This window comes from Flavobacterium plurextorum, assembly GCF_024638035.1.
Lineage (GTDB): Bacteria > Bacteroidota > Bacteroidia > Flavobacteriales > Flavobacteriaceae > Flavobacterium > Flavobacterium plurextorum.
Map to the genome: position 1 here is coordinate 4,035,726 of NZ_CP100442.1, position 230,686 is coordinate 4,266,411.

At 34.7% G+C, this 230,686-nt stretch carries 148 protein-coding genes and 1 pseudogene (2 of these 149 only partly in view); 60 read left to right on the plus strand and 89 right to left on the minus strand.

The window, feature by feature from the left end:
• The 5 genes from NLG42_RS17860 to NLG42_RS17880 all read right to left on the minus strand — a co-directional run.
• A protein-coding gene (locus NLG42_RS17860) for a glycoside hydrolase family 38 N-terminal domain-containing protein (RefSeq protein ID WP_257681768.1) crosses the window boundary here: on the minus strand, positions 1-1,931 show its 5' portion. Its footprint begins 1,414 nt before the window's first position; only the first 1,931 of its 3,345 coding nucleotides appear in the window; the start codon lies at positions 1,929-1,931; its stop codon lies beyond the left edge, outside the window.
• Between the two features lie 13 nt (positions 1,932-1,944).
• On the minus strand, positions 1,945-3,459 hold the full coding sequence (locus NLG42_RS17865; RefSeq protein WP_257681769.1) for a sulfatase family protein: 1,515 nt from the start codon (positions 3,457-3,459) through the stop codon (positions 1,945-1,947).
• Between the two features lie 236 nt (positions 3,460-3,695).
• Entirely contained in the window at positions 3,696-5,114 is a 1,419-nt protein-coding gene (locus tag NLG42_RS17870; RefSeq protein ID WP_089056353.1) for a sugar porter family MFS transporter, read from the minus strand.
• Positions 5,115-5,471: 357 nt separating this feature from the next.
• A complete protein-coding gene (locus NLG42_RS17875) occupies positions 5,472-8,138 on the minus strand; it encodes an ROK family protein (RefSeq protein ID WP_257681770.1) in 2,667 nt (888 codons plus the stop codon).
• A gap of 6 nt (positions 8,139-8,144) precedes the next feature.
• The gene (locus NLG42_RS17880) at positions 8,145-8,885 is read right to left on the minus strand and encodes a GntR family transcriptional regulator (protein WP_089056483.1); all 741 of its coding nucleotides are present in this window, start codon (positions 8,883-8,885) and stop codon (positions 8,145-8,147) included.
• A 435-nt stretch (positions 8,886-9,320) separates the two neighbouring features.
• On the opposite strand from NLG42_RS17880, the gene NLG42_RS17885 reads away from it, so the two are divergent.
• The 3 genes from NLG42_RS17885 to NLG42_RS17895 all read left to right on the plus strand — a co-directional run bounded on the left by NLG42_RS17885 (position 9,321) and on the right by NLG42_RS17895 (position 13,692).
• Complete coding sequence (locus tag NLG42_RS17885; RefSeq protein ID WP_257681771.1) at positions 9,321-10,994, plus strand: GLPGLI family protein; 1,674 nt, start codon at positions 9,321-9,323, stop codon at positions 10,992-10,994.
• Between the two features lie 326 nt (positions 10,995-11,320).
• On the plus strand, positions 11,321-12,652 hold the full coding sequence (locus NLG42_RS17890; protein ID WP_257681772.1) for an alpha-L-fucosidase: 1,332 nt from the start codon (positions 11,321-11,323) through the stop codon (positions 12,650-12,652).
• 71 nt (positions 12,653-12,723) lie between these two features.
• Entirely contained in the window at positions 12,724-13,692 is a 969-nt protein-coding gene (locus NLG42_RS17895) for a M20/M25/M40 family metallo-hydrolase (protein WP_257681773.1), read from the plus strand.
• 389 nt (positions 13,693-14,081) lie between these two features.
• Here the strand turns inward: NLG42_RS17895 and NLG42_RS17900 are convergent, their stop codons facing one another.
• The 13 genes from NLG42_RS17900 to NLG42_RS17960 form a co-directional block, all read right to left on the minus strand.
• A complete protein-coding gene (locus NLG42_RS17900) occupies positions 14,082-15,647 on the minus strand; it encodes a SusD/RagB family nutrient-binding outer membrane lipoprotein (RefSeq protein ID WP_257681774.1) in 1,566 nt (521 codons plus the stop codon).
• A gap of 31 nt (positions 15,648-15,678) precedes the next feature.
• On the minus strand, positions 15,679-18,465 hold the full coding sequence (locus NLG42_RS17905; RefSeq protein WP_257681775.1) for a TonB-dependent receptor plug domain-containing protein: 2,787 nt from the start codon (positions 18,463-18,465) through the stop codon (positions 15,679-15,681).
• 5 nt (positions 18,466-18,470) lie between these two features.
• Positions 18,471-19,010: a carboxypeptidase-like regulatory domain-containing protein gene (locus NLG42_RS17910; protein ID WP_257681776.1), complete on the minus strand. Its 540-nt coding sequence runs from the start codon at positions 19,008-19,010 to the stop codon at positions 18,471-18,473.
• 275 nt (positions 19,011-19,285) lie between these two features.
• Positions 19,286-20,299, minus strand: a complete 1,014-nt coding sequence (locus tag NLG42_RS17915) for a LacI family DNA-binding transcriptional regulator (protein WP_089056361.1) — start codon at positions 20,297-20,299, stop codon at positions 19,286-19,288.
• 566 nt (positions 20,300-20,865) lie between these two features.
• A complete protein-coding gene (locus NLG42_RS17920; RefSeq protein WP_257681777.1) occupies positions 20,866-22,056 on the minus strand; it encodes a peptide-N-glycosidase F-related protein in 1,191 nt (396 codons plus the stop codon).
• A gap of 79 nt (positions 22,057-22,135) precedes the next feature.
• Positions 22,136-24,805: a glycoside hydrolase family 3 protein gene (locus NLG42_RS17925; RefSeq protein WP_257681778.1), complete on the minus strand. Its 2,670-nt coding sequence runs from the start codon at positions 24,803-24,805 to the stop codon at positions 22,136-22,138.
• Positions 24,806-25,157: 352 nt separating this feature from the next.
• The gene (locus NLG42_RS17930) at positions 25,158-26,495 is read right to left on the minus strand and encodes an alpha-L-fucosidase (protein ID WP_257681779.1); all 1,338 of its coding nucleotides are present in this window, start codon (positions 26,493-26,495) and stop codon (positions 25,158-25,160) included.
• A gap of 217 nt (positions 26,496-26,712) precedes the next feature.
• Positions 26,713-29,262, minus strand: a complete 2,550-nt coding sequence (galB, locus tag NLG42_RS17935; RefSeq protein ID WP_257681780.1) for a beta-galactosidase GalB — start codon at positions 29,260-29,262, stop codon at positions 26,713-26,715.
• Between the two features lie 99 nt (positions 29,263-29,361).
• The gene (locus NLG42_RS17940; RefSeq protein ID WP_257681781.1) at positions 29,362-30,141 is read right to left on the minus strand and encodes an L-fucose dehydrogenase; all 780 of its coding nucleotides are present in this window, start codon (positions 30,139-30,141) and stop codon (positions 29,362-29,364) included.
• 222 nt (positions 30,142-30,363) lie between these two features.
• Complete coding sequence (locus NLG42_RS17945) at positions 30,364-31,197, minus strand: amidohydrolase family protein (protein ID WP_257681782.1); 834 nt, start codon at positions 31,195-31,197, stop codon at positions 30,364-30,366.
• On the minus strand, positions 31,184-31,531 hold the full coding sequence (locus NLG42_RS17950; RefSeq protein WP_089056367.1) for an L-rhamnose mutarotase: 348 nt from the start codon (positions 31,529-31,531) through the stop codon (positions 31,184-31,186). Before NLG42_RS17950 ends, NLG42_RS17945 begins: the two co-directional genes overlap by 14 nt.
• A 78-nt stretch (positions 31,532-31,609) precedes the next feature.
• On the minus strand, positions 31,610-33,046 hold the full coding sequence (locus NLG42_RS17955; protein WP_257681783.1) for an alpha-L-fucosidase: 1,437 nt from the start codon (positions 33,044-33,046) through the stop codon (positions 31,610-31,612).
• Between the two features lie 630 nt (positions 33,047-33,676).
• On the minus strand, positions 33,677-34,543 hold the full coding sequence (locus tag NLG42_RS17960; protein WP_089056369.1) for an AraC family transcriptional regulator: 867 nt from the start codon (positions 34,541-34,543) through the stop codon (positions 33,677-33,679).
• A gap of 495 nt (positions 34,544-35,038) precedes the next feature.
• Between NLG42_RS17960 and NLG42_RS17965 the strand changes: the two genes are divergently transcribed.
• The 5 genes from NLG42_RS17965 (at position 35,039) to NLG42_RS17985 (ending at position 43,730) form a co-directional block, all read left to right on the plus strand.
• The gene (locus NLG42_RS17965) at positions 35,039-37,498 is read left to right on the plus strand and encodes a prolyl oligopeptidase family serine peptidase (protein WP_257681784.1); all 2,460 of its coding nucleotides are present in this window, start codon (positions 35,039-35,041) and stop codon (positions 37,496-37,498) included.
• A gap of 310 nt (positions 37,499-37,808) precedes the next feature.
• Positions 37,809-38,711 carry an ROK family protein gene (locus NLG42_RS17970; protein WP_099718510.1) on the plus strand — a complete coding sequence of 301 codons (903 nt, stop codon included), beginning with the start codon at positions 37,809-37,811 and terminating at the stop codon, positions 38,709-38,711.
• A gap of 51 nt (positions 38,712-38,762) precedes the next feature.
• Complete coding sequence (locus NLG42_RS17975; protein ID WP_257681785.1) at positions 38,763-39,767, plus strand: isoaspartyl peptidase/L-asparaginase; 1,005 nt, start codon at positions 38,763-38,765, stop codon at positions 39,765-39,767.
• A gap of 165 nt (positions 39,768-39,932) precedes the next feature.
• Positions 39,933-41,378, plus strand: coding sequence for an alpha-L-fucosidase (locus NLG42_RS17980; protein WP_257681786.1), 1,446 nt, complete (start codon positions 39,933-39,935; stop codon positions 41,376-41,378).
• A 237-nt stretch (positions 41,379-41,615) separates the two neighbouring features.
• Complete coding sequence (locus NLG42_RS17985) at positions 41,616-43,730, plus strand: alpha-L-fucosidase (protein ID WP_257681787.1); 2,115 nt, start codon at positions 41,616-41,618, stop codon at positions 43,728-43,730.
• Positions 43,731-44,135: 405 nt separating this feature from the next.
• On the opposite strand, the gene NLG42_RS17990 is transcribed toward NLG42_RS17985, so the two are convergent.
• The 7 genes from NLG42_RS17990 to NLG42_RS18020 all read right to left on the minus strand — a co-directional run bounded on the left by NLG42_RS17990 (position 44,136) and on the right by NLG42_RS18020 (position 56,080).
• Positions 44,136-46,376 carry a GH92 family glycosyl hydrolase gene (locus NLG42_RS17990; RefSeq protein WP_257681788.1) on the minus strand — a complete coding sequence of 747 codons (2,241 nt, stop codon included), beginning with the start codon at positions 46,374-46,376 and terminating at the stop codon, positions 44,136-44,138.
• Between the two features lie 4 nt (positions 46,377-46,380).
• Entirely contained in the window at positions 46,381-47,865 is a 1,485-nt protein-coding gene (locus tag NLG42_RS17995) for an alpha-L-fucosidase (protein ID WP_257681789.1), read from the minus strand.
• A 284-nt stretch (positions 47,866-48,149) separates the two neighbouring features.
• Positions 48,150-50,471 carry a glycoside hydrolase family 20 protein gene (locus tag NLG42_RS18000; protein ID WP_257681790.1) on the minus strand — a complete coding sequence of 774 codons (2,322 nt, stop codon included), beginning with the start codon at positions 50,469-50,471 and terminating at the stop codon, positions 48,150-48,152.
• Positions 50,472-50,726: 255 nt separating this feature from the next.
• Positions 50,727-51,806, minus strand: coding sequence for a putative glycoside hydrolase (locus NLG42_RS18005; protein ID WP_089056377.1), 1,080 nt, complete (start codon positions 51,804-51,806; stop codon positions 50,727-50,729).
• A gap of 6 nt (positions 51,807-51,812) precedes the next feature.
• Positions 51,813-52,880: a carbohydrate-binding family 9-like protein gene (locus tag NLG42_RS18010; RefSeq protein ID WP_257681791.1), complete on the minus strand. Its 1,068-nt coding sequence runs from the start codon at positions 52,878-52,880 to the stop codon at positions 51,813-51,815.
• Between the two features lie 7 nt (positions 52,881-52,887).
• Positions 52,888-53,853, minus strand: coding sequence for a glycoside hydrolase family 130 protein (locus NLG42_RS18015; RefSeq protein ID WP_089056379.1), 966 nt, complete (start codon positions 53,851-53,853; stop codon positions 52,888-52,890).
• 349 nt (positions 53,854-54,202) lie between these two features.
• Complete coding sequence (locus NLG42_RS18020) at positions 54,203-56,080, minus strand: sodium:solute symporter family protein (protein WP_257681792.1); 1,878 nt, start codon at positions 56,078-56,080, stop codon at positions 54,203-54,205.
• A gap of 540 nt (positions 56,081-56,620) precedes the next feature.
• On the opposite strand from NLG42_RS18020, the gene NLG42_RS18025 reads away from it, so the two are divergent.
• Positions 56,621-57,679 carry a sensor histidine kinase gene (locus NLG42_RS18025; protein WP_089056382.1) on the plus strand — a complete coding sequence of 353 codons (1,059 nt, stop codon included), beginning with the start codon at positions 56,621-56,623 and terminating at the stop codon, positions 57,677-57,679.
• A 65-nt stretch (positions 57,680-57,744) separates the two neighbouring features.
• The gene (locus tag NLG42_RS18030) at positions 57,745-58,458 is read left to right on the plus strand and encodes a LytR/AlgR family response regulator transcription factor (protein WP_089056383.1); all 714 of its coding nucleotides are present in this window, start codon (positions 57,745-57,747) and stop codon (positions 58,456-58,458) included.
• 10 nt (positions 58,459-58,468) lie between these two features.
• Here NLG42_RS18030 and NLG42_RS18035 read toward each other — a convergent pair whose 3' ends face one another.
• Positions 58,469-58,801, minus strand: coding sequence for a 2Fe-2S iron-sulfur cluster-binding family protein (locus NLG42_RS18035; protein WP_257681793.1), 333 nt, complete (start codon positions 58,799-58,801; stop codon positions 58,469-58,471).
• 8 nt (positions 58,802-58,809) lie between these two features.
• Positions 58,810-59,163, minus strand: a complete 354-nt coding sequence (locus tag NLG42_RS18040; protein ID WP_257681794.1) for a DUF488 domain-containing protein — start codon at positions 59,161-59,163, stop codon at positions 58,810-58,812.
• 267 nt (positions 59,164-59,430) lie between these two features.
• On the opposite strand from NLG42_RS18040, the gene NLG42_RS18045 reads away from it, so the two are divergent.
• The 11 genes from NLG42_RS18045 (at position 59,431) to NLG42_RS18095 (ending at position 76,699) form a co-directional block, all read left to right on the plus strand.
• Entirely contained in the window at positions 59,431-60,663 is a 1,233-nt protein-coding gene (locus NLG42_RS18045; RefSeq protein ID WP_089056385.1) for an ROK family transcriptional regulator, read from the plus strand.
• A 477-nt stretch (positions 60,664-61,140) separates the two neighbouring features.
• Complete coding sequence (locus NLG42_RS18050) at positions 61,141-64,575, plus strand: SusC/RagA family TonB-linked outer membrane protein (RefSeq protein WP_089056386.1); 3,435 nt, start codon at positions 61,141-61,143, stop codon at positions 64,573-64,575.
• Between the two features lie 18 nt (positions 64,576-64,593).
• Positions 64,594-66,057, plus strand: coding sequence for a RagB/SusD family nutrient uptake outer membrane protein (locus NLG42_RS18055; protein WP_257681795.1), 1,464 nt, complete (start codon positions 64,594-64,596; stop codon positions 66,055-66,057).
• A 94-nt stretch (positions 66,058-66,151) separates the two neighbouring features.
• Positions 66,152-67,072 carry a dihydrodipicolinate synthase family protein gene (locus tag NLG42_RS18060; RefSeq protein WP_257681796.1) on the plus strand — a complete coding sequence of 307 codons (921 nt, stop codon included), beginning with the start codon at positions 66,152-66,154 and terminating at the stop codon, positions 67,070-67,072.
• Between the two features lie 29 nt (positions 67,073-67,101).
• Positions 67,102-68,274: a galactose oxidase gene (locus NLG42_RS18065; protein ID WP_257681797.1), complete on the plus strand. Its 1,173-nt coding sequence runs from the start codon at positions 67,102-67,104 to the stop codon at positions 68,272-68,274.
• A gap of 85 nt (positions 68,275-68,359) precedes the next feature.
• On the plus strand, positions 68,360-69,601 hold the full coding sequence (locus NLG42_RS18070) for an MFS transporter (protein ID WP_257681798.1): 1,242 nt from the start codon (positions 68,360-68,362) through the stop codon (positions 69,599-69,601).
• Between the two features lie 130 nt (positions 69,602-69,731).
• Positions 69,732-71,837 (plus strand): GDSL-type esterase/lipase family protein, encoded by a 2,106-nt coding sequence (locus NLG42_RS18075; protein WP_257681799.1) that lies wholly within the window; start codon positions 69,732-69,734, stop codon positions 71,835-71,837.
• Between the two features lie 115 nt (positions 71,838-71,952).
• Entirely contained in the window at positions 71,953-73,137 is a 1,185-nt protein-coding gene (locus NLG42_RS18080; RefSeq protein WP_257681800.1) for an AGE family epimerase/isomerase, read from the plus strand.
• 296 nt (positions 73,138-73,433) lie between these two features.
• Positions 73,434-74,576 (plus strand): sialidase family protein, encoded by a 1,143-nt coding sequence (locus NLG42_RS18085; protein ID WP_089056392.1) that lies wholly within the window; start codon positions 73,434-73,436, stop codon positions 74,574-74,576.
• A gap of 64 nt (positions 74,577-74,640) precedes the next feature.
• Complete coding sequence (gene nagA, locus NLG42_RS18090) at positions 74,641-75,780, plus strand: N-acetylglucosamine-6-phosphate deacetylase (protein WP_257681801.1); 1,140 nt, start codon at positions 74,641-74,643, stop codon at positions 75,778-75,780.
• Between the two features lies 1 nt (position 75,781).
• Positions 75,782-76,699 (plus strand): DMT family transporter, encoded by a 918-nt coding sequence (locus tag NLG42_RS18095; protein WP_257681802.1) that lies wholly within the window; start codon positions 75,782-75,784, stop codon positions 76,697-76,699.
• Between the two features lie 160 nt (positions 76,700-76,859).
• Here NLG42_RS18095 and NLG42_RS18100 read toward each other — a convergent pair whose 3' ends face one another.
• Positions 76,860-77,774, minus strand: coding sequence for a sulfatase-like hydrolase/transferase (locus NLG42_RS18100; RefSeq protein ID WP_257681803.1), 915 nt, complete (start codon positions 77,772-77,774; stop codon positions 76,860-76,862).
• A 28-nt stretch (positions 77,775-77,802) separates the two neighbouring features.
• On the minus strand, positions 77,803-78,480 hold the full coding sequence (locus NLG42_RS18105; protein WP_257681804.1) for a sulfatase-like hydrolase/transferase: 678 nt from the start codon (positions 78,478-78,480) through the stop codon (positions 77,803-77,805).
• Between the two features lie 585 nt (positions 78,481-79,065).
• On the opposite strand from NLG42_RS18105, the gene NLG42_RS18110 reads away from it, so the two are divergent.
• The 4 genes from NLG42_RS18110 to NLG42_RS18125 are packed head-to-tail and all read left to right on the plus strand — an operon-like array spanning position 79,066 to position 91,687.
• Positions 79,066-86,409 (plus strand): DUF11 domain-containing protein, encoded by a 7,344-nt coding sequence (locus NLG42_RS18110; protein ID WP_257681805.1) that lies wholly within the window; start codon positions 79,066-79,068, stop codon positions 86,407-86,409.
• On the plus strand, positions 86,384-88,795 hold the full coding sequence (locus NLG42_RS18115) for a T9SS type B sorting domain-containing protein (RefSeq protein ID WP_257681806.1): 2,412 nt from the start codon (positions 86,384-86,386) through the stop codon (positions 88,793-88,795). The genes NLG42_RS18110 and NLG42_RS18115 overlap by 26 nt, the downstream gene beginning before the upstream one ends.
• Positions 88,796-88,823: 28 nt before the next feature.
• Positions 88,824-89,747 (plus strand): PorP/SprF family type IX secretion system membrane protein, encoded by a 924-nt coding sequence (locus NLG42_RS18120; RefSeq protein WP_099718545.1) that lies wholly within the window; start codon positions 88,824-88,826, stop codon positions 89,745-89,747.
• Positions 89,748-89,758: 11 nt separating this feature from the next.
• The gene (locus NLG42_RS18125; protein WP_257681807.1) at positions 89,759-91,687 is read left to right on the plus strand and encodes an OmpA family protein; all 1,929 of its coding nucleotides are present in this window, start codon (positions 89,759-89,761) and stop codon (positions 91,685-91,687) included.
• A gap of 90 nt (positions 91,688-91,777) precedes the next feature.
• On the opposite strand, the gene NLG42_RS18130 is transcribed toward NLG42_RS18125, so the two are convergent.
• Positions 91,778-92,179 (minus strand): DoxX family protein, encoded by a 402-nt coding sequence (locus NLG42_RS18130; protein WP_099718548.1) that lies wholly within the window; start codon positions 92,177-92,179, stop codon positions 91,778-91,780.
• Positions 92,180-92,404: 225 nt separating this feature from the next.
• Here NLG42_RS18130 and NLG42_RS18135 point away from each other — a divergent pair, with 225 nt between their 5' ends.
• The 4 genes from NLG42_RS18135 to NLG42_RS18150 all read left to right on the plus strand — a co-directional run bounded on the left by NLG42_RS18135 (position 92,405) and on the right by NLG42_RS18150 (position 95,477).
• Positions 92,405-92,998, plus strand: a complete 594-nt coding sequence (locus NLG42_RS18135) for a TetR/AcrR family transcriptional regulator (RefSeq protein WP_199170229.1) — start codon at positions 92,405-92,407, stop codon at positions 92,996-92,998.
• A gap of 12 nt (positions 92,999-93,010) precedes the next feature.
• Positions 93,011-93,220: a hypothetical protein gene (locus NLG42_RS18140; protein WP_129022880.1), complete on the plus strand. Its 210-nt coding sequence runs from the start codon at positions 93,011-93,013 to the stop codon at positions 93,218-93,220.
• Positions 93,221-93,225: 5 nt separating this feature from the next.
• Positions 93,226-94,455, plus strand: a complete 1,230-nt coding sequence (locus NLG42_RS18145; protein ID WP_257681808.1) for an MFS transporter — start codon at positions 93,226-93,228, stop codon at positions 94,453-94,455.
• Positions 94,456-94,880: 425 nt separating this feature from the next.
• Positions 94,881-95,477, plus strand: coding sequence for a Crp/Fnr family transcriptional regulator (locus NLG42_RS18150; protein WP_257681809.1), 597 nt, complete (start codon positions 94,881-94,883; stop codon positions 95,475-95,477).
• Between the two features lie 152 nt (positions 95,478-95,629).
• Here NLG42_RS18150 and NLG42_RS18155 read toward each other — a convergent pair whose 3' ends face one another.
• The 7 genes from NLG42_RS18155 to NLG42_RS18185 all read right to left on the minus strand — a co-directional run bounded on the left by NLG42_RS18155 (position 95,630) and on the right by NLG42_RS18185 (position 102,329).
• Positions 95,630-96,001, minus strand: a complete 372-nt coding sequence (locus NLG42_RS18155) for a group III truncated hemoglobin (RefSeq protein WP_089056406.1) — start codon at positions 95,999-96,001, stop codon at positions 95,630-95,632.
• Between the two features lie 37 nt (positions 96,002-96,038).
• On the minus strand, positions 96,039-96,806 hold the full coding sequence (locus NLG42_RS18160; protein WP_089056407.1) for an ABC transporter permease subunit: 768 nt from the start codon (positions 96,804-96,806) through the stop codon (positions 96,039-96,041).
• Positions 96,790-97,512 carry an ABC transporter ATP-binding protein gene (locus NLG42_RS18165; RefSeq protein WP_257681810.1) on the minus strand — a complete coding sequence of 241 codons (723 nt, stop codon included), beginning with the start codon at positions 97,510-97,512 and terminating at the stop codon, positions 96,790-96,792. Before NLG42_RS18165 ends, NLG42_RS18160 begins: the two co-directional genes overlap by 17 nt.
• Entirely contained in the window at positions 97,509-98,741 is a 1,233-nt protein-coding gene (locus NLG42_RS18170) for a nitrous oxide reductase family maturation protein NosD (protein ID WP_257681811.1), read from the minus strand. The genes NLG42_RS18165 and NLG42_RS18170 overlap by 4 nt, the downstream gene beginning before the upstream one ends.
• 33 nt (positions 98,742-98,774) lie before the next feature.
• Positions 98,775-99,782, minus strand: a complete 1,008-nt coding sequence (locus tag NLG42_RS18175; RefSeq protein ID WP_257681812.1) for a nitrous oxide reductase accessory protein NosL — start codon at positions 99,780-99,782, stop codon at positions 98,775-98,777.
• A 62-nt stretch (positions 99,783-99,844) separates the two neighbouring features.
• Positions 99,845-101,818, minus strand: a complete 1,974-nt coding sequence (gene nosZ / locus NLG42_RS18180; protein ID WP_089056411.1) for a Sec-dependent nitrous-oxide reductase — start codon at positions 101,816-101,818, stop codon at positions 99,845-99,847.
• Between the two features lie 34 nt (positions 101,819-101,852).
• Positions 101,853-102,329 (minus strand): c-type cytochrome, encoded by a 477-nt coding sequence (locus tag NLG42_RS18185; protein ID WP_089056412.1) that lies wholly within the window; start codon positions 102,327-102,329, stop codon positions 101,853-101,855.
• A 125-nt stretch (positions 102,330-102,454) separates the two neighbouring features.
• Between NLG42_RS18185 and NLG42_RS18190 the strand changes: the two genes are divergently transcribed.
• The 10 genes from NLG42_RS18190 (at position 102,455) to NLG42_RS18235 (ending at position 112,732) form a co-directional block, all read left to right on the plus strand.
• Positions 102,455-102,826 (plus strand): hypothetical protein, encoded by a 372-nt coding sequence (locus tag NLG42_RS18190; protein WP_257681813.1) that lies wholly within the window; start codon positions 102,455-102,457, stop codon positions 102,824-102,826.
• An 80-nt stretch (positions 102,827-102,906) separates the two neighbouring features.
• The gene (locus NLG42_RS18195) at positions 102,907-103,758 is read left to right on the plus strand and encodes a hypothetical protein (RefSeq protein WP_257681814.1); all 852 of its coding nucleotides are present in this window, start codon (positions 102,907-102,909) and stop codon (positions 103,756-103,758) included.
• Between the two features lie 62 nt (positions 103,759-103,820).
• Positions 103,821-105,815, plus strand: coding sequence for a TonB-dependent receptor domain-containing protein (locus NLG42_RS18200; RefSeq protein WP_257681815.1), 1,995 nt, complete (start codon positions 103,821-103,823; stop codon positions 105,813-105,815).
• A 246-nt stretch (positions 105,816-106,061) separates the two neighbouring features.
• Complete coding sequence (gene nadA, locus NLG42_RS18205; RefSeq protein ID WP_257681816.1) at positions 106,062-106,994, plus strand: quinolinate synthase NadA; 933 nt, start codon at positions 106,062-106,064, stop codon at positions 106,992-106,994.
• Between the two features lie 18 nt (positions 106,995-107,012).
• On the plus strand, positions 107,013-108,527 hold the full coding sequence (gene nadB, locus NLG42_RS18210) for an L-aspartate oxidase (RefSeq protein WP_257681817.1): 1,515 nt from the start codon (positions 107,013-107,015) through the stop codon (positions 108,525-108,527).
• A gap of 23 nt (positions 108,528-108,550) precedes the next feature.
• Positions 108,551-109,282, plus strand: a complete 732-nt coding sequence (gene ric, locus NLG42_RS18215) for an iron-sulfur cluster repair di-iron protein (RefSeq protein ID WP_099718571.1) — start codon at positions 108,551-108,553, stop codon at positions 109,280-109,282.
• Positions 109,283-109,293: 11 nt separating this feature from the next.
• The gene (locus NLG42_RS18220; protein ID WP_257681818.1) at positions 109,294-111,417 is read left to right on the plus strand and encodes a ribonucleoside triphosphate reductase; all 2,124 of its coding nucleotides are present in this window, start codon (positions 109,294-109,296) and stop codon (positions 111,415-111,417) included.
• Positions 111,398-111,565 (plus strand): anaerobic ribonucleoside-triphosphate reductase, encoded by a 168-nt coding sequence (gene nrdD, locus NLG42_RS24455; RefSeq protein WP_143394927.1) that lies wholly within the window; start codon positions 111,398-111,400, stop codon positions 111,563-111,565. The genes NLG42_RS18220 and nrdD overlap by 20 nt, the downstream gene beginning before the upstream one ends.
• Positions 111,507-112,235 carry an anaerobic ribonucleoside-triphosphate reductase activating protein gene (locus NLG42_RS18230; protein WP_307774284.1) on the plus strand — a complete coding sequence of 243 codons (729 nt, stop codon included), beginning with the start codon at positions 111,507-111,509 and terminating at the stop codon, positions 112,233-112,235. Before nrdD ends, NLG42_RS18230 begins: the two co-directional genes overlap by 59 nt.
• 50 nt (positions 112,236-112,285) lie before the next feature.
• Positions 112,286-112,732, plus strand: a complete 447-nt coding sequence (locus tag NLG42_RS18235; protein ID WP_099718575.1) for a CopD family protein — start codon at positions 112,286-112,288, stop codon at positions 112,730-112,732.
• A gap of 216 nt (positions 112,733-112,948) precedes the next feature.
• Here NLG42_RS18235 and NLG42_RS18240 read toward each other — a convergent pair whose 3' ends face one another.
• From NLG42_RS18240 to NLG42_RS18260, 5 genes are all read right to left on the minus strand, one after another.
• A complete protein-coding gene (locus NLG42_RS18240) occupies positions 112,949-113,548 on the minus strand; it encodes a murein L,D-transpeptidase catalytic domain-containing protein (protein ID WP_257681819.1) in 600 nt (199 codons plus the stop codon).
• A 243-nt stretch (positions 113,549-113,791) separates the two neighbouring features.
• A complete protein-coding gene (metQ, locus tag NLG42_RS18245; protein ID WP_099718579.1) occupies positions 113,792-114,610 on the minus strand; it encodes a methionine ABC transporter substrate-binding lipoprotein MetQ in 819 nt (272 codons plus the stop codon).
• A 41-nt stretch (positions 114,611-114,651) separates the two neighbouring features.
• On the minus strand, positions 114,652-115,305 hold the full coding sequence (gene metI, locus NLG42_RS18250) for a methionine ABC transporter permease MetI (RefSeq protein ID WP_089054837.1): 654 nt from the start codon (positions 115,303-115,305) through the stop codon (positions 114,652-114,654).
• Positions 115,298-116,329, minus strand: a complete 1,032-nt coding sequence (metN, locus tag NLG42_RS18255) for a methionine ABC transporter ATP-binding protein MetN (protein WP_257681820.1) — start codon at positions 116,327-116,329, stop codon at positions 115,298-115,300. Before metN ends, metI begins: the two co-directional genes overlap by 8 nt.
• A 296-nt stretch (positions 116,330-116,625) precedes the next feature.
• Positions 116,626-118,227: a Na+/H+ antiporter gene (locus NLG42_RS18260; RefSeq protein ID WP_257681821.1), complete on the minus strand. Its 1,602-nt coding sequence runs from the start codon at positions 118,225-118,227 to the stop codon at positions 116,626-116,628.
• Between the two features lie 326 nt (positions 118,228-118,553).
• Here NLG42_RS18260 and ribB point away from each other — a divergent pair, with 326 nt between their 5' ends.
• Both ribB and NLG42_RS18270 read left to right on the plus strand, forming a co-directional pair.
• Positions 118,554-119,216 carry a 3,4-dihydroxy-2-butanone-4-phosphate synthase gene (ribB, locus tag NLG42_RS18265; protein WP_099718585.1) on the plus strand — a complete coding sequence of 221 codons (663 nt, stop codon included), beginning with the start codon at positions 118,554-118,556 and terminating at the stop codon, positions 119,214-119,216.
• A gap of 1 nt (position 119,217) precedes the next feature.
• Positions 119,218-119,790 (plus strand): Crp/Fnr family transcriptional regulator, encoded by a 573-nt coding sequence (locus tag NLG42_RS18270; protein WP_199170230.1) that lies wholly within the window; start codon positions 119,218-119,220, stop codon positions 119,788-119,790.
• A gap of 169 nt (positions 119,791-119,959) precedes the next feature.
• Here the strand turns inward: NLG42_RS18270 and NLG42_RS18275 are convergent, their stop codons facing one another.
• Both NLG42_RS18275 and NLG42_RS18280 read right to left on the minus strand, forming a co-directional pair.
• Positions 119,960-121,657: a ribonucleoside-diphosphate reductase subunit alpha gene (locus NLG42_RS18275; protein WP_099718587.1), complete on the minus strand. Its 1,698-nt coding sequence runs from the start codon at positions 121,655-121,657 to the stop codon at positions 119,960-119,962.
• A 15-nt stretch (positions 121,658-121,672) separates the two neighbouring features.
• A complete protein-coding gene (locus NLG42_RS18280) occupies positions 121,673-122,647 on the minus strand; it encodes a ribonucleotide-diphosphate reductase subunit beta (RefSeq protein WP_089056428.1) in 975 nt (324 codons plus the stop codon).
• Between the two features lie 723 nt (positions 122,648-123,370).
• Here NLG42_RS18280 and NLG42_RS18285 point away from each other — a divergent pair.
• From NLG42_RS18285 to NLG42_RS18320, 8 genes are all read left to right on the plus strand, one after another.
• On the plus strand, positions 123,371-124,870 hold the full coding sequence (locus NLG42_RS18285) for an ankyrin repeat domain-containing protein (protein WP_099718589.1): 1,500 nt from the start codon (positions 123,371-123,373) through the stop codon (positions 124,868-124,870).
• A 112-nt stretch (positions 124,871-124,982) separates the two neighbouring features.
• Positions 124,983-125,465, plus strand: a complete 483-nt coding sequence (locus NLG42_RS18290; protein ID WP_089056430.1) for a DUF2271 domain-containing protein — start codon at positions 124,983-124,985, stop codon at positions 125,463-125,465.
• 97 nt (positions 125,466-125,562) lie between these two features.
• Positions 125,563-127,746, plus strand: a complete 2,184-nt coding sequence (locus tag NLG42_RS18295; RefSeq protein WP_257681822.1) for a PepSY domain-containing protein — start codon at positions 125,563-125,565, stop codon at positions 127,744-127,746.
• 282 nt (positions 127,747-128,028) lie between these two features.
• Entirely contained in the window at positions 128,029-129,036 is a 1,008-nt protein-coding gene (locus tag NLG42_RS18300; RefSeq protein WP_257681823.1) for an FAD:protein FMN transferase, read from the plus strand.
• A gap of 318 nt (positions 129,037-129,354) precedes the next feature.
• Entirely contained in the window at positions 129,355-129,639 is a 285-nt protein-coding gene (locus NLG42_RS18305; protein WP_257681824.1) for a carboxypeptidase-like regulatory domain-containing protein, read from the plus strand.
• Positions 129,609-131,723, plus strand: a complete 2,115-nt coding sequence (locus NLG42_RS18310) for a TonB-dependent receptor (RefSeq protein WP_413614447.1) — start codon at positions 129,609-129,611, stop codon at positions 131,721-131,723. Before NLG42_RS18305 ends, NLG42_RS18310 begins: the two co-directional genes overlap by 31 nt.
• A gap of 33 nt (positions 131,724-131,756) precedes the next feature.
• Positions 131,757-133,091 (plus strand): hypothetical protein, encoded by a 1,335-nt coding sequence (locus NLG42_RS18315; protein WP_257681825.1) that lies wholly within the window; start codon positions 131,757-131,759, stop codon positions 133,089-133,091.
• Between the two features lie 172 nt (positions 133,092-133,263).
• The gene (locus NLG42_RS18320; RefSeq protein ID WP_257681826.1) at positions 133,264-133,878 is read left to right on the plus strand and encodes a hypothetical protein; all 615 of its coding nucleotides are present in this window, start codon (positions 133,264-133,266) and stop codon (positions 133,876-133,878) included.
• 118 nt (positions 133,879-133,996) lie between these two features.
• Here NLG42_RS18320 and NLG42_RS18325 read toward each other — a convergent pair whose 3' ends face one another.
• The 32 genes from NLG42_RS18325 to NLG42_RS18480 all read right to left on the minus strand — a co-directional run bounded on the left by NLG42_RS18325 (position 133,997) and on the right by NLG42_RS18480 (position 202,362).
• The gene (locus NLG42_RS18325; RefSeq protein ID WP_257681827.1) at positions 133,997-136,414 is read right to left on the minus strand and encodes a glycoside hydrolase family 2 TIM barrel-domain containing protein; all 2,418 of its coding nucleotides are present in this window, start codon (positions 136,412-136,414) and stop codon (positions 133,997-133,999) included.
• A gap of 243 nt (positions 136,415-136,657) precedes the next feature.
• Positions 136,658-140,179, minus strand: a complete 3,522-nt coding sequence (locus NLG42_RS18330) for a malectin domain-containing carbohydrate-binding protein (protein WP_257681828.1) — start codon at positions 140,177-140,179, stop codon at positions 136,658-136,660.
• 368 nt (positions 140,180-140,547) lie between these two features.
• Complete coding sequence (locus tag NLG42_RS18335; RefSeq protein WP_257681829.1) at positions 140,548-143,277, minus strand: alpha-d-galacturonidase; 2,730 nt, start codon at positions 143,275-143,277, stop codon at positions 140,548-140,550.
• 109 nt (positions 143,278-143,386) lie between these two features.
• Complete coding sequence (locus NLG42_RS18340; RefSeq protein WP_257681830.1) at positions 143,387-144,280, minus strand: sugar phosphate isomerase/epimerase family protein; 894 nt, start codon at positions 144,278-144,280, stop codon at positions 143,387-143,389.
• Between the two features lie 174 nt (positions 144,281-144,454).
• Positions 144,455-145,600, minus strand: a complete 1,146-nt coding sequence (locus tag NLG42_RS18345; RefSeq protein WP_257681831.1) for a sialidase family protein — start codon at positions 145,598-145,600, stop codon at positions 144,455-144,457.
• Between the two features lie 143 nt (positions 145,601-145,743).
• The gene (locus tag NLG42_RS18350; protein WP_257681832.1) at positions 145,744-148,494 is read right to left on the minus strand and encodes a glycoside hydrolase family 78 protein; all 2,751 of its coding nucleotides are present in this window, start codon (positions 148,492-148,494) and stop codon (positions 145,744-145,746) included.
• 95 nt (positions 148,495-148,589) lie between these two features.
• A complete protein-coding gene (locus NLG42_RS18355; RefSeq protein WP_257681833.1) occupies positions 148,590-149,213 on the minus strand; it encodes a HEAT repeat domain-containing protein in 624 nt (207 codons plus the stop codon).
• A gap of 19 nt (positions 149,214-149,232) precedes the next feature.
• Complete coding sequence (locus tag NLG42_RS18360) at positions 149,233-150,801, minus strand: MGH1-like glycoside hydrolase domain-containing protein (RefSeq protein WP_257681834.1); 1,569 nt, start codon at positions 150,799-150,801, stop codon at positions 149,233-149,235.
• Between the two features lie 309 nt (positions 150,802-151,110).
• Positions 151,111-153,561 carry a glycoside hydrolase family 95 protein gene (locus NLG42_RS18365; RefSeq protein ID WP_257681835.1) on the minus strand — a complete coding sequence of 817 codons (2,451 nt, stop codon included), beginning with the start codon at positions 153,559-153,561 and terminating at the stop codon, positions 151,111-151,113.
• A gap of 200 nt (positions 153,562-153,761) precedes the next feature.
• Entirely contained in the window at positions 153,762-155,180 is a 1,419-nt protein-coding gene (locus NLG42_RS18370; RefSeq protein WP_257681836.1) for an acetylxylan esterase, read from the minus strand.
• Positions 155,181-155,323: 143 nt separating this feature from the next.
• Positions 155,324-158,104 (minus strand): glycoside hydrolase family 78 protein, encoded by a 2,781-nt coding sequence (locus tag NLG42_RS18375; protein ID WP_257681837.1) that lies wholly within the window; start codon positions 158,102-158,104, stop codon positions 155,324-155,326.
• A gap of 241 nt (positions 158,105-158,345) precedes the next feature.
• The gene (locus NLG42_RS18380) at positions 158,346-160,211 is read right to left on the minus strand and encodes an exo-alpha-sialidase (RefSeq protein ID WP_257681838.1); all 1,866 of its coding nucleotides are present in this window, start codon (positions 160,209-160,211) and stop codon (positions 158,346-158,348) included.
• Positions 160,212-160,505: 294 nt separating this feature from the next.
• Positions 160,506-161,423, minus strand: a complete 918-nt coding sequence (locus NLG42_RS18385; protein WP_257681839.1) for a glycoside hydrolase family 43 protein — start codon at positions 161,421-161,423, stop codon at positions 160,506-160,508.
• Positions 161,424-161,515: 92 nt separating this feature from the next.
• Entirely contained in the window at positions 161,516-163,084 is a 1,569-nt protein-coding gene (locus tag NLG42_RS18390; protein ID WP_089056448.1) for a glycoside hydrolase family 28 protein, read from the minus strand.
• Positions 163,085-163,304: 220 nt separating this feature from the next.
• Entirely contained in the window at positions 163,305-164,708 is a 1,404-nt protein-coding gene (locus tag NLG42_RS18395; RefSeq protein WP_257681840.1) for a glycoside hydrolase family 140 protein, read from the minus strand.
• A gap of 172 nt (positions 164,709-164,880) precedes the next feature.
• On the minus strand, positions 164,881-168,030 hold the full coding sequence (locus NLG42_RS18400; RefSeq protein WP_257681841.1) for a DUF6298 domain-containing protein: 3,150 nt from the start codon (positions 168,028-168,030) through the stop codon (positions 164,881-164,883).
• Between the two features lie 168 nt (positions 168,031-168,198).
• Positions 168,199-169,905 (minus strand): thrombospondin type 3 repeat-containing protein, encoded by a 1,707-nt coding sequence (locus NLG42_RS18405; protein WP_257681842.1) that lies wholly within the window; start codon positions 169,903-169,905, stop codon positions 168,199-168,201.
• Between the two features lie 55 nt (positions 169,906-169,960).
• Positions 169,961-170,650 carry a DUF3826 domain-containing protein gene (locus NLG42_RS18410; protein ID WP_089056450.1) on the minus strand — a complete coding sequence of 230 codons (690 nt, stop codon included), beginning with the start codon at positions 170,648-170,650 and terminating at the stop codon, positions 169,961-169,963.
• A 188-nt stretch (positions 170,651-170,838) separates the two neighbouring features.
• The gene (locus tag NLG42_RS18415) at positions 170,839-172,548 is read right to left on the minus strand and encodes a polysaccharide lyase (RefSeq protein WP_257681843.1); all 1,710 of its coding nucleotides are present in this window, start codon (positions 172,546-172,548) and stop codon (positions 170,839-170,841) included.
• Between the two features lie 86 nt (positions 172,549-172,634).
• The gene (locus NLG42_RS18420; protein WP_089056452.1) at positions 172,635-174,647 is read right to left on the minus strand and encodes a RagB/SusD family nutrient uptake outer membrane protein; all 2,013 of its coding nucleotides are present in this window, start codon (positions 174,645-174,647) and stop codon (positions 172,635-172,637) included.
• Positions 174,648-174,668: 21 nt separating this feature from the next.
• Positions 174,669-177,887 carry a SusC/RagA family TonB-linked outer membrane protein gene (locus NLG42_RS18425; RefSeq protein WP_257681844.1) on the minus strand — a complete coding sequence of 1,073 codons (3,219 nt, stop codon included), beginning with the start codon at positions 177,885-177,887 and terminating at the stop codon, positions 174,669-174,671.
• Positions 177,888-178,580: 693 nt separating this feature from the next.
• On the minus strand, positions 178,581-179,567 hold the full coding sequence (locus NLG42_RS18430) for a pectinesterase family protein (protein ID WP_257681845.1): 987 nt from the start codon (positions 179,565-179,567) through the stop codon (positions 178,581-178,583).
• Positions 179,568-179,789: 222 nt separating this feature from the next.
• Positions 179,790-181,808 (minus strand): aceric acid hydrolase, encoded by a 2,019-nt coding sequence (locus NLG42_RS18435; protein ID WP_257681846.1) that lies wholly within the window; start codon positions 181,806-181,808, stop codon positions 179,790-179,792.
• 123 nt (positions 181,809-181,931) lie between these two features.
• Positions 181,932-184,391, minus strand: a complete 2,460-nt coding sequence (locus tag NLG42_RS18440; protein WP_257681847.1) for a pectate lyase family protein — start codon at positions 184,389-184,391, stop codon at positions 181,932-181,934.
• Between the two features lie 6 nt (positions 184,392-184,397).
• A complete protein-coding gene (locus NLG42_RS18445; RefSeq protein ID WP_257681848.1) occupies positions 184,398-186,728 on the minus strand; it encodes a DUF5703 domain-containing protein in 2,331 nt (776 codons plus the stop codon).
• A 259-nt stretch (positions 186,729-186,987) separates the two neighbouring features.
• Positions 186,988-188,421, minus strand: a complete 1,434-nt coding sequence (locus NLG42_RS18450; RefSeq protein ID WP_257681849.1) for a sialate O-acetylesterase — start codon at positions 188,419-188,421, stop codon at positions 186,988-186,990.
• A 203-nt stretch (positions 188,422-188,624) separates the two neighbouring features.
• Positions 188,625-192,077 carry a glycosyl hydrolase gene (locus tag NLG42_RS18455; protein ID WP_257681850.1) on the minus strand — a complete coding sequence of 1,151 codons (3,453 nt, stop codon included), beginning with the start codon at positions 192,075-192,077 and terminating at the stop codon, positions 188,625-188,627.
• A gap of 89 nt (positions 192,078-192,166) precedes the next feature.
• Positions 192,167-195,499 carry a glycoside hydrolase family 2 TIM barrel-domain containing protein gene (locus tag NLG42_RS18460; RefSeq protein ID WP_257681851.1) on the minus strand — a complete coding sequence of 1,111 codons (3,333 nt, stop codon included), beginning with the start codon at positions 195,497-195,499 and terminating at the stop codon, positions 192,167-192,169.
• Positions 195,500-195,726: 227 nt separating this feature from the next.
• Positions 195,727-196,851 (minus strand): glycoside hydrolase family protein, encoded by a 1,125-nt coding sequence (locus tag NLG42_RS18465; protein ID WP_257681852.1) that lies wholly within the window; start codon positions 196,849-196,851, stop codon positions 195,727-195,729.
• Positions 196,852-197,055: 204 nt separating this feature from the next.
• Positions 197,056-198,732: a glycoside hydrolase family protein gene (locus NLG42_RS18470; RefSeq protein ID WP_257681853.1), complete on the minus strand. Its 1,677-nt coding sequence runs from the start codon at positions 198,730-198,732 to the stop codon at positions 197,056-197,058.
• Positions 198,733-198,930: 198 nt separating this feature from the next.
• Entirely contained in the window at positions 198,931-201,117 is a 2,187-nt protein-coding gene (locus tag NLG42_RS18475) for an alpha-L-rhamnosidase-related protein (protein WP_257681854.1), read from the minus strand.
• A 426-nt stretch (positions 201,118-201,543) separates the two neighbouring features.
• Positions 201,544-202,362: an AraC family transcriptional regulator gene (locus NLG42_RS18480; RefSeq protein WP_257681855.1), complete on the minus strand. Its 819-nt coding sequence runs from the start codon at positions 202,360-202,362 to the stop codon at positions 201,544-201,546.
• Between the two features lie 100 nt (positions 202,363-202,462).
• Between NLG42_RS18480 and NLG42_RS18485 the strand changes: the two genes are divergently transcribed.
• Positions 202,463-203,677 carry an MFS transporter gene (locus NLG42_RS18485; protein ID WP_257681856.1) on the plus strand — a complete coding sequence of 405 codons (1,215 nt, stop codon included), beginning with the start codon at positions 202,463-202,465 and terminating at the stop codon, positions 203,675-203,677.
• A gap of 370 nt (positions 203,678-204,047) precedes the next feature.
• Here NLG42_RS18485 and NLG42_RS18490 read toward each other — a convergent pair whose 3' ends face one another.
• A complete protein-coding gene (locus NLG42_RS18490; RefSeq protein ID WP_099718639.1) occupies positions 204,048-204,251 on the minus strand; it encodes a SymE family type I addiction module toxin in 204 nt (67 codons plus the stop codon).
• Between the two features lie 165 nt (positions 204,252-204,416).
• On the opposite strand from NLG42_RS18490, the gene NLG42_RS18495 reads away from it, so the two are divergent.
• Positions 204,417-204,632, plus strand: a complete 216-nt coding sequence (locus NLG42_RS18495) for a helix-turn-helix transcriptional regulator (protein WP_257681857.1) — start codon at positions 204,417-204,419, stop codon at positions 204,630-204,632.
• Between the two features lie 56 nt (positions 204,633-204,688).
• On the opposite strand, the gene NLG42_RS18500 is transcribed toward NLG42_RS18495, so the two are convergent.
• The 5 genes from NLG42_RS18500 to NLG42_RS18520 form a co-directional block, all read right to left on the minus strand.
• Complete coding sequence (locus NLG42_RS18500) at positions 204,689-205,249, minus strand: helix-turn-helix domain-containing protein (RefSeq protein ID WP_257681858.1); 561 nt, start codon at positions 205,247-205,249, stop codon at positions 204,689-204,691.
• Positions 205,249-205,590 carry a type II toxin-antitoxin system HigB family toxin gene (locus NLG42_RS18505; protein WP_089056470.1) on the minus strand — a complete coding sequence of 114 codons (342 nt, stop codon included), beginning with the start codon at positions 205,588-205,590 and terminating at the stop codon, positions 205,249-205,251. Before NLG42_RS18505 ends, NLG42_RS18500 begins: the two co-directional genes overlap by 1 nt.
• A 291-nt stretch (positions 205,591-205,881) precedes the next feature.
• Positions 205,882-207,462 carry a sodium:solute symporter gene (locus NLG42_RS18510; protein ID WP_089056471.1) on the minus strand — a complete coding sequence of 527 codons (1,581 nt, stop codon included), beginning with the start codon at positions 207,460-207,462 and terminating at the stop codon, positions 205,882-205,884.
• Positions 207,459-208,523, minus strand: a complete 1,065-nt coding sequence (locus tag NLG42_RS18515) for a Gfo/Idh/MocA family protein (protein WP_257681859.1) — start codon at positions 208,521-208,523, stop codon at positions 207,459-207,461. Before NLG42_RS18515 ends, NLG42_RS18510 begins: the two co-directional genes overlap by 4 nt.
• 230 nt (positions 208,524-208,753) lie before the next feature.
• Positions 208,754-211,267: an L-rhamnose mutarotase gene (locus tag NLG42_RS18520; RefSeq protein ID WP_257681860.1), complete on the minus strand. Its 2,514-nt coding sequence runs from the start codon at positions 211,265-211,267 to the stop codon at positions 208,754-208,756.
• A 430-nt stretch (positions 211,268-211,697) separates the two neighbouring features.
• Here NLG42_RS18520 and NLG42_RS18525 point away from each other — a divergent pair, with 430 nt between their 5' ends.
• Both NLG42_RS18525 and pelA read left to right on the plus strand, forming a co-directional pair.
• A complete protein-coding gene (locus tag NLG42_RS18525; protein WP_257681861.1) occupies positions 211,698-213,380 on the plus strand; it encodes a glycoside hydrolase family 28 protein in 1,683 nt (560 codons plus the stop codon).
• Positions 213,381-213,669: 289 nt separating this feature from the next.
• Positions 213,670-214,571: pseudogene (pelA, locus tag NLG42_RS18530) on the plus strand (pectate lyase).
• Positions 214,572-214,867: 296 nt separating this feature from the next.
• On the opposite strand, the gene NLG42_RS18535 reads toward pelA, so the two are convergent.
• From NLG42_RS18535 to NLG42_RS18555, 5 genes are all read right to left on the minus strand, one after another.
• On the minus strand, positions 214,868-215,704 hold the full coding sequence (locus NLG42_RS18535; RefSeq protein WP_257681862.1) for an amidohydrolase family protein: 837 nt from the start codon (positions 215,702-215,704) through the stop codon (positions 214,868-214,870).
• A 6-nt stretch (positions 215,705-215,710) separates the two neighbouring features.
• A complete protein-coding gene (locus NLG42_RS18540; RefSeq protein WP_257681863.1) occupies positions 215,711-216,508 on the minus strand; it encodes an SDR family oxidoreductase in 798 nt (265 codons plus the stop codon).
• Positions 216,509-216,653: 145 nt separating this feature from the next.
• Positions 216,654-217,667: a zinc-binding alcohol dehydrogenase family protein gene (locus tag NLG42_RS18545; protein WP_257681864.1), complete on the minus strand. Its 1,014-nt coding sequence runs from the start codon at positions 217,665-217,667 to the stop codon at positions 216,654-216,656.
• A 221-nt stretch (positions 217,668-217,888) separates the two neighbouring features.
• Complete coding sequence (locus NLG42_RS18550) at positions 217,889-218,743, minus strand: fumarylacetoacetate hydrolase family protein (RefSeq protein WP_089056479.1); 855 nt, start codon at positions 218,741-218,743, stop codon at positions 217,889-217,891.
• 129 nt (positions 218,744-218,872) lie between these two features.
• Positions 218,873-219,637 carry an SDR family NAD(P)-dependent oxidoreductase gene (locus NLG42_RS18555; RefSeq protein WP_257681865.1) on the minus strand — a complete coding sequence of 255 codons (765 nt, stop codon included), beginning with the start codon at positions 219,635-219,637 and terminating at the stop codon, positions 218,873-218,875.
• Positions 219,638-219,962: 325 nt separating this feature from the next.
• Between NLG42_RS18555 and NLG42_RS18560 the strand changes: the two genes are divergently transcribed.
• The 7 genes from NLG42_RS18560 (at position 219,963) to fucP (ending at position 227,818) form a co-directional block, all read left to right on the plus strand.
• A complete protein-coding gene (locus tag NLG42_RS18560) occupies positions 219,963-221,111 on the plus strand; it encodes an ABC transporter substrate-binding protein (RefSeq protein ID WP_257681866.1) in 1,149 nt (382 codons plus the stop codon).
• Positions 221,108-222,250, plus strand: a complete 1,143-nt coding sequence (locus tag NLG42_RS18565) for a CaiB/BaiF CoA transferase family protein (protein WP_257681867.1) — start codon at positions 221,108-221,110, stop codon at positions 222,248-222,250. Before NLG42_RS18560 ends, NLG42_RS18565 begins: the two co-directional genes overlap by 4 nt.
• A gap of 83 nt (positions 222,251-222,333) precedes the next feature.
• A complete protein-coding gene (locus NLG42_RS18570) occupies positions 222,334-223,470 on the plus strand; it encodes a CaiB/BaiF CoA transferase family protein (protein WP_257681868.1) in 1,137 nt (378 codons plus the stop codon).
• Between the two features lie 3 nt (positions 223,471-223,473).
• Positions 223,474-224,706 (plus strand): extracellular solute-binding protein, encoded by a 1,233-nt coding sequence (locus tag NLG42_RS18575; RefSeq protein WP_257681869.1) that lies wholly within the window; start codon positions 223,474-223,476, stop codon positions 224,704-224,706.
• A gap of 107 nt (positions 224,707-224,813) precedes the next feature.
• The gene (locus NLG42_RS18580) at positions 224,814-225,872 is read left to right on the plus strand and encodes a Gfo/Idh/MocA family oxidoreductase (protein WP_257681870.1); all 1,059 of its coding nucleotides are present in this window, start codon (positions 224,814-224,816) and stop codon (positions 225,870-225,872) included.
• 125 nt (positions 225,873-225,997) lie between these two features.
• A complete protein-coding gene (locus tag NLG42_RS18585) occupies positions 225,998-226,441 on the plus strand; it encodes a MaoC/PaaZ C-terminal domain-containing protein (RefSeq protein WP_129053562.1) in 444 nt (147 codons plus the stop codon).
• A gap of 72 nt (positions 226,442-226,513) precedes the next feature.
• Positions 226,514-227,818 (plus strand): L-fucose:H+ symporter permease, encoded by a 1,305-nt coding sequence (gene fucP, locus NLG42_RS18590; protein WP_257681871.1) that lies wholly within the window; start codon positions 226,514-226,516, stop codon positions 227,816-227,818.
• A 358-nt stretch (positions 227,819-228,176) separates the two neighbouring features.
• Here the strand turns inward: fucP and NLG42_RS18595 are convergent, their stop codons facing one another.
• Both NLG42_RS18595 and NLG42_RS18600 read right to left on the minus strand, forming a co-directional pair.
• Positions 228,177-229,553, minus strand: coding sequence for an efflux transporter outer membrane subunit (locus NLG42_RS18595; RefSeq protein ID WP_395381798.1), 1,377 nt, complete (start codon positions 229,551-229,553; stop codon positions 228,177-228,179).
• A gap of 48 nt (positions 229,554-229,601) precedes the next feature.
• Positions 229,602-230,686, minus strand: partial view of an efflux RND transporter permease subunit gene (locus NLG42_RS18600; RefSeq protein ID WP_257681872.1) — the end only. It continues 2,083 nt past the right edge of the window; only the last 1,085 of its 3,168 coding nucleotides appear in the window; its start codon lies off the right edge, out of view — the gene reads right to left on this strand; its stop codon occupies positions 229,602-229,604.

The following is a 230,686-nucleotide window of genomic DNA, read 5'->3' on the forward strand; positions in this document are numbered from 1 at the left end:
TGTGCTCCCCAAGTATGTTCGTGAAACATTATAATATTTCTCCAAGCTTCATAAAAACTCTGTTGATCGTACTTTTTAGGCTGCAACATGGTATAAAGCGTCGTTAACTGTTGCAAACGTAAACTGTTGATTCTGTTTTTTCCTTCTTCCTCAGCTGTCGAAAGTGCTCCATCTTCCCAATAAGGCGTCAAATCACCTTTTACAGTTGGTATTTTATCGCCGTATTTTTTCTCAAATGCTTCAAACATTTTATCGGCAGTGTTGAGAATTAGTTTTGGAGAAGCATATTTTTCATTCCATTTCTTTACAAAATCAGAAGCATTAGGTTCGATTGGAGCATTGTCTGCAATAATATTAAAACGCCATTGCACCATATCGTATGGATAATTATTGGCGGTTAATTCATTCAAGTAATCTGCAATTTTCTTGGCTCCTCTTTCATAAATATCGCCCGGCTGCATACCGTGCCATGACGAATATCCTTTGGCTCCAGCCCAAAACAATACTTTATCTTGTCCAGATGGCGACGTCCACCAAACAGGTTTGTCTCCCCAGTTTTTAAGAAAATGACCCGCTCTGTCTCCTCTATACGGATGATCTAATCCCATAAAATTAGAACCTATAGAGAAATATTTTACGCCTCCTTTTGAAAGTGCCGTTACGGTTGACCAAGCAAATCCAGGTACATCAGAAATCATTGCGCTGTTTATCGTAAAACCAAAGTCTTTACGAAGTTTAGCGGCATAATCTGTGTAATGAAACATTTCTTCGGCCTGACTCATTCCGGTAAGCATATTTACATATAATGCCGAAAGCAGAATGTCGCCATTTTTTACAGCCGCTGTAAATTTCTCTTTTTGAAGCGGTGTCGCAATTTTCAAATAATTTTCGACTGCCCAAATTGATTCAATATTCCATTTAAATTTTGCTTCTTCTGGATATGATTTTGTTTTTTCGATCATTTCGAGTGCATCATCAATATTTTTATTGTGCACTTTTACAATCTCAGGCTGTAAATGCGAATAACCAATATCAGTATGTGAATGATGCAGTAAGTGAAATTCTCTGTAAACAATAGGTTTAACAACAAAAAAATCGTCGATAAAAGTTTTGCCTGCAAGCTTTACCTGAACTTTTATATTTTCGTCTTTTGTAACTGCCGCAATCGGAATATCAAAATTGTTCATTCCGTCTTTTGCCGTATAGGTATAGTTTTCTTTTGCGTTGATTTTTACATTTACAGTTTCGTCTTTACCAAAATGCAAGACACTTAAAGCAAGCGTTTGTGTGCCATTTTTTAGAAGAAAAGGCATTGGAGTAACTTTTACATTTTCTTCAAATGCAAATTTGAAAGTCATAAACCAATCGTTGCTGTTTTGCTTGTGACCAACAATTTTTATTCGAGCAGATTGTCCAGGTTTTACTTTATTGACAGGAAGACGCAAGAATGCATATCCTTGAGAATCGCTTGCACCATCTAATTTTATTTGTTGAAATGCTAATGCCGATCCATCATCTGCTTTAAAAATCCAGTTTGTCTTTTGATTTTTAGGTAACGTTGTAAAAGTCAGAATCTTTTTTCCGTCCACGTACAAATCAAAATTTCTGTCTCCGCTGCTTGATCCTGACGAATGTCCTGCCACCCAGCTGAAATATACGTAATCGTCTTTTATAACTTTTGGAGCGGGAGCTGTTTCCCATTCTATTGTTTTATTTCCATCTGTCGTTCTCGTTAAAAGTGCAACAGTTGCATAATCTTGAAAAGCCGAATTATACGTAATATTCTCTCCTGTAATTTCTTTTGCAAAACCATTAACCCAATTAATTTTTCCAAAAAAAGGAACTTCTTTTTGAGCAAAAAGAGATTGCGCTGCGAAAATCAGTGAAAGGTAAAGGAATAATTTACTGCTATTTTGTTTTCTAAAATTCATATGTTTTAATCAATTATGGTCTTGTTATTTCCAATTCTTTACTGGATTTTAGTAACGCCGAAAGATTTGCCGCCACATCAGGATATTGAGATGCAAGATTGTTATTCTCTCCTTTATCTTTACTCAAATCATACAACTGAGGCAGTGGATCATTGCCTAATTCAATATTTACATCATGATCAACACGAGGTCCTTTTGAAGGTTCGATATACTTCCACTTTCCTTGAATGATCGATAACGGCCCTCCTTGTTCAATTAAATAAGATCGATCTTTTTTAGATTTCCCTGTTAGTTGTGTCAACATATCAAAACTATCTGGAGCATCATCGTTTTGCAATGGTTGTCCTGTGAGTTTTGCTAACGAAGAAAATAGATCTACATGACTTAACAATACAGATGTCTTTTTATCAGCCTGTACATTTTCGGGCCATTTTACGATAAACGGAACTGTAGTTCCTGCTTCAAACGCACTGTATTTTCCTCCGCGTAATGGTCCTGCTGGTTTATGACTTCCTAACATTTCAACCGCTTTATCCATATAACCGTCATTTACTACAGGCCCATTATCACTGCTGAAAATTATCAGTGTATTTTGGGTAAGTTTCAAACTTTCTAATGCCTTCACTATTTCACCTACTGTCCAATCCAGTTGTAATATGGTATCACCTCTAAGTCCCATTCCGCTTTTACCGCGAAACATACTATGAGGATAACGAGGTACATGTATATCGCCGGTTGCGAAATACAGGAAAAAAGGATTTGAAACATTTTTTGATATAAAACTGATTGCCTTTTTTGTAATATCACCAGCAATATCAGCATCTTTCCAGTATGCACTATGACCGCCGCTCATATATCCAATCCGGCTGATGCTGTCTACGATTGTTTCATTATGTCCTTGATTTGGATAAGGTTTCATTCGCAATTGTTCTGGGTTTTCTTTACCTGTTGGATCATTGCCAACTTTTTCTTTATAGCTAACCCTTATTGGATCTTTTGGATCAAGATTTACTACTCTTCCGTTTTCTACGTAAACACACGGAACTCTATCTAAAGTAGCAGGCATAATAAACGAGTAATCAAAACCAACTTCTTTTGGTCCGGGTTTAATTTCTTTATTCCAATCAATTCCGTTCTTTCCCAATCCCAAATGCCATTTACCAATTACAGCCGTAGTATAACCCGCCTTTTGAAGCATTGAAGGAAGAGTCGCTTTATTCGTGGGAATAATTAATGAAGCGTCTCCTGGAGCTATTCCAGTTCCTTTTTGTTTCCACGGATATTTGCCTGTAAGTAATCCAAATCTAGAAGGTGTACAAGTTGCGGAAGTCGAATGTGCATTAGAAAATTGCAATCCTTGTTTTGCCAGTTTATCAATATTTGGAGTGCTGATTTTCGACATGCCGTAGCAGCTTAAATCACCATAACCCAAATCGTCCGCATAAATTATAATTATGTTGGGCTTTTGCTGCGCCCAAGTTGTAAGGTTAAAAATTAAAAAGATAAATAGTAGTACGTTCTTTTTCATAATATTTAAAGTATAAAATGAGACTGCAAATAGTAAATTATTGATTTAACCCGTTGCGTGTAATTCTTCTAAACACATAGAAACATTTGAATTGCCTCCAGTTTTAACTGGAGGGTAAAATTGATTCCAGATTATGGCTTTAGCCTAACTTATACCTTTTGGCTAAAGCCAGCAATCTAAATCTTATTGTTTACATCCAGCTAAAGCTGGACGCTACACATTTTTCTAAATACAATTTATGCTTTCTCAATTTCTTTGAGCCCTTCTGCTTTTACATCTAAATTCCAAGATTTCTCAATTTCTTCTAGGCTTTTTCCTTTGGTTTCAAATAGTTTCTTTTTTGCATAAGCGAAAGAAAGAATACAGAAGAATGAGAAGATAAAAAATGTTGCTGCGATACCCAATCCGTCTCTCATTATAGGAAACAACAGATTTACAATCCAGTCAGAAACCCACATCGTCATAATACATATTGACAAGGCTGTTCCTCTAATATGTGTTGGAAAAATTTCGGTTGAGATTACAAATTTTAACGGTCCAAGAGAGAAGGCAAAAAACAAAAGAAATAAGATGATACAAAACAGCATAAACCATCCTGTAATATTCATCATAAAGCAAAAACCTGTTAAAGCCAATGCAAAGGCAGCACACAATGAACCAACAATATACAACGGTCTTCGTCCCCAGCTGTCGACTTTAAAAATGGCTACAAATGTAAAAAGTACATTCGCCGACCCTAATATTACTTGGTAAAACAACGCATCGCTGGTTACAATTCCAGCTGATTTTAAAATTGTAGGCCCGTAAAAAATTACTCCGTTAATACCGCTAAATTGTGATAACGCCGTAAGCACCATCGCCAAAACCAATAATTTACGCAAAGGCAGCCGCAGTAATTCTTTGTAACCTCCAGATTTTTGACTGGCCATTTCTTTAATAGAATGCAGTTCTAATTGAGCTTTTTCGTTTCCATTTATTTTATTTAGTATTTTAAAAGCCTCTTCATCGAGTCCGAATTGTACCAACCAGCGCGGGCTTTCTGGAACTATAAGTAATAACAAACAAAATGCTCCGGCAGGAATTACACCAACAATAAACATTCCGCGCCAAACATTTTCAACAAACAACCAATGAAGTAAACCATGACCTTCTGCGGAATGTGAGACTGCATACTTTTGAAGGAAAAAATTACTGATATATGCTGCTAAAACTCCAACGGTTATGGCTAGTTGATAAAATACAACCAATTGTCCGCGTTTATGAGAAGGAGCTACTTCTGAGATATAAAGCGGTGAAACATTCGAGGCTACTCCTACGCCCATTCCGGCAAGAACACGAAATAAAATTAATATTGGATATTCTTCTGAAAATGCAAAGCCTACTGCACTGATTAAAAACAATATGGCTGAAACGAACAATACTTTTTTTCTTCCAATTTTGTCACTTAAATAACCTGAAAAAGCCACGCCGACAATACAACCTAATAAAGCACAGGAAACAAATAATCCTTCTTGTGCTGATGATAAGTTGTACTGCATTTTTAATGGTTCGATAATTCCGCTGACAACAGCCATATCAAAACCGAATAAAAAACCTCCTAATGCTGCGATCAGCGTTATGAGCGATATGAAATAATTGGTTCCTTTGGTTTTCATAATAGTTTTGGTTCTTTGATAGTAGTTATAGTTGATGTTGAGTTCTTAATTCAATAAATATTTTTTTAATACAGAAACATAGCTTTTAGATATCCATTTCTCAAGCGAAGTCGTTGTCAGGCTGAGCGAAGTCGAAGCCCACGTGCTAATCGCAACGCCCTTCGACTTCGCTCAGGGTGACAATTCACAAAGCCAATTATGTAAAAAAAATATATTTGTTTTTGTCACCTTCTTGTACATACAAAATCTATGTCTCTATATGTTTAATTTAATTATGTTCAATGTTTTAATCTTATTTCTGTGGTTTTACTTGAAAAGGGCTAAATGGTGGTTCATTTAATATATTGCCCAATTGTGTTAACACCAGTTATCTTTTACATACGAAACCACTACAAAAGCTTTTTTACTGCTTATATGATTGATTTTGTATTTTGGAACATTTGCCGGAATGACAAAAGTTTCGGCATATTTGAATTTTTGGCTGTTTTGTCCTGCGCTTACTTCAGCAATATCACCTTCTACAAGCATACAAATATGACACTGTCCTAAAGTTTCGATTTCTATTTCTCCTGTAAATTCGTAGCGGTCAACGGCATAAAAATGCTCTTCGTGAGTAGGCAGACTTACTTTTCTGCCATTCGGAAATTCTTTATTTACAGTTGGTTTCGAAATAAACTCTCTTTCAACTCTTTCTCCTTTTCTATCAAAATAAACGTTTTTGAATCCATGTTCTACATTGATCGGACGAGGTTTTCCGTCTAAACCGGGACGAACCCAATCGTACATTTTAAAGGTGAAAATATAAGGTGTACTGCTTATTTCTAATACCATATTATTCTTGCCCGAAGCATGAATAGTTCCGTTCGGAATTAAATATAAATCGTGTTTTTGTGCTTTGAATTTTTGCACGTATTTTACAATATCAATTTCTTCTGCTTTTTCTTGAGATTCTATTAATGCTTGTTTAAATTCGTCTGGATTAATATCTTCTTGAAAACCCAAATACACTTCGGCATCATCTTCACAATCCAAAATATAATAAGTTTCGTCCTGTGTAAATTCTTCTCCAAAATTTTCTTTAATGTATTCTGGACGCGGATGACATTGTACAGAAAGATTTCCTCCATCGAAAGTGTCTAGATAATCGAAACGAATGGGGAAATAATTCCCAAAACGGTCAGCGGCTTTTCCTAACACTTTTTTATTGTCCTGAAACAGTAAAAAATCAAAAGAAACTTCTAACAAATGGTTGTTTCCCTCAAACACAATTCCGTTCTCTGGACTAATTAATTCAAAAGACCACGCATAATTTACTTCGTCCTGATTTAGATCAGTAATGTTCTTTTTCATCCAATCGCCGCCCCAAACTCCTGCTTCGAACCACGGACGCGCACGAAGCGGACTTTCGAGCATTAGATTCAATGCGTTTCTAAAATCGCTTCCTTTCATCCAAGTGATTTCATCAATACGTTGTTCGTCAATAATAATGTCGATTTTTGGAAGTAAATGTTCTTTGTGAATATTCAAAACAGGCCATTCTATAAAATACATTCTTTTATAAATCTGAGAATAAACTAAAGTGTCGTTACTGCCAATATTTTTTGCAGAGCCGGCTCTCATTCTATACTGAATTTCATTTTTTGGAACGTCAACATAAATCAGCTGTCCTTCCCAATTTGACAATGAAGCTCCAGTTCCGTAAACTATACATATATCAGCACTTGTGTCTGGCTTTAGTTTATTTAATTTTTCGGCTTCGAAGAAATCAGAAAGTTCTCCCAAATATTTTTTTCCAAAAACAGGATCATTTCCATTAAGGTTTGGCTCAATCATTTTATTAATTTCTTCGCTTGATTTTAAGCAGGAATCAATATCGTACCAAAGCACATTTTTCTGTTTTTCGATCAAAGCCGAATTTAAATGATGTCTGAAATTTTCCCAAAGAACGCCGCCAAATCCATCAATAATAACAATCTTTTGTCCTGCTATTTGATTCGCCAAACTCTCAAATCCAACAAAAACTTCAGATTTGGAAGGGAAAGAAGGAAAAACATTGTATTCTCCATTTTCTTTTATAACAGCTTGTACAGGCAATAAAGGTTGTGTGGTTTTTCTTTTAGATTGAATAGATTTTTCCATTTGTATTTTATTTTTCTTATCTGCAATAATTGTCGCTCCTCTAAGAATACTCAGTTCGGCATTATCACAGAAAATAATATTTACTTTTATTTTTAATTCTTTAAAGGCTTCTTCTAAGGCGGGCATAAATAATGCTTTTGCTTTAGAAATATTACCGCCGATTACCAGTTCTTCGCATCGAAATTTTTCAAACCAAGGAAAAAGAAATGTTCCCATATTTCGACCGAAATTGGCAAAAACTGTTTTTGAAATTTCAGTATTTAAATTTGCAATTGCTTTTACCGATTTTATATTTTCACCCGAAAGTCTTTTGTATTCTGCCAAAAGCCAGCGGACTGAGAAATAATCATCGGCTTTTTGTTCTAAAAAAGGCTGATTATAAAAAGCGCCGCCTTCTGGAATGTCAGCATGTTTTTTAATTAGCTCGCCATCTAACATTATGGCGGAACCAAATCCAGTTCCTAAAGTCACAAAAACAGTTCTTGCACTGCTTAAGTTGTGACGGAAATAAGCACCTTCGGCAAAACAATCTGCATCGTTTGCAAAAACAAAAGGAACATTTTTTAAACCTGTACTATTTTTTAGTGCCTGCTGAATATGGATTCCAAAAGTGGTTTCGAACTTTCCGCCAACTCCCAAAACTTCGCTCACCCCTTTTTCATAATTAAAAGGTCCGGGAAAAGCAATTCCAATCGTATCAATATTATTGGATTCAATCAAAGCTTCTTGGATAGAATTGCTAAGCACAGAAATAATAATGGATGCTTTTTCTTTTGAATTGATTTCCTTTCTAATTAAAGTCTGCGTTTGTTCATTGACAATACTCTTATCGATAACGCTTACTGTAACATGACTCCCGCCTACATCAATTCCTATCTGCTTCATTCTGTCTTAAATCGTACGTTTGATTTCTATTGTATAGGTAAACCAGTCGTTTCGGTAGTAACAAATGTTGTACTCAATTGGTTTTCTGGCAGTGTCAAGAACAGCTCTTTTTCTTTCTAAAACAGGCTGATTTTTCTCAATTTTTAATAGACTTGCAATACGTTTACTTGCCGCAATAGCTTTTAATTCTTCTTGCGAATACACAGGAACCACATTGTACTTATTGCCTAATATCTCGTATAATGGCGTTTCAAAATTCTCATCAACAGAAAGTCCAATTCTTGGATGAAAATAAGATTCGAAATAAACCATCGGACTATCATCAATACTTCTTGTACGCTGCAAAAGCAAGACTTCATCACCTTCATTAATTTGCAGATATTTAGCAACTTTGGCAGTAGCTTTAACCATCTCTACATTCAAAGAAAGATTCTTAAACTCTAATCCCATATCTTCCATCTCGTGAGTAAAACTCATCCAGTTGTTTAGATTGGTGGTGATTCGATTTTGAGAAACTCGCGTTCCTGAGCCTTTTTTTCGCACTAACAGCTTTTCATTTACCAAAATTGCAATTGCCTGACGAAGCGTATTACGAGAAATCCCCCAGCGTTTAGCCAAATCCACTTCTTTTGGAAATAACTCTCCATCTTTAAAATCGGGATGTTTGATCAATTCCCGAAGCAGTTCTTCCACTTGTTTGTGCAACGGAATTTTGCTGTCGTGATCTAATAACGGTATTTTGTTCATATGTTCATACATATGACAAATGTAATAGTTTTTTATTACGAACAAAATTATTTTCTAAAAAATGTAATTAATTGATTACTAAACATTTTTAGTAAAAAGTCTTTTCTCCTAAAACGATATAGCAAATTCACTGATTATCAAGTAATGAATCTAAATTTGAACATTTTTTTACTAAAAAAAGTTAGTATGTTCCTATTAGAACCTAAAAATTTCTATCTTAGCTTCTTGCAAAAAAAGATATAAGTTCAGTTATACTTCTCTATTTTCCACTTTCACAACACACAATGAAACTACACTTTTAGTCCTGTTTTCATTATCTATTTGTGATTTTCATTAAATCGATTTAGTAAACTGTCCTTTATTTCATTTTCAAACTAACCATTTCAGTTCGTCAGGATTAAACTAGAAGCACAAATAAACCAAACAAACCATAACATGAAAAAAACATTATTTGCTCTCTTTATCTTTTGTACAACCACTATGTCTTTTGCTCAAAAAACAGCCAAAGCAATTAAAGTTACTTACCAAAGAAGCTATAACGGAAAAATCAGCGAAAACCAAGATGCTTTACTTTTGTTTGCTTCTAAAGACTTAAGTTTAGTAACCTCTGATAAGATTACACAGCAAAAAGCAGATTTACCTTTTGAGCAGACTTTTGTAGATTTCAATTCTAAAACTATTTTGCAATGGGCGCAGCTTAAAGCAAATAAATCAATTCTTGGTCAAGACAGTGAAGCGTTGGGAAAACAAAAATTTGAGTTTAGCAATGAAACTAAAAAAATCCTGAATTATACGTGCAAAAAAGCTACAACATCTGTAAACTCAAATAAAATAGAAATTTGGTATACGAATGAATTAGGTTTAAAAGGCGGACCAAGTGTTCTTGGACAGGATTTAGGTTTGGTTCTAGAAACTAATCGTAACGGTAATTCTATTGTTACAGCTTCAAAAATCGAGATTTTAAAAACTGTTCCTCCTATTTTAAAAATACCAGCTGTACAAACTGTTGATCAGCTGACATATAAAGACTTATTATGGAAAAGCCGCTTTACTAACATTTCAGTTTTCGAAAAAGAGCAAATAAACTTTTCGTCTGATTCAAAATCAAATGACAGCATTCTCCGATTTGCAAGCGGTACTATTATTGTTCGAAAAGTAAAATTTCCAGAAATAAAAAACGGAAGCGCCATTTTTGTTGATGTAACACAGCAATCTAATGGTGATGCTTACGACAGAACCGGCTCTGTTTTTATGATTCCAATGGATAAAAAAAGTTCTTTTCTTGACGGATTAAAGAATGGCGCTAAAACGCTGCCAGTTTATGAAAACGGAAATGGTAAAAAATACCAAGGTGTTGCAGCTACAGATGAATATGCGCCATTGCTAGAATTGATGCGCTTTTTTACGCCTTTTGGTGTAAAACATTTCAACTATTTGCAGCTTAAAAATAAGGTTTGGCAAGACAGTGTTTTCTATCGTCAAGACATTTCATTATTACAGCCAAAATTGAGCAATCAGGAGGTTTACATTGGAATGTTTATTGGTAATTATGATGCAGGCGGACACAAAGCGAGTTTGAATATTTCGATTCATGAGGGAGAAGATAATAATGAAAAAGGCGATTTTATCCTGCCTTTATTCAATACACTTAATGTGATGGAAATGGCTGGACAAGATTATGCTACTATGTTTGATACTGAAAAAGGTCTCGAAATGTCATTTGAAGTTCCGCAAGGATATAAAAACTTTAAATTAAGTTACACCACAACTGGTCATGGCGGTTGGGAAAACGGTGATGAGTTTTTACAGAAAAAGAACTCTATTTTTATTGATGGAAAAGAAGTGTTTGCATTCACACCTTGGCGTACCGATTGTGGCTCGTACCGATTGAGTAATCCTGCTTCGGGTAATTTTGGCAATGGTTTATCATCATCAGATTTAAGCCGTTCTAACTGGTGTCCAGGAACAACAACGAATCCAAATTTAATTGATTTAGGAAATCTTACACCTGGAAAACACACTATTCGTGTTTCTATTCCGATGGGAAAACCAGAAGGAACGAGCAGCAGCGCATGGAATGTTTCGGGATTTTTGATTGGAGAGAGGTAATTGATAGTTAAACTTAGATAATATCGACTTACTGATTAAAGGGAAGTCTTTCTATATTTAAACTTAAATAAATTAAAATTAACTCGTTGGATGTAACTCCTAAAAAATTAAACACATAGAAACATAGATTTTATATCTACAAGAGGTGACAAAAAAGAAATACATTTCTTTCACATAGAACAACTATGTGCATTTTAAATAAGTGAAACGCCTTTTTTAAGTACTCCAAAACTATGTTTCTATGTGTTAAAACAATTACGCCAAACGAGTTAATTCTATTTTTTACTATTAAAACTTTACTATCAAACCACCTAACTTCAAAAAACATGAAAAAAATCACACTTTGCCTGCTGTTTTTCTCGATGAGCTTAACGGCAATAATGGCTCAAACCTACACTCCTACTGAAGGAAATCTAAAAAACAGGAAAGAATTTCAGGACGATAAATTTGGTATGTTTATTCACTTTGGTCCATACAGCGTTTTGGGCAACGGCGAATGGATAATGAACAATCAAAATATCAAAGTAACTGAATACGGAAGGTTGATTAATGTTTTTAATCCACAGGATTTTGATGCCAAAAAATGGGTAGGTATTGCGAAAAGTGCAGGAATGAAATACATTACTTTTACTACGCGTCACCACGATGGTTTTAGCAATTTTGACACTAAATTATCGGATTGGAAAATTACAAATACGCATTTTAAAAGAGATTTACTAAAAGAACTGGCAGATGAGTGCCATAAGGAAGGAATCAAATTATTTTGCTATTATTCGCTTTTAGACTGGACTAGATCTGATTATCAATACGAAACAGGAAAAACAGGAAAAGGAACAGGCAGAACTCAAAAAAGTGATTGGGAAAGCTATATTCGCTTTATGAAAGGTCAATTAACAGAATTGCTGACCAATTATGGAGAAATTGGCGGTATTTGGTTTGATGGTCATTGGGATCAATTGGATAATGATACTGACAAAACATTACAATCGAAAGTAAACTGGCATTACGACGATATTTATAAACTGATTCATACTTTGCAGCCTAATTGTTTAATTTCAAACAATCATCATCTTACGCCTATTCAGGGGGAAGATTTTCAAGCTTTTGAGAAAGATTTACCAGGTGGAAATTCGACAGGATTTGGCGGACAATCCGTTTCTCAATTGCCTTTGGAAACTTGCGAAACGATGAATAATTCTTGGGGATTTAATATCAATGACCGAAAATACAAATCGACTAAAGATTTAATTCATTACTTAATCAATGCAGCTAGTTTGAATGCTAATTTCCTTTTGAATGTTGGTCCAATGGCAGATGGAACTATTCAGCCTGAATTTGCAGAAACATTAAAAGAAATTGGAGTTTGGATGGGTAAAAACAGGAATACGATCTACGGAACGAGAGGCAACGTAATGAAGCCACAGGATTGGGGTGTATTTACTGCTAAAGATAAAACTTGGTTTGCACACATTATCAAAGCTCCTAATCAAGCTGATTATATTTTTATTCCAGAAATGAAGCAAAAAATTAAAAAGTGTTATTTGATGGACAGCAAAAAAGAACTGAAATTCAAACAGCAGCCTGAGGGAACATTTGTGTATTTAAATGGTGTCAAAATCGATGCAATTGATACTATAATCGAAATGCAGATACAATAATTCGATAAGCTCATAAGATCATTGAATTTTATGGGCTTATTTTCAATATCATAAAATTAATTATTACAAACATGTTTAAAAAAGTTATTCTCTTTTCTGCAGTTGCTTTTATTGCAGCTGAAAAAGGAACTGCACAATCTACATTTTCTGCTGAGAAATTTCTTAAGCACGATACTTATTTGGCTTCAGATAAACTGGAAGGTCGTCTTGCAGGAACAAAAGGCAACAACGAAGCTGCAGCTTACATTAAAAAGTATTTCAAAAAATTTGGATTAAAAAAATTCAATAACAGCTATTATCAGCCTTTTAAGATATTCATGAAACCTGATATTAATAAAATAAAATCAGACAGTGTATCCACACAAAATGTCATTGGATATCTTGAAGGTTCAGATGAAAATTTGAAGAACGAATATATCGTTATTGGTGCGCATTATGACCACTGGGGATGGGGCGGAAAAGGTTCTGGCAGCAAGAAAAAAGATACGCTGGCGATTCACAATGGAGCTGATGATAATGCTTCTGGTGTTTCGGCACTTTTGTCGATATTAGAAGAATTTCACCATAGTAAAACTGCTCCTAAAAGAAGTATTATTTTTATTTCTTTCAGCGCTGAAGAAGAAGGTTTATTGGGCTCAAAATACTTTGTAAATCACTTACCTGTAGCTAAAAATGCTGTTAAAGTAATGATCAACATGGATATGGTTGGAAGATTAAACGATAAAAAAGAACTCTATATGGGCGGTGCAGGAACTTTTCCTGATGGAGTTGAATTGATGAAAAAACTAGGTGAAGGCAGCGGACTAAATCCAGTTGTTTTTGCCGGTGATGTTGGCGGTTCTGATCATGTTACCTTTTACAAAAATGATATTTCGGCTATAGGTTTACATACAGGCGGGCATCCGCAATATCACACACCAGAAGACGATACTGCTTTAATCAACAGCGAAGGCGGCGCTTTAGTCTCAAAATACATTTATAATGCGCTGGTTTCGATTGCAAATTACGAACAGCCTTTAACTTTTATTAAGCAGAATTAAAACGCTTTAAATTCTATTTGACAGTCTATTTTTTTTAACCGCTAAGAACGCTAAGATTTACGCCAAGGTTCGCAAAGTTATAGTGAAACTTTGCGAACCTTGCGTTTTTTTTTCTTTGTGTACTTTGCGGCTAAACTTTTGACTAATCCTTAAACTTTTACAGTTGATTACCTGTTTATAGTATTATAAGAAGAAACTAAAGAAAATCCTTTTAAAATAAAAATCGGCAGACTACAGTTGAATTAACTGCTAGTCTGCCGTTTTCTTTTTGTATAATAACATCTTCTTTACAAAGATAAAAAGACTCATCTCTAAATTAAAAACCCCAGAATCAAGAAATATCCTGAATCTGGGGTTTACCAATTACTAACCAAACATTAAAAATGAAATTATTTTACGTCCCAGAAAATTTTGGTACTTAAATTATCTTTGTCTTTAACAGTATTGTAATTTGTTGTATTATAAACACGCTCAGAGTTTGGATATGTCCAACGAGTTGGAGGAGTCTTTCTGATTGTGCTTGTTTCATCTTCCATGAAACTAAGTGCTGGAAGTTTTAATCTTCTTTGTTCAGCCCAAGTTTCATCAGCCTGCATGATGTTGTAGTGAATGTACTTTTGGAAAGCAATTAACTTCAATTGATCTGCTGCTGTTGTTGCTCCTGCAAAGTTGATTTTTGCAATATAAGCATCAATTTCAGCTGTTGTAGGCTCTGTTGCTGGTTTCCAAGTTAAAACATCCGCTTTATCTCCCAATCTTACATAATACTCAATAGATTGTCTAATTGCTTTTTCGAAAGACGTTTTTGCAGCACCACTATTACCGCTTCTTGAATAATACTCCGCAAGAAGTAAGTTTACTTCAGCGGCATTAATCAATGTTCCAGGAAGCCACTTGTTTCTACTAATTACAGATCTATTATAAATAGCTATTTTAGTATCAGCAATTAACTGATCTTGAGCTCCTGATATCATCAATGGATCAAGTCCTACATAAGCAGTTGCGCTTGCTCCTTTTTCAAATAACCAAGCTTCACGTGGGTCGCTGTTAGTATTCATATGATCAATCATTGGTTTTGGAGCAAGATTGTTGTTACTAGACTCTAAAGCATCAAAGAAACCTGAAGTATCTAAATCTGTATCTTGAGTATAAACTCTAAATGCAATATTCTCTGAATTTTCATCAACAATTTTTGCCTCCGCTATGATTGCAGCTATTTCTGAATTTGCTCTAGCAGCAAAAGCCGGAACCGCAGAAACTCTGTTTAACAATTTCAATCGCAAAGAATTACAGTAGTTTTGCCACATTACCAAGCTTCCTTTGTTAATCAAGTCTTGGTTTTTGAATTCTACTACCACCTTAGGAGACAAAGTAATTGTGTTCAATTCAGTAGAAAAAGCTTTTAACTCATCTAACATTTTGATGTAAAGCTCCGTTTGATTGTCGTACTTAGCTGCTGCAGCATCATAATTACCACCAGTAGTACTAATTTTACCTGCTTCAGAGAAAGGAATATCTCCAAAATTATCAATCATTTTTGAGGTATGATCGTACAAGTAAATTGTAGAAGTAACCGTATAAATTCTATTTTCTGCCTGCTCTGCTGGAGTTAAAGAAGCCATTACTTTTTCCAACTCTCTGTACTGCGTAATGAATTTATAATATCTATCCCATCTGTTCGTTACTGCTGCTCCAGGAACAAAACGTCCTGCTGCATTAACAATACCGTGAGCTTGAGTATAATTCAAAGAAGTTGTTCTAATCACCGTAAAGTAATTCCAATACGATGGGATAACATCCTCAAAGTTAATTTTCATAAACCCCGCAAACTGCTTAGGTACATTTGTTGCCGTTACAGTAGATGGATCTTTATACGCATTTTCAAAATCACTGTCTGAACAAGAGCCCAAAAAGATCGCCGCTGTCGTTAATGATATATATAATAATTTTCTCATGTTGTCTGTTTTTTAATTATAATTTACGCAATTAGAAAGATGCTCTTAACATTACTCCATAACTTCTTGTAGAAGGGCTTACACCAGCATTGTTTACGTTTTTATCCCATCTAGATCCTGAAGTAGTTGCTTCAGCATCCATATCTTTAATGGTTCTGTAGATGTAAAACAAGTTACGTCCAAATAAAGAAAGACTCATTTTAGTAGCACCAATTTTACTAGCATATGAAGCTGGAACATTGAATCCAAGAGATAACTCTCTTAACTTAACGTAATCATTCTTTTTAACGTATAATTCATAACGTGAGCTGCTGTATTGTGGTCCTCCCCAGTTATAAGTAGTAACATAATAACCCGCTTGAGAAACCACATTTGTATTTGGAGTACCATCTACATTAACACCATCCATTAACATACCATCACGGAATACTGGTTGACCAGCTGGACCTGCAGTTGCACTGTTTGGAACCTGAACTCCCTTACCATTGTCCCTGTAATACGTTAAACCACCACGCTCGTTTGTACTAGCATTCAATGATTCTTCCGTTAAACCTAAAGCTGTCATCCAGCTGATACCTGTTGGCATCAAAGAACCTCCGTAAGAATAATCAATATTTACATCTAAAGTGAAATTTTTATACGTAAATGTGTTCAATAAACCTCCCACACCTTTTGCCATAGCCGATCCGTATTTTTCCCATTTGTCACCATCAAGCATATAAAAACCATCAGAGCCCACCATTTTATTACCATTAGCATCTGTTTTAACTGGATGCGCATAAATACCTCCCATTGGATCACCTACAACAGATTTTAATTGAGCTGCAGATCCATCATAATCAGCATGCAATAATTCACTTGCACCGTTAGCTAATTTTACAATTTTATTGATGTTTTTAGCCCAGTTTAAAGTTACATCCCAAGAAAAATCTTGAGTTCTGAAAGGAGAACCTGTTAAAGCAATCTCGAATCCTTTGTTATTTAATTCCCCTACGTTTGCTAATATTTTACTAGCTCCAGTAGTTGGTGCTAAAGTCATGTCAAGAATTTGATCTTTAATTTTTGCATTGTAGTAAGAAAAATCTAGCCCTAATCTTCTATCAAAGAACTTAGTTTCAAAACCAAGCTCATACTCGTTTTTCATTTCAGGTTTAATTCCTTCATTTCCATACACATCCTGAGAATTTGTAATCAAAACAGGATTTGCTGTACCTTGAGTTCCTAAAGTGTTTTGAACAAATGCAACGTTAGCTCTGTAACGATCTGGATAGTTACCTACTATACCCCAAGAACCTCTCATTTTTGCATAACTGATAAATTCTGGTAATGTAACTGCATCAGACAATACAAAACTTGAGTTAACAGAAGGATAAGTAAAGGCATTGTTATTTGGGTTCATTGTAGAAGTACGGTCTCTTCTGATTGTTCCTTCAATAAACAAATAGTTTCTAAAACTACCGCTTAAAGTTCCAAAAATTGCATCTTTTACTGTCTCGTATCTTGTACTTTTACTAAGAGGCGTTCCTATAGATGAGTTCATATCATACCAACCTTCAACACTTAAACCTCCATTTGTATAACGAGATACTGTTCTTCCTGTTTCTTGCGTACCAGAATATCCTAAAACAGCATTTACACCAAAATCTTCATTAATTTTTTTATTGTATGTCAATAATACATCTCCATAAAGAATATTATAATCCTGAGCATCCATTAAAAAAGATCCTGAAGCATCTCCTTCACTACCAAACTTATAAACCAAAGGTATCTCTACCGGATTTTTATTTTCTGTATTTACCGAAGTTAAATCTGTCGAAATACGACCGCGTAATGTTAACTCATTTGTAATTGAAAGCGTTTCAGTAACACTTGCAATTAAACGGTTTGTAATTTCAGTTTGTCTTTTAGCATTTGTATTCCAGAAATAATCAGCAATATCAGCTCTAAAACCATTACGGTAAATATTTTCACTTGGAGTTAAACTTTGAGTGTCTTTACCCGTAACATATTTATATCCTAAGCTTGTTTTGTATCTTGCTTTGTACCAATCTCCATTAGAAAACGGACTAATCATACCAGTAAAATTATTAACCAAACGATCCATACCATATGCACGGTTAGTAATGTTTTGATTCAAATAACTTACAATTACGTCTGTTTTTAATTTACCTGTTTTGAAAGATGCGTTTAAGTTAAAGTTGTTTTTCTTGTTGTTGTTCCCCATACTTAAACCTTCTGATTCAATATGTGTGTAAGAAAAACGAGTGCTGCTGTTTTCTGTATTGTTTGTAAGTGCAATGTTTGTAGTTGCATCCCAAGCATTTTGAAACATATTTTTGTATCCATCTTTTTGAGGTGAATAAGGACGTACTACTCCATCCCACGTCATAACTGGTTGTCCGTCGAACCAAGGACCATAGTTATAACTGCTATTAGAAACTCCTCTAGTGTCAAGTGTACCGTCTCCATTTGTATCATACTGAGTAAAACCATTTGGAGCTAAAAATCCTGTAGAAAAATTTGCATTTGACCATCCTGGACCTCTTGCATATTGAAATCTAGGTAAGTATGCAATTTCATTGCCAGAGTAACTAGTACTAAAATCTACACCTAACCCTTTTTTTCCTTTACCTGATTTAGAAGTAATCAATACAACTCCATTTACAGCTTCAGAACCGTATAAAGCAGCTGCAGATGCTCCTTTAAGAATAGAAATGTTTTCAATATCTTCAGGGTTAATATCTGCTAAACCATTGTTTTTTACACGTTGCTCATTCCAGTAATCACTATTGTTTACCTCACCATCACGAATAGGCACACCATCTAAAATGATAAGCGGCTGATTTCTACCTGTAATAGGATACCACGAATCTGGATATTGATTGCTCCAGCTCCTCCTGGTGTAGATGTAATACGAACACCCGGTGCTTTACCATATAAAGAGTTAGCAATCGTTGGAGATGCTGTTTTTGTGATCGCATCAGCTTTAATTATACTTGTTGCATAACCAATTGCTTTATTCTTTTTAGTTTGCCCTAAAGCGGTAACTGTAACTCCCTCAAGTTCATTTGTTGCGCTTGCCAGCTTAACTTGCATTCCGTCAACAGCTTTTAATTCTGTTGTTTTAAACCCAATCGAACTTACGATGATTGTGGCACCTTCTTTTACTGAAATCTTGAATGCTCCATTCTCATCAGTAAGCGTTTCTTGTTTCGTTCCTTTTTCCTTAACAATAACAGAAGGAATAGGAAGATTTGCGTTGTCTGTAATTACACCGGAGATTGTTTTATTTTGTGCACTAACTCCTTCGTAGCACAATACCATTAGAAAAACTAACAGTGATTTGTATAACAGTTTTCTCATAATTAATATTAGTTTGGTTTGGTTTTAATTTTTGTTTAAATTGAAAGGTTCCGAATTTTAAAAAAATAGTAAATACTAAAACCTTTAATTCTATATTACTTAATTTACCCTTTCAGCATTTAGTAATAATTTAAGTTTCCTGAATAACATTTTTCTATTTCTTTTACATCATAAGCGTCTTTTTTTTATTTAATAATTTGTTTAGCTCTCTTGAGTTGCTTACTAATTCAACTATATCGTTTTAGTGATATTCTTTAAAAAAAAGGGTGCAATTTTTAAACCGATTCCCTTATTGTCAAACTTCCTTTTTTCTTTTCTTTTACAACCTTATAATTGCTGCCGTCACTCATTTGCTTCATCAACAATTTGATTGTTTTTTTTCCCATCTCTTCAATTGGCTGTGATAAAACAGTAATTGATGGAGAATGAAGTCTAAAACTGTCATGATCATCAAAACTAATAACTGCTTTATCAACAGGAATTTTCAATCCAAGCTTACTTAATGACTGTAATCCAGCAAGAAGCAGATAATTTGCTCCAAACAAAACAGCATCAATTTCACTTGTATTACTCAAAAAATCTGAGATCTTTTCAATTCGTTCTTCTTCACTAATATGATACTCTAAGTCTAGAATTTTAGATTCATCATATAATCCTACTTCTTTTAATGCTTTGGTATAACCTTGCTTTCTCAAACTCATCTGAATCAATTGCGAAGAATTGGTTACAAATGCTATTTTTCTAAATCCTTTTTTTAATAGATAATGCGTTGCCGTCTCTGCTCCTTCAAAATTATCAAGTACTACATGGCTCACATCCTGCTCTTCAAAATACCGATCGACCAAAACCACCGGACATTGTAATTCTAACAATCTATCTATAGTAGATTTCATATTCTCGGTTGGTGTGATAATAAAACCGTCAACATTTGCCTGCAATAAACTATTAACCAATTCAACCGCACGTTCATCATTCCCGCCTGTACTGCAATAAAAAACTCTATAATTTAAATCTATTGCCTCTCTCTCTATTACTCTTGCTAAATCAGAAAAAAACTGATTTGAAATATCTTCTACAATAAGCCCAATCGATCTTGTTTTACCAGTTCTCAAACTGCTGGCGATCATATTGAGTTTAAATTTCATTTCTTCACTAACCTTAATAACTTTTTTGATCACTTCTTTGCTTATCCCCATCTTCTCACCTTTATCATTAAGAACAAATGAAACCGTAGTTACCGATACATTTGCCGCCTTAGCGATATCTTTGATAGTGATCTTTTTTTTCATAAAACGTTAAGTTTATCTTAAACCTTAGTTAATTTATTAAAACAAATATATTTTAATAAAACGATTTACAAAAACGTTTTAGTATTTTTTTTTGCAGCAAAATGACTTTTTTAACATTTAAAAAAAGTATAACTTAATTTTACTCCTAATTGCCCTCAAATAAAACAAACACAATAGATTAAATGAATATTATTTTTCTGACAAACACTTAAAAAACATCAAAATTTGAGAAAAATTAAAACTTCAAAAAAATGAAGAAAAAAATCAGTGTTATTGTGAATTATTTAACATAAATATATGTTAATCCAAATTCTGCTTAACAAATTCTTATTATGTAATAAATGTAATTTTTTTTGAAGATTTCATTTTCATTATTTTATCTGCTTCATCAAAAAACGATTACTTCCATTTAAAAGTTTACAGTCTCAATTTCTTCAATTTTAAAAGTTGTAAGCTTTTATTTGCATTTGTTTTATAGAGTGATTTTTTTCTCATAAAACACAGCCTTTTTTCATTGTAATTTTCTTGTTTTCAGCATAAAAAAAGGCCAGTTTTAACTTTTATTATTAAAGTTCGTAAACAATATAAGCACTTACCATCCAATGATTTGAAGTTCCGTTAGCATTTTTTTGAGCTTCTGGAATACTAAAAACGGCTGTATGTTTTCCTTCATTTAATTCTAATGGAACAATCATAGGAGGAACATTACTTCCCGGACACCAATTTGAACGGCTTAAATCACTGCTTGCAATTGGTTCTTCAATTTCTTTTACGGCATAAGTTCCTTTATCATCCTGAATATAAGGCGCTTTTCTTTTCTTCAGCCAAACTCCTGTTCCTGGATTGAATCGGCGAAAACTAGCGCAATCATCTCTCCACGGAATAAAATCAATTACTTTTTTTCCATCTATTTTTACAATGTTCTGTTTCTTAACAAATTCATCACCTTCGCCATGACCACCATGACCTGTTGTGATATAATATAGTTTTAGGTTCTTTGCTCCTTTTGGCAGATTGAACTCTACTTGAAAATCTTTGTAAGCAAATAATTCATCGTTACCTTGATTTGTTCCAAATGGTTCTGTGTTCAAAATTGGAACAACCATTTTATTCTTAGGCAAATCACAGCTTAATTCGCTTGGAGTAAGATTAATAGATGCGTTTACAATATGTCCTCCTTTAGTATAATTCCCTATATGAACGCCAACCCAAACTTCACCTTGAAGCAAGGTTGAAAATTGTGAAATATCTTCTTTCCATCTAACTTCTTTTTCCCAATACGGAATATAAACTGGTTTGCGCTGTAATGAATCATTACTAAAAAAGCCAATACCAAAAGTGGTCATAAAACGCATTAATTCTACCGTTGGTGCAAAATTACCTTCTGGGGCTATCATTTTTATTTTAGTATACTCATTAGAAGCAAACTTTTTTCCTTTCACGACTTCTTCTAGTGAATTATTTTTATCAACTGGAAGAACAAAAATTGACCCTGCTCTATCGTAACGATCGCCGCCCGAAATAACACTTACATTAATTTCGTATTTAGTATTTACTTTTTGCTTTGGAAAAGTCAGCTTTTTAAAAACGTATTGTCCTCCGCCATAATAAACATTCCCATTTGCATCAGTCGAAAAATCTTTGCATTTATCATCATGCTGTACTCTTACCTGATTAAAAATTTCAAGTTTTTGCCCTGTAACTTGATTACTAAATAGTAATGTACTTAACAGTATTGCAAAAATTATTTTTTTCATATTCTATAAATTTCTTTTGTATTCTTTTTATCGCCTTTTTTATTCAGAGGTTTAAATCCTCTTAACTAAAAATCCTTAATTATTGGGTAACTGAAATAATTTCTCTTAATCGAATATCTCTGGAAGATGCTCCAATCATAATTCTGAAATCTCCTGGTTCAACAACCCATTTCATATCTTCGTTTAGCATTTGTAATACTTCTTTGTTAATCTCAAACGAAACCTCTTTTGATTCTCCCGCTTTAAGCGAAATTCTCTGAAAGCCTTTCATTTGTTTTATTGGCTGTGCAATTGATGATAAAAGATCTCTTACATACAACTGAACCACTATGTCACCATCAACTTTACTCGTATTTTTTATCGTGCAATACACTTTTGTAGTTTCCGATTTTCCGATTTGTTTTTTGTCGAATCGTAAATTACTGTATTCAAAAGTCGAATAACTTAATCCGAAGCCAAATGGAAATAAAGGCGCTCCGTTCAAATTTGTATAATCATCAGAACGTCCTGTTGGCTTATGATTATAAACTAATGGCAATTGCCCTTCAAAAACAGGGAAAGTAATTGGTAAACGTCCTGCAGGATTTTTATCTCCAAACAAAATATTGGCAACGGCATGACCACCATCTTCACCAGGATACCAAACATCTAAAATCGAAGGCACATTATTGATCCATTTATCCATTGTAATGGCACTCCCGCCAACTAAAACTACAACAACTGGTTTTCCTGTTGCAGCAACGGCATTGATTAATTCTTCCTGATGTCCCAGCAAACCTAAATAAGCTCTATCATTAAATTCTCCTTCTTCAATTCCCGCAGCAATTACAGCAACATCAGATTTTTTAGCAGCGGCAACAGCTTCTTCAATCTTCTTTTGCCAATCATTATCAATTCCCACATTCCAAACTAATTTGAATTTAGCATAACCCTGCGATTCAAAAAACTCAATTTTGATATCGTATTCTTTGTCTTTTTCAAAATTAAAATCAACCAATTTTGTCGAATACGTTTGGCTTTTCCAGTTGTCAATAATTAGTTTTCCGTTCAAATACAAACGATAACCATCATTGCCTTCAAAACCAATTTTATAAGTTCCTGATGATGGCGATTTGATTTTTCCCGTCCATTTTGCAGAATAAAAATCATAATTTATTTTTTCTTGATCTGGAGAATATAATGTCCAATCAAAACTAATTGTATTGTCTAATCTTGTTAAAGCAGGTTTCCCGCTTAATTGCACATTGTTGAAATATTCTGCAGATAATCCGTTTACGGTTTTCCCATTTTCAACGCTGAATAAACTAGCAGACGGAACAACAGTATATTCTTTATTTCTTCTTGCACAGCCTTCAGCCAAATTAATCACTGCCGACGAACCTAGCTTTGCTTTTATACCATCAAGCATGCTAACTTTTCCGTTTCCTGGTCCGCTGTAACCACCTAAACGTGCTTCGGTAATATCATTTCCAATTAAAGCAATTGATTGTATTGATTTTTTAAGAGGCAGTACATTATTCTCATTTTTCAATAAAACCATTCCTTTTTCGGCAGCTTCCCTTGCTAATAATTTATGAGCAGGATTTCCATTCCATTTATTAGTTTCCCTTTCATCAGCATATGGATTCTCGAACAATCCTAACTCAAATTTTAATCTCAAAACTCTCGTTACAGCTTCGTCAATATTTTTCATATCTATTCTTCCGTCTAAGAAAGGCGGTTGAAATAATTTATAGTGATCGTAAGCAGTTTGAAAAATAACATCTAAACCATTATTGATCGCATTTGCACTTGATTCCGGATAATCTTTTGCTGTATAATGCAATACATTTCCGCCTCCAACAGCATTTGCATCTGAAATAATGAATCCTTTAAAATTCATTTCGCCCTTTAGTTTCTTATTCAACAGCCAGTCATTTGCCGTACAAGGACTTCCGTTTATTGTATTATATGAAGTCATAACGCTTCGACTTCCGCCTTCATTAAAGCAGGCACGGAATGGAGGAAACTGGTATTCTTCTAAATAACGCTCATTATAATCAATTGGATAACTATCTCGGCCGCCGTCTCCGCTGTTTGCAAGGAAATGTTTTGGAGTTGTGATTACTCCTCTTTCTTCAAAAGACGACACATAAGCGACTCCCATTTTTGAAGAAAGAAAAGGATCTTCACCATACGTTTCCTCTACTCTTCCCCAGCGAACATCTGAAGCTAAATTTACTACAGGCGATAAAATCTGACGAATTCCGCGGCTTTTTGATTCTAATGCAATAACAGTCGAAACTCTTTTCATTAACCCGGGATCAAATGTTGCTGCCAATGAAATAGATTGCGGGAATGCCGTTGCTCCATCTCTTACTAATCCGTGTAATGCTTCATCAAAAGCAATAATAGGAATTCCTAAACGTGTTTTTTCGACAAAATACTTCTGCATTTTGTTGATTAATTTTACGGTTTCTTTTGCGTTGCTTGCTGCACTGTAATCTAAAATTTGATTACTCGCATCGGTGCTTCCTTTAGCACTTACTTGAAAGCCAAAAATTCCGTTTTTATAATTCTGTGCTCCATCAGACAAATCGCCGGGAATCATAAACATCTGCCAAAATTTTTCCTCAACTGTCATTCGGGATAATAAATCCTGAACGCGTTCGTCTACGGGTAATTTTGGATTTTTATACTTTGGAGTATTTTGTGAAAAAATGGTTTGAGCTCCAAGAAATAAAACTATTAAAAGTGCTTTTTTGTTCATGATTATACTTTGTATTGCTGCTAAATCGTAAATTATATTATAAGTAACCCTGTTTTATTGTAATAATTTTAAACACATAGTCCCGACAGCTATCGGAATAGGAATTGCAAACTAAAAAAGGCGTTTCACTTGTTTAAAACACACATACTCTACTATGCGAAAGAAATATGTTTCTTTTAGTATTTCTTTCCTATATCGAAAATCTATGTTTCTATGTGTTAAATATTTTTTCTACTTAATACAGGTTATTTTTAAAAAATCTATTACTGCTGTTGTGCTGAATGGATTGAATGCATTCTTTATAAAAAATGCCATCCTCAAAAAGATGAAGATGACATTTTTATTGTCTTTATTAATTTGTCAAGAAACCTCCTTGACCTCTGTATAATTTTATTGGCGCATCTAATGTTACTTTAATACAAGTCACATATTTATCTGCTGTATTCTCTGGTAAATCGATATAAACCAATCCTGGAACTGCGCTCCAAGAAATTTTCCCTACTACTTTGTGCGTTAATTTTACATTTGATCCCAAAACTGTAATATCTTGAATTTTGTTATCAAGACCTTTTAACATCAATTGTCCCGAAGTTTTTCCGTGTACAAATAAGTAAAGTGTTTTTGAATCTTTAGAAAGCGTAGTTGGTCCATAAAAATGTCCTAACGGAATTCCCGGAATAGTTCCAAAAATACCTTCGCCATTTCTTCTGTTCCAATCTCCAAGTTCTTTCAATGTCGAAACAACTGTATCTGGATATGTTCCGTCAGGTTTTGGTCCTATGTCAAGTAATAAATTTCCACCGTTTGAAACTGCATCAACAAAAATAGTAATGATCTCGTAAGGTGTTTTCCAATTGTTATCGCTCACACGGTATCCCCAGTTTTCATTCATAGTCATACATAATTCCCACCATTTGAATGCTGGACGCACAACTGGAAAGTTTTGTTCTGGAGTATCATAATCGCCATAACCCTGCAAACGTCCGTTAATGATTGTGTTTGGATTTCTATCTAACATCATTTTACGAGTTTTCTCAGCCTGCCATTCATCAGCACTATGTTCCCAATCACCGTCAAACCACCATAAATCTGGGTTGTACCAATCTGAAATTTCTTTAATTTGCCCTTGAAAGAATTTCTGAAAACACTCCCAGCGAGCTGGTTCTTTTTTAATATCGTAACGTGCTTTATCCTTCAAGAAACCTGGATAATCGTTGTGTGTCCAATCGATCAATGAAAAATAAGCACCGCATTTAATGTCTCTTTTACGCAATTCTTCAAAGAATGGCTTAATCATATCTTTTTTTGCAGGAGTCGTTTTTACTGAACTCAACTTACCCAATTTAGTATCGTACATTGCTACACCATCGTGGTGTTTTGTTGTAATTACAGCGTACTTAGCACCTGAATCTTTGATCATATCAGCCCAAGCTGCAGGATCGTATTTACTCAAAGTGTAGCTTTTTTGCTGTTTCATATAATCTTCTACCGAAATTTTTCCATTGTGAAAACTCCAAGATTCAGAAACATCAGCAACCGAATAAATTCCTGCATGAATAAAAATTCCAAGCTTAGCATCTTCAAACCATTTCATTTTTTCGGCAATATCTTTTGCAGCAATTTTGTTCTGCGCACTGCCCGCAATAGATGTTCCTACGAACAAAGCGGTTAAGATTATCTTTTTAATCATCTCTATTTTTTATTATTTATTAAACTGTTTGTAATTAATTCTAACACATAGGAACATAGCTTTTGTACGTGTAAAAGAAGGCGTTTCACTTTTTTCGAACACACATAGCTCTAGCTATGTGAAAGAAACGAGTTTCTTTTTTTTGCAGTCTTTTTAAAACAAAATCTATGTTTCTATGTGTTTAATATCTTTTTTAACACACTCTACGGATTGTTTATTATTTAATTCTGATTGTGGTAGAAGCACCTTGTAATCCTGCACTTTCTGCTTTTACTGTAAATTGTCCTTTCTGCCCTTTTTTAGCTTTAACAATTACTAACACTTTTCCATTAAAAGCAGGTCTTTCTGTACTTTGAAATGGCACAAAACTAGTTGCATCACCATTGTCTGTAGCTACGATTTCTCCAGCTCCTTCAATTGAAAATTTCACTAATGGATTTGAGCGCGGAACTACTAAACCATTATTATCTGTTACATCAACCGTTACAAAAACCAGATCAACATCGTCTGCAAGAACTTCTGTTCTATCTGCAGCCATTTTTAATTTTGCTTCTGTTCCAGTAGTTTTAACAATATCTGTAGCCCATACTTTACCGTTTTTATAACAAACCACTTTCAGTTCACCAGTTGTATAAACAACATCATCCCAAGTTAAACGGAAGTCTTTTCCAGTTTCCATTTTCTTTCTTCCAAGACTTTTTCCATTCAAGAATAATTCGCCTTCATTTCCAGAAGTATAAACGTGTACAGGAACAACTTTTCCAACTCTTTCACTCCAATTCCAATGAGGCAGAATGTGCGCAGTAGGAACGTCTGGTCTCCAATGTGATTTGTAGCTGTAATAACGGTCTTTTGGAAATCCAGCCAAATCGATAATTCCAAAATAACTGCTTCTTGACGGCGGATTACTTTTTTGCAATTCTGCTAATTTTGCTTCCAGTTCCTTTTGTTTAGAAGGATCCGTTCTAAAATTCAACAAATTTGTTTCATCTGAATTGTATGGCGTAGGTTCACCCAAATAGTCAAAACCTGTCCAAACATATTCTCCTAATAAATGCGGATATTTTGCGTTGGTACGAAATTGTGTATCTGGCGAACATCCCCAACCCGGAAAAGCATCATCATAAGAGGAAATCTGCCAAGATTTTTTATCGAATTTATCATCAAAGAAATATTCTCCTCTTGAACTTACAGTTGAAGCGGTTTCACTTCCAAGCGTTGGTTTATTTGCATATCTCGGATCAACATCCCATTTTGGCTGCTGGTCAAAAAAGTAATTTACTCCCATAATGTCAAGTGCCTTAGCCGCTCCTGAACCTCTACCGCCGTCAGGATCATTGTAACCGTTAGAAATTGGGCGTGTTGGATCTTCTCTACGCATAATATCTGCCAATTCTTTGGTTAATTTTACGTTTTGCTGATCTGGAACTTCGTTTCCAATTGACCAAATAAATACCGACGGATTGTTTCTGTCTCTTCTAACCAATGCCATTAAATCTCTCTCATGCCATTCGTCGAAAATTACATTGTAATCAAATTTCTTTTTTCCGATTCTCCAAGCGTCAAAAGCTTCATCCCAAACTAAGAATCCCATTTTATCAGCCAATTCTAACAATTCTGGAGCAGGTGGATTATGAGAAGTTCTTAATGAATTACAACCCATTTCTTTCAACATTACTAATTGTCTTTTTAATGCCGATGTATTGATAGCAGCACCCAGCGCCCCTAAGTCATGATGGTTACAGGTTCCAAATATTTCAACTCTTTTACCATTTAATAAAAACCCGTTTCTTGGTGTAAATTCTATTGTTCGAATACCAAAAGGAGTGTTATAAGTATCAACTACTTTCCCGTCAACGCTGATTTTAGTTTGCGCAACATAACGATTTGGCGTTTTTAAATCCCATAATTTAGGATTGTTCAAAACCGAATGTGTTTCTGCTTCTTCACTTCCTTTTGCTTTAATGTCAAGTGTTGAAGTGATTAATGAACCAACTTTTGCTTTCAGGTTATCATTGATATCTATTTCGTACAAATCAGTTGTAACAACAGCTTTTACAGCTTTATTTGAAGCGTTTTGTACGTTTACCAATACTTTGATATCAGCCGCTTCTTTGGTAATATTAGGAGTTGTCACAAAAGTTCCCCAATGTGCAACATGCACCGGACTAGTTTTTACCAGCCAGACATGACGATAGATTCCAGCACCTGGATACCAGCGAGAATCCCAATTTTCAGTATCTAAACGAACGGCTAGAATGTTCTCTTGACCAAATTTTAAAAACGGAGTCAAATTCATACGAAATGAATTATAACCAAACGGCCAAGTTCCTACATAATTTCCGTTTAAATAAATTTTAGCATTAGCCATTGCACCGTCAAAATCAACAAAAATTTGTTTTCCAGAATCTGAAGCAGGAACCGTAAAATGCTTACGATACCAGCCAATTCCTTTCCAAGGCAATTTTCCAGTTTCGCCTCTTAATTCAATTCTAAAAGGTCCTTTTATAGCCCAATCGTGCGGCAGATTTAATTTTTCCCAATTAGATTCGTTTAAAGAAACAGCTTCTAAATTTTTAGGTTCTTCTTTTACTAATCCATCCGCTAGAGATCCGTATCTTGAAAAAAGCCAATTTTCATCAAAAGACTGTGTATCCGTTGATCCCATTCTCTTTATGGCTGCTTGCTGCGAAAACACAGACGATCCCATGATTAAACAAAGCACTACTACTAGGCTTCTGCTTATCGAAAACATCTTTTTGTTCATGTTTGGTTTATTTAGTTATTCAGTTTTTTTGGTATTGTTAAGGCAATATTGTTTGCTTGTATATGCAAAAATTCTTGTTGTTAAAGCAAATTTGATTCGCTACAAGGAACGGTCTAAATGTGTATATCCACCGTCAACATAAATAAGCTGCCCTGTTGTATGACTTGATTTATCAGACAATAAGAATACGGTCATATTTGCAATTTCTTCTGCAGTTGTCATTCTGTTTTCTAACGGAATTTTGGCTGTAATATCTTTTAATTTTTGCTCTGGATTTTCAAGCGTATTAATCCATGTTTCGTATAAAGGCGTGTAACATTCAGCCACAATAACCGAGTTAACACGTATTCCATATTTTAATAATTCCACCGCCCATTCACGAGTCAAAGCATTACGACCGCCATTTGAAGCCGCGTAAGCCGATGTATTTCCCTGTCCAGTATCGGCAGTTTTTGAACCTATATTTACAATTGCCCCTTTTGTTTTTTTCAATTCCGGCAAAGCGTGCTGCGCAATCAAATAATAATGCGTCAGGTTTTTGTGAATTGATGCAATAAACTTTTCATAATTACCGCTTTCTAAACCAACACCATCATTTACACCTGCATTATTCACCAATCCATCAATGCGGCCGTATAAAGCAACAATTTGATCTATAGCCGTTTTACAAGCCTCTGGATTAGTTAATTCTGCTACTACAGACAAAGCTTTTCCGTTCTCCGCTTCAATTTGTCTTATAGCAGCTTGATTGTCGGCATCATCTCTTCCAATTATCACAGGAATAGCTCCCTCACCAGCCAGAACCTTACAGATTCCTAGTCCAATTCCTTTTGCCCCGCCGGTTACGATAATTATTTTGTCTTTTAGATTAAGGTTCATTTATTCTTTATTTTGGTTAGTTAGGTAGTTAGTTTTTGTTGTTGTTTTTTGCGAAACCTTTTAATTAGAATTTAAATTTAAACACATAATTCCGATAGCTATCGGGATAGTTTTTTAACTCTACACAAAAAGGCGTTTCACTTTTTAAAACGCATCCCGTCCCGACGGTTCGAGATAGGGACTATGTTTCTATGTGTTAAATATTTTTATCCAAGTCTTAAATTATTTTTGTAACTGATAAAAATTAATAGCGTTACTGCTCCAAAATTTATCTTGATCTGCTCTCGAAAACTTCGAAAAATAATCTTCAACAATATCGCAGGAAGACGAATACGAAGCCGCAAGCAAACTCACAGGCCAGTCACTGCCAAACATCAAGCGATCAATTCCAAATACTTCAGTAACCACATCTAAGCAATATGTAAAATCCTCACGCGTCCAATTACTCCAGTCAGCCTCAGTTACCAAACCTGAAACCTTACACATTACATTAGGAAATTTTGCAATTGCTCGAATTCCTTTCTCCCACTCGTTGAATTCTTTATTTTTGAAATCTGGTTTTGCCAAATGATCGATAACAAATTTTTGTTTTGGAAACTTCTCAACTAATTTTGCAGCATTCTCCAAATGTTTAGGAAAAATCAAAATATCATAAGTAAAATTGTGTTTTATCAATTTCGAAATTCCGTTTTGAAATTTTTCCTGCAGCATAAAATCAAGATCCGCTTCAGCTTGAACAATGTGTCTGAATCCCTTTAATTTTTCATACTGAGTATAATATTCTAAACGTTCATCAATCTTTTCAGCACATAAATCCACCCAGCCAACAACACCTTTTATAAAAACATTTTCTTTGGCAAGATCTAAAAGAAAACCTGTTTCCTCCTCACTTTGATCTGCCTGAACTGCCACACAGCCCTCGAACTGATTTTTTATCAATAAAGGTTCCAAATCTGAAGGCATAAAATCCTGCTGGATCACTTTCATATCGTCAGTAATCCAAGCGTCTTTTATAGGATGGTATTTCCAAAAATGCTGATGGCTATCTATTTTCATGCAAATCGAATATTTTATCCATCAACATCCATTTTTCACCCTCTTTTGCCCAAGGCAATGCTTTTTGATATTTCCACATCAATTCTTCCCATTTTTGCACTACAGGATTATTAGCATCCATTTCTCCTTTTCTTTCAAAAGTAAAAGTTTCATTCGCCTCAATAATCATAAACATTCTGTTGCCAACACAATAAATATCCAGATTCTCAATACCAGAATTGGTGATGCTTTCTGTGATTTCCGGCCAGATTTTTTCGTGATACTTTTTGTATTCTGCCATTAAAATCGGATCTTCAGTTAAATCTAATGCGAGACAATATTTTTGAGTTACCATATACTTTATTTAAAACTTTAGATAAAATATCTAAATTCATTTATTTTCAATTAAAAACAATTAAAATAAAACTACTTATTAAGCGCTTACTTTAATAACAATACCAGCTTGTTTTGCTAATTCTGCACGCTGCGATTTAGGAACCGAAACGCTGATTCCACCGCTTACTTTTTTATAACTTAACTTTGTTTTACTTCCTAAAAGCACAACATTTAATTTGCCTTTTAAATCATTCTTGATAATAATTTCAGAAGGAATTTCTTTTTCATTTACTGATGGAAGATAAATTCCAAAAACTGTCTTTTCTCCTTTTGAAGTATAATACAAATTACCTTCCGAATAAGGGGCAATTGGTTTTGTAGCATAAATCGCCTCACCGTTTACATCCAGCCATTTTCCAACTTCGGCTAATGCCTTTTGTACTTTAGGTTCAAAATCACCTTTTCCGTCAGGACCAACACCAAGCAGTAAATTACCACCTTTAGCCACAATTCCTGTTAGTAATTGAATTACTTCTGTTCCTGATTTATATTTATCATTTGGCACCCAGCCCCAATCATTGCCAAGTGTTACACAGCTTTCCCATGGCACCGCAATTGGTTTTTCGAGTACTTTGCGTTCAGGAGTTAGATAATCTTCATATTCACCCGGCACCCAGCGATCAACAACAATAAGTCCCGGCTGTTTTTTACGTGCCGTTTCGGCAATTAATTTCATATCGATATCTAAGTTCTGACGGTTCTTTTTTCCTTCAATTTGTTTTGCTGGACGAACCCAGCCTCCGTCAAGCCAAAGAATATCAACTTTACCATAATCTGTTGTTAATTCGTCTAACTGATTTTGGGTATATTTTACAAAGTTTTGCCATCTTTCAGGATGCGCTTTTATATCATAGTTTGGATTTCGATCTTTTGGCGGATAATACTTCCACCAAAAATCTTGTGAAGTCCAGTCTGGTTTCGAAAAATAAATTCCAACCGACAATCCCTCTTTTCTAGAAGCATCCAAAACATTTCTTAATACGTCTGGTTTTGCATTCTTAGCATTTGGCAAATTCGGATTTGTGATCTTAAAATCGGTAAATTTTGAATCGTACATACAAAATCCATCGTGGTGTTTTGATGTAAAAATCAAATATTTTGCACCGGCACTTTTAAACATTTTTGCCCATTTCTCTGAATCTAGATTTACAGGATTCAAGCTAAATCGTGCTCCGCGATAATCTGAAGCAAAAGAATCATAATCATCATAACCGTTGCGGGTCACCCAATCTTCTGGAGCCAATCCCCACGATTCGCAAATTCCAAGCTGACTGTATAATCCCATATGAATAAGCACTCCAAACTTATAATCCTGCCATTTGGTCAAGTTTTCTTTTACAGCTTTATCCTTTGGAGCAATATAAGTATCTGCAGGTGTTTTTTCATTTTCCGGCATAATATCTCCTTGCGCCTGAGACAAAGTTCCTACGGCAAAACAACAAACGGATAATACTAGTTTTAATCTGCTTTTCATATTCTATAATTATATTTTTACCAATTGAGTGCAATTAATTTAACACATAAAAACATAGACTCTAACTCTTTAAAAAAGGCGTTTCACTTAATCAAAATACACAGAGTACACCTATGTAAAAAAAATGTGTTTCTCTTTGTACTCTTCTATAGATATAAATCTATCCTGACAGTTATCCAGACTATGTGTTAAAATAAAAAGCTGCATCCAAACGAATTATACCTCTTTCTAAACTTATACCTTATTATAAAACAGAGTGTCTTTCTTTGAAGCAAAAACTAACTTATTTACTAAATCGTTTTATATATTTTGACACTCTTTTTTGATGCAATCTCAAAAAAATAAAATTATCGTATTATTAAGTCTTATATTACTCCAAAATTATCATTAATTAAGCATTTATTATCTTTACAATTAATTTCATAAAAAAAGAAAGAAAAAATAATGCAATCAAGATTTTTTTAGCCTTTTAAAAGAATATTTGCTTTTTATTCTTTATAAATTCAAACTGTTTGTTTCTATTTTCTTGCAGAAATAAAACAGCTTTAATAAAAAGGAATGCATTTACCTTTTTCTTTTTTAAGAACTAGATAAATTTTGCCCGTATTTACAAATTGTAGAATCTTAAAACTAGACTAATGCCTTTTTTCTATATTCCTTTGGCGTTGTACCAATTAATTTTTTAAACAGCTTATTGAAGTTTGAAGCTGTTTTATAACCGCATTCATAGGCAATTTCAGAAACGCCTAAATCTGTTTCGATTAAATATTTGCAAGCATTAGAAACTCGAATTTCATTAAGATATTCTACAAAAGGTTTTTTAGTTTTAGCCTTAAACATTCTACAAAACGATGTAGGCGTTAAATTGGCAATTTTAGAAATTTCGTCGAGTGATATTTCTTCTTTAAAATTTGATTTTACGTATTTAAAAACCTCCGCCAGGCGGTCATTTTTATTATCATCACTTACCGAAACATACGAACTGTCATTGATAAATCTTAAATCTTTACTTTTTGACAAAAGAAAAATAATCTCAATTAGTCCCATAACCACTTCAAAGCCTTTTTTCTTAAGCAGTTTCTCTAACTTTTTAGAAACAACAGCGTTTGTTTGTCCAGTAATTGAAACTCCTTTTATTGCTTGCGAAAAAAACTTCTTAATTTCCTGCGCTTCGGGAAGTTCATAAAAAGACGTTCCAAAAAGATCTCTACTAAAATAGATTACAATCGCTTTCGCCTTTAAACTATTAATTCCTTTATAGAAAATTTCATCATTAAGCCAAACGTGCGGAATATCATCTCCCAAAAAAACCATATCGCCAGATTCAAACGATTCAACAGAATTTCCGATAATTCTTTTCCCGTGGCTTTCTAAAATATATACCAACTCAAATTCTGGATGTGAATGAAAAGGTGACTGAAAAAAAGATTCTTCACGCGAGAATACAGACAGCGATGTATTGGTATAAGAAGCAATGTTAGTCTTTACAATTTTCATTTTCAGAATAGTAATGATAATTAATAATTAAATAAGGATAAAATCGAATTAATCACTTATTTTTTTTAGATATAATTTTAAATTTCCCAAAAAACAAAAATAATAAAAAATTCATACGAGAATACTAAATCGATTTACTAAGTTTGAAAAATATAAAAATAAAGACGAAAATGAGTAATTAATTTTCATTTATTACAAAAAAAACAGCACTATTTTTTCTATGCTTTACCTTGATCTATTGGCAGATTATGCAAATAATCAAAGATAAAACAGAGGTGATTATATGAAAAAAAAAGGAGTTTATAATTAGGCAGAGATTTCTCAAAAACATAAAAAAAACTAAAAAATAAAATAAAGAAAGGCTTTCTTTTAAAACAAAACCTTTCATTAATACCATACAATTCATCATTTTTTACTTCTCAAATTTAAATTTTTAGCTAAAATTTATTTTGAAGTGATTTTGGAGTAAAATTGAAAAAACTAAAACTAAAAAAAATGAAAAAAGCCCTCGTGATTTTCCTTATTGGTTTGAGTGCAAACGCTGTCGCACAAACCAAAACTACTGGTAATGTTGTTGAATATTTTGGAAAAGAAAAAATTGTTACAACCGCTGAGGGGAACGTTCTATGTAATTTCAGTACTGGTTTTACGCTTCCCGCTGATAAAAAATCAGGAACACTTTTTAACGGACAAGATCCTGTAGCTTGGCAGTATTCGGTTGGAAAATTTGTAAATCCGAACAAACAAAAAGAAGATTGGCAGCCTATTAAAGTTGATTCTGCCGGCGTTTTTAGCGGCAAGGATATGAGATCGGCATTTTTATTTACGGAATATAATGCACCAAAAGAACAAATCGTACTGCTCGAAACAACCGGCGGCACGCGTACTTATATAAATGGTTTCCCGCATGAAGGTGATCATTATGATTTCGGTTATACATTGATTCCGTTTAAACTTCGTAAAGGCATAAATGAATTTGTGTACACAAAAGGTCGTTTTGGACGTGTAAAATCAAAACTTGTAGTACCTTCAAAAAGTATACAGTTTACCAAACGTGACTTGACACTTCCAGATGTTATTAATGGTGAAAATGACGAAAAATGGGCTTCTGTTCGTGTTATAAATGCAACGGAAAAAGAGCTAAAAAACCTTGTTATCAAAGCAAAATTATCAAGCGGAGAAACTGCGAATTATGCAACAGATGCTATTATGCCTTTGTTTGTTAGAAAAGTTAAGTTTAAAGTTCCTGCCGCAAAAGCCAATTTTACGGGCGAATTAAAAATCGAATTAACACTTACAGATAAAAACGGAAAGGTAATCGACAAAACCGAATTCCCGATTCAACAGCGATCTGCAACGGTGCATCATGAGCGTACTTTTGTAAGTAAGGTCGACAACAGCGTACAATATTACAGTATCGCTCCTGCACTAGAAAGCGGTCCAAAAGCTTTAATACTTTCGGTTCATGGCGCTTCTGTTGAAGCTAGAAATCAAGCAAGAGCTTACAAACAAAAAGACTGGGCGCATATTGTTGCTGCAACAAACCGACGTCCGTTTGGTTTTAACTGGGAAGACTGGGGAAGAATCGATGCAATGGAAGTTTTGGCCGAAGCTAAAAAAGTATTCAATACTATTCCTGCTCAAACTTACTTAACAGGTCACTCAATGGGTGGTCACGGAACTTGGTTTCTAGGAACTACATATCCAAGTAAATTTGCCGCAATTGCGCCTTGTGCTTCTTATCCTGATATCGCAACTTATGGTTTTGATAAAGGCGATGAAATGCACGATATGTTTAAAGCTTATGAACCTATCAAACGTTCTGCTAACTCAGGTCGCGTTAGAAGTCTTGTTCAAAACTTAAAACAATCTGGTGTTTATATGCTGCATGGCGATGCCGATTCGACTGTTCCGATTTCGCAAGTGCGAGAAATGCGAGAAATTCTAGGAACTTTCCATCCCAACTTTTGTTATTATGAATATCCAGGCGGAGAACATTGGTATGGAGATCATTCTGTAGATTGGTTCCCTATTTTCGAATTTTTCAAACGTCAAACAATTCCAGCGAATAAAGAAGTTAAAGAAATTGATTTTCATACGGCTTCTCCTGCTGTTTCTTCGACTGATTATTGGATAAAACTGCAACAGCAGATTCTTCCGTTTGATTTTTCTAATATTAATGCAAAAATAGAAAAAGATCAAATTGCGATTAAAACGAAAAATGTTTCTATAATGGAACTTGACTTGGTTTCGTTAGATTTAAAAGGTGAAATCACAATCAACATCAACGATCAAATCTTAAAAGCAGCAACTGACAAGAAAGCAATTCTGGCTTTAAAAGATGAGAAATGGTCTCTGATTAACGAAATCAATACGAATCAAAAATATGGTGATCGTCAAGGCGGTTTCAAATTTGCTTTTAATAACAATGTGGTTTTTGTTTATGCTACAGGCGGATCAGCTTCTGAGCGCGAATGGTACTTAAACAGAGCTCGTTTTGATGCCGAAACTTTTTATTATAGAGGAAACGGAAGTATTGATGTGATTGCCGACAGCGAGTTTTCATTGGATAAATACAAAGATAGAAACGTAATTATTTATGGTAATGCTTCTAATAATAGCGCTTGGAAATTAGTACTAAAAAACGCTCCTATTCAAATTGATAATCAGCAGGTAAGAATAGGCAGTAAAGTATTGAAAGGATCCGATTTAGCTGCATATTTTGTGGTACCTAGAAATGACAGTAAAACTGCTATGGTCGGTGTTGTGGCTGGAACTTCAGAAAAAGGAATGAAAGCAACTTGGGCAAATAATTATATTTCTGGAATTACAGGTTTTCCTGATGTAATGATCTTTAAAACTGATTTGCTTTTGAATGGTTTACCTAATATGAAAGTAAGCGGTTTCTTCGACAATGACTGGTCTGCGAAAACGCTTGAATTTTTTCAAAAATAAACAGCAAACAGCAATTTAAAAACCGCAAAATCATGATTTTAGACTCAAAAAAGAAAGACTGGTATTTATTTACTAATACGATTTAGTATTTAGACAAAAAACAATTACTTTTAACGAAAAATTAAAGAATACAAAACAAACGGTAATCGTTTAACACAGAATAAACAACCTTTTGGCAACCCTGTTAATTAGTTTGCAATACATGAACTGCAAATTAGTATTCAAAAAAAGAATAAACAATTTCTAGGATGCCAATACTTTTTGAGTATAAAAACTAAAACGAAAAATAACATAGAACAAAACTAAAAAAATGGAAAAAAGATTTGCAATAGCGATGGATGTCGGCGGTTCACATATTACTTCTGCAGTTGTTGATCTTAATGAGATGAAAGTTTTTAAAGAATCCCTTTTTAAGGTTTCTTTTGATTCAAATCTGCCTACCAATGAAGTAATGGATTTCTGGGAAAATGCCATTCGTGCAGTTTTAGAAAAACCACAACTAGAGAATTTATCTGGAATAGCTATGGCAATTCCTGGTCCGTTTGATTATGAAGAAGGAACCTGCTGGATTAAAGACCAAGATAAATATGAAAACTTTTATGGTCTAAATATTAAAGACCTTTTGAGAGAACGTTTTGATTTTGATCAAAACCTTCCTATTGTTTTTGAAAATGATGCTAAAAGCTTTGGCAAAGGAGAAGTTTACAAAAACATGGAAAACCTGCCTAAAAATGTTATGGCAGTTACTTTAGGAACTGGTCTCGGTGCCTGTTTTATAAAAAAAGGAAAAATTGTAAGCACTGGTCAAAAAGTACCGCCAAATGGAGAAATATGGAATCTTGCTTATAAAAACGGAATGGCGGAAGATGCTGTTTCTTTAAGAGCATTGCTTTCCGGCTATCATAATTTGACCGGCCTACATGTTAATAGCGGATTGGACTTATATCTTTTGGCTGTTGATGGAGATCAAAAAGCGATTCAGGCTTTTACTGAATTTGGAGAGGATCTTGCCGAAATTATAATTCCGTGGTTGAAAAGTTTTAACGTTAGTATGCTGGTTATTGGAGGAAAAATTGCAAATGCAGGAGACTTGTTTTTAAATGTTCTTAGAGAAAAATTAGAAGAATCAGGAATTGAAATTGAACTGGTTATTTCGACAGATAATGAAACTACCGCTTTATTAGGAGCTGCAAGCTTACTTTATGAAGCTTAAAAATAAACCCATTTCTGATTTTCAACAATCAGATTCAAAAAATAGATAATAATGACAAATCGTAGAAATTTTCTAAAAAAAACGGCAATGGCATCTGCGGCTGTTGCATTTGGTTCTTTTGCTGGAAGAGCGGGAGAACTTGCGGAACAAAATGAAGTTACTGACGGAAAAGTAAGAAAACCAATTGTACTTTCGACTTGGCGTTTTGGTCTGCAGGCCAATGAAGCTGCTTGGGAAGTGTTGAAAAAAGGAGGACGCGCTTTAGATGCCGTAGAAGCAGGTGTAAAAGTTCCAGAAGCTGATCCAAAAGAAAGAAGTGTTGGTTACGGCGGAAGACCTGATCGTGACGGACGTGTAACTCTGGATGCTTGTATTATGGACGAAATGTCTAATATTGGCTCTGTGGGTTGTCTTGAGTATATAAAACATCCTATTTCTGTTGCTCGTGCTGTGATGGAAAAAACACCTCACGTTATGCTTGTTGGCGATGGAGCGCTTCAATTTGCATTGTCTCAAGGTTTCCCTAAAGAAAATTTATTACTTCCAGATTCAGAACGTGAATGGAAAGAATGGTTAAAAACATCCGAATATAAACCAATTGCAAATATCGAAAATCACGATACTATTGGTATGATTGCACTCGATGCAGCAGGAAATCTTTCAGGAGCCTGCACGACAAGCGGTATGGCATTTAAAATGCACGGACGTTTAGGCGACTCTCCTATTATTGGTGCTGGTTTATATGTTGATAATGAAATTGGTGCCGCAACAGCAACTGGTCATGGCGAAGAAGTAATTAGAATTTCAGGCTGCCACTTGGTTGTTGAATTAATGCGCCAAGGAAGATCACCACAAAAAGCTTGTGAAGAAGCTGTTTCAAGAGTTGTAAAATTGATGAAAAACCGAAATAAAAATCTAAAAGATATTCAGGTTGGTTTTATTGCCTTGAATAAAAAAGGAGATTACGGTTCATACTGCGTTCAAAGCGGTTTTAACTACGCCGTTTATGACGAAACCGGGAATCGCTTAATTGATCCTGATTTTTATCTTAAATAACATACTACTTGTTATTGATTCGTTTCTAAGTATCTCTTATGTATACTATAAATTTCTTCAACACATAGTCCCGAAACTTCAGAACTATGTGTTGAAATTAATAACATCCAACGAGTATTAAATAAAAAGCTATCTAACCAAATATAGATAAAACAAACAACCACAATGAAAAATAAATTCCAGTTATTATTTACAGCATTAGTCTGTGCCAGCGCTTTTTCTCTGCATGCCCAAGGTGATTTCAGTATGGAAGCAAACAAATCTGAAGAAGCAGGTTATATTGCACCAAAAGATCCATTGGTAAAAGCCAATCTTGACAAATGGCAGGGTTACAAATTTGGTGTATTAATCCACATGGGACTTTACACTCAGTTAGGAACGGTTGAATCTTGGGGATTAGCTCCAGAAGACTGGGTAACTAGAGATGGTTACAACGATTATTACAAATATGCAACTGATTATAGAAATACAAAATACAAACTGAATCCTACGAATCTAAATTCAGAAAAGTGGGCTAAAATGTTCAAGAATGCGGGGGCAAAATATATGATATTTACCTCCAAACATCATGATGGATTTTGTATGTATGATTCGAAATTTACTGATTTTAAAATCACAAATCCCGAATTGCCTTATAGCAAAAACGCAAAAGCCGATGTGCTGAAAGATGTTTTAGATGCTTCAAGAAAAGAAGGTTTGGCTGTTGGTGTTTATTTCTCTAAGCCTGACTGGACAACTGAAACTTTTTGGTGGCCGTATTATCCGCCAAAAGACAGAAACCCAACTTATGACATTACTAAATTTCCAGAAAGATGGAAAAGTTATGTGCAATACACCCAAAATCAGCTGAACGAATTGACCACAAATTATGGTAAAGTTGATATACTATGGCTTGACGGCTGCTGGGTTCGACCGCTTTCAACTATAAATAAAAAAGTAGAAGAATTTTGCAAATATCCTTATGATATGGATATTGATATGAAATTAGTCTCAGAAACTGCCCGCAAGAAACAACCGGGAATGTTAGTGGTAGACCGCTGGGTTCCGAGTGAATATGAAAACTATTTAACGCCGGAACAAAAAACACCTGAAAAACCATTAAGCGTGCCTTGGGAAAGCTGCATTACTCTTGGCGGAGCTTGGGGATGGGTGCCAAATGATCATTATAAATCTTCAAAAGAAGTAGTTCAGTTAATGACGAGCATTGTCGTTAAAGGTGGAAATTTATTATTAGGCGTTGGTCCAGATGCCAAAGGAGAATTTGATCCAAAAATTGAAACTACTTTAGCTAATGTTGGAAAATGGTTAACTGTAAATGGCGAAGCTATTTACGATACTAAACCTGTTGCTCCTTACCTAGATGGAAAAGTTGGATATACACAAAAAGGAAATGCTGTTTACGGTATTTATATGCCAGCAAAAGAGGAAAAAGAACTTCCAGCATCAATCACTATTAAAACGGATAAAAAAGGCGTTTTAAAAGTCTCTTTATTGGGTTCTAAACAAAAACTAACTGGTAAAAAAGTAAACGGCGGTATTGAAGTTACAATTCCGCAAGAACTTAGAACTTCTTTAGCAGCACAAGAAGCTGTTGTGATTAAAGTGATTTAACAGCTAAACATACAAATACCTATAATTCATTATAATTTTATTTAACACATAGAAACATAGATATTAGGTTTCGACCAAAGAATACAAAAAAGAAACACGTTTCTCCCATATAGATGCTTATGTGTCATTTAAATTTCCGAAATGCATTTTTTTAAAGTAACAAATCTATCCCAAAGCATCGAGACCATGTGTTAAAAACAATAACGCCCAATGGGTTAAATTTATTAAATTCTAAAGATGAAAAAACAATTAATAACAATTTTGGGATGTCTTGCCTTTTTATCTGTGACAGCTCAAAAAGTAAGTGCTCCTGCACCTTACGGCGCGCTGCCAAGCGAACCGCAACTGCGCTGGCATGAAATAGAACAATATGTTTTAGTCCATTTTACGCCTACAACTTTCCAAAATAAAGAATGGGGATATGGAGACGCTGATCCTAAAATATTTAATCCAACAAAATTTGATGCCAGTCAAATTGTAAACGCAGCAAAATCTGGTGGTTTTAAGGGCGTTATTTTTGTGGCTAAACATCATGATGGATTTTGTTTATGGCCGACAAAAACAACTGCTTACAACATTAGTGCAAGTCCGTTTCGTAATGGAAAAGGCGATATGGTAAAAGAATTTGAAACAGCAACACGTAATGCAGGAATGAAATTCGGACTTTATTGCTCGCCTTGGGACAGAAATAATGAAGATTATGGAAAACCTGAGTATGTTACTAAATACAGAAATCAGTTAAGAGAATTATACACGAACTATGGTAAATTATTCATCACTTGGTTTGATGGCGCAAATGGCGGTGACGGTTATTACGGAGGCAAAAAAGAAAGCCGAAGTATCGACCGTGCTACTTATTATGATTGGGATAAAACATGGGCGATTTCTAAAGAATTACAGCCAGAAGCTGTTATCTTCTCTGATAACGGCGAAGTACGCTGGGTAGGAAACGAAAGAGGTTTTGCAGATGAAACTTCATGGGCTACTTTTACTCCAGAACCAATAGCTGGAAAAACAGTGGCTGTTCCTGGAGAAACTAATTACGAAAAAGCACCAACTGGAACTCGAAATGGTAAGTATTGGAAACCTGCTGAGTGTGATGTACCGCTTAGAAATGGCTGGTTTTATCATGCTAACGAAGATAATCACGTAAAATCAGTTTCGGAGTTGTTTGAGATTTATTGTAAATCTGTAGGTCGTGGTGCTGGTATGGATATTGGTCTTGCGCCAACTACAGAAGGCATATTGCATCCAAATGATGTTAAAGCATTAAAAGATTTTGGAGATTTCTTAAAGCAGACATTTTCTAATAACCTTGCACAATCTGCTGTAGTTACTGCTTCGGAAATTCGAGGTGACAATCAAATATTTTACGGACCTAAAAATCTTACTGATAACGATCGTTATTCGTATTGGGCTACAAGTGATGATGTAAAAAAAGCTTCTGTAATTTTAGAATGGGATAAAGAACAAACTTTTAATATCATTCGTTTAAGAGAAAATATTAAACTTGGACAACGTATTGAAAAAATCGAAATTGACGCTTTTGTCAATGGAAAATGGAAAAAAATAAGCGAAGCTACAAGTATTGGTGCTAACAGACTGGTGCGTTTACCTAATTATATCTCAACTTTAAAATTGAGAATTCGCATTGTAGAATCTCCTGTTTGCATTACTTTAAGTGATATTGGTGTATTTAAAGAACCTGAACAGCTGGCTGTACCAAAAATTAAAAGAAGCAGAGACGGAATGGTTTCGATTGCAACAGAATCTGCTGTACACGAAATTCATTATACAACTGACGGAACTGAACCTACTATGCATTCACCAATTTATAAAGAAGCTTTTTCGTTTTTAACTTCTGGCGATATTAAAGCCAAATCTTTCGGAATAGATATGAAATCTGGTGAAACTGCAATTCAATCCTTTAATGTTTGTAAAAAGGACTGGAAAATAGTTACTGCTTCATTCGAAAATGAACAAACATCAAATGCTATTGATGAAAACGCAGAAACTATTTGGAGTACCGCAGACAACACATCGTTAATGCCTCTGCCGCAATTCATCGTTATTGATATGGGACAAGAATTGGAGATCAAATCTTTATCGTATTTACCTCGCCAAAACGGAACTGGCGGAATTGTGAAAGATTACCAATGGCAAGTAAGCAGCGACAATACAAATTGGACTACAATTGCTGAAGGTGAATTTGCTAATATCAAAAGCAATCTTGTTGAGCAAAACATTACTATAAAAGCATCAGCGAAAGCCAGATATATTAAATTTACAGGAAAAACAACTGTAGACGGCAGATATATTACTGTTGCTGAAATTGGTGTAAAAACGAAATAATCCAGTTTTCTTTTACATAAATTAATAGAACCAAAAAAGGACTTTCAAAATTGAAAGTCCTTTTTTTTTAATTGTAATTACATTTCCTGAATTGGCTCCAGCTTTAGCTGGAGTTTATATAAAATCAACCAGAATGGCTTTAGCCAAAAATGCGTGATTTGGCTAAAGCCTTATTGTTATGAACATTAAGCAACTCCAGCTAAAGTTGGAGGCTATTCAATTAATTTAATACTAAAAAAAGCTTCTCTTAATGACATTGGGCTTCGAGATTATGCTACCTCAAAGAAACATGTTTTTGTCTTCTTTTTATACATAATCCTATTCGAGATTGGAACGGTGTTTCTATGTCTTAGATTGCTTTTCTAACAATTACACTCAATGGGTTAATTAAACTTTTTATTCCTCTTATTCCTGAATTACTTTTAATGTTGTTCCGTTTACAAAATCATCGTGATTCATAAAGAAGCTATTTAATGTTTTTCCGTTTAACTGAATTTCTTTGATTTTTCCATCTGTATTCATTACCCTTTCAATTACAATATTATCTTTTTTGTAATACCTTGAATCTAGTTTAATTGTTACTTTATCAAACATTGGTGTCGTAATAGTGTAAATTGGATCTCCTGGTGATATTGGATAAATTCCCATCATAGAATAAACCAACCAAGCTGACATAGTTCCTGTGTCATCATTTCCAGGTAATCCTTTTGGTTCATTTTTAAAATATTCTCTGACCAATTTCTTAACCATTTCCTGACTCTTCCACTCCTCACCTTTTACATAGTTAAACAAATAAGGATATGCGATATCTGGTTCGTTTGCCATATCAAATTGTTTTATGTCAAACACTTTTTGCAATTGTTCCGAAAAAACTTTATCTCCGCCCATTAATTTAATAAGTCCTCTTATGTCATGCGGAACCATAAAAGCATATTGCCACGCGTTACCTTCTATAAAGCCAACATTTTCCTGAAAATTAGCTCCTGCGTTAGGATCAAAAGGTTCGTACCATTTTCCGTCTGGTGTTCTTGGTCGAAGTAATTTTAAGTCTTTATCATATAATTTTTGGTACGATAATGATCGTTTATAAAAACGCTTATAATCTTCTTTTTCTCCTAAAGCTTTTGCCATAAGTGCAATCGCATAATCTGAAACATTATATTCTTCTGTTGTAGAAACTGATCCATGATAATTTGTTGACAAATATCCTTTTTGAATGTATTCTTTAAGCCCAGGTCGCAGCGGATTTTCTTCAATTTGATCTGCTCCTTTCAGCATGGCGTGATATGCTTTGTAAATATCAAAATCCTGAATACCTTTTAAACAAGCATCTGCTATAACAATACTAGCTGGATCTCCAACCATTGTAAATGTTTCTGTCGAGTTTAATTCCCATTTAGGCAGCCATCCATTTTCATCATACATCTGCAGCATGCTCTTTATCATATCAGATTGCTGTTTTGGATAAACTAAAGAAGTTAACGGATGCATATTTCGATAGGTATCCCATAACGAAAACACTGTATAACGTGTATCATTGGTTCTTCCAACCTTTGTTCTTTTTATTTTGGGATACTCGCCATTAATATCATTTAATGTATTTGGATGAATTAAAGTATGATATAATGCGCTGTAAAAAATAACTTTATCCTGATACGAACCACCTTCTACCAAAATTTTAGAAAGTTCTTCGTTCCATTCGTTAAATGTTTCTTTATACACATCATCAAATGATTTATACGCCGTTTCTTTTTCCAGATTCTCACGGGCATTTGCAACACTTACATAAGAAACTCCAATTTTAACTTCGACTGTTTCAGTTTTGTCAAAATTATACGAAAAATAAGTTCCAATGCTGTCTCCAACAACGGTCTTAACTGTATTTTTCATTATTCGGGTTTTACCATTATATCCCATCCATTGCGCTTCGACACCTTTGTATTTTGTTGTATTTTTCCAAACACCAAAATGGTCAGCTGGCTTAGAAAATTTAGCTACGAAATAAACCGGATAAGCATCTTCAGGACTATTATAACAAAATGATCCAACAGAACGCATTCCTTCAATTTCTGTCGATGAAACTACTTTGACCATTGCACCTTCTTCATTTGTTAATCCTAAACCTAGATTCAACAAAATATTAGATTGCCCTTTTGGGAAAGTGAATTTGCTTACTCCTACTCTTTTTGAAGCCGTAAATTCACCCTTAACATTATATTTGTCTAAGTTTACACTATAGTATGCTGTTTTCGCCACTTCTTTAGAATACGTTGAACCGTATTTTAAATGATTGGTTTCTACTGCTCCAGTCGTTGGCATTAACATAATAACACCCAAATCTGGACAGCCTACACCACTTAAGTTTACTTGACTAAATCCTGTTAAAAATGTATTCTCATTTACATAAGGATTCGACAACCATTGACTGTCTTTTTCTAACGGATTTTGAGATCCTGCCACATTAAACGGGCTGATACTTGCCATTCCTCTTGGCGCAATAGGCCCAGGAAAAGTAGCTCCATAATTGGAAGTTCCAATAAGCGGATTTACAAAATCTGCAGGTTGCTGTGCAAAAGTATTTATGCTAAAAAACAGCATACTAAAAAAGCATGCTGTTTGTGTTATTCTCTTTTTTCTTAAAAACATATTCTTATTTGTTAATCGCTTCAATCTTTAAAGTCCACGCTTCTTTACACGGTAAATTAGCACTTAAACTTTCTGGAATTGTAACTTTAAATCCGTCCGCTAATTTCGTCCATTTTAATGGTTTATTAAAACCTAACATCGAGATTTTTGTACCTTTTTTTGGATTTATAGATTTTACAACAACTTCTGAAGGAATTTTCTGTTCTCCTTCTTTGGCTAAATAAAACAAGAAAACGTTTCCGGCGTTATTTTGTGTCATGCAAATATTATCTTCTTTATAAGGTGCGATAGGTTTTGTATCATAAATTGCAGAGCTGTTAACTTTCATCCAGTCTCCAAAAGAAGCTAACAAATCATAAGCTCCCTGCTGCCATTCTCCTTCTGGACTTGGAGCAACATTCAACAATAAATTCCCGCCTTTTGCAACTACATCAATAAGCATATGAATTCCTTGTCTGCCTGTCATATATTTTGCATCAGGCGTGTATGACCAGCCGCCGCCAGAAGTAATACAAGATTCCCAAGGATAAGGAAGTGTTTTTTCAGGAACACGGTTTTCAGGTGTTAAGTAGTTTTGATTTTTACCGTGAACAGCTCTGTCAACCACTATTAAACCTGGCTGTTTCTGACGCGCTTTTACAACCAATTCATCCATTTTAACATCTTGGCTTACCACTCTATGTTTTATAAATCCATTTTTAGAAGTGTTTTCTAAAAACTTTGATTTATAATATTCATTTATACTTTTCTGATCTCCTTTTTCTACCCAGCCGCCATCAAGCCATAAAATATCAACTTTTCCATAATTGGTTAAAATTTCTAAAATTTGATTATGGGTGAAATCAACATATTTCTGCCATTTTTCAGGATATAACGCTGGATCATAATTTACGTTTCTGTCAAATGGAGGAAAATAAGGATCCCAGTAGTTTTCGTTGTGCCAGTCCGGCTTAGAGAAATAGGCTCCTGTAGAAATACTTTCATTTCTAAAAGCATTAAAAACCTCTTTCAAAATATCCGCTTTTGGGTTACTGCTGAAAGCGCATTCTTTATCAGTTACTTTATAATCAGTATATTTAGAATCATACATCGAAAATCCGTCATGATGTTTCGTGGTAAAAACCATGTATTTCATTCCCGCTCCTTTTGCTGCTTTTGCCCATTTTACAGGATCAAACTTTGTTGGATTAAAGGTTTTCTTTAAACCTTCATATTCTTTTACATATTGACTGTAATTACCTGGATTGCTTCCTTTTTTACGTTCACACCATCCATAATCTTCAGGACAAATTGACCATGATTCTACAATTCCCCATTGACTATATGTTCCCCAGTGCATCAACAATCCAAACTTTTTACCTTGCCATTGCTCTAGATTTTTTAAAACTAATGGATCTGTTTCCGGCACGTAACGTTCGTCTTCATAAATAGCCTGAGAGAACATTTGTACAGAAAATAATACTGCGATTAATACTATTACTTTTTTCATCTTTGGTTTGTTTTTTTTGGTTTGGTTTTACTGCAAAAATTTGAACTTAGATTGCAAGGAACTTTAGTTTTACACTAAATAACCACGATCATTGTCATTTCGACGAAGGAGAAATCTTAGAAAGAAACTCCACAATCAAAAGCGACAATCTTTGTAGAGCTACTCGCGAAGATTTCTCCTTCGTCGAAATGACAAAAATGCGCAAACTAACTTCAATCTTAAGCTTTTATCAAAGTTCCTTACATCTTTGGTTAAAAACTTTGACATAGTTTATTTCTTATTATTTAATTCACTAGAATTTCATCAACAAACAACCAAGAACTTTCGCCTCTCGGGCTTTTCTTTAAGTTTGACGCTATTACTTTTATGAATCGAACATTGGTTTTTTCAAAATTGATTTTAAAATCTTTTAACTCTGAAGTAGGATTAGAGGCATAAGGACGCGATACTTTACCTGCTTCTTTGTATTTGATGCCATCGTTTGAAACTAAAACTTTTACTTGTACTGGAAAAAATATACCTGCACCTTGACTTTCTAAAGTTCCAATAATCACTTCTTGTACACTTTCCTGCTTCTCTAGATCAATAACAAGTTCCATGTCGTTAACAAGCCAAGCCTGCCATTGTCCATCATGAAAATTCTTAGATCCGCGAATTGTATTTACCATTGTAAAAGGACCGTCCCCTTTATAACTGTTGTTAAATGGTGTTAAGTAATTGACTTTATGCGCTACTGCTTTGTGGAATACAATAGTGTCTGTAAAGGTTTTTCCAACTGGTTTGTCATTCTGAAATAAAGAAGCTTTTAAAACTGTTGTTTGATTAAACTGAATCGGATTTGTATATTTCAGAGCGTTTATGTCCAACGTTTTATTACCTAAAACATATCGAATATCTGGATTTGGAAATTCATTTTTTAAAGTCACATTAATTTGTTTCTTCACTATATCTGCACTTGAAACTGCTGTAACTAAATAGGCACTTTTTGCATAATTGATTCCCAAGTAATCGTATCGTTTTAATAATGGTGCTAGTCTGGTTGTAAAGTCATTCCAATTGCGACTTTCTTTAGAACTCCATAAAACTTCGGATAAAGCAGCTAATCTTGGAAAAATCATATACTCCGAGTCTTTTGGCGCCGAAAGGAATTCGGCCCATAAATTAGCTTGCCCGCCCAAAACATGTGCCGCTTCTTGCGGTGTCATTCCAGATACAACAGGATCAAACTCGTAAACTTTATTTAAAGGATTGTAAGCATCAAAAGCTAATGGCTCTTCATTTTGAGGACCTTGATAAAAATTAAAATAACAAGGAGATTCTGGAGTCATAATAACATCATGACCTTGCTGTGCTGCTTCTGTTCCTCCTTTAGTTCCTCTCCAGCTCATTACGGTAGCTTCTGGTGCTAATCCGCCTTCTAAAATTTCATCCCATCCAATAAGTTTTTTGCCTTTAGAATTGATGTATTTCTCCATTCTTTTTACAAAATAACTTTGCAGTTCATGAACATTTTTTAAGCCGTGTTCTTTCATTCTTTTTTGGCAATGCGGACATTTTTCCCAATTTGTTTTTGTTGCTTCGTCACCGCCGATATGAATATATTTTGAAGGGAATATTGTAATTACTTCATCAATTACATTCTCAAGAAACTCAAATGTAGATTCTTTTCCTGCACAGTAAATATCCGTTATTGGCCATAATCCACCAGACGGCACTCCAATACGCTGATCAAAACAAGCCAATTCTGGGTACGCAGCAATTGCACTGCTTACGTGTGCCGGCATTTCGATTTCTGGAACAACTTCTACATTTTTTGCAGTAGCATATTTTACGATTTCTTTTAATTCCTCTTGTGTTAAAAATCCGCCGTAAGTACCTTTTTGGTCAGGGTTTGTAAGCAATCTTGCATTCCATGCTAAATTTTCCTGATCGACTCTCCATGCACCAACTTCTGTTAGTTTTGGATATTTTTTAATTTCAATTCTCCAGCCTTGATCGTCTACTAAATGCAAATGTAAAACGTTCATTTTGTGCATTGCCAAGCGATCGATTGTTGCCAGAATATAATTTTTATCAAAGAAATGACGCGATAAATCCAACATTAAACCTCTCCATTGAAAGCGAGGTTCATCAGTAATCGTTACATTCGGAATTTCCCATTTTACAATTGTAACAGCATGTTTACTTTCGATTGCAGTTGGAAGTAATTGTCTAATCGTTTCTAATCCGTAGATAAAACCTGCGTTACCTTTTGCTGTAACAGTAATTGTATTGTTATTGATTTCTAATCTATAGGCTTCGTTGTGAAGATTCGAATCAACTTTAAACTGTATGTAATTGTTCTTTGGTGCTTTTGTTCCAATAATTGGGCGCCAGCCTGCTGCAGCTCCAAATTTGTTTATTAAAGCGTTTGAAATGTCTTTTTGAAAATCTGTTGCAGCAACAAATACGGTATTCTTAGAAAACTCAAATGATCCTGATTGTAAAACCACCTGATTAGGTTTTGGAATGATTTGAATGTCTTTTTCTGTAAAAACTTTTTGACTGTAACCCGAACTTAAAACGGCTAAAAATAGTAAGGTGAATAAGGGTTTTAATGTTCTCATAATTATTATTTTAATTAGGATATGATTTTAAACTGGTATATTTTTTTATCCTTCAAAAGATACTCTTTTTTAGAAAACGCTATACATTTTTCTGTGTCAGTGCAGCATTCTTAAAAAACATAATAGGAAGCATTTATGGGCTCCCTATTATATTCCTTTATTTTATAATTCTGTCAAAACGTTTGGTATACGCTCGCAGCTATTATTGAAGTAATTTGTAATGATACTATGCTTTTGTTCTAAATAAAGTTTTGATTATTTTAAACTTGCTTTTGTTTCTTTAATTGTTTTAAAGTTACTCTCAGACAAAGCATTTCCATCAAAGAAAGAAACTCCTACTGCTCCGTTTTCTTTTGCATATAAAATAGCTTCTTTCAGCTCTTTATCTGTCTTTAAGCCTGGAACATAAATTCCTGTGTTGATTTTTGTTTTTTTATCTTTTAAGTCCGCAACACCTTGTTTTGTAGCATAACCAACCCAGTCAATTTCTTCATCATAAAAACTGTTATAAATCATTGGATACACTTGATCGATATTCCATTTATCCCAACGCTGGCGCACCATATGATCTGCCATTTCTGGATAAGGAAATACTGCTGCCGTAAGGTTTTTGTTGTGTTTATGCACAATATCATAAGCATCATTAACCACAGCTTGAATAGCATTTAATCTAAAGTTTTTCCACTCCATATCGATTGAAGTATTGTGACTTTCTTTCGGGTTTTTATGGTGAATTTTTTCGAATGCTTTTACACATTCATCACAGTAACAAAAGTCAAATTGAGGTAATTCTACATCTTGAACTAAGTTATATTTTGGCAATAAACTAATTGGTAAAAAGATGTCTGGAAAACGAATATAATCTAAGTGAACACTTTCGATTCCGTCAACTTTTGCTAATTCTTCAACTAATTTTAAAACGTGCTCTCTAGATTCTTTTCTAGTTGGGCATAACCATTGGTAGTAATCTACATAAGGGCGTGTATCAAAGCAGGATTTACCTTCTTTGCTTACTTGATACCATTCTGGATGCTGCAATGCAATTGAGTCTCCAGGTCTGTTCATTGCCATAATCCAAGCGTGTACTTTTAAACCTTCTTTTGTTGCTAAAGGCACTAAGCGGCTTAAAAGCTTTGGATCTGTCGAAGTGTTTATCAGTACTTCATCAATTCCTCCATCTTTGTATTTTTTAAACTCTTTAGTATAATCTGCATCCGATTTTTTGGCATCGGCTGTAGTCCATACTCCAAATTTAAAAGTGGTTTGTTCTTCTTTTTTAGTACATGAAAAAATACTAAATGCTAATAAAAAAAGTAATAGTTTTGGTAGTTTCATAGTGGTTTATTTTGTGATTATTTTTCCATCCTGCCTTATTACAAATGTTGTATTGGTGAATGGACTTTTTACTAAAATATTATATCCTGATGAGTGATTTTCTATTGTTGGTTTTAAAATTTTACCATCAACACTAATGCTTTTTGTGGTAAGATCTGTGATAGACTTTGCCCAAGTTTTATGTTTTTCAAAATATCCTTTTTGAGCACGATATAAAGAATACAATTCCCATCTTACTTTTTCGTCTTGCGGAATTGTAAAGCTATCTTTTCCTTCTTTAGAGGAGAAATAAACATAACCCCATTTTTCTGGCTCATGCATGTTGATTACACCCATTGGCGACCAAACCCAGTTGTACTCAGGCAAAAATTTTCCTTCGGCATCTTTCTTTCTCTCATAAGTTCCATTTTTAACACTGTGCTGCCAGTTGACTCTCGAAAAATTGACTCTCCAAAATTTATCTGCTGGAACATTTTGATCAAAGAATGTGGTTTTGTAAGCTGCCCACGGAATGGCCATTTCTAAAACCCAGCCTTCATCTGTATCATTTGGATTATTAAGTGTTCCGTTAACTTTTACTGCCGATTTTAAACCTGGAATATTCCAATCGTTTGCCACGACAATATCGCTTTCTCTATAAGGTTTTGTCAGGAACAAATCCCAAGCTGTATTTAAAGCGTTTATTTCTAATTCGTAATAGTTAAAAGTATCACTGTCTGGATCAACAAAAACTTCAAAATCATTGTTGTAAAAAATAATGGTATCGCGTTGTTTTAAATTTGCCCAAACGTGCGGTTCTTCCATTTTTGCTAATATATAGAAATTGGTTTCATCCCAAAGCATTTTTACTTTGGTTGCATACTTTGGTTTTACACCATTTTCAATATCTTCAAAAAGATCTGTCCAATCTGCTTTACTCCACGAAGCATCAGATTCGTCTCCGTCAATTACGATTGGTTTGGTTGTTTTTGCCGCAACATACGTTTTAGGAATAACTGGTTTCTTTGACTGCGAATACGCAGTTATCGAAATCAAGCCTAAAGCAACAGCAAGCCATTTAAGTTTTAAAACCATCTCTTTTTTATAAACTGTTATCTTTTGTAAACTGAACTACTTCACTTAATTTACCAAATGCGATAGCAACAACTGTATCGGCTGCACCATAATAAACGGCTAATTTATCTTCTTCTGTGTCATGCAAAGCTGCACATGGGAAAACTACGTTTGGTACATCTCCAACCATTTCATAAAGCTCTGCAGGTCCTAATAAATAAGGCTGTGTTCTGTATTTAACTTTGTCTGGAGAATCAACATCTAAAAGTGCTGAACCCATGGCATAACGGAAACCGTTGCAAGTATTAATAACTCCGTGGTAGATCATTAACCAGCCTTCGTTTGTAAGAATTGGAATTGGTCCTGCTCCAATTTTGGTACACTGCCAAGCACTATCTTCAAAAGGAGTTGGTTTCATTACCAAACGGTGTTCTCCCCAGTATTTCATATCCGGGCTGTAACTAATCCAAATATCTCCAAAAGGTGTATGTCCGTTATCACTTGGACGACTTAACATAGCGTATTTTCCGTTGATTTTTTGCGGGAACAAAACACCATTTCTATTGAATGGTAAATAAGCATTTTCACATTGAAAAAACTCTTTAAAATCAAATGTATATCCAATACCAATCGTTGGTCCGTTGTAACCATTACACCAAGTAATCCAGTAACGATCTTCGATAAAAACAACACGTGGATCATATTTATAAGCAGATTCGATCATATCTGTATTACCTGCTTTCATTTCGATTGGTTCATGATTAATTTCCCAGTCGATTCCGTTTTTACTAAAACCAGCAAAAATGTTCATTTGAACTGCTTTATTATCACATCGGAAAACTCCTGCAAACCCATCTTCAAAAGGAACTACAGCACTATTAAAAATACTGTTTGATGATGGAATAGCATATCTTTCAATAATTGGATTTTCAGTGTATCTCCACATTACATCATTACTGTTTTCAGGTCTGTCTTGCCAAGGAATAGTGCTCATTTTTATATTTTTTGTTTATTGTTTTTTTTCTGTTGTTTGTTGTAAAGACTTGGTTCTTCTTGTTACTCTCAATTTTGTCCTTTCGACTGAAAGAGGAAATCACAATAGAAGCTCCGTTATCAAAATCGTCAATCTTTGTTAATTCCCGAGTGTGATTCCTCGTTCCTCGGAATGACAAACTGCGGCGCAAAGTTTTCTATTTTTAAACACATAGAAACATAGTTTTTAAAATTTAAAAAGTGGTTTTGGTTAGTTCAAAAGATGCAGCTATATGTGTGGAACCTTATCTTTTGTAATTTTTCTTTTCTAATCGTAAAAATCTATGTTTCTATTGTGTTTACTATTTTTCTTAATCTGTTATTTTTCGAACTTTATCCAGCCATGTGAATTTTAAAATTATCATTGTTACTAAAAATACCAATAACGCAACAAAGGCTTTTGGATAATCTCTGATAACAAAATAAATTGGAAGTAAAATCATACTTGACTGCCACACAATTCCGATTACACAATTTAGCATATCTTTCCAGAAATCGTTGTTCTTTTCGAATTTTTGATCTTCTACTTTTAATGTTTTATAAACTGGTCCCCACCATCCCCAAGGTCTAACATTGGTATAGAAAGATCTTAAAACTTCCATATCTGTAGGTTTACTTAAAAACGTTCCTAAAAGACAGCCTAAAATTGAGAATCCAAATATTGCTGGAAATAAGTAAATTGCCTGTACTTGTGATAAATCATACAAAAATGTTCCTTCTGCAAATGTTCCTTTATACTGTCCTAGAACAAACTGTAAAGAAGCCACAATTAAACCTGCAAACATTCCCCAGAAGTATCCCCAACCGTTAAAACGCCACCAAATCCATTTTAAAAAGTTCGCCGCCACATAACCGCCGTACAATGCACTTGTAATCCATAAGGTTAAAGAATTAATCGATTCTGCGAAAAATCCCATAAAAACTCCCAAACCAACAACTACGAACGAAGATATCTGACTTACTTTTATATAATGTGCATTTGATGCAACAGGCTTGAAGTATTTTTTATAAATATCATTTACAATATAAGCTGGTCCCGCATTTACAAAAGCAGAGAATCCAGACATAAAAGCAGCTAATAAACCTGCTAATAAAAGTCCTTTAATACCTACTGGAAGATATAAATTAACCACTTTTGGCATTAATAATTCTAAATCGGCTCCAGTTAAATTTAAATTAGCATTTAATTCCGGCGCTAAATTTATCAAGGCAATTACAACAATTCCTGTAATTAATAAATATCTTGGAATAAATAAAATCAAGTTCGTAAAACCACTCATATAAGCAGCTTCTTTTACAGATTTTGTAGACAAAATTCTTTGTAAATCGTAACTTGGCGTTGGTCCTGCAACACTGGCGAAGAAACCTTTAAACAATGTCATTCCGATAAAAGCGCCAAACATTTTATAACCTTCTGAATCAATTAAATTATTGAAGGTCTGAAACTTTTCGCTCCACTGCGTTTCAAACTGCCATCCAAAGAAGACGTTTTTCCATTCTTCGGTAATTACGGAGTTTATTTGAATATCGGTGTAATTTACAAAAGCGTAACCAGCAATTAAAACGCTGGCAATAATCATAATTAAATATTGCACAACTTCAGTTGCAACTACAGAGAACATCCCACCTTTTACAGTATAAATTGTAGTTAAAAATATGATTATTAAAGCATAAGATCGCTCAGAAGTTAGTAGAATTAAATCGCCAGAATGAAGCGTTAAATCCCAAGGAAGAATAATGGTTATAAATTTCCCAATTCCTTCAAAAAAATAGGCAATGAAACCTATTGTAGAAATAATAGCAAAAATTGCGACAATAATATGAGATGCTTTTCCGGCTTTATCATTTCCAAAACGAGTTAAAATCCATTCAGAACCCGTCATTACTTTTGACCTTCGTATCCAAACGGCGAGAAACATCATTACAAAAATCTGATTCCAAATTGGCCAAAGCCACATAAACATAAAACTTTTTACGCCGTATAAAAACAGTACTCCAATCATCCAGGAAGTTCCTGAAACATCAAACATTCCTGATCCGTTGCTTAAACCTAAAAAATACCATTTGATTGTTTTTCCGCCAAGGAAATAATCATCTAAACCTTTTGAAGCTTTTCTGGAAATCCAGATTCCTATTCCTACTGATAGCACAATGTATGCTATGATGATTGATATGTCAATGATATTCATTAATTATAATATTGATTTTTGGGGTTAGTTAAATTTATGTTGGTTTTCAGTTTTTATTCGTGATAATTTTACACCAATAACGTTGATCTATTGTTTCGGCTTTTATGACATGGACTGCCATGTAAAGCCTCAGGATTTGAAGATGTTGATCCTACATAGATTTTAGAATCTTTAAGAAAAACTTGGTAATAACACGGTATTGATCTTTTGTAAGCATGACTTGATATTTTATAAAGTTGAGTGGCTTTCTTTGCGGTAAAATCAAGTTTTTTTCCAGCGGTTTTAAATAAAAAATTTCTCAAATCACTAATTACTGTTTGTTTTACAAAGAAAGCTTGTTGACTATTATTTTTAATTTGCTTTATTTTACAGCTTACTATTAGAATTGAAAACAAAACCTATAAGTAAAGCCATTCATTAAAAAAAATAATAATTTAACTTTAAATTTATACAAAATTGAATTTTACTTAAATTATTTTAGACAAACGACATCTAAACAAAGACAAACATCAAAAAAGGCCGCAAAATATACTTTGAATTATGAATTTTAGTACAAGCAAATTATATCGAATACCATTACAATATCATATCCTTTTTTGGCTTACTTATTTCTTGTTTAATACTTTTCGCTGGGGAATTTATTTTAATGATTACGGCTACTCTTTCAAGACTAATTTACTGGGCTTCCCTATTCACATGACCTTGTGCTACTTGAATATTCTTGTCTTCATGCCTTATTTGGTTTATCGAAAAAAGTATCTTTTATATATCCTTGCGGTATTGTCTTCGATATTTATAATGGTTATTATAAAGTTCAACCTTACGTATTTATTAATAAATCATGATGTTTGGCCGGAAGGACCAGAAACTATCGATAAACTTTCGCTCAACTACACGATTGATATGATGATTGGCGAATTGTATGTAATCACTTTTGTTACGGCTATTAAGATTACATTAGATTTCATGAAGGAGCAAAAACGAGTAACTGATCTTGAAAAATCACAATTAGAAACAGAATTATTGTTTTTGAAATCTCAAATATCACCGCATTTTCTCTTCAATACACTTAACAATATTTATTCGCTGTCTGTCGAAAAGTCAAACAAAGCACCTAAAATTGTTCTTAAGCTTTCAGAGTTAATGCGTTATATGTTGTATGACACAAAAAACACTCGACAATCGCTGGAGAATGAAATATTATGTATTCAGAATTATCTTGATCTGGAACGAATTAGAAATGACGATCGATTGGTAATAAACATGTCTGTTTCTGGCGATATTCATGACAAAGAAATTGCACCTATTATATTATTGACTTTTATCGAAAATGCTTTTAAACATGGTGTAAACAAGAACACTGGAAAGGTTGTGATTGATATAAATTTTAAGGTAAAAGGTAATTTCCTGCATTTTACAGTTTCAAACCCACAGCCTGAAATCACTGCTCTTGAAGACAATTTTAATGTATCAAGCGGTATAGGTATCGAGAATGTCAAAAAAAGGTTAGAACTGGGTTATAATAAAAACGAGTATAACCTTTCATTTAAGAAGAAAAAGAATATTTTTGTCGTAAAGCTTGTAATTAAAGTCACTTAAGACGACTTTTCTTATATTAAATTTTATACGCTGCATTATTTTGCTTAAAAAGTAATAATAGAGAAATGAAAATAAATTGTTTGATTATAGATGACGAGCCGTTGGCTATTAATGTTATTAAAAATTATTTAGAACCACTTGAAAATTTTGAGGTCATAAATACTTTTAGTAACCCAATAGAAGGTTTAAATTTTGTAAAAAACAACAAAGTTGATGTCATTTTTCTAGACATTAATATGCCAGTTCTTGATGGTATTAATTTTATAAAAAGCCTGGAAGATCCGCCTTTGCTTATTATTACTAGTGCGTACAGTCAATTTGCAATAGAAACTTACGAACTTGATGTATTGGATTTCTTAGTAAAACCTATCGAGTTTCCGAGGTTAATGAAAGCGTTGAATAAAATCAGTAAAAGACTGGAAAGTAAAACCAATCCGACTCCTGAAAATTCTGCTGAAAATCCTTTTATTTTTATCAAAATAGATAAGAAAAGAATGAAGAAGATTTTCCTGAATGAGATTTTGGTTATCGAAAGCTTAAAAGATTATTTAAAAATAAGCACCTTAACGGGGAAATACATTATACACAGCACCTTATCTGACTTTACCGATTTACTTCCTGAAAGAAATTTTCTAAGAATACATAGATCGTATACTGTTGCCATTGATAAAATCGACGCTGTTGAAGGAAACAGTGTAGAAATCGAAGGCTTAAGATATGTAATTGGCAGATCGTATATGGAGCATGTAAAACAAAGAATTTTAAATTCTGCTAACTAACTTTTACAAATTACAATTCCAGAATTTCAATCTGCGAACCATCAATATCACTTGTAACGTACAATTGACAGGAAAGCCGAATATTCTCAGCCGTATATCCAAGTTTAGATAATGTCGCTGGTTCGTTTCGATCTTTTTTTAACGCATTTCCTTCAACACCATTTAATTTGATGATGCAAGTGGCACATCTGCCAACGCCGCCGCATTCGCCAAAATCATCTAAAAAAAGCTTATCTCGAAGCAAAAACATCAAACTGGGATATTCGTGTACATAAGTTTCAATTGTACGAATTGCACCGTTGTATATAACAGTAAAGCAAATACTCTTTCTATCTATAATCAAAACTCAGGTTATTTATTGTTGAGCAAAAAATCTCTCAAGATAACTGCATGATTTATTACAGGATCTTTTGCGGCATATAATAATGTCAAAGATTTCTTTTCTGCCATATTTCTTAAACGCGTCGTTTCTTCACTTTTTAGATTCAATTCTTGAATGTAACGTTTAGTAAATTCTGCGTAACGTTCCTCCTTATGAGCAAACCATTTACGTAATTCTGTCGATGGTGTAATTTCTATATCCCATTCATCAAAACTTAAATCTGTTTTACTAAGTCCACGCGGCCATAATCGGTCAACAAGTATTCGGTACGTTCCGTCACTTGTTTTATTATCATAAACCCTTTTTATAATTATAGTCTTCATTTTTATTAGCTTCTTTTGCAGCTGATCCTTCATTATTTATTAGAAACAAAAAATCAGAAACAGCAGCAATAACAACTCATTCTATAAATTTACAAATTAATTGACAATTTGAAAACGTCATCTTATGAGTTCTTCCTATTTTATTAAAAAAGTTAGAAATTTAAAATCCCTATACGCTATTTTAAATAAATTTAATATTGTCTGCTGTTTTTTAATTCTAATTTAAAAAATAAATTAAATTTGTGTCAACCCATAAAACACAAAGCAATGAGTTTAAAAGATTTATTAGACAATAGTAAAGACAAAAGTCTGTCAGAACAAAAGTGGCATATGTTAAGACAATTTATCACTAAACGTTTACTTACTGGCGGAAATGCAACCATTGCCGAATTAAGTGCTGAAATACAATCGAGCGTTCCAACGGTGACTAAAGCTGTTAACGAATTATTGGCTGAAGGTTATGTTGTTGATATGGGTAAAATTACAAACAGCGGCGGAAGGCGACCTTCATTGTTTAGCATTAATCCAACTTGTGCTTATTTTCTTGGGGTTGAAGTAGGATTAACAAGTATGTCGATCGGACTTCAAAATATTAAAAATGAGTTAGTAAGTATAGAACTTGGCACCTCTTTTACTTTAGAAAACACGCAAGAATCTTTATTACAATTTTGCAATCTTATCAATTCTTTTATCGAAGACAGCTCTGTTGAGAAAAAATTGATTGTAGGAGTCTGCATCAACTTTTCTGGCCGAATCAATTCAATGGAAGGTTTTAGTTATAATTACTTCTTTAGTGAAAATAGACCTTTAACAGAGATAATATCTGAACAATTAGATCTTCCCGTTCATTTAGAAAATGATACTCGTGCAATGGCGTTTGGTGAATATTGTGAGGGTGTTGTCGACGATGAGCAAAACATAATCTTTGTAAATTACAGCTGGGGAGTTGCTATCGGGATGATTACAGATGGAAAACTTTATTATGGTAAATCAGGCTATTCTGGAGAGTTTGGACATAGTACTATTTTTAATAATGAAATCATGTGCAAATGCGGAAAATTAGGTTGTTTAGAAACCGAAATATCGGGTTGGTCACTTGTAAACCAATTTAAAGAAGCCGTAAAAGAAGGCAAACAATCTAAAGTTGTTCTTGACGATTCTTCATCAGAACTGCAGCATCACACTATTATAAAAGGAGCCATAAATCTAGAAGATACACTTTGTGTTGACCTTGTAACACAGCAAAGCGAAAAAATGGGACGTTATTTATCTATTCTGCTTAACATCTTCAATCCTGATCTACTGGTAATTGGAGGAGATTTCGCACAGTTAGGCGACTATTCTTTACTGCCTATTCAGTCTGCATTAAAAAAATATTCATTAGGTTTAGTTAACCGTGATATGAAGCTTAAAAAATCTACTTTAGGCCGTCGTGCGGGCGTTATTGGCGCTTGCTGCGTTATAAAGGAAAAGATGTTATTTCCTCTAATCAACAACTAATTTTTAGTTTTCTTTCTTAATTATTAAAATATTTTAATAACTAAAGTTATTATATTAAAATATTTTATATCTTTACTTCATAATAATAAAATAATTTATTCATAAAGTTATCATAACCTTGATTAAGCTGTTAAAATTTAATCAATCTATAATAACTAAAAAAAATGAATATTGATTTTATTGTTATGAAGCACGCAGCATAAACAATTCATTAAACTAGAGGTTTACAAAATCCTCAAAAAAAAACAAAAACAGGAAGGAGAAAAAGGAGAATACAAATTTTTATACGTAACAATAGAATTAAAGATCATAGAGAATTATCAATAGAACCAATTGCATACCCCATTTATTTTCTAGTCATAAAAAAGCCAGCTAATGCTGGAAACATAGCTGGCAAGTTCCTGTAAGGAACAATGATTGGAGAATAAACATATAGACCTTTAACAAAGTTATTATTAACCAAACCATTACAAAAGTATGAAATTATTGCCTAAAAGTAAACCTAAAAATTATAGGTTTATTCCTAAACACGTAAAAGTTATTAAATTAACATCTACGTTACTTTTAGTTTTTACTATGCAGTTAGCAGATGCAAAAACGGAAAGAAGTATTGTTTTTACAGATAAAAATGTAAAAAAGAACGACCCTATTCAAAAGAAAGTAACCGGAAAAGTGACCAATGAAAAAGGAGAATCACTGCCGGGTGTAAATATCGTTGCTAAAGGAACTAATGTAAGCACACAAACAGATTTTGACGGAAACTTTGCTTTTGAAGTTCCAGATAATGCTACAACTTTAATTGTTACCTATATAGGTTTACAAGATCAGGAAGTAACAATAACAGGAGGTTCTCTTAACATTGTTTTGAAAGAAATTGGACAGCAGATGAATGAGGTAATTGTAGTAGGATATGGTTCTCAAAACAGAAGAACTTTGAGTACTGCAGTTTCTAAACTGGACAAAAAAGTTTTAGAAAATGTTCCATATTCAAACGTAACGCAGTCTTTGCAAGGAAGTGTAACTGGTTTGGTGGTTAAAACTTCATCTGGTCAGCCCGGAAAAGCATCCAATGTGATAGTCCGAGGAGGTACATCTATCGACAACCCTTCTGGAGCAACACCTTTATATATTGTTGACGGTGTAATTCGTACGCAGATTGATGATATAAATTCAGCTGATATAGCTTCGCTTCAAGTTTTAAAAGATGCTGCTGCTACTTCTATTTACGGTGCAAGAGCTTCAAATGGTGTAATTATCATTACTACTACAACAGGAAAAGCAGGTAAACTAAAAGTTACTTATAATGCCTCTACGCAAATCAGTCATGTTGCAAAAAAATATAACTTTATGGATGGGGGAGATTATATTAAATTTCAACGTCAAGGTTTGTATAATGCTGCAGAACTTGCTGGACTTTCAACAACTACTGGTATTGCGAGATTAGGACAATTAACTGGTGCTACGCCAGCAGGAACAGGAAATAATTTACAAAGTAATACTCCTTTTGCAACCTTACTAAAGTCTAATTTATCTGCAGATACCGTTAGTCAATTGCAGGCAAAAGGCTGGCAGGAAATCGCAGATCCATTAAATCCAAGTAATACTATTATCTACAAAAGTACGGATTGGAACGATGTTTTATTTCAGAGTGCTGTAACGCAAAATCATAATCTTGGTTTCAGCGGAGGTACTGATACCGGCGTATTCGATTTGAGTCTTGGTTATTTAAAAGGCGATGGAATTACCATTTTTACAGGGTATCAAAGATTTACAAGTAAATTGAATGCATCATTAAAAGTTGCTGATAATTTTACTTTAAACGGACGTGTGTTATTTTCTAAATCGAGTAATAATCAAGTTGTTGCCAATAGTGTTGTTTTCAACAGATATTTAGGAAACTCACCTACTACAAAAATGTATTTAGAAGATGGTTCATTGGCTCCAGGTCAAAACAACATCAACGGAAATCCATTATATCAAATGGGTAAAGTAAAAGGAATCAACGAAAACAATAAACTGCAAATGAGTGTAGACGGTGAATTAAAACTGGCAACAGACTTTACCTTCACTCCTTCTATGTCTCTTTACAGCGAAAACGAAAATGACAATACTTTTCAACAGGCTTTTTTAAGCGGCAGCAGCGGATTAGTTGATAATACACGTACGGCAACTCGATTAAGCAATCAAATTTATCAAGTACAATACGAAGGAGTTTTTGCTTATAAAAAAGGATGGGATGCGATTGGTGATTTTGATGCAAAATTAGGAGCTTCAAAATACGACAGAACAATTAAAGCTTTTAATGCTTCAGGAAAAGGAAGTCCTTCTGATTTAGCACAAACTTTAGATTCGTCTCCAGTTCCTGTTTCGGTTTACAGCAACAATACTAAATTAGTTTTAAACAGTGTATTTGGCCGTTTAAACTATGATTATAAAAACAGATATTTTGCTACAGCTTCTTTCCGTTATGACGGTTCATCAAGTTTAGGTCCAGATAATAGATATGGATTTTTCCCTGGAATATCTGCAGGATGGAATATGCAGGAAGAAAAATTTTGGGCAAATGTAATGCCTAAATTCTTCTCATCTCTTAAACTTCGTGGTAGTTATGGAGTAAATGGTAACTTAGGAACTCTGGGAGATTTTCAGGCTGGCGGATTGTATGCTGGTACAACAAACGGACTTCCGAACAGCTACAACGGACAATCGGCAATTATTAATTCTCAAATTGCTAATCCAGGTTTAAAATGGGAACAATCTGAAACAATCAACGGTGGTTTTGATATCGGATTTAATGGAGATAAGATTAGAATTATTGGAGATTTCTACAACAAGTTAACTTCAGATTTATTAACGAATTTGACTTTACCTTCAAATAGTGGTTTCTCTACCGTTTTAACCAATTTAGGAGGATTAAGAAGTAAAGGTTTTGAGCTTGAAGTACAAGCAAATGTTTACAATCAAAATGATTGGAAAATCAATGTTGGAGCAAACGTTTCGCACAATACAAACACAGTTGAAAAGCTTCCATTTAATGGAAACACAAATAACAGAATTGGCGGAACTGAAATTTACGATGTAAAAAGCGGAACTTATAAATATGTAGGCGGATTGCAGGAAGGTCAAAAAATTGGAGATTTCTATGCGCACAAACAACTATACATTCTTTCTACTCAAGCTGAAGCCGATGCTTACAACTTAAAAGTTAAAGATACGTACGTAACAAAAACAGCTGCAAACGGTGGAAACCCAACTGGTAAAAAATTCGCTGGAGATGCCGTATTTGAAGATACTGATAATAATGGTGTAATCGACAGCCGAGACAGACAATATATGGGGAATATGTTCCCAACATTTGTGGGAGGTTTTAATTTTGATGCTGCTTACAAAGGGTTTTCTTTAACAGTTAGAACAGATTATTCGTTAGGAGCTACAATTTACAACGAAGCAAGAGCACGTTTCTTAGGTCAGTTTCAAGGAAACTATGGCTTATTAGCCGAAAGTGCACAAGCTTGGCAAAAAGAAGGTGATATTACTGATGTTCCTCGTTACCGTTGGGCAGATCAAACGAATCAAAATAACTTATTTAGATCAGAAGCAAGCGGTGCTGCTTACAACACCAATATGTTTCAAGGTAACAGCCGTTACTACGAAAGCGGAGATTACTTATGTATTAGAGAAATCACATTCAGTTACAACTTTCCAAAATCGTTAGTCGAAAAAGCAAGATTAACATCATTTCGTTTGTACGTAACCGGAAGCAATTTATACTACTTTACTAAATACAAAGGATTAAGCCCTGAAGTGCAAGGTATCGACGGAGGATCTAGTTTAGGATTAAACGCTGCAGGATCTACTGGTACATATCCAGTGCCTAGAAACATTATACTTGGTTTAAATATCGGTTTGTAAATTTTTAATACTAAAATCATGAAAAAGAAATTTCTTTTATATTCTATACTATTTGCTGGTTTCTCTCTATTCACCTCTTGTCAGGACGAACTAGAATTAACATCTGATAGTGTCATTACCTCAGATAGTTTTTGGAAAACAGAAGACGACGCAAAGGCTGGTGTAAACGGTATGTATGTTAACTTCAGAATCCAAACACAGCAAAATTATTATCTTCTTGGAGGTGCAAGAAGTGCCGAAATAACTGGAGGAGTTCAATCTCCATTAACATTAGCAAATTATTACAATAACAACCTTACACCTCAAAACATCGATGTTGATTGGGCTGGATTGTACACTACAATACATCAGGCGAATTTGATTTTAAAGTATGTACCGCAAATTCCATTTAGTCCAAGTACGGTAAAAGAGCAAAAAAGATACATTGCACAAGCGTATACAATGCGTGCTTTATGCTACTTTATCATGGCGCGTTCGTGGGGAGGTGTTCCAATTGTAACAGAACCAACAGAAAATACTAATCAATCACAGTATATTATTCCGCGTAACACAATCGAAGAAACATTTGCTTTTATTAAATCAGACATTGATAAAGCAATTGCAAACTTCCCTGATACAGCAAATAATACAATTCAATTAGCGCTTCCATCCGTACAAGCCTTAAAAGCGGATGTCTATTTATGGACAGCAAAACAATTAAGCGGCGGAACAGCAGATTTAAACACTGCTTTAGCTTCTGTGAATGCCATACCAGGAACTCCAACTTTATTGCCTAACTTTAAAGATGTTTTTGCTTATGATAAAAAAGGAAATGCCGAAGTACTTTTTGCAGTTCGTTATTCACTTGCAGACTTACCGTCTTCATTGTTAGACAACTGGAATCAATTTATGTTTGTTGGTCCAAGTGATTTTGCTCCATTAACAGCTGCGCAGGCAACTGCAGTTTTTGGAACACTGGGAACAGGATCTGGAAATGCAGGTATTTCGAGAGTACAGCCAGATATTACCAAATTTAATTTTGCTTCTACAGATACTAGAAAAGCAGCAACTTATTTAACTTTATACAATGGTGCAACTCCTGTTGTTACAGGATTAGTGAAATACAACGGAACTGTTGACGGTACAATTAGACGATTTGTAAGTGATATTATCATTTACCGCTGGGCTGATGTTTTATTAATGAAAGCTGAAATTAAAAATGCTTTAGGTCAAGATCCCTCAACAGAAATGAATTTGGTTATGAAAAGAGCCGATGCAACAGCCTCTTTTACAAATGGTTCACAAACAGCAAATGATGATCTTATTTTAAAAGAACGTTTAAAAGAATTGGCTTTTGAAGGTAAATCATGGTGGGATTTAGTTCGTTTCAACAAAACAAACCTAGTATCATCTATGACAGCTGGCAAAGAAGTTTTGTTCCCAATCTCTCAGAATACAATCAATTTCAATCCAAAAATTGTTCAAAATCCGCTTAGCAAATAAAATTTAAAAAATATAAGTTTAAAATCAGGCTGAGAATCTAAAACGTTCTCAGTCTGATTCAAACAAAATACATCAATAATAAAAAAATACAATCATGAAAATTGAACATTTACAAGGTCTTATCTCTGCACCTTTTACTCCATTCGACAGCAGCGGAAAATTAGATTTAAGCTTGATTCCTCCTTATTACGCTTTCTTAAAAAGAAACGGAGTTACCGGTGCATTCATCATTGGTTCAACTGGAGAAGGTGTTTCTATTTCGCTTGAAGAAAAGAAAGCTGTAGCACAGGCTTGGGCTGATTGCTCTAATCACGATGCCGATTTTAAAGTAATGGTTTTTCTTGGAGGAACTTCGCTTACTGACTGTATCGAATTAGCAAAACACTCTTATGAAATTGGTTTATATGCCGTTTCTATAACTGCACCATTTTATTTCAAACCATCAAGCGTTGATACATTGGCAGAAATTTGTATTAAAGTTGGAGAAAGTGTTCCAAATATGCCTTTGTACTATTATCATATTCCAGTATTAACAGGAGTAAATATTGCAATGTTTGATTTAGTTAGAGCATTAGACGGAAAACTGCCAAACTTCGCAGGCGTGAAATATACACATGAAGATTTCATGGATTTTCAAAGCTGCATGAGTTATGCTGATGGAAAGTTTGATATGCTTTGGGGACGTGACGAAAATATGCTTTCTGCATTGGTTTTAGGTGCAAAAGGTGCTGTAGGAAGTACGTTTAACTATGCTGCTCCATTATACTATGATTTAATCGACGCTTTTAATGCAAACGATTTGGTGAAGGCACGTAAACTGCAGCAAAAATCTATTGATATGATTCGTTTCTTAGGGAAATACGGTGGAATTTCTGTTGGAAAAGCCTACATGAAATTGGTTGGACATGATTTAGGCGAATTTAGATTACCAGTTAAAAACATGAGCGCGGCACAATTTGAGTTATTCAAAAAAGATGTTGAAGGTTTAAATTTTGATGAATTTAAATCAAAATAATTAAGTTCGTTTTTCTAAAACAAGCCTTTATGAATACTGTATTTTCTTCTTTAATTTTTACCTTTTTTATGATGTCGACAACAATAAGTTCAGCGCAAAAAACAACTATAAAAAGCGTCGAATGGCAAAAAGCCGCGCAATTACAAAATGAAGACGGAAGCCTGTCTTTAGGTTTTGCAGGCCCTATTAACGGAGTTTATAATGACGTTTTTATTACGGCAGGCGGAGCAAATTTTCCAGATAAAAAGCCTTGGGAAGGAGGAAAAAAACACTATTCGAAAGAAATTCATGTTTTAGAAAAAATCAAAGACCAATATCAATGGAATAAGAAAAATTCTGTTTCATTGCCAGAACCTATCGCTTATTCAGGAAGTACATCGACAAGTCTTGGAATTGTATATGTGGGAGGAGAAAATGAAAACGGACTTTCTAAAAAAGCATATCTTTTAAAATGGAACAGCAAGCAAAATGAAATCGAACTACAATCACTGCCCGATTTTCCAATCGCCGTTACCAATATTGCCTTGACTAGTTTAAATAATATAGTATATGCGATTGGCGGAGACGAAGCTGCAAAATCATCTGATTTGGTTTTTAGTATTGATTTAAATGCTGCTGAATCTGAATGGAAATCACTTCCTAAATTGCCATTTGCTTTAGCGAACTCAGTTGCAGTAATTCAGAAAGATAAAAACGAAACCAATATTTATATCATTGGCGGAAGAACAAAAACACCATCAGGAATAAGTGATTTACACAATACTACATTGGTTTTTAATTTAAAAAGTCAAACTTGGGAAAGTAAAGCCATAATTACTGACGGTAAAAACACGACGAATTTTTCTGCTGGTGCAGGTGTCGCTTTCGGAAATCAATACATTTTGATTACCGGCGGAGATAACGGAACTACTTTTCATAAAATCGAAACGTATTTATCTCAAATTTCAAAAGCTTCTTCAGAAGAAGAAAAATCAAAGCTTATTGCAGAGAAAAACATATTAAATACAACGCATAAAGGTTTTTACAATGCTGTTTTACTTTACAACACACAAACAAATAAATGGTCAAAAATTGGAGAACTTCCCTTTCTTGCGCATGTAACGACACCGGCAGTGTTATGGAACAATAAAATTGTTTTATCGAATGGAGAAATCAAACCAGGAATACGCACGCCAAATGTCATGATAGGAAGTATCAAATAATATATTTTAAGCTTAAAATCTAATACGTTTTTAAAAACTGCTAGATCTACCAAAACACAATCAAAAAAAAACCACATCAAAAAAAATGAAAAACTCTAAATATTATCCTTGGTTAGTAGTCGCCTTACTTTGGATTGTAGCGCTACTAAATTACATGGACAGGCAAATGCTTGCTACTATGAGACCATCGATGGAAAATGATATTCCAGAATTAGTGTCTGGTGAAAACTTTGGACGTTTAATGGCTATTTTTCTTTGGATTTATGCTTTAATGAGTCCAATATCAGGAATTATTGCCGATAAGTTAAATAGAAAATGGCTTATTATAGGCAGTTTGTTTGTTTGGTCTGCGGTTACTTATGCAATGGGTTACGCGACAACGTATAATCAAATTTATTGGCTTCGAGCTGTTATGGGTGTAAGTGAAGCTTTATATATTCCAGCTGGTTTGTCTCTAATTGCCGATTTTCATCAGCAAAAAACGAGATCACTTGCTATTGGTATTCATATGACTGGTTTATATGTAGGTTCGGCATTGGGTGGTTTTGGCGCTACGATTGCGGCTAAATTTTCTTGGCATACTACTTTTCATCATTTTGGTATTGTGGGTATTGTTTATTCATTCATTTTAGTTTTCTTATTAAGTGAGAAAAAAGTTGAAACTAAAACTTTAGATTCTGAATTTAATAAAACGCATGAAAAAGATCCATTGTTCAAAGGTCTGGCGTTATTATTTACCAATATTTCATTTTGGGTAATTCTGTTTTATTTTGCTATCATAAGTTTACCGGGCTGGGCAACTAAAAACTGGCTTCCTACCCTATTCTCGGACAACTTGGGTATTTCAATGGATCAGGCTGGACCTTTAGCAACAATCACCATTTCATTTTCATCATTATTAGGAGTTCTATTTGGAGGTATTTTATCAGACAAATGGGTTCAAAAAAATATAAGAGGAAGAGTTTATACCAGTGCAATAGGTTTAAGCTTAACAATTCCAGCATTAATGTTAATTGGTTTTGGACATTCATTATGGCACGTGGTTGGCGCAGTTTTATGTTTTGGTATAGGATACGGAATGTTTGATGCCAATAATATGCCCATTATCTGTCAGTTTGTTTCTTCAAAACACAGAGCCACCGCATATGGCGTTTTGAATATGACAGGCGTTGCCTGCGGTGCATTAGTTACTTCTTTGCTTGGTAAATCAGCCGATACCGGCAGCTTAGGTTATGGTTTTTCCTTAATGGCTGGTGTCGTTCTGATTGCATTGATCGCTCAAATCAGCTTTTTACGTCCTAAAGTAAATGATTTTGCCGATGCATAAAGCGTAGCGTAATCCCTTAATTTATTTATCCTGAAAATTAATTAGTTGGCTTTTGGTTTTATAAGTCAGGGCGGAGCCTTGCGCTCTGCCCAGCTTATAATGTATTAAGTTTTAAAAATTTAATTAGAAAATGAGAATACTGAATCGAAATTTACTTCTGCTCGCCTTGTTTATTTTTGTGCTCGTTCACACTAAAATAAATGCGCAGCAAAACACCGTAAAAGTTGCCTGTATCGGAGATTCTGTGACAGCTGGATATCTACTAGCCAATTCTAAAACAGAATCATATCCTTCGCAGCTGCAAATTTTACTGGGTAATAAATTTGAAGTTCAAAATTTTGGGCACAGCGGTGCAACACTCTTAAAAAAAGGAAGTAAGCCTTATTATAAAACAGAAGAATGTGCCAAAGCTATTGCCTATAAACCAGATATTGCAATTATTCATTTAGGCTTAAACGACACTGATCCTAGAAACTGGCCAAATTATAGAGAAGATTTTAATGCTGATTATTCTTGGATTATCGATACTTTAAAAAAGCAAAATCCAAAAGTAAAAATATACATCTGCCGCATGACACCCATTTTTAACGAACACAATCGTTTTAAATCGGGAACACGCGATTGGTTTTGGCAGATTCAGGAACATATCTCTGAAATTGCAGCGGCAAATGATGTAAAACTCATTGATCTTCATGAAAAATTATACAATCGTCCAGATCTTTTTCCAGATGCTTTACATCCAATAAAAGAAGGTGCAGCGATCCTAGCGCAGACTGTTTACGAAAATATTTCTCAGAATTTTGGAGGTTTAAAACTTGGCGCCGTTTTCAGCGATAATATGATACTTCAGCGTGAAAAGCCAATTGTAATTTACGGAAACGCAAATGGAGGCAGTAAAGTTGAAGTACTTTTTGACAATCAAAAAGAAATCGTAACCACAAATGAATATGGAAAATGGAAAGCCGTTTTTCCAGCAATGAAATCTGGCGGAACACATCAAATTAAAATTTCATCTGACAAAAAAAGCATTGTTTTAAAGAATATTTTAATTGGAGATATATGGTTTTGCTCAGGACAATCGAATATAGCATTTCCACTGAAAAATGCCGAAAACGGGACTTCGGTCATTAAAAACGCACAAAGCAATACAACATTACGTCTTTTTAATTTTGAAGTTCTTCAGGAAACAGAGGAAAAAGCTTGGGACTCTACAGTTTTAGAAAAAACCAATCAATTACAATACTTTTCAGGAAAATGGAAAGTCTGCGATTCTATAAGTGCCAAAAACTTCTCGGCAATTGCCTTTTTTTTTGGTCAAAATATTACTAGAGAAGAAAATGTACCTATTGGCTTAATAGAAGTTGCTGTTGGCGGATCTCCAATCGAATCCTGGATCGACAGATATACTTTAGAACACGACAATAAAGTTGTAGATGTTTTGACGAATTGGCGAAAATCTGATTTTATAATGCCTTGGGTAAGATCACGTGCAGATGAAAATTTAAAAAATGCTGTAAACCCAAAACAACGTCATCCGTACGCACCGAGCTACAACTATGAAGCAGGAATTACACATTTTACAGAGTTTCCCATAAAAGGATTTCTGTGGTATCAAGGCGAAAGCAATGCACACAATATTGAATTATACGAACATTTAATGCCTGTAATGGTTCAAAGCTGGCGAAAAGCTTGGGGAGCTTCCCTTCCTTTTTACTACGTGCAATTATCGAGTATCGATCGTCCGTCTTGGGCCTCATTTAGAGATATGCAAAACAGAATCCAGAAAGAAATTCCAAACAGCGGTATGGCAGTTAGTATGGATCTTGGCGATTCGACAAATGTACATCCGATAAGGAAAAAACAAATTGGAGACAGACTGGCTCTACTTGCTTTAAAATATACTTATGGCAAAAATATAACCGCAAACGGTCCAGCTGTTTTAAAAGCGATACAAAAAGGAGATGCAATTCTAGTTTCTTTTTCAAATGCAAAACAATTACAAACTGCAGATAAAAAAGAGTTAATCGGTTTTGAATTAGTGACCGAAAAAGGAAACAGAATGGACTGTAAAGCTGAAATAGTCAATAATCAAGTCAAGATTACTATTCCGAAAACCGAAAAGATTAAAACGGTCTTTTATGCTTGGAAACCTTATACGAAAGCCAATTTGGTAAATGAGGAAAATCTGCCTTGCTCGACTTTTCAAACGGAAGTAATTTCTTCAAGCACAAATTAGAATACATCTCCCAAAAAACATATAAACTTTTACGCATTGAAAATACGATACAAAAAGTAAAACATAGTAAATCAAAGCCTAACGATATTGGTAGGTATAAAAAAATACTTAAAAAATGAGTTATACAACGACAGACCTGATAGATTTAAAAGATTTTTATCAGAAGCAATTACTTAAAAACACCATTCCTTTCTGGTTTCCTCACTCTATTGACACTGTTCATGGCGGTTATTTGTTAATGCGAAATCAAACAGGTGAATTAATAGATGATGACAAATCGGTTTGGTTTCAAGGACGTACAGCATGGCTTCTTTCAACACTTTATAATACAATTGAACCTAAACAAGAATGGCTGGACGGCGCAAAATCTGGTATCGATTTTATAAACAAACATTGTTTTGATACGGATGGAAGAATGTTTTTTCATGTAACACGCGATGGAAGTCCTATTCGTAAACGCCGTTATTATTTTTCTGAGACTTTCGCTGTTATCGCAATGAGTGCTTATGCTAAAGCAAGCGGTGACGAAAAGGTCGCTGAACAAGCGCGTCATTTATTTGGAGAATGTATTAAATATGCGACTACACCAGGATTGTTAGAACCAAAATATACTGCTGTGCGTCCGGCAAAAGGAATTGGTTCTCCAATGATTATGATTAACACTGCACAACAGATAAGAGAAACTATTGGTGATCCTAGATGTGATGAATGGATTACTAAATGGATTGCTGAAATCGAAAATGATTTTGTTAAACATGATATTGAATGTGTAATGGAACAGGTTGCGCCAGACGGTTCTATAATTGATCATATCGACGGACGAACTTTGAATCCCGGACATGCAATTGAAGGTGCATGGTTTATCTTGCATGAAGCAAAATATAGAAATAATGATCCGCATTTAATTGAATTGGGGTGCAAAATGCTCGATTATATGTGGGAACGCGGCTGGGATAAAGAACATGGAGGAATTTTGTATTTTCTTGATGTATACGGAAATCCTGTACAGGAATATTGGCAGGACATGAAATTTTGGTGGCCTCATAATGAAGTAATTATTGCGACACTTCTCGCCTACACGATGACTGGAAATGAAAAATATGCAAAATGGCACAAAATGATTCATGACTACTCTTACAGTAAGTTTCATGATAAAGAAAACGGAGAATGGTTTGGTTATCTGCATCGAGACGGAAGCGTTGCACAAACTGCAAAAGGAAATCTTTACAAAGGACCTTTTCATTTACCACGCCAAGAATGGTACTGCCTGCAGCTTCTAAATGAAACTTTAAACCAATAATTAACTAGGCGTTGGCTTAGTTTAAATAATAAAGTTAAACACATAGAAACATAGATTGTATACCTAAAAAAGAATACAAAAAGAAACCCATTTCTTTCATATAGATATGCTTTTTGCATTTTAATTAAGTGAAACGCCTTTTTAAAGAAGCAAAAGTCAATCCCGAAAGTTATAGGGATTATGTCTTAAAATTAATTACACTCAACAAGTTAATTTAAATATATTAGCAACAACTATTCGAATTTGATTGAGCGTTTCTGAAACAGAAAACCTTAAAATCTATTTTTATTTTAATTATGAAAAAATATTTCACACTACTGTTATTAACTTCTGCGACAATGATTTATGCACAGAAGGAAACTTATAAAATCGCAGATGGCGTAATCACTAGTCAGGATTTATTTAATAAATCGATGGTTAAGGACGTTTCCTGTTTTAGGATTCCATCTATAGTAACGGCTCCAAATGGTGATTTGATTGCTGCTATCGATGAACGTGTTCCTTCGTGCGGTGATTTAAAATGGAGCAAAGACATTAATATTGTTATTCGCAGAAGCGCTGATAATGGAAAAACATGGTCAGAGATTGAAAAAGTAGCCGATTTTCCTTTCGGGCAATCTGCGTCAGATCCTTCGATGATTGTTGACAAACAAACTAATGAAATCTTTTTGTTCTATAATTTTATGGACTTGGATAAGGAAAAAGATGTTTATTATTTGCATGTTGTAAAAAGCAGTGACAATGGTAAAACTTGGAGTAAAGCTCAAGATATTACGAGCCAAATTGCGAAACCGGAATGGCATAAGGATTTTAAGTTTATAACTTCTGGACGCGGAATACAAACAAAAAACGGAAAGTTGTTGCATACTTTAGTAAATTTAACGAGCGGCTTGTATATTTTTGGAAGTAATGATCATGGAAAAACATGGTTTTTTATTGACACACCTATAAAACCTGCGGACGAATCAAAAATTATTGAATTGGCTGACGGAAGCTGGATGGTTAATGCAAGGGTAAACAAAGGCGGAATGCGATATGTACATACTTCTACTGATGAGGGAAAAACTTGGAGCACTAAACCAGAACCTAAATTGATAGATCCGGGCTGTAATGCTGAAATTATTCGATACACAGCTAAAGCTGATGGTTATGACAAGAATAGAATTCTGTTTTCGAATGCTAAAATGGAAAAGGATAGAATGAATCTAACGGTTCGTATTAGTTATGATGAAGGAAAAACATGGACAGAAGGAAAAACTATATATGGCGGCGGATCGGCTTATTCGTCTCTTACAATACTTGAGAATGGAGATATTGGAGTGTTTTTTGAAAAAGACGACTATACTCAAAATACTTTCGTAAGCTTTTCATTAAAATGGCTTACAGACGGGAAGGACAATTATAAGAAACCTTCTCAAAAAGGAAAATCAAAGAAATAAAAAACGGCTTAAACCAATGTAGATTCAAAGTTTACTGGATAGTTTAATTTACATAACAAAAACAATGAAACAAGCTATTGTCAATGCTATTGTGCATACAGGTGATGAGATAATTGATAACGGAGTGATTATCGTAGAAAATGGAGCTGTTCTTTCGGTTCAAAAAGAGGTTCCAAATGATCTACCTCAACTCGATTTAAAAGAAAAGCATATAGCAGCAGGATTTATAGATATTCAGATAAATGGAGGTGAAAAACTTTATTTTAGCCAAACACCTACTGAAGAAACGATTCAGGATATTTATGATTCAAGTTTAAAATATGGTACAACTCATGTTTTACCTTGTTTAATTTCATCGTCTAATGAAACAATTCTGCAAGGAATTGAAGCGACTAAAAATTACATACAAAAACACAATAACGGTGTAATTGGAATGCATTTAGAAGGTCCGTTCTTAAACCCTTTAAAACGAGGCGCTCACAGTATCGATCAGGTTCGCAAACCAACAAATAGTGAACTTGAAGAAATTATCAGATACGGAAAAGATGTGATAAAAGTAATTACAATCGCACCTGAATGTTTTACTGACGAGCAATTAAATATGCTTTTAGAAAGCGGTATTACAATTTCGGCAGGACATTCTACAATAGGTTATAAAGAGGCACAGCATTACTTTTCAAAAGGTATAAATCTTGTAACACATCTGTTTAATGCTATGACTCAATTTGGTCATCGTGAACCGGGATTAGTTGGTGCTGTTTTTGAAAATGAAAATGTTTTTGCTCCCGTAATTTTAGATGGAGCACATTGTGATTATGCAGCCGCAAGGTTGGCTTATAAACTAAAACAAGACAAATTCTTTTTGATCAGTGATGCCACATTTTTAGGGCGAAAAATAGAAAGTTTTAAATGGGATAATTTTGATGCTCATCTTGAAAATGGCTTTTATAGAAATGACGAAGGTAATTTGGCTGGAGCCACAATCTCAATGTTAGAAGCGGTTCAAAATGCTTATAATCATTTGAATGTTTCTGCAGATGAAGCGGTAAAAATGGGAACAACACGTGTTGCAAATGCGATTGGTTTAGGAGAGAAATTTGGAAAAATAAAAACAGGTTTTCCTGCAAGTTTTGTTCAATTCAATGCTGATTTATCACATATCGAAACGCTGTATTTTTCTAAAACCTCAACAGCAGTTTTATAAAATGATTAAAGAAAAGCTGCTTCCGATTACTGCCAAAATCAAAGAATTTAAAATCATTTTTGCTGGAATATTATTTGCCTTTTTATGGGCATCAGCATCGACTGCTACCAAAATAGGTCTTCATGCTGCACAGCCTTTTGTGATTTCTATTTTTAGGTTTGTAATAGCCGGAAGCATTATGCTTTTTATTTCTCATATTTTAATGGCAAAACGACTGCCTCAAAAAAAAGAGTGGATTCAAATTAGTATTTACGGTTTGTTTAATATTACTTTTTATTTAGGCTTATATGTTGTTGCCATGCAAAAAGTATCTGCCGGTTTAGGGAGTTTGGCTGTTGCGACTAATCCTGTTTTTATTGTTTTGATCTCGGCGATTTGGTTATCTCATAAAATTAAAATTAAAAATATAATTAGTCTGTTTCTTTGTTTTATTGGTGTGTTTTTAGCGGCATATCCTTTATTGCAAAGCAGTTTTGCAACTCCCGGCGGCATACTTATTTTGGTTGCAAGTATGATCGCCTATTCGTTAGGCACTATTTATTATTCTAAACAAAACTGGAACGGATTACACATTCTTACCATCAATGGGTGGCAAACCATTATTGGGGCTGTGTTTCTGATTCCAGTATTATGGATTACTTATCAATCTGATCAAAATGTTTTTAACAGTGATTTCTGGTTTTCGACTTCGTGGCTTGCCATTGCTGTTTCTATTGGAGCAGTTCAGTTTTGGTTGTATTTATTAAAGATTAATCCAATAAAAGCCTCTTATTGGCTTTTTCTATGTCCAATTTTCGGGTTTTTAATTGCCTATTTTATGGTAAATGAACCGCTTACTTTGTATACCCTTTTTGGTGTAATCTTTGTAATAATAGGATTATATACCAGTCTTTCTATCGACAGAAAGAAAAATACCTAAGAAAACTACAATTAAATTGATTTTTTGAAGAAGAGAAAAGCCTTTTTAGCCACAACTTTAAAGGCTTTCTTTTTTATATATTGTCAAAATAATTGATTTTATTCCATAAAAAAAGCCCGACGCAAATCGGGCTTAATGGTATAAAGTAAGATAGAATTATTTAGTTTTTTGGATCGACACTCAAAGCCGGCAGTGAAAGCTGTTTATTATTTAGTAACTGTTTAGCCTGCTCAATAGTTCTGTATCTGCCAATTTCCATAGGTCCTCCATAAGCACCACTTTGTTGTGGTCGTGGAGGAACAGCTGCATAAGTTTTCATAAGTTCAAGAATAACTTGATCAAAAATTACCATTGTCCATGTTTTCTCTGTAAAACTATTCATAAAAAGATCATAACGTTCTTGTGGATCTTGCCATAAGTCGTACACAGCAGGAACGGTTGCAATATAAGTTTGATCACCTCTCCAGCCTAGTTGCTGTCCCGGCATATCACTTCCTGCCTGCGCACCATTATCACCTCGGGTATTAAATACTGCCTTCCATTTTCCAATACGTGCGGCTCCAGGAGATAGCTCGTTTTCTGTAAAATAAAACCATCTGTCACGAAGTGGTTTTCCTTTTTTGAATAAAACATTCGACATATCGTAACTGTCAAAAACCATTGGTTTACCTTCTCTATCATTTTTAGGCAGTTCAACTCCTGCAAGACTTGCAAAAGTTGCCATCAAATCTAAACCTCCCACGATATCATGACTTTGGCTTCCTGCTTCAATTTGACCCGGCCACCAAGCAATAGCAGGAACTCGGCTTCCTCCTTCTCTATCTGTTCCTTTTGATCCTCTAAATGGCGTATATCCAGAATCAGGGTGAACGTCTTGCCATGCTCCGTTATCAACGGTATAAATTACAATAGTATTATCTGCAATTCCATGCTGACGAATTTTATCCATAATTCGGCCAACATTATAATCCATTTCTACAACTGCATCACCATATTTGCTTTTGGCTGGTGATTTTCCTTTAAATTGTTTTGAAGGTAAATTTGGCTGGTGATTTTTAGCAAAATTGATACACATAAAAAATGGATCTTTTGATTTTCCATATTCATCCAGCTGTTTTTAGATTATTATCTACCATATTTATATCTAATTCGGCAATATTTTCTTCAGTTACAGGACCTGTATCACGTGCTGGTTTTCCTGCTTCTCCTTCAAGAATACCTTTGGTCGCTTTTTTAATGAAATCAGATATTTCTGGTGCCATATCAGGATTCCATGAAGGGAAACAATAGGTATATGCATTTAAGTGATATAGTACCACGTTTTGCATTTTATCAAATCCATGTGCAATTGGCATCGCATAATCTGCTTCACCCAAATGCCATTTTCCAGAAAAGTAAGTTTTATAATTTGCCTTTTTCAAAATAGATGCCAATGTCCATTCAGCAGCAGGAAGTCCGCCTCCTTCACCTTGAAAAGCAACAGTTGTCATACCGCTTCGGTTTGGGATTCTGCCTGTAATCATGGCCGCTCTTCCCGGAGTACAACTTGGCTGTCCATAAAACGACCAAAACTGCATGCCTTCTTTAGCCATTCTGTCCAAATTTGGAGTCGGCATTCCGCGGCCGACACCGCCGCCATAAACTCCTAAATCTCCCCAGCCTGTATCATCAGAAATTACCATAATGATATTTGGCTTCTTTTTAGTTTGTGCATTAATTACTCCTATCGAAGCTATGCAGAACAAACACGCAAAAAATATTCGGAAGGCATTTTTTTTCATAGTTTAAAATTTTAAGGATTAGAATTTATAAATGAAATTGTATGGAAGTACTTTTTAATTGTCTGCCGAAGATTATCAGCTTAAGATTGATTCTCAAATTTAAATAATATTAAGAGCCTTCATAAGGAAATACTTCACAACAACGTTTCAAATTATAATATGCAACCAGTTTCTTAATTCAAGAAAAAAACTTTAATCAAATATTTACGACAAATCGATTGATAAAGCAGCTTTATATTTAACTCTAAAATCAGGAAATGTCAAAACTCACAATATCAATATATTACAAAAAACAAAACCACAATAATCGTAAGTATTTACACTCAAAATAATCTTTTGTAAAACTTAAATGATTCTGTTTTCTTGTTGCAAATTCTAACTTGCAACATATAAAAAAGCCTCTTAAAGCTAACTTTTCATAAATTTGAGTACCCTCTGTTTACAAATACCAATCATTCCTTTTCGAAACTAACGAACAGCATAAATTTTAATTTAATGTGGTTATAAATTGTTCGTATCCACTTTGCAATCTCGAAGCCTATGGGACAATCTTTACAAACTAAGAAGTATTTCAAAAAACTCATTTTGGCATTATTTATAGTTCTTTCTCACACTATAAATTCATACGCTCAAAACTGTACAGTTAACGCTGGAGTTTTAAATGTTACAATTTGTGAAACTGATGCATTAGTTTTAGAAGGAAGTACACCTTCACCAATTATAGGTACCGTTATGTGGTCTCAAATTTCAGGTCCTGCAGTTGTTATAAACTCTCCAGAAAATACGAGTACTACAGTATCAGGTTATACAGGAGGAAATACTTATATTTTTAGATACAGCGCAGTCTGCGGAGATGGTATCTCAACCTATCAAGATAAAGTAGTTAATGTTGCTCCTATCACTCGAGCACAAGCTGGCGGAGACGTAGCAAGCTGCCCTAACAGTGCAGGAACATTAACTATTACGGCAAACACACCTCAGAATACAGGAGAAAATGGTTACTGGGAAATTGTAGGCAATAATAATGCAGGTGTCGTAATCAATTTTCCCGATTTACCTACTTCGACCATAAATCTGCCTGCAACAAGCTGCGGGGTAACTACCTTACAATGGGTAATTGAAGGTCCAGAACTTGCTCCTGGAATTCGTTGCAGAACTACCTCACAAATTACCGTAACCAATTATGGCGGTGTTAAGCCTATTTCGGCAGGGCCAGACCAAACATTAAGTAATTGTTATACTACTACACAAAGTACCAATTTAAGTGGCACATATGGCGGATGCGGATTAAATGGTCAAGGCGGATTATGGACATTTGTAAGCGGCCCAAATACACCAACAATAAGCAGCCCAACATCAAATACTACTCAAATTTCTAATCTAACTGAAGGTACTTATACTTTTAGATGGACAGTAACAGGACCTTGTGCTTCTGGAAATGATTTAGTTTCAATTATTGTACCTCCGGCAACCCAAGATGTAACAACATTACCAGGCGGCGATGAAAATATATTCTTTTGTGACAATACTATCACTCAGGTTACCCTTATTGCACAAACCCCTTTGTATGCAGGCGAAACGGTACAGTGGACACAAATTGCAGGCGGTCCTGGTGCTGTAATTGTTTCACCAACAAATCCCACTACGTTAGTTACAGGTATTTCTGATTCAGGAGATCCTTATAAGTTTAGATATACTCTTACCAATGCTAATACCGGCTGTGTTTTTACTAAAGATTATAATGTTCAGTATAATGGTGCGACAAGAACTATTGTTGCGAACAATGGCAGGGATATCGTAGGAAGCTGTAATGCAACTGTTTTTACAATTCCGCTTACCGTAACGGGTACAGGAGTAAATCAATATAGAATTACGCATGGACCTGATAATTCTCCTTTAGCACCCTTCCCTACTACACTGCAAAATGTTGGTAATTCACTAACCTTAACCCTTACGGCTCCGGGAGATTATGTTGTAGAATTCGTTAGAAGTGAAAATGGCTCACTAAATGTTGGATGTGATTATGGTTTTGATACTTTAAATATTCTTGTTTCTGGTGCTCCAACACCTTCTAATGCTGGATCTGACGTAAGTTTACCTTGCGGCGATACCACCACAATGCTTTCTGGTGTTATGACTGACGACGGCTTGCATTTTTGGAGTCAGTTAAATGGTCCAAATGAAGCTATAATTGCAGATGTTTTTGCAACAGACACGCAAGTAAGCGGCCTTATTCCTGGTACCTATATTTTTCAATATATAACAAAAGGCGGCGGTGCTACCTGTGGATTCTCAGTTTCGACTGTAACTATATATGTCTCTGGAAGTACATTAAGCAACACTGATGCAGGACCCGATCACGTGGTTTGTACAAAAACTGATGTACCGCTTACAGCAAAACCCGCAGAAAGTGGAGAAATTGGTGGATGGAGTCAAGTTTCTGGACCAGATACAATAACATTCTCTAATATGCATGATCCTAACGCAATTGCTTCAGGATTTTTGACCTCAAATGCTACTTATGAGTTAAAATGGACGATTTCTTATCTGCATCCTGGACCAGCTTGTAGCGCCTCCGTTTCTGATAATGTGTTGATATACACGACCAACAATATTGCTCCAACGAGTTCTGACGCTGGACCAGATACTTGCTATCCTAATGGAACCAATAGTTTTAACTTAAGTGGAAATACACCCGAAAGCTCAGATTTTGGGACTTGGACGGTCACTCCTTCTGCAGGAGTTGTAATCGCTGATGTAAATGATCCTAATACTTTGGTCACAGTTCCTACAGATGGAACTTATACTTTTACCTGGGCAATCGTAAATAGATCAAGAATATGCATACCAAGTACGAGCAGTGTAAAAGTAACTATTGCTGCAACGCCGCCAGCGGCAGATGCCGGACCTGATCAGGAAATTTGCGGCAGTGTAATAACTATGGCGGCCACTGTCAGCGGTGGTGCCACTGGAAGCTGGACAAGGATATCTGGAGCGGGTAATTATACTATTAGTGATCCTACTGACCCAAATGCTGTTTTTACGTTTACATTTAGTGGTTACTATATTTTTAGATGGACTGTAAATGCAAACATTTGCGGGGAAGCTTTTGATGATATTAACTTAACAGTTGGAATTCCACCACACGTTGCTGCCGCTGGACCAGATCAAAATGTTTGTAATAATACCACCGTAACAATGGCTGGAAATGCCTACGACAGTTTTTTTGAAGAAGGTCAATGGTCTGTGCTAACTGGAGCACCAAATCAGCCTAATATTGTTGATCCATCTAATCCAAATACGGTTATTAACGGACTTGTAAAAGGAACTTATACTTTTAGATGGACAATTAACTCAAAAAGCGTGTTTTTATGTCCGCCAACATTTGATGACATGATCATAACTGTTTCGCCGGCAGCCAATGCAGGTCCTGATAAAACATATTGTGATGTAACCAGTATACAGCTTATAGGAAACGAAAACTCTACTGGAACTTGGACACTTACTACTACCTCCGGAAATGTTAATGATGTTGTTATTACCCAATCACCACCAAACAGTTATATTGCAAATGCTACAGTAGTTCCTGGAAACACATATATCTTTACCTATACCATATCTTCTTCTGTCAATCCAGTTTGTCCTGGATCATCAGATCAAGTAAATATAGATGTATTTAACGGTGCAAGTGTTGATCCTAATGCAGGAGCCGATCAAAATCTTTGTATTGCTGATGTTGGAGGTAAAACAGTTTTAGATGGAAACACACCTCCTCCTGATGTTACAAAAGCCCAATGGAAATTTGTTTATCAGCCAACAGGAAGTGTTGCTGTTATTGAAACACCATCAGCACCAAAAAGTAATCTATTAAACTTAACCGTTCCTGGACTTTACATTTTAGAATGGGTTTTTGAAAGTGCATCTTGTCGAACACTATCTGATATAGTTCGTATCGAAATGAATGCCCCGCCTAGTATTGCAGATGCGGGACCAAATGATACTGCTGCTTGTCAAACTACATATAAAACAGCTGCTGTACCGCCTGCAGTTGGTATTGGAACATGGACTTTTGACACGGTTCCAGCTGGAAGTACAGCTGTAATCGATAACCCAAACAGTCCTACCACAACCTTATCAAATGTTACCGTTCTAGGAACTTATATATTAAGATGGACGGTTACAAATGGTTCTTTTACTGATCCTTCATCATGTCAGCCTTCTGTCGATACAGTATCAATAACCTTTAATGACATACCGCCTTCAAAAGCAGATGCTGGGCCAGATCAAGAATTATGTAATGCTGATTCTGCTACCATGGCCGCAGTACCTGTAACTTCAGGAATTGGTACTTGGACTAAGGTGTCGGGACCTGCTGCCAATATTGGTGCTCCAAATGACCCTAATTCTATAATGCTTGGACTGCAGCCCGGAACTTATGAGTTTTTATGGACGGTGACAACATTAAATAATAATGGTTGTATTTCTCAAGATTCAGTTATCGTTACGATTTACGACCAGCCTTCAACTGCTGATGCTGGACCAAATCAGATAATCCCACAATTTTCTCCCGTAAACATGAACGCTTTACCTCCAACAGTAGGCACAGGAGTATGGACTCAAATATCAGGACCAAGTACTTTAGGTTTTGTTGACAGCACATCGCCAACAACAGCTGTTAGTGGTACTATTTCTGGCACTTATCAACTTCAATGGACGGTGAGCAACGGAAATTGTGCTGTTTCTTCTGATGTTATGACCCTTACAATACTTGCTGTTTCTGATCTTGAACTAACAAAATCTGTGTCTCCTACTCACGGAAGTGCGGGAGATGTAGTAACCTTTACGATCCAGATTTTTAATAACAATTCACTTGGAGGAACGGTAACCGCAACTGGTGTAGCTGTAAGAGATTATCTTCCTACTGGTTTTACCATAGTGCCGGGATCAGCCAATTTATCTGGACAGTATAATGTAGGAGATAATACGTTGACTTGGTACAATCTTACAATCCCAAATGGAGGAAGACTAAACTTAACATTCAAAGCTACTATTAATGCCGTTGGAAGTACATTAAATAAAGCTGAAATTGTAGAATCTAATCAATTTGACCCTGACAGTACGCCAAACAATCAAATAGAAACCGAAGATGATCAGGATAGTGCTTCTGTCTCAATAGACGTTGCCGATTTATCACTTCAAAAAACAGTTTCTCCAACTTCTGTTAGTATAAATGACAATGTAATCTTTACAATTAGAGCAACTAACAGCGGTCCTAATAACGCCACAGGAGTAACAGTTTCAGACAAACTTCCTCCGGGTTATACGTATGTCAGCGACAATGGTTCTGGTAAATATAACAGTACTACTGGTATTTGGAATATAGGTAATCTGAACAATGGAAATTCAATCACATTACAGATTACGGCAAAGGTCAATGTTGCAACAGCAGCTAATTACAAAAATACTGCAGAAATACAAACTGCACGTCAAGTTGACCCAGACAGTACACCTGGAAATGGTCTTCCTGAAGACGATATGGCAAGTGCAAATATTACGCTTAAATCAGCAGATTTAGAGCTTACTAAAACGGTTACCCCAACATCTGCAGCGTCAGGTCAACAAGTAGATTTTACTCTTAATGTAATCAATAAAGGCCCTGGAAACGCTACAGGAATAGCTGTACAAGATGTTATTCCGGTAGGTTATACATTGATTCCTGGCTCTGTATCAATTGGAGGAACCTATCAAGTAGCAACAGCTACGCTTGAATGGAAAAATATAGCATTGGCAAATGGTGCTAATACCAATTTAACTTTTAGTGCATTTGTAAATCCGTTAGGAAGTTATAAAAATGTAGCTCAAATAACCGCCAGTGATTTACCAGATCCTGACAGTACACCAAATAATGATGACGGTGATCAAAGCGAAGATGATGAAGCTAATGCTGAAATTATCTATATTGGACCTTCGGCAGATTTATCATTGGTCAAAAAAGTTGTTGCAGGAAATACTAGTCCAGTAGTAGGAAGTCAGATTTCATTTGAACTAATAATACAAAATGACGGACCAAATAGTGCAACTGGAATTGAGGTTAAAGATTTACTTCCAACAGGATATGAATTTGTAAATTATAGTTCCTCTGCTGGGCTTTATAACAATACTACTGGTATATGGAATGTTGGTACTGTTGATAAAGGAGTTGCCGAATCACTTATTATTGATGCCAAAGTACTGCCAACAGGAGTTTATAAAAATATTGCTCAAGTAACAGCCAGCAGTCTGCCTGATCCTGATAGTACGCCAAATAACGATGATGGAGATCAAAGCGAAGATGATGAAGCCAATGTAATAGTTACTCCTATTCAGCCAACAGCGGATTTATCAATTACTAAATCTGTAAACAGATCATCACCTTTAATAGGCTCCAAAGTTACTTTTGAAATTATAGTAACCAATAATGGGCCAAATGATACTACCAGCGTACAAGTAACTGATAAGCTTCCATCAGGATACACCTATGACTCGTTTACAGTATCTACTGGAACATATGATTCAGCAACAGGTTTATGGATTGTTGGAAATTTAGTAAATGGAAAATTTGAAACGCTTCAAATTACTGCAGTCGTAAACCCAACAGGAGTTTATCTTAATTCTGCGGAGGTAACTGCCAGTGATCTTCCCGATCCAGATTCTACTCCAAATAACAATGTGACTACAGAAGATGATTATGCCGAAATTTCAACAACTCCAGTAACAGCTGTATCTGATTTATCTATTTCAAAAACGGTAAGCAATACCACTCCTACTGTTGGTTCTTTAGTCACTTTTACGGTTATCGTTACTAATGGAGGACCACAAGATAATACTGGTGTCGAAGTAACGGATTTATTGCCTTCTGGATATACATACAACAATTTCACACTCTCAACTGGAGCTTATGATCCAACTACAGGAGTTTGGACTGTAGGTAATTTAGTTAATGGAAAATTTGAAACACTGCAACTCACAGCTCGAGTAAATGCATCTGGCAATTATACTAATAGTACCGAGATAACAGCAGCAGATCTTCCTGATCCAGATTCTACTCCAAACAATGGAAATACAACCGAAGATGATTATTCGGCAGCCACTACAGTTCCAATATATCAATCTTCTGACTTGTCATTAACTAAAGCTGTTAACAATACTACTCCGTTGGTAGGTACATTAGCAACTTTCGAAATCATTGTCACAAACAATGGTCCGCAAGATAATACAGGAGTTCAAGTAAAAGATTTATTACCTTCTGGATATATCTTAAATGGATATACAATTTCAACAGGAACTTACAATGCAACAACTGGTATATGGACTGTAGGTAATTTGATAAATGGAAAATCAGAAACACTGCAGATTATTGCAACTGTAAATTCTACAGGAAATTTTACCAATATAGCTGAAGTAACTGCTGCAGATCTTCCAGATCCTGATTCAACACCAAATAATGGAATAACAACTGAAGATGATTATGGCACAGCATTAATAGTTCCAATACAACAAGCTGCAGTTTCAGATCTATCTTTGACTAAAAAAGTCAATAATCCAACACCATTAGTTGGCTCTCAAGTAACTTTTGAAGTAGTAATTACCAACAATGGTCCAAAAGACAATACTGGTGTTAAAGTCAAAGATTTACTGCCTTCAGGTTATACCTATAACTCCTATACAATTACAACTGGAACTTATGATTCGCTTACAGGATTATGGACTGTGGGTAATCTAATAAATGGTAAATCAGAAACCCTGCAAGTAACAGCAACTGTAAACGACTCAGGAGATTATTTAAATGTTGCCGAAGTTACAGCCAGTGACGTCCCTGATCCAGACTCCACACCTAATAATGGTGTTACAACAGAAGATGATTATGCGACAGCAACAGAACTTGAATAACGGAAAATCGGAAACTTTACAAATAACTGCAATCATAAATCCAACTGGAAATTATCTGAATTCTGCCGAAATTACAGCAGCAGATCTTCCTGATCCAGATTCAACTCCAAACAATGGAGTAACATCAGAAGATGATTATGATAGTGCATTTACAGTACCGATATTAAGAGGAACTGACTCTGACTTATCACTGATAAAAAAAGTAAACAATGCCGCTCCTTTAGTAGGCTCTCAAGTTATTTTCGAAATTATTATCAGCAATAACGGCCCATTAGATAATACTGGCGTTAAGGTTCGAGATTTGCTTCCAAACGGATATACTTTTAATGGTTATTCGATCTCTACAGGAACTTATGATTCTACAACTGGCGTTTGGACTGTGGGCGGTTTGGTTAATGGAAAATCTGAAACCTTAGAGATAATGGCAACGGTAAATCCTAATGGAGACTATACTAATGTTGCAGAGGTAATTGCAGCAGATCTTAAGGATCCTGATTCAACACCAAATAATGGAATATCAACTGAAGATGATTATGCGACAGCAACTACTACTCCAACAAATGTGTCGGCAAATCTATCGTTGACCAAAACGGTTAATAATCCAACACCATTAATTGGAGCGCAAGTTACCTTTGAAATTGTTGTAACCAACAGCGGCCCGCAAAATACATCGGGAGTGCAGGTCAAAGATTTACTTCCGCCAGGTTATACTTTTAGCAGTTTTACCGCTACAAAAGGATCCTATAATAAAAATACAGGAATCTGGAATATCGGCTCTTTTGTAAATGGAGATTCACATACATTGCAAATCACCGCTATAGTAAACGCTGCAGGAAATTATCTCAATATTGCCGAAGTAACGGCGAGCAACATGCCTGATCCTAATTCAACTCCAAATAACGGAGTGACTACAGAAGATGATTATGCAACTGCGCTTGTAACTCCTTCAGTTCTTATGGCCGATTTATCAATCAGTAAAACTACGCAAACAGGCAATACAATGTATGAAATTGGTTCGACAGTTATTTTTAATATTACAGTAACAAATGACGGTCCGGGTGATGCAAGCGGTGTGAAAGTAAAAGACTTACTTCCAGCTGGATTTACTTATCTAACCAATTCGGTAACAAGCGGAATTTATAATTATGCTACTGGAATCTGGACTACTGGAACCGTTAATAATGGAGAAACTCAAACTTTGGATATTTATGCCAAAATAAATCCGCCGACGGGTGCAGCTAATGAATATACTAATGAAACAGAAATTACAGCCAGTAATATGCCTGATCCTGATTCAACACCAAATAACGGAGTTAAAACAGAAGACGACTACGACAGCATTCAAATCAATGTTTCAATCGCTGATTTAAGTTTAGATAAAACAGTAAGTAATAAAAATCCAAATGTAGATGAGGTAATAACCTTTACATTAAAGCTTAACAACGAAGGACCAAGTCAAGCAACAGGAGTTGCCGTTGATGATATAATTCCACTAGGCTATCGAAATATTACTAACATCTCAAACGGTGGATTATTTAGAGCCAACACTATAAAATGGGCTAATTTAACTGTTCCCGTTGGAGGTATTACTTTGACTTATCAAGTTACAGTTGCGAGTCCGCATGGTCTTGAAGGTTACGATTATTTAAATATTGCCCAAGTAACTGCCAGTGATCAATACGATCCAGACAGTAAGCCAAATAACGATGATGGTGATCAAAGTGAAGATGATGAAGACTCAGAATTCATCAACATTTCATCAACAGATATTGCTATAAACAAAGAGGTTGACAAAACAGATGTGCCAATGTACAGCACCGTAACCTTTACTATTACAGCAGAAAATCTTGGAAACCTAACTGCTACAAATGTCGAAGTTCAAGATATACTTCCTAAAGGCTACAAATTAGATACATTCACCGTATCGTCTGGAGTATATAACAGTACAACAGGAACTTGGACAATTCCAACTGTAGCTGTAAAAGGTTCTCAAACTTTGACTATTACAGCAAAAGTGGTTGATTTTAATGACTATTTAAACACAGCTCATCTTATTAAAATGGATCAAATAGACAGCAACTCGTCAAATAATCAAGACAGTGCAACCGTTGCTCCTAACTGTTTGAAAATTTTCAATGAATTTTCTCCAAATGATGATGGTCAAAATGATACTTTCTACATTGATTGTATCTCACAATATCCAGACAATCAGCTCGAGATATTTAATCGCTGGGGTAATTTAGTGTATTACAAGAAAGGGTACAATAACACTTGGGACGGCAAGGCAGACGGCTCTGCAAAAACACTTCCAGAAGGTACCTATTTCTACATTCTTGATCTAGGAAATGGTTCTCCAAAAACATCTGGATGGCTTTATTTAAAATAAAATAGCAATAACCAAAATAGAATTGGCTATGATTAAAAGTATAAAAAAGATTTTCACGATCCTTACAATGCTTTCTGTATTTGGTGCGATGGCTCAGCAAGATCCCCAATACACACAGTATATGTATAATACGCTTAGTGTTAACTCTGCGTATGCCGGCTCATTAGGACATTTAGCTATAACTGGTATATATAGAACACAATGGGTTGGACTTGAAGGAGCACCAAACACACAGTCTTTTACACTCGATACTCCTCTTGGAAAAAACGTAGGTTTAGGTTTATCTGTAGTAAGTGAAGAAATTGGTCCTTCAGAAGAGCAATATCTTGATGCTAACTTCTCTTACACCATTCCATCAGGACAAACCCATAAATTGTCTTTTGGAATTAAAGGCGGCGGAAGAGTGATAAATATTGACTGGACAAAAGGAAGTTATAGAGATCCAGATGTTCAGTTTCGTGAAAACATCACCAATAAATTCCTTCCAGTAGTTGGTGCGGGATTATACTGGCATGGCGAAAGAGATTATATCGGATTGGCTATTCCTAATTTTATGACCAGAGAACGATACAATTATGATGATATTGCCGATGATCTAGTCAATGAACGAATGCATCTTTATCTTATTGGTGGAATTGTTTTTGATCTTTCAGCTCACACCAAGTTTAAACCAGCCGCAATGGTAAAATATGTAGCCGGAGCTCCATTAATTGCCGATTTCTCAGCTAATTTCATGTTTAATAACTGCGTAACACTTGGTGTCTCTTATAGAACAGGAGATTCTGTAAGTGCTCTCGCATCGTTACAAATCACACCGCAATTTCTTGTAGGCTACGCTTATGATTATACTACTACCGAATTACAAAACTACAATAGCGGCACACACGAAATTATGCTTCGATTTGAATTAGTATCACGCAAAAAGGGATTAAAATCTCCTAGATTCTTTTAATACTAGCAGCCATGGAAAAAAGAATTATTATACTCGCCCTGCTAATCATCCAAATGGTTAATTCGCAAACAAAGAACAAAACAGCCGATGCTCTTTTTGATAAAATGTATTATATAGATGCCGCAAAATCATATGAACTGTCCGTAAAAAATGGTGATACTTCAAAAGAAATTTTACAGCGTTTAGGAGATGCGCACTATTTTAATACCCAAATGCAAGATGCCAGCAAATGGTACAGCAAACTGCTTGCTGATTATTCTGCCGAAGTTTCAGCAGAATATTACTTTCGTTATGCACAATCTTTGCAGGGAATCAAGAATTATGATCTGGCAAAAAAATGGATGAAAAATTTCTCCGAGAAACAAAAATCATCTGATTCTAGAGCTCAAAACTTCTCTCTAAAAACAGTAACTCTTGAAGATATAAAGAAAATAAAACTGCAGTTTATCCTCGAGAATTTAGAAATCAATTCGGCTTACTCCGATTTTGGTCCAATGTTCTACAAAGGCGACTTAGTTTACTCAACAACAGTAGATTCCTCTTATTTAAAAACTGCAAAATATGGATGGAACGATCAGCCGTATTTAAATATGCAGCTAGGGAAAATAAGTCCGACACAAACAAATGTAACTTTTAAAGAACGTTTTGCAAAAGAAATTACAACCCAATATCACGAAGCTTGTGTCGCTTTTTCACCCGATGAAAAAACAATCTATTTTACTAGAAACAATTACAACGGCAAACTTAAGAGAGACGACAAAGGCGTTAATAATTTAAAATTATACACTGCCAAAGCAGTAGAAAACAGGAATGGTACTGTTCGATGGGAAAATGTAAAAGAACTTCCGTTTAACAGTGACAGCTATTCTGTTGGACAGCCAACTGTAAGCAAAGACGGTAAAAAACTGTATTTTGTTTCTGATATGCCGGGAACAATTGGTTCGACAGATATTTTTATGGTAGACATTTTGGGCGAAGACCAATATTCAAATCCTAAAAACTTAGGCGAAAAAATAAATACAAGCGGACGAGAAATGTTTCCGTTTATAACAGACAAAGCGCTGTACTTTGCCTCAGATGGTTTTTTAGGTTTAGGAGGTCTTGACGTTTTTGAAAGCCGATTAAATAATGAAGTTTTTGATTCACCAGTTAATCTTGGCGCGCCTTTAAACAGCAGTTTAGATGATTTTGGATATATTGTAAACGAAGAAACCAACAAAGGTTTTGTATGTTCAAACAGAAAAACAGGAAAAGGCGATGATGATATTTATTCGTTCGAAAGAAGCTGTACACAATCTATTGAAGGTTATGTTTTTGATGCCATTTCGAATAAAAAAATTCCGGGTGCCATAGTTACACTCAAAAACAATGAAAACCAGCAATTACAGCAAACCGTTTCAAGAATGGATGGAAAATTTGAGTTTGAAGAAAACATCAATTGCAATACACCTTACGCTGTAGAAGCTGCTAAAGATAATTTTACAACCTCATCAAAAACAATCGTTACTGCCGAGAATTCTGGAATAACCGAAGTGCCAATTGGACTTGATCCAACTCTTATAGAACGTAAAGACGGAATTTTAAAAATCAAAATCGGAATTATTTTCTTCGACCTCAACAAATCAGATATACGATACGATGCGGCAATAGAACTTAATAAAGTTGTTTTATTAATGAATCAATATCCAACCGTAATTATAAAAATTGAATCTCATACAGATTCAAGAGCCGATGATCAATACAATCTTGAATTATCTGATCGAAGAGCCAAAGCAACCAGAGATTATATAATATCTCAAGGAATTGCCCCTGAACGAATTGAAAGCGCAATTGGCTACGGCGAAACCCAGCTTATCAATAATTGCTCAAACGGCGTTCCCTGCACCGAAGCACAACATCAAATGAACAGACGAAGCGAATTCATTATTACAAAAATGTAATATTTGTAAAAGTCTAAAACTACAATTTGGAATAAAAAAAAAACGGTCATAAACCGTTTTTTTTTATTTGAGTTTTTATCAAAATTATATTTAATCCCAATTATTATTCTTAGAAAAGCTGTACTTCCCTCCTCCTGTAAAAAACAAAACAAGTGCAGTAAAAAAGTAAAGACCAAGTAATTCTAAAGCCCAGCCTCCGTGATCACTCATTTTAAATATATCTGCACTATGAGCCATTAATGCAGCAACAAAACAATTAAAAGCATAGATTAATGCCGCAATTCTAGTTCTAAAACCAATTATTATTGCAATTGGCGCTAGAATTTCTCCCACTAATACACCATACGAAAAGAAACCTGGAAGACCTTTTTCGACAAGCATACCTGATATAAATTCTAAACCTCCATTAAACTTTGCAAAACCGTGCAAAAGCATTAATAATCCAATTGTAATACGAAGTATCAACAGGCCAAAATCATTGTTTTTTTTCATTTTTTAAGAATTAAATTTAGTCCGACAAACCAGTTCTATGTGCAAACCTTTTCATTTTGCACGATAACTGCTGGTAGTAAAAATAGCAAAAAAATCATACAATCTAAATCTGTCAAAAAAAATCTGTTTTTTGTTTTATCGAAAGTCTAGTAATTTTTTTTATCATAAATAAGCAAACGTTCACTTATTATTATATCTTTGTTTTCAATTTAAACATCCTTTCATTTGAGAACTAGAGATAGTAATAAAGAAGAATTAGTTAAGCAAAAAACGATAGAAATGATTGTAAAGTATGGCATTGAAGGCTTTGCAATGAATCGTTTGGCAAAAGAATGCGGTATCTCTGTCGCAACCCTTTATATTTATTATGCAGATAAGGAGGATCTCATAAAAAAAATAGGAATTGAGATGGGAACATTCTTTTTTAAAAGTTCTTTAAAAGATTTCACTCCAGATATGCCTTTTGCAATAGGTCTCGCTAAGCAATGGGAAAATCGGTCTTCATTTATGATGAACAACACTGATAAACTAGTTTGCTGGGAAATTCTTCAAAACTCAAACTACGGTGATTTTATAGTAAATGAAAGCTTGATGGAGCTAAAAGAAATTATGACAAAGTTTCTAAATGGCGCCATCGAGAGAAAAGAAATTGTACCAGTTTCAAAAGAAGTCTTTTGGAGTATCGCTTACGGACCTTTATACAATTTACTGCGTTTTCATGAAAAAGGAAAAGGATTAGGCGGAACCACTCCGTTTAAATTAACCGATGATGTACAAAAAGAAGCATTACGTTTAGTAATCAAAGCACTAACCCCTTAAAAATTAACAGCTATGAATGTCATGATATTTGCTACTAATATAAAAACAGAAACTAGCAAAAATAAAATTGCAGCATTCTTCAATACAAACAAATCTATCCTGCAATGGAGTATCGATCAAGAAGATATTGATTGTGTACTTAGAATTATAAGTGAAAATCTAAACGCTGGTCAAATAATCGAAATGTTGAATTTTCTTGACTTTGACTGCAAAGAACTTTAAAATATATGAACGAAAAACAAACACTCAAAACAGGTTTTAATGGCTATCAAAAACTTGTCATATTTCTATTAGCCTTAACACAATTTACAGTTGTGCTAGATTTTATGGTAATGTCGCCACTTGGAGATATTATGATGAAAACATTAAAAATTACAGCATCACAATTTGGTATTGCCGTTTCGGCTTACGCCTTTAGTGCTGGAATTTCAGGACTTTTAACAGCAGGTTTCGCTGATAAATTTGACCGAAAAAAACTATTACTTTTCTTCTATATTGGCTTTACAATAGGAACTGTATTTTGCGCCATAGCACCAACCTTTATTTTACTTGTCGCCGCTCGTATTTTTACCGGTATTTTTGGCGGTGTAATTGGTTCTATTTCGATGGCAATTGTTGCCGATTTATTCAACCTGCAGCAAAGAGGAAAAGTAATGGGATTTATACAAATGGGATTTGGAGTAAGTCAAGTTTTAGGAATTCCTATTGGTCTATACATTGCTAATGCTTGGGGCTGGCACGTACCTTTTTTATGGATTGCCGCTATGGCCGCAATTATAACTTTGGTTTTATCCTTTAAACTGCAGCCAATTGTTGAGCATTTAAGTTTAAAACAAGAAAAAACACCAATTCAACACCTGTGGCATACTATTTCAAAACCACACTATCAAGTTGGTTTCTTGTCTACTGCCCTTCTCTCTATTGGTGGTTTTATGATGATGCCATTTGGAAGTGCCTTTGCCATAAACAACCTAAAAGTAACTAATGATGAGTTACCTTTACTTTTTATGATTACTGGTGTTGCAACACTAATTACCATGCCTATCGCTGGAAAACTGAGTGATAAATTCAGCAAATTCAAACTTTTTGCTTTTGCCACTTTGTTTGCTATAATTGTAATGAATGTTTATGCGCATTTTGCCGCTACTCCATTTTGGATTGTATTAGTTACCAATATCTTAATGATGATGGCAATCATGAGCAGAATGGTGCCTTCAACAACATTAACCTCAGCAATACCAGAACCTCAGGATCGAGGAGCTTTTATGAGTATTAACTCTTCTTTACAACAAATGGCAGGAGGTTTTGGTGCTATGATCGCTGGATTAATCATTGTACAAAAAGACAATTATGCACCGCTGGAACATTATGATACTCTAGCAATGGTTGCTTCTGTTATTATGCTTGTAAGCATTTATTTAGTCTCTCGCGTAAGTAAAATTGTTTACAAAAAATGATACAGTTCTAAGCTTTTTTTAAGCAAAATAAAACCTCAACTAAAAACTTTAAACTCCTGCATTATTTGTAGGAGTTTTTTATTTGTTTGTAGGCGGTAAACCTAAAAATAAGATCTTTTTTGCATTTTAAAAGACAGAAAGTACTCTGAAAAAATGTTTTTAATGCTTCTCCAATTCAAAGAAAACCCAGTATAACTGACTTTACATAAAAAACTAATAACTAACAAATTACAAATAATTTTACACTATCAATTACTTCAAGAAACTAACAATTATCATGTTTTGAATTTTAATAAATTCATTCCTTTGTGTGACTCAACAAATACCACAAACCAACCACCGCATAATGTATAAGAGTAGTAAGCATAGAATTAAAAAAACAGATAATCACGCATCGTTTATTAATAAAGTAAATATTGATAAAAATGCACATTGATAGTGATTTGCTATATACTTGGGGAGCAGTTGCCAAAAAAGTTCCAAAAAATGCTATCATTTTTTATGAAAATGATCCTGCTTTATCATTTTTTCAAATTTTAGAAGGAACGGTGAAAATGAGTTATACTAACGAAGATGGCAAAGATCTAACTATTGGTGTATTTAAAGAAGGTGACAGTTTTGGAGAACCGCCGCTAATTATTGGTGAGCCATATCCTGCATCGGCTTTAGCGCAAACAGATTGTGTCATTTTAAAACTTTCTAGAGTTAATTTCTTTTCTTTTCTGGAAGAAAATCCTGAAGCGCAAAAGAAAATACTAAAACTATTTGCCTCAAGAATTTATAATAAAATCGTCTTCTCAAAAAACATAATCAATCATAAGCCGGAACATCGCATACAATATTTTTTGGATAATTTTAAAAGACAGCATTGCACAAAAGTGAATCAAAAAATAAAAATTCCTTATACCCGCCAAGAAATTGCTGATTTTACCGGATTAAGAGTTGAAACCGTAATTAGAACTTTGACTCTTATGAAAAAGAACAAAAAAATTGAAATCATTGATCACAAATTATTCTACTAGAACGTCTAAAAAATTGCAGCTGTATGACTCAAATCATAATCTATGCTCCAAATATTTACGTCCTTTGAGGAAAGGTTAAATGATAAATTATTAATTCAAATTTCATAACGTTTTAAAGTAAAAAAGCGGGAACTATAAAAGTTCCCGCTTTTTTAACTTATTACTTTATTCATCATTGCTTTTGAGATATTGTCAGCTCTAATTTTAATTTCTCTAGCTTTTTCTCCTTCAAACAAATCATCGACCGTTTTTTTCCACAATTTCGTCCAGTGTTTAAAATGTGCCTCGGTCAAAAGGCTTTTCTGATTTAACATTCGGTGTTTCATCATTGGGTTTCCATCAAAGTTTCCTGTATGAAAAAGAATATTATCCCAAAAATCATACATTATCGGAAGATGTTTTTCCCAGTTCACAGCAGCTACTTCAGTAAATAAATAACCAATCGTAGGATCAGTTCTAATTTTTAGATAAAAAGCATCTACCAGTATTATAATATCGTCTTTTCCCTTAATATCTGTTTTCATCTTTCTATTTGTTTCTTCATTTGTGTTCAAAATACTTTTACAAATCTTTTTTATTAAACTTTTTAAGAGAAATAAAAAACGGAATTCCTATCCAAAGCAGCAATAATAAAAACGATAGTATCAGTCCAATTGTTGTTCCAAAAAAATCTTTAAAAATAGCTCCTGTATATCCCATCATTGCCGATTGATCGAGATGCAGTAATATTTGAATACGTGCCAAATCTATAGGACTCAATGCGGTTACACCTACCATAGCTTTCTCAATAGGATATTCGGAAAACTGAAAAAGCAAAAACAATACTACGGCATCAAAAAGCATGGCAAAATAAAGCCAGAACATTATAGCAACTCCAATTCCTTTTGCTTTGTCTCTTGCATAAATACAGCTCAAAAAAGCCAATGAGACAAAAACTACTGAAATGAGACAACCCACCAAAAGCATCATAAATCCAACTATACCTGGTGCATTAATTAAAAGCGGAATTCCAGCTCCAAGAAAAAATGCGGTAACCATTGCAATCGAAAGACCTGCAAATAAACTAATCCAGATTTTTTTTCTCTTTAAAGGCTGACTCAGTAAAAGTTCAATAAACTCGGCACTATTATAAAGATAAATCGTAGAAAATAATATCGATACTAAAGGTACTGTAAACAAAATTACATTCAATATAGTAAGCAGTCCTTTGGCTGAATTATCTTCTAATCCGAATGATCCCCAAGAAAGTAACGCTAAAATAATGGTGTAACTAACAACAATCTTATTTTTAAGTATATCTAGTAAAACAATTTTAATTATTCTGTTCATGATGTTTCTCTTTTAAGATTGCGGCTATGGCTTTTGAGATTTTGCTTTCGCCTGTGTATTCAAGTAAATCGCTGATGGTTTTATGAAAATGTACTTTTCCATCCTGCATGAAAATAATCTGAGTGATCATATCATCGAGTTCACTTAATAAATGTGATGTTATTAAAATTAATTTTCCAGCGTCACGTTCTTTTAGAATCTTTTCTTTGAGAATTTCAGACGCTAATGGATCTAATCCTGCTGTAGGCTCATCAAGTATAAGAACATCAGGATTAAAAAGAAAAGCCAGTGCTGCACTTACTTTTTGCGTTGTTCCGCCAGAAAGCGTGCGCATTTGTTTAGCATACATTTTGTCAAGATTAAAAGCTTTTATCAAATCTTCGTCTAAAACTGTTTTTGAATTTCTAATTTCTTTAATAATACTGATTATCTGGCCTATTTCCATATTATCAGGATATCTCCCAATCTGCGGCATATACCCGATTTTATTTCTGTAATTAAACTCTTTTAAAATAGAATTATCATTAAACAAAATATCACCGTTATCAGGAAGCACCATTCCAAGAATAGATTTAATGAGAGTTGTTTTTCCGCATCCGTTAGGACCAATCAATGCAATGCATTCTCCCTTTTTAAATTCAAGGTTTACATTTTCTAACACTTGAAGTTTTCCAAACTTTTTGCTTATATTTTTTATAGTAATCATAAAATGAGAGATTTCATAAATGGGGTTTCATCAATAAAATTATCAGGTGTAATACTTGGCAGTACTTTCTCTGATTTGTCTAATAGCGTAATCATAAAACTCCTGAATAAAAGCATTGCCGAAGGATTATTCTCGGTAAGAACAGCAAAAAGACTCAATGGATGAAAAGGCACATCACCAACTCCATCTTTATTAAGATCATATCCCTCGTACTTATCCCAATAATTACTATTGAAATGATTTAAAACGAGACTGCCGTTGGTACTGATATCAAAAGTATTGGCAAGAAAGTTATTGAATGAGATTTCGTTATCCATACAACTTGCCTGAATCTTCATTCCCCAGCCATTGTCTTTAAATATGTTATGATTAAGCATTACTCTGCTCGTTCCTTCCATATAGATTCCAGAAGTATTACGTATAAATTTGTTTCCAATAATATAGCTGTCTGCAATCTCTTTCAACAGTAAACCGTAGGCGGCGTCTCCCCAGTTTTCTTCAAAATAATTGTTAAACATTTTTACATTTTTGGTAAACATTACTGCCACTCCTGCCCCATTGTTTTTAAATACATTTGAGATGTACGAATCGTCATTAGAAAACATAAAATGCAGTCCATATCGAATATTTCCTTTAGAAATGTTTCTCCAGATAATTGAATTCGAAACAAACTCAAAATAAATACCGTCACGATGCCCGGAAATTCTGTTTCCGATAATCTTCATACTATCGCTTTTCCAACAATGAATTCCGTTTCCTATACGTTGTTCTTCTTTTTGATGTGCTTTTATCGTGTTATTTTCAATTACACAGCTGCTCCCTTTTTGAGCGTAGATGCCAAAAAAATTATTTTCAAGTATATTATTCTTTACCATTACACCAATTTTGTCGTAAATTTTAATTCCGCAAGGATCGTTCAGCGAACCGTAACCAGAATCAATTACTTTAAAACCAGATACAACAACACTATCAGCTTTGATAGAAACCACTTCATATTTTCTTTGTCCATCAAGAATTGGAAAATCCTTTCCTTGCAGCACAATTCTTTTATTGATCTCGATATTTCCCTCGCGATACACTCCTTTATAAACCAAGATTGTATCGCCAGGGTTTGCCAGATCAATAGCTTTTTTTATACTTTTTATTACCTTGTTTTTTCCAACCTCAATAGTCTGTGACTGCAGATTGAAAAAAAACAGTGATAGAAAAAGACAGAGAAATAATTTCATATTATTTTAATTGTGTTTTGAGTTGTTGTTCTCTTATTTTTCAATAAAAGTGCTCCATTCTTTTTCTTGTCCTTGAGATTCTGCTTCGAATGCTTTTGCTTGACTTTTATTAGTAAATGCAGCAATGTTTCCATTCATTGGACTTTTAATTGCGCCTCCAGAAACATAGAAAGCTTTTTCGGCAGGAATCAATTCATTTTCTAAAGTGTAATCATGAACATAGTATCCCTTAACTTTTAGTTCTGGATTTTCCTTCGTATAATTAACCATACAAGCAATATCATCAAATTTATAGGCTCGGCCTTTTTCAGTAATAATCTCGGCACCATATTTTCCATCCGTAATTCCCATTTTACAAAAATCGCAATTGTCCGTATTCAGTTTAATTGGAACTGGTTTATCATTTGCACATGAAGAAAATAAAACGGCCAATATTGCGATACTCAATACTGTTTTTGTTTTGAAAAAAAGCATTTTCTTTTGTTTTAGCACAGCAAGAAAAAGCAAAACTCCAGCAGTAATCAACATCCATCCGCCAATATCTGGTATAGAGTATGCACCAAAATTAAGCAGTTGTTTATAACCTAAAACAGGTGGTTGATATGCCATTCCGGGTACGCGTATTGCAGCATTTGGATCTAAATTATGACCATACTCATAATTCCATCGGTAAAAATCAAGACCTGCAGCAATTCCAAAAAGAACAAACGAACCAAAGAGTGTATATAAAATCTTTTCGTTTTTATAGAATATGCAGCCCAAAGCGATAACACCAAAAAAGCCTAAAATGATAGGAAGAATTGTAAACTCAATAAAATCCTCAGAGTGCAGGGTTTTCATTCCAATGTAATGATTAAGCCCATTTATAATCTCTACATCACCCGCAATTTTAGAAGCATGAAGTTTTAAAACCAATCCTTCAGGATATTGAGGTGCAGTTAATTCAATTTTCCACATGGGCACAAAAATGGATCCTATAAACAGTAATCCTGATAACAAGAGTACTATTTTAGAAAATCTTGAAAGTGTATTATTTCTCATAATAATTCAAAATAAAAAAGGGAACAAAGAATATGCTCTGTCCCCCTTTACTTGGTTAGTAGTTATTCTTTTGGTAAATTAGTTCCCAGACTGTAGCTAATTGGAACGTTACTTCCTGCTGGTGAAACTCTAACATAACCCTGCATTTCTTGATGCAATGCACTACAGAAATCGGTACAATAGAATGGGAATATTCCTTTTTTCTGAGGTGTCCATTTTAAAGTAAGTGTTTCTCCCGGCATAATCAGCAATTCGGCAGTATTAGCTCCTTTAATGGCAAATCCGTGCGGAACATCCCAATCTTGTTCAAGATTAGTAACATGGAAATAAACCTCATCACCTACACGAATTCCTTCGATATTATCTGGAGCAAAATGAGAACGAATACAAGTCATATAAATATGTACTTTATTTCCTTCTCTAACCACTTTAGTTTCTTTTTCACCTTTGGCTGCAAAAGGATGCTTGTTATCAGCCATTTTGTAAAACTTCAACTGTCCGTTGTTACGAATCTTATCCGCTGGAATTCCTTGTGCATAATGCGGTTCTCCGATTGTTGGAAAATCAAGCAGCAGTTTCATTTTGTCTCCGCTGATATCAAATAACTGCGCACTTTGTGCTAATTCAGGACCTGTTGGCAAGAAACGATCTTTTGTAATTTTATTATAAACTACCATATATTTTCCAAATGGTTTTTCTGTATTACCACCTGGAACCATAAGGTGACCTGGAGAATAATAAGTCGCTTTTCTATCTAAAACTTTAAGATCTTTAATATTCCATTTTACAACCTCTGACGAAACAAACATTGTTGTATACGCATTTCCTTTACCATCAAATTCAGTATGTAAAGGTCCTAATCCTGGTTTTTGAACTTCACCGTGCAGTGCAGCTTCATATTTCACAACTGGAATACCAGCATAAGATCCATCAAATTGTTTATTAGCAATCGCAGCTTTCAGTTTTGTAAAACTAAATACAGGAATCAAAGCTGCTAGTTTTCCACTTCCAATAATATATTCACCTGTTGGATCAATATCACAACCGTGAGGTGATTTTGGACAAGGAATCATATAGCAGATATCTTTAAGTTCTGCAGCATCAAGAATCAGCACCTCTTTTTTAATTTCAGATTTTGCTGTTTGTGTTTTTTCATCCCAAGTATTATGAGCATAGTTTGCAGGAACACGTTTTCCTTTTCCAGCTTTAATATATTCCTCTGCTTTTTTCCAGTTAACCGCCATGATAAAATCTTTATCATTTTTAGATGCGTTTACCTCAAGTAATGTATTTGCTTGTTCGGTATTATAGCAAGAGAAAAAGAACCATCCATGAGACTCTTTTTTACCTGGGTGGCTAAGATCAAAATTAACTCCAGGCGTTACAATTTGAAAAGCAAGATCTAACTCTCCTTCTTTCCCAACTTTTACAAAGCTTAAGTGTCCTTTAAAGTTTTTCTTGTACGTATTGATAGGCACATCTCCATTATCATTGTCAGCAGGCACACTAAAACGGCTTGCTCCAACAACGTACTCTGTATTTTGAGTAATAAATGGTGAGGAGTGATTTCCTCCACAGTTTGGAAGCTCAATAATTTCAGCCGTTCTAAAAGTTTTAAGGTCAATACGTGCAATTCTAGGTGTATTGTTTGCATTGGCAAAAAGCCAGCGTCCGTCTACCTCACCATTTGTTTGTGACAAATCAAGGTGATGCTGATCATCCCATGGCACATATCCGTGAGAAGTGTTTAACATTGGTTTTGTTTCCTCACTATAGCCGTAGCCGCTTTGAGGATCTTCAGAGAATACAGGCATTACTCTAAGCAGTCGCCCGCTTGGAAGCCCGTAAACACTCACTTGACCACTGAATCCGCCAGAGACAAAGTTGTAAAACTCATCGTACTTACCGGGAGCAACATATACTTTACTGGCTACATCGCCGTCAACAGTATCTGAAGAGTCTTTGGGCTTGCAAGAAACAAAAAAAGCGCAACCCAAAGTAATGGCAAAAACTGATTTTAAAAAGTTATTTTTCATAAGGTTATTATTTAGAATTCGATTATTTTGGTGTTTATTTTACCCCATCATTCTGACGCATATATTCTAGAATACTTCTAGCTTCGTCATCACTTAAACCTTGATTAGGCATTCTAATCATGCAAAGCTCTAATTGAGCCTGCAATTCTGGATCTTTATCAATCATAGGATCAGGATTTGTGATAAAATTCATAATCCATTGTGGTGTTCTGCGTTCCGTTACACCTTTCCATCCCGGACCAACAAGTTTCTCATCTGTAGGTTTGTGGCATGAAGTACATTTTACTTCGGCAGCTTTAAGCCCTTTTTCTGCCATTGCTTTATCTAATGAAGCTCCTAATTCTACAGTCGAGTATTTCCCAAGACCTCTTTTAGGATCATATGATTCAGCTTCCGCAGTTTTCTCTGCTGGCGGCGGAGTCGAAAAATCTTCATCTGTTTTTGATTTATCCTTTCCGCAGGACACGAAAAAGAAAATGCCAAACATTGCTATTAAAAATAATTTGTTCATGTGTTTGCTTTTTTTTATTTGTTAAACTACAGGTCAAAGTTCCACAAGATGTATTTCTTAAATTATGATTACGATCATACTATCCCGAAAAAGTTCATGATACCTTCGTACTCTAAAATAAACAGATGAAGTTTTTTGTTTACATATTTCTCTTTTCAGTGGTTTTCAGACCTGCGTTTCCATTTTTGGATTATGTGGTAAACTACCATTACATTGTTACCGAATTATGCGAAAACAAAAATGCTCCAGAACTAAGCTGTAATGGAAAATGTCATTTGAAAAAAGAACTGGCAAAAGCGTATAAAAATGATGTTCCTGCGTCTAACGAGAAAAAAATAGAAACTGCTGAAACAATTGTACTTTTCATCGTAAACCTTCCAGTATTCTGCTTTGAAACAGCTCATACAGCCCGCTTAAAAATAAACTCAGTCTACAAAAACCTATACTCCCATTTAGACGCAGTTTCTGTCTTTCGTCCACCGGCTTTCAACTATTAATTTTTCAATGTTTTACACTTTATTTTCTCCGAAATCTATTTCGGCAGAAATCGTATTATCCTTATTTAAATTAATATTCTATGAAAACTTTAAAATACATTACCCTTTTCCTTTTAGCAATTACCTATATCTCATGTTCTTCTGATGATGATTCTTCAACTTCAATTCCTGCTGATGAAACACTTGGACTTCAAAAAATTCAAGAATTAACGAATGACAATCATGTCGTTGAACTGTACTCAAAAAAGGGCACTTTAATTCAAGGCTACAATGCTGTTACCATTAGAATAAAAGACAAAAAAAGCAGTGCTTATATTACAGATGCAAAAATTGATTGGACACCAATTATGCATATGACTTCGATGCAGCATTCATGTCCAAAATCAGCTGTGACTAAAACGGCTGATAAAAAAACCTTATACTCAGGTGATATTATTTTTCAGATGGCACAAAATGATAAGGAATTTTGGGAACTTAAAATTAATTATACAATCAACAATGTTGTTTACACCGTTGCAGACACTATTGCCGTAACTGCATCACCAAAACGTACTGTAATCTCATTTAAAGACAATAGCGGCAACAAATATGTACTGGCTTATATCGCACCCGAAAATCCGAAAGTAGCCGTAAACGATGCGTCTGTTGGACTTTATAAAATGGAAGATATGATGACGTTTACTGCAGTAAACAATTTTAAAATAAAAATAGATCCTAGAATGCCAAGTATGGGAAATCACGGATCACCAAATAATACCGATTTAATACAATCTCAAGCAGGAGGTTTCTATAAAGGAAAACTTTCATTGACGATGACTGGATACTGGAAAATTAACATGCAGCTTTTAAATGCCTCAGACGAAGTGCTAAAAGGAGAACCTGTAACAACAGAAAATCCTTCAAGCAGTCTTTATTTTGAAATTGAATTTTAAGCATTCATTATTAACAAGAAAGAGGCAATTTTAGTTGTCTCTTTCTTATAATTTATCTAGTGATGAAAAAGATAACAGCATGTATTCTAACTATTTTTTCAACAATCTGCTGGGGACAAGAACAACAAAAGGACAGCCTTTCGGCTCAAAATTTAAATGAAATTATTGTTATTGGAAAAAAAGCAGCTTTACATCAAAAACAGCCAAAATCATTGACTTCTGTAGAAGATTATCTGCAAAAATCTACAAAAGTAAATATGATAAAAAGAGGCGCTTATGCCTGGGAACCTACAATTAACAATATGTCTACAGAACGCACTGTTATTACTATTGACGGAATGCGCATTTTTGGAGCTTGTACTGATAAAATGGATCCTATAACCTCATATGTCGAAGTTTCAAATTTATCAGAAGCAGCAGTTGCTTCTGGTCAGCAGGCAAGCTGTCATGGCGCGGCAATTGGCGGTTCTATAGATCTAAAACGTTCTGTTTTTAGTCAAAATACTTTGGGATGGAATGGCAGTTTTAACTCTGGTTATGAAAGTAATAATCAGCAAAAAATTATTGGAGGTTCATTAGGCTACAATAATGAAAAGTTTTACGCTCATGCGGATTTTATGCATCGTGATGCTGATAATTACAAAGCTGGTGGAAACCAAGAAATCAATTTTTCTCAATTTACAAAATATAACATTGCTGCAACTGCCGGATATTTTATAAATAAGAGAAATAATCTGGAAGCTTCACTAATTTATGATAACGCAACAAATGTAGGTTATCCGGCTCTGCCAATGGATGTTTCACTGGCAAAAGCCGAAATTATGTCTTTAAGCTATCGTTATACCCCAGATTCTGGTATTATTTCAAACTGGGAAACAAAGGTTTACGGAAACAGCATAACTCATAAAATGGATGATACCAAAAGACCTGCCGTTCCCATTCATATGGATATGCCAGGCTGGTCTGACACCTATGGATTTTACTCTAAACTAAAAGGGAAATATAAAATACACGATTTTACAGCAGACTTAAATGCTTTCTACAACAAATCGATTGCCGAAATGACAATGTATCCTGCTGATCCCAAAGAAAATTTAATGTTTATGTACACTTGGCCAGATGTACGAACTTTTTATAACGGTTTGTCTCTTGAAGATTATATCAAAATAGCTTCAGAAACTACTTTGAGAATTGGAACTTCCGTTGGATTTCATTCTAATGATGTTGCAAATGATTTTGGATTGCAGAGCCTTCGTATTTTCTATCCCGAGATGCAGGCTTCAAAAAACCGTTTTCTAAAAAGTTTCTCTGCAAACATTACTCAAAAAAAAGGCAGATTTGAATATGGTTTTGGAGGTGCTTATGCAGAAAGAGCTCCTTCTGTTTCTGAAGGTTATGGTTTTTATCTTTATAACAGCAGTGACTTTTATGACTACATTGGAAATCCATTTTTAAAGAACGAAAAAGCCTTAGAAGCCAATCTTTTACTGGGTTATAAAACAAATCAATTAAGCACAAAAATTACGGCGTCATACTTTCATATAAATGATTTTATCTTAGGTCAAATTGATCCTAATATTCTGCCCATGACAATTGGAGCGTCTGGTGTAAAAAAATACGAAGCTATAAGTTATGCCTCTATTTTTAATGCGGATTTAAATTTAGAATATTCTCTATTTCAAAACTGGCTTTTAAAAACGCAGCTGGTTTATAGTTTAGGCAAAGACAATCAAGGAAACAATCTTCCTTTTATAAGTCCAATACGATACAGCGCAGGAATTGATTATAAAAAACAGAACTTAAATTTAGGAATTTCGGCTTTAGGAAATCTTGCTCAAAAAGAATTTGCAGCAACATACGGTCAGACAAAAACGACAGATTATTTGATTTTTAATTTCAATGCTGGATATGTGTTTCATTACAATCAAAATTTAATAAAACTGCAAACTGGTGTCGAAAATATTTTTGATAAATATTACACCACTTTTTCAGACTGGAATAAAATTCCGCGAATGGGACGCAACGTCTTTGTGAATCTTACTTTCAGCTTTAGATAAACCAATTTCGAACTTCATTTTTTTCCAGTTTTAGGTTTGATTTTTAAACCAGAACATAAAAAAATAAAAATAACACAGTATGATTGGAATCATAGTTTGAAAATTTTGATGACAATATATTTACGCTATTAAAATTTACAATCAAGCATCCTAAAAAACACCAAATTCATTAAAATCTTCAGTTTTACCAACTGCAGTATTTCTTTAGTGCGCCTTGATTTTTTCAAAAAAACAGATTAAAAAAAAATGGATAAACAATTCTTGATACAGGAAATAAACCGTCTAAAACAGCAAAAAAACGCTGTCATTCTAGCTCATTATTATCAAAATGAAGACATTCAAGATATTGCAGATTTTGTTGGCGACAGTTTAGAATTATCCAAAAAAGCACAGGCAACCAGTGCAGATGTTATTGTTTTTGCAGGGGTTCATTTTATGGCAGAAACCGCAAAAATCCTTAATCCGTCAAAAAAAGTACTGCTTCCAGATTTAAACGCGGGCTGTTCACTTGCTGATGGCTGTGACCCGAAAGATTTTAAAATATTCAAAGAAAAATATCCTGATCATGTTGTAGTAACGTACATCAATTGTTCTGCCGAAATAAAAGCGATGAGCGATCTCGTTTGTACATCATCAAATGCAAAAAAAATAATAGGATCAATTCCTCACAACAAAAAGATAATTTTTGCTCCCGATCAAAATCTGGGAAATTATCTTAAAAAAGAAACTCAGCGTGATTTGGTTCTCTGGGAAGGTTCTTGTGTGGTTCATGAAGCCTTTTCATTAGACAAATTAATTGAAATTTATATAAAAAATCCAACGGCAAAAATTGCCGCTCACCCGGAGTCGGAAAGTCATATTTTGAAAACGGCGCATTATATTGGCTCTACTTCGGGTATTATTAACTTTATTAAAACGGATCCTGCTTCCGTTTTCATCGTGGCTACGGAGGCCGGCATTCTGCATCAACTTTCAAAAACTGTACCTGATAAGACGCTGATCCCGGCCCCATCCACAGAAGACAACAGCTGTGCCTGCAGTGAATGTGCTTTTATGAAAATTAATACCCTTGAAAAACTCCTGCAATGCCTCAGTAACGAAAGTCCAGAAATTAAAATATCTGAACCCTTAAGAGTTAAAGCTTTGCAGCCAATTGAAAGAATGCTTGAATTATCATAGAACAAAAAAAACAACAAAATGCTTAAAACTGACATCTTAATAATTGGCTCAGGTATTTCGGGACTTTTTCTAGCTATGAAAACAGCTCAAAAAAGACCCGATTTGTCAATTGTAATTATGACCAAAGAAAGTGCTCAAAATACAAATACACAATTGGCACAAGGCGGTATTGCGGTTGTAACCGATTTGATAAAAGACAGCTTTGACCAGCACATTAAAGATACACTGCAAGCTGGCGACGGAAACTGTGATGAAACTATTGTAAATATGGTAATTAAGCAGGCGCCAGAAAGACTAAAAGAGCTTTTAGATATTGGAACTTCTTTTGATAAAGAGGAAAGCGGACAGTGGAATTTGGGTTTAGAAGGCGGTCATTCTACTCATCGGATATTGCATCATAAAGACAGTTCTGGATTAGAAATTGAAAAAAAACTTCTGAATAGTATAAAAGAACTTTCAAACATACAGTTACTCGAAAATCATCAAGTTATTGATTTGAATACCGAAAAAATTGGAGAAGAAAATCTTTGCACTGGTGCTTTTTATTATGACAAAAAAAGCAACTCTGTAAAATACATACAAACCAGAACCATCATATTGAGTACAGGCGGCTGCGGCCAGCTTTTTGAGAACACAACCAATCCTGAAATTGCCACAGGTGACGGTATTGCAATGGCTGCCCGCGCTGGGATCGAAATTGAAGACCTCCAATACATCCAGTTTCATCCCACCGCCTTGTTTGCCGGCAGCAAAAATCCGTTTTTTCTAATTTCGGAAGCAGTTCGCGGTTTTGGCGCTTATGTTGTTAATGAAGATCAAAAAAGATTCCTATTTAAATATGATTCACGAGGCGAACTAGCAACACGTGATATTGTTTCTCATGCCATTAACAGCGAAATGCTGCAAACTAATAAAAAACACGTTTATCTTGATTGTCGTCACTTAGATCCAGTCGAGTTTTACAAAGAGTTTCCTGTAATTGCAAAACAATGCAATCTAGCAGGTTTAAAGCCCGAAAAAGATCTAATTCCAATTGTGCCGGCGGCTCATTATCAATGCGGCGGAATAAAAGTCGATCATAATGGTTTAACGTCAATTCAAAATCTATATGCCATAGGAGAATGCGCCAGAACAGGATTACATGGCAAAAATCGCTTAGCCTCCAATTCCCTTTTAGAAGCTTTAGTTTTTGCACATCAAGCCTCAGAACAAATAGATAAAACAATACAAAATTTTGCATTCTCATCAAAAATACCTAGTCCAAAAATTTCTGAAATAGACACAAGTACTAGCGAAGCTTTTGCTATTCTAAAAAAAGAACTGCAAGTATTAGTTACCGTTTTTTATACCAGCGAAACTCGTGATAAAGATCATGCAGTAGAAAAAATAAAAATGCTGAAAAATGCAGCAGTTTCTCTAATTGAAAAAGACAAAATCGCAATTCCTTTTATTGAATTCAGCAATATGCTTGTCACAGCCTTAATTATCATTAAACAATGTAAAAAAATAAAAGAACCCATTCTAACAAATTGAATGACTAAAACCTCTCAAAGAAAATGGAAATAACACCAAAAAATACAATTGGCGAAATCGTGGCAGATGATTTCAGAACAGCAGCAACTTTCTCTAAATACAGTATTGATTTTTGTTGTAAAGGACACCGCACAATCGAAGAAGTATGTAAAAAAAGAGCTATTGATGAAGAGTTATTAATTGCAGAAATTGAAAGAACCCGAACAAGCGAAGCAAATCAATCGTTTGATTATAAAACCTGGCCGTTGGACTTACTTACAGATTATATAGAAAAAACACATCATCGTTATGTAAAAGAAAAAACGCCCGTAATATTTCAGTTTTTAAACAAACTATGTAATGTTCACGGGGAAAGGCATCCAGAATTATTCGATATTAATTCTCTTTTCTCTGCATCAGCCGCAGATCTTTCAGCGCATATGAGGAAAGAAGAAGTTATACTTTTTCCCTTTATCCGAAAAATGAAAACGGCTCAAATAAAAGGGGATTTTCTCGAAATGCCGCATTTTGGAACTATTGAAAATCCTATTGCGATGATGAAGCAGGAACATAATACTGAAGGTGATCGCTTTAAAAAAATTGCAGCTTTGACCAACAATTACTCACCTCCTGCTGATGCCTGCAATACCTACAAAGTAACATTTGCAATGCTGGAGGAATTTGAAAACGATCTGCACAAACACATTCATATGGAAAACAATATACTGTTTCCAAAAGCTATTAGTCTCGAGAAAAAATTTGAGAAAGTTTCTTAAACATACAAAACATGGAAAAATATGTGATCAAACGTAACGGCGATTACAAACCTTTTGAAGCCTATAAAATTAAAGACGCCATCGAAAAAGCATTTCAAAGCGTAAATCTGCCAGTTGATAAAAAAATATACAAACTGGTTTCTTTAGGTCTTGAATCAAAATACTCTTGGCCGGTAGAAGAAATTCAGGACATTATAGAAAGAGTTCTTTTTGAAAATGGTTATTTTAAAACCATGCGTTCTTTTATTATCTATCGCCATACTCGAAAACTGCAGCGAGAGCATATTGATGGTTTCAATGACAGCACAACGTATGTCGACAGTACGCAAACTATTGAAGAATATATCAACCAATCTGACTGGCGCATTAATGCCAATGCCAATACCTCCTATTCTAATGCAGGATTGGTTAATAATACTGCAGGAAAAATAATTGCGAATTACTGGCTGGACAAAATTTACAATAAAGAAGAAGGTTTTGCACATAGAAATGGTGATTTACACATTCATGATCTCGATTGTTTAACTGGTTATTGTGCCGGTTGGAGTCTTCGTGTTTTATTAAATGAAGGATTCAACGGTGTGCGAGGTCGCGTCGAAAGCAAACCTCCATCACATTTTAGAGAGGCGCTTGGACAAATGGCTAACTTTTTAGGAATTCTGCAAAGCGAATGGGCAGGCGCTCAGGCTTTCAGTTCATTTGATACTTATCTTGCGCCATACGTCTTTAAAGACCAGCTTAGTTACGATCAAGTTTTAAAAGCGATTCGAAGTTTTGTTTACAACCTGAATGTGCCTGCAAGATGGGGACAATCTCCTTTTACAAATATAACTTTAGACTGGATCGCTCCTGATGATTTGAAAGAGCAGATTCCAACTAGAAATAACGAACATTTATTTCTTACTGCAAATGATCCAATCTTGATTAAAAAGGCAAACGAAAGAGGAATTACAGCTTTAACGAATTTAAAATATGCCGATTTTCAAGAGGAAATGAACTTGATTAATAAGGCTTATTATACCATTATGACTGAAGGTGATGCAAACGGACAGCCTTTTACGTTCCCAATTCCTACGGTTAATATAACAGAGGATTTTGACTGGGAAGGTGAAAATGTAGATTTACTGTTTGAAAACACAGCCAAAATTGGTTCTTCATACTTTCAAAACTTCATTGGAAGCCAATATGTATTAGATGAAAACGGCAACCGAATAGAAAACCCAGAAGCCTATAAACCAAATGCTGTTAGAAGTATGTGCTGCAGACTTCAGCTTGACTTACGTGAATTATTAAAACGAGGAAACGGTTTATTTGGAAGTGCCGAAATGACTGGAAGTATTGGCGTAGTAACCATCAATATGGCTCGTTTGGGATATTTGCATAAAGGGAATATCATAAAACTATTTTATCATTTAGATGAACTGCTGCAGAAAGCGAAATCGACTTTGGAGAAAAAAAGAATCTTTATTCAAAAAATGTACGATCGCGGACTTTATCCTTATACGCAGCGTTATTTGGAACATTTCAGAAATCATTTCTCAACCATCGGCGTTAACGGAATGAACGAAATGGTGCTTAATTTTACTGATGGAAAACAAGATATTACCACTAATTCTGGGATTCATTTTGCAATTGAAGTTTTAGATCATATTCGATCAAGAATGAAAGAATTCCAAGAAGAAACAGGAAACTTATACAATCTAGAAGCTACTCCTGCGGAGGGAACGACTTATCGTTTTGCAAAAGAAGATAAAAAGCGTTTTCCACAAATTTTGCAGGCAGGTCAAAACAGCAATATCTATTATACAAACAGTTCACAGATTCCTGTAGATCATACCGAAGATCCGTTTGAGGCTTTATTGCTTCAGGACGAATTACAATGTAAATATACCGGCGGAACGGTACTGCATCTTTATATGCGAGAAAAAATAAGCAGTCCCGAAGCTTGTAAAAACTTTGTAAAAAAAGTATTGACAAATTTTAAACTGCCTTATATAACAGTTACACCAATTTTCAGCATCTGCCCTATTCATGGATATCTTAATGGCGAACATGAATACTGCCCGAAATGCGACGAAATTTTACTCAGCGAGAATAATCAAAAATCCGAAATATATGAAAACACAATGTCATGAAATTCTAGCACAACAGCACGTTAAGAGAAGTAAATGTTTAGTTTACACAAGAGTAATGGGTTATCATAGACCTGTAGAAAGTTTTAATATTGGAAAAAAAGGCGAACATCAACAACGTACCCATTTCAAGGAAAATATTATCCAATAAGGCAGTTTACAACATCACGCCCTTTACTTTATTAGATTATCCGGATAAGACAGCCTGCATTGTATGGCTTGCAGGCTGTAATATGCGGTGTTTATATTGTTACAATCCTGATATTGTTCTAGGTAAAGGAAAGATTGATTTTGAAACTGTTCTTGCATTTCTAAGAACTCGTAAAGGATTATTAGACGGTGTAGTGCTAAGCGGCGGCGAATGTACCATGCACAAAAACATAATTCCTTTTATAAAAGAAATAAAAGCGCTCGGTTTTACTGTCAAAATTGATACTAACGGTTCGAAACCAAACGTTCTGAGAAAACTGATTTCTGAAAAACTAATAGATTATGCTGCTTTAGATTTTAAAAGCCTTCCTGACACTTTTAAACAGATTACGAAATCAAATCTATTTTCAGAATTTGAAGAAAGTTTATTACTTTTAATAACGTCTTCCATTCTATTTGAAGTACGCACCACAATACATTCAAATCTTATCAATAAATCAGAATTATTAAAGATGAGAACCTATCTTGAAACTCAAAATTTTGAAGGAAACTATTATATTCAACATTTTAGAAACAATGTGCCAACACTCGCTTCTATAGGTCATTCTGATCAAAAAATGAATATTGCCGATTTTTCTGCATCAAAAGTAAAAATTGTTTTTAGAGAATAATTTCTAAAAAAATCGCTCTTACTTTTTATCAATCTAAAACTAAAAAGCTCATGAAACTGCATCATTTTCTTTTAATAATTCATCTTATCTCAGCAACAATCTGGGTTGGCGGACATCTTGTTTTAAGTATTCGATACCTGCCTTTAGCTTTAAAACAAAAAGACCCTAGTATTATTTTAAACTACGAGAAAAAATTTGAAGCGCTAGGCATGAGCTCTCTTCTTTTACTAATTATTACGGGAATCATGATGGCGTATGATTTTGGAGTTTCTTTTGATTCTTGGTTTAGTTTTTCCAGCGGAATCGAAAAGGTAGTTTCTGTAAAACTCTTATTATTACTCTTTACTTTTTTACTTGCACTGATTGCTCAATTTAGTGTCATTCCAAATCTTAGCAAACATAATATCACTAAAATGGCAGTCCTTATTATTAGTGTTACTTTAATAGGCGTAACAATGCTTATTTTAGGATCAAGCGTTCGATATGGAGGCATATAATACTTAGATGCAATTTAACTGGCACTAACTATTTTATTTAAAAAGACAGCCTTGTCCCGAAGTTTTGAGATCAGTATGGGTTTTCTTTTCAAAAAAAGTTAATTGAAAGAAACTATTTTCTAATACATAGTACTCAAAGTTTGTCATTTCGATCCCGAGGCTTCGGGAGAGAAATTGCACACGAAACTCCGTAACAAAAAGCCTCAAAGCTTTCAATTAATAAAAAATATGCAAGATGATATTTGATTTTGAACCATCAATTATCTTTTCTAATCTTTTAAAAAAAACTTCGCTTACCATAGGACAACCCTGACTATTGGAGATATAATACTCCTGCTCATCGTTTGGAACAGCAGAATATGAATGTAAAACTACTGCTCTTTTAGCTGCATTACTATTAGTTTCGTCAAGACCGTTTAATTTATAGGCTTTTCCAAACATTCCTTTATAAGATTTACCAACGGAATATCTGCCTAACGAAGTGCATTTAGAATTGGGTTCGTTACTAAATTTCAAATCTCCTTTTACAGCCGTTTCAGACCCTGAACCATTAGCCACAAGCCCTTTATCTAAAATTTTATTATTGGCTATATCATAAACAAAAAACCTATTATACCCAGATTTGATTTTCATATCAACCAGAAAAACAATCTTATCATTATACTCAGCACGATTTTTTAGTAATGCTTTTACTTCAGTAAGCTGCTGCGTCAGTCTTACATCTTCAATATTTGCGGCAGGCTTGTCGTTTACGTTTTCTGTAGGAGCATTAAAAAAACTTACGATAAAGAATAGTGTTAAATTGAATATTTTCATAACAGAATTAATTAAGATTAACTTTTTACTTCATTTAAAATGATTCAGAACGTTCTAAATCATTCTTATCAGCAGCAAAAATAAAAGTAAACCATAATTAACACGGCCCGCAAACGTCTGAAAAACAACAAAATAAGATTTATATCATTCTGTATCAAGAAGTTCTATCAGCGTAATTTCAAAAAATGAGAAATAAAAAAAGGCCTCTAAAGGCCTTTAAAATAATAGTTTTTTATGTTTTTTTTACCAGCCTTTTACAGCGCCGCCTTTAAATTCGCGAATTGCAGCCTGTTCTACTTCTGGTGATTGAAAAGCTTGTAAAAACTGCTTTACTTTTTCTTCATTTTTATTGTCCTCACGGCTTACAACAAGATTCACATAAGGCGAATCCTTATCTTCTACAAACAATGCATCACGAGCAGGAACTAATCCAGCCTGAGAAGCAAATGTATTATTGATAATTGCAATCGTTACATTTTGATCGTCAAGAGCACGAGGTAATTGTGGCGCTTCTAATTCTAATATTTTCAGATTTTTAGGATTGCTTACTATATCTGTTACTTTAGGTAATAAACCAATACCTGCTTTAAGTTTCAGCAAACCATTTTTCTCTAAAAGCAATAATGAACGACCTCCATTTGTTGGATCATTTGGAATAATAACTGTGCTTTCGTTTTTCAATTCAGAAAGACTTTTTATTTTTTTAGAATAACCAGCAATCGGGTATACAAATGTTTTACCAATTATAGCCAATTTGTAACCACGTTGTTTAGACTGTTCGTCAAGATAAGGTTTATGCTGAAAAGCATTCGCATCAATATCTCCTTGACTCAAAGCTTCATTTGGAATCACATAATCATTAAATGTAACGAGTTCAACTTCTAATCCGTACTTTTCCTTAGCCACTTTTTGTGCCGCCTGAGCAACAGCAAATTCTGGTCCAGCCGCAACACCTACTTTAATATAATGCGGATCATTATTTTTGCTTTTTCCACAATTTGATAAAACTAATGACAATGCTATAATTCCACCTGCTTTAATAAAACTTTTTATATTTTTCATTCCTATGTTTTTAATTTTTAATTCTTAATTTTTAATTGAAATTATCTGTGATCAAATCGTTTCGATAAAGCATCTCCAGCAAACTGAATCAAGAATACCAAGAGTACCAATAAAGCTAATACTGAATTCATTGTTACGGCATCATAACCAATATATCCATATTGATAACCTACCTGCCCTAAACCGCCGGCACCAACCGCACCACCCATTGCAGAATAACCCACAAGTGTAATTAATGTTATAGATGCAGCGTTTATTAATGACGGTAATGCTTCTGGAAGTAATACTTTATATACGATCTGTAAAGGAGTTGCACCTAAAGCTCTTGCAGCTTCAATTAATCCTGAAGGAAGACTCAAAAGACTGTTCTCTACAAGACGGGCAATAAACGGTGCGGCACCAATACTTAATGGAACCAAAGCTGCACTTACACCTATAGAAGTTCCTACGATTGCACGTGTAAACGGAATCATCCAAACGATTAAAATAATGAATGGAATAGAACGAAATACATTTACTAAAACAGACAATATTCTATTTAAAACGGGTTGTTCTAATATTTGATTCTTTCGAGTAAGAAAAAGTAAAATTCCTGTTGGAAGACCTAGTAAAAAGCCAAAAAAGCCAGACACAAATGTCATCACTATAGTTTCCAAAGTTCCCTTTAATAATAAGTCAATAATGGATTCAGACATAACCTATGATTTCTGTTTTAATATGTTTTGAAATAAAATATTCGATAGCAGCATTGTAGTTCTCCCTTTTACCAGATAATTCAATCAGCATTACACCAAAATTAACATCTCCCGCTTGGTCCATCTGAGCGCTTACAATTTTAAAATTAGTATCAAAAAGTCTGGAAACTTCTGAAATAACGGGCTCATTAACTGATTTTCCAGTCATTTCAAGTCTTAATAACGGATTTAAATTTCCGTTATCCTCTTTTTGTAATTTTTCAAGATAAACCGCAGGAACATCTAGATGCAGCGATGATGCAATAAATTCTTTTGTTAAATCATGTTTCGGATCTGCAAAAATTTCTCCAACACTTCCCTGCTCTATCAACTTTCCGTGACTAATTACCGCCACTTCATCACAAATTGATTTTACAACTTCCATTTGATGTGTAATCAATAAAACCGTGATATTTAAACGACGGTTTATATCTTTCAGCAAGTTTAAAATTGATCGTGTTGTTGCGGGATCAAGTGCGCTTGTTGCTTCATCACACAATAAAACTTTAGGATTATTAGCTAATGTTCTAGCAATGGCAACTCTTTGTTTTTGACCTCCAGAAAGACTAGCAGGATAATCATTTGCTTTTTCTGCTAAACCTACTAATTGAAGCAACTCTAAAACACGTGTTTTTACAACTGATTTTGAAGTTCCAACAAGTTCTAAAGGAAAAGCTACGTTCTCGAAAACGGTTCTCGAAGAAAGCAGATTAAAATGCTGAAAAATCATTCCTATTTGTCTTCTTTCAATCGCCAGTTGAGCATTTGATAACTGCATTAATGCTTTCCCATCTACAACAATTTGCCCTGAAGTTGGTCTCTCTAAAAGATTCACACATCTTATCAGCGTACTTTTCCCTGCTCCAGAAGTCCCAATTACACCAAAAATCTTTCCTGGCGGAACTGTAAGCGAAACATCAGATAAAGCAGTTACAATCCTGTCTTTTTGATGAAAAGTTTTAGTTACATTTTTTAATTCAATCATTTTGTCTATTCAATTTTACTTAGAATATGGAAATTTTAAATAAAAAAGCCTTTCAATTAAATCATGAAAGGCTTTTAAAATAAATATCATTATTTTTTATATACAAGCCAGATCAATAAATCTCACAGCAGTCATACAGCACATCATCATGCTGCAGCTATAATATTTTTTTCTCTGGTTATAATTTTTCATTGGTGCGGCAAATTTAAAGAGTTATTTTGAAATAAAAAGCAAAAAACATCAAAACTTTTATTAACCTATCAAAATAATAGGTTATTCTGTTTTCTTAAAGAAAACTACTCTTCATACATTTCCATCCACAATCTGGTTTCTTCAAGATCGAGTTCTTTTTCAATTTTTCTAAAAATCTCTTCATTAACAGATCCTCCTTTATGCATAACTTCAAGTTTCCCACGTTCTACATTTAAAAGATCAATCTGAAGTTTTGTAAAGTCATTAAAAATTTCGCCTCCAAGCATTTTTCCATTTCCAAAAAAATTAGCCGGCAGTTCTGTCTTTTGCAAACGATTAAACTTAACTTCATATTTGCTTTTGATATTGTGCAATAGATCATCATCCAATAATGAAAAATTATCTTCGATATGAGTAATAGTTTCTGAGACAATTACATTTCGAATATTATATTCCTCAGCAAGTATAGAATATCGCTCGATTTTTAACTTTTTAATGACCCAAGGAAGCGTAAGACCTTGAATTACTAAAGTCGAAACGATTACACAAAAAACCAGATAAATAATCAAATTTCGAAGTGGGAATTCTTCCGTTTCATTCAGCATAAGAGGTAGTGCCAATGCCGCCGCCATAGAAACAACGCCGCGCATTCCTGACCAGCCAAAAATAATCATATTGCGATAATCAAACTCCTCTTTCTGTCTAATTCGTTTACTAAGCCATCTGGGAATCAAAACGGCGGGAACAACCCATAAAAAACGAACCAATATAACAACTGCACTAATTGCCGCTCCCCACAGCAACAATGACGTTCCTGAATAATTACTAATTCCCGCCATAATCTGTCTTAACTGAAGTCCGATTAAAATAAAAATCAAACCGTTTAAAATATTAGTTAAAACACTCCAAATTGTCCCAGTCATAATTCGGCTTTCATGCGTAAAAATAGTTCCTGATCTTGCCGATAAATAAAGTCCTGTAGCAACGACGGCCAAAACCCCGGAACCATGAAAATGCTCTGCCAGTAAATACGACGCAAATGGAGTTAAAAGCGTAAGAGTAACCTCGATTATTTCGTCGCAAACAAATCGTTTATGAATATAGCTCATTATAAAACCAACAGCCAAACCAATAGCAATTCCAATTAACGACATCAGCACAAAATTTAATCCAGCCTGCCACAGTACAAAATTTCCAGCTGTGATAGCTGTAAGTGCATATTTATAAGCCACCAGACCACTCGCATCGTTAACAAGACTTTCTCCCTCAAGAATTGCAATAAGTCTCGGATTCAACCCTAAACCTTTTGTAATAGAAGTTGCTGAAACGGCATCAGGAGGAGAAACGATTGCTCCCAGCAAAAAAGCTAACGGCCAAGAGACATCTTCTATTAATTCATGTGCTGCAATTGCAACCGCAACTGTCGTAAACAAAACCAATCCAACTGCTGCCAAAGTTATAGGTCGGATGGATTGTTTAAAATCTGACCAGCTTGTATACCAAGCGGCATGATACAATAAAGGAGGTAAAAATATAATAAATACAACTTCTGGACTTAGTAATATTACTGGAAGTCCAGGAACAACACTTATTATTACACCACAGAGAACAAGCACTATTGGAACCGGAAAATTATATCTTTTGCTTACAAGACTCAGAAAAGCGACGCCAAAGAGCAGCATTATAATTACGGTGACATTTTCCATTTACAACTGATTTTTAGTGGTTTTTGATTCTAATTTCTGGTTGCTAAATTAAGATTTTATGATAATTATTAGAGGCGCTTAATAAAAAAATAATCTATTGAATTTCTATCTGAATGGAGACGCACTGCAGTTCGTCTTTACAGGAAATATTTTATAAGTATCTCGTAGGTATATTAGTCAGGAAAACTTGTTTTTACTGTCATGCATCATGCTGAAACAAATCTAAAGCACCATTCATTTATTGACCTATATCAAACTTTTACATTACAAACAACTTTAGATTTGCTGATTCAATTATTTCTAAAACAATTTCAAAATACAGTAAAATGATCACTACAGAATTAAGTCCGTTAGTTCAATTTGGAATTACAAGCAAAGAACGCGTAGAAAATGCTTTAGAACAGCTTAAAAGCGGAAAAGGAATTATAGTAACCGATGACGAAAACCGCGAAAACGAGGGCGATTTAATCTTTTCTGCCGAACATATTACAGTAAAAGACATGGCGCTTATGATTCGCGAATGCAGCGGAATTGTTTGTCTTTGTCTGCCTAATGAAAAAGCAGATCAATTAGATCTTCCGTACATGGTAAAAGAAAACACCAGCAGTTTTCAAACGCCTTTTACAATTACAATTGAAGCAAAAATCGGTGTTACAACAGGAGTTTCTGCTGCTGATAGAGTTACAACAATTAAAACGGCTGTTGCACAAAACGCAAAACCCGAAGACTTAGCAAGACCAGGACATATATTTCCGCTTCGTGCCAGAGATAACGGAGTTTTAGAAAGAAACGGCCACACTGAGGGAAGTGTCGATTTAATGAAATTAGCCAATTTAAAACCAGAAGCCGTTTTATGTGAATTAATGAATGAAGACGGCAGCATGGCAAAACTTGACAAAATCGTTAGCTTTGCACAACAGCATGATTTAGTAGTTCTATCGATAGAAGATATTATCTATTACCGTAAATTCGTGCGAGATTACAACTAAAATGATATACGAACAGCTTGGCAATTATATTAGAAAAAGCATTGCTATTTCTGATGAAGATTTAAAAACGATATTCTCCTATTTTAAGCCTTTAAAGAAAAACAAAAATGAGATACTGCTAGAACAAGGACAAACTAGTCAGCAGACTTTTTTTGTTGGTAAAGGCTGTGTCCGAATCTTTTTTATTAATGAAGAAGGAAAAGACGCCACTCGATATATTGCTTTTGAAAATCAATTTGCCACCGCTTTAGTTAGTTTTATAACCAAAATGCCTGCCGTAGAAAATATTCAGGTAATCGAAAAATCTGAATTGCTTGCAATAACACATGAAGATTTCAATCATTTGATGAAAATCATTCCGCAATGGAGAGAATTTTACAGTAATTATTTAGAGAAAGCGTATGTAAATAATGCCAATCGATTAATGTCGTTTACAACAATGGATGCATTAGAAAGATACAATCAGCTTTTAAAAATCAATCCAACAATTGTAAAAAGGCTTCCAAATAAAATTGTGGCATCATATATCAATATTTCGCAGGAAACTTTGAGCAGATTGAAATCTAAAGTTTAAATTTAGTATGATTTTGATTGTGGAGCTACTTGCGGAGATGTCTCCTTACGTCGACATGACAAACAGTATGCAAACACTTTTGCTTAAAAATCTGCTTAAATCTGTAAAATCTGCGTAAAACTTTCAATAACTAAAAAAGCCGAATCTTAATTTTAGATTCGGCTTTTTTTTATGATTCGCAGCTGCTGCAAGTAACTAAACTTGTTACCAATTCTTTAGAAACACTTTGGCTTCTTTGGTAGTACAAACTTTTTACACCCAGCTGCCATGCTTCGATCATTAAACGGTTTACTTCTTTAATTGGAAGTTCTGCCGGAATATTAAGATTTAAGCTTTGTCCTTGATCTACAAATTTCTGACGAATTGCTGCCTGCTGTACAATTTCAAGCTGACTGATTTCTTTAAACGTTTTAAAAACATCTTTTTCAGCTTGAGAAAGCTGTGTCATATGCTGAACACTTCCGCCATTTAGCATAATTTCTCTCCAAACTTCTTCATTATCCAAACCTTTTTCTTCAAGCAGTTTCTTCAGGTATTTATTCTTACGCATAAAATTACCTTTACTCAAACCAGCTTTATAATAATTACTGCTAAATGGTTCAATTCCTGGAGATGTCTGTCCTAAAATCGCCGATGAAGATGTTGTAGGAGCAATTGCCATTGTTGTTGTATTACGTTTTCCGTACCCTTTTAACAATTCTGGTTCGCCATAAATTCTAGCCAATTCCTGCGTCGCTTTATCGGCTTTATCACTTATATGTTTGAAAATTTCTGTCGTTTTCATTTTTGCTTCCATTCCTTCAAACGGAATCATATTTTTCTGCAAGTATGAATGCCATCCTAAAACGCCAAGTCCAAGCGCACGGTGTCTTTTTGCAAATTTATTGGCAGCGGAAAGATAATAGTTCCCTTCTGTTTTTTCGATGAATTCCTGCAAAACAGCATCTAAGAAAAATATAGCCAGTTTTACAGCTTCAGTATCTTTCCATTCTTCATAAAGCTCCAAATTCATTGAAGACAAGCAACAAATAAACGATTCATCACTTGTTGACGGAAGCATAATTTCGCTGCATAAATTACTAGCGTTAATTCTTAGATTCTTGTCTTTATAAACTTGTGGTTTGCTTTTATTTACATTATCACTAAAGAAAATATACGGCAATCCTTTTTGCTGACGGCTTTCTAAAACTTTTGCCCAGATTTGTCTCTTATCACTATCACCGTCAATCATTTCCTGCATCCAATAATCAGGAACACAAATTCCAGTAAACAGATTCTGAATAGGATTTCCGATACTTTTAATTTTCAAAAATTCCTCAATATCCGGATGATCAATATCTAAATATGCAGCAAATGCACCACGGCGCACTCCTCCTTGCGAAATCGTATCCATTGCAGTATCAAAAAGCTTCATAAAACTTACTGCTCCGCTGCTTTTTCCGTTATCTGTTACAGCACTTCCACGCTCACGCAATTCACCAAAATAACCAGAAGTTCCTCCACCAATTTTGGTTTGCATAATCACTTCTCCCAGTTTATGTGTAATTCCTTCAATTTTATCTGGAACGTGCACATTAAAACATGAAATTGGAAGTCCTCTTTCAGTTCCCATATTTGCCCAAACTGGAGAACTTATACTCATCCAGCCGCGTTCGATCATTTCAACAAAAGATTCTTTTAATTCCGGTTTATAAAGTCTTCTGGCTGCTGCCGTACATATTCTGTCGATTGCACCTTCAACAGTTTCACCTTTTAAAAGATAACCACGATTTAAAATTTGTTCACTCTCTGAATTCTTCCACCACATTTTATTTCCATTTTCATTCTGCGGAAGACTATTTGCTTCATTTATGTCTATTGTATTCATATGTATTTTTTGCTTTTAGAAAAGATCGTTTGCTGTTATACTTTTGTCGTGTTTTGTATATTCTACAGGACGTTTAGCAAAAAAATCATCCAAACTGTTAGCAAAAACTTCTTCTTCAAACCAAGCCAGAGCTTTATAATCTTCAACTTTTACATCAAATATCGTCGGAATATTAATTTGCTTTAGACTTTCATCAATTCTAAACTTCATGAAATTAACCAAATCGCCTTTTTTGATGCTTTCAATCTCACCTTCTTCAAATATCCAATCTAAAATATCTGCTTCAACCGCAATTGAATCTTTTACAGTTTCTCTAACAAGTGTCAGCGTTTCTTCATCAAAATAATCAGGAAACTCTTCTCTAATTTTATTAATGATGTAAATTCCGCCATTAGCATGAATTTGCTCATCGATTGAAGTCCACGCTATAATGTTGCTCACATTTTTCATGTAACCTTTAAATCGTGTAAAAGAAAGTAAAATCGCAAACTGACTGAATAAAGAAACATTTTCGATTAGAATACTGAATAATATCAGCGAAACCATATATTTTCTGTTGTCCTGCGAACGAGTATCTTTAAGTACATCTGACAAATACTCAACACGTCGACGAATAACTGGAACGTCTAAAAGTTTCTCAAATTCATCATTGTATCCTAACACTTCAAGCAGGCGGGAATATGCCTCCGAATGTCGGAATTCGCACTCGGCAAAAGTACTTCCCAAACCATTGAATTCAGGCTTCGGAAAATGCTCGTAGATATTTCCCCAAAAGCTTTTTACGGCTACCTCAATTTGTGCAATTGCTAATAAACTATTTTTTACTGCAGTCTTTTCTGCAGTCGTTAAATGTGCATGAAAGTCTTGAGTATCAGCAGTGAAATCGACTTCTGTATGAACCCAATACGCTTTATTTATAGCTTCGGTAAATTGTAAAACCTCTGGATATTCAAAAGGCTTATAATTGACTCTTTTATCAAATATAGACATAATATATACTATTTAAGTGGTGACTAAAAAAAGATAAAAAACGAAAGTCTAGAAGTGGTAATTACTTTATTTTTTATACTTACAAAATTAACCCACAGTTCCATTTTTGACCAAAGATTGATGTTAAAAAACCAATCAATTATCAACAGCCGAAAGCAGTCCAAAAAAGTGGTAAAAAAACTACTTATCAACAGCCGCATAATTTTCAGTACTTGCTGACATATCAGCTATTTAAACTAAATCTAAATAGAGTTTTCAACAATTAAATTTCAAATAATATCCAATTTTCAAAAACACTTATCAACATCTTACCTTAAATTTTCTCTCAAAAATCTGTTATCAAACAAAATCCAAACGTCAATAATAGTATCAAAAAGTATCTCAAATTTGTAAAATGCAGACCAAATAAAGAACCGCTGATCCAGAAAATCAAAAACTTAAATTACTATATATCAAATATTTAAATTAAAAAAGTAAAAAACAGATAAATCTCTTTAAACCAAACTATGCTATTTACATCTAAGCTTTCTAAAAAAGAGAATTTACTGTTTTATAAAAGCGTCTAATAAGTCAACATTAAAAAATCATTAGAATTATTTTTTTTGACAGCAATAAAACTTGATTTAAAGTTATAAATCTTTACATTTGTCCTTTATTTTTATTTATTCTAAATAGACCATTATCCCCCATATATAAAGGGACGTTAAACAACAATAATAAATTATGAAAAAGAATCTTTTTATTTCATTGGCTTTAACAGCTGTTTTGTATGTTAATGCACAGCAAAAAAACACCTTACTAGAGCAATCTTTCTGGAAAAACTCACCTGACGTAACTGTAGTAAAAGCAGAAATAGCAAAAGGCAGCAATCCTGCAGAAGCAAATGCAAATGCTTTTGATGTTACGACTTTAGCGATTAACAACGACGCTCCTATCGCAACCATCAAATTCTTATTAGACCAATCTGGGAATCCGATAAATAAAATGACTCATGATAACCGTATTTACCTGCATTGGGCCGCATATAGAGGTAATACAGAATTAGTACAATATTTGATTGCAAAAGGTTCTGATGTAAATTATGAAGACAGTCATGGTACAACTCCAATTGATTTTGCAGCATCAAATGGTCAATCTGATCCTGCTTTGTATGAAGCTTTCTTTAAAGCTGGAGTTAATCCGAAGAAAAAATACCAAGGCGGTGCTAACTTATTACTTTTAGCTATTCCTGCTGATAAAGATTTAAAAGCGGCTGACTATTTTACTACTAAAGGAATGTCTCTTAAAGATGTTGACAACGACGGAAACACTGCTTTTACTTATGCAGCAAGAACTGGAAATATTGATCTTTTAAAGAAACTTTTAGCAAAAGGTGTAAAACCTACTGACAATGCTTTACTTTTTGCAGCGCAAGGAAGTCGTAGAGAATCTAACACTCTTGAAACTTATAAATATTTAGTTGAAGAAGTAAAAATCAAAGCTACTGCAGAAAACAAAGCAGGCGAAAATGTACTTCATTTCTTGGCTGGAAAACCAAATCAAACTGAAATTGTAAAATACTTTTTAAGCAAAGGTGCAGATGCAAATAAGGCGAATAAAGAAGGTACAACACCATTAATGATTGCTGCTTCGGCAAAAGATACTTCTATATTAGAATTGTTGCTTCCACTTACAAAAAATATAAACTCTCAAAACCTAAAAGGAGAATCGGCTTTAACTTATGCTGTACGTTCAGGAACTCCTGAAGCTGTATCTTTATTATTGAGTAAAGGTGCTGATGTAAATGTTACTGATAAAGACGGAAATAATTTAGGTGTTTATCTTGTTCAATCTTACAGACCAGCTGGAAGAGACAGAGAAGCTGCACCAAAACAAGATCCTTTTGATGCTAAAGCAAAATTACTTCAAGACAAAGGATTAAATTTAGCTGCTGCTCAAAAAGACGGTAATACTTTGTATCATTTAGCAATTCCAAAAAATGATATTTCTCTACTTAAAAAAATAACGGACTTAAAAGTTGATGTAAATGCTAAAAACAAAGATGGTTTAACAGCATTGCACAGAGCCGCTATGGTTGCAAAAGATGATTCTATTTTAAAATATCTTGTTTCTGCAGGTGCGAAAAAAGAGGTTACTACAGAATTTGACGAAAGTGCTTACGCATTAGCAAAAGAAAACGAATCGCTTACAAAAAATAACGTCTCAGTAGAATTTTTAAAATAACACTTAAAAAGTTTTGAGTTTTGAGTTGTAAGTTTGCATATAAATTCAAATTTTTCATCTCAATTATAAATCAAAACTAATAATTCATAACTTATAAATAACTCATAATTCAATGAAATCAATACTTAAAATCGCTCTTACAGGCGCTCTTATCTGCCTAATTTCATTTCAGGCAAATGCACAAACAAGCAAATACAAATGTATGCTTCAAATGGCTAACTATATGGGCGAAGGAGCATATATTGTGGTATCACTTGTTAATGCTAACGGCGACTATGAAAAGACTCTTTATGTAATGGGAGATGATAAAAAATGGTATAAATCGTTAAAAGAATGGAATAAGTTTCAAACTAAAAAAAACGAAGATATTAGTGCTAAAACAGGTGCTTCTGTAACTGGCGGAGATCGAAGCATAACAACAATAGAAATTGAAAATTCTAAGATAAACAAAGGTTACAAATTAAGATTTGAATCAGCTGTTGAAGATCAAAAATATTATGTAAGCGATCTTGAAATTCCTCTTACTACTGAAGGTTTAGCCGCAAAAACAGATGGTAAAGGTTATATCAGATACGTGCGACTGAATAAAATATAATTCAAGCAAATAATTTGCTCAAAATTCAAGCTTTGTCAAGGTTTTAAACTTTGACAAAGCTTAAAACATTTGATTACATTTCAATAGATTACACTCAATGACTCTTTCATTCTGGCGTTACGCACATTTGGCCTTAGCCCTATTTTCTTCAATATTTCTGCTTTTAGCTTCTGTAACAGGTATTATTCTTGCCGTTGATGCTGTACAGGAAAAAACACTTCCGTATAAAGTTGAAAATTTTGATGCAATAACCTTAGAACAAACGCTGCCGGCATTAAAAAAAGCGTATCCAGAAATTACAGAACTGAGCGTTGATTATAATCAATTTGTAACACTTCAGGCAATTGATGAAGATGGAAATGATATTAACGCTTACATCGATCCAAGAACAGGAAAAACTTTAGGAACACCTGCAAAAAAAAGTGAATTTATTCAATGGATAACTGCTTTTCACCGCTCTTTATTTCTGCATGAAGCTGGTCGTTTTTTTGTTGGTGTTATTTCTTTTTTATTAGTCCTTATTTCTATTTCCGGCTTTGCGCTTGTTCTAAATAGACAAAGAGGAATTCGTAATTTTTTCTCAAAAGTCATAAAGGAATATTTCGCTCAATATTACCATGTTGTTTTAGGGCGATTGACTTTAATTCCGATTTTGATTATCGCATTAACAGGAACTTATTTAACGCTTGAAAGATTCAACTTCTTCATGGGCGATGAAAAAGCTAAACCTGTAAAAACAGAACTTTCAGCTGAAGCTGAAAAAACTTCAATTTTTAAAACCACACTTCTTTCTGATGTAAAAAAAATCGAATTTCCTTTTACTGATGATCCAGAAGAGTTTTATATCATAGCATTAAAAAACAAAGAAATTGAAGTAAACCAAGTTAATGGTACTGTAATTACAGCGAAACAATCGCCAATAACTGCTCAATTTGCAGCTTTGAGCCTTGATCTTCATACAGGAAGAATTAATGCTGTTTGGGCTGTAATATTAGCAATTGCTTGTATTAATATTCTTTTCTTTATTTACTCGGGTTTTGCGATTACTTTAAAACGCAGATCAAGCCGAATCAAAAACAAATTCAAAGCACACGAAAGCAATTACATACTTTTAGTAGGTTCTGAAAACGGAAGCTCTTTTAGATTTGCAAACGCAATTCATAAACAATTAATAGATCAAGGACAAAAAGCTTTTATTGCAGAATTGAATAGTTTTTCGGTATATCCAAAAGCAGAACATATTATAGTTTTCTCTTCAACTCATGGTTTGGGAGATCCGCCATCAAACGGAAATAAATTTAAAGCGCTGCTGCAAAAACAAAATCAAGAGCAAAAAATTAAGTTCTCCGTAGTTGGTTTTGGTTCTACAGCCTATCCTGATTTTTGCAAGTTTGCCGTTGAAATCGATCAGCTTTTAGAAAGTCAAAACTGGACAGAACGTATTTTAGAACTTCAGACTGTAAATGACAAGTCGGCTGTTGAGTTTGTAAACTGGGTAAAGTTATGGAGTGCCAAAACTGGAATTCCTTTAGCCACAACACCTTCTTTATACAATCATGTTCCAAAAGGTTTACAGAAATTAATGGTTTTAGATAAAACCGCAATTTCTGAAGAAGAACATACTTTTCTAGTAACATTACGTGCTAATATGCGCGCCAAATTTAATTCTGGTGATTTATTGGCTATTTATCCCGCTAATGATACTCGAGAACGCCTCTACTCGATTGGAAATCATTCTGGAAACATACAATTAGTTGTAAAATTGCATCCACACGGATTGGGTTCTGGTTATCTAAATGATCTTACTCCAGGAAATGTAATTAAAGCGAGAATCATCAATAATAAAGCTTTTCATTTTCCGATAAAAGCTCCAAAAGCAGCTTTAATATCAAACGGAACTGGTATTGCTCCTTTTCTTGGAATGATTGAGCAGAACAAGAAGAAAACTGAAACACATTTGTATTGCGGTTTTAGAATGGAAACAGAAACTGTAACGGGTTACAAAACGTTTACAGATGAAATGATTGAAAAACAAAAGCTGTCAAGTTTTCATTTGGCATTTTCACGAGAAGCGGAACATATTTATGTAATGGATCTTATAAAAAGAGATGCTGTATTTTTTGTAGATTTACTAAAACAAGGCGGCGTAATTATGATCTGTGGTTCACTTGCTATGCAAAAAGATGTAGAAACCATTCTTGATGAATTGTGTGTGGTAAATGGAACCAAAGATCTCCTGCATTATAAAAATAATGGACAGCTATTAACGGATTGCTATTAGTTAATGGCCAATTGATAATTGATAATTGTTAATTGATAATTGTTAATTGTTAATTGATAATTATCAATTGTTAATGGTTGATTTTCGAAATAGACAATACAAATCCAGAGGATTGACATATTATAGATCTAGTTTCAGTTTCAACCAAGAGCCATCGAGGTGACATATTTTAATCGTTAAATATCGTTTCGATGAAGCTTCTTTTTGGCAAACTGATTAACTATCTATAAATATCAAACTTCGCGCGCCAAAAATAAAAAATGTTATCAAAAAAGATTTTTCATGCTTAGAAAAAACCTCAATACTTATTTAATTCTTTCTGTCCTACTATTTAGTTTGTCTGCACATTCGCAGGTTTTGCGTAAAAGAACTACACTTCTTATGGGCGGTCGTTTTGATATTAGTATTGTTGCTAAAGATTCTCTAACTGCTGAAAAAAATATAACAGAAGTAATTGCCGAAATTACCCGAATTGAGAATTTAATTTCGGATTGGAAATCAACTTCGCAAGTTTCTGAAGTCAATCAAAATGCGGGAATAAAACCAATTAAAGTCGACCGAGAAGTTTTTGAACTCACGCAAAGAGCAATTAAATTCTCTGAACTGACAAACGGAGGTTTTGATGTAAGTTTTGCTGCTATGGACAGAATCTGGAAATTTGACGGCTCGATGACCGAAATGCCTTCGGCGGAAGCCATAAAAAAATCAGTAGAAAAAGTAGGTTACAAAAACATTATTCTCGACAGTGTGCAATCGACTATTTTTCTAAAACTAAAGGGAATGAAAATTGGTTTTGGCGCTTTAGGTGAAGGCTATGCAACTGATAAATGCCGAACAATGATGCTTGAAAAAGGTATTAAAGCCGGTATTATAAACGGTTCTGGTGATATGAGTACTTGGGGAAAACAACCTAATGGCGAAGACTGGAAAATAGGTATTACAAATCCGTTTAAGCCAGAAAAACTCTTGGCAGTAGTGCCTTTAAATCAAGGTGCCGTAACAACCTCAGGCACTTATGAAAAGTTTGTAGTTTTTAATGGCAAACGATATTCTCATATTATAAATCCTGCAACTGGTTATCCTGTAACTGGATTATGCAGTGTTACAATCTTTGGTCCAAATGCAGAAACTGCAAACGGATTAAGTACTTCATTAATGATACTAGGTCAAAAGAACGGTCTGCTCCTGCTGCAAAAATTCCCAGAATACAGCTGCCTTATGATTACGGACAACGGAAAAGTAATCAAATCGAAGAACTTCAACATTAAACATTTCAAGGCAAAACTTTAATGAAAGGCTCTAATTTTAAAGATTAAAATATTCGATTATTGATACTTTTTATATTGTTTTCTCGTTTTATCAGCTCTATTTTACCATATACAAAACAAGTAAAAAACTAACAACAAGATACTTACATTTTATCTTAAGACCTCTGTTTTCCTTGTTTTTCCAACATTAGAAACTCTAATTTTGTTCTAATGATTTTCTAATGTAATTCTAATGATTTTCTAATTCGTTTATTTAGATTAAATTTAAATAAACTCATAAGTTTGCTGCACAATTTATTTAGTACACGCAGTTATGAGGTTTATTTATTTTATCTTTTTAATGATAACAATTACCGGATGGTCCCAAACAGGAACAATTACTGGAAAAGTAACTTTTGGTAAACATGAAACAGCTTTTGGAGCAACCGTATTAGTTTCAGGCACACAAAAATTCGCTGTTGTTGATAATGAGGGTAAATTTCAAATTAAAGGCCTTCCCTTTAAAAAATACACTTTAGAAGTTTCTTCATTAGAAGCAAATACAAAAATGGTAGAAGTTCACTTAAATCGTTCTTCACACCAAGTTACTATTACATTAGAGAAAAAAATGATACTAAACATTTAAATGAAGTAGTAATTACTAAAAAGACGGCTAAAAAAGAGATTATAGATAAAGGTTTTTCAGTTAATGTAATCGAAACACAAGATGCTGCAAAAAGAAACATTCAAACTAATGATTTATTAGCGCAATCGGCTGGTGTTCGAGTAAGGCAAAACGGAGGATTAGGTTCGAGCGTTAACTACAATCTAAATGGAATGTCAGGTAATTCAATCCGAATATTTATTGATGGAATTCCAATTTCAACATACGGATCTTCATTCAGTTTAAACAGTATTCCACCAGCATTAATTGAGCGCATCGAAGTTTACAAAGGTGTTGTTCCAGCTCATTTGGCAGATGATGCTTTAGGCGGTGCAATCAATGTAATCTTGAAAAAAGGAGCTAAAAATACCCTGAACGCTTCTGTATCTTATGGTTCGTTTAATACTACACAATCAAATTTCAACACCACTTTTCGCGATAAATCAGGTTTCACTTTAAAAGGTTCTGGTTTTTATAATTACTCTGATAACGATTATGAAGTTTGGGGAAAATTTGTTTACAATATCTCACCAAACGGAAGATATGAATATGTAAAAGCAAAACGTTTCAATGATGCGTACCGTTCTTTTGGCGGACGAGTTGAAGCTGGTTTTACAGATGTAAGCTGGGCTGATACATTTTTGATAGGCTTTAATGCTTCAGAAGATTTTAACGAAATCCAACATGGTCAATCGATGACTAAGCCTTATAAAGGTCGTTTTTCAGAAGCAAACGCAAGAGTTATTAGTCTTAATTATACTAAAAAAGATTTTCTTGCTAAAGGTCTTGAGTTTTCAGTAAACTCAGTTTTCAGCCAAAGAAACGAGGTAGTCAACGATACTGTTAAATGGAATTACAACTGGTTTGGAGAAAAAGCTTTAGGTCTTTATGGAGATCCTATTTTATCTCCAACTGGAGCACAGCAAGGTCCAAAAACAATACAACACATCAACAGCAATATTTTCAGCACAAGAGCTGGTTTGATTTATAACGTGAATGAAAAAAACAGATTCGTTTTCAATAGTATGCTTTATACTGTTGATAGAGAGCAATTTGACGAGTTATCACCCTTAACAAGCAGTTTTCTTCCAACACGTGATTTGCAAAAAAATGTACTTTCATTGGGTTATGAACTTCAAGCTTTTGAATCACGTTTAAGGGTAAATGTTTTTGGAAAACGCTACGGACAAAAAACGGAAGAAAGAGATCCGATTATTGTTACTGAAAACGGTCAAAATAAAATTGTTGAAGTAGTGAAAAAGAATGACATTTCTTTCTACGGTTACGGATTTGCCTCTTCTTACTTTATTCTGCCAAAAATGATGTTCACTTTATCAGCTGAAAAAGCAATTAGAATGCCTAATGAGAATGAAATATTTGGAGATCCCGCAGAAAATCTAATAGGAAACAGTTCTTTAAAACCAGAACAAAGTAACAATTTAAATGTTGGATTACGATTTGGTCCTTATAAAATTAACGATCATAAATTCAGCATTGGAGGATCTGGTTTTTGGAGAAACTCAAAAGACAAAATCGTTCGTCAGTTTAGTAATCGTTTAAACGAAGCCTTGCAGACTACACCTTCTGTGAACTTAGGAAAAGCGCAGTCAATAGGTTACGAAGCTTCTTTCGAATACTCTTACAACAACAGATTGTTTGTTGGTATGAATATGTCAAAGTTTAACTCACTTTTCAAAGACAAATACGACATCAATGGTAATGTATTGCCGCATTATGACAAACAGCTTCCAAATGAGCCTTATTTTACTGTTAATGGAAATGCGCAATACAATTTTAAAGATATCCTTCAAAAAAATTCAGAATTAAATCTGTATTACAATTTTGGATATGTAGGCGAATTTTACACGACTTGGCTTGAAATAGACAAAACAACAGCACAGTTTCCGCACGATTTAGGAATCAGTTATGCATTTCCTAATAAAAAGTTCATTGTAAGCTTTGATGCCAAAAATATCACAGACGAACAAGTCTACGACAATTTTGCTGTGCAAAAACCCGGAAGAGCTTTTTACTTGAAGCTTAACTATACTCTAAACAAGTTTTAATACCTAATTATTTAATTTTTTAATGCTATAAATATGAAAAGAAGTACATTTAAATTACTTGCATGTGGATTGGTTTTAACCACAATTGCTCTTACTACAAGCTGCAGCAGTGATGACAACAAAAATGAAACACCAGTAAATCCAGAAACTAAAGACCGTTGGATAACCATTGCTGGAGCATTAATGCAAACGGAACCAGGTGATGGTAACGGAGGAACTAAAGTATTTTCTGTAAGTAAAGCTGATGCAAAAAATCCAAACTTTTCTATCGACGTTTACGAAAATGGAGCACCTGTACAATCTAGCAGAACAGCACGTTTGCAATCATCTGTAGATGGAAGCACGCTTTTCAATATTACTTATACTGGAGCTAATGGAGGTGAATTTATGACCTACAAAGTAAACGGAGCAAAAAACTTTGTTCAATCTGGAACTACAGTAAATATTTCACAATATGCAGGAACTTCTCCAAGATGGAACAAACTTTTTGACGGAGATAAAACAGGTGTAGCAGTAAATGTTACAGCACCGGCTGTAGTTACGCAAGCTGATGGAAAAACGTACAAATACACTAGAGGTACAGCTACAGTTTTATCATTAGATTTACAAAACATCTTAATCTCAGCATTCAAACAATATGAACTTCCATTAGCAGCTGAAGAAGAAGCAAAAGGACACCACATTTTCCGTTTAGATGCTCCTACACTTAATAAAGCTGGAAACAAACTAATCATCGGTACTTGGATGCGTAAAACTGATCCTGCAACAGGAAAAATCGAAGCTGCATTTGATCGTTTAGGTTCTAAATCAATAGTTGTTGATTACCCATCATTACAAAACCCTCAAATTATTACTTCAACAGTTGCATTTGGTGACACAAGCGGTTTCAGAAGCTTTAATAGTTTTGTAGGTACTGATGGTAATATTTATCAAGCTACTCAAAGAGATACTAAAAACGGATCATACATCTTAAAAATCAACCAAAGCAATCAATACGACAACTCTTATTCTTTCAGTTTAGATACTGCACTTGGAGTTAAAGGATCTTATATTGATGCTTGGAGATATGCTGGAAACGGAATTGCTTATGCTTTATATACTCATGATGCATCTAACGGACAAGGTTTTGTTGCAAGAATCGACCTTAATGCAAAAACAGCTAAATTAGTTGAAGGTATTGCTTACGATGCTGCTTTAGATTTTGGTCAATACCAAGGTTTTGTAGTAGATGGAAACGATTTATACATTGCAGTTACACCAGTTGGTAAAGACGGTAACATCTATATTATTGATATTCCAACAGGCGCAGTTACTAAAGGTGCTAAATTGGTAAACAAACCAGGAAACCACTACATTGGTGTTTTCTAAGAACGATAACTTGAGTTATAGCGATAATTCTTGATTTTTTTTTAAATGGTAAATATTCCGCTCCTATTTTGGGGCGGAATATTTTTTTTATACAAGAATTTGATTCAAATATATTTCCTAAAGAACATAACATTAATTCATTACTTTTACCTTAAGGCGTTAAAATCTAGACATGAAAAAACCAATTCTTTACATAGTGCTCATTTTTGCTTTTTACAGCTGTCAAAACAAAAAAGAGAAAACCAGCATAGCTTCTGAGCAAATTAAAGATATCAATGAAATTGTAGAAGCAATTATAATTCAAGACAGTTTAGATGTTTTTTCTAAAAGTGAAGATTCAACTGCTTTTTGCAGTGAACTTAGAAAACTTAACATATCGATTCCTGAAAAGTACGAGAATGGATTAATTCCTCCACCACCGCCACGAGGTATTTATATTACCACATTATTAAGTGAGAAAATAATTGGAGAGAGATTTTCAGCGATAGATTCTTTATCCCTACTAGAACAAAATTCAAACCCTGAAAAACTAAAAATCGAAAAAAATCTCCTTAGCAGGTTTAATTCAATAACTATAGAAAAAGCATTAATAAAACGAAAAGAAAGCGAAAAACTGTTTACATTCTACGAAATGTCAATTCCTGTTTTTTCAATTGACAGACAAAAAGCTTACGTAGAACTAGACCGTCACTGCTCTGGTCTTTGTGGAAGCGGGCTTGCTATTTATTTGAAAAAAACAAACGGTAAATGGAAAATAATTGAAAAATGGCAAACTTGGATAAGCTAAAAAAACAAACCATATAAGTTATATAAGTTCAATCAAGCTAAAACTTAAAAAAAACTTACATAACTTATATGGTTCAAAAAAAAACTTTGCGTCTCCGCGACTTTGCGAGAAATAAGTTTTATTGCACTTTAACTTCAATAGTCGAAGCTTGCAAATTACCTGTCGACGCCTTCAACTGAATATTATCTTTCTTACCATTCGACTGGATAATAGCAATACATTTTCCATTAAACAATTTGCAAGAATTCGCTTTAAATGAATCTAAATTGGCTTGGTAACCATTATCAACTCCAACCAATTTTCCGCCGCCAGTAACTTCAAAATTGATTAAATCTGTTGCGTTTGGTAATAAGTTTCCAGCTGCATCAACTGTAGAAACGGTTACATAAACCAAATCGTAAGTATCATTATTGATTATTGTTTTGTCTGCTTTTAAATCAATTTTAGAAGCTTCTCCGGCTGTGTGGATTTCTTTTTCTAAAACTACTTTTCCATTCTTTCTTGAAATTGCTTTTAAAGTTCCTGGTTCGAACTTCACTTTCCATGAAATATGTAAATCATCATTTTGTTTTGATTTTTTTCCGAGGGATTTTCCGTTTAAGAATAATTCCACTTCATCAGCATTATTGTAATACGCCCAAACTTCAACTTCCTGATCTTTTTTCCAATTCCAATGCGGGAAAATATGCAAAACGTCTTTGTTCGACCATTCACTTTGGTACATATAATACACATCTTTTGGAAGTCCGGCTAAATCTACAATTCCGAAATACGAACTTCTCGCTGGAAATGGATACGGATCTGGTTCTCCGATATAATCAAATCCAGTCCAGATAAAAGTTCCCGCCATGAAATCTTGTTTCTTGATTGTTTTCCAATTTTCCTCGTGTGTTGCTCCCCAATACGATTTCACCTGATCATAAGCCGAAACTGTCCAATCAACATTTCCGTCAAACGGCGCGCCGTGCTTTGTCGGCCACGCTTTAATTCCATCTGGAAAATCATAATGTCCGCGTGTTTCTAAAGCCGAAACACTTTCAGAAGCCAATATTTTTTGCCCTTTAAAACGTGTTGGAAAATCTTTATAATCTTCGTGTTTGTAATTGAATCCTAAAAGATCCAAAGCTCCCGATTGGTAAATAAAATTTTTCTCAATTATATTTTCGGTCAAAGCCGAAGTCACAGGACGAGTAGTATCTAATGATTTTACGATTTTAGCCAATTCTCTGGTAATTGCAATTCCAGTTGAGTCAAACTGTTCTCTAATTTCGTTACCAATACTCCACATCATAACCGATGGATAATTACGATCTCTTTTGATAAAATCTTCTAAATCCTGTTTGTGCCACGCATCCCAATCTTTATGGTAATCGTTCGTTACTTTTTTCTTTTTCCAAACGTCAAAAGCTTCGTCCTGAACGATGAAACCCATTTCGTCGCACAATTGCATCATTTCTAAAGAATGCGGATTATGAGACATTCTGATCGCATTTGCTCCCATTTCTTTCATTAAAGTCAGCTTTCTTCTAACCGCATGAATATTTTCTACAGCGCCCAAAGCACCATTATCATGATGAAGACAAACTCCGTATATTTTCGTTGGAACTCCATTTAATGAAAAACCTTTCTCCGAATCAAAATTAAAATATCGAAAACCTAGCGGCGTTTCGTAATTGTCGACAAGTTTAGATTTCTCATAAACTTTAGTAATAACTTTATACAAGTACGGATTTTCTGTACTCCACAATTTTGGCTGCTTTAAAACCAAATCATGAACCTTTTTTTCTGTTGTTTTAGCACCAATTTTTTCTGTTGAAGTAAAGTTAGCAACTTCTTTATTCTCAGCATTTATAATCGAAGTAACCAATTTAAATTCTTTTGCAGAAGCATTATCATTGTCAATAGTAACTTCTAGATGTATTTTAGATTTTTCTGCTGAAACTTCTGGAGTTGTCACATAAGTTCCCCACTTCCCTACATGCAGTTTTTCGCTGGCAACCAATCTCACATTTCTATAAATTCCAGAACCTGTATACCATCTAGAATTTGGCTGCGCGTCATTATCAACTTTTACAGCAATTACATTCTCTTTTCCAAAGTTCAAATATTGGGTCAAATCATAACCAAAAGAAATATATCCATTTGGACGTATTCCTAAAGATTTTCCATTTATGAAAACTTCGCTGTTTTTAAAAACACCGTCAAATTCAATCGAAATCGTTTTGTTTTTCCAATTATTAGAAACGGTAAACACCTTGCGATACCAACCTTTTCCAGCAGGTAAAAATCCTTGCGCTTGCTTTGTTTTACTATTTTTATCAAAAACACCTTCGATGCTCCAGTCGTGCGGCAATTGAAGTGTTCTCCAATCTTTCGAATTAAAATCGGCTTGAATTGCTGTTGGATAATCTCCCAATTTAAAGTTCCAGTTTTTATTGAAGTCTTCGACAATTCTAGCTTGCTTCTGTGCAAAAATTGATACTGAAAACAATAACGCAATTGCTATTTTTTGAAATATGTTTTTATGCTTAATCATAAATATGTTTTTTTATTCTAATCTAATTTTTACACCGCTTTGTCAGGCTGAGCGAAGTCGAAGCCCGTGCAAACTAAATGGGCAATCTTTGTCGAATTTCTTGTGGAGATCTCTCCTTCGTCGAGATGACAAACTGAATGTGATAAACGTTGGGTCAAATACTTTACGAGAGCTTCGACTTCGCTCAGCCTGACAATCGGAATAAACCTTTGTCCCTCTGAACCTCTGAACCTCAAAAAAAACTTATTGAAACTCAAAATTATCTAACATTAATCCTTTCAAATCATCACCTTCCAACGTTATTTTATAAGTTCCAGCGTTAATATAACCGCCAGAAGTTGTATTTAAAATTTTCCATTTTTCTGGTGAAGGGAAAAACTCAATCGTATCATTTCGCATCAAAATTCCGTACGCATCTTCCATTTTAAATTTTACTTTTAACGGTGTTTCATTTCTATTCATAAAACGGAAACGCATTAAATAAATTCCGGCAACACCAGGTTTTACTTCAAACTCAATGCTGTTATTAGTCTGTTTTGTGAATTCGATATAATCTGCTTTTTTGAAATTTCCTTTTTCGATTCCGTCTCCTGTAGTTTTTGCTTTTTCAGCTTCAATGATAACTACAGGTCTTGAATCGTCTTTTTCGCCCATATCATAAGTTGGAACGACTGCAATTGAAGATATTGTTTCCGAATTATCAAAAACAACTTTTTCTCCTTTCTTTACTTTTTTAGCGAAAACGTCAAATGAAATTCCGCTGCTGTTTTTCGCTTTTTCTTCAATTTTCTTATAATCAGAAAGCCAATTTAATGTCTTAGTGATTTTACTGTCAATTAAAACATAAACAGTCGATTCTTCTTTTACAGTAAATGATCCAGAAGCTTTTGAATCAGCCGAAAACTGCAAATAATCTGCGCCAAAAATTTCTGAAGACAATTCAGTAAAACTCACATCTGAATTTATGAACTGCTTCGAATTAATACCTAACCAAGAAGCTATTTTAAAATCTTTAGAATCTAAACTTACATTCTGAATATTTCTAGGTGATTCATTTGCTGGTTTTAAATCTTTATTTTTCGTCGCAATTGCAATTGCAGCAATTATAGCCTGTGACGCTTTTACATTTGGAAACGAAATCACAATTTTTCCATTTTTACTTTTTACAGCAAATGTTTTCTTTAAGGCTTTATCATGACCAGCTTCTGCCCAAATATCAAAATCTTTTAAAACTACATTGTTATTTATTGCCACATCAAACAAACGCCATCCTTTGCAGTCCATTCCGCCACCAGTTCCATACCACGGTTCTGTGAAGTACAATTCGACTAAATATTCTCCGTCTGGTGCAGGAAATTCATAATGTAATTTGTCAACACCATATCTAAAACTCTGAAATAGTTCAGGATCATTTGTTCCGTTTATTGGGTCGAAAGTCGTTCTTTGACTGGCGAAAAAATCAGGCAATTTTTCAAAACTATCTGTCCATGATAAAGAACCCCAAGTGTTTTGTCCGTTTTTGTGCGCATCGGAAAGCCAAGTATTTCCCGATGAATCTGTCCATTCAGAACCACCGCAATTGACTCTGTAAATGTAATTATAACCGCTTTTGGCTTTTGTAATATCCGTTTTATCCGCTGTCAAAGAATCAAAACTTGGCGCTTTTGGAAAACTATTTAAAACAATATAATCTTTCGCAACTGCCTTTCCGTTAACATATCCAACAGCATAAAGAACATTATACTGAATATTGACATTGTTAAACTGAAAATGCTTTCCGATTCCTGGATTTTTTAGTTTTCCTAAAGAAGATTTATTTACATCATTAAATAATTCAACTTCATCACAATTAGAGTAAATATCGATTCCATTTTTGACACCAGGTTTTTCCCAACGACTTGGCCAAGTATGTGAAACGATATAAACCATCGGATTGGTTTTGTTTGAAACATAATTAGCGCGATACATATAAAATGCATCCAGAGGTTCGCCCCAAATCGTAAAAAGGCCTTTGTAATTTACAGGTCCAACTTTGTCAATATCTCTAAAACCTTCTCCGTTTTGAACTCGTCCAGGATTCTCATGCGAAGCAAAAAGCCAGTTAAATTGTCCCGCAATTTTATCTTTCACCGATTCGGCTTCTCTGATTTTAATTTCCATTAATTGAGAAAAACGGTTTTCACTTAAAGTCCCTTTCTGATCAAACTCACCTTCCGTATGTAAATCAGCTGAACGCCATGCACCGTATTCGCCATTTAATAACTGAGTGGTCATTTCTAAATGGTATTTTAAAGGATCTCCACCATAAGTTCCTGACCAGTTTTGCACCACATTCCAATCAGTTCCTTCTCCTCCATTACAAGTTGTTACAATGCGTTGAGAAGCTGATAAAGGATCCATTTCGCGAATTATCTTCGTACATTCTTCTGCAAATGCTGCTGGGATCGTACTTTCATTCTGTAATCCCCACATAACAACCGACGGGCTGTTTCTGCGTTCCTTAATCCATTCTCGTAATAAGGTTTTAAAGTTCTCTTTAAACTCAGGCGTATCGTACCAAATATGTGCTGAAAACTGACTCCAAAACAAGATTCCGTTTTCGTCTAATTCTTCCTGATATTTTAAATTATGAGGCTGATGTGCTTCTCTAAAAGCATTAAATCCGCCTGCTTTTATCTGTTCAATTCTAGAATGAATCATTTCATCTGAAAACGAATGGCTATTTCCAATTAAATGTTCGTATTCACAAGTTCCGTTGATAAATACAGGTTCATCATTGATAAAAAAGCGATTGTTTTTTCCGTCTCGGCTGACTGGCCAACTCACCCAGCGGATTCCGTAAGGCGTTGTTAATTGGTCGATTATTTTTCCATTTTCATAAACTGAAGTTACCAATTTATACAAATACGGATTTGATGGCGACCATAATTTTGGATTTACAATCTCAGGAAGTGTCTGCGCAATTTCTTTTGTTTCTCCTGAAATGTTTCTGATATCAGTTTTTTTGACTGCGACTTTCTTTCCTGAAGCATCAAAAAGGATATTTTCAATCGTTAAGTTTCGCTCTGAAGTACTGTAATTCTTGATCTCTGTAGTTGTATGAAGAATCGCTTTTTGTTTCGAAACCGATTTATCATTCCAAATATGAACTCCAAACGGCTGAATTCTAACGTTGTTTGTAATGATTAAAGTTACAGGTCTAAAAATTCCCATTGGCTGAGAACCTTCTGAAAATCCCCATTCGCCAGAACAGCCTCCGCAAACCCAAGGAAGATCAGCTATAAAAGATGGATGTGCTGCTTTTACTAAAATCGTATTTTCCTTATCAAAAGAAACTGCTTTTGAAATGTCTAATGTAAAAGTAGTTCGCCCGCCTTTATGTTCGCCTGCTTTTTTGCCGTTTACCCAAACGGTTGCGTACGAACTAACACCTTCAAAATATAAAAAAAGCTGTTTTGAAATGTCCTTTTTATCGAGCTTTAAAGTTTTTTTATACCAAGCTGTACCATGCAAATTTCCATGTTTTGTTCTTCTAAAACCATAATATTGATCCCAGTTGTGAGGGATATTTACATTTAACCATTGATCCGATTTTGGATTCTCCACAAAAGATTTCTCTTCTTGCGGATTATCCAAAATAATGGTTTCCCAAGATGAATTCAGCGAAACTTCCTTTCGAACTTTCGCTGAACCTTTTGTGCTTTGACTCCAAACAAAGCATAAACTTGAAAAAAAACAAAAAATAAAAAAAACTACTCTTTTCATATTTTTTTTATTGAACCATATAAGTAATATAAGGTTGTTAAAGTTTTTATTTTACTCCCTTTTTTGTCATTTCGATCTCGAAGCCTCGCGAGAGAAATCTTCGCAAGCAGCTCGACAAAGATTGGCAAAATTTCTGGATGAAATTCCTAGTGTGATTTGCTTCGCCTGTTCGCTATCGCTCGGGTCTCGTTCCTTAGGATGACAATATTGTGTTTATATTTTGCGAGCAAACCTGACGGGTTTTAAAAACCCGTCAGGTTTAACTCAACGTTGAGTCGCGTGAGGGATTGAAGCGGTATCCTTTTGTGAAGTGAAACGGAACAAAAGATATAGCCGAAAGCCCGACCCGGAGGGACACGCCCAAATCATTAATAAAACAACCAGTCTATAGCTGCTTTTTCTCCTGCATCGATATATCCAACATCACGCGGCGTTATAGTTTGATCAGCATCTATAAAACCTAAAATCAATACTTTTCCTTTTCCTAAATCTAATTTATTCTCACCCGGCTGAAACGTATAGGTATGGATATTTACACGTGGCAGCTCTTTTAAATTCATGGCACTTGCCAGAATAACTTCGGCTTGACCGTGCGCATTTCCTGCTGCATCAGTTTCTAAACTTGGCGGTAATAAAAACCTCTTTTGATCTGAATTGAAATAACCAACTACTAATTTAACTGCTTTTGTATTTCTAAACTTCAAATGTGTTCCTTTTTCGTTTTGATCGTTTTCTACAAAAGTAAAACCTTTTAAATTTTGCAGTTCAGGAGCTATTTTAGTTAATTCTGAAATATCTGTACCGTAAACTTTTGTTCCTGTTTTTACTAAATAAGTTCCCGGTTTTTCATTGATGAAACTTACTTCTGCTGTTTTCCAAGGTTTTCCTTCTTTGGTTTCAATTTTACCATCTTTTGAAGATTTTAACTTCTCTAGATTTCTTTTAAAATTGGCTAACTCACGTTCGTAATGCGGTAATAATTCTTCCCAAGTCTTGTTATTTCCATCGTCACCACCAATTGGAATTCTTCTTTGAGCCGTCTGCATACTATTGGCATAGTAATAAGTATCTTTCGTAAGGTTTACCAATAATTCGTAATGCTTGATACTCTTCTCTAAATGAGGCATCGCTTTATCTAAATCAGTTATGTCGTTTGAATAACTGTATCTTAAAACCAATAAGGCTGCTTTTACTTTTTCTGAGAAAAAATCGGCGAAAGCCTTGTAAGCATGAATATCATTTTTAAGACGCGCAAATTCTTCTTTATCTTTTGTAACACCAGCTTCTGCTTTGTCGATAGCTTCAACGGCTAATCTTCCGTGTTCAGTTATTTCGGCAATAATCTGTGTTGGAAGTTCACCTAAATGCGGTTCTTTATTCCATTCTTTTTTTGCATATTCTAAAAGCAATTCTCCCGCAGGTCCACATGATTCGTGGAATCCTGGATATACTCTCCATTTTGATGGATTTACCAATTGACTTTCGAACATTCCTAATAATAAAGTTTGACGGTTTCCTTCGGTAATTCCGAAACGTCTCAATGTTTTTGGTGCAATTTCTCCTGTTTCTTCGTAAGCTTTTAAAATATTATTGGCAGCTTCTTGATCTGTTCCGTATTTCGAAGCCAGATCTTTATCCCAGAATTTAACTTCTTCGTTTCTATCTCTTTTGCTGTCCCACGCATATCTTGCCCAAGCTTTGTACCAAATCCAGTCACGATCCATTTCTAATAAACGCTCGCCTGTTTTTGTTTTATCTGCAGAATAGGGCCAATCCCAGTATGAGGCCTGCGGATATAAATGCAGCGCATTTGCTCCGTGTACACTATGCATGGCTTTTACTGTTTTTTGAATAAAATCTGGCGAACCGTATCTAAAAGGTTCAAGATTTGCTAAAATATGAACGTTTTCAATATGAATTGACTTTAAAGCGCTTAACTGCTTGTGTGTTTCTCCCCAAGGTCCGCCCGGCGTATAAGTCGTTAAAGATTCTCCTGTATATTTACTTTCTGTGTATAGATTTTTATATAATGGAAGTGATTTTTCCATTACCAAAGGCCCGTCTGTATCATGAGAACGAAGAATAATCGGCGGTTCTTCTGTTTTTCCTAATGCCTGCAAACCGTCGCGAACGCCTGGAATAATTGTTTTTGTAAACCATTCTACATCGTCATCAACTGTATTTATTGCTTCTCCTAAACAAACCATTAATCCAACATTTGGATATTTTTCGATAAATGCGGCAATTGATTTTCTCGTGTAATCTGAAAGCAAAGGCGTAATTGGACGTGAACGGTCTTGCGTTTTAATATTGTAATGCTCAGCAAAAGGCTTAGAAACAAGAATATTGTAAAACATTTGAATAACCCAGATTCCACGTTTGTTTGCTTCAACCGTCAAGAATTTATAGATTTCTTCGTTCTTTTTGAAATCTTCATCGCTGACTTCTACTGCAAATGGATATTCTTTTAACTTCACCAAAGAAGCAAAAGGATGTCCGTTCCATAAATACAGCGAATTCATCCTGTTTTCTACCAGCATATCCAAATACTTCACCCATAATTTTTTATCATAAAACCAAGGAAAAGTTTCTGGTGTATATGGATATTCGTAAACATCACGTCCCGGAAGATAAACTGGTTTCTGCATTCCGATGCACGCACCTCTCAAAACCATTTCCGGGCTGTCTTCGATATTAATTTCTGTCGGAAGTTTTCCTGAGTTTTTAATTTTATCTGCTAATTCTAATGCACCATACAAAGCTCCAGACGCATCAGTTCCTTCAATATAAATGATGTTTTTTTGAGTGCGAATTTGAAAGCCTTCTTTTTTAGTCAGCTTACTATCGTCAATTTTAGCGCTTTTTGCGTTTTGTTTCCAGAAATCAGTTCCTTTTTCTCCAATAACAATTATCTGATCTTTTGATTTTTTGAATTTATCAGAAGCAGTTGTGCTGAATCCTTTTGAAGAAAGGATTTCTGATAATTTATCTGCTCCAAATTTTGCTCTCGGCGAACTCGGATCACTAACAATAATGATGTTTTGCGCTGTAGCAAAAGAGACGTAAAAACATAAAAAAAGTAATTGTAAATATTTCATGGTATATAATTTATTCTAAAAAATAATTGAAAATTAATCTCCAAGATCTGCTCAATCTGCGAGAGTAAAATTTCTCACGCAGATTGAGCAGATTAGGCAGATTTTTATTTTAATTCTGGAAAATCTTTTTCAAATACGCCACATTAGCGCCATAATTGGCTTTTACATTATGTACTTGTGTTACATCGCGTGAACGTTCTACAATAAGCCATCCGCTCCATTTCATTTCATCCAGCGTTTGTTTGATTTTTGGCATGTCGATCGCTTTGTCATTTTCCAACCAAAATTGATCCGTATTTGAAGCGTGAATTTGTGCTAAATACTTCTTTCCTAAGATTTTTAATTCTGATGAAATATCTCTGTCGTTATCAACTGCATTGGCAAAATTGAAAGAGCTTTTTATATATTTCGAACCAACATCTTCTAACAGTTTTTTCTCTTCAGTCGCGCTCAAAGAAGTTTCAATCGCAATAACACCGCCAATTTTTCCAACTTCTTTTCCTGCCCATTGCAGCCTTTTAATCACTTCAGGACGCAGCTCAGGATTTTTAACCAAATCCGTTTGAGTTCCTAATGGAAGATATGCCACTTTTACGTTCATATCTTTCATTGCCTTGATGCAATCTGTAATCATTGGCGTAATTTCTCTTGTTGCGAAAGACTGTGCATAAAACCCAGACATGGCAATAGAACTAATTCCAACTCCAGTTTCTTTCGATTTATCTAAAAACTTTTGTCTTTCTACAGGATCACCCAATTTGCTGTCAAAAGTTGGACGGTTTCCTAAACCTCCCATATCAAGCTCAATTCCGTCAGCTTTAATTTCTGAAGCTAAACCAAAAGAACCTAATTTTTGTCTTTTTAAAATCATCCAGTCACAAACCGCAACTTTATATTTTTGCTTTTTATTGGAAGACTGAGCCGTTGCACAGCTGTTGAACGCTGTTGACATAACAACAAGTAGTGCAACAATTATTTTTTTTTGAATAAAAATTGATTTCATATTGTTTATTTTTTTGCTCACTCCCGATAACTATCGGGATAAAAGGATTAAATAGATAAAAAAATCTGCCAGATCTGCGGGAAAAATTTTTACTCTCGTAGATTGAGCAAATTTTAGAGATTAACTAAAATTAAAAAATCATTTTAATCATTTTAATCTGTGGCAATATCTTTATTATTCTTCCTCAGCTTTTACTGCTTTCACCTCTTTACCTTCGTCGCCCGGCCAGATTCCATTTTTGATAGGAAGCGCAACCAGTTTACTTGGATCGATTTTTACATATTTCAGTTTTTCTCTTCTCCAAGTGTAAACGATATGAACCATTCCGTCAGAACTCTGAATCATTGACGGATAAGAATACTGGCTGATTTTTGAATCTTCTAAAACTAAAGCTGCATTCCAATTGATTCCGTCCTTCGAAACCGAAACATTCAATGGTGTTCTTGGTCCTTTTGCTTCAGTTCCTGGAGGTAGAACATGATTGTAAACTAATAAATGTCTGCCATCTTTTAGCGTTACGGCATCTGTTCCTGAGTTGTTATTTGGAAGTCCGATTAACTCCACATCCGACCAAGTTTTCCCGTTATCTTTTGAGAATGTACTGAAAACAGCTCTATTTCTAGTTCTGCCGATAGCCTGAATACTTCCGTCTTTATGAAATAAAATACTTGGTTGAATGGCATTAATTTTTTGTTTCCCTCTTGAAAGTGTGTCTCCCATAACCCAAGTTTTTCCAAAATCTGGAGTAGATTCCATACGAAGTCTCCATCCATCACCTTCGATACTTGACGGACATAATAGAGTTCCGTTGCTTAATAAAACTGGTTTGTTTTTGATTGGTCCTAAGAAACCATCAGGCATTTTTTTCGCCTCAGACCATGTTTTCCCGCCATCAGATGAAGTTCTGATTACGCCCCACCATTCAGATGGTTTTGGTCCGATTTTATAGAAAAGCATTAAATCACCACCCGGAATTTGATACAAAACAGGATTCCAAGTTGGTAATCTTGGTCCTTCTTTCATTACTCCATCAGCTACTTTAACGCCTTCGCTCCATTTATCGCTTCCTTTAGGTTTTATGCTTACATAGATACAAACATCAGGATTTCTCTCGTGAGTTCCTCCAAACCAAGATGAAACTAAATCACCATTTGTAGCTTCAACAATTGTAACTGCGTGGCAAGACGGATAAGGTGCTTTATCATAAATAAATTCATCTACTAAAATACCTTCTTTCCAAGTCTTTTTTTCTAAAGCCGATTTACAACTTCCTAAAAGGAAAAGTCCAAACAATACAAATGCTAATTTTGTTATTTTCATTCTCAATTTTATTATGAATTAAAATTTTTGATTATAAATACATACCTAACATTTTTTTAGGTGAAAATATTTATTAAGTGTAAAAATAACACTAAAAAATTAACAATGTATCCTGTACTGTCCCGAATTATTAAAAATGCAGTTTATTTAACGTTTAAAAGATATGTTCCTGAAGAAAGTGTAACAGCTAGATTACTTTTTTCAGTTTTATACAAATATGAAGTTTTATCTAACTGTTGTTTATTGACAGAAACAGCCGAAATAGTAGTTGTTGGCAGATAAACTATTGCAGAAGTATTTGCTGGAATAGTAATACTCCAAACCAAAGCTTTTTTATCTTTTTTCCAATCACTTTTAATTGTTCCGTAAATCGATTCGTAAGAAGCGTTTACATAAGTCAATCCCGCATTAAAATCTGGCTTCATAACGATTTGTTTGAAACCCGGAGTTTCAGGATTGCTTTTGATTCCGGCCATATTTTCGTAATACCAAATCAATAAATCGCCTAAAAGCATCACATGATTTTGTGAATTCATTGCTGGATCGGCAGTATTACCATTCCAAAGTTCCCAAATGGTTGTTGCACCGTTTTCGACCATATAACCCCAGCTTGGATAAGTTTTGTTGGATGCCAGTTTGAAAGCTAAATCTCCACGACCGAAATTAGTCAGCGTACGCATTAAAAACTGAGTTCCGATAACGCCTGTGCTGACATGACCATTTTTAGTTACTTCAACTTCATGAACCAAACTTTCAAAAACTTTTTGCTCAAATCCTTCTGGAACCATTCCAAAAGTCAACGGCAACAAATTAGCAGTTACCGTATTGTTGGCGTAATTATTTTTTGCTGTATTAAAATATTTTGCATTGAATGCTTTCTTGATTCTTAAAGCTAATTCATCATAATGTTTAATATCTTTTTCAGCATTTGCAATCACAGCAAACTTCTTCATGATATTTAAAAGCTGATAATAAAAAGCACTCGAAATCAATTCTCCATCTGTCAAACGAGAAGGATCTTTCGAACGAATCAATTCTAAAGATTCTGGCGGAACGCACCAATCTCCATATTTATCTTTGGTCATGATATCGTTTTCCAAATAGTTTTCTTCCATATAATCCATCCATTTTTTCATAGACGGATATTGTTTTTCCACTACTTTTTTATCTCCAAACTGTTGATACAACATATCAGCAACCGTAATATACGTTCCCGGCCAAGTTACATTATCACCATAATAACGCCAGAAAGCAGGCGCTACATCCGGAATTCCACCGTCGATAGTTTGTGCATTTTTAATATCATCTAACCATTTAGCGTATAAAGTCTGATTATCAAATAAGAAACTTTCACCGTAAGCTCCCGTCGTTCTATCTCCTAACCAAGGCTGACGTTCATTTCTCTGCGGACAATCAATTGGCATTCCTTTATAATTCCCGCTTATTCCCCACCAAGCATTCTTAAAAATCTGATTCATAATCGGATTCGAAGAATCAAAAGTTCCTGTAGTTGCAATATCATCGTAAACGACTTTTCCAACAAAATTTTCTAAACTTGGTTTGGTTTTGAAACCTGAAATTTCAACAAATCTAAAACCGTGATAAATAAAACGAGGTTCCCAAACTTCTTCGCCTTCACCTTTTAAAGTATAAATATCAGTGGTTTTGGCATCACGCAGATTGGCAATATACAACGAACCATCAGATTGCAAAGATTCGGCAAATTTCATCATGATTTTATCCCCTGAATTTCCTTTTACTTTCAATGATAACCAGCCTACCATATTTTGTCCCATATCTAAAATATATGTTCCTTTTGGTGTCTGTTTTATTGAAATCGGTTTTACTTCGCGTTTAATTTTCATATTCGCCGACATCTGTCCTTCATAGAATCCACCCGGTTCCTGAACATATTCTGCCGAAAGCCACTTTTTATCATTAAAATTTATAGTATTCCAGCCTTTCATTTCTTTACGGGCATCATATTCTTCGCCGTCGTATTCATTGTTCGATAAAATTGGTCCATCGGTAGTAATTTTCCAAGTTTCATCTGTGCGAATAACTTCTTTACTTCCGTCTGCATATTCAACAAACAACTGTAAAGCCATTTTTGGATATCCAAAAGTCTTAATTTTATAAGGTTTGTAATCCTGACGCATCGTAAAAAAACGTCCGTTTCCTAAAATAGTTCCCAATGCATTTTTAACTTCCTGCAATTGCGAAGTCACATCAAAAACATTGTATTTTACATTCTTGGTATAATCCGTTGGAACGGGAGCTAAAACCTGATCGCCAATTTTATTTCCGTTAATGTAAAGTTCGTACAACCCCATTCCTATGATATAAACTTTGGCGCTTTTGACTTTCTTTTTCAAGTCGATTTCTTTTCGCAGATAACGCGCAGATAATCTAGAATACTGCGAAATACTATCTCCAGGAGACGTTTTTTCATATCCAATCCAGCGTGTCGATTTCCAATCCGCATACGTTAAAATCCCAATGCTGAAATGTGCTGTTTCTGCCGATTTTACTTCGCCTTTATTGGTAAAAACAATTACTTTCCAGTAAACATCTTGTCTGTCTTTTAATTTTTTTCCATTATAAATCACATTTACAGATTGATCGCTTTGAACCTTTCCGCTGTCCCATAAATCTGCATTTCCTGCATTTAGTTTTTCTAAAGACGAAGATCCTAAAATTTGATAAGCAGTTTGTTTTACATCATTTACGTTTGCTTTTATTTTCCAGCTCAATCTTGGCTGTAAAACATCGATTCCTTCTGGATTGGTCAGCATTTCGCACTTTAAATCCACAACACTTATTTTGTTTTGGGCTTTCGCCGAAATTGTGAAAAGTGAAAGAAATAATGTTAGATGTAAAAAAAACTTTTTCATGATGTTATAATTTCTTCTAACAGGTTTTAAAAACCTGTCAGGTATTTTATGTTTTCTATTTATTGACAAACTAAACCTAATTAATCTTAAAAAAATTAAGCATTGATAAACCTTCGTAAATTATCCAATGTACTTAAGCTTTCAAAGACGATTTTATTTTGTTCTAATAATTTACTTGTTTCCCAGCGCATTTTCCATTCAGGATCTTTCAACTTTTGTCTAAGCTTCGATACTACAGCCGGATTACTTTGCAAAACCTGTTCATCAATCCAATCCGGGAGAAATTCTAAAGCATTCAAACGAGTTTCTAAATCCTTATGATCCAAACATTTTAATAATATTTCTCTAACTCCATCTGCATTATATGAAGTTATATTCTCAACTAAAATCTCATTTAAAACAGGAGAAAGTTCTTTTATTTTATTTTCGTTTACAGCTATTTGATAAACTCTGGTAAATTCATCAGATAGAAAATCAGCCCACTTATCGATATCTTCATCTTCACTCAATGAATAATAAATAAAACTAACTTTTTCAGACTGCGTAAAAAGTTGATTTTCACAAAAACGCTTTACTGAGTCGAGATCTTTTACAGCTAATTTCTGAATATCCTTAATCGCTTCTTCTGATTCCTCATGTTCAAGTTCATAATACTCATCAAGAGTAATGATCTGATCAAAATCATGTATTGGTTTGTAAATTACTTTCTTTTCAATCATAAGGCTTAAAATAAATTTTCTATTCCGAAATTACCCTTTCCAATTTATCAGAAACTGCAATTTCCTTTCCGTTTTTAAAGATTCTGAAACCTTTACCCTTTTTATATTTTTCTCCGGTTTTATCCCAAAGAATCGTAATAATATTTCCGTGGTATAAAACATTGTCCAAACAAAACCAATCCCATTTTTCCTGCGGAATTAAAGGATTCACTTCTATCTTTTCATCTGTTCTCGGACGCAAACCAACCAAACCTGTAATCATTAAATCATTAAAAGTCGAGTGGTTATAATAACGACTTCTTTCTCTGTCGCCCATTAACCAATAACCTGTAGTTTCGTCTAGATATTCACCAAGATAAGGTCTTCCGCGGTAATATTGTGATTCTACATACAAATTCATTTGCTTGAAATAATCGTTTTTGGCAACATAATTCTGATTGTAATTATTCAAAACATTGGCTAAAGCTGTTAACGTCTGCGAACTTGCAAAAGGCCAAATCGCGCCGTCCCATTCGCAGGTTCCTGTTCCGTGCGTTCTAAATCTCGGACTTCTTCGTTCTGCTGTTGTTAAACCAAACGGAGCCGAAAATCCTTTTTCATCCTTAATCTGCTCCCAAGCTTTCTCAAAACCTTTGTTTTGCTCTGGCAGATTAAAATACCACGGAATAAATCCTATAGCCTCTCTAACTTGTGCTAATGTATCTTTTTCTGTCAAAGTTTCAAAGAATTCACTTTTTGGATTCCATAATTTGGTTTCAATCAGTTGTTGCAAAACATCAGCTTTAGCTTTAAATTTTGCTTCCGCTTCCTTATCGCCTTTTATGGCAGCCATTTTAGAAATCGCTGTGGCATTTCCATACATATAACTATTAATCGTTGGTCTTGCATTTTGCACTTTTCGTCCGCCGCTTAAAGATTCTTCCATTCCATCTTTTACATCATGCTGCCAAAATAAACCGTCCTTACGTTGACGTTCTTTCTCCCAGACAGCATAATCTGTAACCATGTCTGGATACAAATCCAATAAGAATTTTTCATCCTTATTCACCAAATAACGATTGTATAAAGCATCCGCTGTCCAACTGCTGAATTTATACAATTTGTTCATCGGTTTTCCATCATTTCCACGATACCAAATTTTCACATCCTGCTCAATATACTGCGGATCATGAACCCATCTGAATTCGTTAATATGATGCCCTAAAGCACAACTAATCATATTGTATTTATCGGCATACGAACGATCTACCAAAAATTCTGTAATCGCAAATCCCTGAGGTGTTTTTTTGATATGTTTACGAACGCTCCACCAACGGAAATAATAAATTTCCTCAAAATTTTGCTGTGGACATTCAAACAACGGAATATTCTTTTCCATCCAAGTCCAAGCAGAATCATTAGGAATCGCAAATTTTAAGTTCTCATCTTCCATCGTGTTGAAATAATCAACATAATGTTTGAAGTTTTTTTCTTTTAAAATAACTGATTTTCCTTTCTGAGAATATTCCGCAGTCGATTTACAACCGATGTTTATACAAGCAATTACTATCGAAAGTGTTATTATTTTATGTTTGAAATGTTGTAACATATTCTAAATTATTATTTTAAAACTAATTATTTGGGCGTGTCCCTCTGGGTCGTGCTGTCCGTTCCCGCTTTTTTTTATTCGGCAGAAGCCTCACAAAAAAAGAGCTCCACTTCCATCACTCACGCGATAGACTTTTACGTTTTCTCACTCCTTTAAGGTTTACTACTCCTGCAAGGTTTCCAAAACCTTGTAGATTTAATATTCTTGTTTCACAATCTTGTCATTTCGATCCCGAAGCTTCGGGAGAGAAATAACAAATATTACGTGCTATTATATTTTCTTAAATCACTTATATGGTTTTAAATACTTTTAATTCCCCGTAAAAGTATACGTCTGTCCCGCTTTCATATTCACATCATAAATATTATAATTAGGCAATTCTACTTTAGGCAATTTTGCTTCTTTAGAAATAATCGGTTTCTTTACTTCCACATCATAAAACAACGGATTTGGATTCTTCCCTTTTGCTTTTTTAATTGAAGAACCTTTCAGCGTATTCTCAACTTTCAATCTACAATTCCCTCCAATTTTCGAATAGATTTTCAATTCCGAAACTTTATTATTTTTCCAAGTCATGTCGATTACAAATCCGCCTCTGGCAACCAAACCTTTAATATTTCCATCTTTCCAAACACTTGGTAGAGCAGGCAATAAATGAATCGCATCTTCCTGACTCTGCATCAGCATTTCGGCAAAACCAGCTGTGCATCCAAAATTACCATCAATTTGAAAAGGCTGATGTGCATCCAGCATATTCGGATATGTTCCTCCGCCCTTTCTTTGATCTGCTGTTACTAAATGCAGTTGATCCTGAATCAATTTATAAGCATGATTTCCGTCTAATAATCTCGCCCATAAATTCACTTTCCATCCCATTGACCAACCTGTAGATTCGTCTGTTCTATAAATCAAAGATTGTTTTGCTGCTTCAAACAATTCAGGTGTTTTAATTGCCGAAATCTGATTACTCGGGTACAATCCATACAAATGCGAAACGTGTCTATGATTGTCTTTCGGATTATCCCAATCGTCCTGCCATTCCTGCAGCTGATTGTATTTCCCAATTTTCATTGGAGGCATTTTTGCCAAAGCATCACTCACTTTTTTCACATAAGCCGCATCTGGTGAAACCAAAGCCGAAGCTTCAATAACATGCGTAAACAAATCAAAAATCAATTGATTATCCATTGTCGTTCCTGAGGCAATTGTTGCTTTTCCCGTTCCGCCAGCGTGCGTGTTTTCAGGAGAACTTGATGGCACAACCACTAAATATTTTGTGTTAGGATCAATAACCATAAAATCAAGAAAGAAATCTGCAGCGCCTTTCATAATTGGATAAATTTCTGCTAGATATTTTTTATCACCTGTATATAAATACCTTTCCCATAAATCTTGACAAACCCAAGCACCGCCAGTAGGCCACATTCCCGAAGCAGCAGAATCCACTGGAGCGGTAACACGCCAAATATCGGTATTGTGGTGTAAAACCCATCCATTTGCATTGTACATCATTCTGGCTGTTTCTGCACCTGTCACGGCTAATTCTTTCGCCATTTGCACAAAAGGTTCGTGCATTTCCTGCAGATTGGTTACCTGTGCCGGCCAATAATTCATTTCGGCATTGATATTTGTTGTGTATTTACTGTCCCAAGGCGGCGTTACCATATCGTTCCAAATTCCTTGTAAATTCGCTGGTTGTCCGCCCGGCTGTGAACTAGAAATTAAAAGATAACGTCCAAATTGAAAATATAAAGCAGCCAACTGCGGATCAAACTGTTTCGAAAAATCCCTGATTCTTTCGTTTGTTGGTTTCTTAACCAAATCATTTGAGCCTAAACTAAAAGAAACTCTATTGAAGAATTTTTGATAATAATCAACATGAGCTTTTTTTATCGTTTCAAAATCTTTTACTTCGGCTTTAGCCAAATAGTCTTTACTTTTCGCAATCTCATCACCTGATATATCCTGATAATTTTTAAAATTAGTTGCAATCGAAATGTACAATGTTACTTCATCAGCTTTGTTGATGCTTAAAACTCCATTGCTGGCATCAATTTCTCCTCCTTTATTTTTTGCACTTAATCTTCCTTGAAATTTTACTTTTCCTTTTACGCCTTCAAAATTAGTTCCTAAACCTGACAGTATAATCTGTTTTCCTTCTGTCGAAGCTACTGTTTTATCAATTGGGCTGTTCATGAAAACATTACAAGTAATCTGTCCTGGCTGACTTGCTGAAAGTTTTACAACAATTACCTGATCTGAAAATGCTGTTAGAATTTCTCTTGTAAATTCAACACCATTTACCTTGTACTTTACTTTTGCTGCAGCATTGCTGATATCTAAATCACGATAATAATCGGTATATTTTTGATGTCCTGCGAATGAAATATAAACACTTCCAAAAGTCTGATACGGCATTCCGTCATTGGTTTGCGACATAATATCTTTGGTAGCCAAATCTTGTGCTTCATCAAACTTTCCGTCAAAAATAAGTTGTCTTACTTTTGGCAAAGCCTCTATCGATTTTGAATGTGCATTGCTGTTTGGAGAACCTGCCCAAATCGTTTCTTCATTCAATTGTAAACGTTCCACTGCCGGATCACCAAAAACCATCGCGCCCAAACGACCATTTCCCAAAGGCAATGCTTCATTCCAGATTGCAGCTGGTTTATCGTACCATAATTTTAGGTCACTTTGTGCTGTTGCTGTCAAGGAAAAAATCCCAAAACAGATTGTTGCTATTTTAATTTTTAATCTCATGTTTATATTTTTTTGACAAATTGCATCAGTATTTTATCTTGTCTAAATCCTTCAATCTTGTCATTTCGACGAAGGAGAAATCTTCGTTGCAAAATCGACATAGATTGTGGAGCTCCTTGTGGAGATTCCTCGTTCCTCGGAATGACAAAATTGTGTAAAAAATTAATTCGTGCTAATTTGTGAAATTCGTGTTTATACTTTTACTTCTTAACCTCGTAAACTTTCAGATTTTTTTCTCCGAACATTTCATATAATTTATTAATGTCTTTCAAAGCGTTTTTCGGCAGATTTTCAGCTTTGTTGCCAAAAACATATAATTTGTCATAAGGTTCAATCACACAAGTCGATTCGTCGATCTCGCCTTTTTCGTTCTTTACTTTATTCAAATCTAAGTTTAAATATTTCGCCATAAACGGATACAAAGCCATACGTTTCGAAATTCCGAAATCATGTCCTTCTTTCGCAAAATGAGCATTTTCAACTAAATCTTTCTTTCCGTACAATTCATACGTTCTCTGAATAAAAGGAAATTCTAATTCTGGAACTGCCAGAGTCCAGTCTTTTCCATCAGAAACAATCAATTGCGGTTTTGGAGCCATCATTGCTGAGATTTCGGCGTTGTTTGTTCCGTTTCCACAAAGATGAATTCCTCGTCCGCTTTCGCACGGACAACCGCCTGAAAAATGAGAAGAAACCATTACAACTGGAGCCGAAACTTTCACTCGATCGTCAATTGCAGCTAAAAACATCGTATGCGAACCTCCGCCAGAACCACCAGTTACACCAACTCTAGACATATCGGCATTTTTTACTGTTGCTAAATAATCCAGAAAACGAATTCCAGTTAAAACCTGAACTGTCGATGCAATACTGTTTCTATGTGTTTCTTCTGGAAACTGCAATAACGATTCTCCCCATGCAAATAAATCATAGCCCACGACAATTGCACCCATTTTTGCCATCATCGCACAACGATATTGTTCGTCTTTTCTATATCTTCCGTCTCCAAAATGCCCGTCGGGAGTTAAAATAACAGCTGCTTTTTTATTTAACGGATACGGTTTGTAAATAGATCCTGTTGCATAAACACCCGGCAGAATTTCTAGGGCAATATTTTCTACGCTGTAATCTTTATAAATTCTTTTTGGAGTTAAAAGTGGTTTAGATTTTGGCATTGGGGGAGCTTTTTCTAATCCAAATGAAGTTATCATACAAGCTTTTAACTCCGTTTTACGTTTTTCCCATTCTTCTTTAGTCGAATAAAGATTTTCTAGGTAAAATAGACGTTCTTTTCCTTTATCAACTGAAACTTTATGGTTTTCATATTTTCTAATGATATAAGTTCCATCCGGTTGTTTAAAATACATCAATTCGAATGGTGCTAAAATATTAGTTAACGAAAGTGCTAGGTTTCCAGGCTCAATTCTCCAGTCCGCATAATCCAGTTCTTTTCCTTTTAGTAAACCTCGATCGTCATTAATTGTAACATTAAAAGCGGTTTCTATTTTCTTCACTGTTTCAGAAACTGGTTTCCTAAAATTAGTATCCGAAGTACTTTGCGCATTTGCAAATGTCAAAGCAAAAATGGAAACTAAGAAGATGTATTTTATGTTTTTCATTTTAATCTCATTGTGTTGGTGCGCTGATAAAACAGATTCGCTATCGCGAAAACGCTGATTTAAACGGATTTTTTTATTTAATAATCCAAAAAAGTTCCGTTTAAATCCGTGTCTTTACGAAGTAAATCCGTGTCATCCGCGATCTATATTTTGCATTCTATTGTATAAACTCCAGATCCCAATTCTAAAACTGGCTTTTGCACTTTTTCATCAAAACCTGTCCTAATCTTTTTATTATCAATTCTTATTTCCGAGCTTTTAGAAACAGGCAGTTTAATTGTTGCGGTTGTATTTACCGGAATTTGAACATTCAAAATAAATTTACCGTCTTTCTTTTCCCAAGACGAAACAATTTTTCCATAAATCGATTGATAATCTGCTTTCACGAAAGTCATATCGCCAACAACTTCCGGCTGAATAAAGAAATGTTTAAATCCTGGTTTCTCAGGATCAGACATAATTCCGGCTAAGCTTTGGTAAAACCATTCTTCTATCTGACCTAACATAAAATGGTTCCATGAATTTCCTTTTCTCGGATCCCATTGCTCTGTTAAAGTGGTTAAACCAAATTTAATCTGAAAACCATAACCTGGCGCATCATAATGATTGTGCATATTGTACATCGTCTCATTTTCTCCATTTCTTGCCAAAGCCTGAAACAAATAACGATTTCCAACATCTCCAGTTGTCAAACGATCACCTTTTGCTTTAATATCAGCTAGTAAATTTTGCATTACAGCTTCTTTATATTGCGGTTCGACAATATTCATAAAAATCGGAACGGAGTTGCTAAACTGACTGTTTGTTCCATATTGTTTTGTTTCTTCGTTGAAAAATTCCTTGTTGAAAGCCGTTTTAATCTCAGAACCAAGTGTGTTGTATTTCTCAAAATCTTCGGATTTGCCTAATAATTTTGATGCTTTAGCTACTAAATAAGCTCCATAATAATAATGCGAAGTTGCCGAAAGCGCAATTGGACTATTCTTAGAATATCCCGCTGGATGCGTTCCGTAATCGTACCAATCACCCAATCCGTGAGAAACAATATGATTCGTGGCTTTTGTTCCTAAGTAATCGACATACTTTTTCATCACGGGAAAATATTTTTCTAATAATGAAGCATCTCCGTAATATTCATAATACATCCAAGGCAGAATTACTCCTGTTACACCCCATTCTGGAGAATCGGTAAAATCACCTCCAAAAACCACATATTCGGGAACAATTGTCGGAATCAAACCATTGTCGCGCTGTGAATCTGAAATGTTCTGCATCATTGCCGGAATATAATTTTCCAGATTATAATTGAACATTAAACCCGGACCGTTTAAGTGAACTTCTTCTAGCCAGCCCAGTTTTTCACGCTGCGGACAATCGGTAAAAACACTTTGAAAATTACTTTTTATCGAGTTGTTAATCAATTCGTGCGTTTTATTGAAGATTTCATTTGAACATTCAAAACTTCCTGCTTCTCCTGCCGAATTGTAAATGAAATTCGATTTTAAATCTATCAAAGTTGGGAACTCTGCATTTTTAGTTTCTTTGTAATTAACATTTTCAATCTGAACATATTGATAACCGTAGAAACTAAATTTTGGAGTCCATTCTTCTGTGTCTTTGCCTTTTAATGTGTAATCGTAGTAATATGGTTTTCCAGATCTTCCTTGAGCAATTGTTCCTTCTTCATTTAATCCTTCGGCAACCCAAACACGAATCGTTTGTCCTTTTTTACCTTTTACTTTAATTGTTGGAAATCCAGAAAGATTCTGCCCCATATCAAAAACATAGAAATTTGGTTTCAGCTCTTTAACCGTCTTAATTTCATATTGTTTCTGAATCGTAATTGGCGGCGCTGTTTGTGGTCTTAAAACTCCTTTTGGTGCTTCCTGAATAACAACTTTTTTCCAATCAGAATCTTTAAAACCTTTAGTATTCCAACCTTTTTGTTCTAAATTAGCATTGTAATCTTCACCACCAAAAATGCTGTTATATGTAATTGGACTTTTACTATATTTCCAAGTTTCATCAGATTTTATAATTTCTTCTGAACCGTCTTTATACGTAATTTTCATTTTAAAAAACAAAGTCGGCGGACCAAAACTCACAAAGAATTTGGTATATCTTTCTGCAAGTGTATTGTACATTCCGTTGCCTAAAAGTACACCAATTACGTTTTCTCCTTTTTCAAATTCTTTAGCGTTTAACTCGTAAACATTATAATTAACCGATTTATCATAATCTGTCCACAATGGCGCAAATTCGCTGTTTCCAACTTTTTTATTGTTAATCGATAATTCGTAATGTCCTAAGCCTGAAATATAAACAACCGCTTCTTTGATTTCTTTTTTTACTTCGAAAGGTTTACGCAGCATAATACTTCTGCGTGATAATGAATCTGAAGCATTGATAATCGAGTTCTTTTTCTCTCTGTTGAAAGTCGCTGTGTGGTAATTTCTTCCTTCAGGTAAATGACTGTCGGCTTTTGTAATCGCGCCAATCCAAATCGGATGTAAATCTGATTCTAACGAAGCTGTTCTAAAAGCTGCTGTTTTACTCCATTTAGAAATTTTACCTGTTTGATTCCAGACTTTAACTTTCCAGAAATACTTGGTTTCATTTTTTAATGGATTTCCCTTATAGGTAATTTGAAGATTTTTATTAGAATTTACTCTTCCGCTGTTCCAAATATCACCTTCGTCATTTTGCAGTTTTTCTTCGGAAGAAGCAACCAAAATAATGTAACCAATTTGTGATGCATTAGATTCTTTTGAAACCAACTGCCAGCTTAATCTCGGCTGATTTTGAACTACCGCTAATGGGTTTTCAGCCATTTCTGTTGTTAAGCGTATAGGCAGAATTTGTCCATTCGAAATGAAAGTGACTAAGAAACCAATTGCTAATAATATATTTTTTAAATGCTTCATTTCTTACTTTAAAATTTGAACACTGATTAAACTGATTTACTTCGTAAAGACACGGATAAAACGATTTTTTTTATTTGCTTAAAATGAAATCCATTCAAATCTGCGTTTTTTCGCGATAGCGAATCTGTTTCATCTGCGTTCTATTTTGTTTCGCTACGAATTACACCAATTTCACTAATTTTTAAATCAATAATTATCAAAAATAATTCGTGACAATTCGTGTAATTAGTGGCAATATATTTTACGCCTTTTTAGTTATCAACGATTTAATATTGAATACTGCTTCTGGTATTAATTTTCCTGTTTGAGGTAAATCATCATAATCGTCTGTGTCTGGCGCTGTGTCAGGATTTGGAGAATATCTTTGTTCGCCTGTACGGAACATTATTCGCTCAAAACCATCTACTGGCGCATAAAAAATTCTCGTTGATTCTTTTTCGTCGTTTACTTTTATGGTGTACGAACGGGTTTTAACGTTCAGTTTTACATTTACTTTATATTCCTTTCCTGCTTCGTATTTGGCAATTGTATTAGAACGAGCACCATTCTTTACTTTCAATTGACCATCTGAATCAAAAGTTAGTCTTACCGCTGGCAATCCTTGTTTATTTTGAAATTCAACTTGCAGTAAACCGTGATTGTTTTGTTCTGGTTTTACGGTAAAAGTTACTTCCATTTTTTCTGCAAACGGAATAACACGTTCTGCGCGGGAATAATCAAAATAATCCTGATCTCTTAATGTCAGCCATTTTTTACCATCCGTTTTCTTTTCGATTTTGGTCGACGCCCAAGACAAATCGTAAGTATTCCAAAATTTTAATTCTTGTCCGTCTGGAAGATCATTAAAAATGTCATTTGTATTTTCAGTAACAATACTTGTAACTGGAACTGGAATCGACGCGACCCAAATATCTTCTTTGTTTACGCTGTAACTAACCCAAAGTTTTCCATCAGGCGGAGTTCCGTCACCTTCTGAGATTCCGCGGACATATTGAGGACCTGCAGATTTATAGTTTCCGCCATATCGCATCGGACTAATTTCTCCGTGAACTAATAATAAATCTTTGTAATTCAACCCGTCATCACTTGTTGAAATTGCCAATGGCCAGCGATATTCGGATGGATTATAAACTGTTGCATAACGATTATCTGATGTTTTTTGTCCCCAGATTTTAGCATTGCTGTTTACAAAACCAGGAGCACGAACTGGCATATAATCCCAAGATTTTCCACCGTCTTTACTGATCGAAGTTAAAGCGTGTTTCCATAAACCAACTACATTTCCGTTTGGTAAATGGTAAGAACTTAAAGCTTTATAAGGCTTTTTCAACGGAATTAATTCATCATCGCGATCAGCTTCTTCAACCCATTGCTGTAGAATTAAAGGATCGGATAAAATTTCTTCACAGGCTTTTTTCAAACCTTTATCTTTTGCTTGTGTATAAAATGGAAAAGCCGATTTCGATTTATCCCAAGATTTATTGTATCTGATGAAATAGATTTCACCAAAACTTCCGTCTTTCTTAATTTCACGGATTACACGTCCAATTCCTTTTCCGTCATTTGGATCGTCTTTTTCATCCATCGCGATTCCATAATAGGCCAAAGCAAAAAGTCTCTTGTCTTTTGAGGTGTAAAAACCCATTCTTTGGTGCATAATGGCATCTAGATTTTTGGCAACGCCTTCAACACCATCTTTTTTCCATCCGTCAGGAATATGATATATTGGAAAAATTACTTTTGGCATTTTCCAGCTTACACCATCTTTTGAAGTCATAATAAAAGTCTGGCTCGGCGGAATATGTTCTCCTGCAGGATCACTTAAATATTGCAGATAAAAAGTATCATTCCAATACGCCATTGTCGGCTGGTGATTGTACGTCCATCCAAAACCATCAGCTTTCTCGGGATGTTCACGACTTGCACGCATAATTTGTGTAGCGTGAACTCCAACTGCAGGACTTAACTGCCCGTGATGATAATCTATGTTTGAAAGTGTTTTTCCAACATAACGCACAGTATCGTTCTGTGCATTTACAGCGGTACAAGTCAAAAGAATTGTGGTTGTAGTGATGATGTTGGTTTTTATGTTTTGTAAAGTAATCATTCTTTATGTTTTTTGTTTCACGCAGATTTTAGCTGATCAATGCAAATTCTTTTTCTGCTATTACTTAAAATAAAAATCTGCTTAAATCATTTTAAATCTGCGTGAAATTTTTCTAACTATTCTTTTATCTGCGTGATCTGCTAAATCTGCGGGGAAAATTTTACTCTCGCAGATTTGGCAGATTCAGCTGATTTTTTTTCTTTGCCACTCCCGATAGCTATCGGGATAAAAGGATTAAAAAGATTATTTTAAAATTTAGTCTGTGAGAATCTTTGTAATCTGAGGTATTGTCTTTTATTTTCTTTCAATTAATCCTTTTAAAACGTCTGCTGAGATTGTTGTAATCGTTCCGTGTTTATGTCCTTCGGGAAGGCTTATTTTTGATGAAACATCTTCAAAATGAACAAAATCTGACGTACTTAAAGCTTTATAATTTTTTGAACCGTAATTATCATAATATAAAAGCCAATTTTTATCCACTTTTACTACTGTTGGTCCTTCTGACAAATATTCGGTTAAGGGTTCAGAACTTTTTTCAAACGGACCTAAAGGCGATTTTCCAAAAGCTACTTTTATGTTACGCATTGGTCTTGTATTGTCTTTCAAAACCAAAACATAATCTTTCTTACCTTTCTTCACAATCACACAGTCAATCACACTAAAACCAGGATCGTAATATAATTTTGTATCCGAAAAAGTTTTAAAATCCTTTGTCGTTACATAATACATTCTGTGGTTATTTTTCTCGTCTTCAACGCCTTTTTCAAATCGGAACGGAATTGTTGATGCCCAAATAATGATATACTCTTTTTTCACATCATCATAAAAAATCTCTGGCGCCCAAACATTGACAACTTCAGGCTCATTTTTCATTACTGGAATATATTCCTGTTTTGACCAATGAATCAAATCTTTTGAACTTGCATATCCAAAACCGTTTCCGCCTTTCCAATCTGTCGTCCAAACCATGTGATATGTTCCATCAGCGCCTTTCGTAATTGACGGATCTCGCATAATTTTACTGGCTCCAATTTCGGGTTTTAAAAATGATCCTTCTAATCCTTTCCAATTGTAACCGTCTTCGCTGTACGCTAGATATAAACCTTCTGTTGCTGGTTCTCGAAACGAAGTAAAAAGATATAAATCTTTCTTTTTCTGTGAATAACCAACTGCAAAGAGTGAAAGGGTTAATATGATTAATATTTTTTTCATGATATAAAATTGAACACTAATTTTACTAATTATCACAGATTTTAATTCATGCCAATCTGTGAAATCTTTGTTATATTATTCTTTTTTGTAATCTATTCCGTTATTGCTTTTTTATCTAAAGAAGCACCTTTTTTAATTTTCGTTGTTACGTTATTAAAAACATTATTTTTTACGAAAATATTTTTGGTGTCTTTTCCATCAGCTTCAATAAAAATATCGGTTGCATTAAATGGAAAATTATTATTGATCAATGTGTTTGAAACATTATCCAATTTGATAACTGGAACTCCTTTTATTGGTGTTGATGATCCAACATTGTCTAAAATAATGTTTTTTGAATCTGATATTTTGAAAGAAGAACCAATTGTTGCGTTCACTTTTACATCATGAAATTCTACATCTGTTGCTGTACTTACTGTAAAACCTTCTTTTCCATCCATATTGATGTTAGAGAAAGTGATGTTTTGAATCGGCATTTCTGTAATTCCTAAAATCTGTCCTGCTTTGTTCACGTTTGAAGCTGTAATGTTGCTCATGTGAATGTTTCTAAAAATCGGCGTTTTTTCGGTCACAGGCTCAACTTGAGTTCCTTTATCATAAAAAAGACTCAATACGATTGCTTCTTCTTTTATGTTTTTCATAACGATATTATCCACGCGAATATCTTCTACAACTCCTCCTCTTCCGCGTGCTGCTTTAATACGGATTCCGCGATCTGTTCCATCAAAAACACAATTTGAAATCGTAATTTTTTTGATTCCGCCCGACATTTCGCTTCCAATTACTACTCCTCCATGACCGCTTAACATCGTACAGTTTGTAATCGTAACATTTTCTGTTGCTTTTCCGTATTTACGCCCGTCGCCGTCTCTTCCTGATTTAATCGTAATACAATCGTCTCCAACACTAATATGACAATTTGAAATGTGAACATTGGTACAAGAAGAAGGATTAATTCCGTCTGTATTTGGCGAATGCGGATTAAAAATTGAAATTCCAGTTACGGTTACATTATCACAGAATTCTGGGTTGATTGTCCAAAAAGGTGAATTTTGAAAGGTTACGCCTTCTATTAAAATATTCTTGCAGTTGTAAGCTTGAAAAAAAGAAGGTCTGAAGAATTTCTTGTCAACAGTTCTTTTGTAATACGGTTCTGTGTAAAGGCCTTTGTTTTGCTCTTCCCACATAGTTTGATATTTTGTTGGAGGTAATGGTTCTTTGGCACTTTCGATTCTGTAGACTTCATTCCACCAAGCTTTTCCTTGTCCGTCGATTATTCCTCTTCCAGTAATGGTGATATTTTGTACATCTTTTGCATAGAATAATGGCTGAAAACTTTTCATTACAATTCCTTCGTAACGCATTTCTACATAAGGCAAATAATCATCAAAATTCTCAGAAAACTTCAAAAGCGCCCCAGAATCTAAGTGAATCGTAATGTTGCTTTTTAGTGTTAATGCTCCCGTTAAATATTCTCCCGCAGGAAAAAAGATCGTTCCTCCGCCGTTTTTAGATGCTTTTTCTATGGCATTCTGAATGGCTTGGGTACATTTTATTCCTTTGTTGTTTCCACCTTCGTTAAGGATGTTTAGCCAGCCGTCGTTTGCGAAAGTGGTGTTTAATCCAGTAATGAAGCAGAGTATTATTAGTATATTTTTCATAGTTTATTTTTTTTTTTGCCACAGATTAAAATGATTAGCACAGATTTTTTACTCTCATTTTTGTCATTTCGACGAAGGAGAAATCTTCGCAAGAAACTCGACAAAGATTGTCAATTCACTTTATGGAGTTACTTGTGGAGATCCCTCGTTCCCCGGGATGACAAGATTGAGGGTAATCCTCAAAGTCTTTTACTAATTACTTTTTACTTTTCACTAATTACTACTTTGATCTTAAAATCAAAACCCAGTCATTGCCATCTTCTTTTTTTCCTGCTGGTTGAAAATTTTGACTTCCTTTATTATCAAATGTTCCAATTTTAGTTTTCTTCCCATTTCTTGGATTGTACCAACTCGCCTCAAATTTATCGCCTGAAATTTTTCCTAATTTTACTTCAATTATTCTACCATTGTAAGTGTATAGTAAAGCGTATTTTTCTCCTCTGATGGCTGGAATATAATCGTACTTTTCTCCCTGATTGGCAATTAAAGAAACATCTGGAACTCCTTCTAAAAATGGAACTTCTTCCATTAATTTCTTAATATAAATCATCTGTTTTGCTCCGGGCGCATTAATTGCTGATGTCCATAATTCTTTGTTTCCGTACGCTGGTTTATCTCCTTTTCTGAATATTTGCATTACGGCATTATGTCCGTACGTGTAACCTGCACCGCCAGATAAAACAGACCAATATCCGTAACGGCGTACATCGCTTGCTGTCCATTTTGGTTGTAAAGTATCATGTAAACCATGTGGAATTCCTTCGTAAGATGGCTCTCCGTCAAGTGTTGGTTTTGTTGGTTTTAATTTGAAATCTCTTAGAACGAATTTGTAATTGTCTTCTTTGAAATTCGTTTTTACCGAATCTTGATCGTATCTTCTGTGTCCTGATTGGAACATATTAAAATCTAACCACTTTTCATTATGATAATTCTCTGAAGAATCGGTTCTTCCAAATGGATGAAAAGTCACTAACTGATTTGGATTGTTGGTTTTTAAAGTATTTCCGATCGCATTCCAAATATCCATAAACTCATTTCCGTGTGTGTCTCCACCGTTTAACCAAATTATATTGGTTCTATTTTTATATCTATCAGCCAAGAATTTAGCATATACAATTGCCTGCTCTTTGCTTACTTTATTTCCTTTTGAAACGTTTGTTCCCCAAACTGGAACCATCGCCAAGTAAATTCCATTTTTCTGAGCTACATCTAAAGTATAATCTACGTGATCCCAGTAATCGTATTCTTGTGCACTTTTGAAATCATTTCCGGCTGTAGTCAATGGTTTTGAAACATCTTCGTTGATTAAAGCTGCATCGCCATAAACGTTAACGGCATTTATATTATGCAAAACCATTACCTGAACGACATTAAATCCTTTGTCTTTTCTGTCTTTAAAATATTTATCAACGCCTGCTCTATCTAGTTTTCCGAATGCCAGCCAACCGGTGTCGCCTAACCAGAAAAATGGTTTTTCGTTTTCGGTAACAAAATAATGCTGATTTTTAGAAACTTTGATTTGAGGCAGAGATGCTTTTGTTTTGGCAGATTGCGAAAATCCGCTTTGCGCTGTCAACAAAAAACTTAAACTTAGGGCGAATAAATATTTAATTTTCAGATTCATTTTGGTTTGTTTTTGAATTGTTTTTTTATTTTTTTTGCCACTCCCGATAGCTATCGGGATCACTGATTTAATAGATTTCTCAAGCTTTGTCTTAATTTTTTTTCACGCAGATTTCGCAGATTTGGCAGATTTTAATCTTCTAATCCTTTTAATCTGTGAAATCAGTGGCTAACTATTTTTTCACTACAAAAAGCACTTTTTCTTTTATTTCGGTTTGTGGAATCGTGACTTGCTTTCCTCCACTGATGTTGGCTTTTTTCGTTATATTTCCTGTTGAAGTGTTGATAGCAAATACTTCAAATGTTCCTTTTTCATTAGATAAATCGATTGTAATATCTTGGTCATTCTTTAAATAAAAAAGATAACTTTTTCCTTTGTTTTCCAATTTCCAAACATTGTCTGAAAACGTGTTTCCGTCAACTAATTTCATTTCGCTTAAAGCGGCATAAAACTGAGGCAGTTCGATTCTTGGAATGTTTGGCAATGAAGCGCCCGCCATTAAGGCTGGCCATCCAAATCTTGAAGAACCATCTGTCGAATATAAAATGACTTTATCCAGATATTTTTCACGATATTCACGCACGGCACGATAAACTTGATTGTCGGTCTCTTTTCCTGTTTTTAGTTTTCTGGCGTGCTGTCTTGGCGCTAAATTTACGCCTCCTTGTGGTGCGTAAGCAGATCCGTCTTCTTTGTAATACCAATAACGAATGTCGATTACATCAACTGTTCTGGCTCTTTTTGCATCGTTTAAAATGGCATCCTGAACATCTTTAGTTGCGCTTAAACCAATTAGACCTTTTTTACCAGTTTCATCTTTCCATTTTTGAGCTTCGTCTAACCAGAATTCCATAAAATGAAGCGGACCTGTATATTCAGCACTTGTTAACTGAATTACATTGCTGTTTTCCTGAAAATTCTCGAAAGACTTTCTAATGAAGCCTTGGTGTAATTTTCTTCTTTCGGCATTTGTAACGTCGTAAAACTGCTCTGCCATAAAAATACGTTTGTCTCCTGCGTATGGCGGCGGTTCAGGAAATCCTGTGTTGTTGACATTGTTTGCTGAACGCCAAGGCGAACTTGCCCAATGCGCTCCAGCTTCTAAAATATTATGCTGAAAATATTGCTGATTGATTAGCAATTGTCCGTTTGGTTCTGCAAGCGCTGCAAACTGCGCCAAACGTGTCCAATACCAATCGTTGAATTTTGTTAAATCGTATTTACTTAGATGATCCCAAGCTAAATCTTTTCCGCTTCTTGCGAAAGGCTGTTCGTAAAACGGAGGCCAAACATCATCGTCGATTCGGCGAACGCGTTCATGATCGTCCATTCTTCTGTCGTACCATAAACCGTAATTATGCTCTAAAGCAACGATATTATTTTTGGTTAAATAATCAACGGTTTCCTGTACTTTATCAGTCAATCCGTTTCCTGTTCGTCCAGGTACAAAACGAGTTAAATGTGGTGTTGATTTATTTACGAAATCATCGGTTAAATCACCTCTCCACCAAGCTACATTGGTTTGTTTTCCTGCAATTACTTTTCCTTCAAAAGTTAACCAACCATTTTCTGTTGTTATTTTAGAAGTTGATTTATCTGTTTTATTTGGAGTAACTTTTAAATCATTTGCATTTTTTAAACCTGTACTATTTGTATTAATTGGATTTGCTTTTGAAGCTTCTGCAATCCATTCTTGTAGACTTTTTGCTGTTGTTACAGAGTTTTTAGTCAATTCTGTTGCAACTTCAATACTTGGACTTGAAGATGGTTCTGAACCTAAATCATAAATAAAAGGCTGAACAGGAAGTTTTCCTAATCTGGTTTCTAACTGCGCATAAAATAAACTTCTTGGGCTTATATGTCCGTTTACGTCTTTCCAATGTCCGTTTCCTCCAAATTGTCCCCAAACTCCAAAAGCCCAGTTTTGTGCTGTTGGCGGACTATAACATTCAACTTTTGATGCTGATGATTCCCAAATTACAGAATTTGCAGCTGTCCATCCCGCACCTCTTCCACCTTGTTCTCTGTTATTGTAGCTTAATGCTTTTCCGTCAATATTGGCGATGTCAAATAAAACTCCGGTTGCCCAGCTTCCAATTGCGCCGCTATTTTCGAATGGCAAATGTGATTCGCATTGTACGAACGCATTTGGTCCTGTTGTTCCAAATCCGCCAACTGCAAAATCATGATATCCAAATTCTGAATAACAGCGTTGGAATAAAGTCTGTTGTCCTTCTGTATAAAATGTATGTCTTCTAAAAGAAGCAATTTCAGAAATCGGTTCTGTTGCTATACAATCTTCAACAGTAATTTGCTGACTTGTTTTTAAAACCGTAACGGCTCCGCCTGCAAAATGTTTGAAATTAACTTGTTTTACCCAAGCATTTCTCGTGTTTTCAATGCTGATTGCCTGCCAGCGATGTTCTTCGTCTTTTAAATTTGAAGGATTATAAGTTGATTTTATTAAGATATTTTCAATTCCAGTATTTTCAATTCTTCCTTGCCATGTATAAACGGTTACTTTTGAAGTTCCAAAAGCATCATCCAATGCCATTGTAATTGGAGCATTTACAGTTACTTCGTTACCGTTGATTTTGGTTACTACGCGATTCCACGTTGTAATCCAGTCTCCTTTTTTCCAGCCAATCCATGAAGTTTCTCCACCAAAATCCTGCATCTTAACTTCTTTAATAAAATTATCTGTTAAAGGTTTGCTGATTTCGATTTCGTCGCCGACTTTTAATTTTGATATATTTTTTAATTGAATTTTCTGCGTTCCAAGTGGTGTATATACGTTTGCGAATTCAAATGAATCTTTATAAACTTTATCGTTTACGCCCAAAATTCTAATTAAAGCTTCTCTTTCTAATCCTGTTCCTAAAAGTACGGTTCCGTTTTCGGTATTTCCACTTCCTCTTAAAACAACTCCTGATTTTTTGATGTATAATGTTCCGTTGATCTTAAAAGTTCCTTTGTCTAAAAGAACGGCTCCTCGAAAACCAAATTTATCAGGTTTTAGAGCACTTACATAATCAATGGCGTTTTGGATTTTTTGAGTTGCGTCTTCTTCTTGTTTAGAAACGAAAATTTTGTTTTCTAAATTCGGAATGGCAGCTTCAGAATTTCTATATCCTGCAAAAGAAAAATCAGGAATTTGGTTTCCTAGATTATCGGTTGTGAAAGAAAGTTTTCCTTCTTTGGATTTTACTATATCAGGGAAATTGTTTTGGGCTGTGATGTTGATACTGAAAAACAAAGAAATACACATTAAAGAAAATGTGTTTTTGAAAGAAACGATATTTTTTAAATGAGTAAAATTCATTCTTTTTAACTTATTTAGAATTCTAGAAAATAAAATTACAAAATCCTTTTTTCACAATCTTGTCATTTCTCTCCCGAGGCTTCGGGATCGAAATGACAAACTAGATTAATATATTACATTTAAGAGACCAAACAGATTTTAAAAACCTGTTAGGTCTTCATGCTTTTACTATTGTAATAATGATTTCAGCTTCGCTAAAGTATCCGTATTATTTTCTGCTTTCGTCCAATCAATTTTACTGTTTGGATCTATTCCGTTAAAATATTTCTCGATATTCGTGTATCCGTCTCCATTTGAATCTTTATTAGCATCCGAAGCATCATTTGGATTTAAACCAATTTTCTTCTCCCATGCATCAGGAATTCCGTCATTATCTGAATCTTTATAGGCTTTTCCTCTATAAGTTGGGTATCCTCCAACTTGGTCCGGATGTGTAATAATTCCTTTTTTATAAGAATCTGCTGGTAATCTTCTTTTGATAAACTCTTTTCCGATGTTGTTTTCTAAACCGTCTTTAACTTCGATTTTTCCAGTTCTAACTTGTTTCAAAATTCTTTCGTCAACAGCATCTCTTTTCGGAATTGTCGCTCCAACATTTGTCAAAACATATTCGTATGCTTCTTCTGCTTTCATAATTTTAAATGCAGGCATTGAAAACGGTTTTGGCTGTTTGATTGCGGCTAAAAACTCTTTAGTTTCAGCTTCGGGAAGACTTTCCAATTGTACTCCGCCATTCCAGTTATCGGCTGTTACTTCTGGAGAACCTACAATAAAGTTTCCTGAAACATAAGCTCTTCCATATTGTTTTGGTTCAATATATCCTGATTCAGGTTTTACTATTCTATACGCAATAGGTTCATTTTCCGGCGTTACTGGACCTGGTTTAAAATAGTTGTTGATGATATTCAACATCGAACGATAATCTCCTCCGTCAAGAGTACGATTCCACCAATTAAATACTACGTTATTCACAAAATTAAAATCGCCATGCATTCCGATAGAAGCATTTCGAGAAATATTGTCTGCCCATAAATTACGCATAAACGTACTATTTAATCCACCAATTGTACTTCCGAAAGCATGATTATAAGTATCTAAACCTTCTGACGAAATAGTGTTTTGAATAGTGATATTACAAGCTGGCAATTTTTCTAGTTTTGATTTTGAATTAACTGCAAATTGGTGTCTGTAAAGTGAAATATTTTCGTCTAATCCCCAGCTTACAGAGCAGTGATCAATTATAGTGTTTCCAATTACATTTCCTCCCAAAGCATCATCTCTTCTTGTTACTTCGGTTGCACCACGTCTAAAACGCATGTGACGGATAATAACATCATGTGTATCAATTTCTAAAGTTTCTCCTGCAATACAAATTCCATCTCCTGGAGCGGTTTGTCCCGCAATCGTAACGTATGGCGCACGCATGCTGATTCTCTTTTTCAATTGAATGATTCCCGAAACATTAAAAACAATAGTTCTCGCTCCAACTGCTTCACAAGCTTCACGAAAAGTTCCTTTTCCGCTGTCTTCTAGACTTGTTACAACAAATATTTTTCCGCCGCGACCGCCTTGTGTAAATGCGCCGCCTCCTTCAGCTCCTGGGAAAGCAGGAATATCTGCCACTACAAAATCTTTTGGGTAAGAAGCCCAAGGTAAATAAGGTTTTCCTTGCTTTGCTTCTTCTTTAATAATGTGGTAATTGGTATTCCAAATTTCGTTCAGTCTTTTTTCTTCGTCAGCTAAAAGAGCATCTGCTTTTTCTTGAACAGGTTTTGGAATTACGGGATATTGTGCATAAGCCGATGACACTAGAGAACAAAATGACAGTGTCATAAATGTTCTTTTTAAAGTACGGTTTGGGAAAAAATTTTGCATTGAATTGTATGTGGTTGTAGTTAATAGTTTTTGGTGCAAGTTTTTAAACAGAAAATTATTCTTTCGAAGTAGAATCTTTTACTTTATTCTTCTCTCTTTCTTCAACACGTTTATGCCAGTCAGCACTTTCTTTGTTTAAATCGTAACCTTGTTTTGATAAATAGTTATTGATTCTTCCTTTGTATTTACCAAACCAGCCGTGTTTTTCTTTAGATGAACCACCGTCCATTGCATGTTCTCTGGCTTCAACTAAAGCTTTGTAGATATACTCTTTTTGTTCTGCTGTTAAATTTGGAAGCATATCATTGTAACCTGCAACTGTAATAGGAAGCACGCCGTATGTCATTCCGTCTTTAACTTCTGTAATTTTATCTTCTGATAATTCTTTACTTAATTTTTTGATATACGATTTATGCAATTTTGCAATTGATTCGTCTGCTTTTGCTTTTAGTTTATCAATTTTCTCGTTTTGCTTTTCTTTAGCCAAAGAAGTATCTTCTTTTACTTTTTTGATTTCAGCATCTCTCCCATCTTGAATTTCAGTTAAATCTCTGAATTGCTGAGCGATTATGTTCGAAACTGCTTTTTCTTTTGCTTCGTTTTTTAAATCTAATTTGGTAACAATTTTTGCAGCTCTTTCATTAGTAACTTTTACATATTCAGGATCTAAATGCTGTTGCGCATTTAAAGTTGAAAATGCGAAAACCAGCGATAATAAACCAGCATTTATTTTATTTAGTGCCATAAGTTTTCTTTTTTAGCATAATTATTTTAAACACATAGAAACATAGTTTTTTGTAACGTTTAAAGACGTTTCACTTATTCTAAATACACAGAGTAAGCTATGCGAAAGAAATGTATTTCTCTTTTTTATTCTTTTAATAAAGCTTTAAATCTATGTTTCTATGTGTTAAATAATTCTTTCTGTTTTTCTTATTTTAAATCTAATAAAGGTCTAACTAAAGTTTCTTTGTTATTAGCTAAATCTTTCCAGTTTACTTTTATTGCAGGGTTTACACCATTTATGTAATCTTCAATATTAGAATAACCATCTCCGTTTAAATCTCCTTTTGCATCAGATGGATCGTTTGGATTTAAACCGTACTTTTTCTCCCATGCATCCGGCATACCATCTTTGTCTGTGTCTACATAAGGTTTTCCTTTGTATTCTGGATATCCTCCTACTTGAGAAATATCGGTAATAATTCCTTTTTTATAAGAATCCATCGGTAAACGTCTGTGTTCGAATTGATAGAATTCTTTTTTCTCTAATCCTTTTGCATATTCTGGAACTCCAGTTTTTACGGTTCTTACGATTCTTTCGTCAACTTTGTCTCTAATTGGTAATGTTGCTCCAACATTTTTAAGCACAAATTCATAAGACTCTTCCGCTGTCATAAATTTGTTAAACCAAGGCATTGGGAAAGGTTTATCTGTTTTCATTTTAGCGAAATACTCTTTTGCTTCGTCATACGTCATTAATTCACCTTTTTTATTCTCTAACTGAATTCCGCCGTCCCAGTTGTCTTTAGTCACTTTATCGTTACCATTAACAACATTTCCGTTTACGTAAGCTCTACCAAAAACCATGTATGGTAATTTACTTCTTCCAGATTCTGGTTTTAGGATTCTATAGCTGATTGGCTGTGTCAAATCGGTAACTGGTCCTGGTTTGTAGAAATTGTTGATGATGTTGTAGTTTGCTGTATAATCGCCGCCATCTGTAGATCTATTATACCAGTTGAAAACTACGTTATTTACGAAATTGAAAATTCCGTTCCAACCGATAGAAGGGTTTCTTCCGGCATTATTCGCCCACATATTTCTCATGAAAGAGCAGTTTTCTCCACCTAAAGTACTTCCGAAAGCGTGATTGTAAGTATCTAAAGCTTCTCCGAATAAACTGTTTTGGATTGTAATATTTACTGTTCCAACTTTAATATCTGGATAACCTGGTCCTGGATTGTACATATGTCTGTAGATTGACATGTTTTCGTCTAATCCCCAAGTTGCAGAAACGTGATCTATCATGATATTTCCAACAGGATTTCCTCCGATAGCATCATCACGACGACCTACGAAAGTTTCTCCACGACGAAAACGTACGTGTCTGATAATTACATCGTGCGTATCGATCCAAGTTGATTCTCCTGCAATACAAATACCATCTCCAGGAGCTGTTTGTCCTGCAATTGTAATGTAAGGCGCACGAATAATTAACGGGCTTTTCAATCTGATAATTCCGGCAACATTAAATACCACTATTCTTGCTCCTCCTTTTTCACAAGCTTCACGTAACGTTCCTGGTCCGCGGTCTTCAAGACTTGTTACGGTGTAAACGTTTCCACCTCGACCACCGAAAGTAAACATTCCTCCACCTTCAGCACCTGGAAAAGCAGGAATTTCTGCCTGAGGTAAATCGGTTGGTCTTGCTGCCCACGGAATATACGGTTTTCCATGTTTTGCTTCTTCTTCAATAATAACTAAAGCTTTTTCCCAAGCTTCATCTGAAAGTCTTTGGGCTTCTTCTTTAATTGCTTTTTCCTGTGCTTGAACTTCCGGACTTATCTTTGGATATTGAGCAAAACATTTTGCACTTCCCAAAAAAAGCAGAGCTGTGATAAATAATACGGAATTTTTCATGTTATTTTCTAATTATGGTAATTCTTTTTAAACAAATCACCTGTATTCTTGAAATACAGGTGACTGTTTTTTTGTATTATAAACTATTATTTAAGTGGGTCAAATGATCCGCCCCATCCTTGAGTTTGTTCTAAATATGGAGAAGAATCTAATAATGATTGATAGATTCCGAAGAAATAGTATTCATTATACCATGTAAATTTCCAATTGTTTGTAGTTGGATCTAAATTGTCTCTTTCTACAATTTTAAAATAATTGGTATACATATAATCTAAATATGCATCAAAATTGGCTAATGTTGTTCCGTTTATTGTTACAGGAAACGAAGCTGGTTCTCTATTTAGAACAGGTGCATTACCAGTTGCTACATAAAATGGATCACCAGTTCCGATGTAGTTTGTTCCATCAGCTTTTTTTGCTACGATGTAATAAGCTGTTCTTCTTGTTCCATTCAATGGCTTAACTCCAAGTCTTGATGTAGTTGCACCTGCATCAAAAAGTTTCCAACGTCTTAAATCATAAAAACGTTTATTTTCGTATGCAAACTCAATTGTTCTTTCATTTAAAACTGCTGCAAAATGCTGATCTCTTGAACTTACTGCAGCCAAACCATAATGTCCGTCACCGTTTGTAATTCCTGCACGAGCTCTAACTGATTCAATCAAAGTTTTTCCTTCTGCCAAACTACCTACACCAATTGCACTTTCTGCTAAATTCAAAACAACTTCGGCAAAACGCATTTCCATATAATCAATTCCACTATTCAAATATCCTGCAGAACTGCTTGATGCTTCGTTTGTTGCTTTTCTAAGATAAATACCACTAGAGTTAGCTCCTAATGTCTCTGTAAATTTATCAGGATTTGGTGCTGCAGTTGTTGGTGCTTTACTATACCAGCTGTAAGTCCATTGTTTAAATGCTGTATTTTCCGCATATTTCCAAGTTGCACCATTGTATGCAAAAGTTTTATAAAATCTAGGATCTCTATTTTTATAGAATAAAACAGGATTGTAAGCAGGATTTCCAACTATACTTTTTCCATCTGCCATAGGAAAAACGTCTACCATTTGCTTTGTAGGCGAAATAGTTCCATTTCCTCCTGATGCTTTAGATCTTACTGCTCTTTCCCATCCATTATTTTTTTGAGCATTTACTATTGTAGAATTGTTAAATCCAAAAACAATAACTGCTTCAGGATTTCCTACTTCTGCAAGCCACATATTTCCCCATGCAGTTCCATTTGCTGTTCCTCCAACTGAGAAAAGTCCTTTTCCATCTGCTTCTAAAAGCGTTTTTGCTTCAAGATTTGCGTCATAGGCACGTTTCCATCTTTGTGCATCATCTGTTGGATTAAAAAGCGGACTTGCCCATGTTAATAATACTCTTCCTTTAAAAGCTGCTGCTGCGCCTGCTGTAATTCTACCCCAGTTTGCACTAGTCCATTTTACATCTTTCAATAACTCTTTTGACTTATCTAAATCTGATACAATTTGTTCGATACATACTGATGTTGGGCTTCTAGGAATTTGAGAAACGGTAGATCCTTCATCGATAATAGGATTTTGAGCGGTTAAAACAATTGGCACACCACCATATAATTTTACCATTTCATAATACTGATAGGCTCTCCAAAAATACATCTGTCCTTTTAGTGGATTTTTGTCTGCATCGGCCATTCCATTTTTATCAATTTGCTCTAAGAAGATATTAATCTGTCTTAATCTCGTCCATGTATTATTTGCAATACTTGAAGAAACTCTGCTTCCAATATATGGAAGGCAGTTTGCATTGTTTGGAGAAATAGTTGCCCAAATTTTATTCCAGTTTACTTCGCCTGTTAACTCTTCTGTTGTCTGCGAAAAATCGTCATTTCCACCAGCCGCTAAATCCCATGTATTAACTGCTGCATTATTTCCCGGCAAAAACAATCCATAAACATAATCAACATATCCAGTAGCTAATGAAGGAACTTTAAATACATCTTCATTTACACCGTTAAAATCTTTTTTCTCTTCAAGAAAATCATCATTACAGCTAGCCAAAGATAAAGCTGCTAAAACTGTAGTTAAACCTACTATTTTTATATATTTTATTTTCATAATATCGTATTTTATGAGTTATTAGAATCCTAAATTAAGTCCCAAAGAAATTGTTCGTAAAGTAGGATAATCTAAGTAACTACCGTTAGCTTCCTGAAAACTATATGGATTATAAAGATTAAAAGGATTAAGTGCCACAAGATTAAACTTACAGCTGTTCATTTTAAGAGCTTTTAAAGCGCCTTCTGGCAATGCATAACTTAATGTTATGTTTCTACAAGCGATTCTAAATGAATCAACTTCCCAAAATTTAGATGCAACTGAGTTTATAGATTCAAAAGCTGGATTTGGCATTGATCCGTTTGGATTAACTGTTGGATCATATATATCATTCCAAATTGAAACTGTATTATCTACTATTTGCGGAATTTTAGTTTTTAAAGATTTTCTTGCTTGACTTCCAATGTCGCTCCATCCATTTCCAAACGAAGCATTAACAACTGTATTCAAACTAAATGATTTGTAGGCAAAACGCAAAGTAGTTCCGATAGAATATTGAGTATTTGCTTTTGAAGCCAATTGTACTTGATCGTTTACATCGATAATACCATCTGGAGCAGCAAATTTTCCATTTCCTAAATATGCACCTCTTACATCTGAGTAATACAACATTCCTGGTTTAAGGTTTGCTACTGCTGTTCCAAATACCGAAGTAATATTATACTTACTCACATAAGCATTTATATCCTCCTGAGTTTTGAACATACCTATGTAATCATATCCCCAAACTCCATTGTCTGATGAATATCCAGGTTTAGGATTCCATGGTTTTAAGATGTCCTCATCATTAAAGTCTCCTTTAATAACCTTATCTCCAGACCATCCAAAACGTAAATCAATTCCATAACTTGTGTCTTTACCAATTTTATCAGACCAGCCAACAGATAACTCATAACCATAAGTATCTACAGAACCATAGTTTTGTGCTGCTACTGTTCCTCCAATAGTAAAAGGAAGATTGCCAGTTTTGTTTAAAAGCAGATTCGTTCCTACATTATAATATGATTCTGCTGTAACGCTTAATCTATTATTTAAAAATCTTGCATCAACACCAAAATTCATTTTAAGCTCATCACTCCAAGTTGCGTCAGGATTTGGAGAAGCTTCCATTTTCCATCCATTTGTCAGGTCTGAATTCCCTCCAAAAACACCACCTTTGTAACCTTGAAAAGTATAACGTTGTCTCCATAACCACGCCTTAGTATCATCTTTTCCTAAAAGACCAACAGAGTATCTTACTTTAAGAAAATCTATAACTGAAGATTTAAAAAAGTCTTCTTTAGACATTACCCATCCAACAGATGCTGAATAAAAATTACCCCAATAGTTTTCAGGAGCAAACTTTGTAGAAGCATCAGATCTAAATAAGAACTCTGCCAAATATTTATCATCATATGCATAGTTTACCCTTCCAACATATGATAAAGATCCTGATTCACTTTTTGTAGTAGAACCATCAATTGGTCCAGTCGCAGTATTAAACTGTCCATTTGTACCTTCAAGAACATTTGATTTAAAAACAACCTCATTGTTAGATGTTGCTTCAGATCTTTCTATTGCAAATAAACCGCTTACGCTATGTTTTCCAAAAGTACGATCGTAAGAAAAATTCAAATTATACTGTTGAGATAAATTTGTTGTATTCGAAAAATACAAACGATTTCCGTTATCATAAAATTTTGATCTAAGCGGTGGTGTTGTAATATCGTCATTATAAATATGTCCATTAGTTCCCAAACCTGTAAATTGATACAAAGTGTATCCAGTACCAACTTGAGTTCCACGACCACTGCCCATAGTTCTCGCATACGCTCCTCTAGCCATTAATCCTTTTACGAAAGGAAATTTGTACTCTGTGTACATATTAATGGTCATTGTAGTAGCTGTAGTTTCAGCAAGATTATTTAAACGTTTGATTTCATTATAGTGATAACGCTGATTACCGTCATTATTATTTGGAAGCTCCATTGGCAGTCCATTTACATAATTTGGAATGTAAGGTACGTGCATCAATAATTTATTGTAATCATTCTCTTCAACCTCTCCTCCAATTTTATTGAACGTTTTAGTCTGATCTGAGTAAAAACCAGACAACTGAATTCCAGCTTTCCAATTACTAGATAGTTTAATATCAGTACCTGCTCTAAAATTCCACTTCTCATAATCTAGAGTACTTAAATTACCATTTTGTTTATAGTAAGAAACTCCAGCAAAATAAGTAGCTTTATCTGTTCCGCCACTCACATTTAAGTTCTGTCTTAAGTTAAAAGAAGGCTTCCATTCGTCATCTAAATACGTATTTTTTAGAGTCTTGAAATATTCTAATTCATCATCTGAAAAGAAATACTGACGATCTGTAATAGGCTGATTGTAACCATTAGGTCCATTCATTATATTCACATACTTTCCAAATTCAAACGCATTTAACGTTTTTGTCTGGTACGTTTTGTCATTGATACCGTAAGAACCACTATAAGTAAATTTTGGATCACCTTTTGTACCTCTTTTTGTTGTTACTAAAACTACACCTTGAGCAGAACGTGCACCGTAAATTGCAGCAGCGGCATCTTTCAAGAATGAAATACTTTCAACCTCAGAGGCATCTAAGTTATCAAACAAAGTACTGTCGTTCAAACCTTGTGCATCAATTTGTAACACACCATCAATTACATATAATGGATTAAGATTTCCACCATCTTTTGCTAATGAATAAGGCTGACGAATAGTTAAATTTGATTTTGCTCCAGGTCTTGTTGATCCACCTGAAACTCCAACTCCTAAAACTCGTCCTTGTAAAGCAGTTCCTAAATCACCAACAGGCAAATCTGAAATTTCACTCATCTTTGCGGTCACTACTGAACCCGTAAGATGGCTTTTCTTTTGACTTGCATATCCTACAACAACGATGTTTTCTAATTGATTTGAATCTTCTTCTAATTTCGCATCAACTACTGTTCTTCCTGAAAGTGGTAATTCCTTCTTTTTCATTCCAATAAAAGAAAAAACCAATGTTCCTCCAGCTTTTACTTTAATCTGATACTGCCCATTAAAATCTGTAGTAACAGTATTTTTTGTAGACTTTTCAGTTACGTTTACTCCAGGCATTACTCCTCCTGAATTATCTGTAACCGTTCCTGTCACGGTTACAGTTCCTTGACTGTTTGTTGTTTGAGCATAACTCAGCACACTCATCAGTGTAAACAAAAGAAAACTACATCTTTTTATAAGTGCTTGTTTCATAAATGTTTTTGTTTTGGTTAGGTTATTATTTAATGTTAGTTAGTCATGTTAAATGTGCCTCTTTATTTCTCTAAGATTCTAATGAAAACTTAAAGCGATAAAATTAAATGTTAAAAACACATTTATTTTTTTGTATCCCAAAAATATAACGATGATACATTACAACCGTCCTGCACTATCCTGCTTTAATGGCATTATCTAAAAAAAAGGAACTCAAAAAAACAATATTAATAAAAAATAGAAAGAATAAGTGTGCGATATCGAAAATTTAGGCAATATGTTTACGCATAATTAAATAGAAAGATCGCAATTTTAAGAAATACAGCAGAATCTTTATCAAAACTAAAAATTAGCTGTTAATTTTGCAAAATAAGACTGTGAAGCCCTGAATTTTACAGCGTTAACTTTACACTTATAATTCAAATAAGAAGTTTTTACTTATCTTTAACAAGAGATATTAGCGTAATAAAACTTACAAATATTGCTGCTTAAAGGTTTTGAATATTCCTTAAAAATTTCACAAAAAATATTTTTTTTTAAAACGTAAATTCTGACCAATACTTTTTATAAGTGTAAAATAAACAAATATTCAAAATTATGTTCAAATATCGTTTACCGTAAAAAACATTAAAATGTTGGAATGGTCAAACATTGTCGAAAAGGAAGATTTTTTTTTATTGTTGCGTTCTAAATTTATTTACTGGGATTCCATCCGTTTAGAACTAAATCTCTATTGTATTTTTTAGCATCTGTTTTTTTTAGCTGATGCGACCACGCAGCTCTTTGAGACAAATCTTTTGCACTCGATCCTTTACTTCCCAATTCAGCATAATATGCTGTTTTATCTTTATCTGGAAATCTTGTATCAATCCAAGCATTCCAACCTTCTGGAATAATATGAGAACCAATATCAGTATTGATAAAAACAGTTTGAGCATAAGGTCTCCAAGGTCTTCCTAAAAATACTTTATCTACCTGTTTATCTTTAGCCGTAAGCTTACAATCTGTAAATACAAAACCGTATACTTGACCTTGCGGAGTTGAAGCTGCAGTAATATAAGAATTAGTCAGACTCTCAATCGTACATTTATAAAAATAAGCTGTTGCGGCACCAAAAATAAAATCGGTTGTACCATTTATAAAACAATTCTCAAAATAAATGCGAGTGTTCCCTTCTGATAAATAAAGCGTATCCTGATTTCCTAAAAGATTACAGTTTTTAACTATAACACGATCACTTTTAATATGAAGTGCCACTGCCTGCCCTACTCTTCCAGCTGTATTTTCAACAGTAAGGTTTTCGAGCGTACAATCATTTCCTTTAATCAAGAAAGAATAAGAAGTTCCTGTTCCAAATTCTTTTTTGCCCGATGCATCAACTTCTCTTAGTGGTTTTCCCGAATAATCATCAAATGAAATAATGGTTTTGTTTCTGTCAAGACCTTTTAAAGTAATGAATGTTTTAGAAACTGGAATCTCTAATTTTTCGACATACTTTCCTGGCTTTATAGTTATTACAACACGTTTTTCTGAATTGTCTTTTACATTGTTTATTGCTTCCTGAATGGTTTTAAAATCTCCAGAACCATCTTGAGCAACGGTTAATGCTAATTTGTTATCGAGCGTTTGGGCCGATATTGAAAGTGTTGTTATTAAAAATAGAGCTAGAATGTATTTCATATTGTTAGTTTAATTGATACTTAAAGTCTTGTTTTGTCATCTTGACGAAGGAAAGATCACACTCGAAATTCCCCAATCTTAATCTCCAATCTTTGTGAAGCTCCTAATGCGATTCCTCGTTCCTCGGAATGACAAACTGTGCGATTAATATCCGTGACAAAATTAAAAATCTGTTTTAATCCGCGTTTTGCTAAGGGCAATCCGTTTTATCAGCGTACAAACTTAATGCGACATCCAAACTGTCATTTCGCCTTTTCCTTTATTCCCCCATGCAAAATAAGGAATCAATTTTACGGGTAAAGCAGTTGCATCTTTAGACGAAAGCGGTTTGTACAACGTTTTATTCCATGAATTGTCAGCGCTTATTACAGCTTCTGCATCAATGCTGACTAAATTTCTATTATTTAAGGTGAAATTATTAGTTAAAAATTTAGAATTCACATTTAAAGCCACATCATTTACGCTTGTTTTTGCAGGAAGCTGATCTGATTCTAAACAATACACCAAAGGTCCTCTTTTTACAGCTACCTGATTTTTAACTTCTTCTACTAACGGATTGGCTTGCATTAACTCAACCGGCATTGGAAGATTCAATTCGATGACATCTCCTTTTCTCCATTTTTGATTTAATTTCAAATACGTTCCAGAAATGATTTTATCACTAACCTTTGAATTATTAACTGAAACCGAAGCATTCTGACTCCAACCCGGAATTCTTAAAAAGAAATTCTGTAAATCTTTTGGTGCTTTTACAATTTTCAACGTTATCTTTCCGTCCCACGGATAATTAGTCTGCTGCTCAATTTCGATTTCTTCTCCACTTACAGATTTAGTTTTCAACTGATTACTTCCGTATAAATTCACATACAAACCTTCCTTCGAAATATTGTAAGCGTAATTTCCAACCTCGGCAATTGTTCTGGTTACGTTTGGCGCACAGCAATTTGACAGTGCAATATAACCTTCACGCTCATTTCCCCAACGCTGGTGAAATGGCAAATCGTTAGATACATTCAGCGGATTGTTATACAAGAATTTTTCTCCTTCTAAATCCATTCCCGAAAGCACACTGTTATATAATGCCAATTCCACAATATCAGCATATTTAGCATCGCCTGTAATTTGAAGCATTCTCCAGTTCCATAAAACATTTCCAATATTAGCACAGGTTTCGGTATGAGCCGTAGCATTTGGCAACTGAAAAGGTCTTCCGTAAGCCTGATGAATTTTCTGAACCACGGTTGGATCATAAGACGTTCCATCTGGCGAAACTCCATCGTATAAAGAACCGCAAGCGCCTGTAATGTACATTTTACGATACGTTACATCATCCCAAATCGATTCTAGATTGTCTAGTAATTTCTTTTCTCCCGTTTCGGCATATAAATCGGCAACTCCAGCATAAAGGTAATTTGCTCTTACAGCATGACCCATTGCGGTTGTTTGTTCTCTAAACGGAATTCGATCCTGATTATCATCGGTTCCGTCATTTGTAGTTCCTCTAATGTCAATTAAATTATTCGCTAATTCCAGATATTTCGGATTTTTTGTCGTTCTGTACATTTCGACAATTCCCATATAATGTGACGGACAAATTGCATTTCGAGCCAATTCTGGTGAAGCTTTTTTGTAGAAATCATACAAGAAATCGGCAACACCTTTTGCGATATCCAAAAAGTTTGTTTTTCCTGTGGCACGATAATGAATACAAGCTGCAGTCATCAAATGTCCCATATTGTATTTCTCAAAACCCAATTGTTTTTTTACTTCTTCAGGTCCCAAAGTTCCCCAGCGTTCATCGATTAAAACAGGCGTATGAATATAACCGTCTTTACGTTGTACTTTCGCAAAAAGCGCAATGGCTTTATCCATTTGCGCATCTAGTTTTTTATCTTTGGTTACCGCATAAGTAGCTGCCATTCCTTCGAAAATCTTATAGAAATCGCCATCATGAAAAGATGGTCCTTTAAAAGTTCCTTTGCTTATCCCTGCCGCAATTTCGAAGTTTTTATAAGCATGCGAAATCTCATCGTTATGATACAAATCCCACATATAAGGCAGTGTATTTTTGGTTTCTACATCAAATTGTTCTTTCCAAAAACCGTTTGTCCATTTTACATCTTGCAGGCCTACACTCTGTAATTTAAAATACGGACTTTCTGAATTCGCAACCAAACCTTTGTTTTGAGCAAAAATTACTGTTGAAAGAAATAAAGAGGATATGATGATGTTCTTTTTCATTTTATTTTGATTTTGAACCATATAAGGTATATAAGTTCATTTAAAACTAAACTTTTTTGAACTTGAAGCACAAGCATTAAGTCAATCTTAAAATTTCTTATATCACTTATATGGTTTAATAATTTATTTTACAAAGAAATTAATAGTTCTGCTCATTGAATCTCCATCAGCATCTTTTACTGTTACTACGAAAGAAGCAAATCCTTTATCTAAAGCCGTAAACTGAATTTCTTTCCCTTTTAAACTTACTTTTCCGTTTTTAACATCAGAGAAAATGCAAACTGGTTTATTTTCATAACCTTTGAAATAATCTCCCGCATTTAAAACCTTTTTCTCACCTGAATTCACAAAATAATGAGGCTGCGCAAGCCAGTCTAAATAGTTATCCAACTGTGTAAATCCGTCTTTATCTGTATCTTGATTTGCATCTGAAAAATCTCCGGCTTTCGAATTTTCGTTCAAGCCAAAAGCTTTTTCCCACCAATTTGGTAATCCATCATGATCTGTATCCCAATCCGCAGGGCGAGTTTCTGATGCAAAATTTGGCCATCCTCCAGCATCCTGTTCGTTATCGATCATTCCGCCTAAACCGCTTTTACTTCCTTTAAAAGTAAAAGTTCCCTTTAAAGTTTCGTCTACAATTCGGTTGTCGTGTTTGTCAAAAAACGGCTGATTTGCTCCAACATCTGAAAGTACATTCTTGTAAGCTGCTTTCGCCGATTGTGTTGCTACATAAGACGGGAAAAATGGCTTATCTACAAAAGTTTCATATTGTACCATTTCTTTATTTGTAATAGTCATTTTTCTTCCTTTGTCCTGAGATTTCTCATCAAAATAACCAGGCATTATATTACCATTAAAATAATAACGCTGCATTCCTTTTCCAACACCTTCATGCTGTGCATTTAGCGCTACAAATATTTTAGTCGAAGCGCCAGGTTTGTAATAATTATTTACAAAATTCACTTCGTTTGCGCCACCGTCTGTAGTTCTCTGTCCCCAATTGTAAACCACATTATTTGTAATATCCAATCGGCCGGTGTAATAACCATCACCGTTTAAACCACCGCCAATACTCCAATTTCTTCCATAATTATGAGCCAATAAATTATGATGAAAACTACCAATATCGCCGCCAATCGTAGCCGCAAATCCATGCATTTTTCCCGCAGGATATTTATCATGTCCTGCAACATTTAAAGCTTCCGAAATTAAAGTTCGCTGTAAAGTAATATGATGTGCACCACGTGAACTAAACGATTCATCGATTGTCCAGCTAATCGAACAATGATCAATAATACTGTAATCTGCACCAGTTAATCCCATTCCGTCAAAAGTAGTTCCGCCGCCAATTCTAACTTTTAAAAATCGAACCACACCATCATTTCCTGTTAATCCAATTGGCGCTCTGCTGATAGTAATTCCTTCACCCGGAGCCGTTTGTCCTGCAATAGTGATATAAGGTTGATTTGCAACTAATCTCGAAGCCAGTTTTATATTACCCGAAACATTAAAAACGATCGTTCTCGGGCCAATTTCTTGATTAATAGCATCACGTAAACTTCCCGGTCCGTCATCATTTAAATTCGTTACTTCAATTACTTTTCCGCCGCGTCCACCTACTGCATAACGACCATAACCTTCTGCTCCCGGAAAAGCCAGCTGCGCAGGTTTAAAAGACCACACATTTCCTAACGTTTCTTGACCATTATTATCTACTTCATCGACTCTCCAATAATAGGTTGTTCCGCTGTATAAATCAGAAACCGAATATGATTTATCAGTCAGCTTACCTTTAAATTCTTTTGAAGCTTCAGTTGCATTTTCTACGGCATTTTTATCTATACCAAAATACAACTTATGAGATGCCACATTTTTCACAGCATCCCACTTTAAGATTAAAGTTTTAGATACTTCAACATGTTCGTCTCTGTTTTTTGGTTCTGGAGTACGCGCCTGATTCATCAAATTTGGCGTATCAATTTCAAAACCATTAATCACAATTTGTTTTACAACATCAGGATTGGAAGTCGGATCGATTTCAAAACGAACAGTTACATCTTTACCTTTTTCGGCATTAAAAGTAATATACGCCATTGCAGCATCAATTTTAGCATTGGCTCTCTGACTTGCATTTACCGTTTCCTGAAGTTTTCCGTTTACGTATATTTTGATAGGAGAAAAAGTTTTCTCAGTAATCACATCAAAAGCATTATGAAACGTCAAAAGTGTATGTTTCCCTGCTTTCAATCCACTGATTTTCAATTCTAAATTTTCAGCCGTAACCAAACCGTCACTTCCTAATTTATTATAAAACGGAGCGCTCATTCCAACTTTGTACCATTTAGAAGTAAAGTTTCCTTTTAATTTAAATGACACATTGTTAAATGATTTTTCGGCTTCTTTTCCTTCATTAATTACCCACGAATCATAACTCGGATCATGAACTTCTTCCAGTCTTCTTTGAAAAAAATCAAAGTCGACTTTTACAATTTGTTTATCAGTATTTGGAACTGATTGTGCTTGTCCGTTTGCTGTCAAAAGCGTTGCCAACGCAAAAGAACACACTAATTTCTTTATCATTTTGGTTCAATTTAGTTTCGTTTTTTCTGTTTCAGATTTTCCTAACAGATTTATAATGTCTTTTTTTCTTTCTTCTGGAAGTACTTTCAAAATCTTCAATTCTCCATTTAAGAGTTCAGCTTCAATTGTAGTATTTTGTTTGGCATGCAATTTAAAATGAACATTCCAATCTTTTGGCCAAGCCGGAAAAAGGTAAATCTTCCCATCTGTTTCCTGTAGAAGCATTTCCTGCATGCCAATCATTCCTGATCCGCCCCAATTATGATCTGGAACCCAATCAAACCCTGGTCCCCAAAAAGCAGGAAAACGTCGGTCAGAATTCGCCATTTTTAATAGATTGTATTTTTTTGCTTCTTCAGTTAATCCCAAGCGAGCCGAGAAAATATTGTCTTGTTTCCAGCCAATATGACTTCTAAATTTTAAAGCATCTGGATCGTATTTCCATGTGTTTAAAGCCGTTTCTAAATCAGGTTTTCCAACACCGTAAATTCCCCACGGATAAACAGGATACAATTGCGGAACCTCAGAATTATTAACACGTTCCCAAGTTTTTGCAGGAAGTAATACTTTATGATTTTCGATTTGTCCAAAATTTAAAGGCGGGATTCTTGTTTGAAACCCTTTTACATATTCTAATTCTTCTTTTGATAATTGTTCCGAAGAAAGATGCAAAAGATTTTCTGTAATTACCTGTAAAGCCGAAATTGTGCTGTTGGCATTATATGTCATTTTATAAGTTTCAGCGCCAGAACCTGGATATAAAACTAATTTTCCATTTCCGTCCAATGATTTTCTTCCTCGCTGTTTTGCCAAATATTGATAATGTTCATCAAAAAAGCGCAGACAGCTTATGATAAATTGATTGTATTTCTGAATATCTTCTCCAGCATATTCTTTCTGCTGCAGCATCATTTGGCAAAATTCAAAAACCGTATCCCATTCATATTCCAGCCATGCATTATATTCCATTCCCGGATCGTAATCTGCAGGACGTTTCCATTCGTATTCAGCAGGATTTGGCAATCCGAAGTTTTCTAATTGTTCTGTAAAAGATGCGCCATTATGATTCCAATATACTTTGCTCCTTAACTCAGCATTTTTCTGTAAACCCAAATAATAATCCAACTGCGATTTCATCATATCAAAATCACCGCTTTTGACCATCGGAAAATAAACCAGTCTTTGGTTTTGAGCCGTCATTGTTCCTCCTCCCCAATTTCTGAAATCGGGTGTAAAATCTAAGGCTGCATTCGTAAAAACAGGATCAACTGTAAAAAGTCCGCCATTAAATTTTGTTGGATATTTTCCGTAAGCATTGCATCCAAGCATATATCGGAACAACTGATAATTCTGTCCTATTTGATACACTGAATCTTTTGCAGTAGAGTTGTTTTTCTGAGTAAAAATAAAACTGCGGTTCCAGAAATTATTCCACCATTTTATTGTGTTTTTCTCAGATTGTTTTGAAGTATTTTTGTCGCTTGAAATCTGATTTTTCAATCCGTTATTCCAAGTATTTAAATCCGATTGACTGGTATTTAAATAAAGCTGTAACGAATGTTTTTTGGATGGTTTTATGCTCGTTAGATTAAACCCTTTAAAATCTGTTGATTGGTATTTTCCTAAATACGTTCCGTCAGGTTTTAAATTATCCCCCGTCATAAATCCACCAAAAGTCAGATTGCCAATCGGATTCAGCATTTGGTCTTTTACCGATTCCATTTTCTGCTGTTTCACTGCAACATCAAAAACAGTATTTTCTCTGTTTTTGTGGTAGAATTTTATACCGTTATTTTCAAATGAAATAGAATCTTTAAACGTTACAATATCTCCTTGAGGTGCCCATTTATAAGAATTGGCATTATTGGCTTTTCCTTTTGAATCACGGTTTTTATAACGCCAGCTTTCATAAGAAGCCGTCATTTTCAGCGAAGTTTTACTCTCTAAATCAATATGAATTACAGGTTTAAAAACATCGACCCAAAGTTTAATTTTAGCGTTATTTTGAGCAATTATAATGTAACCGTCTTTCAAAACCAATTCCTGACGGAAACCTTCATTATCCTTAAAAGGATTTGGCGTTAAAGTAATTTTGACACGACCTAGTTTTAATAAAGTATTGTGTTCATCAAAAGTTCCGCTGCGCGAAAAATAGCAATATAAATCTCCCTTTTCTACCCAAACATTCAAGCCAATATCACCGCCGCCTAAAGGCATTGATTCTGAAGAATTATTGCTTTGTGAATTCCAAATAGGATTATAATTTTCAAGCGCAGGAATTTGTGCTTTAACTAAAAGCGTTGAGAAGAGAAAAAAGAAAATTATTGTATTTTTCACACTTATTTGTTTAGACGTAAAATTACACAAAAATGGAGTACCACTTTCTATTTAATATTTTATACTATTTTATACCTTTTTTCTTTTTTGCTTACCATTCCGACTTCTGTCGGAATGATAAACAGTCTTCTTTTGCTCAGGAAAGACAATGCCAATTTAAAAAATCTGCACGTTCAATCCAGAAGAACTTTTTTTAACTAATCAAGTAATAACTTAAATGAACTGATTAGACTAAATAAATTATAAAAGGTTTAATCGATTACCATTCATCTGTACGAAAAGATGAAACTGGCAAACCTCCTGCACTAAACAATTCTGCTTTTGCAAAATCTTTCCATAAATAGCGTACTGCAACTGGATTCTTCACTTTATCAGCAGTTAAAACCACTGATTTTCTGCGAACAACCGTTTTTGCAGGATAGAAAATTTTATCTTCTCCCGCAATTTCAAAACCTAAAACCTCTTTATCATAAGACGTAATTCCGTTGGCTGCATCATCAAAAGAAACCGTAACTGAACCGTCTTTTATTTCCATAGATTTATATTTTGGACTCTCAAATTCGAAACCTTCAATGCCGTACGTTTTTGCCAAAGCCTGAAAAGCCAGTCTATTTCCACCTTTTTCTTTGTCCATTGAATGAATGTTGTTTTCTTCACCAACATCCATTAAAACAGCCATTCCAGAATTTAGAATTTCCTTTGAAGCTTTCAACTGTGCTTCTCTTATATAAGCCGAATTGTATTTCTCTAAATAATCTTTTGGATGAAATGATGCGTAATTAAAGGGCGCGATTTGCGCATAGTAAAACGGAAAATCTCCTTGTTTCCACAATCCTCTCCAACTGCTGACCATTTTTTTCATCAAAGCGGTATATTCAGAAGCTCTTTCGTAATTCGATTCGCCCTGATACCAGATACAGCCTTTGATTCCGTAACCAATTACAGGCGAAAGCATTCCGTTAAACAATGTCGTTGGAACGCGATTTGGATCTTTTGCTAATTCTTCTTTTGTTGTCGGAATTTTGGCACTTGCAAAATCTTTCAGCATTGCTGCATTCATCCACGCTTCCATACTTGAACCACCATACGAAACATGAATTAGTCCAACTGGAACGTCTAAAACTTCCTGCAAAAGCGATCCAAAATACCAAGCTGTTGCACTAAAATTAGAAGTTGATTTTGGAGAAGCTGTTTCCCATTTTCCTTCAAAATCTTGCAAAGGTTCTAAAACTGTCGCTCTAGGAATCGTAATCAAACGAATATTTTTATTGGTTGATCTTACGATAATTTCGTTTCCATTTTTAACGGGCTGTCCCTGAAATCCTTTTAACGGCATTTCCATATTTGATTGTCCAGAACACAACCAGACTTCACCAATTAAAACATTCTTAATCGTAACTTTTTCAGTTCCTTCTGAAACTTCAATTGTAAACGGACCGCCAAATGATGGTGTCTGCAATTCCGTTTTCCATTTTCCAGAATTGTCTGCTTTTATCTTGTAGGTTTTAGAATCCCATGATGTTTTTATAACAACATTAGCGTTTTTCTCTGCCCATCCCCAAATTGGCGCATTCGATTTTTGCTGCAGCATCATATTGTCCGTAAACAATGCCGGCAATTTGATTTTGGCATTGATATGGTAACTTCCCAAAAGCAAGAAAATCACAACAATAAATTCTTTTAAATTTTTCATTTTTTTTATTTTAATCTATATTTCAACGCATTAAATTCTTTGTCATTTATATCCATCGGGTTAAAACCCGACGCTACAAAATAAATCGTTCCTCCGGAACTTTTGCATTATCCAAGAGAGCCATCGGCTCGAAACATATTGTAGTGCTGGACTTTAGTCCAGTTTATAATAACAAAAAACAATACGCTTGGTACATTTTATAGCTATTTCTCTTTCATAATCGTAACTGGTCCTAACAATCCCGCTTTTAACAACGGCTCGCCTTCCAATCGATATGCCGCATTAGTCCATGTTAAACGCTCTTCTTTTGGTAACTTTTGATCGCCCATTAATCGGTTTGCCCAAGTATTTGTGATTTTGATTTCGATTGTATTCTTCCCTTTTTTCAATGCTTGCGAAATAGCGGTTTTAAAAGGAAATGTCCAAAGTGTTCCGCAATCTTTCCCATTGATTTTGACTTCGGCAATATTGGCAATTTCGCCTAAATCAAGCCAGATTTTATTGGTGTCTTTTCCTTTCCAAACAAACTCTTTTTTATAAACTGCAGTTCCCGAATAATATTTAATCTGATCATTATCTGAAGTACTCCAGTCAAAAAGTTTGTTTGTTTTGATAACTTCTTTTGGTCCTTTAAATTCCGAATCAAATTGTAATTCCCAGTTTTCATCTAAACTCTGAACTATTTCAAATTCAGGACTATTTTTATAATTTTCAACCAGAAGCTCTTTTATTTCATCTTTAAAAATTACAAAACCAGATTCATTAGCGTCTAAAGTAATCGATACAATTGTTCTGTCATTTTCAATCATCCATTTTGCTGTATCCGAAGTTTTATCGGTTACAGGATTGTACCAAACGGGGATTTTTCCTGCGATTCTGAATGATGCTTCAAAAGAACGTTTTTCTGCTTTTTGATTGGAAATGAAATAAATATCTTCTGTATCCGATTTGCGGTGCGTCCAAGCTAATGTTTCTGAATCAGCTCGGTTCAAATTTGGAAAATAAACATCTTGCGAGATTCCAATTGACGCAAAATCATTTTCTAAATACGGTAATTTAATAACCGTTCCATTTCCTATTTTCCATGATGATGCATTGGCATTATTCCAGATTTCATCAATTATATGCTGCCATTTTTTTAAATCTTCATTTGATTGTAAACCGGGTTCTAAATTCGGTTTTTCATCTACAAAAATCGTTGCGCCCTCTTTCACCAACTGCAGGATTTTTTCGGCGGAAGCCAAAGAAAGCAACTTATTTGGTGCCATTTTATGACTTCCCGGAAATAATAAAGCTCCGTATTCAATTCCGCCTCCGAAAGAGATTTTTCCATTCTCCACTTTAGCTCGATTTATTAAAACATCTGAGTTGAATGAATCGTATTGATAACCGTTCATGGCGTTAATCCATTGTGATAAATCAGTTGAATTTTTTGAAAAACTCACCTCTTTGGGCATCTTCATGCTTGGCTGTCCTTCATTTTTCAAACGAATTGCTTCACTTTTTATACGTTCTTCTCCGAAAACATTCGGAATAAAAGGCACTAAACGATCTGGAAGTATGGAACGAGATGGTAAATCTTCACCAATAAAAACAGCTAAATCTACAACAGGTTTTCCTTTCTGCAGCTGAAACTGTACTCTTTGGCAATATTCAAACCAAGCTTTTCCTGGTTCCCACCAAGTTTGGTCTCTTTGAAAATAAGTTCCAATTCCGTCTAAAGTCATTCCGGGCTTTCTGTCCAGCCACGGATTATGTACAAAAACGTGATAGAAAAAACGGTTGATTCCGAGCGCATAATTTCTGTCGGCAATCACTTTTAGATTTCCAGGATGTTCGTCCCAATCCATTTTTAAAGCTGTAAAAGCTTCTGCCTGAATAATATCTTTCCCGTAAATATGTCCGCCTGAAATAGCGTCCAACATATCGTTCGGTTTATCATGCGTTGGGCTTTTCAGCCAAAACTCACCACTTGGATAATCGATGTATTTAAAATGCAAAAGTCCGTCGCTCATCATAGTCGGAGCCACATTTTCTGAACTGAATTTCACATTCGCATCGTCAGCAATCTGTCTCAAAGTTCCGAAGAAATTTTCGGCAACTAATTCTGAAATCGTTTTTCTAACATCATATAAAACTTTCTCCGAAGTCTGAATATCTTTTACAGGAATTCCCGCCATAACCGGCAGATAATCTACAATATCGTAACCTCTTCGAGTTTTAAATTCGTTTTGAAAAACAGGCGACCAGTTCTGGCTTCCGCATTCCCAGCTGTCCATATGCAGGATTCTAACCACTTTTGATGCTAATTCCGGACCTGCAACTCGAAGCATTTCGCCAAACCAATGATCCAGCTGAAAACGAATGGCTTCTGCATTAAATTTATCAACTTCTAAACCTCTTCCCGCTCCTGCTGTTGCATTTTCATGTCCTGTTGAAGTATGTCCAAAACGAATGATTCTCCAATTTGTTTTCGCGGAAGCTTTCCAATTTAAAACACCGTTTGCATCAACAAACTTCGAAATATTGATCATTTTTAATGGATCGATACAGTCTGTAATGCCGATTTCTTTTTCGGTGACCTGCGGACTCAATCGCCAGATTGCTCCCGATTTCCCTTGATAATTATCAATTAAAGGTTCGTTTGACAAATAGATTTTCGCCACTTTTAAACCTTGGTTCCATTTTGCAGGGTCTAAATCTTCTGCACCCGGTTCTGTTCCTTCAGGATCGTAAACGAATCTAAAATACTTCGCTTTTGTGGGAACAATACTGTGCGTATAAAATGCATCAACATCCTGCCAGCCGTGACGCGGCGTTGTTAATCTTCCTAAACTTCTGAAGTTTTTTCCGTCATCGCTGACTTCAATTAGTAAACGATGTGCCTGATAATTATTCCCTTTAGTTTCAATTTGAATGGATTTACATAAAAATGGTTCTTCAAATTCATACTGAATCCAGCCTTTTTTTGGCATTCTAAACAATCCGTCTTTATCTGATGAACTTAAAACAGCGGCATCAGATTCAGGATTGGTTGATGTTATTTTTGGACGTTTCTTATCAGATGTAATGAAGCTTTCTTTTACAGGAATGGCAAACGTCGCAATATCTTTATAATAATCTTTGTAATGATTTGGAACGGCTAATTTTAAGTTTTTAAAGTTATTTCCGCTTAAGATTGTATCTTTCCAAACTACTTTTTGCATTGACATTTCGGGCGTTATCCAAGGTCCTCCGGCAACGGCAAAACCATCGGCAGGATGAAATCCAATTTTAACGCCAACTCGATCTGCTTCGACTAAAGCCCAACGTACCAAATCCCAAAATTCTTTGCTTAACTGCAAAACTGGCGGATTCATCAATGGCGGATTTGCAGGACCTTTAATGGTCATTAAATACGCACCTTCGATACCGGCTCTTTTCATCGCTTCCAAATCTGCAGTAATACCTTCTTTAGAATAGGCACTTTGCATCCAATACCAATACGTCCACGGTTTTGAGGATTCTAAAGTAGGCTGAAAAAGGGTATTTTCTTTTTTATGGATTTCCTGTGCGGAGACAAAGCTTGCAAGAAGCAAAAAGATAACAGTCGAAAGTTGGAAAGTCCAAAGTCGAAAGTCATTTTTAAAAAGAAAAAATGGTTTAATACAAGGCATTTTTACTATTGTTTATTCGTTTGTTGTGTCATTTCGATCCCAAAGCCTCGGGATCGAAATGACAAACTGCATTTTTTAATTTTTAATTACTAATATTTAAACTTCTTCAAACTACTTTCTAACTGATTTGTTGAACCATTGAAAGGTGTTAAATAAAAACTATATTGATAATCTCCCGACTTGATTTGATATTGTTCTAATGGCTGTGCTACCAATGTCCAACTGTCGTTTCCTCCTACTCCCATTTGAATTAAATCAATATTTACAGTCAAAAATCCTGGGTCTTTCAAATCATACGTATGACCTGCCGAACTTAAGTTTTCTTGAGTATACGGCCAAGCACTCATGCTTAAAACTTTTGAATCATTTACAACCAAAAATCCTTTGTTTTTCTGCGGAGTTGTAAGCGCCATCCATCTCACATCACATCTGTTTCCGTTTTCTTGAGGTTTTGGATAATGCTCGATAAAGTCATTAATTGGAAGCGAATATTTCCCAACAAATGAACCAAAACTTCTGTCGCTGTAATTTTCCAATTCTCCTTTTCCGTACCATGAAATCTGATCAAATTTTCGCTGAACTCCCATTTGCATACCAATTTTTGGAATGTTTGGCAGTTTATTTGATGCTTTTAAACTATAATCTACTTTAATGATTCCGTTTGGATTGATTTTGTAAACGATTTGTACTTGTGCACTATCTTTTATAACCTCATAATTACTGGTAACAAATATTCCGTCAATTGCAGTTGCCATTTTAGTACTTACCAGTTTTGGTTTTGCTTTATACCATTGTTTTAAAAGTTTTTGCGATTTCCATCCTCTTTTATCATTATCCGTAAGCGGTCTTACAAAGTTAGGAAGCAAAGGCGCAAAAACTTGTTCTTCGCCATTAAAAACATACGAACTTAGAGCGCCATTTTCCTGACTAATTTTAACTTCAAAAGTCTTTCCTTTTATTATAAAATCAGAATCTGTCTCTGTGCCTTTCATTTGAAGATTGCTTTCTTTTCCAAAATCTGAAACAACGTTCTTCTTTTTCAGCAGAAACTGATCTTCCGCAACAGCGTAACCTTTTGATGCCCAAAGTTCATCTTTTGAGAGTTGGAATTCTATATTCAGAATATATTCAGCATCATTTTTCATTTTTGGCAGATACGAACTAATATCTAAAGTTATAGATTGTCCTGCTTCTACTTTTAATGGTTTTAAAATCTGAGTTTTAATTATGTTTCCATTTTCTAACAATTTTAAAACTGGAATATAATCTTCTAATGATTTTACCGCCTGACGATTTTTAATTTCTAGTTGATTTCCGTTTAAAGTTGAAATCGCTGGCTGATACACCCATTTATTTTCAAAAATCGAACCTTTTGGTTTTCCGTTAGAATCTACAATTCCTTTTGTATTGAAATTTCCGTCATGGTATTTTTCTCCAAAATCACCTCCATGAGCAAAATAATTCTGACCTGATCTTGAATCAAATTTTACTAATCCTTGATCTTTAAATTCCCAAATACAACCTCCAATAACTCTTGGCAGTGAACGGAATTCATCCCATAATTCTTTTAGATTTCCAACTGAATTTCCCATCGCATGTGAATATTCAACGAAAATAATTGGACGTGTATCTTTCTTTTGATCTACCAAAAATTTCGGAGTGAAAACACCCGGATAAAAACGGCTGACCATATCAACATAAGAATCATCCTGCGGATTTTCGAATCGATAAGCGTGATCGATTGTTTTAGGATATCTTGGATCAAGGGGATCAATATATCCGTCTAATTTTGCATTTCCCTGCGCTGGTTCATAATGAACTGGACGTGTGATGTCGAAATCGTGAACCCAACCTGACATTGCTGCATGATTTGGTCCTTTTCCACCTTCGTTACCCAAACTCCACATAACAACCGATGGATGGTTTTTATCTCTTTCGACCATTCGCGTCATTCGCTCCAAATAAGCATTTGTCCAAAGTGGATCGTTACTTAATTTTCCGCCAATTCCGTGCGTTTCTTGATTGGCTTCGTCCATTACCATAATTCCGTATTGATCGCATAATTCGTAGAAATAAGGATCGTTAGGGTAATGGCTTGTACGTATAAAGTTGAAATTGAACTTTTTAATTGTAGTAATATCTTGTTTGATATCTTCTCTTGTAACCGCTTTTCCTCTTGTTGGATGATGGTCGTGGCGGTTTACTCCATAAACGTAAGTTTCTTTTCCGTTGATGAGCATTTTTCCATTCTCTTTCGAAAATTCAATTGAACGGAAACCAACTTTACAGCTTTTGGCTTCAGTAACATTTCCGTTTTTATCTTTTATCGAAATGACCATGGTGTATAAATTCGGCTCTTCCGAACTCCATTTTTTAGGATTTTTGATGTTTTCCTGAAAGAATCCAAAACGGACATTATCCAAACGAGGATAACTTTCATTGATTAAATCAATCACTGGTCTTTGAAGCGGTTCTTTGAAGATTGCCGTATTATTGGCATCGTACAACTGAACATTCATTGTATAATCTTTAACTTTCTCTCCTGTTAAATTTTCAACTCTCGGACGCAGTTTAAAAATCGCATCTGTATATTGTTTATCTAATTTGGTTTGGACAAAGAAATCCTGAATACGCAATTTTGGCTCTGCCATAATGAAAACTTCACGCTGGATTCCGCTCATACGCCAGTGGTCCTGATCTTCTAAGTAAGAACCATCTGCCCAACGAATTACCTGAACTGAAACCACATTTTCTCCTTCTTTTAAATAAGGTGTAATATCAAATTCTGATGGCAGAAAACTGTCTTCGCCATAGCCTAAAAATTCTCCATTTAACCAAACCTGAAATCCTGAACTTACTGCTCCAAAATGCAATGTAATGGTCATATCTTTCCAGTTTGCAGGAACGGTAAAATTGCGCTGATACGAACCAACTCCGTTATAATCTTTAGGAATATACGGCGGATTTATTGGTCTAAACGGATAAACGGCACTTTTGTAAATTGGATTATCGTACCCTTTCATTTCCCAATTTGATGGTACTTCGATTTTATCCCATCCTGAAACGGTATTTTTATAGAAATCTTTTGAAGCTTCTTTTAGATTTACGGCATACTTAAAATTCCAATCACCGTTTAACATCTGAATTCGGCTTTTGGTTCTGTCACCTTTTAAAGCGTCTTCTACAGAAGTATAAGAATAAGCAGTTGCTCTGGATGGCTGTCTGTTGATGCTTGTAACTGTTGGATCTTCCCAAGGCGCAAACTGATATTTTTTATGCAATTCTGGAATTCCTGCAGGTTCTCCTGTTACGGATTGGGCCTGTGTGTAAGTTGTTAGAAGTAAGATGAAAAATGTGAATACCGATTTTGGTATCGAAAATCGAAACCTTGAAAAGTTATTATTTTGAATTGACTGAAACATTATTTTATTTTTAGTTTTTTTGTCATTTTGATCCCGAAGCCTCGGGAGAGAAATCTTCGCACGATATTCTACAAAGATTGGTAACCATCCTGTGCGGAGCTACTTGTGGAGATTTCTCTCCCGAGGCTTCGGGATCGAAATGACAAAACTGTGTCTTTATTTGTTTTTGTGTAATTAAACCTGACAGGTTGAAAAAGTACTGTATCTTAATTCTTTGTACTTTGCTCTTAATTTTTCTTCTTTTTCTCTGGCGGAGCCACAAAATTCAATTTGCTTTTTCCTAAATCTTTAGAAGTTGCAATTGCAATTCCTCGTTGTTCTGCTTTGTTAACGGCGCAGTAAAAATGATAGACAACGCCATCATGTTTCACTACGAACGATTTATGAGCAAACATATCATCGTAAGGTTCTGATGATTTAACTAAATCATCACCTTTCCAATCGGTCCAGTTTACTAAATCATTCGAAACTGCAAAACGATTAAATGCACCTTGATTCCAACCCGTCCAAAAAGCTCCAAAATAGAACATCACCCAAGTATCATTAATTCGCTGAATATAAGCATCTCCCGAAATTCCTTTATGATGATTGATTAAAGGTTTATTGCCATAACGCTTCCATTCTTTCATATCATTCGATACTGCCATCGCAATACGCTCTGCGCCTTTAGCAGGATTTATACTGTCACCGCGGGCATTATAATACATGATAAAATTGTGTCCAGTAACTTTATCTTTATCACGAATTACACTGTTTTTGTACATCGTACTATTATCCCACCATCTAGCATCTTTGTCTTTTGGCGTTAAAACCGGATTTTCTAATCTCTGAAATTCGTGCGGTTTTGTTGGTGCTTCTTTGGTATACGCCATTCCAATTGACAAAACGCCTGCTTCATAACCTTTACTGTCGCCGCCAAAATAACTCATCCAGTATTTGTCATCGTATTTTTCCCATTCGTAACTTCCGCCCCAAGTTGGATCTTGCAAGGAAATATATCCCGCTTTTTGGTTGACATCCCAATGTTTTTCATTTTCTGAAAAGGACATTACTTTTCCAAGATATTTCCAATCCAAAAGATTATCACTTTCTGCTAACCAAGTCTCATAACCTCTTCCATCATAAATTAAATACGTCATATACCATTTACCATCTTTTCTAAATACGCTCGGGCAATCCATTTTGTATGAGTTGTCTGTTGGAACCATTACCAAACCATATTTATAAGGCGTTTTGATTTCTTCATAAATCTCCTGCATCACGCTGTCGGTAATGTCTCTTTTCTTGTATTTGGTCGCACAGCTTGTTATTGCAAGCGCTGAAATGGTTAGGATTAGGTATTTAATTTTCATTTTACTTTGTGTATATTTTGTACGCGGATGATGCGGATTTACTTCGTAAAGACACGGATTGTTACGGATGTTCTTTTTTTCTTTTTAGCAGCTTTGTCAAAGTTCAAAACTTTGACAAAGCTTGTCGTACTGATATATTTAAAATCTGTGTAGATCAGCGTTTTTACGAAGTAAATCCGCATGATCTGCGTTCTATATTATCATTTATCTCTTCAATTCTTTTAATTTAGATTCCATCACATCTTTGTTCAATTTTACTTTAACCATTCCTGTTGGATGAAATCTTCTCTTTAAATCAATTGCATTGTACACTATTGTATAAACGTCGTTTCCTTCTGGGATTAAGCATAATGGAGTTCTCATAATATCCCACCATTTATCAACTTTGGTTTCGATTGGTAAATAATGTGCTTCTGACCATTTTATGCCGTCCGCCGATAATGAATACGCAATCATGTTTGGTAAATGATGTCCCCAGCCGTCTGGACCGCCATCGAAAATCGCGATGTACATTCCGTTTGGTAATTGGCTTACAATTGGATTTTCAACAAAAGTTGGATGCATTGATTTTATTGGTTCCAAACCTTTATTCATTCTTAACCAAGGACCTTCTAAACTTTTTGATTCGGCTAAAGCCACAAACCAGCCTTTTCCTGATTTCTTCGGATAATCTGCCCACGAATTAAATGGATATGCGCCACTATAGAATCCGAAATATTTGTCGCCTACTTTATATGGAAAAAAGGAAGCTACACCCTGACGACCTTCCCAAGGCTGCGAATCCAATCCCGGTTCCATAATGATTCCCATATCTTTATACGGGCCGCCAATTCCGTTGATTCCTTCTACAGTGGATTCACAACGCCAAATTCTTCCAAAAGAGTGATTCGGTTCTATTGTTTTACTTACAGTATAAGCTAAATAGTAACCGTACCATTTGTTTGCCTTTTCATTAAAAACAGGCATATACGACCAAATTGCAGCACGACGGTCGTTCATTGGGTTATCATCTTCCGTAACAGCATAAGTTCCGCTGGCTTGGTAGATTGTAGATTCTCTTTTCCAATGAATAGCATCTTTACTTGTCCAATGTCCGATTTTCGTTTTTACACGATCGTAATAGTAATCCACTCCTTTTTCTCCCGCTCTTTCGGTTGGAAACATATGATAAGTATCGCCAACTTTTACTACGCGTCCGCCTTCAAAACCGCCTTGAATTTCTTCTGTTCCAGACATTCCTTCGTCAATAACGGGCTTATTTTCTCCGCCGATAATTTCAAAAAGTGGTTTTTCATCTGAAAATCCTTCAACAATAAAAGTTGGGTTCCACAGTTTTCCGTCTGGAAATGCTGCATTCCTTGACTGTAGTTTTTCAGAAGCTTTTACAACTCCTAAAACAGCAAATAATCCTTTTCCAAAATTTAATGTTTGCGTTCCTTTTGAGAACGAAACCGCATAAACATTTACAGGAGGTAAACCGGTTACAGTAACTCCGTTTTCTAAAACTAATTTTGCATTCTGAAGTTTATCTGCTTGAAGATATTCTGAATTATTCTCCTGAAAAACACCAATTAGAACCGTAGCAGATTCCTTAAATTTTAACTGCAAAGGTGAATTTACTCCACTTTTATATTTCTCTAACGGAAGTTCAACTCCTATCAATCCTTGTAGCTCTGGAGCTAAACGAACGATATTATGCTTGCTTCCTGAAAAAACATGAGCGTATTGTGTTGTTTTGAAAGTTTTGTAATTGGATTTTACAATTTCAAATGATGCTGGTTTCCATGCGTTGGTTTGTGCTGTTGCTTGAATACAAATTGCGAACAGCATTACGAAAGCAGTTTTTAATTTGAAGTTGTATTTTGTGTTTTTTGAAACCATTGGTTTTTTATTTTTTATTGGCTTTTATTCTTTCTTATGCATTTCCCCCAATCTTGTCATTTCTCTCCCGAGGCTTCGGGATCGAAATGACAAACTGAACGTGACAATCTTTGTGGTTACGCGTGTGATTCCTCTCTTCGGTCGGAATGACAAACTAGTCGTTTAAAACTTAACGACTAATCACTAAGGACTAAGAACTCAAATAGCTTTATAACTCACTTTATACTCCACATTTGGTTTTACAATCAACTGATATTTATTCTTACCTAATTCCTGAATTGTCCCTGAATTTGTTTTTGGTTTGCTCGCACTTTCAAAAATTAACTTCCCTTCTCCTTCACCTGCTTTTACTTTAATTTCTTTGGTACTGCAATAAATTGCAACTTCTCCGTTTGGCGTTGGAACTTTTCCTTCCATCCATTTTAAACCACCTAAACTTGGTTTAATTTCATATTCTGAATATCCCGGAGCGGTTGGTTTTACGCCTAAATAATATTTTCCTAATAAATAAATCGGACTTGCGCCCCAAGCGTGGCAAAGGCTTTTCCCGTAAGGACGACCATACATCGTTAAATGCTCTGTTCCTTTTTTACTTGGGTTATATTCTTCCCAGAAAGATGTTGCTCCTTCATTTAACATTCCTCCCCAATAATCTTTCATTTCTTTCAAAACGTAATTTTGTTCGCCCATTGCACACAATGCTTCCAACTCGTAAAAACGCATATATGGTGTTGTAATTTGAAGAACATCTTTATTAAGCAATACCTTCTTTTTTACACTTTGTTTTTGTTCTTCATTAAAATAATTGAAAAAAATACCGAACATATTAGCATATCTGGTTACGATATCTTGCATCTTACCGTCTATACGCTGATGTTTCATAACGTTTTCTTTCTTATCCCAAAACACATCAAATAATTTCGTTTTTAAATCATTTCCTAATTTTTGATACTGTTTTTGATCTTCCTTTTCGCCTGCAATTTCAGCACTAACCGCCATAGCTTCTAAACTTCTGGCTAAAAGCATTTGCTCAAAACTAACCTCGCCCGTTTTTGGCAATCCGTTCGCCCAATCAATAAAAACCCAATCTCCTTCTAATGGTTCGAGGAATCCGTTTTTATTTCTTCTTTCTAAACAGAATTCCATAAGTGACTTCATTCGTGGATAAAAAGTTTTGATAAATTTCGTATCGCCAGTGTGTAAGTAGTAATCGTAAACACCCACAAACCAATAAAGCGAATAATCCATTATGATATTTACGTGAGCCGTAACAGGATCTTTTCCTCGAAGAGCTAAAAGTGTTCGTTCTACAGAAGCCGAATCAAAGAATAAATAATAATTCATTAAATAACTTTGATAAGCGTCGCCAGACCAAACCCAACGGTCGCGTTTGATTCCGTCGATAAAAAATTCGCGAGAGGTTAAATGCATCGTATAAGCCGACACATCCCAAATTTGATTCAATTGTTGGTCCGATGATTTGAATGCACCGCGATAGTCTAATGGCAAATATTCATAAAGCATCGAAATCGAATCGTATTTTACCGTTGCATCTGCTTGCACTTGAACATAACGAAATGCTTTTGATCCGTCATGTGTGTAGGTTTCAGGCTGATTTCCATCAAAAGATAAATGATCTAAAGTTTCACATTTGGCAGAATCCAGCGCTTCTTCACGAGATTCTCCGTAATAAAGTGCTACTTTGCCTTTTCCTTTTAAACCGTGAATTTTGATATAACCAAAAGTTTCTTTACCAAAATCTACTAATTGACCAGCTCCTATTTTTTCTGTTTTTTTCGCACTCAAAGGTTTAGTTGTTAGTCTAAACTCAGAAGGTTTATTTTGTGGCGAATTAAAATTCCAAGAACCAACAGGAACCCAAGGTGTACCTGATTGTTGTGCTTTTCCTGTTTCATCAATCCAAAGTTTGTCTTCGTTGGTTACTTTCCAAGAAGCATCAGACTTAACATATTTACCATTAATATAGATTGCCGGCAATACTTCCTGATTGTAAACTTTAAAGGAAATTTTATGTTTTCCGGCAGGAATTGTTATTGATTTTGGTTGTCCATAAACCTGAACACCATCTAAAAGTAATTGAAAAGGTCCTTCAGAGAAGATTTTTACTTCGTCTGGTTCTGGAATATCGACTTCTGTTTGAAAAGTTACCAAAGCATAAGGACTGTAATATTGCCAAAGCGGCGGAAATACAGCTTCACGTTCTGTACGTCTTACTTGCATTTTATTACTTAACCAAACTTCGAAATCACCTGGATACCAGATCCATGTCGCTTCTTTTGTTTTTTCTTGTGCCAATACTAAAGAACAAGAAAAAATAGCAGCAAAAAGAACTAAAATCTTAAAAATGGAAAAGCGGCTTTGCATATATCTTTTTTTTTGGGACTAAAGATAAGTGTTATTTTTACATTTCACAACCTGTAGTGTCCTGTTATTTCATAAAATATTGCAATCTTTGATAATTATTTAAGGGAAAAATTACGAGATATCACTTTTTTAGTACTAAAAAAAATGATGTTTGGATTTTTATGGGATACTGATGAAACAGATTCGCTATCAAGAAGACATGGATTTTATTTTTTAACACATAGAAACATAGAATTATTTTGTCTACAAAAGGCGTTTCATTTGCATATATACACATAGCTATGAGTTAATGACTAGTCATTTTTTATTCTCTTTTTCACTAAGCAAATAAAACCTATGTTTCTATGTGTTCAAAAAAATCAGCGTCATCTATGTCTTCGCGATGGCGAATCCCGTTTTATCTGTGTTCTAATTTAGGCTTACAATCTAAGCAATCATCTTTTCAGACTCATTTTCATCTTCTAAAATATAATTAGAAGGAGTTTTGCCTAAATGTTTTTTAAACATATAGATAAAAGCGCTTGTAGTTTCGTAACCTAAATTGAAAGCAATTTCTTTAATGGATTGTTTTTCGCCAAGACGTTTTATGGCTTCTAGTAATTTTAAGCGTGTGCGCCAATCGCTGAAGTTCATCCCCAATTCTTTAATGAATAAGCGAGATAAAGTTCTTGTGCTCATAAAAGAAATTTCGGCGTAATATTCGATCGTGTTTTTGCTGGCAACGTCATTCATTAAAAGCTCGACAACTTTTTGAAGTCTTTCATGATTTGTTGTTGGCAAAAAGGTTGCACTTGGCTCAATTAAAGCCAATTCATCTAAGAAAACCGCAATAACTCTTTTTTGAGACGGAGTAAGATTTCCTTCTATTCCAAAAGAAATGATTTTAAAAGCCAATTGCTTTAAAAACATCGGAATATCAAATGAAAAACTGTTTGTAGGTAATCCTTCCATTTCTGACGGATCGATAAAAACGCTGTAATAATTAACATCTTTCTGAAAAGTAACTTGATGTTCGACTCCTCCCGGAAGCCACAAACCTTGCAGCGGATTCACAACCCAAATATGATTTCCAACCACAACGTTCATTACGCCGCGTGTCGCATAAATAAGCTGACCTCTTGGATGTGAGTGCGAAATACACATTTCATTGGTTACCATTTCGGTATATCCAATAACAGGAATTGATGGATCTACTCTGTATCCATGTTCTTGCGCCATTCGATATGTCCGAATCTGGTTATTCATTGTCCAAATATAGCAATTCTGACATTAGTATTCTTTTAATCTTTGCAAAAAATAACACAATTGTTGTTTTAACACTAATTAAAATTAAAAAAGATAACGCATGGACACTATCAAAGCAAATCCTGACATAGTTAAAAAAACAACCTACTCGATCTTATTCATTATAAGTTTTTCTCATTTAATTAATGATCTTTTACAGGCTCTAGTTCCTTCAATATATCCTCTATTAAAAGAAAATTTCAATCTAAGTTTTACTCAAATTGGTATTATCACTTTAACCTACCAAATGGTTGCTTCAATTTTACAGCCGTTTATAGGAATGTATACTGATAAAAATTCGAGACCATATTCATTGATTATCGGAATGTGTTTTACGATGGTTGGACTATTTCTTGTTTCAATTGCATCTAGCTTTACTTATTTATTATTATCAGTAAGTTTAATCGGAATTGGATCTTCAATTTTTCATCCAGAATCTTCGCGTGTGGCGCATTTGGCTTCGGGCGGAAAAAGAGGTTTAGCGCAGTCTATTTTCCAATTAGGAGGAAATGCAGGAAGTGCAATTGGGCCTTTATTAGCCGCTTTTATCGTTATTCCGCATGGACAATCTTATATCGCTTGGTTTTGTATTATTGCTTTAGTTGGAGTTTTTGCATTGTATAAAATCGCGATTTGGTATACGGCACATTTATCTGAAAGAAATGCGAACAAAGCTTCTCACCAAATCGAAACGCATCATTTGTCTAAAAACAGAGTAATTGGTTCGCTGATTATTTTATTGGTTCTGATTTTTTCTAAATATTTCTATATGAGCAGTATTACAAGTTATTATACTTTCTTTCTTATAGATAAATTTCACATTACAATTCAGCAGTCGCAAGTATATTTATTCTTGTTCTCGGGCGCGGTTGCTGCAGGAACTTTGATTGGAGGTCCAATTGGAGATAGATATGGCAGAAAATATGTAATCTGGGTTTCTATTCTTGGCGTTGCTCCGTTTACTTTGATGTTACCTTATGTTTCTTTATTCTGGGTTGGAACTTTATCTGTAATCATCGGATTGATTCTATCTTCGGCATTCTCTGCAATTTTGGTTTATGCAACTGAATTAATGCCTGGAAAAGTGGGTCTTGTTGCTGGTCTTTTCTTCGGATTTGCTTTCGGAATGGGTGGTTTAGGTTCTGCTATTTTAGGAAAAATCGCCGATGCTACAAGTATTGAATATGTATTTAAAATTTGTGCTTTTCTGCCTTTAATTGGTGTTATTACTGGATTCTTGCCTAATTTGGAGAAGAAAAAGAAAGCTCAAGATTAATTTTTTAAACACATAGAAACATAGTATTTGGATTGTCTGAAAAAGGCATTTTCATTTGATAATAAAACACATAGTTTTCTAGATTGAAAGCTATGTGTTTTTTATTTAAAGGTTAGAAACTTTCAAAGTTTAGTTTTAAAATGAAGAGTTAATTGCGACCAGCTTTAGCTGGATGAACAAATTAATTAGGAAGCTCAAAAGGCTTTAGCCAAAATATCTACAATTTGGCTAAAGCCTTTTTCTATTCTTTTTACATATACCTCCAGTTAAAACTGGAGGCAACACATAAAAATAGCCTTGCTTTATTTATAATCTTTTTCAAAATATAGCCTATGGTTTCAACCACTGGTTTTGTTTAAATAGATGATTTTTATTTCGTTTCAATTTCATTATTGGTTGTAATAATGATTTTATTTTGCTGATGTTCAATCGTCACGAAATTCCCGCAATTAAAACCGATTTTCTGAAGCCATTTTCCGCAAAGGCGTATTTCTGGAAATATAACATAACGATGATATGACCTTGAAATGTATTTTCGATGGATTTTTAATTGTCGTTTTTCTGGTTGCTTCATTTTATTTTTTTATTTCTTCGAAACAAAAATAGTAAAAATTATACTACAAATAATATTTTTCAGACACTAAATTATAGTTTTAAGGCAATTTAGAGTGTTTCAAATATTCTTTTTCTTATATTTAAATTATAAGATATTTGCATGAAATATCAATAAATCAACATTGTGTCGAAACTTAAGTTAAATAGAATAAAAGTTGTTTTGGTTGAAAACAATCGAACCAGTAAGGAATTAGCCAATCATTTAGGTAAAACTGTATCTACTGTTTCGCGTTGGTGTACAAATGAAGCTCAGCCTTCTATTGAAACGCTTTATGAGGTTTCTAAATATTTGAAGGTTGATATTCGGGAATTGTTGGTTTCGACTTCTAATAAAACATAAAAAAAAACGCTTTCTTATAGGAAAGCGTTTTTTTATAAATCTAAAATTCTACAGGTTTAAGATAAAACTAAATCGTCGCTCGTTAGTTTTACTTTTAACTTTCCTAATTTCATGACAGCTTCCTGTACTTTAATTTGATCTTCTTTTGAAAGGAATACTGGAATCAAAACTGCTATTTCTATTTTTAATAATCGATTTATTACTATTAAATCTCTCAAAGTAAATGGTTTAATACCATTCATAAGTTCTGACATATAAGTTTTACTTTTATGACCTAAAATTAAAGCCAAGTTTTCTTGAGTTAATTCAAGTTCTTTGAGCTTCTTTCTTATTATTTGTTTCCTATCTTCTATAAACAATCTCTCTAACTCTGCTATACGTTCAGATTTTTCACTTTCTAAAAGCTTGTGATCATCAACTTTATGAACATCATTCCATTCAGAGTTTTCATACTTCTCAATTATGTCACGTAACTTAGATCTTAAATTTTTAAAATGAGTATTATCCTTCGCCAAAAGTCTTAGTTTTCGATCAGAAATAAGGGCTCTTTCATAATCTAGTTCATTTGTGATTATACCACTTTCTATTATTTTCTCTATATCAAATTGTGTTTTCATTATTCTATATAGTTATTCTTACGTAACCATTTTTCAATAGTTGTTTTGTTATTTTTAAATATTGATTCGTACTCTTTATGCGTTCCCGCCCAAACTATAGTTGCTTCGCCATCATCATCAAACTCAATCAATATAAGTGTTCTATGAATATTCATATTAAAGAAATAAAATCCATCATTATGCACGCAGTCTAGATCATTTCTTATATTATTAATATTGTCTTTAGCAGGATTAAAGTTTTCTAAATCAGCAATTAACTTATCAATTTCATCACAGAGCTTTTTATTACCAATGTTTTTCTTTTTAATTTTTAAAACTGTCTTTTTTCCAATAATTCTCATAAACATCAACTTAGCAAATATAGTCAAAAGTTCTTATATAAACCGAACTTTTAATCTAGCATTCTTTTTCAAATCCATTAAAACGTACCTGTAAGATTTCCATTAATTAAATGTTGTAAATTCAAATAACCCATCTCTTTAGAAACAAACTTACAACTATTTTAAAAAATTTAACACGTATTTACCTTCTTTTTATTAAGTTTTATATTTTTAATTAATTTCAAAAGGCATAAAAAAACGCTTCCTTTTAGCAAAGAAGCGTTTTTATAATTATAATGGTTTGAACAATTTTTAATTCCCATTAAAAACCAAATACAAAGCCAAAATCGTCAATCCCAACAAACCAAACAAAAGCTTTACCTTTTTACTAGTTTTAGGAATATCCGTTTCATCTGAAAAATTGACTTCAGGATTTTTATCGGTTAAAGAAATAATTACCGCTGTAATTAAAAGCACAGCAAAAATGTAAAATGAAATCAATAAAAAGTGAGGCCAAACTGGATATTTATCGGCAGGAAAAATCCATAAATACAAAACTCCAACAAACAAACTAAAAGCTGAACCCCAAGAAAGCGTTGCATTTACGGCTTTTTTGGTAGTGCGTTTCCAGAAAACACTCAAAAGGAAAACAACAGATAATGAAGGCGCCAAGAAACCTAAAACTGCCTGAAAAATGTTGAATAAATTCTGCCCTTTTATATTGTCAATCGCAACAGCAATTAGAATCGCAAATACACATCCAGCCGCAATCGTTAATCGGCCAATTTTAATTTGATCTTGAATTGTCGCTGATGGGTTTATTTTCTTTACATAAATATCATTCGTAAAAACGGTACTTAAAGCATTCAGCGAAGAACCAATTGTTCCCACCAAAACGGCAATCATCACACAGATTACCAAACCGTTCATTCCGCTTGGGAAAAGGTTTGTAACCATTGTCATATAAGCCAAATCGGAGTTGCTTCCTAATTCAGGATATAAAGCATAACACAAAATTCCAGGAAGAATAAACAACGGCAACGCCATAACTTTTAGCCATCCAATAAAGTTTACGCCCAATTGTCCTTGTTCTAGATTTTTAGCTCCTAAAACACTTTGTACCATCGATTGATCTGTACAGAAAAAAGCAACTGCTGCAACAGGATATCCTAATAAAATAGCAGGCCACGGATAATGTGCATCGTTTGCGGGCTGTACTAAATTCCAAAAGTTTGAAGGCGTTTTGGCAATTAAAACATCAATTCCGCCTAGTTTTTGTAAACCTAAAAAAGAAAGTGTAAGTGAAACTACAATCAGCAGAATCATCTGAAAAACATTGACTTTTGCAATCGCTTTTAATCCTCCTGCAAACGTAAATATTCCAGAGAAAATCACTAAAACCGTAACGCTCTGCCACATCGGAATTCCTAAAATCTGACGCACTAAAACGCCTCCGCTGAATAATCCCAAAGAAAGCCAGCTTACTAATATTTTTACCAAAGCATACCAAGCCAAAATATTCTGCGTACTGTCGCCATAGCGTTTTCCCATATATTCGGGCATCGTACTTACTTTACTCGCAATATATCTTGGCGCGAAAACCATTGCCAAAAGCAGTAAAAACACAAAAGCGTACCACTCGAAATTTCCTGCTACAATTCCCGTAGCGTAACCAATACTCGCAAAAGCCAATAATGACGAAGGCCCAACATTGGTTCCCCACATATTAAACCCGATGCTGTACCAGTTTAATGAGTTTCCAGCTAGAAAAAGCGTTTCGTTTTTCTTTCTCTGCTTCATACTTACCACATATCCAATGACTAATAAAGCCACTAAATAACCCGCAACAATTACAAAATCGAGCGTGGTTAATTTGTCGTAGATACTGTTCATAGTCCGTATTCGTTAAGAATATCGGCAATTTTAACCGGTATTCCAGTTTGCAAAGATTTATCCATTGCCTGCAACAAAGCTACAGTTCCAATTCCTTCTTCCATATTTGGATACGCTTCAAAACCTTGCTCGATACTATCTGTAAAATATTCTAAGTAATTTTGATACTCCCCGCCATGATGACTTTGTCCTTCAAAACGGAAATAATATTTTATGGTACTGTCGCCCCAAGTAATCACTTTTTCTTCGCCAGTTTTGTCGGTAATCGCATAACGCAATTCATGATAATCGGCTTGACTTGCTCCTTCTGTTGCTCTCAAAATCGTACTCATTCCACTGTCGCGCTGCGCTGGCTGAGTCGGCGAAGTATAAACACCGCTTACACGTGCAATTCTTCCATCAGTTGCTTTGAAAATAAAGTGCATTGTATCTTCATTTTTCAATCCTGCATTTTGTCCGTTACTGCTGATCATTCCGTAACCCATTACTTCCTGAATATTGGGCAAATACCATCTTATAAAATCTACAGGATGACTCAAACCTCCGTACAGCCATTTAAACGATTGCAAAAGCGACCATTCTTTCTTTAAAAACCATCTGTGATCGGCGTGATATTGTGCTTCAATTGTAATTAAATCTCCAAGTAAACCCGCTTCATAATCGGCTCTTTGTCTTTTGGCAGGTTCGAAAAAACGAGAACTTTGCCCAATGAAAACTTTCTTTCCAGTTGATTTGCTTAATTCTAACAGTTCTTTAGCATCAGAAAGATCATCAATAAACGGTTTGGTGCAAACAACATGTTTTCCATGTAATAAAGCTTGTTTTACGTGTTGTGCATGAAGATGATCTGGCGTATAAATAGCGATAATATTAATTGACGAATCGTTTAATAAATCTTCGTAATTAGTAGTGTATGAATGAAAATCGAATTCTTTAGCTCTTTGTTTACACAATTCTTCATTTCGGTCGCATATTTTAACAAGCTCTAGTTTTGAACTTTCTATAGCAGCCGACATTGTGCTTCGTCCTTCTCCAAGTCCTAGAATGGCTATTTTTAACATTGGTTGTGGTTATTTTAGATTATTGATTTTAGTTTATTTCCGAAATCTTTTTTGAGATTATTTTTGTTTTTTCACGCAGATTAAGCAGATTGAGCAGATCTAATTTTTTCCTTCAATCTTTCTTCTTCAATCTTTCTTCCTTCTTCCTTCTTTACTCTATACTCTTCCTTCTTTACTCTATACTCTTTCTTCTTTACTCTATACTCTTACTTACTTCTTACTTCTTTATCCTACTTTTTCTCTTCCACATTCACCTTATCTAAAAAAATCCAAGTTTCGTCTGGTTTTGCACCTTCAATTCCTGTTTGGTATTTTTTCATTAAAGCGTTCCATTGATCTACTTTCGGATTATTCTCTGTTGTTTTCGGATTTAGTTTATCCAAATTTTCTCCTTTCGGAATACTGATTACCAAGATTAATTGTCTGTCTTTTTTGAAAACTTGCAATTGCTGAAAATCGGCATTACAGAAACCTTTTGCTACTTCTGGCCATTTTTCGAATTGCGTTTTATGATAATCCACATATTCTTTTTGAAGTTTTTCATCAGCAGGAAGATTCGCTGTTAAAACAATATTTTCCCAATCTGATGCAGGTTTCGAATCTTTACATCTTTCGAAGTTTTGGAAATCGTACACTAAATCATCATAGATTTTAATTTCTAAAGAAGGAAAAGCTCCCGCCAACTTTCGTTTCGTTCTTTCCGGCTGATTCATTTTTCCGTAAATCACCAAATGATTTTTCCATTGGTATAATTCCTGACCTACAATTCTAAAACCTGTTAAAGTCGATTTGATTTTTGCGATGTCAAAATCAGAACCTATCAATTCGATTGCATAAGGTTTTGGCATTTCCTGCAATCCCCATTTTTCATCGATGACAACTTCTTTTTCTAAATCTTTGTAAGGCGCTCTGATTCCGGCATTGTCTTTTATTTTAGTACTTACATATGGATCATTGTGCTCCCAGATATTCCCTTTTGGACCGTTATGATTTTTTAGAATTTTCTTTTCGGCAATCCAGTTGTTTTTAATCGTAAAACCTTCACTTCCTTCATCAGTATACAAATACAACCACAAAAACGGATCGTGCGCATACGGACTATTATAAACCTTGTCTATATAATTTTCTTCAATTCGGCTGTTTGGCTGAGCCGAAAGCGTGTAGATTCCTGCCACATCATGTAAATGTTTAGCGTAATGATGAATTTTATTTCCTAGAATTTTATTGTTCTGCATCACGTTTGGCGTGTGTGTCCAACCCCAGCCCATTGCCATTCCGGAATACGATACATCCGAAATTTCGTTGTGCTCAATAGTAATATTTCGAACAAAACCAGCGCTGATTCCTAAAGTTCCCCAATCTTCATTGGTTACGTTGGTGATTAAATTATCCGAAATCACTTCATCCGAACACATTTCTCTTTCATCTTTAATAACTAAAGGCAAATGCGCTTCAAAAGCTTCTTCAGAAAAAACACCCACATTAATGGCGCTTCCGCCAATATCTTTAAATAAATTTCCTTTAACGGTATTATGATTTGTTCCCTTATTTAAATCTAAACCTGTCGAAGCCAAATGCTCAAAACGACACAATTCAAACTGAATATTATTGGCATAATTTACTTCAACTGCTGAACGTGGTCTTCCTACCCAAGCTTGATTTTCTAAACTCGCCTGATTTGGCGTTCCTGGCTGTTTCAATTTATAAGCATCCAATAAATACATACCAGATTGCAATGGCACATGACCTTGTTCTGAAGGACGAAGCCAATTGCTGTATTGAAATGAAATTCCTTTAAACTGAAAATGATGTACAGGAGAATCGATCGTTCCTTTTACTTGAACTAAATTTTCTAAAACTGGAGCGGTAACTTTAACCGAATTAATATCTTCACCCTGACGTGGAATATAATAGACTTTAGCATTCTTTTTATCCAAAAACCATTCTCCCGGTTCATTCAATAATGAAAGAGCGTTGTTTAAGTGAAAAGCAGAATTTCCGTTATTTTTCGAAATCCACGGCGCAGGCCAAGGATGCTCACTTTGAATTCGGCTTTCAGGCTCTTCAAACGAAAGTCTGGCGCTGTCTTTCTGCACTTCAATATTTTTAATTCGAAGGTTCGCAATCGACCACCATTGCACAATAAACATTTCCATTCCCGGTTCGAACTTAACCGATTTATCTTTAAACGGAATCCAGCAAGTCTGCGATTTATGATCCCAAGACAAAATTCTGTCCATTGTATTTCCTGCCGTATTTTTGGCTCTAACGGCTTTTTTTCCGTTTACCCACAATTGTCTGTAATTGATTAATGAACCCGCTTTTTGAGGCGCATCGGCTACCCAAAACGTTCCTTTTTTACCATTTAAAATACTAACCTTTTTCCAGTTTTTTATTTCAATTCCACCGCTTATAATGGGTTTAGCATTTACATCGGCTTCAATTGTTGTTGGACTTTCGGCCGTTCCAGAATCTTCTGGTCGTACAAACAAAGGTTCATTTAAATAATACGTTCCGTTCATCACTATAATACGAACACCGTCTTTAATTGATGGATCTTTTAATCGGCGTAGTTCTCTGGCTTTTCGCATTGCCATATGAACAGTTGCCAGCGGATTTGATTTTGTTCCGAGGTTGGAATCATTTCCAGATGGTGAAACCCAAATTTCTGCAGCGTTTGCCGAAAAAATTGTAAATACCGTTAAAAAAACGATTAGTAATTTGTTGAAAGGAATTAAACGCATTATTTATAGTATTGATTTTTTTATTGGGATAAAATTACGAGGCATTAATTTTAAGTATTATTATTTTTACAAATAAATGTATTTTTAACACTTTTACCAAATAATTAGGACAATTTAAAAGAATATAAAATGACAGGTATCCTGTACCCTCCTGTAATTTGGACAAACATCAGATTCTTGCTCTACCTTTTAAGCTAAAAATTCAAATAGAAATCCTAATCCATTTCCCATAAAAAAATCAAATTCATAAAAAATCTGTTATAATTAAATCAAAATTGTCGTTTCATAATATTTTTTTAATAGATTTGTGTAATCGATTACATTATTAAATTATAGTTTAGAACGGATTTTTTTATTCATCAAATAAAAAAATAGCAGATAAAAAATCTACCCGACATCAAAAGTAAATTTTAACCATAATACAATTCTAATGAAAACTAACCTGACTAATCTTTTCTGTACAGCTTTGACCATTCTGGCAGCAAGTTTTTCTGTACCAGCTTTGGCACAAAAAGCATCTGACACTTACAAAGACATTGAATTTAAAATGACCAAAATAAAAGAGCCGGTTATTCCAAAAAACAGTGTAAACATAAAAGATTTTGGTGCCGTAAACGGCGGTTATGTTTTAAACACTAAAGCTTTCGCCGATGCTATAGATGCGGTTTCGAAAAAAGGCGGCGGAAAAGTTATTATTCCTCCTGGAATCTGGCTTACAGGTCCAATTATCCTAAAAAGCAACATTGAATTACACGCAGAAAGAGGTGCTTTAATAAAATTTTCTACAGACAAATCTTTATATCCTATTATCGAAACTAATTTTGAAGGATTAAACACTTGGCGATGCATCTCTCCTATTTATGGCAAAAATCTTGAAAACATCGCTTTTACAGGAAATGGTGTTTGGGATGGTTCTGGAGAAGTTTGGAGACAGATTAAAAAAAGCAAATTAACTGAGAGCCAATGGAAAGAAGCTATTTCTAAAGGCGGTGTTTTAAATGCTCAAAAAACGAGTTGGTATCCATCAGAAATCTTTATGAATGCTTCTAAAGGCGCAGATCAAAACGTGCGTCCTGATTTAAAAACTAAAGAAGATTTTGAAAAAATTCATGACTTTTTACGACCTGTATTGGTGAGTATTCAAAACAGTAAAAGAGTTTTATTTGATGGTCCTGTTTTTCAAAATTCACCAGCTTGGAATATTCACCCTTTTATGGTTGAAGATTTAATTGTGAGAAATGTAACGGTTCGTAACCCTTGGTATTCTCAAAATGGAGACGGTCTTGATATAGAATGCTGCAAAAATGTTTTAGTCGAAAACTCAAGTTTTGATGTTGGTGATGATGCGATCTGTATTAAATCAGGAAAAGATAAAGATGGTCGTGAAAGAGGTATTCCCAGCGAAAATATCATCGTAAGAAACAATATTGTATATCACGGACACGGTGGTGTAACGGTTGGAAGCGAAATGTCTGGCGGCGTAAAAAATCTGCATGTTTCAAATTGTACTTTTATGGGAACTGATGTTGGTTTACGTTTTAAAAGTGCACGCGGAAGAGGCGGTGTCGTAGAAAACGTATTTATTTCGGATGTTTATATGACTGATATTCCGTCGCAGGCTATTTCTTTCAATTTGTATTATGGAGGAAAATCGATAGCAGAAACTTTAGAAGAAGGCGGAGATAAAATCATTAATAAAGCAATGCCTGTAACGGTTGAAACGCCTCAGTTTAAAAATATTTCGATTACAAATATTACGATCAAAGGTGCTCAGCAAGCGGTCTTTTTACAAGGTCTTCCTGAAATGAATTTAGAGAATATCGAAATTTCAAACTTAACAGTTACAGCAGAAAAAGGGTTTTCGATTATTGACGCAAACGGAATCAAAATCACCAATGCGAAATTAGATATCGAAAACAGTAATGTATTTGAAGTTTACAATGTAAAAAATATGTCTTTAAAAAATGTCGAATTCAATTCTACATCAGCTAAAGCAGTAAATATAAACGGTGAAGGAAACGCAAATATTGAGTTGGTTTCTTCTAAAAATTTAGATTTTTCAAAAACAACGACACTTGGAAGTGATGTTCCAAAAGGAGCTGTAAAATTTTAATCACAATTTCAAAATGAAATTTACCAATAGTTCAAAAGCAGTTGTTTTAAGCCTTTGTGTTTTCTCGTTTCTACATTCGAATGCGCAAACTAACAAAGAGGATAAATCAGCAATCAGCACCAAAGTTTTTTCTGATGGAACCAATCATTGGTACCATATTAAAGACAAAACTAATATCGTAAATCCAATTCCGAATCAGCCTCAATATGCTGAAACGGATTATGCCAAAATTGCTGATAATATTTTGCTTTTTCAGCGCAATAATGGCGGATGGCCGAAGAATTACGACATGAAAGCGATTCTGACTCCAAAGCAGATTGATACGGTTATTGCGACCAAACCAATTCTGCATACTACTTTTGACAATGAAACGACTTACACACACGTCAATTATCTGGCTCAGGTTTATACTTTGACCAAAGAAACAAAATACAAAGACGGTGCGTTAAAAGGAATTGATTTTATTTTGGAAGCGCAATACGGCAACGGAGGCTGGCCACAATATTTTCCTTTAGAAAAAATATTACATTTAATGACGGCGCTTATATGGGCATTATGAATCTTTTGAAAAAGATCGTAAACAATGATCCTGATTTTGCATTTATTGATGCTAAAACCAGAAAAAAAGTGACTGAATCTTACGAAAAAGGAATTGACTGTATTTTAAAAATGCAGATTAAAGAGGATGGAAAACTAACGGCTTGGTGCCAGCAGCATGATGAAATTACGCTTTTACCCGCGTGGGCGCGAAAGTTTGAACCGCCAAGTATCTGTAATGCCGAAAGTGTTGATGTCGTATTGTTTTTAATGGCAATCGATAATCCGAATGAGAAAATTATAAACTCAGTGCAAAGTGCTCTAAAATGGTTTCAGGATTCTAAAATATACAATACCAGAGTTGAAAGTTTTCAGGCTCCGGAAATGGACTCCAAATACAAAAAAATTACCAATGATGTGCGTGTTGTAACTGATTCTACTGCACCGCCAATTTGGACGAGATATTATGAATTAGGAACTCACAAACCTTTATTCTGTGATAGAGACAGTCAGTTTTTGTATTCTATGGCAGAAGCAAGCCGAGAACGCAGAAGCGGTTACGCATGGTATACAGATAAACCAGAAAAGACATTAAAGAAATATGCCTCTTGGCAGAAGAAATGGACTGTTGGAAATGATGTTTTGAAGAATTAGGAATCGTTTATCATTTCGACCGAAGGGACAAATCGCAAAAGGAACTCTACAAAGAGAATCGCCAATCTTTGCCGACAAACTAGTGTGATTTCTCCCTTTGGTCGAAATGACATACTACGAGATTAATCTAATTTCTCGTTTAAATCTATAGCCCGTGGTTTAAACTACGGGCTATCTTTTTACAAATCTGCGAGCAAAAATCTGCAAATTTTGTAGAAAAATATATTCAGCCACAGATTAAGGGATTAAAATGATTAAAAAAATCTATGAAAATCCTTTAATCTGTAACTGAAAAATTACTTTTTTAAATTATAAAAAGAAACTGCATTCTCATACCAAATCTTATTTTGATCTTCGATAGAAAACTTCGAAATATAATCTTCTAAAGTTTTTACAACCTCATTATAATCAGAAGCAATATTAAGAACCGGCCAATCTGAGCCGTACATTATTTTATCTGTTGAGAAATTTTCAAAAATCACATCCAAATACGGCTTTAAATCCTCTGGTGTCCAGTTTTCCCAATCAGCTTCTGTGACCGTTCCTGAGATTTTACACCATACATTGTCGTATTTAGCAATTTCTTCTATTCCTTTTTTCCATGAATCAATACTTCCCGATTTAATATCTGGTTTAGCAATATGATCGATTACAAACTTTTGGTTAGGAAAATCTTTTACCAAACTTATCGCAGCAGGCAATTGACGATGAAAAATCAGAATATCATAAGTAAAATCAAACTCTTTTAAAGCTGAAATTCCGTTGCGAAAATCTGCTCTAAACATAAAATCATCAGCTTCGCCTTGTACAACATGTCGGAATCCTTTAATTGTTTTATTTGAAGAAAAATGACGTAAACGCTCTGATATATTTTCATCTCGAAGATCAACCCAGCCCACGATTCCTTTTATAAAATCATTTTTTGAAGCCAGATCAACAAGAAAATTAGTTTCACTTTCAGACTGGTTTGCCTGAACTGCTACACAACCAGAAAACTTATTTTCTGTGAGCAATGGCAATAAATCTTCTGGCAGGAAATCTCTTTGAATTTCTGACATACTTTCGTCAATCCAACTGTCTCTAACAGGATCAAATTTCCAAAAATGCTGATGAGAATCAATTCGGTTATTCATTTTGAATTAGTTTACATCGTTGATTAAAGCACGATCTAAATGCACATAACCTCCATCTACAAAAACAAATTGTCCTGTTGTATGCGAAGAACGATCAGAAATAATGAAAAGCGCTGAATCTGCAATTTCTTCTGTTTTAGTCATTCTGCCTTCAAACGGAATGCTTTTATTGATTTTCTTTAAAACAGTTTCTCCGTCTTCCAACGTTTTAATCCAATCTTCGTATGCAGGAGTATAACTTTCAGCAATAATAATAGCATTCGAACGGATTCCGAATTGAATTAAATCTACTGCCCATTCTCTTGTAAGTCCTAAAACGCCGCCTTTTGCAGCAGCATAACCTGAAGTTCCGCCTTGTCCCGTTAAAGCAACTTTTGAACCAATATTCAGGATATTTCCTTTTGATTCTTTTAAGTATGGAAGCGCATATTTAACCAGTAAAAAATAACTTACTACATTTAGTTTCAAAGAATTCATAAATTCCTCGTAAGAAGCATCTAAACCTGCACCATCATTTACACCAACATTATTGATAACCGCATCGATTCTTCCGTATTTTGCTACGATTGTTTTCACAGCATTTTCGATTTCCACAGGATCAGTTACGTCAGTCTGCACAAATAAAGAATCAATTCCCTTGTTCTGCAGCTTTTCAGCATAAGCGAAACCTCTTGCATTTCGGTCTACCAAAACTGGAATCGCTCCTTCATCTGCAATTCGGTTAATGATTGTTTCTCCAATACTGCCTTCCTTTCCAGCAGAACCAGAGACAACAATTATCTTATTTTTTAAATTTAAATCCATTTCTTTTTTGTGTTAAATGTGATTTGTAAAATGTAAAATGTTTTTTCTTTTGTACAATATTAAGATGTGAAAAATGAAATACAAAATGAAGTAAGTTTTGTTTTTTTACAACGAAAGTCACATCTCACATTTCACATTTCACTAATTATTCTATCTCAATTAACGCCTTAATTACATTATTTTTCGGATCAATCAAGTTTCCGAAATCAGTAATCATTTCAGTAAAATTTGTTCTGTGTGTAATGTATTTTTTAGGATCAATTTTACCTTCTTTCAAGCATTTCATGACATATTCGAAATCTTCAATAGTGGCATTTCTGCTGCTCATTAAAGTAGATTCTCTCTTATGAAAATCAGGATGACTAAAACTTAATTCTCCTTTTTGAAGTCCCACTAAAACAAATCTTCCGCCGTGCGAGATATAATTGAAAGCACTGTTCATTACTTTCTGATTTCCGGTTGCGTCAATCACAACATTCGCCATATCTCCGTTTGTCAATTCAGATAGTTTTGCGGCTACATCATCGTTTAACGGATTAATGGTTTCATCTGCATTCAATTCGGTTTTACAGAAATTTAATCGGTAATCATTGATATCCATCACGATAACTTTGGCTCCAGCAATTTTAGCAAACTGAATTAATCCAATTCCGATTGGCCCTGCTCCCATTACTAAAACCGTATCTGTTGACTTTACAGCCGCTCTTCGTACTCCGTGCGCCGCAATTGCCAATGGTTCAACCAAAGCCAATTCATCATAATCTAATCCCTGACCGTGAAGTAAATACTGTTCCGGAATCGTTACATATTCAGCCATTCCGCCGTCAATATGAACTCCAAAAACCTTAATATTTACACAGCAGTTTGTTAATCCATTTCGGCACGCAACACATTTTCCACAATTGAAATACGGAATAAAAGTTACTTTATCTCCTGGTTTAAAACCTGCAGCATTTCCTTTTACATATTCTGCTGCCAATTCGTGACCCAAAATTCTAGGATATTCAAAATACGGCTGAGTTCCTCCAAAAGCATGAATATCAGTTCCGCAGATTCCAATTCTTTTTATTTTTAAGAGAACTTCACCTTCTTTTGGTTCTGGAATACTGGTTTCCTTTAATAGAAATTCCTGCGGTTTTTCGCAAACAATATATTTCATTTTTAATTTTTTTTTAAACTAACTCGTAGGGTACAATTCGTAAAAATTTTACTTAAACACATCGAAACATAGATATTCTACGTTCAAAAAAAGGCGTTTCACTTGCATTAACAAACATAGTTATGTGTAAATGATGTATCATTTATTTTAGTCTTCTTGTTTAAAAAGGAAAAAATCTATGTTTTTATGTGTTTAAATAATTATACTCAACGAGCTAATAATTACTTTTTATAAGCAACTGCGGTTTGTTTACTTGTACCTAATCCTTCAATTCCAAGTTCTACAACATCGCCCGCTTTTAAGTAAATTGGATCTGGTTTAATACCCAAACCAACTCCAGGAGGCGTTCCTGTACTAATGATATCACCAGGAAGCAAAGTCATAAACTGACTTAAATAATGAACTAAATAAGGAATTTTGAAAACCAAATTTAACGTGTTGCTGTCTTGGTACTTTTTACCGTTTACACTTAACCACATCGATAAATTATCAACATCTTTTACTTCATCTTTTGTAGCCAAAAATGGTCCAAGAGGCGCAAATGTATCACAGCCTTTTCCTTTTGCCCATTGTCCGCCGCGCTCAATTTGAAATTCTCTTTCGCTGTAATCATTCAATAAAGCATAACCAGCAACGTAATCTAAAGCTTCGGCTTCTTCAACATAACTTGCTTTTTTGCCAACAACAAATGCTAACTCCACTTCCCAATCCGTTTTTACACTGTTTTTCGGAATAATTACATCATCATCTGGACCGCATAAAGAAGTCGTTGATTTAAAAAAGATAATCGGTTCTGTTGGAATTGGTGCGTTTGTTTCTTTACAGTGATCTACATAATTTAATCCAATACAGATTATTTTTGAAGGTCTCGCAACTGGAGATCCTAAACGAACACTCGCATCAACTTCTGGTAAAGAAGGATTGCTGTCTAATGCTTTTTGTAATTTTTCTAAACCATTTTCTTCAAAAAAGCTTTCGTTAAAATCTGAAACGATAGAAGAAACATCATATCTTTTTTCATTAATTAAAACTCCTGGTTTTTCTTTTCCGATTTCTCCAAAACGTATTAATTTCATTTTTTTTCTATTTTTTGATTAATTATTTTTTAGGTTCTAAGGTACTGAGTTACTAAGGTTCTGAGGTTTTTCGATCTGTGAGTCGCTAAGCATCTAAATTCAAAAAAACTTAGAACCTTAGTACCTTTTCTAGTTATTTAATTTAATAAATCCTCCGTCGATTGGGTAATCGCATCCTGTAATAAATCCAGCTTCTTCGCTGCATAAGTACAAAGCCAGAGCGGCAATTTCGTCTGGTTTTCCCATACGCCCGATTGGCTGTGATTTAGAAAGTTTATCGAACATTTCTTCTTCTTTTCCAGCATAATTTTTAGAGATAAATCCATCTACAAAAGGTGTGTGGACTCTTGCAGGAGAAATAGAATTACATCTGATATTTTCACTTAAATAATCTCTTGCTACAGATAAAGTCATTGCCATTACAGCTCCTTTTGCTGTTGAATAAGCAAATCTATCCGAAATTCCAACCCACGCCGCAATTGAAGCCATGTTTAAAATCACACCGCCATTTGAAAGTCGGAATTGTGGAATTGCAGCAAACAAACAGTTGTAAACTCCTTTTACGTTTACGTCCATTACGCGATCAAAATCAGCTTCAGAAGTAGTGTCTACTTTCCCAACATTTGCAATTCCTGCATTATTGATTAAAATATTGATATTTCCTATTTTTTCGAAAGTCGCTTTAACATCAGCCTGACTGGAAACATTACAGGCATAAGAAAACACACTTCCACCTGCATTTTTAATTTCGTCAACAGCATCCTGTGCACTTTCGATAGATAAATCAATAATATGAACTTCTGCACCTTGCTTGGCAAACAAAGCAGCAATTGCTCTTCCAATTCCGCTTCCTCCTCCTGTTATGACTGCTTTTTTATTTTGTAATGAAAACATCTCTTTAATTATTTAGTATTATAAAAACCGTATTTTTTTGACTAAAACATTCATATAAAATAATAAATGTAAAAAATACAATTACAAATGTAGCTGATATAAATTAAATTTGAGTTTTATTTTTTTACTAATCTAATAAAATGATCTTTCTTTAATAAATTATAACATTTTTTGTGCGCTTTGTAAAAATTTTACAGAAGTTTAAAGGTATACATAAAAAAGAATGTGTTAAAAACTACAATTTCTTGCCTATCTCAATCTTATTCCTAATTTTGTAATTGTATTTTTTACATTTATTATTTTCCATACACATAATTCAATCAAAATGGCAGTATTAAAAGGCATTACGTGGAATCATACAAGAGGTTTATTGCCTATGGTTGCAACAGCACAGCGCTTTACCGAGTTAAATCCCGAAATCGAAATTACTTGGGAGAAAAGAAGTTTACAAGAATTTGCAGATGCTTCAATTGAAGATCTTGCAAAAAGATTTGACTTACTTGTAATCGATCATCCGTGGACAGGTTTTGGAGCGCATACTAATGCTATACTCCCACTTTCTGATTATTTGTCTGCCGATTATATAAAAGATCAAGAAATAAACACGGTTGGAAAATCATACGGAAGTTATGTTTTCAGCAATAAATTATGGGCTTTGCCTATTGATGCTGCGACTCCAGTTGCAGCAGCACGTTTGGATATTTTAGAAAAAGCAGGACTTGAGGTTCCTCAAACATATGACGATTTATTGGCTTTAGCCAAAAAAGGTTTGGTTGCATTTGCTGGAATTCCGGTTGATGTTTTAATGAGCTTTTATATGTTCTGCTGCAGTTTGGGCGAAGCTCCTTTTCAGTCTGAAGATAAAGTTATTTCTGTGCAAACAGGAAAAATAGCTTTACAATTGTTTCGAGAATTAGCTCAATTAATCGATCCTGCCAACTTTAATCGAAATCCAATTCAGGTTTACGAAGCGATGGTTAATTCAGATGAAATTGCCTACTGCCCTTTTGCTTATGGATATTCAAACTATTCAAGAGCAGGATACAGCAAAAACCTGCTTCATTTTTATGATTTGGTAAAGCTGAATAATGCGCCAATGATTAGTTCTTTGGGCGGAACAGGATTAGCAGTTTCTTCTTTCAGCAGCCATATTTCGGAAGCGATTCGTTATGCCGAATTTACAGGATCTTCTTATGTTCAGCAGAATATTTTTGCCGATAATGGCGGTCAGCCAGGACATTTGCAAGCATGGAAAAACGACAGAATCAACTCGATCACAAATAATTATTTCAAAAATACGCTGCCTGCTTTAGAAAGAGCATTTTTAAGACCAAGATACTCTGGACATATGTATTTTCAAGATCATGCCGGCGATGTAGTTCGCGATTATTTATTATACGGCGGCAACGAAGAACTGGTTTTATCAGAATTGGATTCACTTTATGCTAAATCTTTAAAATTGCAAAACTCATGAAACCATTAGAAGGATTAATTGTATTAGAATTCTGCCAGTTTTTGGCGGGTCCTTCTGCTGGATTAAAATTAGCCGATTTAGGTGCGAGAGTTATCAAAATCGAACGTCCCATAAAAGGTGAAGCTTGCAGACAATTAAGTATCAAAGATCTTTTTGTTGATGACAGCAGCCTTTTGTTTCACACCATTAACAGAAATAAAGAATCTTTTGCAGCCGATTTAAAGAATCCCGATGATTTGGTTTTAATTAAAAAACTAATCGAAAAGGCTGATATTATGACACATAATTTCAGACCGGGCGTAATGGAAAAAATCGGACTGGATTATAATACAACGCTTACCATTAATCCGAAGATTATTTACGGAACTATAACAGGTTACGGAGATAAAGGCCCTTGGGCAAAAAAACCGGGACAAGATTTGCTTTTGCAGTCGCTTTCGGGTTTGAGCTGGTTGAGCGGACGAAAAAGTCAAGGACCAGTTCCGTTTGGTCTGGCTGTTGCCGATTTAATGTGCGGGAATCATTTTGTACAAGGAATTTTAGCTGCATTATTAAAAAGAGCCAAAACGGGAAAAGGTGTTTTGGTTGAAGTGAGTTTATTGGAATCTATTCTAGATGTTCAGTTTGAAGCGCTTACTTCTTTCTTAAACGATGGCGGACAACAACCGGAACGAGGCGATATTAAAGGAAGCGCACATGCTTTTTTGAGTGCGCCTTACGGAGTTTACAAAACACAAGACGATTATATTTCGCTGGCAATGGGCGATTTACTTTTCATAGGAAATACACTTGGAGTCGATTTAAATCAATATGCTGACAAACATCTTTGGTTTGAAAAAAGAGACGAAATCAGAATCCTTTTAGCCAATAAATTAGCCGAACAAAAAGCAGATTATTGGTTAGAATTACTTCAAAAACAAGGAATTTGGGCTGCAAAAGTTCTCGATTATGAAACTTTAGACCAACAGCCTTTTGTGAAGGATTTACAATTAAAACAAACCGTAAAAAATTCAGACGGAGAAACTTTGGTTACAACCCGAAGTCCGATTCAGCTTGACGGTGAAATTTTAAGCAGTACAAAAGCAGCTCCTAAAGTGGGCGAAGACAATTTAGTAATACACAAAGAGTTTATTCGCTAGATTGTTGAATCGTTTAATCATATTAAACAAATAAACGAATTAACGGTTAAACGAATTAACGATAAAACGGTTAAACAAAAAAAATGAAACCATTAGAAGATTATTTAATAGTAGATTTTAGTCAGTTTCTTTCAGGTCCGTCGGCAAGTCTTCGCTTGGCTGATTTGGGCGCACGCGTTATAAAAATTGAAAAACCAGGAACTGGCGATATTTGCAGAACCTTATATACTTCTGACTTAATCATGAATGGTGAATCGTCTGTTTTTCATACTATAAACAGAAATAAAGAATCGTTTGCCATTGATTTTAAACAACCTGAGGAACTTCAAAAATTAAAAAAAATATTAGCAAAAGCCGATGTTGTCATGCATAATTTCAGACCGGGCGTAATGGAACGCATTGGTTTAAGTTATGATGATGTAAAAGCAATAAATCCAACGGTGGTTTATGCTTCGATTTCGGGTTTTGGAAATCATCCTGAACTTAAAGATTTACCAGGACAGGATTTATTGTTGCAATCTTTAACGGCTTTAACTTGGCTGAGCGGTAATCAGGAAGATGGTCCTGTACCAATGGGATTATCAATTGTTGACATGCTTGCGGGCGCACATTTAGCACAGGGAATTTTAGCTGCTTTATATAGAAAAACAACACAAAATACAGGCGGAACTGTTCAAGTAAGTATGCTCGAATCTGCTTTTGATTTTCAGTTTGAGACTATTACAACTTTCTTTAATGATGGCGGCGAATTGCCCGTTCGAACTAAAACTAATAATGCTCATGCTTATCTAGGCGCGCCATACGGAATTTACGAAACCAAAAACGGTTATCTGGCTTTGGCAATGGGATCAATTCCTGTTTTGGCTTCATTACTGAAATGTGATGAATTGTTGCAATTTCCAGAGAATAAGTTTACGCTTAGAGATGAAATCAAAAATATTTTAGCCTCTCACCTATTGACACAAGAAACACAATTTTGGCTGGATATTTTAGAACCGGCAGACATTTGGTGCGCAGGCGTTTTAAACTATGAACAGCTTTTCAAAGAAGATGGTTTTAAAGTTTTAGAGTTTACACAACAGGTTGAAATGCTTGACGGCTATTCGTATAAAACTACAAGATGTCCTATAAAAATTGACGGTGAATATTTTACATCAACTAAAGGTTCTCCAAAATTAGGACAGGATAACGAGCGAATTATAAACGAGTTTATAGCATAAAATATGGCCAAATTTAGAATCGCTGTTAGAAAATTTTCTCCTTTCGAAAGCACGCTGCAAAAGTTGTGGGATGCTTTTTGTTTGAAAAACAATATTGAGATTGATGTTGAAATGATTCCAATGGAACTGCACGATCTTTATGAAGAAACCATCACAAAGAAAGGTTTAAAAAAAGGAAAATGGGATATTGCACACATAAATACAGATTGGATTTTTGATGCTGCAAATGAAAAAGCAGTTCTAGATTTAACCTCTTTTATTTCTCAAAATCCTCCGCAGAATTATCCTGACGGCTGGCATAAATCTTTATTGCATTTACAACAAATTAAAAACGGAACGTTTGGTCTTCCGTTTCATGATGGTCCAGAGTGCTTGATTTTTAGAAAGGATCTATTTGAAAATCCAACAGAAAAAGAAAACTTCAAGAAACAATTTGGTTACGAATTGTTCCCTCCTAAAACTTGGGAGCAATTCACCCAAATCGCAACATTTTTTAACCGTCCAGAAAGCAATTTATACGGCTGTGTTTTTGCCAATTATCCTGACGGTCATAATATGGTTTTCGATTTCTGTTTACAGTTATGGACACGCGGCGGCTCACTTTTGGACAATAACAATCAAATTAATATCAATCATAATCAAGCTGTTGAAGCTTTAGATTATTATAGAACTATAGTAAGTAATGCTGATGCTGTTCATCCGGGATCTAAAAATTTTGGTTCTGTTGAAGCAGGAATGGCTTTCGCCGAAGGACAAGCTGCAATGGCTATAAATTGGTTTGGTTTTGCCTCAATGTGTGAAGTTATCGATGAATCGAAAGTAAAAGGCAAGGTTGATATTACAGAATTACCTTTTAACGCAGACTGCAAAACGGCTTCGTTAAATGTGTATTGGCTCTACACAATTGGCACAGGAAGTAAAAATCAGCAATTGGCTTACGATTTTTTACGATTCGCAACAACGGCTGAAAGCGATAAACTATTGACTACTGAAGGTGGAATAGGATGCCGAAAATCGACTTGGAATGATGCCGAAATTAATAAAACGATTCCGTATTACCATAAACTGGAAATGCTGCATGAAAATGCTTTGACTTTACCGCAAACTCCAATTTGGCCTAAAGTAACAGAATTTATAGATCAGATGGTTTTAAAAGCGATTGAAACAGAAATTCCATCACGAATACTTTTGGAAATAACACAACATAATATTGAAAAATTAATTCAAAATGTTTAACCACAATCTTGTCATCTCTCGTTCTTCAGGATGATAAAAATGAGGATATTGGTTTTGGCGATAAGACCTTCATCAAAATTCCTTGATTAACTAAAAACATATAAAAAATGAATATTCCATATAAACCTTTACTGCCCGAAACCAAACAGCCGATTATCATTATTGGAGCCAGCGGAATTGTGAAAGACGCACATTTGCCTGCCTATAAAATGGCTGGTTTTACGGTTTTTGGCATTACGAATAGAACGATTGCAAAAGCATACGATCTAGCTAAAGAATTTGAGATTCAGCATGTTTTTGAAAATGTTGCCGATGCCGTTAAAAACGCACCATCAAATGCGGTTTACGACATTACGGTTTTACCTGATCAATATATCGAAATATTAGAACAGTTACCTGACGGCGCAGCAGTTTTGATTCAGAAACCAATGGGAAATGACTTGGCTCAAGCAAAAGAGATTGTCGAAGTATGCGAAAGAAAAAATCTTGTTGCAGCAATCAATTTTCAGCTTCGTTTTTCACCATTTGTAAGTGCCGCGAGATATTTAATTAATGAAGGATTGATTGGCGATTTATACGATTTTGAATTTAAAGTTACGGTAAATACACCTTGGGAATTGTTTCCGCTAATCAAAGAACATCCAAGATTGGAGATTCTTTTTCACAGCGTGCATTACATTGATTGTATCAGATCTTTTCTAGGAAACCCGAAAAGTGTAATGGCGAAAACAGCCAAACATCCGCTTAAAAAATTATCATCATGCCGTTCTACTATTATTCTAGATTATGGCGAAGATAAACACGTTGTTATCAACACAAATCACGATCATCATTTTGGCCCAAATCACGAAGAAAGCTACATAAAATGGGAAGGAACAAAAGGAGCGATCAAAGCTAAAATGGGTTTACTGATGAATTATCCTGACGGACTTCCAGACCTTTTTGAATATGCGATTGAAAACGAAGAAGGCAAATATGAATGGAAAAAAGTTGATCTTGAAGGCTCATGGTTTCCAGAAGCTTTCATAGGAACGATGTCAAATTTAATGCGCTTTAAAGAAGGCTCAGATTCTAAATTATTAGCAAGCGTTCAAGACGTTTTAGATACCATGAAAGTCGTTGAAGCCTGCTACATCAGTAACACAAACGGAGGAATTTTAATTTAAGTCTTAAAGTCAAAAGTCGAAAGTCTTAAAGGTTTGGCTTTATAACACTTTATGACTTTTAACATTACAAATTTAGACTTTTGACTTTCAAACTTTAGACTTTACAACTTTACGACTAAATATTTATGTATTTCAAATCAACATTTTTCGAGGATTACTTACTTGATGATAAGCGAGTAACTTTAGGCAGAACCATTACAGAAACTGATTTTGTGGTTCATGCCGGACATACGGGAGATTTTTTTCCTCATCATATGGATGCTGAATGGTGTAAAACACAACCATTCGGACAGCGTATTGCGCACGGAACTATGGTTTTTGCCATTGGTATCGGACTAACGGCTTCTGAAATAAATCCTGAAGCTTTTTCTAGAGGATATGATAAAATGCGTTTTGTAAAACCAGTTCATATCGGCGATACAATCCATTCTGAAATTACCATTTCTGAAAAAGGCGAAGCCAAAAATCCCGAAATGGGAACCGTAACAGAACATGTTGAAATCATTAACCAAAGAGGTGAAGTGGTTTTGGTATGTGATCATTTATTACTGGTGAAGAAAAGATTCTAAGGTGCCAAGAAAAAACTCAGAACCTTAGTATTTCAGAATTTTAGCAACTAAAAAACTAAAAAAAACTAACTAATGCAAGTAACAAACCAAACTGGCGACACACACGAAGTAACGTCAGAAGGCGGAAAGGGAACAAAATACCTTTTGCCATTTATTTTAATTACCAGCTTATTTTTCCTTTGGGGAATGGCACATAATCTGGATTCTATTTTAATTCCGCATTTAAAAAAGGCATGCGAATTAAACAACCGTCAATCGACATTGATTGATACTTCGGTGTTTTTCGCTTATTTTATAATGGCCATTCCAGCCGGAATGCTTATTAAGCGATTTGGTTATAAAAACAGTATTATCACTGGTTTATTGGTTTTCGCTGCCGGAGCATTTTTATTTGTGCCTGCTGCAAATACGAGAACTTACGAATTGTTTTTATTTGCACTATTTGTAATTGGCTGCGGATTAACAATTTTAGAGACAAGCGCCAATCCGTATGCGGCCATATTAGGACCTGCAGAATCATCTTCTAAAAGATTGAATTTAGCAGCTTCATTCAACGGTTTAGCGGCTATGATTGCTCCAATTGTAGGTTCATTATTTATCCTTTCTGGTACAAATCACACACCGGAACAAATGGCAGCAATGCCTGAAGCAGAAAAAGCATCGTATCTATTAGGCGAAGCTGCTGCAGTAAAAATGCCTTATATCATTTTAGGAAGTGTATTGGTTTTGGTAGCGATTATATTCTATTTCATGCATCTGCCTTCAATGAAACCTCAGCATACTGAAGCCGAAATTAAACCGGGGTTTTTCTCAGTTTTAAAATTTCGTCATTTAAGCTGGGCTGTTGCAGCGCAGTTCTTTTATGTTGGCGCACAGGTTTGTATTACGAGTTTCTTTATTAGAATTGCACAGCAAGGTGCAGGTTTAGATGAAAAAACAGCAGGATATTATCTTGGTATTTATGGCTTCTTGTTTATGGCAGGACGTTTTATTGGAACTTTCTTCTTAAAGTTTGTAAAGGATTATGTTTTACTTTCGATTTACTGCGCTGCCAGTATCGTGCTTTGTTTATTAGCAATTTACGGAACTGGAATTGTGGTTATTTACGCACTTGGCGGTATTGGCTTTTTTATGTCAATTATGTTTCCAACTATATTCTCATTAGGATTAGTTGGTTTGAAATCGAATACAGAAACAGGTTCTTCTTGGCTTGTAATGTCTATTGTGGGCGGTGCAATTCTTCCTTATGCAATGGGAACTTTAATCGATATGAAGCATGACGATATTCAATCAGGATATATTATTCCGCTTTTGTGCTTTGTGATTATTTTATCGTTTGGTTTGTACGGACATAAAGTGAAAGCTTTAAAACAATAAATCATTTTAAATTTTAGATTTAAACTATATTGCCTTCTTCTTACCTCCAATCTTAAATATTTTATTTAAACACATAGAAACATAGATATTATAGCTAAAAAGAGAATACAAAAAAGAAACACGTTTCTTACACATAAAAATGCTCTGTGTATTTTAATTTAGTGAAATGTCTTTTACTAAGTTTTCAATCCCAATAGCTATTGGGAATGCTAATATGTGTTAAAAAAATACATTTAACGGATTGTACTTAATAAAAAACGCCTCAATTAATTGAGGCGTTTTTCGTCATGTTTAAATTTAATTAATAGGCGATCATCGAAGAAACATGATCATTGTGGAATTTTTATTGCTTTTACTTCTATTTCCAGCCTCCGCCAAGAGATCTGTACAAATCAACAACGGCTTGCAGTTTTTGCAGGTTATCATTTACACCGCTCAATTGCGCTGCTAAAAGGTTTTGTTCTGAAGTTAATACATCGGTGTAATTTGTTGCTGAGCTGTATTCTAAAAGCTGTTGCGTAAAATCGACTGCTTTTTCTAAAGCTTCAATTTGTTTTTCTCTTGAATCTTCTTTTTCTACTGCCATCTCATAAGCATACAAAGCATTTGAAACTTCTTGTCCAGCATTTAAAAGACTTTGTTGAAAATTATTGTACGCTTGTAATTGTTGTGACTGCGCAGTTGTCAATCTCATTTTGTTAAGTCCTTGATTAAAAATTGGCTGCGTTAAACCGCCAATAATCGAGTAGAAAATAGAATTACTAAAGAAATCTTTCAACTCTAAATTCGAAAATCCGCTGCTGGCTGTAAGTGTCAAACTTGGGTAAAAATAAGTTTTAGCCAAATTCGTTGATTCAAAAGCAACTCTGAAATTAAATTCAGCTTGACGAACATCCGGGCGATTGTGCAACAATTGTGAAGGCATGCCTACAGCAATATTCTCAGGAATAATCTGCGTACCTAATACTCCTCTTTCAATTGCTCCAGGCGCCTGCCCTAACAAAATATTTATTGCATTCTCGGTTTCGCGAATGCTTTGTTTTAAATCTGGAATCAATACCTCAGCAGCATGCTGATTGGCTTCACTTTGCACTACAGCTGCACCAGTTACAATAGCACCTTCTTTTAATGCTTTAATGGTTTCAACGTTCTTAATACGACTTGCCAATGTAGCTTCTGTAATTGCTAATTGTTTATCATAAGCTAACAACAAGAAATAATTATTTGCAATGTCTGAAATCAATTGTGTCTGAATTGCTTGCTTTGCAGCATCTGTAGCAAGATAAGAAGCTAAAGCTGCTCTTTTTGAACTGCTTAGTTTTCCCCAAACATCAATTTCCCAAGAAGAACTTAAGCCTAGTTTATGGGTTGTAGTTAATGTATTGATATTAATTCCTGGAGGAAAATTAAGTCCCGCTTGTGATTGCTTGTTTCGCGTAATGTTTGCATCTACGTTTAATGTTGGATAATATGCTAATTTACTTTGACGCAAAGCAGCTCTCGACTGCACAATATTTTCAATTGCATTTTTCAGATTAAGATTTTGGTCTAATCCTTTTTGAATTAACGCATTTAATTTTTCATCTTTAAAAACACTCTGCCAAGGCATATCAGCAATTGTAGTTGAATCGGCAGAAGTCTGCTCACGATACAGCTTATCTGTTGAGAGCGTTGTTGGACGTTCGTACTTTTTGGTAATCGAGCACGCACTTAAAAGTGCGGCTGTGATTACCATCAGAATATATTTATTTGAACTATTAGTCATCTCTGTTTTAATTAAATTTTACTCCTTGTGAGTTTCTAGTAACTGAATTTCCTCATCATCGTCTTCATCATCATAACCGTCTTTTGCAGGACCGCTTACTCTTTCTTGTAAGGTTTGGAAAATGATAAACAGAACCGGAATTACAAATACTCCCAAAATGGTTCCAATTAACATACCTCCAACAGCTCCTGTTCCAATCGATCTATTTCCTACAGCTCCTGCTCCAGTAGCAAACATTAAAGGAACAAGTCCTAAAATAAAGGCAAACGAAGTCATTAAAATTGGTCGCAAACGTGCTACAGCTCCTTCAATTGCCGCTTGTACGATTGGCAGACCTTTACGTCTTCTATCAAGGGCAAATTCGACGATCAAAATACCGTTCTTCGCAAGAAGTCCAATAAGCATGATTAAGGAAATCTGCAGGTAAATATTACTGTTTAGCTTGAACACAATCGAGAACAAATACGCTCCCGCCAATCCAAACGGAATTGAAAATAATACCGCAAACGGCAGAATATAACTTTCATACTGTGCACTTAATAAGAAGTAAACGAATACTAAACACAAAATAAAGATGAAAATCGTTTCACTTCCTGATGCTAACTCCTCACGCGTTAATCCTGAAAATTCGTATCCGTAGCCTGCAGGCAGATTTTCTGCTGCAACTTCTTGGATTGCTTTAATCGCATCTCCAGAACTAAATCCTGGATTTGGAGCTCCTGTAATCGAAATAGAAGAGAAAAGGTTAAATCTTGAAATCGATTCTGGTCCAAAAACTCTGGTCATTTTTACAAACTCTGTAATTGGAGCCATGTTTCCTGCACTGTTACGAATAAAGATTTTATTTAATCCTTCTGTATTAGTTCTAAATTCTGGCGAAGCCTGAATCATCACACGATATTGCTTTCCGAACTTATTGAAATTCGACGCATACAATCCACCATAATATCCCTGCATAGTTGATAAAATTGTGTTTATCGAAACTCCTGCATCTTTGGCTTTTGCCAAATTAATGTCCATCATATATTGAGGGAAACCAGGATTAAAAGGTGTTGTCGCGTATTGTATTTCTGGACGTTTAGATAACTTTTCTAAAAACTCCG

Bases quoted from the DNA above. Each gene is read 5' to 3' on its own strand.
- NLG42_RS18025 (WP_089056382.1), top strand. From the start codon at position 56,621: ATGAATTTTAGTACAAGCAAATTATATCGAATACCATTACAATATCAT.
- NLG42_RS17870 (WP_089056353.1), bottom strand. From the start codon at position 5,114: ATGAAAACCAAAGGAACCAATTATTTCATATCGCTCATAACGCTGATC.
- NLG42_RS18335 (WP_257681829.1), bottom strand. From the start codon at position 143,277: ATGAAATATTTACAATTACTTTTTTTATGTTTTTACGTCTCTTTTGCT.
- NLG42_RS18270 (WP_199170230.1), top strand. From the start codon at position 119,218: ATGATATACGAACAGCTTGGCAATTATATTAGAAAAAGCATTGCTATT.
- NLG42_RS18440 (WP_257681847.1), bottom strand. From the start codon at position 184,391: ATGATAAAGAAATTAGTGTGTTCTTTTGCGTTGGCAACGCTTTTGACA.
- NLG42_RS18220 (WP_257681818.1), top strand. From the start codon at position 109,294: ATGGAAAAATATGTGATCAAACGTAACGGCGATTACAAACCTTTTGAA.
- NLG42_RS18365 (WP_257681835.1), bottom strand. From the start codon at position 153,561: ATGAGATTAAAAATTAAAATAGCAACAATCTGTTTTGGGATTTTTTCC.
- NLG42_RS18415 (WP_257681843.1), bottom strand. From the start codon at position 172,548: ATGAAAAATTCCGTATTATTTATCACAGCTCTGCTTTTTTTGGGAAGT.
- NLG42_RS18195 (WP_257681814.1), top strand. From the start codon at position 102,907: ATGAAAACTTTAAAATACATTACCCTTTTCCTTTTAGCAATTACCTAT.
- NLG42_RS18285 (WP_099718589.1), top strand. From the start codon at position 123,371: ATGAAAAAGAATCTTTTTATTTCATTGGCTTTAACAGCTGTTTTGTAT.
- NLG42_RS18570 (WP_257681868.1), top strand. From the start codon at position 222,334: ATGAAACCATTAGAAGATTATTTAATAGTAGATTTTAGTCAGTTTCTT.
- NLG42_RS18070 (WP_257681798.1), top strand. From the start codon at position 68,360: ATGAAAAACTCTAAATATTATCCTTGGTTAGTAGTCGCCTTACTTTGG.
- NLG42_RS18010 (WP_257681791.1), bottom strand. From the start codon at position 52,880: ATGGTTTTAAAACTTAAATGGCTTGCTGTTGCTTTAGGCTTGATTTCG.
- NLG42_RS18575 (WP_257681869.1), top strand. From the start codon at position 223,474: ATGGCCAAATTTAGAATCGCTGTTAGAAAATTTTCTCCTTTCGAAAGC.
- NLG42_RS18185 (WP_089056412.1), bottom strand. From the start codon at position 102,329: ATGAACAAATTATTTTTAATAGCAATGTTTGGCATTTTCTTTTTCGTG.
- NLG42_RS18355 (WP_257681833.1), bottom strand. From the start codon at position 149,213: ATGATTGAAAAGAAAGTAATTTACAAACCAATACATGATTTTGATCAG.
- NLG42_RS17875 (WP_257681770.1), bottom strand. From the start codon at position 8,138: ATGAAGCAGATAGGAATTGATGTAGGCGGGAGTCATGTTACAGTAAGC.
- metI (WP_089054837.1), bottom strand. From the start codon at position 115,305: ATGTCTGAATCCATTATTGACTTATTATTAAAGGGAACTTTGGAAACT.
- NLG42_RS17980 (WP_257681786.1), top strand. From the start codon at position 39,933: ATGAAAAATAAATTCCAGTTATTATTTACAGCATTAGTCTGTGCCAGC.
- metN (WP_257681820.1), bottom strand. From the start codon at position 116,329: ATGATTGAATTAAAAAATGTAACTAAAACTTTTCATCAAAAAGACAGG.
- NLG42_RS17895 (WP_257681773.1), top strand. From the start codon at position 12,724: ATGTTTAAAAAAGTTATTCTCTTTTCTGCAGTTGCTTTTATTGCAGCT.
- NLG42_RS18395 (WP_257681840.1), bottom strand. From the start codon at position 164,708: ATGAATCTGAAAATTAAATATTTATTCGCCCTAAGTTTAAGTTTTTTG.
- NLG42_RS18330 (WP_257681828.1), bottom strand. From the start codon at position 140,179: ATGAAAAGAGTAGTTTTTTTTATTTTTTGTTTTTTTTCAAGTTTATGC.
- NLG42_RS18095 (WP_257681802.1), top strand. From the start codon at position 75,782: ATGATTAAAGAAAAGCTGCTTCCGATTACTGCCAAAATCAAAGAATTT.
- NLG42_RS18580 (WP_257681870.1), top strand. From the start codon at position 224,814: ATGAATATTCCATATAAACCTTTACTGCCCGAAACCAAACAGCCGATT.
- NLG42_RS18060 (WP_257681796.1), top strand. From the start codon at position 66,152: ATGAAAATTGAACATTTACAAGGTCTTATCTCTGCACCTTTTACTCCA.
- NLG42_RS18455 (WP_257681850.1), bottom strand. From the start codon at position 192,077: ATGCCTTGTATTAAACCATTTTTTCTTTTTAAAAATGACTTTCGACTT.
- NLG42_RS18050 (WP_089056386.1), top strand. From the start codon at position 61,141: ATGAAATTATTGCCTAAAAGTAAACCTAAAAATTATAGGTTTATTCCT.
- NLG42_RS18200 (WP_257681815.1), top strand. From the start codon at position 103,821: ATGAAAAAGATAACAGCATGTATTCTAACTATTTTTTCAACAATCTGC.
- NLG42_RS18470 (WP_257681853.1), bottom strand. From the start codon at position 198,732: ATGGTTTCAAAAAACACAAAATACAACTTCAAATTAAAAACTGCTTTC.
- NLG42_RS17970 (WP_099718510.1), top strand. From the start codon at position 37,809: ATGGAAAAAAGATTTGCAATAGCGATGGATGTCGGCGGTTCACATATT.
- NLG42_RS18100 (WP_257681803.1), bottom strand. From the start codon at position 77,774: ATGTGTATCAATTTTGCTAAAAATCACCAGCCAAATTTACCTTCAAAA.
- NLG42_RS18525 (WP_257681861.1), top strand. From the start codon at position 211,698: ATGAAAACTAACCTGACTAATCTTTTCTGTACAGCTTTGACCATTCTG.
- NLG42_RS18130 (WP_099718548.1), bottom strand. From the start codon at position 92,179: ATGAAAAAAAACAATGATTTTGGCCTGTTGATACTTCGTATTACAATT.
- NLG42_RS18555 (WP_257681865.1), bottom strand. From the start codon at position 219,637: ATGTTTTCATTACAAAATAAAAAAGCAGTCATAACAGGAGGAGGAAGC.
- NLG42_RS18350 (WP_257681832.1), bottom strand. From the start codon at position 148,494: ATGAAAAAGTTTTTTTTACATCTAACATTATTTCTTTCACTTTTCACA.
- NLG42_RS18540 (WP_257681863.1), bottom strand. From the start codon at position 216,508: ATGGATTTAAATTTAAAAAATAAGATAATTGTTGTCTCTGGTTCTGCT.
- NLG42_RS17880 (WP_089056483.1), bottom strand. From the start codon at position 8,885: ATGAACAAAATACCGTTATTAGATCACGACAGCAAAATTCCGTTGCAC.
- nrdD (WP_143394927.1), top strand. From the start codon at position 111,398: ATGAAAACACAATGTCATGAAATTCTAGCACAACAGCACGTTAAGAGA.
- NLG42_RS18055 (WP_257681795.1), top strand. From the start codon at position 64,594: ATGAAAAAGAAATTTCTTTTATATTCTATACTATTTGCTGGTTTCTCT.
- NLG42_RS18125 (WP_257681807.1), top strand. From the start codon at position 89,759: ATGGAAAAAAGAATTATTATACTCGCCCTGCTAATCATCCAAATGGTT.
- NLG42_RS18000 (WP_257681790.1), bottom strand. From the start codon at position 50,471: ATGAGAACATTAAAACCCTTATTCACCTTACTATTTTTAGCCGTTTTA.
- NLG42_RS18560 (WP_257681866.1), top strand. From the start codon at position 219,963: ATGGCAGTATTAAAAGGCATTACGTGGAATCATACAAGAGGTTTATTG.
- NLG42_RS18450 (WP_257681849.1), bottom strand. From the start codon at position 188,421: ATGAAAAATTTAAAAGAATTTATTGTTGTGATTTTCTTGCTTTTGGGA.
- NLG42_RS18015 (WP_089056379.1), bottom strand. From the start codon at position 53,853: ATGAGCACTATTCCTTGGCAAGACAGACCTGAAAACAGTAATGATGTA.
- NLG42_RS17940 (WP_257681781.1), bottom strand. From the start codon at position 30,141: ATGAACCTTAATCTAAAAGACAAAATAATTATCGTAACCGGCGGGGCA.
- NLG42_RS18315 (WP_257681825.1), top strand. From the start codon at position 131,757: ATGAAAAGAAGTACATTTAAATTACTTGCATGTGGATTGGTTTTAACC.
- NLG42_RS18030 (WP_089056383.1), top strand. From the start codon at position 57,745: ATGAAAATAAATTGTTTGATTATAGATGACGAGCCGTTGGCTATTAAT.
- NLG42_RS18485 (WP_257681856.1), top strand. From the start codon at position 202,463: ATGGACACTATCAAAGCAAATCCTGACATAGTTAAAAAAACAACCTAC.
- NLG42_RS17865 (WP_257681769.1), bottom strand. From the start codon at position 3,459: ATGAAAAAGAACGTACTACTATTTATCTTTTTAATTTTTAACCTTACA.
- fucP (WP_257681871.1), top strand. From the start codon at position 226,514: ATGCAAGTAACAAACCAAACTGGCGACACACACGAAGTAACGTCAGAA.
- NLG42_RS18545 (WP_257681864.1), bottom strand. From the start codon at position 217,667: ATGAAATATATTGTTTGCGAAAAACCGCAGGAATTTCTATTAAAGGAA.
- ric (WP_099718571.1), top strand. From the start codon at position 108,551: ATGGAAATAACACCAAAAAATACAATTGGCGAAATCGTGGCAGATGAT.
- NLG42_RS18400 (WP_257681841.1), bottom strand. From the start codon at position 168,030: ATGAATTTTACTCATTTAAAAAATATCGTTTCTTTCAAAAACACATTT.
- NLG42_RS18275 (WP_099718587.1), bottom strand. From the start codon at position 121,657: ATGAATACAATAGACATAAATGAAGCAAATAGTCTTCCGCAGAATGAA.
- NLG42_RS18160 (WP_089056407.1), bottom strand. From the start codon at position 96,806: ATGAACAGAATAATTAAAATTGTTTTACTAGATATACTTAAAAATAAG.
- NLG42_RS18510 (WP_089056471.1), bottom strand. From the start codon at position 207,462: ATGAACAGTATCTACGACAAATTAACCACGCTCGATTTTGTAATTGTT.
- NLG42_RS18515 (WP_257681859.1), bottom strand. From the start codon at position 208,523: ATGTTAAAAATAGCCATTCTAGGACTTGGAGAAGGACGAAGCACAATG.
- NLG42_RS18305 (WP_257681824.1), top strand. From the start codon at position 129,355: ATGATAACAATTACCGGATGGTCCCAAACAGGAACAATTACTGGAAAA.
- NLG42_RS18080 (WP_257681800.1), top strand. From the start codon at position 71,953: ATGAGTTATACAACGACAGACCTGATAGATTTAAAAGATTTTTATCAG.
- NLG42_RS18170 (WP_257681811.1), bottom strand. From the start codon at position 98,741: ATGAAATTATTTCTCTGTCTTTTTCTATCACTGTTTTTTTTCAATCTG.
- NLG42_RS18550 (WP_089056479.1), bottom strand. From the start codon at position 218,743: ATGAAATTAATACGTTTTGGAGAAATCGGAAAAGAAAAACCAGGAGTT.
- NLG42_RS18490 (WP_099718639.1), bottom strand. From the start codon at position 204,251: ATGAAGCAACCAGAAAAACGACAATTAAAAATCCATCGAAAATACATT.
- NLG42_RS18565 (WP_257681867.1), top strand. From the start codon at position 221,108: ATGAAACCATTAGAAGGATTAATTGTATTAGAATTCTGCCAGTTTTTG.
- NLG42_RS18300 (WP_257681823.1), top strand. From the start codon at position 128,029: ATGCTTAGAAAAAACCTCAATACTTATTTAATTCTTTCTGTCCTACTA.
- NLG42_RS17985 (WP_257681787.1), top strand. From the start codon at position 41,616: ATGAAAAAACAATTAATAACAATTTTGGGATGTCTTGCCTTTTTATCT.
- NLG42_RS18425 (WP_257681844.1), bottom strand. From the start codon at position 177,887: ATGAAACAAGCACTTATAAAAAGATGTAGTTTTCTTTTGTTTACACTG.
- metQ (WP_099718579.1), bottom strand. From the start codon at position 114,610: ATGAAAAATATAAAAAGTTTTATTAAAGCAGGTGGAATTATAGCATTG.
- NLG42_RS17990 (WP_257681788.1), bottom strand. From the start codon at position 46,376: ATGTTTTTAAGAAAAAAGAGAATAACACAAACAGCATGCTTTTTTAGT.
- nadB (WP_257681817.1), top strand. From the start codon at position 107,013: ATGCTTAAAACTGACATCTTAATAATTGGCTCAGGTATTTCGGGACTT.
- NLG42_RS17885 (WP_257681771.1), top strand. From the start codon at position 9,321: ATGAAAAAAACATTATTTGCTCTCTTTATCTTTTGTACAACCACTATG.
- NLG42_RS18500 (WP_257681858.1), bottom strand. From the start codon at position 205,249: ATGAAAACACAATTTGATATAGAGAAAATAATAGAAAGTGGTATAATC.
- ribB (WP_099718585.1), top strand. From the start codon at position 118,554: ATGATCACTACAGAATTAAGTCCGTTAGTTCAATTTGGAATTACAAGC.
- NLG42_RS18020 (WP_257681792.1), bottom strand. From the start codon at position 56,080: ATGAATATCATTGACATATCAATCATCATAGCATACATTGTGCTATCA.
- NLG42_RS18150 (WP_257681809.1), top strand. From the start codon at position 94,881: ATGCACATTGATAGTGATTTGCTATATACTTGGGGAGCAGTTGCCAAA.
- nadA (WP_257681816.1), top strand. From the start codon at position 106,062: ATGGATAAACAATTCTTGATACAGGAAATAAACCGTCTAAAACAGCAA.
- NLG42_RS18295 (WP_257681822.1), top strand. From the start codon at position 125,563: ATGACTCTTTCATTCTGGCGTTACGCACATTTGGCCTTAGCCCTATTT.
- NLG42_RS18375 (WP_257681837.1), bottom strand. From the start codon at position 158,104: ATGAAGCATTTAAAAAATATATTATTAGCAATTGGTTTCTTAGTCACT.
- NLG42_RS18190 (WP_257681813.1), top strand. From the start codon at position 102,455: ATGAAGTTTTTTGTTTACATATTTCTCTTTTCAGTGGTTTTCAGACCT.
- NLG42_RS18175 (WP_257681812.1), bottom strand. From the start codon at position 99,782: ATGAGAAATAATACACTTTCAAGATTTTCTAAAATAGTACTCTTGTTA.
- NLG42_RS18385 (WP_257681839.1), bottom strand. From the start codon at position 161,423: ATGAAAAAAATATTAATCATATTAACCCTTTCACTCTTTGCAGTTGGT.
- NLG42_RS18405 (WP_257681842.1), bottom strand. From the start codon at position 169,905: ATGCAAAATTTTTTCCCAAACCGTACTTTAAAAAGAACATTTATGACA.
- NLG42_RS18360 (WP_257681834.1), bottom strand. From the start codon at position 150,801: ATGTTACAACATTTCAAACATAAAATAATAACACTTTCGATAGTAATT.
- NLG42_RS18435 (WP_257681846.1), bottom strand. From the start codon at position 181,808: ATGAAAAAGAACATCATCATATCCTCTTTATTTCTTTCAACAGTAATT.
- NLG42_RS18480 (WP_257681855.1), bottom strand. From the start codon at position 202,362: ATGAATAACCAGATTCGGACATATCGAATGGCGCAAGAACATGGATAC.
- NLG42_RS18320 (WP_257681826.1), top strand. From the start codon at position 133,264: ATGAAAAAACCAATTCTTTACATAGTGCTCATTTTTGCTTTTTACAGC.
- NLG42_RS18340 (WP_257681830.1), bottom strand. From the start codon at position 144,280: ATGAAATCAATTTTTATTCAAAAAAAAATAATTGTTGCACTACTTGTT.
- NLG42_RS18420 (WP_089056452.1), bottom strand. From the start codon at position 174,647: ATGAAAATAAAATATATAAAAATAGTAGGTTTAACTACAGTTTTAGCA.
- NLG42_RS18290 (WP_089056430.1), top strand. From the start codon at position 124,983: ATGAAATCAATACTTAAAATCGCTCTTACAGGCGCTCTTATCTGCCTA.
- galB (WP_257681780.1), bottom strand. From the start codon at position 29,262: ATGAACAAAAAGATGTTTTCGATAAGCAGAAGCCTAGTAGTAGTGCTT.
- NLG42_RS18145 (WP_257681808.1), top strand. From the start codon at position 93,226: ATGAACGAAAAACAAACACTCAAAACAGGTTTTAATGGCTATCAAAAA.
- NLG42_RS17975 (WP_257681785.1), top strand. From the start codon at position 38,763: ATGACAAATCGTAGAAATTTTCTAAAAAAAACGGCAATGGCATCTGCG.
- NLG42_RS18005 (WP_089056377.1), bottom strand. From the start codon at position 51,806: ATGAAACTACCAAAACTATTACTTTTTTTATTAGCATTTAGTATTTTT.
- NLG42_RS18165 (WP_257681810.1), bottom strand. From the start codon at position 97,512: ATGATTACTATAAAAAATATAAGCAAAAAGTTTGGAAAACTTCAAGTG.
- NLG42_RS17950 (WP_089056367.1), bottom strand. From the start codon at position 31,531: ATGGTAACTCAAAAATATTGTCTCGCATTAGATTTAACTGAAGATCCG.
- NLG42_RS18390 (WP_089056448.1), bottom strand. From the start codon at position 163,084: ATGAAAAATATACTAATAATACTCTGCTTCATTACTGGATTAAACACC.
- NLG42_RS18410 (WP_089056450.1), bottom strand. From the start codon at position 170,650: ATGGCACTAAATAAAATAAATGCTGGTTTATTATCGCTGGTTTTCGCA.
- NLG42_RS17930 (WP_257681779.1), bottom strand. From the start codon at position 26,495: ATGATTAAAAAGATAATCTTAACCGCTTTGTTCGTAGGAACATCTATT.
- NLG42_RS18505 (WP_089056470.1), bottom strand. From the start codon at position 205,590: ATGAGAATTATTGGAAAAAAGACAGTTTTAAAAATTAAAAAGAAAAAC.
- NLG42_RS18380 (WP_257681838.1), bottom strand. From the start codon at position 160,211: ATGATTACTTTACAAAACATAAAAACCAACATCATCACTACAACCACA.
- NLG42_RS18280 (WP_089056428.1), bottom strand. From the start codon at position 122,647: ATGTCTATATTTGATAAAAGAGTCAATTATAAGCCTTTTGAATATCCA.
- NLG42_RS18345 (WP_257681831.1), bottom strand. From the start codon at position 145,600: ATGAAAATAACAAAATTAGCATTTGTATTGTTTGGACTTTTCCTTTTA.
- NLG42_RS18240 (WP_257681819.1), bottom strand. From the start codon at position 113,548: ATGAAAATATTCAATTTAACACTATTCTTTATCGTAAGTTTTTTTAAT.
- NLG42_RS18475 (WP_257681854.1), bottom strand. From the start codon at position 201,117: ATGCAAAGCCGCTTTTCCATTTTTAAGATTTTAGTTCTTTTTGCTGCT.
- NLG42_RS18075 (WP_257681799.1), top strand. From the start codon at position 69,732: ATGAGAATACTGAATCGAAATTTACTTCTGCTCGCCTTGTTTATTTTT.
- NLG42_RS18585 (WP_129053562.1), top strand. From the start codon at position 225,998: ATGTATTTCAAATCAACATTTTTCGAGGATTACTTACTTGATGATAAG.
- nosZ (WP_089056411.1), bottom strand. From the start codon at position 101,818: ATGAAAAATAACTTTTTAAAATCAGTTTTTGCCATTACTTTGGGTTGC.
- NLG42_RS17900 (WP_257681774.1), bottom strand. From the start codon at position 15,647: ATGAGAAAATTATTATATATATCATTAACGACAGCGGCGATCTTTTTG.
- NLG42_RS18595 (WP_395381798.1), bottom strand. From the start codon at position 229,553: ATGGTAATCACAGCCGCACTTTTAAGTGCGTGCTCGATTACCAAAAAG.
- NLG42_RS17965 (WP_257681784.1), top strand. From the start codon at position 35,039: ATGAAAAAAGCCCTCGTGATTTTCCTTATTGGTTTGAGTGCAAACGCT.
- NLG42_RS18155 (WP_089056406.1), bottom strand. From the start codon at position 96,001: ATGAAAACAGATATTAAGGGAAAAGACGATATTATAATACTGGTAGAT.
- NLG42_RS18520 (WP_257681860.1), bottom strand. From the start codon at position 211,267: ATGCGTTTAATTCCTTTCAACAAATTACTAATCGTTTTTTTAACGGTA.
- NLG42_RS18045 (WP_089056385.1), top strand. From the start codon at position 59,431: ATGAGTTTAAAAGATTTATTAGACAATAGTAAAGACAAAAGTCTGTCA.
- NLG42_RS17960 (WP_089056369.1), bottom strand. From the start codon at position 34,543: ATGAAAATTGTAAAGACTAACATTGCTTCTTATACCAATACATCGCTG.
- NLG42_RS17915 (WP_089056361.1), bottom strand. From the start codon at position 20,299: ATGAAAAAAAAGATCACTATCAAAGATATCGCTAAGGCGGCAAATGTA.
- NLG42_RS18085 (WP_089056392.1), top strand. From the start codon at position 73,434: ATGAAAAAATATTTCACACTACTGTTATTAACTTCTGCGACAATGATT.
- NLG42_RS17925 (WP_257681778.1), bottom strand. From the start codon at position 24,805: ATGAACAAAAAAGCACTTTTAATAGTTTTATTTCTTGGAGCTCAAACC.
- NLG42_RS18370 (WP_257681836.1), bottom strand. From the start codon at position 155,180: ATGAAAAACATAAAATACATCTTCTTAGTTTCCATTTTTGCTTTGACA.
- NLG42_RS18115 (WP_257681806.1), top strand. From the start codon at position 86,384: ATGCGACAGCAACAGAACTTGAATAACGGAAAATCGGAAACTTTACAA.
- NLG42_RS18325 (WP_257681827.1), bottom strand. From the start codon at position 136,414: ATGATTAAGCATAAAAACATATTTCAAAAAATAGCAATTGCGTTATTG.
- NLG42_RS18140 (WP_129022880.1), top strand. From the start codon at position 93,011: ATGAATGTCATGATATTTGCTACTAATATAAAAACAGAAACTAGCAAA.
- NLG42_RS18430 (WP_257681845.1), bottom strand. From the start codon at position 179,567: ATGAAATACATTCTAGCTCTATTTTTAATAACAACACTTTCAATATCG.
- NLG42_RS17945 (WP_257681782.1), bottom strand. From the start codon at position 31,197: ATGAAAATAGATAGCCATCAGCATTTTTGGAAATACCATCCTATAAAA.
- NLG42_RS17995 (WP_257681789.1), bottom strand. From the start codon at position 47,865: ATGAAAAAAGTAATAGTATTAATCGCAGTATTATTTTCTGTACAAATG.
- NLG42_RS18105 (WP_257681804.1), bottom strand. From the start codon at position 78,480: ATGAAAAAAAATGCCTTCCGAATATTTTTTGCGTGTTTGTTCTGCATA.
- NLG42_RS18465 (WP_257681852.1), bottom strand. From the start codon at position 196,851: ATGAAAATTAAATACCTAATCCTAACCATTTCAGCGCTTGCAATAACA.
- NLG42_RS18260 (WP_257681821.1), bottom strand. From the start codon at position 118,227: ATGGAAAATGTCACCGTAATTATAATGCTGCTCTTTGGCGTCGCTTTT.
- NLG42_RS18535 (WP_257681862.1), bottom strand. From the start codon at position 215,704: ATGAATAACCGAATTGATTCTCATCAGCATTTTTGGAAATTTGATCCT.
- NLG42_RS17920 (WP_257681777.1), bottom strand. From the start codon at position 22,056: ATGAAAAAAATAATTTTTGCAATACTGTTAAGTACATTACTATTTAGT.
- NLG42_RS18235 (WP_099718575.1), top strand. From the start codon at position 112,286: ATGAAACTGCATCATTTTCTTTTAATAATTCATCTTATCTCAGCAACA.
- NLG42_RS18120 (WP_099718545.1), top strand. From the start codon at position 88,824: ATGATTAAAAGTATAAAAAAGATTTTCACGATCCTTACAATGCTTTCT.
- NLG42_RS18065 (WP_257681797.1), top strand. From the start codon at position 67,102: ATGAATACTGTATTTTCTTCTTTAATTTTTACCTTTTTTATGATGTCG.
- NLG42_RS17890 (WP_257681772.1), top strand. From the start codon at position 11,321: ATGAAAAAAATCACACTTTGCCTGCTGTTTTTCTCGATGAGCTTAACG.
- NLG42_RS18460 (WP_257681851.1), bottom strand. From the start codon at position 195,499: ATGTTTCAGTCAATTCAAAATAATAACTTTTCAAGGTTTCGATTTTCG.
- NLG42_RS18040 (WP_257681794.1), bottom strand. From the start codon at position 59,163: ATGAAGACTATAATTATAAAAAGGGTTTATGATAATAAAACAAGTGAC.
- nagA (WP_257681801.1), top strand. From the start codon at position 74,641: ATGAAACAAGCTATTGTCAATGCTATTGTGCATACAGGTGATGAGATA.
- NLG42_RS17910 (WP_257681776.1), bottom strand. From the start codon at position 19,010: ATGAGAAAACTGTTATACAAATCACTGTTAGTTTTTCTAATGGTATTG.
- NLG42_RS17955 (WP_257681783.1), bottom strand. From the start codon at position 33,046: ATGAAAAGCAGATTAAAACTAGTATTATCCGTTTGTTGTTTTGCCGTA.